Below are 230,686 nucleotides of genomic sequence, written 5' to 3'. Positions count from 1 at the left end.
AACGTTCGCGTAACGTCTGGACGTCCTGGATGATTTTCATTCTTTGGTCCCTCCATAAAGCGCACCAATCAGTTCTTCGTCCATCTGGAACGAGTGTGCTAGTTCAGGGAAGGCACCGGCTTTGACGTCTTTGACGTAAGCAGCGATTGCTTCCGTTCCTGAAGTATTCCAGTCCGTGTACGCTTTGACGAACTTCGGTAAACGACCGACACCATACGTCAAGATGTCATGATAGACAAGTACTTGACCGGCGACGTCTGCGCCAGCACCGATGCCGATGACCGGAATCGAGAGGAGCTCTTGAATGCGTTTCGCGAGCGGATGCGGTACACATTCGAGGACGAGCATCTTCGCTCCGGCACGCTCTGCTTCCAAACTGTCTGCAATCAGTTGTTCGGCTGCTTCTAATGATTTCCCTTGGACTTTGAATCCTTCAAGGACACCAACGGATTGTGGTGTTAATCCGAGATGCGCGACGCAAGGCATCCCAGCGTCCGTCAAACGACGAATCGTCTTTAAGATCTCCCCTGCCCCTTCCAGCTTCAAGGCATCTGCCTGCGATTCTTGGAAGATACGCGCCGCTGATTCAAGCGTGCGATCAAATGAACCATGATAACTTGCGAACGGCATATCGACGATCATGAACGTCTGTGGTGCGCCGCGGCGTACCGCGCGCGCATGATGAACCATGTCGTCGACCGTGACGGCAATCGTTGAATCATAGCCGAGGATGACGTTCCCGAGGGAATCGCCGACGAGCAACATATCGACTCCTGCTGCTTCCGCTAGTTTTGCTGAAGGATAATCATACGCCGTCAACATGACGAGTTTCTCTCCAGATTGTTGTTTTTTGAGTAATGGACCCATTGTGTGCATCGTGTTCTCTCCTTACGTGTGTAGGGAGGACAAAAGGAAAACGCCTTCTTCTCCAAAATAAATGCATGCGGAAAAGAAGGCGGAATAATTGAATATCGTCCTTCTGTCCCTGTCCGTTAAGATCAAGGCAGTTGAAACAGCTAAAACTGGCACCTGTCAATTCGGTATGGTTCCGACGAGCGGATACCATCCGTGGTTTTATTATACATGACGGGAAAAGCTCTCTGCAAACCGTCTGATTCGAACCCTTATTCTTTTTCCCAGTAAATCAGCTCTGCCGAATGGAAACGGGTCTCCCCTGTTTCCGTCTCAATCCGAATCGTTCCCGTCTCGTCAATACCGAGCAATGTTCCGGAAGCGGTCATCTGACGTGTCCGTAGCGTCACTCGTTCATGTAAGCGATCTGCGAGTGTTTCCCACTCGGAGACAAAAGATCCGAATCCTAGCTCGAGCCACTGCGTGTATAGTCGTTCAAATCGATTCAAGAAAGTCGCGACGACCTCCGCACGTCGGAAAGTTCTTCCTGATTCTCGGACGAGCGAGGTAGCACGATCTTTGATCCCTTCCGGAAACTGCTCGTGATGCACATTGATGCCGATGCCAATGATGACTGAACTGATCCGATCCGCCTCGGTCTGCATTTCCGTCAAGATGCCTGCTACCTTACGACCGTTGATCAAGATGTCGTTCGGCCATTTAATCGTAACTGGAACATCGAATGTCCGAAGAGACTGTGCAAGTGCAATACCTGCTATGAGCGTTAATTGACCTGCTTGGTGCATCGGTACATCTGGTCGGACGAGTAGACTCATCGCGATGCCCTCATTTTTCGCCTCATGCCACGTTCTCCCTAGCTGTCCGCGTCCATTCGTCTGGTGATCGCATACGACGAGTGTTCCTTCCTGCGCTTGCTGTTGCGCTTGCTCATGTGCAATCCGCTGCGTCGTGTCCAGTTCTTCGAAATGAAGGATGTGGCGACCAAGACGTTCTGTCGTTAACCATTGTTCAATCGCAATCGGTGTCAGCAAATCGCCTTCATCGACTAATTGATAGCCTTGTTTTTTATTCGAGATGATCTGGTATCCTTCTTCCTTCAAAGTTTGCATATGTTTCCAAATAGCGGTACGTGAAATATTTAGTGTCTCTGCTAATTCCTGTCCGGAGTACCACGTTCGCTGACGAAGTGCGATCAAGATTTGTTCTCGGACTGAGTGCGCCATCGCTCTACCTCCTTCAATAATGTCACGCGGTCGTTTGGGCAAGCACGCATGACGACACTGTATTCCAAATGCAAAAGTGCTTCTTTGATCTGTTGTTTTTGAAGACCGAGGCGGATCATGTCTTTTCCATCGACAGCGAGCTCTTTACGACTGCGAATCGGTAAGTCTGATCGCTCTGGATAATCCGTTCCTGTCATTTCCTGAAGAATCATCAGTTCTTCGTCCGACAACTGATAACGATCCCAGTCTTGTAACGGTCGGTGTAACAGAGGTGTTAAACGCGTTGCGAGCTGCACTTGATATTTCGATCGTTTCCAGCGTGTCAATTGATCTTTCGCGAGACCGGCATCGAGTACGAGTGTCCAGACGGCATCTTTTGAAACACCCCGAAACGACTGCTGCGCGAGTCCTTTAACGATTTCTGAAGTCATGCTGGGAAGGTAGCGTTCGATTCCAGTCCGGAGCATCGCCTGTAACGCCCGCTGTTTTCCAGGACCAAGTAAGAGTTTCTCGAACTCGATCGCGATCCGCTCAATCGCAACGGCCGCTAAGTGCGGAGCGAGTTTAACGATTGCTTGTTCAGTTGGCTCGTCAAGCGAGAAATCCAGTTGGCTCATGAAGCGGAACGCCCGCATCATTCGAAGTGCATCTTCATTAAAACGTTCGGCTGGTTCGCCGACCGTCCGGATGATCCGCTCTTCGATGTCACGCGCTCCTCCGAACAGATCGACACGTCCTGATGGTCTGAGTGCCATCGCGTTGATCGTAAAGTCTCGCCGGGTCAAATCCTCTTCCAAACTAACACCAAGCGTCACCGCATCCGGTCGCCGGCGATCGCTGTACGTTGCTTCCGAGCGGAACGTCGTGATCTCGTACGGCACGTGGTTGAGAACGACCGTCACGGTTCCATGCTCGAGTCCTGTCGGAATGACGACAGGGAATAAGTCGATGATCTGTTCCGGTAACATCGAGCTCGCTAAATCATAGTCTCCTGGTGTCCGGTCGAGTAACATGTCGCGAACGGCGCCACCGACGATATAGGCTTCACCACCGGCCTCCTCGATCGTCTGAATGATATGATGTGCGCCTTCAAGCAAGTTCATGACGCGCACACACCCGTTCATAGACTTGTTCATAACGACGGACGATCTCATTCGAATCAAAACGACGACGCGTATCACGAATGCCCTCTTCTGCCATCCGTTCCCGTAACATCGGATTATCCGCGAGTTCACCGATTCGTGCCGCAGCCATTTTGACGTCGTAAGTCGGAACGATATATCCGGTTAATCCGTCCTGGATGACTTCCGGTAAGCCACCTGCTGTCGAGACGACACTCGGGACACCAATTGCCATTGCCTCAAGGACGACGAGTCCGAACGCTTCTTTTTCAGACAACAGGACATGAATATCACTAATGGCGAGCAATTGCGCGACGTGTTCCTGTTTACCTGCAAAGATCACTTTATCGTAAATGCCGAGTTCCTTTGCGCGACGTCTCGTTTGTCCCATCTCTGGACCATCCCCGACGAGTAACAGACGCATCTTCCGGTCTTTCGCTGCAATGGCGAACGCTGCAAGCGTATCATCGATTCGTTTGACCGGTCGGAAGTTCGAGATATGAATGACGACGACTTCGTCCGCTTCAATGCCGTAATGCCGCTTCAAGCGTTCATCCCGCATCGGATAATAGACACTCTCATCAATCGAGTTCGCAATGACATCGATGTCATAGTGTGCGTTAAGCGTCGCATTCGTCTCAAGCGCTAGACTCTCGGAGACGGCCGTGACCGCGTCTGATCGTTCAATACCGTACCGAATTGCCGGTTGCATCTCTAAGTCTTGCCCGATGACCGTGATGTCCGTCCCGTGTAACGTCGTCACGACGGCGACGCCTTTTTTCTTTGCCATGTTTCGTCCGAGATCAGCACAGACCGCGTGCGGAACGGCGTAATGGGCATGGATGACATCAAGATCGAATAAATCAATGATTTCTGCGACTTTTGACGCCAACGTAATGTCGTATGGTGGATATTTAAAAACGGAATACTGGTTGACTTCAACCAAGTGGACCGTGATGTTTGGCCGATATTCCGTCAGGCGAAACGGCATGCTCGACGTAATGAAGTGGACGTCATGTCCACGGTCCGCTAATTTCATACCGAGTTCCGTCGCGACGACCCCACTCCCGCCGACGGATGGATAACAAAGAATCCCAATTGCTTTTTTCATGATAAAACCACACTCTCTTTATGACTTCTATTCGTCTCTATTCTAAGCAATATCAATCGGAATGACCATACTGATCACTTTTCGACTGATTTTCATAGGAAAAGCTAGTCTTTTTCCGACCGTGCCGTTACCCTAGAGAAAGAGTCTTGATTTGAAAGGAGCATACGGAAATGGCACCTCCATTCCAATTTCCGATTCGGATCCAGAACATTTTCTGGATTTTGGTCGGATCATTCATCTTTGCTTTTGGTATTTATCATTTTAACGTTCAAAATGAGTTAGCAGAAGGCGGTTTTACTGGGATTACCTTGATCTTAAAAGGACTGTTCGGATGGTCTCCATCGATCACGAACTTAGTATTGAATGTCCCACTTTTTTTCGTCAGTTATAAAATTCTTGGTCGGACGACCTTCGTCTACACGTTGATCGGTACATTCAGTTTTTCCTTCTGGTATGGATTGATTGCGAAGTATTCACCTCTCGTCATAGACCTGCGCGACGATATGGTGCTTGCTGCGCTTTTTGCGGGTGTATTCATCGGAGTTGGTCTTGGTATCATTTTCAACAACGGCGGTACGACAGGTGGTGTCGATATCATCGCGCGTTTGACGAAACGCTACTTCGGTTGGTCGATCGGTCGAACATTCTTGATCTTCGATTTCTTCGTCATCGTCGCATCCTTGACGTATCTCGATTACAAACAAGCAATGTATACGTTACTTGCCGTCTACGTCGGCGCTCGCGTCATCGATTGGATGCAAGAGGGCACTTATGCTGGTAAAGCAGCGATGATCATCAGTGATCACCGGACGGAAATCGCCGACGGCATTCATGCGACGATGAATCGTGGCACGACCCGTCTGATCGCAAAAGGCGGTTACTCTGGACGGGATCTCGAAGTACTGTACGTCGTCGTCGCTCGCAATGAAATCAATCGCTTGAAGACGCTCGTTAAAAGTGTCGACCAGCACGCCTTCATCACGTTGCATGACGTCTATGAAGTAACAGGAGAAGGTTTCACGTTCGACGAAAATCGGGTCCCAATCAAAGAAACGTAAAAAAACACGGATCGCTCAAACGAGCAATCCGTGTTTTTCGTTTTAGTCATCACTTGACGGGTTGAAGACGAGCAGTGCGAGACGAAGGAACTCGGCAACGGCAACGAGTGTTGCTGCTACGTACGTCCAAGCTGCTGCATTCAAGACACGACGTGAACCACGTTCTTCTTCGGCATCAATGATACCATGCTCCGTTAACTGCGCCATCGCTCGATTCGAGGCATCAAACTCGACCGGTAACGTGACGAGTTGGAAGATGACGGCACCAAGCATCAAGACGACACCAAGCATTGCAAGACCACTGAACCCAGCGAACAGACCGATCAACAACAGTGGGAACGATAAGTTCGACGTGATCGACGCGACAGGTGCAATCCGGTGACGGACACGCATCATATTGTAATCCGTCGCATCTTGAATGACGTGACCGATTTCGTGAGCTGCGATCGAAACGGCTGAGACCGTCGAACCGTAATAGACGTCTTCCGACAAACGAACGACTTTGTTCGTCGGGTCATAATGGTCGGACATCGTTCCACCGATTGGCTCAAGACGGACGTTCGTGATGCCGTTCTGCTTCATGATGAAGTCTGCGACCTGCGCTCCCGTCACCCCACTCTGAATAGGAACATCTTGATATTTTTTATAGGTGCTCCGCACCCGCATCTGAGCCCAGATTGGGACGATGATGATGATCGCGAGATAGATCAAATAGTTTGCCACGAGACATCGTTCCTTTCTTTTTTTGATTATAGGTCTATTTTATGTTCAAGTGATCTTATTGTCAATTGAATCGCGCGCGACGAGCAGATATCCCATCAAAAGACATATTCCGGTCAACCAGAAGGAACCATATCCGATCCACTGGATATGCTCCGCAAGTGCCGGGTAACGCGGCCACTGACCAAGAACATAATCGACGACATCGTTGTGGATGACCCAGATGGCGACGAGGACGAGTTCCTTGACACGAAACGTCATTAGCGGACTGTATAATAACGCCTGGAACGCCATCGCTCCGTGCGATACCATCAACATCAGTGCCATTGCTGTTAAGAACGGATCCTCCGTTCCGAGTTGATTCAACATCAACGCATTCATGACGACTGCCCAGACACCATATTTAATCAGTGTCACGAACGCAAGCGCTTCAAACAAGCGAGAACGTCGTCCGAAAATCCAAAGAAAGACGATGATCGTAAAGAACAGGGATGCAGTCGGGCTATCCGGAATGAACGGATAGTAATACCACTTCGACGTTGCGAGTTGTGGTTCATACCAGTAGTAACCGTATAATGTGCCTGCTAAGTTGATCAACCCGACAATCCAGAGTACTGCTTTATGTCGGAGTAATGTCAAAATACCTTGCAATCGTTTCACCTCATCATCGACAAAAGCCGGAGGATTGCTCCCCCGGCTTTTGGCTTATTTATTGTTTTCGCCGCCTTCACCGTATGAAGCGATGAATTTCGCGAGTTCTTTATGATCGGCATCTGATCCTTTGAACTGACCAGCAGGCATCGAACCGATACCTTTGACTGCGATATCATAAATTTCTTTTTCTGTCTTTTTCGTACCAACGAGTGCCGGCGCTGCTGCGCCACCCTCGAGGTTCTTACCGTGACAGTTGACACATGACTGATTCGAATAAATTTCAAATCCTTTAGCCGATGTATCAATTTTTGGTCCTTCGTTCATCGTCAATTCACCTTGTTTATGGATTGTATCCCAGTGAGTCGTTTGAACAGATTCCCAAGTCAAGAAGACGATCGAGACGACTGCGAGGAGCATCATGCTGACTGCGATCGGACGTTTCGCAGGACGACGTTCAAGACCTTGGTCGAGCCATGGCGCGACGAGAAGTGCTGTGAACGCAAGACCTGGGAGGATGACCGTTCCCATCAAGATGTATGGACCTGCAGCGAATTGGTATTTCAAGAGCTGATAGAGGAATAGGAAGTACCAGTCCGGAAGTGGAATGTACGACGTATTCGTCGGATCGGCAATGTTTTGAAGTGGTGCTGCTTCTACGATTGTCAATGTCATGAAGCCGATCAAGAAGACCGCTCCAACCATCCATTCGCGAAGTAAGAAGTTTGGCCAGAACGCTTCCGTTCGACCTGGATATTCCGAGTAGTCTTTCGACTTGTTCGGCATCCGGTTGTTGATCGACACCCGTGAATCGGTGACGAATTTCATTCCTTTACCACGATGCATCGTGTTCTCCCCCTTTTTTGTTGTCTAGATGATAGTCGGTTTAAAGTGGTCCAGAGATCCCTTGTTTACGGATCATCATGAAGTGGGCCCCGAGCAAGACGAACAATGCTGCAGGAAGGAAGAAGACGTGAATCGCAAAGAATCGAGCGATTGTACTTGCGCCGACGATTTCTCCACCCGCAAGGAGGGTCTTCGCGATACCACCGATGACCGGAATACTTTCAGCAATCTGAATCGTAACTTTTGTCGCGAACAACGCTTTCATGTCCCAAGGCAATAGGTATCCTGTCAGACCGAGAGCTAAGACGACGAAGAACAAGAGCACTCCGACAACCCAGTTCAATTCACGTGGTTTCTTGTATGAACCAGTGAAGAAGACACGTAATGTATGTAGGAACAACATTACGATAACGACCGACGCACCCCAGTGGTGCATACCACGAACGATTTGTCCGTGTGCGACTTCATTTTGAAGATAGTAGACGGACGCGTGTGCGTTGATGATGTCCGGTACGTAATACATCGTCAAGAACATCCCCGAAAGAATCTGGATGACGATCGTAAAGAACGTCAATCCGCCAAAACAATAAACGAAAGCTGAAAAGTTATGTGCCGGGTTGACGTGCTCCGGTACTTCATGATCGGCGATATCTCGCCAAAGCGGCGTAATGTCAACGCGCTCATCGATCCAATCATAGATTTTTTGCATCATCGCTTACGCACCTCTTTCGACTGGTTTACCAAGGTAGAGGTAACCATCTTTCTGTTGCATTTCATACTCATCGAGTGGTTTCGTCGGAGGCGTACCAGGTACGTTCGTGCCATCCTTCGTATACCGTCCGAAGTGACATGGGCAATAGAATTGCTCCGGGTGCGTCGGATCTGCGCCGAAGCTGACTTGGCAACCTAAGTGTTTACAAATTGGTGAGAGGGCTAAAATTTCTCCCTTATCATCTTTGAACACCCAAGCAGACAATGTTTCTTCGAACTCATACCACGCATCTTGCGTTTGTTTCTTGAAGTCGACCCGTTTTGGTTCTGTCGTGATATCCGACAACTTCATTACTTTTACTTTATCGCCTGCTCCTGATTTCTTCAGGACTGGATCAACTGCGAAGTTGACCATCGGCATGACCATTGTCGCAGCCATGAAACCGCCGACGCCTGTCAATGTATACGTCAAGAACTGACGACGTGTTACGTTAGACCCGTTTTGAGCCATCTCGATCCCCCCTTGTGATGTACGCTGTGCCCCAAGACGACAGTACTTCACACAAATTTCTCACATGGTAATAGTATCTTAATAAAATCATTGCGTCAACCGCTTCATAGCGCGGTCCAACGGTTTCCTAACTGTTCGAGAACTTGTCCTACGAAATTCCCGACCATCTGACCTTGTTGGTCACGACTCATCGTCTCAAGAGCTAGACGTGGCACGTAGATAATCTCTTCGGCGGCAGTCTCCTTCCACCTTAAATCAGCAGTGATGAAGGTGATGAAACGGAATTGCCCGGAAGCAGCCGCTTGACGCCATCCTTCCAACTGTTCGATCGACGGTGCATCGATATAGGTCAGAGCAGGAACGAGCAACGCCCGTCCGGATAGCTGGCGTTCGACTTCGGACGCCACCGTCAATGTCATGTCTGCGCATTCCGCGTAAGCATGCATCGCCTCATCGAAACCGACCGGAAGCAAAGGCACGATCAGCGTATCGATGTACGCTTGCTCGCTTCGTGTCCGCTGTACGTCGGATGGTTTGAAACGCAAGTCATTTCCCCCTTTCTTCGTACTTACAATTCGTCACATTTAATGTATCATATCCGCATTTCCTCCTACTCTCTTAATGTGAACGTTTTATGAAATTCCACTCTATTTTTCTTCATATTTTGCACAAATCTTCACATACGAAAGGACCCTACTACCTCTGCTGGGCAATAGAGTCCTTCTGTTAAGGAAGTTGACTTCGAACGAGCCGTAACTGTTCGGAAAGAGAGTGGAATCGATGTTGATCGCGTGCATCCAGCGCTTCATCAATCAAGCGGACTAAACGTTCTTCTTCCTGCCGATTGACCGTGACCGCGATGAAATGTGTCGCTTCATCCGCTAAGCGCGGTTCAACAGCAACTTCTGGGCGAAACGGATTTTCTTCTAGTAAAGACAAATACTCGTCATCCATCATCATACCTTGGAAGTTCAACTCGATATAGATATCTTCCGAGGTCAGGCGAATGTCATGATACGCTTTTTCTGGATCTAACGTCGTGACATCCCCTTTTTTGAAGAGAAACGGTTCCGCATCAAATCCGTATGTCGTCATGATGATTGCCTTCGGAGCGAAGGTCGCATTTTGAACGAAGTGTACTTGCTCGAGTTTTGCCTCATTGCGCAGCCAATAATCGATGATCCATTTCGCTTCCCGTCGCTTTAACGTGTAATAGGTCAAGATGCGGCGTAAGAATCGCTGCTTTCTCTCTATCATCTCAATCCTACTCCCTTCTCCCGTGAAGTCATCCATCCATTCGTTCAACATAGTCGACGAGTTCGTTATCTTCTGGTGTCAACTTAGCAGCGCGGCGGAGAAGACGTTGTCCCTCTTCACGCCGTCCTTCCTCGACGAGTGCGAATCCATACTCTTTCAAGAAGAGCGCATCTTCCGTGAATGCACCTTCGACTATCGCATAATTCTCCATCGCTTGCGTGTATTCCTCTAAGGCATACAAAGCGCGTGCCCGGTACCATGTTAGAATCGGAGCCGTGACGTGTTCTTCGATGGCAGAGATCGTCTCGATCATCGCTTCGTGGTCCTCGTCTTCAGCAAGTAACGAAAGCAAACGTTCCGCTGCGACGATTGATTCCGGATTCAAGGCAAGTGCCTCACGTAGCGCTTGGACGCTTCCAGCGCGATCGCCGAGTTTTAGAAGGAACAATGCTTCCATCGTCCGCAACTCATCATTGTAATCGTCGCGCTCCATTCCTTGTTTGATGACGTTCAGTGCTTCTTTTGTCAAACCAAGTTCGGCTTGGCTTTCCGCATATGGTACGTACGCCGACGTATAGTCCGGATCCTGTGCAATCAATTGCTGGAATGTCTCGACCGCTTTTTGATGTTGACCGACACGGTGAGCCGTCATCGCAAGACCAAACAGCGTATGCAGGTCGGAGCGTTCTGCGACAGCACGTTCGTACAGTGGAATCGCATCTTCAAATTGTCCTGTCATCGCGAGTGATTCCGCGTAAAGGGCATCGAGCGGCAATTCAGCACGTAACTCTGGTCGCTCCGCGATTTCGGCGAATAACGGTACCGCCTGATCAAACGCACCGAGCGTCATGTAGAGTTCGGCTAAACCGTATGCCAGTAACGGTTCGTCCGGTGCAAGGTTACGCGCTTCCTTCAGCTTCGCTAACGCTACTTCGTCAAGACCTTGCGACTGATAGAGGTCAGCGAGTAATACGAGAGAACGCGGACCATATTCCGTGTCCATTGTGTCGACCTGTTCGAGGACGGAGATCGCTTCTTCTTCGCGATCCAAATCGATATAACATTCTGCTAGTAACAAGGCTACTCCCGCGTTACCCGCATATTCGACGTAAAGCGGCGCCAAGAGATCGACCGCTCGGTCAGACAAACCGAGTTCGATATAGAGATCGGCAACGGCGAGGCGGTCCTCATCCGTTCCTGTCTTTTCGAGTTTTTCTAATGCTGCTAACGCTTCTGAGGTGTGACCATGTTCTAATTCTTCGATGATGCCATTCAATAGTTGTTCATTCAAGGCAAACGCCCCACTTTCTGTCATCCGCCTATTGCTTACTCAGATTGGTCGGATTGAAGTTTCTTTAAATCATCATAGAACGTTGGGTAGCTGACTTCAACTACTTCGCGTCCATGAACCATAATTTCTGGATTGATCGTCGCCGCGATCGTCAACATCATCGCGAGCCGGTGATCACCTGCACTGTCGACTTCCGCTGCTTGCAGAGGTGTCGGTCCTTCGATGATCATGCCGTCATCCGTTGCCTCGATGTTCGCTCCAAGACGCTGTAATGCCGTCACGACGGTCTCGATCCGATCCGTTTCCTTGACACGAAGCTCTTGTGCATCGCGAATGATTGTTCGTCCTTCCGCTTGCGTCGCAAGCAAAGCGAGTAACGGAATCTCATCAATCAAGGATGGAATCTGATCACCTTCTACCGTGATTGCTTGTAACGATGTCGTCTCGACGGTCACATCTGCCGTCTCCTCTCCACCGTCTTCTGAGCGATGATTGATTTCGACACTTGCACCCATCTGTCGTAACGTCTGTAAAAAACCAATCCGTGTCGGATTCATCAAGACGTGAGTCGTCGTAATGCGACTATCCTGCCCGATTGCTGCTGCCGTCCACCAAAACGCTGCTGACGATGGATCGCCTGGAATGTCGAGTGACGTTGCTTGTAAGCGTACAGGACCTTGAACACGAATGTGCCGACCATCCTCGCGTTCATCGATCGCTACGTCAACACCGAACTGCGGCAACATCCGTTCCGTATGGTCGCGTGACAGGATCGGCTCAATGACTGTCGTCTCACCCGTCGCATGCAGACCTGCGAGCAACACGGCACTTTTCACTTGTGCACTTGCGACTGGCAACGTATACGTCGTTCCGACAAGCGGCGTCCCTGTGATGTGAAGCGGCGCCGTCTCACCTGTGATGTTTGCTCCGAATAAGGCAAGCGGTTCCGTGATTCGTTTCATCGGACGTCTGCGCAAGGAAGCGTCTCCATCGAGCGCATACGTCGCTTGACCGCCTGCTAGGATACCGCTCAAGAGACGAATCGTCGTCCCCGAGTTTCTGCAATCGATCGTCGCTTCTTGGAACGTATCCGTTCCGGTGATCCGAATTTCCTCTGATGTTCGATCGATTTGTGCACCGAGCGCCTGCATCGCTTCTAGTGAAGCAAGACAATCGGCCCCTTCAAGTGCGTTTCTGACACGTGTCGTTCCCTCGGCGATTCCGCCGAACAGGAAAGCACGGTGCGTCATTGATTTATCGCCAGGTACTTGTACTGTTCCTCTTAAGCCCATTCTAGACACCTCACTGTTTGATTGAATGCTTGACGCAATCGTTCTTCGCTGATCGCTTCTAAAATGAAGCGCCCTTCTTTTTCAAGGACGAATCGAATCGTTGCTTGGTGGTTCTTTTTGTCGCGACGCATCAGTTCAAGGTAGGTCTTAAACGATTGTCGATCCGGTAATTCCGTTCCAAGACGATGGAGCAATTGTCCGAGCTGCTTCGCCTGTTCGTCATTTCCTTCTAAGAACTTGACGAAGACGAGTCCGATCCCTACTGCCTCGCCATGCGCAAGACCAGGACTCGCATATTCAACGGCATGACCAAATGTATGTCCATAGTTCAAAAAGGCACGCATCCCTTGCTCCGTCTCATCTTGTTCGACGATATCCCGTTTCACATTAATCCCCCGTGCGAGCCAGTCTTCCAAATCGAGTCCTTTGACAGCATCCAGCGAAACATCGAGTAACGAGTCTGCAAATGATGGTCGCGAAAGGAACCCATGCTTGACTAACTCAAAGAAGCCACTTCGCCATTCCCGGTCTGGTAATGTCTGAAGGAGCGTTAAATCATACACGACACCACTTGGCTGATAAAATGCACCGACTAAGTTTTTACCGAGGGAGAGGTTGAGACCAACCTTTCCACCAACACTTGAATCGTGCGCTAACAGTGTCGTCGGAATTTGAATGAACGGGATGCCGCGCAAAAAGGTTGCCGCGACGAATCCCGCTAAATCACCAATCATTCCACCGCCAAACGCAAGGATCAGACTATGACGTGTCATCCCATACCGAACCCCTTCTTCGAGTAGAGCGCCATAAACGGCAAGCGACTTACTGTGCTCCCCAGGCGCAACGGTGCTGATGTGAACGTCGATCGACGTCGATACATCCGCTAACGCATCCTGCAATCGATCCATCTGCAAGTGATGTACCGTTTCATCCGTGATGACCCAGATGCGGTCCGCCTCGTTCAGCGCTGAAAGATGCGATAACCGGGCTAATGCCCCATTTCCGACAAGTACTGGATATGACGTTTTCAACCGGATATCAAATTCGATCAAAACGTCCGAACCTCCTCTTTGTAGGCGGCGACGGCAGCTTGAAGACGATCGAGTGTCGATGTCCCGAACATTTCAAGGATAGCGACCGCAATCTCAAACGCGACGACGGCTTCTAAAACAACCGATGCGGCTGGAACGGCACAGGCATCACTTCGCTCGATTTGTGCCGTGAATGCTTCCTTCGTCTCGATATCGACCGATTGCAGTGGACGATAGAGCGTCGGAATCGGCTTCATTGCTACTTGGACGCGAATCGGCATGCCTGTAGACATCCCGCCTTCGATTCCGCCTAGATGGTTCGTCCGCCGATGATAGCCGGATGCATCATGAACGATTTCATCTTGGACGGTACTCCCCTTGCGACGACCAAGTTCATACCCGTCACCAAAACCGACTGATTTCATCGCATTGACGCTAATGACAGCTTGTGCAATCCGGCTGTCGAGCTTTAGATCGTTTTGGGTGAAGGACCCGACGCCCGGCATCATGCCTGTCACGACGACTTCGATTTCACCGCCGAGTGTATCCCCTTCTTTTTTGGCCGCATCAATTTCCTCCATCATCCGTTGTCCTGCTTGTTCGTCAGCACATCGAACGGGTGAAGCATCAATCGTTTCCTGATGTTCCACAGGATCCTTCCACGGTGCATCGATGCCACCGATCGACCGTACGTGCGAGAACACTTCAATCCCGAGTTCATTCAGTAATTGTTTAGCGAAGGCGCCGACGGCAACACGTGCTGCCGTCTCACGAGCGGAAGAACGTTCTAGTACATCGCGTAAATCGCGATGACCGTACTTCAATCCACCAACGAGATCCGCATGTCCAGGACGTGGACGCGTCAACGTCCGCGGGCGCTCCAACTGTTCTTCGAGCGGTTCCGCTTGCATGACTTGTGTCCAGTGCGTATGATCCTTATTCTCGATGAACAAACTGATTGGTGATCCCGTCGTATATCCATGACGAATCCCACCACGTGCATCAATTTGATCCTGTTCGATTTGCATGCGTCGTCCGCGTCCGTATCCGCCTTGACGACGTGTCATTTCACGCTGGATGGCTTCGAAATCAATCGTGAGTCCTGCTGGCATCCCATCAATGATGACGGTCAACCCTTTTCCGTGTGATTCTCCTGCTGTCATGTAACGCATTCGCTTCATCCCTTCCTGTTTAACCGATTTTTTCGTAAAAGAAGCTCTGTTTCATCTTTAATCCAAACCGTTCGGGCTGGAAAATTTGTTCCGTTCCACCAACGAATAGGATTCCGCCTGGCTTTAAGGCCTCGACGAACGAACGATAGACGTGCGCTTTCGCTTCTTCTGTAAAATAAATCAGCACGTTGCGGCAGATGATTAAATCAAACCCTGTATCGTACCGGTCTCCTAACAGATTATGTTTACTGAAACGAACGAGTCGTTTGATTTCTGGAACGACTTCGAACGTTTGCTCTTGCTCGATGAAATATTTCTTTTTACGCGCTTCGACGACTTCATTTAATGCAGAAGCTCCATATCGACCAAGCTTGGCTTTTTCAAGAACGAGTTCATCCAAATCCGTTGCTTGAATCGTAAAGGCGGATGGATCGAGCCGTTCACTTAAAATCATCGCGAGAGAGTATGGTTCTTCTCCGGTCGAACAAGCTGCGCTCCACGTCCGGATTCGTCCATGTGCTCGCGACTCTAGGATCGGTAAGATATCTTGTTCCAATTGTTGCCAACGAATCGGATTACGGAAAAATTCACTGACATTGATCGTCATCCGGTCTAAAAACTCGTCGTATAACGATGTGTCCTTATCCATTGCCTGCATATAAGAAGCAAATGTACTATATCCTTTTTTGTCACGTAACGCCGTCAATCGCCGCTTCATCTGTGCTTCTTTATACTGACCGAGATCAATCCCTGATTTGGTCTTGAATCGTTGAATAAAAAGTTCATAATCTTCCAATTGGCACACCTCGCTCACTCTCGATATCGAATGGTCATTTCCATGACCGGTTCAACTTATTTTCTATAGTAGCATAAAGCTATAGGCATTCCAAAAAGCAATTAGACAATTGGGTCATTCCGTTTTACAAGAACACGACAAAAGGGATTCGATCAAATCGAATCCCTTCCCCGTTGTCTTTCTATTCATGTATTACGCGTTGACTGGTTGTCCTTGAAACCAGAGGGCAAGCTCACGCTCCGCACTCTCGACACTATCTGAACCATGGATGACGTTCTCACTCATCGTGTTCGCGAAATCACCACGAATCGTTCCAGGTGCTGCTTCAAGTGGTTTTGTTTTCCCGATCATCAAACGCGAGACGGCAACGACATCTGTGCCTTCGACGCGAAGTGCAACGACAGGACCCGATGTGAGGAAAGTGACCAACTCTCCAAAGAACGGTTTCTCCGCGTGCTCTTCGTAATGTGCTTTTGCTAGCTCTTCTGTGACGTTCATCATTTTCATTTCACGAATGATGAATCCTTTGCGTTCGATCCGTCCAATGATTTCCCCAATCAATCCACGTTCTACGCCATCCGGTTTGACCATCAAAAATGTCTGTTCCATCTCTAGTTCCCCCTATGAAATGCTTTTAGAAAAGCGCTTACATAGTCAGTTTACTGGCTTTTGAGAAGAACAGCAAGAAATTTTTGACAATCTTCACCCTTTTCGTTTTCCAACGTAGCGTGCGACTTCTTCAAGCGATCGTTTAGCAGAAGATTTAGGTAATGGTTCGAGACGTTTGATGGCACGATGGATATAATGATCGACTGTTTGTTGCGTTCGTTCGATAGCACCCGAAGTTTGAAGAAACGACAATAAGGGTGCGACTTCTTCATGTGTTGGCATACTCTCGATTTTTGAAAGACGTTCATAAAAGACAGCATCTTCTGCACCATAAAAGACAGGTAACGTTTTGTGTCCATGACGCAAATCTTCTGCTACGGGCTTACCAAGTTCTGTGCGATTCGCTGTGAAATCAAGCAAATCGTCAGCAATTTGAAAAGCAAGTCCGATATCTCGTCCAAACAACCGTAACGCTTTCGTATCGGCTGCAGAACAGTTCGCAACAATGGCACCCAGGTGACAACTCGCTTCGATAAGAATGGCTGTTTTTCGTTCAATCCGTTTGATGTAGCGTTTAATCGACTGTTCCCAATCATATTGGTCATAGATTTGTTCAATCTCACCTTCGCAAATTTCACGCATCGTATGGACCATCACTTGGACAAGTTCCGGCTTTCCGACTTCACCAATCAATCGAATCGCCTCTCCAAACAGATAGTTCCCGGAATACAGTGCTACTTCTTCATCAAAGTATTGCATGACGGTCGGTTTTCCACGTCGTAGTTCCGCGTCATCAATGACATCGTCATGAACAAGTGACGCCATATGGACAAGTTCAAGACTGGCTGCCACACGAATCAGCTCATCTCGATCTGCCTCCCCGAATTTAGAGGCTAACAATACGAACGCCGGTCGAATCCGTTTTCCACCAGCCTTCAACAGTTGCTTTCCAGCCGCATCGATCGTCGGTTCCTCAGAAGCGATATGATTGATCAGAAAACGATCGACTAAATTAACTTCCTTCGTGACATCACGGTATATGGAATGCAGTGACATCTCACCACTTCTTCCCAAGGTGCATCGCAGCAGCCCCACCCGCGAATGCCTTGACTTCCACTTGCATGAAGCCTGCCTGTTCGAAGAGTTGTTTCAGTTCGACGCGGTCGAGGAACACTTCCGTCGATTCTTGTAGCCAGTTGTATTGATCGTATGATTTCGCAAGCAATCGTCCGACTTGTGGCATGATTTTTCCGAAATACAATGAATATGCTTCGCGGAAAATCGGTGCCGTCGGTTGACTCGTCTCGAGACAGACGACCGTTCCACCTGGTTTTAAGACACGATGCATCTCTTTGATGACCTGTAGATAATCCGGTACGTTTCGTAGACCAAAGCCGATCGTCACATAATCGAACGAGTTATCACCGAACGGTAGATCCATCGCATTTCCGTGAATCAATTCGATATTTTTCATATCGAGCGCTTCTACCTTCTCCACGCCGACTCTTAGCATGTTTTCTGAAAAATCAAGTCCTTTGATGACACCTGTCGGACCGGCTGCTTTCGCTAGTTGAATCGTCCAGTCTGCTGTTCCACAACAAAGATCGAGACATTTAGCGCCCGGGAAAACTTGCATCCGGCGCATCGTCTCGCGTCTCCATAATTTATGCAATCGAAAGCTGATGACTGAATTCATTTGATCATAGTTCGTTGATATCGATTGAAACACTTCATATACTTTTTTTTCTTTATCTTTTGCCTGCACACCGCTCACCCTTTCCAAGATCTCATGCTACCGCCATCTGCTCGAGATGCGATAACAGTAATTTCTGTGCGACCAGATCCAATTGTTCTGCCTGTTGTTGAATGATCTGTCGCCCCTGTCGTGTCAGCCATTCTCGTTTCGTGATTGCCGCGAGTCCTTGCATTAATCCGAACTCTGCTGTTAACCACAAGAGAACCCGTTCTTCCGTCGATGCATAATTCATTTCGTGAAGGGCACACTTTGCTTCGTTGACCCGTTGAATCGTCCGTCCGAGTGAAACGAGAATCTCTTTTGGTAACCCAGCTAGCTGTTCGAAAAAGTAGCTCGAGAATAAATCCCCTGCTAATACAAGCAACTGTCGCTCCTTCGAACCGCGTAGCGTTTCATTGACACGCTCATGCAGACGTAGCGCTACTTGTGCGAAATGAATCGCTTTGACGAGTGCTTCTGAATCCAGCGTGTCATGTTGAGCGACATCAATCAACCAACTGATCTGTTCACGATCGATGGAAGGGAAATCCACATGTCGAGCCAATCGTGTCGTTTGTTTAGTGGTGAGTGCAGTGATGATTTCATCCACGCGCAGCTCATGTTGTTCCATGCTTTTACCCCCCGATCTCCAGTGCCATCTCGTTGATGGACGTTCTTCTTTTTTAATATACCATAATCGGCGGGCTTTCACGCTTCTGAATGTCCACAAAAAAGCCGCCCGAGAAAATCTCGGGCGACTATGTAGCCGGATTACTTCACAGCATCTTTCAATGCTTTACCTGGTTTGAAGGCAGGTACTTTGCTTGCTGGAATCTCGATATCTTCTTTCGTACGTGGGTTGCGACCTTTACGGGCTGCACGCTCACGGACTTCGAAGTTACCAAATCCAATCAATTGGACTTTCTCTCCAGACTGAAGTGTCTCAGTGATCGATTCGAATGTTGATTCAACAACTTTCGTCACGTCTTTTTTTGTAAGACCTGATTTTTCGACGACTGCTTGAATGAGTTCAGTTTTGTTCATTACTTTCACCCCCTCCCAATCACTTCTTCGAGGGTAATCATACCCCATAAACGTTGCTATTACAACATTTTCGTGTAAATAACGTTCAATTTTCAGATTCTTCGCTCGATTCCTCCGAAAACACAGGTTCGCCTTTTTCGTTTATCGTGTAGCTTTGGGAATAGGCAGGAACAAAAGGCTGATCTTCATAGAGCAAATACCGAATATCCTGACCGACTTTCGGCTTTTTCTTCGCCGTTTGAACAGCTTTCTTCAACTCAGGTAAATAGTTGATGAAGAGGCGTCCTTGACCATCGACATAGATCGACAACTTTTCATTTGAGTACGGACTTGGGACAGTCGGTTCTTTTTTGATGAATAATTTTTTATAGTCAAGCGTAAACTGGTTTTTTCCGAACGATCCTTTAAACGGATACTTTTCGTTCTTCTTCCGATACGCATCAATCCGAACTTGAAGCTTCTGTAACTCTTCTGCAACAAGTAAATCCATCAACTTAACAGTCGGTTTCGTATCGACATCGACTAACAGGTAGATGAATGTTCCGCCACCTTCAAAACTGTTCGATGGTGGATCACTCATGTAACGCGGAATGAGCCGCCCTAATTCGATTTGATAACGCTCCATGAGCGGAGTATCTGCTTCCATCGTCTTGATTGGCAAAACACCCGTGTCTTTTTGATACGCATCGACAGCATCCTGTACGGTACGTAACTGTTGCGGATACGGTACGCGGTTCGACGGTTTCTGACTGTCTGGAAACAGACAACCCGATAACAACGTCACCGGAATGAGCATGAGGATCACGAACCACTTCTTCATGCGCTTGGCCCCGCCATGACGATGAACACCATGATGATCGACGCAACGATGAAACATACGAATGCCAAAGTCGATACGAGAACCTGCCATATCCCTTTCAACTTCGTCCGACTGACCGTGACCAGCAAGACACTGATCGCAAAGAGTCCAATGCCAGCGAACGAGATCCACATTTTTATTAATCCTGGACTCAAGGTTTCCACCCCACTCCGTTAATCTTTCGTCGTGAAGAGATGCTCGATCTCATTTTTCTGTGGTCGTTGCATCAACTTTTTGACTTCTTCTTCCGGTGTATGACCGTCAAAGAGAACATGGTAGAGGGCGGAAGTGATTGGGAGCTCACACTGCTTTGTCTCCGCTAAATCATACGCCGCTTGGGTCGCACGAACACCTTCGACGACCATTCCCATGTTTTCTAGTACCGTCTCTAATTTTTCACCGCGACCGATGGCATTCCCCGCACGCCAATTTCGACTATGAACCGATGTACAAGTAACGATCAAGTCACCCATTCCCGTCAATCCAGTGAACGTCATTGGGTTAGCTCCAAGCATCGTACCAAGACGAGCCATCTCGACCATTCCACGCGTAATCAACGCTGCTTTGGCATTGTCCCCGTAACCGAGACCATCCGTCATACCTGCGGCAAGCGCAATGATATTTTTGAGCGCCCCACCGAGTTCAGCTCCAATGATATCCGCATTCAGATAGACGCGGAAGTTTTCATTCGTAAACAGCTCCTGTACACGACCAGCCTCTTCTAAATCATCCGATGCGATGGTCACTGTCGTTGGTTTACGTAACGCGACCTCTTCGGCATGCGAAGGACCGGTCAAGACACAAACCGCTTTGCGTTTCGCAGGATCGACCTCTTCTTCGATTAATTCTGACAACCGAAGATGCGTCTTTGGCTCGATTCCTTTTGATGCATGAATCAAAACGACTGGTTCCGTCAACAATTCATTCAATTGTCGGGAAACCGAACGAATCGCAGAGGACGGTGTGACGATCAAGATATGCGTTGCGCCTTCGACCGCCACTTTAAGATCCGTCGTCGCCTTCAATGATTGTGGTAACATGACACCTGGCAAAAATTGCGCGTTTTCATGATGTTCATTGATGCGGTCGACAGTTGTTTGTTCACGACCGTAAAGCATGACTTCCTGATCATTATCGGCTAAGACGAGCGAGAGCGCTGTTCCCCAGCTCCCCGCTCCGATGACAGCGATTTTGGTCATACTGACTCACCTCATTATTGTTTTTGACGAGCTAAAATCCGGATTGGTGTACCTGTAAAATCAAATGCTTCCCGAATCCGATTCTCAAGATATCGTTTATAAGAGAAGTGCAGCAATTCTGGATCATTGACGAACAAGACGAACGTTGGTGGACGTGACGCGACTTGAGTCGCATAGTTGATCCGAAGACGAACCCCTTTATCCGTCGGCGCCGGGTTCATCGCGACAGCGTCAACGATGACATCGTTCAAGACGCTTGTCTGAATCCGTTGTGCATGGCTGTGCGCTGCTTGTTGAATGACCGGTAACAACGTCTGCAAACGACGTTTTGTTTTCGCTGAGACGAAGACGATGGGTGCATAGTCAAGGAAACGGAATTCTTCCCGAATCTCTTCTTGCATCTTTTTCATCGTCTTATCATCTTTTTCGACAGCATCCCATTTATTGACGACAATGATGACCGCGCGACCTGCTTCGTGAGCATATCCCGCTACTTTTTTATCTTGTTCGATGATACCTTCTTCGCCATCAAGCACGACACAGACGACATCTGCCCGTTCGATTGCTTTTTGTGCACGCATGACGCTGAAACGTTCTGTTGATTCATAGACTTTCCCGCGTTTTCGCATCCCGGCCGTATCGATGATGACGTATTCTTGATCATCCCGCGTAAACGGTGTATCGATCGCATCGCGCGTCGTACCAGCGATGTTCGAAACGATGACACGTTCTTCACCGAGAATCGAGTTCGTCATACTTGATTTTCCGACGTTTGGACGACCAATCAAGGCAAACTTGATCGTGCTTTCGTCATATTCTAATTCTTCTTTATCTGGTGCGAGTTCAAGGACACGGTCGAGTAAGTCACCTAGACCAAGACCATGTGTACCAGAAATCGGGAACAAGTCTCCGAATCCAAGGGAGTAAAATTCATACATTAAATCACGCATTTCAAAGTTATCGACTTTGTTGACAGCTACGACGACTGGTTTGTTCGAACGGAATAACATGTTCGCGACTTCCTCATCCGCTGCTGTGATTCCTTCGCGTCCGTTCACCATGAAAATGATGACATCCGCTTCATCAATAGCGAGCTCCGCCTGATGACGCATCATTTGAAGTAGGGGCTCATCCCCGACTTCGATTCCACCTGTATCAATCAAATGAAAATGACGATTCAGCCATTCTCCAGTTCCGTAAATACGGTCGCGGGTAACGCCTGGCTTGTCTTCTACGATTGAAACCCGATCTCCAATCACCCGGTTAAAAATCGTCGACTTTCCGATATTTGGGCGACCTACGATCGCCACGACTGGAATTGCCATCCCAACACCTTCTTTCTCTTCTCTCGCTTCATAGCCGTTCTATTGTATCAAATCAAACTGTCATATACCATAACAAACCGCATATAAAAAGCGGACACGCTTGTGTCCGCTTTGTGTCATTGCTTATTCTTTCTGATCAGAATCGTCCTCAGTCAAGTCAGCGACCGAGAATCCTTCTGATTGATTCGTATAATCCGAGTAATCGTCAGCAGATGATTCTTCCTCTTCAAGGACACGTGTTGATAGCGAAATCTTATGCTCATCAAGACGTACTTCGAGTACTTTCGCCTCGATTTCCTGTCCTTCTTCGAGTACTTCCGAAGGTGAACCGATATGACGGTTCGCGATTTGCGAAATGTGCAAAAGTCCTTCTACTTGCGGCGCAAGTTCGATGAAGGCTCCGAACTGGACGAGACGACGTACACGTCCTTTAACGATATCGCCAGCTTCGATCTTCCCTTCCATCTGTTGCCATGGACCAGGTTGTGTTTCCTTGATCGATAACTTGACCTTTTCTGTATCACGGTCGACACCAAGTACTTTGACTTCGACTTTTTGACCTTCCGTGACGATATCCGAAGGACGCTCGACACGGTGGTGTGCCATCTCAGAGATATGAACGAGACCGTCGACGCCACCGATATCAACGAAAGCACCAAAGTCCGTTAAACGTTGGACTGTACCTTCGAGGATTTGACCTACTTCTAAATTTTCAAGTGTCTCTTTTTTCTTCGCGTTCAATTCGCCTTCAACGACAGCTTTGTGCGAGAGAATGACACGGTTCTTTTCTTGATCGAGTTCAACGACCTTGACTTCGATCGAACGACCGATGTAATCCGAGAAATCCTCGACATAATGCCGTTCGACGAGTGACGCTGGAATGAATCCGCGGACACCGATATCAACGACGAGTCCACCTTTGACGATGTCCTTAACGACAACTTCAAAGATCTCACCTGATTTATACTTCTCTTCTACTTGCTCCCACGCTTTGAGCGCGTCGATTTCTCGTTTCGAGACGACGACCTCTTCATCCGTGATTTTCTTGACCTTCACTTGTAGTTCATCTCCGACGTTCAGCACGCCGCGAATATCATCGAGATGAAGACTCGATACTTCGCTGATCGGTAAGATGGCTTCTGTTTTATATCCGATATCAATGAGTGCTTGCTTGTCTTCAATTTTCACGACCATTCCGGTAACTACCTGGTCCCGATGAATTTCAAAATCAGGCATATCTTTCATTTCTTCGACCATTCCAAAACAACCTCCTCACGATGAGTACAAGAAACGCCTGACACGTGTCAATGCGTTTATCCTGCTTCTAACTTCTTACAATTCTGACTATTTGTCAAGGTATTAAGCGTGATTGAAGTAGACGGATTTGATTTCGTCCATGATTCGGTCAGAAATCGATTTCGCTGCGCCCCGTTGATCACGTAAATCCGAAATATCAACCGGTTTCCCGACCGCGACGTGCATCCGTTTGAACGGGCGGTATGATCCGATGATGGCAATCGGTAAAATCTGCGCATTCGATCGTAACGCAAAGAACCCGACTCCTGGTTGTGCTGCTGTAAATTCACCTGGCGCAGATCGCGTTCCTTCTGGGAAAATACCGACCGTCTCATCTGAATTCAATAGTTCAATCGTCCGTTTCAAGGCTTGACGATCTCCTTGACCGCGACCGACAGGGTATGTTCCTGCCGCAATCATTAATTGTTTTAAGGCAGGAACTTTGAACAGTTCTTCTTTTGCCATGTAACGCACCGCGCGGTTTGGCGGAATCGCACTGACGAGGAAGACCGGGTCCCAGTTCGAACTGTGATTGGCACAGACGAGTAAAGAACCGTCTTTTGGAATGTTCTCTTGTCCTGTCACTTTCAATCGGAAGACTGTTTTCGCAATGACCCAGACGACAAACCGGGCAATCCGGTAAATGGTATCTTGACGTTTCATTTTAGGACACCCTCTGCTAGCTCCATCAATCGGACGACGACTTCATCGATCGTCATCTCTGTCGTATCGAGATATAGTGCATCGTCAGCTTGGCGCAATGGCGAGACTTCACGTTCGCTGTCGCGCTTATCACGCAGTGCGATCTCTTCTTGAAGAATCGTGATGTCACTGTCCATCCCACGCGCGATATTTTCACGGTGTCTTCGAGCTGCACGCTCTTCGACAGTTGCCGTCAAAAAGACTTTTAATTCTGCATCCGGCAATACGACTGTGCCGATATCACGTCCATCCATGACGATTCCACCGCGTTCAGCTAATTTCCGCTGTGCCGTGACGAGTGCAACCCGGACTTCTTTTTGACGAGCGACGAACGAGACATTATTCGTGATTTCGATGGAACGAATCGCATCCGTTACTTCGCGATCACCAATAAAGACACGTTGCCCGTTTTCGCCTGGTGTTAAACGAATATCAAGCGATTTCATTAATTCTCCGAGCACTTCCCCATCGTTGAGATCAAGTGATTGTTCAAGTGCTGCCAGTGTGACGGCCCGGTACATGGCTCCTGTATCGATGTATACATAGTCAAGGCGCGCTGCCAATTGTTTTGCGATCGTACTTTTTCCAGCACCCGCTGGTCCATCTAAAGCGATTTGAATCTTTTTCATCATCCATCCAATCCTTCCATCTTCCCTATAATTACCGGGAATTCATTCTTCCGAACGTTATCATAGCAAAAAAATGCGGTCAGGTGAATGGATTCATGCCCCTTCTTGAACTTTTCATTTGCATTTGATAACAGTGACGCAATACAAGTTCGCGACTTCTGTCGGGAATCATCGTAAATTGGAATGCTAATTCATATCGTTCTTCACGCCGATCAATTCGAACGAGTTCAGCGATGACATCTAATGTACTCGATATGCCCTCACCTGTAGGCAAAATGAATGTCATTTCCACCTCTTCCTCTTTTTGAACCGGTAATTGATCCGACAAGATCATCATTCCTCCAGCCGATAGATCGAGCGTCACCGTCGTAAACGGCTCGAAATGCGTTTTATGAGGGTGTACAGCAACATCGAGTATTTGCGGTACTCGGACGAACTGACGTCGTTGGATGCGTTCGATTTGATCATCCTTCGGTCGTTTCAAAGCATATCGTTGACCGCGAAGTGGATCATTTTGTCGTTCAACAACAACCGTATCAAATCCAAATAATTTGCCTTTTTCCTTAAAGAAATAAAATGAAACTTCTTCTTGCTCTGACAAGATGAATGTTTTGAGTGTCGCAACTTCACTCGGTGCTTCAATCCAAATCAATCGATTCGTCACGGCCGTCACCTTTGTGCGACCTTGTCGATCCTCACTATTCGAAAGCATTACCAAATCCCCAATTTCCATCATACTACTTCGCTCCTACTCTCTATTCGATGCCATCTGAATGATGTTTTTTTCGTTTGAATCGCTGATTTAAACGATTGGCACCTCGTACTTGAAATAATCCAATCGTCCATAGGATGACCATGAAGACGATTGGCAAAAAAGATATACCACCATTTTCCAATATTAACAAATTAAATAAGATATGCGCAAATACCGGAAGCGAAATCGAGAGGGACAACCAGCGATAAGGATGAGGCGAGAATTTCGCCATGCCCATGAAGAATCCCATGATGACCGCAAACAAAGCATGACCAGATACTGGTAAGAGTGCCCGGAACAGCATATGTTCGACTGTTCCATTCACCATCAGATATAAGATATTCTCAAGCGTTGCGAACCCAAGTGAACAGGCTACCGCGTAGATGATCCCGTCGTAATAATCATTAAACCGTTGATGGATATAGACCGTATAAAAGACGACAAACCATTTCGCGAATTCTTCCGTAACAGCTGTTCGAATCAACTGCACCTCTTCACGCCCACCAAATTCGGTCTGGACGATATAGTCGATGAACATCAAGGGAAAGACGAGTAAAATACCGAAAATGAAACTTCGAAGGATATAGCCGACTGGCTCCGACTCATGTTCGTGACGTAGATAAAAATAAGTTAGGAGTGCGATGCCTGGGGCAACTCCGGAGAAAACGATTTGAACCACGCTTCCTCTCCCCCTTTCTTCCTCATTTATAAGAATAAAGGTTTCTTGGAAAAAAGAAAACGTCCTCGTTGTTTCAAGAGGGAAAAAGGTTACAATATGGGAGAACGAATCGAATCCGTCATAGAAAGTAGGTGAAGGTCTTCTGTCTGTAGACAAGGACCCTTTAGCATGAAATCATTATTACTCATTCATACGGGTGGAACGATCGCCATGGCACAGGATCATTCTGGTCATGTCTTACCAAACGATATCAATCCACTCGACGCTTCACTCCCGCGTGCAACAGATATTGCCAACATTACGACGCGTCACTTCGCAAACTTACCTTCTCCGCATATGACACCTGACATCATGTTGCGTCTAGCCCATTTCATCGAGAGTGAGCTCAAGAAGGAACATTACGACGGCGTCGTCATCACTCACGGAACGGACACACTGGAAGAGACGGCTTATTTCTTACATTTGACGCTTGGTGCACCTGTTCCGATCGTTTTGACAGGAGCCATGCGTTCTTCTAATGAGGTCGGATCCGATGGTGAGTTTAATCTGATTACGGCACTTCGTGTCGCTGTCAGTGAAGCTGCGCGCGGAAAAGGTGTCCTCGTCGTCTTCAACGGGGAAATCCATTCGGCATTCAACGTCACAAAAACGCATACGTCATCCGTCGATACATTCAAATCCGTTCATTTTGGAAATCTTGGGATGGTAACGAAGGATCATGTCTACTTATTCAATACACCGCTCTTGAAACAAACACATATGGTAACTTCGCTCTCAAAACGGGTCGCCGTTCTTAAAGTCTATGCCGGTATGGAACCCGACCTATTACTTGCTGTGAAACAACTCGGTTATGATGGACTCGTCCTTGAAGTCCTCGGTCAAGGAAATGTACCACCAAGTATCGTGGATGCCATCGCTGAATTGATTACCGTCATGCCGATCGTCATCGTCAGCCGTTGCTTCAACGGAATCGTTCAAGATGTATATGGATATACGGGTGGCGGACAACAATTAAAAGAACTCGGCGTCATTTTCTCGAATGGACTGAATTCACAAAAAGCGCGGCTTAAACTGATGGTCGAACTTGAAATCGATGCCTCACAACTAGAACTCGAAGAATCATTCCGCGTTGAATAAATGAAAAAACCTCTTGATCCGGAAATTTATCTTCCAAATCAAGAGGTTTTGTTTAGGCTTGTACCGATGCACCACGTAACCGTTCAACGAGATGGTTGGCAATGCTTGCACCGTGAAAACGTCCGTTTTCAATGAATATTTTATTGGCGTCATATCCTGCTGCGACGACACCTGCGATATAGATGCCCGGGACATTCGATTCCATCGTCTCTTCGTCATGACTTGGAATGCCTGTTTTACGATCAATCGTAATGCCTGTGTCAGCGAACAATCCGACATCGGGTGTGTAACCTGTCATCGCAAAAACAAAATCAGCACGGACAGTCTGTTTATCTCCATCTATTTGATAAATCACCTCTTGCTCCGTAATTTCTTCGATTGACGCTCCAAAAATCATCTTGACCTTTTCCGAACGAACGAGAGATTCGAAGTTCGGCAACACCCAAGGTTTGATGGATGGACTATACTCCGGTCCACGGTAAAGGACAGTCACACGCGCTCCCGCTTTTTCAAGTTCAATCGCTGCATCGACGCTCGAGTTTTTCCCACCGATCACGACGACATCTTGATCAAAATACGGATGTCCTTCCGTAAAGTAGTGCGAGACATGAGGTAATTCCTCTCCAGGAACATCCATCCGGTTCGGTAAACCATAATAACCTGTCGCAAGCACGACGGAGCGAGCTTCTCGGCTTCTTTTTTCCCCGGAACGCTCCGAGTGGATGATAAAATGATCCGCTTGACGTTCAATCCGCTCGACGGTCTCAAACGGACGAATCGTCAACTGTTTTCGTTTGACGACTTCTCGATAATAGACGAGAGCGTCGAGACGTCGCGGTTTTAATTCTTTATTGATGAACGGTACACCACCAATTTCTAACTTCTCACTACTTGAAAAGAACGTTTGATGCGTCGGATAACGATAGATCGCTTCGACGATATTTCCCTTTTCGAGCACTTCGACGTCTAGTCCCCGATCTTGCATTTCGATCGCAGCAGATAACCCACACGGTCCTGCACCGATTACGATACAATCTAACATTCGAATATCTCCTCTTCCGGTTGCTTTTTTTATATCTTAGCAAATCTCTACCATAGACGAAAGAAATTGCAATGCAAAACGCCCGCTCTTCGTAAAGAAGAAGCGGACGTTCATTATCATATTAGACCCAACCACGGAAACGAGATGCTTCCGCCATCTTCCGGACACCGACCATATAGGCGGCAAGTCGCATGTCGACATTTCGCGTCTGCGCTGTCTGATAGACTTGGTTGAACGAGTTCACGAGTACTTTTTCAAGTTTCTCGTGTACTTCCTCTTCCGTCCAGTAATACCCTTGGTTGTTCTGTACCCATTCGAAGTAAGAGACCGTTACGCCACCACTCGAAGCAAGAACATCCGGAACGATCAGGATGTCACGTTCAGCGAGAATTTTCGTCGCCTCGTTCGTCGTCGGACCGTTAGCCGCTTCAACGACGATCGCTGCTTTGATATCGTGCGCATTGTCTTCTGTGATTTGATTCTCGATTGCTGCCGGAACAAGAATATCACATTCAAGTTCAAGCAATTCTTTATTCGAGATCGTATTTTTGAACAATGTCGTCACGGTACCGAACGAGTCACGACGGTCGAGTAGGTATGGAATATCGAGACCGTTTGGATCATGGAGTGCTCCGTACGCATCACTGATCGCGATGACTTTTGCACCTAAATCATACATGAATTTCGATAAGAAACTTCCGGCGTTGCCGAATCCTTGAACGACGACACGTGCGCCTTCGAGCGAGATACCCTTTTTAGCAGCCGCTTCCCGAATCATGATTGCGACACCTTTCGCCGTCGCTGTCTCACGACCGTGTGAGCCACCGAGGACGAGCGGTTTCCCTGTAATGAAACCAGGTGAGTTGAATTCATCGATTCGACTGTATTCGTCCATCATCCACGCCATGATTTGCGAGTTCGTGAAGACGTCAGGTGCTGGAATATCCTTCGTCGGTCCAACGATTTGACTGATAGCACGGACATATCCACGGCTGAGACGTTCGATTTCACGGAAGCTCATCTCACGTGGATCACAGATGATTCCGCCTTTACCGCCGCCGTATGGTAAGTCAACGATACCTGCCTTCAGACTCATCCAGACGGATAATGCTTTGACTTCGACTTCCGTCACGTTCGGGTGGAAACGAATTCCACCTTTCGTTGGTCCAACGGCATCGTTATGTTGCGCACGATATCCTGTGAAGATTTTCGTCGAACCATCATCCATCCGTACCGGAATCCGGACTGTCAACATCCGGAGTGGTTCTTTAAGTAATTCATACATCTCGTCTGGATAACCAAGTTTCCCTAGTGCCTCCTTGACGATTTCTTGTGTCGCTTCCAGTACGTTCTTGCGGTGATTCGCATGTTGTTGGTCAGTGATCATTCCAACGTTCCTCCCCATAAGTGGCATCCCCTATGCCGTTTCCTTGTTCGGATAAAGTATACTCTTTTCTCGAACGTAATGAAAGGGGTTACGCCTATATTTGTAAGCGCTTTCTCACTTCTTTTCCTAGGATATCATTGATTTGGTTGTTTTGTTTGACGATGTCGTTCGATTGCCAGTTCCATGAAATATTCGACCAGTTCCGGATATTCGATTCCCACTGCTCGTGCACCGTCCGGGAATAAACTGGTCGAAGTCATACCAGGAAGTGTATTCGTCTCCAAGATGACTGGATTTCCGGATTCCGGTACTAGGAAATCAGATCGAGAGTATCCTGCACAGCCAAGGACTTGGTGCGCTTTAACAGCCCATTCTTGAAGTTTTTCTGTCGTTGTCTCATCCAGCTCAGCAGGACAAATATGCTCCGAACCTCCGATGGCATACTTTGATTCATAGTCATAAAAGGCGTTCTTCGGAATGATCTCGATGACCGGCAGTGCTTTTTCTGCACCTTTATGACCGACGACAGGGACTGTCACTTCCCGCCCTTTAATGAACTGTTCGACAAGCACTGCATCGTCCGCTTCAAAGGCTTTAGCGATTCCTTCACGTAACATCGTCTCATCTTGAGCAATCGTCAATCCGTTTGATGAGCCTTCTTGTGCTGGTTTGACGACACAAGGAAATTGACCATTCCACTCTACGATTTTTGCTTCGATATCATCTCCACGCTCTAACAGCACATCACGGGCGATCGTAATGCCTGCTTTATCAAAGTGAACTTTCGAACGTGCCTTATCCATCGCTAGCGCTGACGCTAACACACCTGAACCTGTATATGGAATGTCTGCCAGTTCAAGCAATGCTTGTACGCGTCCATCTTCACCAATTTTCCCGTGAAGAGCGATGACAGCCACATCTACATCCAGCTGGAAGAGTTCATGCGCTTGATCAGGGTGGAAATCAACAGCCGTGACCTCATGCCCTTTACTGTTTAATGCTTCCATGATCGACTTTCCACTGTTTAATGAAACCTCCCGTTCTCCTGAAGTCCCACCGTATAATACTGCCACTTTCATCCTACTTCACTCCTTCTTCTTACGTTCAATGATTATCATACCATCCTTCTGACGATGAAAAAATACAAAATGGTGCCACTTCCAGCAGAACACAAAAAGGTGCGGCATCCCCCTATGAGGGAATGTCGCACTTGATGTTTTACATATTAAACTGTTCAGCTATCGTTGCGACAGCATGTTCCGCCTGAATCGTTTTCCCATACTCCGCCATGACGAGTGGACTTTTCGGGCTCGGTTCACCGTATTCAGATAAAATCGTCGTCACCGTTCGCTCGAGCGCCTCGTTCATTCGTTCTTGGAAATAGAGATAATAGCTTCCCTCGAAGAAGTAGAGGCTACCCCCTGTCTCTGTACGAGGCATATGCCGCAATAATCCATGACTCGCTTGAATGACGTCTTCTAGCGAGTGTAGAGCATATAAGACGTGATGGACGATATCGACTGTCATGCGGATTTCAACTTGATCGAACTCCTCGTTCATCTCTTCTTGCAAATCTCCTTCACGACGTACATCAACGAGCATGCCGTCATTCGGGAAGAATGTGACGAAAAATTCGAGTGTTCCTGCTGCCTGAAAACCATAATTCGATTCGGCTTCTTCTAATAAGTTGCGCAATAAAGCTTGTCCCTTCCCGACAGCCAACGTTTCTGGTCGGACGTCGTGAAGCGATAACTCTTGCTTTGTGATGAAGACACGAAGGTGTCCTTGTTTCATTTGTTCAAACCTCATAATAGACTCCTCCAGTCAAAACCGGAAACACAGATGTCTCCGTTCGTTATGAACCATACTATACACCAGTTGTCGGAGTGAGTCGACTTAACCAACTTTTCCAAGATTGATCGTCTGCACCAAGTAAATGTGGACCATATCGTTCCGGGAGCTGATCGACCGCATAACCACCAAGACCAATCTCAAGATCCGGAAAATCAGACATCAAACGTGCTAACGCTTCATCAAGTAACGGTAAATGATCCGATAACGTGCAGGAAAGAATAACGGCTTTCGGTTGCAACTGATGCGTGACCGTCACCAAGTCCTGAACCGGTATACCGGAACCGAGGAAAATGACATCAAATCCAGATTGACGTAAGTAAAGCGTGAAGAACAGTAGCCCGAGTTCGTGTTCTTCTTCCGGCGCACAGACACAGACGATTCGCGGTAAAAATGGATTGATCGGCATCTGTAACGACAGTGTCGAGAGACGGGCTCTTAGAAATGCCGTCGCAAAATGCTCATGCGCAATCGTAATCTCTCCCGACTCCCACTTCACTCCAATCTCATGTAAGAGCGGACCGACGATGTCCTGAATGACTTTATCGAAGCTAAACATCGAGAATGCTTTATTCATGATGTCGTGCGCATGTCGTTCTTCAAAGTTCGTCAATGCCTGGAACAACTGATCTCGCAGTTCGACTCCATAATCGTGCGGTACCTCAGCCCGATTAACAGGCATCTCATACAATTGGATTGCTTTAGAGACAGACAATCCCTCTTTTTGTTTATCGACAATCCAGCGTAATTTCGCGACGTCGTTATCACTATAAATTCGATGTCCGGATTCACTTCGATCCGGATCGAGCACCTGATATCTCCGCTCCCAAGCACGAATGGTCGTCGGGTTGAGTCCCACTAACGCAGCGACTGCTTTGATATTATATTTCCCACGATCCATGCATCGTGCCTCCTTCCCCTTCCTTTCTAGTATACGCTGAAAGGAAAAAAATCTCCGTTCACAATGTGCCCTTACATCATGAAACCGATGGAGACGAAGGCGATGATGATCGTGATCATGAGTACCGTAAGCGTGATCGCTAGCGGATTTTTTCGAAACGGTTGTTTCAATCGCTCGTTACGAACGTGTTCGATACGCGAAGAACGCGGTGGCAATAACTGATCCTCTTCGTTCTGATGCAACCGTCGTTGATCTTGTTTACTCAATGTTTATCACCTTTTCTTGAAAAATATAACGATATTGTCTAGTTTACACCGAATCTAGTGATGAAAAAAAGACTTGTTCTAAACGCATTTTCCAATCTACCGGTTGATGGGTCTTTCTCTTCACCGGATTTTCCCATTCAATCGTTCCGCACACATCACAACACCGTGGTTGTAAGATTGCCTCCTCATCAAAATGATGCAACAACATCGTACGGCGACATTCGTTCCGATGAATGTAGTCCATCATCAGGTTGACCTCTTGTCTTTTTAATTGTTTACGTTCCGTTTGCCACTGGATGATTCGTTCCTTCGACCACCCGTTCTCGAGTTGCGATTTTAGTAATCGATATGCCGGATCTTCCGGATTAAGACGAAGACGACTTTCCATCTTGGCATAGGATTCGCCTTGATTCATCCCTTGTTGCAATTGATCGATCCACAAGACGGGTGCATATTGCGTGTCAATCAAGTACGTTTGTAATTGTTCATCTTGAGCAGCGTAGAGTAAAATCGCCGTTGCCCCTTTACCGTCTCGACCGGCGCGTCCGACTTCCTGCATATAGGCTTCGATCGTCGCAGGCATCGTATAGTGAATGACCGTACGCACGTTTCCTTTATCGACACCCATTCCGAACGCACTCGTACACACGAGACAATCAATCTCATCATGAAGAAACTGTTGTTGAACAAGCTGGCGATCTTCTATCGTCAACCCAGCATGATAATAGGTTGCGCCGTCAATGATTCCAGCAATTCGTTCCGCTTCTTTACGGGTCGTTGTATAGATGACGCATGGGCGAACGATGCGTTCCATCCACCGATCAACTGCCGCATCTTTTTCTTCTCGATCAACGCGATCGACAATATATTGGATTTCTGCTCGGTTGACAGAACGGCGGATGATTTGTGGTTCGCGCATACGCAGTTGTGTTCGAATATCTTGCTCAACAGCACGAGTCGCTGTTGCGGTTAAGGCGAGACATGGTGGAAGACCTAGTTCTTGTCGAATTTGACCAAGTCTTGCATACTCCGGTCGAAATTCGTGTCCCCATTGTGAGATACAATGCGCTTCATCGACGACGAAGAGCACAATGTTGACCTGTTTTAGCCGAGCCCGAATCTGTGGCAGCGCGAGTTGTTCCGGTGATAAGTAAAGATATCGTAGATGTTCGAGTACAGATAAGATCTGCTCTTTCTCTTCTCGTGTCTCGACAGATGTTAATTTAGCGACAGATCGCTCTCCTCTGCGCTTGATTTGCATGACCTGGTCTTCAATCAACGAGAGTAACGGAGACAAAATCAACGTCAGCCCTTCATTTTGTACATAAGAAGGAAATTGATAACAGACAGACTTTCCTCCACCTGTCGGCAAAATTGCTAGTGTATCTGTTCCGTTTAGGATGGAATCGATGATTTGGCGTTGCCCTGGTCGAAATGCTTCGTAACCAAAATGACGATGCAGTAACGCTTCCATTAAATTCCCTCCCATTTACTACGTGCTAACACAAGTCGAATTTGAAAATAAGATATATCGGATTGCATCTCACTCTTGATTCGCTTTAGCGCGTAGGTTCCGAGTCGCTGTGCAATCTGTCGTATCTCTTCTTGCTGAGATGGCGTAACAAAATGATCTAGCGGAAAAGAAGGAGCATACATCGCAATCTCAACGAGGTGATCTTCCATCGTACTATTTTTTAATCGTCTTCGAATCGCAACCTCTTCAACGGTTAATCCCTGTTGTAATAATTCCCATGTCGTTTGCGCAGACTGGGTCATTTTTGTCGCGAGTAGATCATCACCTATTTGCTTTAGAAGTGGTGTTTTTTCTAAGTCATCGATGCACTGTCGCCAAGCGATCGTAAATTCGTATTGGACAGTCTCCACATCCGTTTTCATCATTTGAGCTAATTGCGGATAAGACCATCCTGCTTGCACGCCAGACAAGCGGTAACTAATTAATGTCGCATCTCGTTCTGATAAGCGCTCAAGGAGAAATATCAACTCTTGGTGCATACCATGTAACCATTCTGCTCGATTCGAGATGGTCGGAAGAACACTTTTTACCCATTCACGGACGATGGTTTCCTGTTGCACAGGAATGAACGGCTGTTTTGCTTCCAAGCAAATCATCGTTTGAACCAAAAGGCTGAGTCGTTTCCACATCATCTCAGCATATCCACGAAGTTCACCACCTAGTTGATCAATGATCGCACGATCCGTTTGATTTATCAGTCGTGCGCCTTCGTGCGTCAGTCGCAATGTCTCCTGCCGCTCAATCCAATTCTTCTGCGCGAGTTCAGCCAAGATTGTTTCGAATCGTTGTTTACTGACTAATACAGTACCGAATACCGACTCTAAATCATAAAAATGGGCATCTTGCAGAGAAGTCGCTGATTTCTTTCCTTGAAAAACATGATAAAGACTCCGGTCTGATCGTTCATTTCGAAGGCGCTGAATCGATTCCAGAAAAATACGCTCGAGTAAAGAAATTTCCATATGTCACGCTCCCTCCTGTTGTATGTCGTTTGCCAATCAAAGATGATATTCCATTCCTGTTTCATCGTTACGTTTTAGAGAGGCCGTTTGCGGGCATGTGATGATATATACATTTTCTGCTGTCACTTATGCTTCGTCATTGAAATGCAACGATGAGTCCGATACAATGACATAAGATGAGAACAGCGTGTTTCAATAATGTTTTCGTATAGAGAGGAGACCGTTCAATGGCTAAATTTACGATTGTCGACAAAGATACTTGCATCGCTTGTGGTGCTTGTGGAGCAGCGGCACCAGATATCTATGATTATGATGATGAGGGTTTGGCGTATGTCATTCTTGATGATAACAATGGTACTGCCGAAATTCCAGAAGCATTATTCGACGATATGATTGATGCATTCGAAGGTTGCCCAACGGATTCAATCAAAGTAGCAGATGAATCATTCGATGGCGATGCGTTAAAATTCGAATAAGTGAATAAAAAAAGATGTTTCCTCCCGAAGCATCTTTTTTTATTGGACTTTTTCTCATTCGATATAACGATTATCTAAAAAAACCGGATGTCGCCAATTGGCAACATCCGGTCTATGATCAGTAAAAATTTAGCGTTTTCCTTTGATATACGGTACACCGACAGCTTTTGGTGCATCCGCACGACCAACGACACCAGCAAGTGCTAAGATCGTCAATAAATACGGTGCAATCAACAGATAAACTTGTGGAATTTGATCCAGTAACGGCAATTGCTGACCGATGATCGAAATCGCTTGAGCGAACCCGAAGAAGAGGGCTGCCCCCATGGCACCGAGCGGGTTCCATTTTCCGAAGATCATCGCCGCAATCGCGAGGAAGCCTTGACCGAGAATCGTCGTCACACTGAAGTTCAATGAAATCGACGTCGCGTATACAGCACCAGCAAGACCACCGAAACCACCAGAGATCATGACGCCGATGAAACGCATCTTCGTGACATTGATTCCCATCGTGTCCGCTGCCATTGGGTGTTCTCCGACAGAACGTAAGCGAAGACCGAATGGTGTCTTGAAGATGATGTACCATGCGACGAACGCGAGAACAATCGCGATATACGATGTGTAGTAGACGTTTGCGAAGAACATCTTCAAGACTGGAATATCAGACAAGAATGGTACATTCTCTTTCGAGATCCGGTTTGGAATCGAATCTGTCTGTCCTTTACTGTAAAGCGCACGGACAAGGAAGATTGCAAGACCGACTGCGAGCAAGTTGATCGCTACTCCAAGAACCGTTTGGTCTGCTCGGAAGAGGATTGCTGGAATCGCAAGGAACAGCGAGAAGACCGCTCCGACGACGATTGCAATGAGCATCGCAAGCCAAGGACTCGCAGCACCCAAGCCCATTTTCGATAAAGTCAATGCCGTGACGACGCCTGTGAAGGCACCCATGACCATTAATCCTTCTAACGCGATGTTGACGACACCAGAACGCTCACTGAAAATGCCGCCAAGTGCTGCAATGATCAACGGAGCCGAATAGGCGAGTGCGATTGGCACGATGATATAAAGTACTTCAAGAAAGCCCATTATTGACCGGCTCCTTTCGCTTTTTTAGATTCTTTCTTAACCGTGAACTTCTCGATGACGAGACGAATCGCGTATCCAGAAGCAACGAAGATGATGATGAATGCGATGATGATTTTGATCAGTTCCGGTGGAATACCAATCTGTTGCATCGACAGACCACCGATGTTAAGTCCCGCAAACAGTAACGCCGCGAGAACGACACCGATCGGGTTATTCGCACCTAACAAGGCAACCGCAATTCCGTCGAATCCTACCCCCGTGAAGGATGCATTCAATGTCATGTTTTGGAACGTCCCAAGACCTTCCATCGCTCCAGCGAGACCTGCAAAGACACCAGAGATAACGAACGATAGGATGATGTTCCGGTTAACGCCCATACCTGCATACTCTGCAGCATTCTTATTGAATCCAACTGCTCGGAGTTCATAACCAAGCGTTGTTTTCCACAAAATGAACCAGAAGACGAGGGCAGCAACGACTGCGATGAAAATCCCGTTATGCAAACGTGAAAAATCCGTGATCTCTTGTAAGAACGGTGACGCAAGGGATGCTGATTCCTTGACTGACTCCGTCCGCTCGTTCGTAATACCGATGACGTGACGTAAAATATCATTCGTCACATACAACGCGATATAGTTCATCATGATTGACGTGATGACTTCATGCACGTGGAATTTCGCTTTTAAGATACCAGGAATCGATGCCCAAAGTGCACCTGCTAAACCTGCTCCAATTAGAGCAAGCGGTAAATGAATCGCCATCGGTAGATCAAACTCAATCCCGATCCAAACTGCGACCATCCACCCGACGAGAACCTGACCTTCAACCCCGATGTTAAAGAGTCCAGTTCGGAAAGCAAATGCGACAGCAAGACCAGCAAAGATCAACGGAGCTGCTGCTCGCAATGTTTCACCGATGCTGTATGGTTCGCCAAAAATACCATAGAATAACTGATCAAAACCGGCAATCGGATCATACCCGCCGATGACCATGACGATCGCCCCGACGACCATTCCAAGGATGATGGAAAGAATCGGAATGAGGATGCCGTAAAAACGCTCTAACTTCATGAATGACCTACCTCCTCTTTCTTACCGCCGGCCATCAAGAAGCCAAGCTCGATCTCATTCGTTTCTTTTGGATCCAAGAAGGCAACTGTTTTTCCTTCATAAAGAACGGCAATCCGATCTGATACTTGAAGAATTTCTTCGAGTTCGAATGAAATCAACAAGACAGCGCGACCTTTTTCGCGTTCAAGAACCAACTGTTCATGAATGAACTCGATTGCTCCGACATCAAGACCACGTGTCGGCTGTGCTGCAATCAATAGGTCTGGTGAACGATCCACTTCACGCGCAATGATCGCTTTTTGCTGGTTACCACCTGACAAGGCACGAGCAAACGTCTCTGGACTTGGAGTTCGGACGTCGAACTTCTCGATGAGCGTTTTTGCTTTTTCCATGACTTGTTTATAGTTCATGATGCCTGCTTTTGAATACGGTTGTTTGTAATACGTTTGTAAGACCATGTTATGTCCGATTGAATAATCGAGGACAAGTCCATGTTTATGACGGTCTTGCGGAATGTGACCGACACCTGATTCCGTCACTTTACGTGGCTTCAAGTTTTTGATCGATTTATTGTTGAGGAAGATTTCCCCACTATCCGCTTTACGAAGACCAGTGATGGCTTCAATCAATTCCGTCTGCCCGTTTCCGTCGATTCCGGCAATTCCGACGATCTCTCCAGCACGAATGTCGAGATTTAATCCATCGACGGCTTTGATGCCACGACTGTCCTTGACGACTAAGTCCTTGATGTCGAGAACGAGTTCTTGTGGAGTTGCCTTGGAATACTCCGCATTAAAGTTGACTTCACGACCTACCATCATTTCAGCAAGACGCGACTGTGTCATCGTCTCATCGATATCGACCGTTCCGATATACTTACCACGGCGAATCGTCGTACAGCGATCAGCTACTTCCATGATTTCTTTCAGTTTATGCGTGATGAGGATGATCGACTTTCCTTCTGCGATCAAACGATTCATGATCTGAATCAATTCCTTAATCTCTTGTGGTGTCAGGACAGCAGATGGTTCATCGAAGATCAAGATGTCTGCACCACGGTACAACGTCTTTAAAATTTCAACACGCTGTTGCATTCCGACTGAGATATCCTCGATTTTTGCATCAGGATCAACAGCAAGACCATACTGTTCAGAAATCTGGCGTACCTTCTCACGTGCAGTTGCACGGTCGATCTTAATTCCGGCACGTGGCTCTGCACCTAAAATGATGTTTTCAGTAACAGTGAAATTTTGAACGAGCATGAAGTGTTGGTGCACCATACCGATTCCAAGATCGTTCGCGACGTTCGGACTCGTTATATTGACTTTTTCACCACGTACACGAATTTCTCCAGCCTCAGGCTGATACAAACCAAATAAGACGTTCATCAGCGTCGATTTTCCGGCACCGTTTTCACCAAGTAAAGCGTGAATCTCACCTTTCCGAAGCTGGAGCGTGATGTTATCATTTGCGACGAAACTGCCAAACTCTTTTCTGATGTTTAGCATCTCAATGACGTATTCCAAGAAAATCCACTCCCATGTTTAGTTTAAAAGGGGGAGCCGCAATGCTAGCGACCCCCGCTTTCATTATTATTTCAGTGACGCTTCGTATTCTTTGTACTCGTCGTCTGTCGCTGGGACTTTGATGTCGCCATCGATGATTTGTTTTTTGTACTCTTCGACTTTGTCGAGCGCTTCTTTCGAAACGTTGTCTTTTGAAGGTGCGATATCAACACCGCCGTCTTTCAAACCGAACTCAACGACTTTACCTGCTGGGAAGTTGCCGTCTTTCGTATCTTTCGCGACTTGTTCAACTGCTGTATCAACGCGTTTGACCATTGACGTCAATGTGACGTTCTCTGGCATACCTTCTTCGACTTGGTCACGGTCTACACCGATAACCCAAACATCTTCACCGTTTTTCTTACGGTTTTTCGCTTCTGTGAATACCCCTTGTCCTGTACCACCAGCTGCATGATAGATGACGTCGACTTTTTTACCGTACATACCTGAAGCGATTGCTTGTCCTTTTTCAGCAGCGTTAAAGTCTTCTGCATATTGAACTTCGATGTCAGCGTCTGGGTTGACTGCTTTAACACCTGCTTTGAATCCACTTTCGAACTTCTTGATCAAGTCAGAGTTAACGCCGCCGACGAATCCGACTTTATCTGATTTCGTCGTCAAACCAGCAACGACACCAACAAGGAATGATCCTTCATTTTCTTTGAAGACGATTGACGCGACGTTTGGCTTGTCAACGACCATATCGACGAGTGCGAAGTTGTTCTTTTTGAACTGATCCGCTACTTTACCGATATCTTCAGCCATCAAGAATCCGATACCGAGGATCAAGTCGTATTTAGCACGAGCTAATTGCTGAAGGTTTGGTTGGTAATCCGATTGTTTTGCAGATTGAAGATATTTGTAGCCAGTACCTTCTTTTAAGTCGTTGTCTTTTCCGAACTTCTGGATACCTTCCCAAGCAGATTGGTTGAATGATTTATCATCCACGCCGCCTGTATCTGTAACCATACCTACTTTAAAGCCTTCTGATTTGCTACCGCTACCTGAATCTTTTGAATCGTCGTTGCCACCACATGCTGCAAGGACCGAACTCATTGCTAAACCTGTTGCTGCTAATGCGAGAAGTGTCTTCTTTTTCATCTGGAAAATCCCCTTTCGAATATGGTCATACAAAGTTCAAGACTACGTCTAGCACCCGAGGCTGGCGATGAGGAGCGTTACGTAGGTTATGACGGAAAGCGCTTTCAGTATTCATCCTAAAACAATGGCTCACACACGTTTACGGATGACGTGGAAATCAAACTTATCTGCTCGGAAATAGTTCGCTGAAAAAAGAACGGAACGGTCGAGCTCATCATAATGCGTTTGACGCAAAGCGAGCAGAGGTTGGTCCGTATGTAATTGTTCAGCGATTTTCGGATCAATACGTGGCTCGATGTGCGTCACGGCATGCGTGACACGTCGTCCAAGTTCTTTTTCTAAAGCATCAAATAATGATGTCGAAGAGGTGAACTGCTCTTCATTTTTAATATAATGGCTTGGAATCTTATCGATACAATAGACGACAGGAACATCCCCTGCGAGTCGGATTCGTTCGATTCGATAAACCAATTCATCCGGACCAAGTTGAAAACGCTCTCGGTCGCGCTCAGTCGGTTGGACCATCTCGGATGATAACACTTCTGATGTCGGAACCATACCTGCGCGCGCAATCATTTCTGTTACGCTGTACAATTCTTCGATTCCAGAAGTAAACGGTGGTCTTGCATTGATAAACGTACCGACACCGTGTTTACGGATGACGATGTTCTCATCTTCAAGAATTCGTAATGCCTCTCGAAGAGTAGCTCGACTGACGCCAAGTTGCTTTGAAAGTTCAAACTCTGAAGGGAGCTTCTCGCCTTCCTTGTAAACGCCGTCATCGATGTCAGACTTGATCTTTTCAATCACACGTAAATAAAGCAAACGATGATCTAATTTAATCGACATGACGCATCTCCATCCTCTATCTAGTTGTAACCAGTGCTCAGACTTCTGACGTATGAGAACTCCAGCCAAGATAAGTATATGACGCCCAACACAATCCTGCAATCATTTTGTAACAGGTTAGAAGTCTGACTTCTGGCGCTTTTGTAACCCTTTTCATAACGCAATCAATAATGGAAGAAAATAGGGCATTCTACCTAAGAATGCCCCTTCTTTTTTCAACGCTTATTGCTCAGGTACTTCGATTTTTCCAGAAACGACATCTGATTTTGCTTTCTCAAGCGCAGTCAACGTCTTCTTCGAAATCTTTTCAGATGGTACGATATCAACGCCATCTTCTTTCAGACCATAACGAATCGTTTTGCCGCCCTCGAGTTTACCATCCTTCGCTGCGTTTGCTGTATCTTCGACTGCACGGTCGACACGTTTGATGACAGAAGTTAATGTAACATCTTCCGGCATACCCTCTTCTTTTTGGTCTCGGTCGACACCGATGACTGAGACGTTTTCACCGTTTTTCTTACGGTTCTTCGCCTCTGTGAAGACACCGTTTCCTGTACCACCTGCTGCTGGGAAGATGATATCTGCGCCTTTACCATACATTCCAGCTGCGATCGCTTGACCTTTTTCTGGAGCTGCGAAGTCTTCCGCATATTGGACATCGATTTTAATCTTCGGATTGACGGATTTGGCACCTGCTTCGAAACCGGCACGGAAACGCTCGATGACGTCCATCTTCATCCCACCAACGAAACCGATGTGATCTTTTTTCGTCTCCATTGCAGCAACGATCCCTGCAAGATACGCTCCTTCATTTTCCTTGAATGTGATCGACGTGACGTTTTTTCCTTCCACGACGTTATCGACGATTGCGAATTGTGTGTCTTTGAATTGATCAGCAACTGTTTTGATATCCTCATTGAACGTGTTCCCGATTCCGAAAACTAAATCTTCTCCCCCACGAGCAAGACGTGATAGATTCGGCTGATAATCTTGTTGCGATTTAGATTGTAGATAAGAGAACCCTTCATTCTTTTGAAGTTTGTTGTCTTTACCGTATGCTTGCAGACCTTCCCAAGCGGATTGGTTGAACGATTTATCATCGATCCCACCCTTATCGGCTACCATCGCTACAGAGAATTGATCTTTTTGATCGGCTTTCTCACCTGAACCACCACAAGCAGCAAGACCAACCGTCGCTACTGACATCATCGATACGATTACCTGTTTCTTCTTCATTTCATCCATCTCCTCTGCAATTATGAGAGCGCTTTCATTATCTATTTGTGAAAAAGCCGCTCCCAGCCCTCGTGTTGAAGGTCGGTCACTCATATGACTGAGTATGCCAAAAACACTACCGAAAATCAACAGACGTCTGACAACTATTTTCATGAAAGCGATTTTATTTTTGATGCATTTATGAATTTTTCCAGTCATTTCTATTTATACAAAATCATCATGTCTTTTTTTCATGTGTCTTTTCTTTTTTTCGAGACACCAGTTCTTATCTATACATTTTTTTAGAAAAGAAAAGAAGCCTTGGAATATTCCACGACTTCCTTTCTACTCGATTAACGTCCCATGACGCGACGTGGTTTAGATCCTTCAGATGGACCAATCAGACCGTTTTCCTCTAACGCATCAATAAGACGGGCAGCTCGGTTGTAACCGATGCGGTACTTTCTTTGAATCATCGACGTAGATGCCGTCTCTTGTGTCAGAATGAACTGGACGACCTCATCGTAAAGTGGATCGTCAACCTCTGTTTCGCCCTCTGGCACATCTTTTGGAATCATCGCTTCAACATACTGTGCCTTTTGCTGACTGATGACATGATTGACGACCTTCTCGACTTCTTCGTCCGATAAAAAGGCTCCTTGTACGCGGACCGGTTTGTTCATGCCGTTACCAAGTAACAACATATCTCCTCGTCCGAGCAATTTATCAGCGCCTCCCGTATCAAGAATCGTCCGCGAGTCAGTCGCACTCGATACACTGAATGCGATTCGCGACGGGATATTCGCCTTGATGACACCGGTGATGATGTCAACACTCGGACGCTGCGTCGCAATGACCATATGAATTCCTGCTGCTCGCGCCATTTGTGCAAGTCGCATGATCGCATCTTCGACTTCGTTTGACGCAACCATCATCAAGTCAGCTAACTCATCGACGATGACAACGATGTACGGTAATCGTTGATGCACTTTCTCCTCTGCGTTCATCTTATCAATGAGTGCATTGTAGCCTTCGATGTTGCGCGCTCCGTTTTGACTGAAGATCTCATATCGGCGTTCCATTTCCGAGACGACCTGTTTTAATGCCTGTGCCGCTTTTTTAGGATCGGTGACGACGGGCGCTAAGAGGTGCGGAATGCCGTTGTAGACGTTCAATTCGACCATTTTCGGGTCAATCATCATCAAGCGGACTTCATCCGGTCGTGCCCGCATCAATATCGAGACAATCATCCCATTGATACAGACCGATTTACCGGAACCCGTCGAACCGGCAACTAAGACGTGTGGCATCTTATTCAACTTCGCTGTCACCGTCTCACCAGAAATGCTTCGTCCGAGTGCGACGAGCAAACGATCGCTGTCCGATTGGACGCTCTCCGCTCCTAGTACTTCTCGAAGTGATACCATGGCGACTTCACGGTTCGGCACCTCGATTCCAACAGCCGCTTTACCCGGAATCGGTGCTTCGATCCGGATATCTTTTGCGGCTAACGCTAGCGCTAAGTCATCGGCGAGTCCCGTGATTCGACTCAGCTTGATTCCTTGTTTTGGTTCAATCTCGTACTTCGTGACACTAGGTCCGAGATGAATCTTTAAAACTTTTGCTCCGATCCCGAACGACTTTAAGGTCGCAATCAATTTCGTCGCATTGTCCTTCAGTCGTTTGTTCTCACCGGACAAGTCTTTTGATGTTGGTTCTGCTAACAAATCAAGCGACGGCAATTGATAACCGTCAGGTGTCTCTGTCATCGTCAACGGTCCTTGTGTCTCCGCTGCTTGCGGTTCAACATGATCCGTGAAACCGATGATCGGAACGTCTTGAATGTTGACGGAAGGATCTTCTGCTTCTTGTTCCGTTTCGATCGGTTCCTCGACAGTTGCTGGTCGCAATGTCTTCGTTTTTTTCTCACGAACCGGTTTCGCTTTCAACTCTTTTTCGACACGAGGACGTGGTGTCCGTTCACGATTGCGAAACTCTTCTGCACGTTCTCGGAGCCCAAGCCACAGCTCTCCATAAAACGATGGGTTTAGTATATGAACGGCCGTTCCGATGAAGAACAGACCAATCAAGAAGGCACCCACGCTCGAAATATAATAAGCTGCGTTTTGATAGAGCCATCCATTGAGAATACCACGTGGTGCTCCGAGCAATAGATCAATCCAGACGACTGAACCCATCAGTAACATCGACCATGCCCATTTTTGAGCACGCGACGCATTCGAGAGGAGTAAAAGTAGCACAGCACCGATTCCACCATATAATAAGGAACCGAACTGACCAATTAACCGCTCTCCTCCATCGGCTAGCGTCAGTCCGACTTTCCCGAACTCCCCGAAAGCGAGAACGAAAGCTAATAATGAGACGATTGCGATGATGGTCGCATATGTACGATACGCAATCGGCTGACGTTGTTTCTTCGCTGCCGGTCGTTTCCGTGGCGGCGTTTTTTTTCGTACAGGTTTTCGTTTCGTCGTCGCCATACGTCATCCCTCCTGATAAAAAAACGGCTCAGTGGACCAGGTATTGGTCAATCTGAGCCGCTCGTTTGTTAAATCTCCATGATGATTGGAAGAATCATCGGGCGGCGTTTCGTCTGTTCATAGAGATAAGCACTCAGTTTATCTCGAATCAACGACTTCATCTCCGTCCAATCCAATTCTCCATTTAATTTACCTTGTAGTTGTTTCGCAACGATTCGGTTTGCTTCGTTGATCATATCCTCTGATTCACGCATGTAGACGAATCCGCGAGAGATGATTTCTGGTCCCGAGACAATCGTTTTGTTTTTCCGGCTGATCGTAATGACACAAAGGACGACACCGTCTTGCGATAACAAGCGACGATCACGAAGGACGATGTTTCCGACATCACCCACACCGATTCCGTCGATCAAGACGTTTCCAGCGTTCACTTTGCGTGACATCCGTGCTTTGCGCTTCTCGAACTCAACGACATCCCCATTCTCGATGATGAAGATGTTGTTCGCATTGACGCCAACCGTCTGTGCGAGACGACTGTGTGCCTTTTGCATCCGGAATTCTCCGTGAATCGGTAGGAAGAATTTCGGTTTGATCAAGTTGAGCATCAACTTCAGATCTTCCGCATGACCGTGACCGGACACGTGTACTTTCCGTTGGTTGTAAATGACATTCGCACCAGCACGGAACAAAAGATCGATCGTTTTCGAAACCGACTTTTCGTTACCCGGAATCGGCGAAGCCGCAACGACGACCGTATCGTTCAAGCGAATATTGACTTGCTTATGTGCGTTACGCGCCATTCGTGTCAAGGCTGCCATCGGCTCACCTTGCGATCCTGTCGTCAAGATGACGACTTGGTTGTCGTCGAGGCGGTTGATGTCAGATAGATCAATCAATGTTTTCTGTTTGAAGCGTAAGTAATTCAAACGCTGTGCCACTTCGACGTTATTGACCATGCTACGACCAACGACCGCTACTTTTCGATTGTTCGCTTCTGCTGCCGCAAACACTTGTTGTAGACGATGAATGTTCGAAGCAAATGAAGCGACGATGACACGACCTGGTGCCTCATAGATGACGTCGTTCAGTTCAGAACCCACGATCGATTCTGATCCAGACATCCCTGGTCGCTCTGCATTCGTTGAGTCAGACAGTAAGCAAAGCACTCCCCGTTGACCAATTGCTGCAATCTTCCCGAAATCCGCCTGTTTTCCATCAACTGGTGTGTAATCGAACTTGAAATCCCCTGTATGGACGATCGCACCTTGAGATGTTTGAATACATACCCCGACTGCATCCGGAATCGAGTGGTTGACCCGGAAGAACGTAATAAAATGACCTGCAACGGTTAATTTCGTCTTGGCATCAATTGGACGAAGATCTGCCTTTTTCAATAAACCGGCTTCTTTTAATTTGTGTTCAATCAAACCGAGCGTCAAACGTGTTCCGTAAACCGGTACTTTTAAGTCACGCAAGACGTAACTGAGTGCTCCGATATGATCCTCGTGACCATGGGTAATGAAAATCCCTTGAATCCGCTCTTTGTTTTCCTTTAAATAACTGATGTCTGGAATGACTTTATCGATTCCAAGCATCTCGTCTCCTGGGAACATTAATCCGGCATCGATGACGAAGATGTCCTCGTCGAGTTCGACGACGTACATGTTCTTCCCGATCTCACCGGCGCCACCAAGAGCAAAGACGCTTACTTTTTCCGTCTTCTTCTTTGACACAACATGACCTCCTATAATTCATATTCACTTTTCGTGAGCCGTCCACTTATCACTATCACTATTCTAGCCGAATTTTCACAATCTGCCAACAATCGGACTAGGAAATCTAAAAAAAACGTCATTCCTGCCACATTACTCCAGGAATGACGTTGATCACGTATTCAACAAATCTTCGACCTCTTCCGTTCGTTTCGCTTTTTCCGAACGGCTTGGACGTTCACCAGCCTTCAGTTCGTCGAGCGAATACCCGAACGTCATCTCAAAATGAGGATAGTCGACGAATCGTTTCCAATCGCCTCCCCATTCGAAACCGAGCGCTTTTCCGATATCCGCGACTTCACGCCAATCACTTTTCCCTGACCGATTCCCATCATACTCAAGATCATATGAAATCTCTCCATTCACGAGCTGAACGAAATCGACAGCGAGTCCATAATTATGCATCGATTCACCACCACGTGCATTCGTGACGACTTCACCTGCCTTAGAACGTCCTTGTTCATAAAGCGCGTTCTGTTGCTGAATCGAGCGGTATCCTTGCGTAATCTTGATATCGATATTGTAGCACGAATGCGCAACACGGATCAGATCCTTTGCCCCTGCCTCGACAGCAGGGTGGAGACGCTTCAGGTTCGTCTCGCTTGCATTGATTAAGCGATCTTCCCCCGCTACATCTCGTGGACAACTATCAATCCCGAGCTCCGGTTGATCCATTAAAATCGTCGGCATCCGATTCATGGATGCCGCAAGAAACAATCCAATCGCAAACATCGTCAATAAAAATACGATCCAACCGAAGATTGTTCCCCGTTTCATCAGCGGCGAAGCTTCTTCCGAAGTTTTTGTAAAATCGGTAACCCAGTCTCAAGCAACAGATAGAGCGGACGATTGAGTACATAATCGAACTCACCGATTTTTTCAATCATCCGGCTACCCCAACCAGATTTAAAGGCATAGAGTCCCGCGTAATGATCATCCGGGTCTGTCGAACCACTGACTCCACCGAAGTCATAGGAGAGCGCACCATGTTCTTTCGCATATTGCATCATCGTCCACTGCATCAAGTGGTTCGGCATGAATTCCCGGTACTCGTTCGATGAAGCGCCGTATAAGTAATACGAGCGACGACCAGCAAGCGTCAAAAGACCACCAGACAGGATGACACCGTTTGGATGTTTGGCAGCAATCGTCATCAGTTCCGTCTTCGACTTCTCGGCTTTTTCGATTTGTGCTGTCGTCTGCTCCAAGCGATTGTTTAAGCTCTTTAACTTTTTCTCAGCCGTCTCTTTCTCAAGCTGACGATGAATCTTCGAGAGTTCCTTATCGGCTTGAAGTAATAAGGCTTCTGTATTCTCAAGCGCACGTACGACATCGAGTTTCGTCAAAAACAAGACCGCATCACCTTTTGGATGGAGATGATCGTACAGATTCTCGAAATAATCCAGACCGCGGATCGAGAAACCATCCCGTTCGCCCGTCTCGACCATCAGTTTCGCAAATGTCTTTAGCCCTTCACGATCCGCTTGTTCGCATACGATCCCTTTGCGTTCAGCAAGGCGGACGTTGTAGCGGAACTTCGAATGGAAACCGTCGAAGATCTCTTTTTCTGTCCCTACAAGACTCGTCTCCATCGTAAAGCGTGGCTGCGCGTAGTCAAAACCGCCACCGAAGCCATTATGTTTAAAGCCAAGTCCTTGCATCTCCTGCAACAGACCAGGATATTCTTCCCGCTCGACGTTTGGATCAAATTTAATCGCAATTGCCTTCTGTTGTTTTGCGACACGAATCGCTTCGTCACGAAGGGCGCGAAGTGCGTCCGTATCCGTATAATCGACGACGAAACCGCGCGGTGCATAACAAAGCGTGAACGGTAGCTTCGGTACTTTCTTGAACAAAAGAAGACCAACTCCGGCAATCTCACCGGAAGCCGTTCCGACCGCGATCCGTTCATGTGTCCATCCTGTCGCGCTTTTGACTTCTCCCCATGCTGGAAGCTGGAGTAAGTCGCCTTTGGGATGTGTTTTTACGAATGTTTCAAATTGATCTATGGTTACAACGATTGGTTGATAAGTCACTTCTGTTCCTCCATTTGCCGTATCATCTCTTTGACGATGATTTCCTCATCGAGCGGGAATTTCTCATCCCCAATGATTTGATATTTTTCATGGCCCTTACCGGCTAAGATGACGATATTGTCTGGTCGTGCGAGTCGCGCTGCGTAACGCACGGCCTCTTCCCGATCACCGATTTCAACGAACTGATCGTGAGTCATCCCTTTGGCGATGCCGGATGTAATCGACTCATATGCTTCATATCGTGGATCATCCGTCGTGATGACGACGGTTCCTGCGTACGTCGAAGCGAGTTCGCCCATTTTTGGTCGTTTCGTCACATCGCGATTTCCACCTGTCCCGATCAGGAAGACGATCTTTTCCTTCGGTACGTCAACGAGTGCTTTCAGACACTGTTCGATGCCGTCAGGCGTGTGCGCATAGTCGACATACACGTTATATCCTTCAATCGGCAAGCGTTGCATCCGACCTTTTGCCGGACGGATTGCTGAAATCGCGCCTGCGATCGTCGCTAGATCATATCCGCAAGACAAGAGGATCCCTGTCGCAAGCAACAGATTGTAGACGTTGAAGCGACCGATGAAATTCGCCGTGACATCGACTTGTTCTTCCTTGTACAGCATCGTAAACGTCGTTTGTTGAAGCGACTGTTCAATCGCTGTTGCTCGTAGGTCAGCTGCGTTGTCGATGCCGTATGTCATGACACGAGCACCTGTCATCATCTCATACAGCTCACTCGTCGGATCATCCGCATTCAAGACCGCAACTTTCTCTGTCGACAGCCGTTGACCGAGTTGTGCGAACAACAATCCTTTGGCACGCGCATAGTTTTCAAATGTTTTGTGGAAATCAAGGTGATCATGCGTCAGATTCGTAAATCCCGCAACGTCGTAATCGACACCCGTTACCCGACCAAGCTCTAATCCATGTGAAGAAACTTCCATGATGACATCTTGGACATCTTCTTCATGCATCTGATGCAGAAATGCTTGTAACTCGGAGCTTTGTGGTGTCGTATTGCGACTTGGCACGACGCGGTCACCAATCTTGACTTCAACCGTACCGATGATGCCCGTCTTCCGACCAAGGTGCGCTAATATATCACGGACGATCGTCGTCGTCGTCGTTTTCCCATTCGTTCCCGTAATACCAATCATCCGCATCTTTTCAGAAGGATAATCATAGAATTTGCCAGCCAACTCGGCAATGGCACGTGATGTACTACGAACAAGAATGACAGGAATCGACACGTCGACCGGTTGTTCCGCGACGATTGCGACCGCTCCTTGTGCTTCCGCCTGTTTAGCATAGTCGTGTCCATCAACAGTATATCCTTTGATGGCGACGAACAATGTTCCCGGTTTAACATCCCGTGAATCGGTCGTAATGGACGTAACGTCCACTTCTACCATTCGTTCGATTTTTTGCGTCTGTATGACTTGAATCAATTCAGCTAAATTCAACGGTATTCCTTCTTTCTCGACATCGTCATTTCATATGTTTCATCTATTCCGTTCTGCTATCATGCTTCCTCTTCTTCGTCTGCCGGAAGAATATAGGCCTTTGCCGGTTCCTCCGAAAAGATGTACTCAATCAGCCCTTCGATATCCGATGGACGAATCCGTTCGACATCCGCTAACACTTCTTCAAGTGATGGGTGACGATGCAGATGCAACTCATTTCGGGCGTTTCGATTCATGTGACTCGATGTGCCTTCGTTCCCTAGAATCAGAGAACCTTTCAGCTGTTCAATCCCATCTTCGAGTTCCTTCGTCGATAATCCATCCTTTTTCAAGCGATCGATTTCAGCAGCAAGGACCTGTTCGACCTCTTCGACTGATTCCGGAGACGTGCCGACATAGATCGTGAACGTTCCATGATCGTCAAACGTCGTGTAATAGGAAAAGACTGAATAGGCAAGACCGCGTTCCTCTCGGATGGATTGGAACAAGCGACTCGACATCGTCGCACCGAATGCATTATTGAGTAAGGCGAGGGCAGGCAAACGTGGGTCAGCAGAAGGAATCGCACGGAAATTATAACAAATATGAGCCTGCTCCGTATCCTTTTCCTTACGAATCACACCATTTTGTAACCTTGGCTCTGTCGTCTCGCGTGTCTTCGATCGTGATTCGAGAATCGACATCCGCTCTTGAATCTGCGCAATCAGCTCGTCTGAGACGTTTCCGGCAACGGAAATGACGATTTGATCCGGAGCATACGCTTCTTCGAGATATCGTCCGATCATCGTTCGATCAATCCGAAGCACACTCTCTTCCGTTCCAAGAATTGGTCGAGCCATGACATCCTCTCCGTAAGCCGCAACAGCTAATAACTCATGGACGAGATCATCCGGTGTGTCATCGTACATCTTGATTTCTTCAATGACGACCTTTTTCTCTTTTTCCAGTTCATCCGCGTCAAACGTCGATTCGAGGAACATGTCCGCCAATACGTGAAAGGCTTCTCCTGCATGTTCATCTAGTGTCTTGACGTAATAACACGTTTGATCCTTACTCGTGAACGCATTAATATTTCCACCAAGTCGGTCAAAGTAAACCGCAATCTCTTTTGCCGTATGGCGTTTTGTTCCTTTAAACATCATATGCTCGATGAGATGACTGATCCCATGCTCCTCGATCTGTTCCGTCCGGCTTCCTGCTTGAATGAAGATTCCGGTCGCGACGCTGCGTGCTTCCGGCATTCGTTCAACGATCAGTCGAACTCCGTTTTCTAATTGTATCCGTTCGATCATAGTAATTCCTCCAAATATAGGAAACAAGGTGGCTCTCGTTGCATTCTCTGCACCGTCGAGCCACCTTGGATTCATTAGTTACGACGTGGTGGACGTTGTCCGTCACGTGGTGGGCGTGAACCCTGATCCCGGCGTGGCGGGCGGTTCTCACGCTCTGTCTTTTTCTTTTCTTCATACGCTGCACGATCTTCTTCGCTTAAGCCTTCGACGAGCAGGACTTTGTGCGAAGCGTTGACGCGTCCCTTGTCATCGATTTCTGTGACACGGACTTTTAGCTTATCTCCAAGTTTGACGACATCTTCCGTTTGACCGACACGGTTAAGTGCGAGTTCCGAAATGTGGACGAGTGCGTCTTTTCCTTTGAACAATTCGACGAATGCACCGAATTTCTCAACACGACGAACTGTTCCATCGAACTCTTCTCCGACAACGACTTCACGGACGATATCTTCGACCAATTGACGGGCACGATCGATGCCAGCTTGATCCGTCGATGCGATGAAGACGGTTCCGTCTTGATCGATGTCGATCTTGACGCCTGTCTCATCGATGATACCGTTGATGACTTTACCACCAGGTCCGATGACATCACGGATTTTATCTGGATTGATTTTGAGTGTGACGATTTTTGGTGCGTATTGTGACAATTCGACACGTGGTTCAGCAATGACCGTTTGCATATGCTCAAGAATGTGCAAACGACCAAGACGTGCTTGTTCGAGTGCTTCTTCGAGGATTTGACGCGTGATCCCGCCAATTTTCATATCCATTTGCAGAGCTGTGACACCTTCGTGAGTTCCAGCGACTTTGAAGTCCATATCTCCGAGATGATCTTCCATCCCTTGGATATCTGTCAAGATCGAGTAATTGTCGCCTTCCATGATCAAGCCCATCGCGATACCAGCGACAGGTGCTTTAAGTGGAACACCAGCATCCATCATGGCAAGGATCGAACCACAGATTGAAGCCTGTGATGAAGAACCGTTCGACTCAAGGACTTCCGACACGAGACGAATCGTGTACGGGAAATCGACTTCATTCGGAAGAACTGGTAAGAGTGCGCGTTCTCCAAGTGCCCCGTGACCAATTTCACGACGACCTGGTGCACGCATCGGACGTGCTTCCCCGACTGAGAATGGCGGGAAGTTATAGTGGTGCATGAAACGCTTCTCTTCCTTCAGACCCAGTCCATCGATGATTTGAGCATCACCCGCAACACCGAGTGTCGCAACAGACAAGACTTGTGTCTGACCGCGAGTGAACAAACCTGAACCGTGTGCACGTGGTAAGAGACCGACTTCTGAATCAAGTGGACGGATCTCAGCAAGACCACGACCATCTGGACGGATTTTATCTTCTGTGATCAGACGGCGGACTTCGTCTTTGACGAACTTGTTGAGAACGCCTGATACTTCTGCTAGTTGTTCTGCTGTGACTGACTCGTCAGCTGCATACAACTCGATGTATTTTGCGATGACTTCGTTGATGGCAACGTCACGTGCTTGTTTTTCTTCGACTTGAACTGCTTGTGTGACTTCTGCCAATGCTTCTGCTTTCAGGCGATTGACGATTGTCTCATCGAAGCTTGATACCGTGTAGTCGAACTTCTCTTTACCGACTTGTGCGACGATTTCTTCTTGGAACGCGATCATTTCCTTGATGACATCGTGTCCGAGCAAGATCGCTTCAAGCATTGCTTGTTCCGATACTTCCTTCGCACCTGCTTCAACCATGTTGACGGCATGTTTTGTCCCGGCAACTTGAAGGTCGATGTCGCTGACTTCCATTTGCGCTGAAGTCGGGTTCACGACGAACTCTCCGTCGACGCGACCGATTGTCACGCCTGCGATTGGACCGTCGAATGGAATATCCGAGATCGAAAGCGCAATCGAAGCTCCGATCATCGCAGCGACTTCTGGTGAATTGTCAGCATCTGACGAAAGAACCGTCGTCGCGACTTGAACGTCGTGACGGAAACCGTCCGGGAATAATGGACGGATCGGACGGTCGATCAGACGCGAAGTCAAGATCGCGCTCTCTCCAGGGCGTCCTTCACGTTTGAGGAATCCACCTGGGATTTTCCCTGCCGCATATAATTTTTCTTCATAGTTCACTGTTAATGGGAAGAAATCTAAGTCCTTCGGTTGTTTTGATGCAACGACCGTAGCAAGAACGGCTGTATCGCCGTAGCGAATCAATGCTGCTCCGTTCGCTTGTTTTGCTAATTGACCGATTTCAATCGTTAATGGACGTCCACCGAGTTCGGTCGAAAACGTCTGTTTTGTTTGTGACATGCACAAATCTCCTCTCACTGCTATCCGTTTTTTCATTCAAATCTAATTATGTAGGTTCTTGCGCAAAAAGTCCATGAATCGGCAAAAAAAAGAAACAGGAGACGATGCTCCTGCTTCCCTACCTCGTTCTCGTCGGGATTAGCGACGAAGACCAAGACGCTCGATCAACGAACGGTAACGTGCAACATCCTTGTTACGAAGGTATGTGAGCAAGTTACGGCGACGACCGACCATTTTCAAGAGACCACGACGTGAGTGGTGATCCTTTTTGTGTGTACGTAAGTGATCGTTCAAAGTTGTGATCTGTTCAGTTAAAACAGCAACTTGTACTTCCGGCGAACCAGTATCGCCTTGTTTCGTAGCATATGCTTCGATAATTTCGTTTTTACGTTCTTTTGTGAGTGCCATTGTCACTCCACCTCCATCTTATGAATGACCGTATTCCCGAGCATCGGATGGTGAGACCAGATGCCAAGTGAATCGGCTGTACGTGATCGTACTGACCTATCATAACGAACCCTGTCCGTACTGTCAAACGCTTAATCGTGCATTTGCCTCTTCACGGTCCCGCGCCAATTGTTCTTTCAATTGATCGATACCATTGAAGGCTTTTTCATCGCGTAAGTAAGCGATCCATTCAAGCGTCAATTCTTGACCATAAAGATCCTCATCAAAGTCAAGAAGATGTGTCTCAATACTGACGTCTCCCGTCTCATAAAACGTCGGGCGTCTTCCGACGTTCGTCATCGCTTTGAATCGACGACCGTCCGCTAAGCGAACGAATGTCGCATATACACCGAGTTTCGGAATGACGTAAGAAAATTCCGGACGCATGTTGGCTGTCGGGAAGCCAATTTGTCGACCACGTGCGTCACCGTGAATGATTGTGCCTTTGATTTGGTAGGGTTCTCCAAGCAAACGTGCAGCCGGTTCGACTTCTCCTGCAGCAAGTAAACGACGAATCCGGGTTGAGCTGATTTTTTCTGCTTCTTCTTGGAACTCTGCTACAACGGTGTGTGTGAACGTGCCCCGACTATGAAAATCAAGCGTCGTCATTTTGCCAGCTCCGAAGCGACCGTAGGAATAATCAAATCCAGCGACGACATGCTCTGCACCGGACGCAATCAGATATTCATCGACGAAAGCTTGCGGTGACAATTCCGAGAAAGGAATCGTGAACTCAATTACATAAACACGATCGACACCAAGGCGTTCGATTTTCTCTAATTTACGTTCAAGCGGCGTGATGTAGCGGACCGGTTCATCCCCTTTACCAAGTACTTGTTTCGGATGTGGATCAAAGGTCATGACAGCCAAAGGCAGGCGACGAGCCTCCGCTTCTTTCCGTGCTGCTGCGATGACTTGCTGATGTCCGAGATGTACACCGTCAAAAAAGCCAAGTGCGATGACAGCAGGGGCTTTTTGAGGCTGTTCCGGATATGTCAAATGTATGATGTCCATGATGCTCTCTCCGATCTTAATCGATTTGTAGCATGACCTCGACGCGTGCTACCTGTTCTTCTGGAAGACGTCGATATAGCGCTAAAGGTACGTCCTCTTCATTATAGACAGTAAACAGCTCGAATTCGACTGGAATGCTTGTCAGCTTTGCTCCGTTCAAGACACGTTGCGCTGTTGCTGCATCAACCGTCAATCGTGGCCATTTTTGGATGACGTGTTCGATCGGTAGGACGTGCTGCATCCGTTCTTCGACCGTCTCATACGATTCGAGTGTTTCGAGTGTGACGGTATCCGTCTCAGCAATCGCACCAGATCCTGTCCGGCGTAAGTCGCTCATGTGTGCCGCATAACCAAGTCGTTCTCCGATCTCGACTGCTAGCGTCCGGATATACGTCCCTTTCCCGCACGCGATATCGAGGCGGAATCGGCAGAGACCATCTTCGAACACAAGGTCCGATGTCCGTTCTAATCGATCGATGCGAACGATCCGGGTCGGTCGCTCGACTTCAATCCCTTTTCGTGCATATTCGTATAACTTCTTCCCGTTCACCTTAACAGCTGAATAATACGGTGGTGTCTGCTCGATCTCCCCTGTCAATGCGCTCAGGATATCAGCGATCGCCTCTTCAGTAATACTTCCGGGTTCGACCAGCGTTTCACGAATCGTCTCTCCGTGTGCATCTTCTGTCGTCGTTGCGAAGCCGATCGTCACTTCCGCCGCGTAACGTTTTCCTTCATCCGTGATGAAGCGGGCAAGCTTCGTCGCTCGACCGAGACAAATCGGTAAGACACCTGTTACTTCCGGGTCAAGCGTTCCTGTGTGTCCAACCTTTTTCGTCTGAAACAAACGACGTAGACGAAAGACACAATCATGACTCGTCATGCCGGCTGGTTTATCTAGTGGTAATACTCCGATGGGTTCCACGTGATGTCCTCCTTGAAAAAAGGCAACCACACGCGTGGTTGCCTTAGGTGTTAATCTTTGTTCAAATTCCGAAGCAACTCATCAATGCGTGATCCGTATTCGACAGAAGAATCGACCTCGAACAATAGTTCAGGTGTTTTCCGTAGACGAATCCGCGATCCGATTTCCTTACGCATGAAGCCTTTCGATTTTTCAAGACCGATGCGCGCATCCTCACGTGCTTTTTCGTCACCGAGGACCGAGTAGAAGATCGTCGCTTGTTGCAAGTCTCCTGTCACTTCGACACCTGTGACGGTAATCGGCTTGACGCGTGGATCCTTGACATCTTTGATGAGCAGTTGCGTAATTTCCTTACGCACCTGTTCGGCGACACGATTCGAGCGTAAACTCATGTTTGTTCCCTCCAGTTCGGAAGAATGGATTCCGTTCTGTTACTTCCGTTTGACTTCTTCCATGATGAACGCTTCGATGACATCATCGACTTTTACATCATCATAACGTTCGATCTTAATACCACACTCGTAACCAGCAGCGACTTCTTTGACATCATCTTTGAAGCGGCGAAGTGTATCGAGTTTTCCTTCGTAGATGACAATGCTGTCACGAACGACACGGACACCTGCATCACGCGTTAACTTACCTTCCGTGACATATCCACCCGCGATCGTACCGACTTTCGATACTTTGATGACATCGCGGACTTCAGCTTGACCGATGATTTTCTCGACGAATTCAGGATCAAGGAGACCTTTCATCGCTTGCTCGATTTCTTCAATCGCGTTATAGATGATCCGGTGAAGACGAATTTCAACCTTCTCCTGATCCGCCATTGATTTCGCGTTACCATCCGGACGAACGTTGAATCCGATGATGATCGCATTTGCTGCCGAGGCGAGGATGACGTCACCTTCCGTGATCGCCCCAACACCTGAGTGTACGATGTTAATTTTAACACCTTCGACATCAATTTTCTTCAATGAACCGGCTAAGGCTTCAACTGAACCTTGGACATCACCTTTGATGATGATGTTGAGGTCCTTGACTTCGCCTTCTTTGATGCGGTCGAAGAGATCTTCTAAGCTAACTTTCGCTGAATCGCGACGTTGTGCTTCGATTTCACGTTGGTAACGTGCTTCACCGATTTGGCGTGCTTTTTTCTCATCTTCGAATGCGAAGAATTGATCGCCCGCTTTCGGGACATCGTTTAGACCTGTGATTTCGATTGGCGTCGATGGTCCGACTTCTTTGACACGACGACCGATATCGTTGACCATTGCCCGGATACGACCGAACGTGTGACCGACAACGATCGGGTCACCAACGCGAAGTGTTCCGTGTTGAACGAGAAGGGTAGCGACTGGACCGCGTCCTTTATCGAGTTTCGCCTCGATGACTGTTCCGCGACCGTTCATGTCTGGTGTTGATTTGTATTCTTGAACTTCTGAGACGAGAAGGATCATCTCGAGCAATTCGTCGATGCCGTCTCCTTTAAGAGCTGAAACCGGTACGAAGATCGTATCGCCGCCCCAGTCTTCTGCAACGAGTTCGAACTCTGTTAATTCTTGTTTGACACGGTCAGGGTTCGCACCCTCTTTATCCATCTTGTTGACCGCGACGATGATTGGAACGCCAGCTGCTTTCGCGTGGCTGATCGCTTCCTCCGTCTGCGGCATGACACCGTCATCTGCTGCAACGACGATGATCGCGATATCCGTGACATCTGCTCCACGTGCACGCATCGTTGTGAACGCCGCGTGACCTGGTGTATCGAGGAACGTGATCTTCTTGCCGTCGATCTCAACTTGGTAAGCACCGATGTGCTGCGTGATCCCGCCGGCTTCGCCTGCAGTGACCTTCGTGTTGCGGATCGAGTCGAGCAATGTCGTTTTACCGTGGTCGACGTGTCCCATGATCGTAACGACCGGTGGACGCTCAGACAATTCGTACTGGTCAAGGTTCAATTCGTATTGATCAAAGTCCGTCTCATCGACTTGGACTGTCTTTTCGACTTCAAAACCAAACTCTGTCGCGAGCAGTTCGACTGTTTCGTCATCAAGATCTTGGTTGATCGTCGCCATGACACCGAGACCCATCAATTTCATGATCAATTCATTCGGTTTTTTCGCCATTTTTTCAGCGAGTTCTCCGACTGTCAAGTTATCAGAGTATTGAACGACGTTTGCCATCGCCTCTTCTTGAGCCCGGCGAGCTGCTTTCCGTTGACTCGACTTCGAGTTCGGATCCGCTACTTCGAGTTTACGCGGTTCTGCTTTCTTTTGGTTCGGACGACGTTTGCCGCCACGGTTGTTACGGTTGCCGAATTCTGGGCGTCCGCCTTTGCTGTTACGTGATTGGTTACCTGCTGGTTTGTTTGTACTTCCTGGTCGGTTCGGTTTATTATCTGATTTCACTTGTTTTGGAGCCTCCGTCTTTTGAGCCCGATATTTCTCGGGATTAAATACTTGATCGAGTTGCTGTACTGTCTGTTCATCTAATACTGCCATATGATTCTTGACTGGTTTCTCCAGCTTTTCGAGCTGGGTGATGACCTGCTTACTTGTTACGTTTTGTTCCTTGGCGAATTCGTATACACGTTTACCCAAAGGATCCACCTCCAATTAGTCGTTCGAGAGGAGTTCAGTTAGCTTCTTCGCAAATCCGGCTTCATTGACTGACACGACAACACGCGCATCCTTTCCTAATGCTTGACCGAGAATCGTCCGGTCGGCGACTTCTAGGTAAGGAACCTGATAACTCGTACATTTATCTGTGACTTTCTTACGCGTGGCAGCCCCCGCATCTGCTGCTAAAAGAACAAGCTTCGCTTGTCCTCCTCGTACTTCTTTCAGTACGAGTTCTTCTCCCGTCGTCACTTTTCTAGCTCGATTCGCGAGACCGAGAAGGGATTCCCATTTACTCATTTGTACCTCCCGCGATTTCAAGCAATTCATCGTATAAGGCATCTGTCGTCTTGACCTTCAAATGATGATCAAGCGTCCGTTTTTTCTTCGCCGTCGCAATGACTGCCGCATCTTTCGATAAATAGGCACCTCGCCCATTCATCTTACCATTTAAATCGATGACGACCTCTTGTTCAGGTGTCCGGACGACACGAATTAATTCTTTTTTCGGTTTCATTTCTTGTGTGATGACACACTTACGTAATGGTACCTTTTTTTGCACAAATTATTCCTCGCCTTCGACTTGGACCGCTTCTACTGCCGGCTCTTCCGTCGCGAAGACATCTTCGAGATCCATTGCTTCCGCTTCAGACTCGCTCTTGATGTCGATTTTCCATCCTGTCAATTTCGCTGCGAGACGCGCGTTTTGACCACGTTTCCCGATGGCAAGCGACAGTTGGAAATCTGGAACGACGACGATTGTCGCTTTCGCTGGTTCGTTGACATAGACCGCAACGACTTGAGCTGGGCTGAGTGCGTTCGCGACATATTCTTTCGGATCATCCGAGTAACGGACGATATCGATTTTTTCCCCGTTCAAATCATTGACGATGCGTTGAACACGCGCCCCTTTTTGTCCGACACATGCACCGACTGGATCGATGTCGTCCGCTGCGACTGCGATTTTCGAACGGTCGCCCGCTTCACGCGCCACAGACTTGACTTCGACTTCGCCACTTGAAATCTCTGGTACTTCGATTTCAAAGAGACGTTTTAAGAGACCTGGATGTGTCCGTGATACGAGAATCGATGCCCCTGATCCCTTGACCATCGGATCAACCTTCGTGACGTACACCTTGATGCGATCACGAATCCCGAAACGCTCGTTCGGCATTTGCTCGTGTGTCGTCAAGACAGCTTCGATACCTTCTAGGTTGACGTACAAGTTGCGTGCATCTTGACGCTCGACGATACCTGTCATGATCTCGTCTTCACGATCCGCGAAGTGATTGTAGATGCGTTCGCGTTCTGCTTCACGCATTTTTTGTGTGACGATCTGTTTCGCCGTTTGTGCTGCAACACGACCGAAGTCGCCTGGCGTCACTTCGACTTTATGGAAATCGCCGAGTTCATATGTCGGATCGATCTCGTGCGCTTCTTCAAGCGAAAGTTGCTCTTCTGGTTGTGTCAATCGTTCGACGACTTCCTTAAGCGCGAAGACACGGATGTCTCCTGTCTGCTGGTCGAATTCGACTTTTACAGCCTCCGATTCTTTTCCGAAGTTGCGTCGGTACGCTGAAATCAATGCCTGTTCGAGCGCATCGATGATGATGTTCTTGTCAATTTCCTTCTCTTTCGCGATTTGATTGATCGCCTCGAGTAACTGTGGTCCCATCGTTCTCTTCCTTTCCGTCAGAACATTACCGCAAGTCGCGCAAGTGAAATCTTGTCGACCGGTATCTCAATTTTCAATTTTCTTGTTTTGACACGCACTTCGATTTCAAGCATCTCAGGTGTGTACGCGAGCAACGTTCCTTCGAATTCAACCGCATTCTTTACTGGATCGTGCGTTTTGATGTACACATGTTTCCCAATCGCCTTTTCGAAGTCCTCGTCTTTCTTCAGTGGACGTTCCGCTCCTGGACTAGCGACGTCGAGGTAATACGGCTCGTCGATCGGATCATTGTCATTCAATGCTTCCGATAACTGTTCATTGATTTTGACGCAGTCTTCAAGATCCACGCCACCCTCTTTGTCGATGGAGACACGTAGGAACCAATCCGCCCCTTCTTTGACGAATTCAACGTCGACTAGCTCCATCCCCTCTCGTTCGACGATTGGTTTTGCGAGCGCTTCGACCTTTTCCGTTACGTTCGTCATCTTCATCCTCCTTCAAAAAACAAACAAGAAAGGAGCAGGTCCCCCTACTCCTTCCAAGTCGTAGTATAAAAAACATTTCCTCACTCAATATAGCATAGGAAAGCGCTCAAAGCAAGTGTTCCTAAGGGCTTACAAGTCGAACAAGGAGAGCTGATTCTCGTCCGGTAACCCTTCGAGACAGCCTAGGTTATCGAGCGTCTCAATGATCGATTTCGATAACTTAGCGCGTTTTTGGAGGTCTTCCTTCGAGAGGAATTCGCCGCCTTTACGTGCTTCGACGATCTGCTTCGCTGCATTCGTCCCGAGACCTGTCACGGCATTAAACGGTGGTAACAACGTATCTCCGTCAATGAGGAATTCCGTTGCGCTTGAGCGGTAGAGATCGACCTTTTGGAACGTAAAGCCACGTTCGATCATCTCAAGCGCGATTTCAAGAACCGTATACAGCCCTTTATCCTTCGCCGTCGCTTCAAATCCTTTATCCTTGATGTCTTGCAAGACTTTGCGAACGGCAGCAGAGCCTTTATTCATCGCACCGATATCAAAGTCACCCGCACGAACCGTAAAGTACGAAGCGTAGTAATACATCGGATGGTGGACCTTATAGTAAGCAATCCGGACGGCCATCAAGACGTAGGCGGCAGCGTGGGCTTTTGGGAACATGTACTTGATTTTTTTACAAGAATCGATATACCAAAGCGGTACGTCATTCTCGATCATCGCCTCTTCCATGTCAATCGAGAGTCCTTTCCCTTTTCGGACCGACTCCATGATTTTAAAGGCAAGCGACGGTTCAAGACCGGCATAGATCAAGTAGACCATGATGTCATCTCGACAACCGATGACGTCTTTTAGTTCACATGTTCCGTTGTAAATCAATTCGCTGGCGTTTCCGAGCCAGACATCCGTTCCGTGCGAGAGTCCTGAAATCTGGACGAGCTCCGAGAACGTCGTCGGTTTCGTCTCTTCTAACATTTGGCGAACGAACTTCGTCCCGAACTCCGGAATGCCGAGCGTCCCTGTTTTTGAATCAATCTGCTCCGGCGTCACGCCGATCGATTCCGTCGAACTAAAGATTTTCATGACTTCCGGGTCATCGACCGGAATCGTCTTTGGATCTCGTCCTGATAAATCCTGTAACATCCGGATCATCGTCGGGTCATCGTGACCGAGGATATCGAGTTTGAGTAAGTTATCGTGAATCGAGTGGAAGTCAAAGTGTGTCGTCTTCCATTCAGAACCCATATCGTCTGCCGGATACTGAATCGGACTAATGTCATAAATATCCATATAGTCCGGTACGACGATGATCCCACCCGGGTGTTGCCCGGTCGTCCGTTTGACACCGGTGACACCACTGACGAGACGATCGACTTCCGCATTCCGATACGTCAGCTCATTCTCCGACTGATACCCTTTGACGTAGCCATACGCCGTCTTCTCGGCGATTGTTCCGATTGTTCCGGCACGGTAGACGTAATCGTCACCGAACAGGACTTTCGTATAGGCATGGGCTTGCGGCTGATATTCTCCACTGAAGTTCAAATCGATATCCGGTACTTTATCCCCTTTAAATCCAAGGAACGTCTCGAACGGAATATCATGACCATCCTTAAACAATGGGATATCACATTTCGAACAAGACTTATCCGGTAAATCGAATCCCGAACCAACGGAACCGTCATCGAAGAACTCCGATTCCTTACAATTCGGACAGACATAATGCGGTGGTAATGGATTAACTTCCGTGATCTCGGTCATCGTCGCAACGAGACTTGATCCGACCGATCCCCGTGAACCAACTAAATAGCCGTCGTCGAGCGACTTTTTAACGAGTTTGTGGGAAATCAGATAGATGACGGCGAATCCGTGACCGATGATCGACTTCAACTCTTTTTCGAGTCGGGCTTCGACGATCTCCGGTAACGTGTCGCCGTAAATCCGGTGCGCCATATCGTACGACAAGTTCCGAACTTCTTCATCCGCCCCTTCGATCTTCGGTGTATAGAGATCTTTTGGAATGATGTCGATATTCTCGAACTGTTCCGCGACGGCTTGACTGTTCGTGATGACGAGACGTTCCGACACATCCGGTCCGAGGAACTTGAAGTCGTCCATCATTTCCTTCGTTGTCCGGAAGTGCGCCGGCGGCAATTGTTTTCGCATGTTCAGCATGTTCGCTCCACCTTGCGTCCGGATCAAAATCTCCCGGTACGTGGCATCATGTTGATCGAGGTAATGCACATTCCCTGTCGCGACTGGTAAGATATCATGTTCTTCCGCGACGCGGATGATCTTTTTAATCAGTTCGCGCAGTTCGAGTTCATTCTGAACGATTTCCCGTTCGATCAAATGTCCATACATCGCGGGTGGCTGAATCTCGATGAAATCATAGAACTGCATCACTTTCGCTAAATCTTCGTCCGACTTGTTCAAGGCGGCATCAAACACTTCGCCATTATCGCAAGCTGATCCAATGATCAATCCATCCCGGTGCGCGACGAGTTGCGAGCGCGGTGTGCGGACGACACGGTGCACGTGTTTCGTGTGAGCAATCGAAATCAATTGGTACAGATTCTTCAAGCCTGTCCGGTTCTTCGCATAGACCGTCGCGTGGTATGGTCGTGCCCGCGAGATATCTTTCCCCATCTCCCGGTTGAGCGAGGCGTGTGTCTTCATGTCGAACATCTCATCTGCCATTTGAAGCAATTTGACCATCAAATAGCCTGTCGCTTCCGCGTCATAGATGGCGCGGTGATGCTGTGTCAATTCGATGTCAAATCGTTTCGCGAGTGTGTTCAATCGGTGGTTTTTTAGCGTCGGCATCAAGACACGGGCTAGCTCAAGCGTATCAATGACCGGCAAGACCGATTCATCGTGTCCACCGGATCGTAGCGTCGCATTCAAGAATCCGATATCAAACGAAGCATTATGGGCAACGAGAATCGAGTCGCCGACCCAGTCCATGAATTCCTTGACGACTTGTTCCGGATCTGGTTTTCCCCGGACCATATCATCGGTGATCCCTGTCAAATCAATCGTCGTCGCCGACAACAGATGCTTCGGATCCGCGAATGCTTCGAACTTATCGATGATATCACCGTCGTGGATTTTGACGGCTGCAAGTTCGATGATCTTGTTGTACATCGCGGATAAACCAGTCGTCTCGACGTCAAAGACGACGAATGTCGCGTCATCTAAGTTACGTTCCACCGGATGATAGGCGACTTGCACCCCATCATCGACGACGTTCGCTTCGATTCCGTACAATACTTTGATATTGTTTTTCTTTCCGGCATAGTAGGCATCCGGGAAACTTTGTGCACCCGCGTGATCCGTGATCGCAACAGCAGGATGACCCCATTTCGCCGCGCGTTCAACGTATTTCGTCACGTTCATGACGGCGTCCATTTGACTCATTTGCGAGTGCGCATGTAACTCGACACGCTTCTCGCCTGCCCAAGGGTCAGCAGGGGCTTCCATCTTCACCTCTGACAGTTGGGCAATCATCATACAAAGATCGCGCAGGAACGTATCGAACTCAACGCGACCTGCCGCCTGAATCCACATGCCTTTTTTGATGGCTGAGAGGATCTTGACGTCTGTTTCGTCACGCGCAAACATCTTGACGACGAGGGAGTCCGTATAATCCGTCATCTTAAACGTAAAGATCGTCTTTCCACTTCGTAGTTCACGACTCTCTGCTGAGAAGACGAGACCACGGATCGCAATCCGTCGTTCCTCATCTTGGATCGTCTTAATCGGGACAATCTCATCTTGAATTGGTTTCCCGATCCGGATCTCAACCGGTCCTTCATCGTCATCCCGCGATTGTTCCCGCTTGAATTGCAACTCGAGCATCCGCTTTGCTTCTTCCATGTCTTCCTGTTTCACCTGATTACGCAACGCTTCTTGTTTCGATTCGTTGATTTGAACAATCGGTTCACAGTTGAATTTCGGAAATCCGTAAGCACTGTAAAGTAACTGCAACTCTCCACATAAGCTACTTTTTAAGAATCCTGCTTCCGGTTCACTCCGGACCGGAATGAATAATTTCTGTTCTTTGAACTCCGGTAAGACCCGTCCAAGTTGTGTCCGCATCGCCGATGAGACATCTGCGAGATCCTGCACGACGTATGGCCAGTAATCATGATACAGGCGTTCGTCTGGTCGACCATCCGCGTATAGGATGACCTTGACTTCGGCGAATTGCTGATACCGACTTATCAAGCGACTCGTAAAGAGTTGATAGACGTTTTGTGGCAAAACCTGTGGCAAGCGGATCTCAAATGTCCAGGTTGCTTTTGCTTTATTGACGCGAAGCTTCTCAAGAACTGCTTCGTTAAAGTATTCTTCAATGATACCATTCGGTAATTCCAAGTCACTAAGCAACAGTGACATGCGTTGTTGTGTATCCACTCGCAATTGTGCTGTCTGATCGCTTCACACCGTGACAGCAACTCCTCCTCCTCTTGCGGATTGCCCAAGGGGCGAATGGGTGTGAGACAAGAAAACAGTCACTTTATGAAAAGTGACCGTCTCCATTCTTTATTCTAAACCTTCATAGAGTGAACGAACAGCCTCAACGACTTGTTCTTGTCCAATTTCTTCTGCATCGCCACCACGACGGGCTTTTAATTCGACGATTCCTTCTGCCGCTTTTTTGCCGACGTTCAAGCGAACCGGTAGACCGATCAAATCCGCATCGGCGAATTTGACGCCTGCTCGTTCTTTCCGGTCGTCAAGTAGGACGCTAAAACCTGCAGCTGTCAACTCACGGTATAGTGTTTCTCCGAGTTCAAGCTGTTCCGCATTTTTACCATTGACGACGATCAAATGAACATCGTATGGTGCGATCGCTTTTGGCCAAATGATCCCGCGCTCATCATAATGCTGTTCGACGACTGCCGACAATGTCCGCGAGACACCGATGCCGTAACATCCCATGATGAGTGGTTGTGCTTTACCGCCTTCATCGAGGAACGTCGCTCCCATTCCTTCAGAGTAACGTGTTCCGAGTTTGAAGACTTGACCGACTTCGATGCCACGTGCGAATTTAACGTTTCCGTTGCCGTCTGGTGACGCGTCACCTTCTTCAACGAAGCGCAAGTCTGTATATTCTGCTTCGAAATCACGACTTGGGTCGACATGGATATAATGCGTTTCCGCTTTGTTTGCACCACAGACAGCGTTCGTCAAGGCACGAATCGCGTAATCGGCGACGATCTTCATGTCTGCCCCGATCGGTCCGAGTGTTCCAGGCGTTGAGTGAAGCGCTGCTTCAATCTCTTCGTCGCTCGCCATCGTGATGTCGAGTGCTCCCAGATAGTTTTTCAATTTGATATCGTTGACTTCGTGATCGCCCCGGACGAGAGCCATGACAAGCCCTTGTTCCGTTTTGAAGATGACAGTTTTGATCGATTCATTTGCTGGTAAGTTCAGATGTGCGCTGACCGCTTCGATCGTCTTCGCATCAGCCGTATGCACTTCTTCAAGTGCTTCTGGTGCTTTATCTTGCTTCGGATAGGCATCAATCGACTCTGCCATCTCTAAGTTCGCTGCATAATCCGATTGGTCCGAGTAGACGATCGTGTCTTCACCGATTGCTGCTAACGCATGGAACTCATGTGTTCCACTACCACCGATTGCACCCGAGTCAGCGACGACTGGACGGAACTCAAGACCCACACGTGAGAAAATCCGAGAATACGTATCAAACATGTTTTGATACTCTTCGTCTAAGCTCTCTTGTGACGAATGGAACGAGTAGGCATCTTTCATGATGAACTCACGACCACGTAATAAACCGAAACGTGGCCGACGTTCGTCACGGTATTTCATTTGAATCTGGAAGAGATTGACCGGTAACTTTTTGTACGAGTTCAATTCATCACGAACGATTGAAGTGATCAGTTCCTCGTGCGTCGCTCCGAGCGCGAACCGGCGATCATGACGATCCGTCAAGCGCATTAATTCAGGTCCATAGATATCCCAGCGTCCTGTTTCTTCCCATAGTTCAGCTGGTTGAATTGCTGGCATCAGTAATTCTTGCGCACCCGCTGCCTCTAATTCCTCGCGAATGATTGTCTCGATGTTTGCGAGTACTCGTTTTGCGAGTGGTAGATACGAATAGATTCCAGCGGCATTTTGACGCATGAATCCTGCACGAAGCAAGAGTTGGTGACTGATGGCTTCTGCATCAGATGGTACTTCACGCAACGTTGGCATGAATAGTTTTGATTGTTTCATAATGAGTCACGAACTCCTTTGACTGAGTGATTAATTAAAAGAATTTTTGAATGTCGTTCCAAGTGACGACGAGCATGAGTAGCATCAAAAGCGCAAAACCGACGAAGTGAACCAATCCTTCTTTTTGAGGATCGACCGGTTTACCGCGTAAGGCTTCAAGGAAGAGGAACAGTAAGCGTCCTCCGTCAAGTGCTGGAAGTGGCAATAGGTTGAAGACTGCTAAGTTAACGGACAACAATGCCGTCCATGTCAAAAGCATCGAGAACCCACTATCTGCGACCTGATCGGTCATCTTGACGATCCCGACTGGCCCTGATAATTGGTCGACGCCAACGACACCGGTCACGAGATCTCCAACAGCTCCGACGATGAGCGTCGACATCCGCCATGTTTCTGAAACGCCCGTTTGTAGTGCTGTTCCGAATGATTTTTCTGTCTCATTCGTAACACCGATGATGCCGACCTTCTGTTCTCCTTGCTGCTGCACTTTTGGCGTGATTTCAGTTGTCGTCTCTTTCCCATCACGCTCATATTTTACTTCTGTCGCTTTCCCAGCACGATCTTGGAATCCAGCACGTAAATCAGTCCATTTGGCTGTATCCTGTCCGTTGACTGAGATAATCCGGTCACCTTCAACAAGTCCTGCTTGATCGGCAGGTGAACCTTTTTGTACTGTTCCGATGACGCTTTCCCCTGTCGGAGAGCCATTATATAAGGCAAGACCGAATAAAATGACGAACGCGAGGACAAAGTTCATGAACGGTCCTGCAGCAATCGCAAGGACGCGTTTCCAAACGGATTTCGAACCAAATGTGCGGTCATACGGCGCAATTTGTGTCCGTGTCTGACCTTCGACAAGAAATGCTGTCGGTGAGACAGGATAGCGAACCGATGTCTCGTCTTGTAACCCAACGAGTTCGAGTTGACGCAACAAGTCAATCCGCTCGACAGTAACGACTTGATCGACTTGTGGCTGATCTGCATCGAAATAAATCGTCTCGATGACACCGTCCTTTAACTGTAATCCAACGGTTTGACCTGATTTAATCTCTACGAGTTCAGGTTCTTCACCCGCCATCTTGACGTAACCGCCAATCGGCAACAGGCGCACCGTATACAACGTCTCATTCTTAAACACTGAAAAGATCTTCGGTCCAAATCCAATCGCGAATTCACGACAGAGAATACCTGCCCGCTTCGCCATTACGAGATGACCCCATTCATGGACGGCGACGAGTACACCGAACATCAGCACGATTGAAATAAAGGTCGTCATTACTTATCCCATCCTTAGTTAGCGAATGTAAGAGACGATACGAACTCACGCGCCCATCGATCAGCTTCAAGGATTTGATCCAAGGAAGGCTCGTCGATAAGGGTATGAGCTTGAAGCGCCGCCTCGACGCTCGCTTCGATTTCTAAAAAGCGAATGTCCCCTTTTAAGAAACGGTCCACCGCTTGTTCGTTCGCAGCATTGAGTACTGATGGCATCGATCCACCGGCTTGACCCGCTTCAAAAGCAAGTCGTAACAACGGATAACGATCAAATGATGCATCAGCAAAGTGTAAGCGTCCGATTTCCTTTAAGTTTAACCGTTCTCCCCCTTGGATTTCAAGGCGGGACGGATATGTAAGAGCGTACTGAATCGGTTCTCTCATGTCGGGCATACCAAGCTGAGCCATGACAGCTCCATCATTGAATTCGACCATCGAGTGAATGATCGATTCACGGTGAATGACGACATCGATATCCGCATAGTCGACATCAAATAACCAGTGCGCTTCAATGACTTCGAACCCTTTGTTCATCATCGTCGCCGAATCAATCGTGATTTTTGCTCCCATCGACCAGTTCGGATGCGCCAGTGCTTGTTCGACCGTCACGTCTGCTAGTTCTTCCCGTGATTGATCACGGAAGCTTCCGCCTGATGCTGTCAAGATGATTTGACGGACATCTTCTCGTCGCTCACCGTTCAAGCATTGGAAAATCGCCGCATGTTCACTATCAACGGGTAAAATCGTCACGTTTTTTTCACGTGCGAGCTTCATGACAAGGTGCCCTGCCGTGACGAGTGTTTCTTTGTTCGCAAGACCAATCGTTTTACCCGCCTCGATTGCAGCAAGCGTTGGACGTAAGCCAACAGCTCCTACGACCGCTGTAATGACCGTATCGACTTTAGGATGCGTCACGACATCAAGCAACCCTTCTTCACCGATGACGATCGTCGGCTGATAGGTCAACTGTTGCTCGAGTTCTTGACGTGTTGTCTCATCTTGGACTCCGACAAGCATCGGTTGCAAACGATTTAACCACGGTACGGCAACCGTCATGTTGCGACCAAATGCAAAACTCGTCAATTCAAAAAGATCTGGATTAGCCGCAATGACATCAAGCGTTTGCGTACCAATCGATCCCGTTCCACCGATGATACTGATTTTCTTCATAATGAAGCGCCTCCTCAAGCAAAGATATCGAGTACGACGAGGACCGTAAAGACGATCATCATGCTGTCGAACCGATCAAGAATACCACCATGACCCGGTAGTAACGTTCCAGAATCCTTCACACCATAATGGCGTTTGTAAGCGGACTGGACCAAGTCACCAAGTTGCCCAACGACGGCAACGATGATGGCAAGGACAATGACTTTCCCAAAACCGACTGTCGGTTCGATACTTTCGAACACGACACCAAGTAAGATGGCAAGTAATACGCCACCGACTGCCCCTTCAATCGTCTTGTTCGGGCTGATTGACGGCCACAGTTTATTCTTACCAAATCGCTTCCCGACGAAGTACGCCCCTGAATCCGTAAACCAGATCAAGAGAATGATCAAGAGCGACCACGTTAATCCATGTTCGAGTAAACGGATGTAGGCGAACGATGCAAAACCGACACCGACATAAACCGCAGTCAGCAGTAAAAAGGCGACATCATCGAACGTAAAGACATTTTTCGAAAACACGTTCCAAAAGAGACCGATCAATAAAATGATCATTGCCCAAGCGATTGGTGAAAGTCCGATTGGGAGTGTCCGATCGACTGCCTCTTCATAGATACCGACGAATGGTAATAATGTGCCGATCCCGAATAAAATCCGTGGAATGCGCGAACCGCTCCATTGTCGCATCCGGACGAGCTCGGTATAACCGAGAATCGTTAGTATTGCCATAAACGCTAAAAAGGGAAGTCCACCGATGTACAAAAGCGCCAAAAAGATGGCGCCTGCCCATATCCCTGTGATAATCCGAGTTTTCATAAGCTAGTTCCTCATTTAATCAGACGCCGCCAAATCGGCGTGTCCGTTGATTGTAATCTTCAATTGCTGCCAAGAAAGCATCCCGACGGAACTCTGGCCACAAGACATCTGTAAAATAAAACTCTGCGTACGCCGCTTGCCAAAGTAAGAAGTTCGATAACCGTTGTTCGCCACTCGTTCGAATCACGAAATCGACATCGGTTACGGATCCTGTCATTAGCTCGCGCTCGATCGTCTCCGGTGTAATCGCGTCCGGTGACAATGTTCCTGCCTGAACCTGTGCGCCCAGTTTTTGCATGACTTGTACGAGCTCATCGCGTCCTCCATAATTCAGAGCGAAAATCAGACGAAGTCCTGTATTGTGTTGCGTATCCAGTTTCGCTTGTTCCACTGCCTCACGTGTGAAATGAGGGAGGCGTGACACTTCTCCTGCTACCTCGACTTTGACATTTTGCGCGTCTAACTCTTTTAAATCCGACTCTAAAAATTGTGCCGGTAGCTTCATGAGAAAACTCACTTCTTCTTCCGGACGCGTCCAATTCTCCGTCGAGAAGGCGTATAATGTCAGACTCTTAACGCCGAGTTCATTTGCAACCCGAACGACCTCACGAATCGATTTCATGCCTTCGCGATGTCCCATGATACGCGGAAGTCCGCGTTTTTGTGCCCATCTACCGTTTCCATCCATGATGATAGCGACGTGCTCAGGCACCCGGTCATAGGTTTCGGTTTCTTTCGTCTGATTCAACCATTGAAACATCCGCACTTCCTCCTCTCTCAATTATGAAGAAAGGGACTCTTCGTGTGACAAAGAGTCCCCCCCATGACGATCCGTCGCGTCATACTTCCATGATTTCTTGTTCTTTTTCCGTTGCTGTCTGATCAAGTTGTTTAACGAACTTGTCTGTCAACGTTTGAACATCTTCTGTGTATCCACGCAAATCATCTTCTGTCAATGCACCATCTTTTTCTTGTTTCTTTAACTGCTCGTTCGTATCACGACGAATGTTACGGAGGGCAACCTTACCTTCTTCCGTATACTTCTTGACGAGTTTGACGAGTTCCTTCCGGCGCTCTTCCGTTAGTGGTGGAATCGCAAGACGGATGACCGTACCATCAGATGATGGCGCAAGACCAAGATCAGCACGTTGAATCGCTTTTTCAATCTCGCTGACCATTGATTTATCCCATGGAGTGATCAAGATCAGACGTGCTTCTGGTGTGTTGACGTTCGCTACTTGATTGAGCGGTGTCGGTGCACCGTAGTATTCGACTTGAACGGGATCTAAAATCGCAACGTTCGCACGACCGGCGCGGAGTGTCGCAAGTTCTTTCTTAAGTGAAAGATGTGCTTTTTCCATCCGTTCTTCGGCTTGTTTTAAGATTTCTTTTGACATATTATTTCCCCCTTACGATTGTCCCGATTTCGTCACCGATGACGACACGTTTGATGTTACCTTCTTCCATCAACGAGAAGACGATGAGCGGGATGTCATTGTCCATACAAAGTGAAGTTGCTGTAGAATCCATGACTTGAAGTCCATCCTTTAAGACATCCAAGTAAGAGAGCGTTTCGAATTTCTTCGCTTCTGGATCAACATTCGGGTCAGCTGAGTACACACCATCGACGTTGTTTTTCGCCATCAAGATGACCTCTGCTTCAATTTCAGCTGCACGAAGAGCAGCTGTCGTATCTGTTGAGAAGTACGGGTTCCCTGTACCTGCTGCAAAGATGACGACACGTCCTTTTTCGAGGTGACGCATCGCACGGCGACGAATGTACGGTTCTGCTACTTGGCGCATCTCGATTGATGTTTGAACACGTGTTTCAACACCTACATCTTCTAAGCTGTCTTGAAGCGCAAGCGAGTTCATGACTGTCGCTAACATCCCCATATAATCGGCGTTGGCCCGGTCCATCCCAAGTTCTGCACCTGTTTTGCCACGCCAAATGTTTCCAGCTCCGACGACGACCGCTACTTCAACGTTCAATTCAACTAATTCGCGAATCTGTTCCGAGATAGATTTGACGATGACAGGATTGATCCCAAACCCTTGATCTCCTGCGAGCGCTTCTCCGCTCAATTTTAACACAATCCGGTTATATTTCGGTTGCATGACTATGTCCCCCTTGCTAAATTCCGTAAAAAAGGAACACGAACCACTTCCACACGAAAGTGGATTGAAGCATACGTGTTCCTTCTCTTGTCATCAGGATGATCCCGATTCTTATTTTTTAAGTTGGTTCATAACTTCTTCAGCGAAGTTCTCTTCGCGTTTTTCCATACCTTCTCCAACTTCGAAGCGTACGAATGACACGACTTTACCGCCTTTAGATTCTACATATTTACCAACTTTGAAGTCTGGATCCTTGACGAACGTTTGATCGACGAGGCAGATTTCCTCGAAGAACTTGTTCATACGACCGACGATCATTTTTTCAACGATGTTAGCTGGTTTTCCTTCGTTCAATGCTTGCTCAGTGAGAACTTTTTCTTCACGTGCTTTTTCTTCTTCTGTGACAGAAGTACGGTCAACGTAAAGTGGACGTGCTGCTGCGATGTGCATTGCAACGTCTTTTGCAACTGTTTCGTCTGTCGTACCTTCGATAACGACGACTGAACCGATGCGTCCACCCATGTGGAGGTAAGAACCGAAGACTGCGTCATCTGATTTTGTGAAGAGTGCTACGCGACGGAGTGAGATTTTCTCTCCGATTGTTGAAGCTTCTTCTGAGATGTATGTGTCGATTGTTTTACCTGCTTCGTATTCAGAAGCAAGAGCTGCTTCAGCAGTCTCAGAACCGTTACGGAGAACAGCGTCTGCGATATTTTGAACGAGTGTTTGGAAACGTTCGTTTTTCGCAACGAAGTCTGTTTCTGAGTTGATTTCGACGAGTGCCGCTTTGTTGCCGTCAACTGCAACTGCAGTCAACCCTTCAGCAGCGATACGATCGCCTTTTGCTGCTGCTTTAGCAATCCCTTTTTCACGCAAGAAATCTACTGCTGCGTTCATGTCACCGTCAGTTTCAACGAGTGCTTTTTTGCAGTCGAGCATACCTGCACCTGTTTTTTCACGAAGTTCTTTAACCATTGCTGCTGTAATAGCCATTCGATATTCCTCCTTATAACATCCTTAGTTTCAAAAAAAAGGTGATAAAAGGTCGATTCCCTTTATCACCTGGCATCACGAATTACTCAGCGTCTGCTACTACTTCTTCAGTAGTTTCAGGTGCTACGTTATCTTCGCCTTGTTTAACTTCGAGGATTGCGTCAGCCATTTTACCAGTGAGCAATTTGACTGCACGGATCGCATCGTCGTTCGCTGGGATGACGTAGTCGATTTCGTCTGGATCACAGTTAGTATCAACAATCGCAACGATTGGGATGTTGAGTTTGTGTGCTTCTGCAATCGCGATACGCTCTTTGCGTGGGTCAACGATGAAGAGTGCATCCGGAACGCCTGGCATATCTTTGATACCGCCGAGGAATTTCTCAAGACGAGTCATTTCTTTTTTAAGAATGATGACTTCTTTTTTAGGAAGAACTTCGAATGTACCGTTTTCTTCCATTTTTTCGAGTTGTTTCAAACGGTTGATACGTTTTTTGATTGTAGAGAAGTTCGTGAGAGTTCCACCCAACCAACGTTCGTTGATGAAGTATTGACCTGCACGGATCGCTTCTTCTTTCACAGTGTCTTGAGCTTGTTTTTTCGTACCAACGAAAAGAACGTTTCCGCCTTCAGACGCTACTTCACGGATGAAGTTGTATGCTTCGTCTACTTTTTTGACCGTTTTTTGAAGGTCGATGATGTAGATTCCGTTCCGTTCTGTGAAGATGTATTTTGCCATTTTTGGGTTCCAACGGCGTGTTTGGTGACCGAAGTGTACACCAGCTTCTAACAATTGTTTCATCGAGATTACTGCCATGATGAATTCCTCCTTTTGGGTTTTGGATGTCCTCCGCGATGATCGTCTGTCCAGCTAACCTATTAAAGGCACCGCAGCTGGCGATACATGCGTGCGTAATTAACACCGTAGACTAATATAGCATAAAGATTACCGAGGGGCAACCTTCGTTTGATGAGAAAGTTTAGCAATCAAAGCAACCTCTCCCGTCCCACGATTCAAAGACCGCGCAAGCGTCTCAAGATCTGCTCCTTCTCGTAGCGCCTGCTTGACATCCGTTAACGTTGGTTCTTTTGAAATGGATTGTTCGATTTCGACGGTTTCCGATTTTTCGTATGTAGCCGCCTTCACCATCTGTGGAGACGCGTTCGGTACTTGATCAACTTGTTCGTTCGCTTCAATTACGGATGTCTCCGTCATGGCGTTGACGTTCTCCATGAAATGAAGCAACACTTGTTCCGTCTCATTCTTTTCACGTTCCAACCGGGTAATTCGGTCTTTAAGCGCTGCCTGCTGGCGAAACAACACCAGCAGCGCATAACAGACTAAAGCAGCTAATAAAATATAAACGACAGTCATAATTCTTCCTTTCACATGGCGACACGATCTGCTAAGTAGGCACTTCCGAGCGCATTCTTCAACTTACGAAGCGCTTTTGAATGGATTTGTGAAATACGGGAAGTCGAGAGCCCGAGGACTTCACCAATTTCCGTAAGCGTCAATTCTTCATAATAGAACAACGAGACGACAAGTTGTTCTTTTTCGGATAGTCCTTCGACTTCCTCTGCCAGTTTAGCGATCAACTCCCGCATTAATAACATATCTTCCGGTGTAGCAGTATCTGGATCTAAATAGGAGACGGTCATCGCCTTCCCCTCATCCTGTAGCGTGACTGCTTCATCGATCGATAATACATTCGCAAAATAGCTTTCTGCTAAAGCACCCTTGACCTCGTCCGGTGTCATGTCGACGATGGAAGAGACTTCGTCTAATGTCGGCGTCCGTTGCAAAGATTGTTCAAGGATCTCGACTGCTGCCTCGACCCGTTTTGCTTTTTCCCGTAAGGAACGTGGTAACCAATCGATTTTACGAAGCCCATCTAAAATAGCTCCTCGAATCCGAAAGGCGGCATACGTGTCGAATTTATTATTATGATTTTGATCGAATTTTTGAAGCGCATCGTACAATCCCATCATCCCTAAACTTTTCAACTCGTCTCGATCGACACTTTTAGGCAACGTCGCACTTAAACGCTGAACGTGGTATTGAACAAGTGGTTCATAATTGTGAAGTAACAGGTCTGCCACCGCAATATCGCGTGTGGTCAGCCATCGATCCCAAAGTTGTTGTAATTCCTCACGCATGACCATTCCTCCTCTAGATTTCCAGCGTCCCGACATTCACCGTCCGGATGACGAGACGCCCTGATTGTGAGTGGAACTCGATCGTTCGTCCATTCGTGCCGCCAACATCTTCGGCAACGAGTGGAATTTTGACTTGTTGAAGCATTGCTTTGACCGCAGCGATGTTTCGCTCACCAATCCGCATTGATTCATGTTCATACTTAAATTGAAACATCTGAGCCCCTCCCGCAATCTTCGCACGTAATCGGATGGCTCCACTTGCTCGTAATTCGCGGGCTACCTCTAGAATTGCCGTATCCGCGAACTTTCCGACTTCAAGCTCCCGATTCCGACTGATCGCTGAATCAGGCAACATGACATGTGCCATACTCGATAACCCTCGTTCCTGGTCATAGATGACGACGCCTACACACGATCCAAGACCCGCCGTCCGTAAAATGACGGGGCGTTTACTGATGGCGTACTCCGCAATCCCAATCCGTACGATTTCATCCATTCAAGTCCACACCCAATCGTTCGAAGACCGTCTGAAAGGCGTTCGCTTCAGGCAACAAAAGTAAATGTCCGGTCAAATCGTTTCCTGCACTAGACAAATGCGTGTCGATATAGACAGCCATATTTCCTGGAGTCGTTGATTCAAGTAAGGCTACTTCAAGTAACGCACCAACCATATCAAACGCTGATGCAGGAACACTGACATGTAACGATAAATCAAGCCAATCGGAGATGGCCCGAGCATATGCTCCTATTAAAATATTCCCAATTTCTTCCCAAGCAGAAACCCCCATTTCGTGGGAATCGGAAAAAAAGTGGAATTCCGTTTGCATCAATTGGCTCACGAGCTTCTCTGCATCACGAAGTGGCATCAAAAAAAGTAACGTTGCTTGAATATCGCCAGAAAAACGTAACAATGCACCAGCGGTATACGTTTCCGCCCCTCCACTTCGCTCGATGATCGTCGTGAAATCCTCAAGTTCAGCGGAAGGTACTTCGATCTCAATCGGTTGTCCAAGTAAGGTCGAAAGTGCTGTTGCTGCGTGACCAGCTCCAATGTTGCCGACTTCCCGTAAAATGTCCCGTTCGTTTGGATTAAGCATGAACGATGTCCTCAAATAAGCGATTCGGCTCAATCAACGAAAACAATTGCTGATCGCCTTTTGCGACTGCAGTCAAATACGAGGCATCCTCCTGCTTTTGTTCACTGAGCGGTTCAATCCGAACATCCGTTGATTCGACGACTTCGTTTGCCCGGTCGACGATGAATCCAGCGTCCCCGTGCTCCAAAGTAGCGATGATGATGCGGGTTTCTTCCGTTTCTTCCATTAATTCGAATCCAAGACGGGCACGCAGGTCAATCACGGGGGTGACGACACCTCGCAAATTGATGACTCCTTTGACATAGGATGCAGCGTTCGGAATCCGTGTGATCGGGATGAGCCGTTCGATTGAACGAACAGACTGTACATCAATACCGTATGCATTATCTTCTAATTGAAAAACAACCCATTTTTGTTCCATCTTCGTTCCCCTCACTTCCGTAATAGTGCATTGCTGTCAATGATCAATGCGACTTGTCCGTCTCCAAGAATCGTCGCGCCAGAAATCGCACGGATGCCTTCTAGATAACTACCGAGTGGCTTCATGACGATCTCCTGTTGACCGATCAATTCGGATACGATCAACCCTGCTAATTTTTCGCCACTCCGGACGACGACGACCGAATAGGCTTCTGCCTCATGTTGTGGCAATCCGTAAACTTCATTCAGCGAAATAAGTGGAACCAATTGTCCACGGAAATCAAATACTTTTTCCCGGTGCGCTTGCAGGATCGCCGATTTACGTAAAGATGTCGTCTCGATGATGGCAGTCAGTGGAATTGCATACGTTTCTTGTCCGAGCTCAACGAGCATGGCTGAGATGATCGAGAGCGTCAATGGTAAACTGATACGGAAAATCGTTCCTTCTCCGCGGCGTGTCTCAACGAACACTTCTCCACCCAATGATTCGATCTTCGATTTGACGACGTCGAGACCAACACCACGACCAGACAAGTCCGTGACTTCTTCTGCTGTCGAGAAACCAGGTGCGAATAACAGCATCGAAGCCTCTTCGATCGTTAATTGCATCGCTTCTTCTTCTGTGATCAATCCTTTTTCAATCGCAATCCGTGTGACACGTTCGTGATTGATACCTGCTCCATCATCTTCAATCTCAATGAAGACTCGGTTTCCTGAATGGTAGGCACGAAGCGAAAGATTTCCTTCGACCGGCTTATTCGCTAAAATCCGTTCCGCTTTGTTTTCAATTCCATGATCGATCGCATTACGGATCAAGTGGACAAGTGGATCACCAATCTCATCGATGACTGTGCGATCAAGTTCCGTCTCAGCACCCGTAATGTGTAGTTTGATATGTTTTCCGACATCCTTCGAAACGGAACGCACCATTCGTGGGAAGCGGTTGAATACTTGTTCGATCGGCATCATTCGTAACGTTAAAACGAGTGATTGCAATTCGTTCGTGCCCCGTTTGATCCGTTCGACCGTATCTGTCAATTCCGGTGAGCTGACTTCTGCTGCAATACGCTCCAAACGTCCGCGGTCGATGATGAACTCTTCGAACAGATTCATCAAACGATCAATCCGCTCGAGATTGACACGAATCGTTTTCGAAGCGACAGGCACAGATAGATCTGTCTGTTCTGGTGAATCCGGTGAAGCTATTGGTGCAGGTACTGATGTCGCAACCGGCACTTCCTGTGGAAGGGTGGATGTCGCCACCTCTGCTTCTGGTGTTGCTTCGAACACGTCCATCGTTACTGTTGCGACTTCAGAAACCGAGGCAACCGCCTCTTGAATGACCGATTGCTCTTGTTGTGTCACGAATAAAACAGAGAATGACGTCTCAAAATGTTCTTGCTCCAGTTCATCAGATGTCGGATTCGACAAAATGACATCTCCGAGCTGTTGTAAACGATCAAAGACCATGTAGACACGTGCCGCTTTTAAGATGACGTCTGCTGAAAGTTCGACTTGGACGATATAGGCTTGATAACCGGACGCAATCGATTGTTTGACGACCGCTTCCGAATAGACATCACATTCGAATGTTGATGGTACAGTTGATGGCGTAACCGAAATGATCTCTTCTTGTTCGGGACGAATGAACTGCTGTAATCGTCTCACTGTTTCCGTAACGTCAAGTTTCCCTTTTCCACCACGACTGATGTCTTCTACCATCGTTTCCAGTTGCTCAGCAGCAACGAATAGGACATCGATCAACTCAGCTGTAGCAGATTGTTTCTTTGATCTGACTAAATCAAGGGCGCTCTCCATCTCATGCGTCAAATCAGCGATCGCATCATATCCCATCGTTCCTGCCATTCCTTTTAGCGTATGGGCAGAACGGAAAATTTGATCGATGACCGCTTCATCGTCTAATCGTTCTTCAAAAACCAATAAGCTTGTGTTAATAGCTTGTAAATGCTCCATCGACTCATCGAGGAACAACCCCACATATTCATTTAAGTCCATGACTGATACCCTCCTTTAATCTTAACGGACATGATCTTTTCGTTTTTTCAGACGATGTAACAATCGATCTAAAAACTTCCGTTCTTTGACTTGTACACCTGTTAGAGACGTCGTGATATGATCGAGTCGCCAACTGACGTCACTCGTTCGATCCATCAAGTAAAATGGCATCTGTGCCTTGACTGCTTTGACGACTGTCGGATCTTCCGGCAAAAAACCGGTAAAGCGCAGTGGTTTTTGTAAAAATTGTTGGCTGACGAGCGCTAGTCGATCAAACGTTTCAAGTGCTTCTCCACCATTCGTCGCCCGATTGACGACGACGGAAATCGGAAGATCCGTCGCATGATGGTGTGCCAGTTTGACGAACGCATAACCGTCCATGATTGAAGTCGGCTCTGGCGTGACGATCAACCAGGCTTCGTCTGCACTACTGATAAAATCGAACGTCTGATGGTTGGCGCCGGCTCCTAAATCGAGCAACACAAAATCATACTCATAGAAAAATTGGAATTCCCGCAGTAGGAACACGACATCCTCCTTCGTCAGATTCGTCAGTTCCGCAAATCCACTCCCGCCATGAATGAAATGAAGGGATGGAGACTGTTCAACGATTGCGTGCTGGAGTGATTCTCGTCGTTTGACGCATTCCATCAAGGATGACTTCGATGATTTACCGAATAGAATACCAATGTTCGCCATCCCGATATCAAGATCAATCAAGAGTACTCGTTTTTCTTGTAACGATAATGCCACGCCAAGATTCACCGCGACATTCGTTTTTCCGACGCCACCTTTTCCACTCACGATGGCAATCGTCTTCGTTTCCTTGACGGTCACTTTTGATCGTAAGACACGTGCTTGATCTTCTCGCATCATCTCATCCCTCTCTCAACGATCATTCGGGATAACTCATCCGCCGTAGCGAACGTGATGTCTTCTGGCACTTCTTGACCCGTTGTCACGCAATAGATTGGTAACTCCGTCTCTGTCATAAGTCCAAACATCGACCACAGTTCACTTGTTTCATCTGCTTTCGAAAATACGATCCCTGATAAGGGAATCTTACTGAAACGATCGTGGATCCGTAATAAATCTCGGTATTTCGATGTCAAACTAAGAACTAAGAATACATCCGTATCCTCAAAGTCATGACGACTTCGTAATTGCTCTACATATGCTTCGTCAAGGAAATTCCGTCCCGCTGTATCGACAAGTACGATATCGCATGAAGCTAGCGCCTGCTTCGCTCGTTCGAAATCTTCCAGGTCGTATGCAACATGAATCGGAATACCTAATATGTCGGCATATGTCTTCAGTTGTTCAATCGCTGAGATCCGGTATGTATCGGTTGTGATGAGACCAACTCGTTGATTTTTAATGAGCGTATGATGTGCAGCGAGTTTAGCGATGGTCGTTGTCTTACCGACACCAGTCGGTCCTGTCAGCATGACATAACGTGCAGTCGACGGCGTCACGCGCAATGCCGACTTCACTTCTTCCGTCAAGAGATCGGTTAATTCCGTTTGCTGCGTTTGATAGTACGCAGTCAGTAATCGCTCATGCAATCGTTCAGACACCTGTTGTAACGCTGGTTCTGCCAACAGCGGCGCATAATGTCGCAATTCTTTTGGCAATGGTCGTTCGCCGATCGTAACGATCGTTGGACGCATAGGGATCGGTTGGATGGTTTCCACAATGTCCTTCCGACTCGTTGTTTGCTTCGAGACGATCGGTTCGTTCGACACATGTTCATCCACCGATGCAACCAGTTCCACTTTTTTCTTCGCAAATAAGCCAAAGAATCCGCCCACTTTGATATGGCGAGTATTTAATATGATGGCATCGTTACCGAGTTCGCGTTTGATGCGTTCCATGGCTTCGCTAACGGAATCCGCCGTGACTTTTTTGACTATCATCGCTTAAATCACCCCAATACTCTTAACTTCAATCGTCGGCATTAATTCGTTATAAGACAAAATCGGAATATCTGGAAAATACCGTTCTGTCAATTGACGGACGAACATCCGGATACTTGGAGAAGTCAGGATGATCGGATGCGCCCCGTACCGTTCGAATTCCGTTGCTCGCTCCTGTAACGTCTCGATGAAACGTGTCGCCTTTTCGGGATCAAGCGCCAAATAATTTCCGAACTCCGTCTTTTGGATGGCCGACTGGATATCCAGTTCCATCTCACTCGAGACCGTCACGACATGTAAGACATCTCCTTGCATGACTTGTTCCGTAATTTGACGCGATAAGGATTGACGGACATATTCAGCAAGCAGTTCGCTGTCTTTCGTCACAGCTGCATAGTCCGCGAGCGTTTCAAAAATCAATGGTAGATTTCGAATCGAGACTTTTTCTTTTAATAATTGAACGAATACTTTTTGAAGTTCCCCGATTGATAACAGTTGTGGTGTTACTTCCTCGACCAAAATCGGATGTGATTCCTTTAAATGATCAACCAACTGTTTCGTCTCTTCTCGACCGAGTAACTCAGCTGCATGTTTCTTCAATAGCTCCGTTAAATGTGTCGCAACGACGGATGGTGGATCAACGACCGTATAGCCTGACATCTCTGCTCGACTGCGTGTCTGTTCATCGATCCAGAGCGCCGGCATACCGAAGGCTGGCTCAACCGTCTCAATACCTCGAATTTCTGGATCATCGACACCCGGGCTCATCGCTAAATAATGATCCAGTAATAGCTCACCACTTGCCATCTCACTTCCGCGAATCTTGATTCGGTACTGGTTCGGTGATAACTGCAGATGATCACGAATCCGAACGGTCGGTAGAACGAATCCAAGTTCGAGTGCTAGCTGCCGACGAATCATGACGACACGATCGAGTAAATCGCCACCTTGCGCTTCATCAGCGAGTGGAATCAAACCGTAACCGAATTCAAATTCAATCGTATCGACATTCAGTAAGGAAATGACCGATTCACTCGAACGCAAGTTTTCGCTCGGCGCTTCCTCAACCGCGACCTCTTCTTGCATCGTCTTCGTCGTCTGCTTCATTCGCCAAGCGAAGAAGCCAAATAACGCTGCAATCGGCATCGTGACGTAATCGGGAATCGCAGTAAACAGCCCGAGTAAGAAGATTGCTCCAGCTGCGATTCCGACAAGTAATGGTGTGCGTGTCAATTGACCGATGACATCTTCACCAAGATTTCCGTCGGATGTCGAGCGCGTGACGATGATTCCGGTCGCAACCGAAATCAACAGTGCTGGAATCTGACTGACGAGACCGTCCCCAACTGTTAACAACGTATACAATTTGACTGACTCCGCCATCGGTAAGCCTTGCTGAACGACACCGATGATCATTCCAAAGATCAAGTTAATGATGACAATGATGATACCAGCGATCGCATCTCCTTTAACGAACTTCGAGGCCCCGTCCATCGCCCCATAAAAGTCTGCTTCCGATTGAATTTTTTGGCGGCGGGTCCGGGCTTGCACTTCGTCAATCATGCCGGAGTTCAAGTCGGCATCGATTGCCATCTGTTTTCCGGGCATCGCATCAAGCGTAAAACGTGCCGACACTTCCGAAACTCGTTCCGAACCTTTCGTGATGACGAGGAACTGGATCAAGACGAGAATCAAGAAGACGACGAATCCGACGAGCGCATTTCCGCCGACGACGAAGTCACCGAATGCTTCAATGACTTCGCCACCATTTCCGTTTGATAGGATCGCCCGTGTCGTCGAGACGTTAAGTGCCAGACGAAACAAGGTGACGATCAATAACAACGTCGGAAATACAGAAAACTCAAGTGCCTCTTTGGCATTCATCGCAACGAGTAATACCATCAAAGCAATTAAGATATTGATGATGATTAAAAAATCGAGCATGATAGCGGGCAGTGGAATGACGAGCATGAAGACGATCATGATGACGCCTAGCAGAACCGTTAAATCTCGTGTTGATATACTCATGATGCTTCATCCTTTCATTTTGCTTGTTTCAGTTGATAGACAAAGGCGAGTGTTTCAGCGAGCGCCTGATAGAACGTTTCATCCACTGCCATACCAATCTCTGTTTGAGCGAACAACGCCCGCGCCAGCGGACGATTTTCAACAATCGGGACATCAGCTGCTGTCGCCTTCTCCCGAATCCGGAACGCGACAGCATCTACGCCTTTTGCAACGACGATCGGTGCCATATGTTTTCCGTCATCGTATTGAATCGCTACCGCATAATGGGTCGGGTTCGTGATGACGACGTCGGCATTCGGTATTTCTTGCATCATCCGCCGCATCGCCATCTCCCGTTGTTGTTGTTTAATCTTTCCTTTGATTTGAGGGTCACCTTCCGTATTCTTATGCTCATCCTTTAAATCCTGTTTACTCATTCGAATCGACTTTTCAAAATCAAATTTTTGATATGCGAAGTCCAGAATGGCTAACGCGATCAAGGCGATACTGACCGACAAACCGAGCAAAAATGTTAAATGACCAATGATAGCTAACGCATCGCCGATTGGTTCCGAGGTCAGCCTCGAAATCTCGACCTTGTTATTCCACAGAACAGTGCCACTCGTGACACCGATGACTAACAATTTAAAAACGGATTTCAAAAACTCGACGAGTGCTTTAACGCTAACGATCCGTTTGACGCCTTGAAGCGGATTGATCCGGTCCAGCTTCGGCTGAATCGCCTCACCACTTAAGAGCACACCAATCTGAACGAAGTTTCCAAGGATCCCGATGACGACCGCTGTTAAAAAGAAGGGGGCGACTAAAATCCCCATTTGTATCAGCATCTCGACTAAAATCTGTTCAATTCGTCCCTCTTCGACGGCTTGCAGAACTTGACTTGCACTGAGACCATCTTGTAGGACGAGTACGAATCGCCGTCCTAGAAATGGACCGAAAAAATAGAGAACAAGAAACATCGCGAATAACATAAAACTGCTCGTTAAATCTGCTGATTTTGCGACCTGTCCCTTTTTACGCGAGTCATCCCGCTTTCGAGGTGTCGCTTTTTCCGTCTTCTCACCAGCGAAGTACTGAAGATCAAGGCGTAATCGATATGAATGCATGTCCTTAACCTCCTAGTAATCGAATGGCGTCTGCAAGTACATCTTGCAACAATGGAACGAATCGACCGATTCCTGTGATCGTCGCTCCTGCTAATAAAAACAGAATCGCGTATCCCATTAACAGTTTGACGGAAAAACCAATCGCAAAAATGTTGAACTGGGGTGCCGTTTTCGCTAAGAAACCAAGTGCGAGATCCACTAAAAAGAGTGAAACAACAAGTGGCATCGCCATTTGTAAGGCAGTCAACATAGCAAGTCCGACGACACGGATGACCAAACTCATTCCTGCGTCGCCTGATACCGCAATCAGACTGCCCGGCGGAAAGATTTGAAAACTCGTGTAGATGCCGTCCAGTAAAATGAGATGCATATCAGAAGCGAGCAGGACGAGTAACGTCAGCATGTAATAAAATCGTCCGACGATTGGTGACTGTCCGCCAAACATCGGATCATAAGCGGAAGCCATCGCAAGACCCATCTGTAAATCAATGATCGAACCCGCAATTTGTGGGGCGTATAATAAAAAACTGGCAAGTAAGCCAAGAGCTAGACCCACTAAGACTTCCGTTCCCATCCGAAAGAAAAAATCGAAGTCTTCTACACGAACGTCCGTCTTCACGGCGTAACTCGCAAAGTAAGCAAGACCCGCTGCAAGTGCTAATTTATGTTGCGCTGGTAATTGTCTTGATGAAAACAAAGGCGCCGCAACGAGAAAACCGACGATCCGTCCAAAGACGAGCAGAAAAACACTCAGGAAAGAAAGTAATGTCATTTTCGGGAAACCTCAGCGATTTGTTTGAATAGATCAATCGTAAAGGTCTGTAACTCCTGCATAATCCAAGGTCCAAAGAAGACGAGTGCTAAAAACACGGCAACGATCTTTGGAACAAACGATAACGTCTGTTCCTGAATCTGCGTCGTCGCCTGCAAAATACTGACGAGCAGACCGACGACGAGCGAGACGAGTAACAAGGGGGCCGATACTTTGAGTAATGTCCAGACAGCAGAACTCGCCAACTGAATAATCATTTCTTGAGTCATCTTTTCTCCCCCTAACGCATACTGACGAGCAGTGATTCAACAATCAGGTGCCAGCCATCGACTAAAATAAATAACAGCAATTTAAACGGTAACGCAATCATGACTGGCGGTAACATCATCATTCCCATCGACATCAAAACACTCGAGACGACCATGTCGATGACAAGGAAAGGAATGAAGATCATGAAGCCGATTTGGAAGGCTGTCTTCAATTCACTAATCGCATATGCTGGAACGAGTGCGACGAGTGGAATATCTTCAATCTTTTCCGGTTTTTCATAATTACCGTATTTTAAGAATAGTTCTAAATCATTCGTTCGCGTGTGCTTCGACATGAAGCGTTTCATCGTATCTCCTGCTTTATCAAACGCTTCATCTTGACTAATTTTATCAGCCATGTATGGTTTTAAAGCCGTCGTGTTTAATTCCGATATGACGGGCGACATGACGAAAAGCGTAATGAATAAGGCCAGTCCGACGAGTAGCTGGTTCGGCGGCGTCTGTTGTGTTCCGAGAGCCGAACGGACGAACGACAACACGACGACGACACGCGTGAAACAAGTCATTAAGATTAGTAACGAGGGCGCCAGTGATAACAACGTCAGTAATACGAGCAGTTTAATCGATGTTGCTGTTCCTGACGGAGTATCGAGTGAGATCAGGTTTTCAATCGTATTCATGAGCGCCCTCGATTCTTCTGCAGTTGCTCGAGTTGTTGTTTGAACGTCTCAAGAAATGGTGAAGGTGCTGATTTCGAAGATGCCTCTTCAAGATCCGTCGGTTCGTATCCCTCTAAATCGTCCAGCGTGTCTAAGAGTTGTACGTTCTCACCAACACCGACGACATAAATCTTATCCTGCACTTTCACTAACTGAACCGATCGATCCTTACCAAGTGGTACACCACCTAGATGGGTCAATCGTCCGGAATGTCTGACGCCTCGCGTCCGCTCGTGAATAAAACGTGTCACGAGGATGAATCCGCCGATCAAGACGACGAGAACGACGACTCCTTTAAAGATGGTCAATGCCATGGAAGGACTCTCATCGACTTGCTGAGTCGTCGGTGCATCGTTCTTGGTTGGATTTAATTTTTCTTCGACCGTTTCAGCTTGTACAGGAAGTGTCAGCAGAAACAGAAGACAAATCAGCAAAGTCACTTTTTTCATGACGAGACAGTTTTCGAGACCGCTTCAAGCACACGATCCGCTTGGAACGGTTTGACGATGAAATCTTTTGCACCTGCTTGAATCGCGTCGATGACCATCGACTGTTGCCCCATCGCTGAACACATGATGACTTTAGCGGCAGGATTGAATGCTTTGATTTCTTTAAGCGCAGAGATTCCGTCCATCTCAGGCATCGTAATGTCTAGCGTGACGAGGTCTGGTGTCAATTCCTTATACTTCGTGACCGCTTCGCGTCCGTTTTCTGCTTCACCGACGACATCATAGCCGTTCTTCGATAGAATTTCCTTGATCATCATTCGCATGAAAGCGGCGTCGTCTACGATTAATACTTTTGCACTCATATTAGTTCCTCCTTAGAACATCCGAAGACGTTCTTTTGTATTTACGATTTCCGTAATGCGTACACCGAAATTCTCTTCGATGACGACCACTTCACCCGTTGCGATCAATGTATTGTTGACAAGAACGTCAACTGGTTCCCCTGCCAGTTTATCCAGCTCGATGACAGAACCTTGTGTTAATTCCAATATGTCACGAACGGAGCGGCGTGTCCGTCCTAACTCAACCGTGACGTTCAACGGAACATCATATAACATTCCGATATTTCCTGGCGTGCCCTCTACTTCCATCTCACCTAACTGACTAAATTGAACTGGACTGACACCGACTGGCGTTGCTTTCGGTTCAGGTGGTGGGACGACCGTTCGTTGTTCCATCGCTGGTGCCGGTGTCGGTTGCGCTTGTGGTTGTGGTTGTTCTGGTTGCGCTTGTGCCGTTGCTTGTGGTGCAGGTTCTGCTTGTTGGGTCGTACTCGCGCTAAAGAGTTTTTGAATCAATTGTTTTGAGAAATCCAGTGGTGCTAATTGAACGATTTTTGAATCGATCATCGTGCCAATCTTCAGATCAAACTCGATGATGACCATGTTCTCCCAAAGAGAAAAGCTATCGACAATGCTCTTATCTTGTGAAAAATCAAAAATTTCAACAGCAGGTGGTGAGATATCGATTCGCATGGAGAACACTGTCGACATCGATGTCGCAGCAGCTCCCATCATCTGATTCATCGCTTCCTGTACAGCAGATAGAGCAATCGGCTCCATCTCCAGCGATTCATCAATGACACCATCGCCTCCCATCATCAGGTTCGCGATGACAGAAGCATCTCGCTGTGTCAGGATCAGGACATTTTCTCCTTTAAATCCTTCTGTATAGCCGACACGCAACGCGACGTGCGGAATCGGATAACGACTTCGTAATTCTTCCATCGAAATCATCCGAACATGTGGTGTCGTGATTTCTACTTTTTGATTCAACAATGCCGATAAGGCCGTTGCTGAATTCCCAAGTGAGATGTTTCCGACTTCCCCTAGCGCATCGATTTCCATATCATCTAATATTTCCTCTGCGTCCGAATCTTGCGGTTCATCGTTTGATGGCGTTCCGCGTAACAACGCATCGATTTCATCTTGCGAAAGCATATCGCTCATGTTATTCCTCCTCAATTCGTTGTAAGACTTGCAAAGCGAGGTGTTTCCCGTTTAGTCCCGGTCGGGCTTTGAACATCTTCCGGTCATCGACGAATACATCGACGGCATCCGAGGCTCGCGTCTTCAGGGATAAACAATCGCCTACTTCGAGGTGTAACAATTCACCAAACGATAGCTCTGTTTGGCCGAGCACTGCTTTTAAATCGACGACGGAACTCATCAACTGCGTTTGCATGTGTTCAGACTCTTGATTATCTGCTGTCGTTCGCTTTTCTTGTTGCATCCAATAATGACTTGATAATTTCGGAAGAACGGATTCAAGGGTCACGAACGGCAAACAGACATTCAACGTACCGCTCACTTCTCCAACCGTTACGTAAATCGAAACGAGGATGACCGTCTCATTCGGAGAAACGAGCTGTAGAAACTGCGGATTGATTTCTAAATCGTCGTACTCCGCATCGACTTCCGTCACCGACTCCCAAGCGGCGCCATATTGGACGAAGGCACGTTTAAACAATTGTGTCAGAATACGCGTCTCGATTTCCGTCAAATTTTCAATCTTGTTCATCCCTTCACCCGGTCCTCCAAGTAATCGATCGAGCATCGCATAAGCAATGTTCGGATTGACTTCGAACAAGACTTTACCATCAAGCGGATGAAGGTTCACAAGATTGATCAATGTCATATTCGGAATGGAATGAATGAATTCATCGTATGGGAGTTGCTCGACTGTATTGACCGTGAACTGGACGTACGTCCGAAGTTGTGCAGAAAAATGCGTCGTCAGCACTCGGGCGAACTGTTCATGGATACGCGTCAAATTCCGTAATTGATCTTTTGAGAAGCGAAGCGCTCGTTTAAAGTCATAGACTTTGACACGGCGCTGCTCCTCTTGGCTTCGGATTTCCTCGACTTCCATATCTCCGCTTGAAATGGCTGATAGCAAGGCATCGATTTCATGTTGGGATAATACTTCGCTCATGCTGCCACCTCACTGGATGATTTTTTTCGTCGTATAGACACGCTGGACATCACCTTCTTGAATGAGCTTCTTGAACTGCATCCGTAATCGTTCTTCGAGCTTCTCCATATCCGCTTTTGAGTCTAAGTCCGACTTTTTCATCGCAGATAAATCACCTAAGATGATGTTATTGATTTGAAACTTTCGTAATTCTAAATCATCACGCGTTGCTTGATCGTCTGTAACGATCGTGAATTGGACATTCAAGAACCGTTCGTCTGCGATGTTCGTCGTCAAGTCGTCTGTCTGAAGACTTCGTGCATCAAGTTCTTCACCCGTCGGCTGTTCGACTTTTGCTTCTGTCGTATCATTAGCTAAAAAGTAATTCATGATCATATAACCTGCCCCAACCATCAGTGCTGCGACAATGATCATGATTAAAGGGATTTTTAGTTTACTCTTCTTCTTTTCCTCGGCCATCTTCGAGCCTCCTTACACTGTTCAAGCCCGCTAATCCGATTTGTTGATAAAAAGCGATTGCGATTGCCTTGACCTCTTCTATTGATTCCTTCACGACATAAATCTGTCCGCCAACGAGTTGAATCGTCGTATCCGGAGTGGAACGGACAGATTCAATCAGAATAGCGTTTAGTACGAGTGGTGCATTACGTAATGTCGTTAGCGTAATCATCGTTTCAGGTTGACCAATTCCTCAAGAACTTGGTCAGACGTCGTAATGATTCGCGTATTCGCTTGGAAACCACGTTGAGCGATGATCATCTCCGTGAACTCTTCTGATAAATCGACGTTTGACATTTCGAGCGTTCCAGATGTCAATTGCCCCATCCCATTCAAACTTGGTGTTCCAAGTACTGGCTCACCTGAGTTTTGCGACGCTGCGAACACGTTGACACCTGATTTTTCTAGACCACCTGGGTTAGCAAAGTTCGCAATCGTGATGTATCCGACGTTTTGTAATGCACCTGTCGTATCCACATAAGTGACAAGACCGTCTTTCCCGATCGATAGGTTACGTGCATCCGTCGGTACTTTTAGTTTTTGGAATCCTGCGCCACCTGCTTCCGGAAGCGGTACCGGTGGTGTCTCGCCATCTGCGATTGCTTGAGAGTCACTACCAATCAAATAGTTTCCGTCGCCGGTAACCAAGTTTCCTTCAAGATCGGTATAGAAGTTACCAGAGCGTGTATAACGAATCCCTTCTGCCGTGACAACTTGGAAGAATCCTTCCCCAGAAATCCCGACATCGAGGACGCGACCCGTATTTTGAAGCGCACCTTGGTTATACACGTTATCAACTGTTGACATCGATGCTCCGAGACCGACCTGTTTCGGGTTCGTCCCACCGACATTACCACCAGCACCTGATGATGAACCGACCGATTGACTGACGAGATCCTTAAACGTCACCCGTCCTTTTTTATAACCAAACGTGTTGACGTTGGCGATGTTATTCCCGACGACATCAAGTTTCGTCTGAAAGTTCTTGAGCCCACTGATTCCTGAATACATTGAACGTAACATTATTTTTCCTCCTTCGATTGAATCTGCGTCAACTCATACACACTGATTTGTTTTCCGTTCGATAGCTCTGCCACGACATCCAGTCCATCTCGCTTTACGCTGACGACACTGGCTGTCTCTTCGACGGTCGTCGTCTGCTCTGCTCCTGAAGCATCAGTCGTCTTCGACTCCGCTTCATAACTGACGTTCTTACCAATCAGATTGCTGTAGGATAATAACGCCGTCGCATGTTGGTTCAAGACCATCGTGTCCATCGTCTTCCCGATTGCTTGCATCTGTTCCAGTGAAGAAAACTGCGCCATCTGAGCGATGAAATCCTTATCTTCCATCGGTGCCGTCGGGTCTTGATTCGAGAGCTGGGCAATCAGAATCTTCATGAACATATCTTTATCCATCGCTTTATTCGTCGGTACTTGTGACTTTTCAGGAAGCTGGTATGAACTACCATCTGTCTTGATTGCATCAGTCATCGTCTTCCTCCTCTTCTTCCTCTACTGGAACAGGTGTCTCTTGATAAGGTGACTCATGCTCCTGCTGATCACGTGTGAAGGACTGTTGAAACTCCCGTGCACTAGATGCGATCATCCCCGTCTCGATCTTCACGACTGGCGTCTGCTGGTGTAAAGCTGTCTGCAATTTTCCGAGTTGTTGCTCGATCGATTGTTTCGCTTGCTCAGTACTCGCAAACAGTTTGACGGTCAATGCCCCCTCCTTACGATCGAGTTGAACGACGACCTCTCCAAGCTGCTCTGGATAAAGACGAATTGACAATCGTGTTGACCCGTCAGCACCTTTTAAGAACGGTGCCTGTTGAAGTGCAGCTTCAATCCGTTGTTGAATCTGTTCTGGTACGGGTAGCGGCACTGGACGAATCGTTTGCAACGGGGCACCTTTGTAAATCGGCATGCTCATTGGAGTCGGCGCGGCTTTTCCTTCTGGATCAACGGGTATGGTCGCTTTTCGCATGAGTGAAGCGAATGCCAACGGAAGCGGTGTCTTTCCTTTTGCCTGCTCAGCTACAGCTACAGTGTCCGACTTGAGCGTTTCGACAATAGGACCAGTTTGCGGGAGCGTCTGTTTCACAGGCAACGCGGAAATGTCTCCTTCCATCTTTGTAAGTATTGGTTGTTTTAAGTTGTTCGTATGATGATCTTTCATTTTGATCGTATCGTTCGTTACTGTCTGCAAGACGACTTGCTGAAGCAATGGTGGCAATTGATCGAACTGATTTTTCGCCTGCTCGACATTTCCCTCAAGCAATTGTTTGACGAACGCTAGTAGTTGTTCCATTTTCTTAGGTTCTTGTTTTAACGCCTCTAGTTCCGGTTGTTTCAGTAAAGAGAGAAGCTCGTCCGGTTGATCTACGAGTTCTTGTATCCAATCCGGTAATAGTGGTGTCTCCACTTTCGTCTCGAGTGCTGTCAAATCAGCTGAGACCGGTGACGGTGACGTTGTTGGTAACTTCGTCAGATAATCCAGTAACGAAGCGAATTGACCACCAACCGTGGTCATCTCTCCTTTTTTCCCTGTTTCAGCATTCAAGTTCAGGGAAGATGATTGTATTACTTCCGTCATGTTCATCTGGCTTCCCTCCTTACTTCGTCGCGAGTAGCTGTGTTAAGGCCGCCGCTTTTTTAGCATCCATCTTGGCAATGATCGCCGCCTGTTGTTCCGCATCGATGTCCTCGATGATCGGTACGACTTCTGTCGGACTGAGTTCGTTTAAGATGAGCGCAGCATCCTTTGGTGCCATTTCAGCATAGACATCAGTCACAGATGCTGCTTTTTTCTTCGTCGTCTTCGTTTGATCCGTCGTCGCGGGCGTCGGTGTTTGTTTTAAACGATCCCGTTCTACAATCAAACGTTCGACTTCCTGTTCTTTAGCTTTTAAAGTATCCGATTGTTCCTTGCTTTGATTGCGTAGTTTCTTAATTTCTTGATTCGCTACTTTCAGACGACGTTCGAGTTCTGCTGACGGATTTGCTTGATTCGTAGTCGTTTTTTCCGTTGCGAACGGTAAGGATAGCAATGGACGTCCATTCGCATAATTTAATACGAAATAAGCTGTCAGCAAGATTAAAATCAAAGGGATGATCAATAAAGGTAAGATCCATCCTTTTGACGTTTTATTTTCACTCATATCATCCGTCCTCTTCCAAACTGTAACAATGCCAGTTCATCTAATTGATTTTGTTCCGTCAATGCCTCGATTCGTTTCGTTTCAACCGTATGATTCTCTTGCAGACGACTAAACTTCTTCTCCTCGATCAACGCTCGTTCGAGTGCTTCCTGTGCGCGTTCATAGCGATTTTTCGATTGTGTCACGTACAGTTGTTGCCGTTCGATTTCTTGCTTCACGACATCTCGAGCCCGCTCTCGATATTGCGAAGACGTTAATTCGACGATGCCAATCTCATCTTGCGCTTTCAGAAAGGATTCATAACGGACGAGCAGATGGTATAGTTTTTCGACTTCGATCTCATATTGTTTTTTATGAAGGCTCAATTCTTTTGCGACGCGATCTTTCTCTGCTTCAGCCAAAGGAATGATTCGTTCATAAATCGTCTTCATCTTCCGTCCTCCTTACTGAATCGTTGCCATGAGTTGCTGACAAGCTCTCTCGAAGTCACTGTCTTCATGGATTTGTTGTTTTAAAAAACGGATCAGCTCCGGATATTTATCAACGGCACGATCAATTTCTGGGTTCGTCCCTTTTTTGTAGGCGCCGATATTGATTAAGTCTTCCGAATCAAGATACGTCGATAACAGCTGTCGAAATGCGACGGCAGCTGTCTTTTGTTCAGCAGTCGTGATTTGATTCATGACACGACTGATAGATCGTAAGACATGAATCGCCGGAAACTGTCCTTTGTTCGCAAGATTACGATCAAGAACGAAATGACCATCTAAGATCCCTCGTACAGCGTCAGCAATCGGTTCATTCATGTCGTCTCCATCGACGAGCACAGTATAAAAAGCCGTAATCGAGCCATCTTGCGTTTTTCCGCTACGTTCGAGTAACTGAGGAAGAAGAGCAAAAACGCTTGGTGTATACCCTTTTGACGCAGGCGGTTCACCTGTCGCAAGACCAATTTCTCGTTGTGCCATCGCAAAACGTGTGACAGAGTCCATCATCAAGACCACATTCTTACCTTGATCCCGAAAATGTTCAGCGATGGCTGTTGCCGTATAGGCGCCTTTTAGACGAACAAGTGGCGGTTGATCACTTGTCGCTACGACCAAGATGGAGCGTTTCATTCCTTCTTCACCGAGTTCTGCCTCCACGAATTCCTTGACTTCGCGTCCTCGTTCACCAATCAAGGCAATGACGTTGATGTCTGCTGTCGATCGTTTTGCAATCATACCGAGTAGTGTCGACTTCCCAACTCCTGATCCTGCAAATAAACCAACGCGTTGCCCTTGACCGACTGTCAGTAGCCCATCGATGGCACGGATGCCCGTCGAGAGAACATCACTGATACGAGGTCGCTCCAACGGACTAGGTGGTTTACGAACGATTGATGTCGTACGTAAATTTTCTAATGACTCCCCATCCAGTGGTCTCCCTAGACCATCGAGCACCTTACCGATCAGTTCATCCCCTACAGGGACGTGGAGTGGTTTTCCTGTCGCAAGAACAATCGAGCCTGGAGCAATCGATGTCGTTTCACCATACGGCATAAGTAGGACGTGACCTTCTCTAAAACCGACGACTTCCGCTTCAATCGTCTGCCGTTGTTGAATTTGGATCAAACAACGCTCGCCGATTGCGACAGCCGTTGGTCCACGTGATTCAATCATCAATCCAATCACTTGTACGACCTTTCCGGAATGCTGAACGAGTTCTTCCGGACGAATTTCTCGAACTGCGGCTTGAATCGCATTTACGTTAAACATGATGTAAAACCTCTTTGATTTTGGTTTGTAGGACTTCAAAGCCACTTGTCAAACCACCTGTGATTGCTCCATTCTCCGAGTCGATCCGATAATCGCGTGCTTTAAGCGCTGGATCAAATCGTAATTGAATCGTCGCATTAGCACCTAGAACACCTTGGAGCTGCTCTTCAAGCAGAACGACCCGTTCAAAATCCGCTGGTGAAGCGTAGATAATGATCTTTTCACGATCTCGGAACTGAATGATCAACTGATGTAATAATTGGTATAATGCCTCTTCTTCTTCATCATGTAACTGCTCTAGAAACTGATGCGTCACCTGGAGTCCAAGCACACATAATTCATGTTCCAATCGCATCAATCGCTCTTGATTTTGCTCTTCGATTCGTGCAGTAAACGTATTTGTCGTTGCGATTTGCTCTTCGAACGTTGCTTGTCCTTCCGCACGTCCTGTTTCAAATCCAGCCTGATGTCCTTCTTCATATCCTCGCTTACGTGCTTCCTCTAATGCCTGAAGACGTTCTTGTTCAAACTCATGCTGACGCTGTTCAAACTCTAGAACCATCACCTGGCGAAGACGTTCTAGTTCAGCTTGACCTTCTGCCATCCGCTCTTCATAGAACGTATCTGGAACGATTGCCGATTCTTCCTGAGCATTTCGGACTTGAACGAGTGTTCGTTCCTGTCGTTCAATCACAGCTTGTCTTTTGATGACGTTAGACAACAATATCATCTCCTCCACCACGAGCCACGACGATCTCACCCATGTCTTCTAAGCGGCGGATGATTCCGACGATTCGACTTTGTGCTTCTTCGACGTCTCGGAGACGAACAGGACCCATGAATTCCATATCCTCTTTGAACGATTCGACCATCCGTTGTGACATGTTGCGGTAGACCATATCCTTGACGTCGTCTGACGATACTTTGAGTGCCAACAGTAGATCTTCGTTCGATACTTCGCGAATGATGCGCTGAATCGCCCGTGCATCGAGCGTGACGATATCTTCGAAGACGAACATCCGTTTTTTGATCTCTTCTGCGAGTTCCGGATCCTGAATCTCGAGCGTATCGAGAATCGTTCGTTCCGTTGTCCGGTCGACCCCGTTCAATACTTGAACGACCGCCTCGATACCGCCAGACTGCGCAAAATCTTGCATACCTGCTTGTGACAGATTCCGTTCGAGAATTTGCTCTACTTCGCTAATGATCTCCGGGTTCATTCTGTCCATCGTCGCAATCCGCCGTGCTACATCAGATTGTGCTTCTGCCGGTAGCTCCGAGAGAATCTGTCCTGATTTGGCAGGATCAAGATGGGCAAGAACAAGCGCGATTGTTTGCGGATGTTCATTTTGAATGAAGTTCAATAGCTGTTTTGGGTCTGCCTTTCGTGCAAACTCAAACGGTCGGACTTGTAACGTCGATGTCAGGCGATAGATGAGTTCCATCGCCTTTTCTTCACCAAGTGCCTTCTCTAGAACCGATTTAGCAAACCCAATTCCACCTTGAGTGATGTAGTTTTGCGCCATCGCTAGTTCATGAAACTCATCGAGAACGACTAACTTATCTTCTGGATCGACTCGTTTCATACTTGAGATTTGAAGGGTCAACCATTCCATCTCTTCTTCCGATAAATGTTTATATACACTGGCAGCGACTTCAGGACCTAACGAAATCATGAGAATCGCAGCCTTTTCTCGACTGTTCATTTCTAGCTTCTTCATCTCATCAATCCTCCGCTAACCAAGTACGTAATAATTTCGCAAACTCATCCGGATTGGATTCAGCGAGTTTTTCAAGCTGTTTGCGTTTGACTGCACCATCGCTCGTATCTTCTGTTGATAATTCCGGAATTTCCGTCTCAATCGGTGTCCATTCCTCAAGTTCTTCGATTTCATTCGCTCTCCGTCGACGCATGAGGAGGATGACTGCTCCAATGACGAGGATTGCCGCTCCACCAAGGGCGAACCAAACCCACACCGGTGTTGCCGTCGTCGTTTTCGTCGCTGCCGTCGTTTCCGCGAATGGTCGAGACATGACAACGACCTTATTGGCAAGTTCTGCATCCGTCAGCGTTGCTTTCGCATCTGTCTTCGTTAATGATGTCCGGATGATGGAGTACATCATCGTCTGTAAGTCAGTTTGTAGTTGTGGATCGATCTGATTCTGACCTTTTGGTGGCTCGACAATGATTTGAATTCCTAAATCACGAATCTCGTAAGGAGCTCCTGTGATTTGTTTTGTGATTCGATTGACTTCGTAGTTGATGATATCGTGTGTTTTCTCACTCGTATCACCCGTCGTTCCAGTACCCGCCGGGAAATTCGTCGTCTCATTTTGCCCCGTACCTGCTGTACCAGCATTTGCAGAGCCTGTGTACGCTTCTGCTACTTTTTCAGCAGACGTGACGATCCCTTCGATTTTATCGGGATCTACTGGCTCAACAAGCTTTTGTTCTTCCTGACGTTTCGTGACATCGACATCTGCCGTGACTGAAACGAGTGCTTTTTGTGGACCGAGAACGACAGATAGCATCTGCTGAATCTGCTTGCGTAAATCGTTTTCCGTCGTTTTCTTCAGCGCCATCGGATCGGTTCCGCCCGCTGTTTGCGTAGCAGATCCTGGCTCGTAATACGTAAAATACTGATCCATGATCGTAATGTTTTCTTCTTTAAGGTTCGGAATACTCTTTGCAATCAAATGATACAACCCTTGAACCGTTTGATTGTTAAGATTACTACCCGCGCTAGAAGTCAAGACGACAGAAACCGTTGAAGATTCCTTTTCATCAGATAGAAAAACACTCTTCTCCGGGAGCGTGATCATGACTTTTGCTGACTCGATCCCATTAACTTGTGTGATCAAGTTTTCAAGTTCCGTCTGCATCGTATCGCGTTCGAGAATGTTCATCTCTTTATCCGTCGTTCCGAATCCAGCGTTTTCACTGAAGAAGGAATAGTCGATTTGACCGGATTTTGGTATACCAGCCGTCGCTAATTCGACTTTTAAGTTTTCAACGTTTGCTTCTGGAACAAGTATCGTCACGCCATTTGCTTCAGTGACGACTTCCGATGCGATTCCATCTTCATTTAGCTTTTCCGTCACTTGCCCCGCCTCTTGAGGGGATAGCTTCGAATAAAGAGGCGTCATTGTTGGTTTAGATAACCAGATGATCGCAACAATCAACGCCGCTAAAACGACGACGATGATTCCTAAAATCGTCGCCTTTTTCGCAAGTGACCATTCTTTCCATGTTGTATTCATTGCTCCCAATCGAGCTTTTAAACGTTCGTTCATTCAACATCTCCCACGCTTTCCTTAACAGTCACAGTTGCATACGCATCATTTCTTGGTATGCTTCGATGCCTTTGTTTCGGACTTCAAGGGCGAGTTGCATAGAAAGCGATGCCTCTTCTGTTTTAATCATGATGTTATGTAAATCCGTCGTCTTCCCTGTCGCGAGATCGACACGAGCTTGAGATGAGGCGTGTTGCGTTGCATTCAGTCCGTTCATCGCTTCGCTGAGCACCTCACTAAAATCACTTGGTGTCGTCTTAGCGACCGTCTGCGTGGGTAGTACCATCTGCATGTTTTGAATAGGTTGAATTGCCATCTCGTCATCTCCTCTACTTATTTACCAATCTCCATCGCTTTGACGAGCATCGCTTTTGTCGCGTTCAAAGCCGTTACGTTCGCTTCGTAAGAGCGTGTCGCGCCCATCATGTCGACCATTTCTTTTAAGATATCGACATTAGGCATCTTGACGTACCCGAGTTCATCCGCATCTGGATGCGTCGGATTATATTCTAATTTGAATGGTTCAGGATCCTTCTTCAATTCACTGACCGTGACACCATTGGCGGTCTCTTTCAACACAGCGAGTTTTCTCGCATACGGTTGCCACTGTCCATTGACGAGCTCACCTCTTGTCGTTTGAGCATTCGCGATGTTTGCCGAGACTGTATCGAGTCGCAAACGCTGGGCAGTTAACCCGGATGCAGACGTATGAAATCCGTTGAACATACTCATCGATTACTTTCCTCCTCGGATAACAGACTGAATGCCAGAGAATTTGCGATTCAACTGTTCGACCAACGCCTCGTACTCAATTTGATTGCGTGATAATTCAGACATCTCAAGATCGATATCGACACCATTTCCATCGTTACGCATCGTATTTGGTCGATCGACGATGCTACCAGAAGTTCCGATTGTTGCATGTCGCTTTAAACTCATTTTCATCTCTGAATCGAGCACATCTCCAAACGTGACACGCTTTGCCTTATACCCAGGCGTATCGACATTCGAGATGTTCTTAGCGATGACTTCCTGTGCCATAACCGTTCGATTGACAGCTTGTGTCATTACGTTATAGTCAGACCCTAACCAATTCATCTTCTTTCCTCCACTCATGGAAACTATATTTAAATTCACGACAAAAAGTAAGTCGTTAGTAACATATCTGAAATAATTGAAACAAATAGGTCAATGTTTGAAAAGAAGTTTTTTGAAAAATAGGGTAATGAGATGTTAATAATCTGTTTTTTATTCCCTTTTCTTATAAAAATGATAAATAATACCTAGTCAAACAAAAAAGACCTAGTGCTTAACTAGGTCTTCTCTCTATAAGCAGCAATTCCCTTTTTAGTTCGATTTAATTCGTTCTAATTCATATAGGAAATTATCGTTTAAGATTTTGATGTATGTTCCCTTCATCCCGAGCGAACGTGACTCGATGACTCCTGCACTTTCGAGCTTACGAAGCGCATTGACGATGACGGAACGAGTAATACCGACACGATCCGCAATCTTTGAAGCGACGAGTAACCCTTCATTTCCTTCAAGCTCTTCGAAGATATGCTCAATCGCTTCGAGTTCCGAATAAGACAGTGAATTGATCGCCATCTGAACGACAGCTTTCTTCCGTGCTTTATCTTCCGCCTCATGAGCCTTTTCACGAAGGATCTCCATCCCGACGACTGTCGCACCATACTCTGCCAGCACGAGGTCTTCTTCGTTGAAGTCTTCCACCATACGACCGAGGACAAGCGTCCCAAGGCGTTCTCCACCACCGATGATCGGTACGATCGTCGTCTTCGACGTTTCGAACGTGTCACGGTTGTCGACCGGGAATGCCGTATGTTCGCTATCGATGGCAATGTTTGCCGTCGTTTCCGTGACGTTAAATAATTTTTTCGTGTAATCTTCCGGGAATTGACGTTCTTCTAAGAAACCACGGACCCGGTCATTTTCGATTTGTTGCTTGATTGCGATACCCAGTAACTTACCGCGCCGACTTACGATGAATGTGTTTGATTCCATGACTTCACTGAGACGGTCAGCCATGACCTTGAAATCAACATGTGTGCTCGCTTCCTGTTGTAACATCGTATTCAGCTTCCGCGTTTTCGCCAATAAATTCATTTTTTCTTCCTCCACTTTATAAGATGAACTGACTTAAGTCACGATCATCTGCTACTTTTCCAACTCGATCCGTCACGTATTGTGGCGTGATCGTCACATCCGTTTCCGGCATGTCTGCTGCTTCGAAAGATAATTCCTCGAGCACGCGCTCCATGATCGTATACAAGCGCCGCGCTCCGATATTATCCGTCTCATCGTTCACTTGTGCAGCAATCCGTGCGATTTCACGAATGGCTTCTTCTGTAAAGGTGACATGAACATGCTCTGCCCCTAATAATGCTTTATATTGTTTGAGTAATGCTTGATTCGGTTCAGTTAAAATCTTAACAAAGTCATCTTCTGTCAAACTATCGAGTTCGACACGGATCGGAAAACGACCTTGGAGTTCAGGAATCAGATCAGATGGTTTCGCCATATGGAACGCACCTGCAGCAATGAACAAGATATGATCCGTCTTGACTGGACCATATTTCGTAACGATCGTTGATCCTTCAACGATCGGTAAGATGTCCCGCTGAACACCCTCTCGTGAAACACCTGCTGAATCATGTCCTTTTGTCGCAATCTTATCGATCTCATCGACGAAGATGATCCCCATTTGTTCTGCGCGACGGACCGCTTCGTCATGGACTTCGTTCAAGTCAAGCAACCGTTCCGCTTCTTCCGCTGTTAAAATCGGACGCGCTTCCTTGACTGTGAGTTGACGCTTCTTCGTTTTCTTCGGCATGACTTGTCCGAGCATATCCTGAAGATTCGCAAGCCCCTCCATACCTTGTTGCCCAGAGAATAAATCCACTTGACGTTCTTCGACATCCACTTCGATCATTCGATCCTCGAGTTGCCCCGTCAGTAATTGCTGGCGAAGTAGTGAACGGTCGGCTGTCGCTTCCGATGTATCCGGCTCTTGTTGCTTTTGGTTCCCGCCGAACAACATCTCAAACGGATTCGTTCCACCACCGAGACCAGATGACGCTTTTTTACCAGACAACGCATCAACGATTCGTTCGTTCGCCACTGCTTCCGCTCGATCCTTGAGCGCTTCTTTTTTCTCATCTTTGACAAGACGCAGAGACGCTTCCACGAGATCCCGCACCATTGACTCCACATCACGACCGACGTACCCTACTTCCGTGAACTTCGTTGCTTCAATCTTGACGAACGGCGCCCGGACGAGTTTCGCGAGGCGTCGCGCAATTTCAGTCTTTCCGACACCGGTAGGTCCGATCATCAGAATGTTCTTCGGTGTGACTTCGTCCCGCATCGATGCATCGAGTAACTGTCGACGATAACGATTTCGTAAAGCAATCGCCACCGCACGTTTAGCATCTGCTTGTCCGATGACATGTTCATTCAACTTCTCGACGATTTGTCTTGGCGTCAATTCATGCATGGTCATTGCCTCCGATCGTTTCTAGGATGATTTGATCGTTCGTAAAGACACAGAGTTCACCAGCCGTCTCAAGAGCTGCGCGGGCGATTTCCTCTGCCGTGAGATGACTTGCGTGTCGAGCTAACGCGCGACCTGCTGCAAGCGCATAATTGCCACCTGAACCGATTGCGAGAATGCCATCATCCGGTTCGATGACTTCCCCGTTTCCGGATACAAGTAAGAGATGTATTCCATCCATGACGAGTAAGAGTGCTTCTAGTTGACGTAGCATCTTATCGCCTCGCCATTCCTTCGCTAGCTCAACTGCTGCCCGTTGTAAGTTACCGTTATACATTTCAAGCTTCGCTTCGAATTTTTCAAAGAGTGTAAACGCGTCCGCGACACTTCCAGCAAATCCGGCAATGACTTTTCCACCATAGAGGCGCCGTACTTTTTTCGCACTTTTCTTCATGATGACTTGGTTTCCGAAAGTCACCTGTCCGTCTCCGCTCATCGCGGATTGTCCGTTATGTTGAATCGCAAAAATCGTCGTTGCATGAAACATCAATGTTTCCTCCCTTAGGCACGAGGATGTGCTTGTTGATAAACATGTCTTAATCGTTCCGTCGTTACGTGTGTGTACTGACCGGTCGTCGACAGCGATGCGTGTCCAAGTAACTCTTGGACTGCTCGCAAATCGGCTCCTCTTTCCAGTAAATCTGTCGCGAAACTATGACGAAGCGCATGTGGTGTCACATGTTTCCCAACAAGTTGTTCCCCTTTTTTCATGATTTTCCGAATCGCATCCGTCGTCAATCGACGCCCAGAATGAGACAAGAATAACGCTTGCTCATGACCTGCGACTGGATCTCGTGATGGTAAGTACAGTTCTAATGCATCTTTAGCAAAGGTTCCTATTGGTGCGATGCGTTCCTTCCCACCTTTTCCATACACATGGACGTAGGAGTGATCAGTCGCGAGATCACGAAGATCCAGTTGAACGACCTCGCTGACCCGCATACCCGTCGCATATAAAAGTTCTACTAACGCCACATTCCGGTTGCCAAGCGTATCACTCGATCGAAAGGCATCGAGGAAACGTTCATATTCCGTTGGGACGAGGAATGTCGGAAGTCCTTGTTGTCGTTTTGGTGCTTTTAATCCATCGAATGGATTAGGCTCATCGGTGTCACGTGTCAAAAAACGACCAAATTGTTTGAGGCAGGAAACTTTTTGTGCAATCGTCGCCCGCGCCAGCTCCTGATCGTAAAGAGCATACAAATAACGCCGTGCACTTGCCAATTCAATCGATCGTAACTGATGATCGCGGCAAAAAGCGGCGTATTGTCGAAGTGTTTGATCATAAGAGCGACCAGTATTCGGAGATAATTGACGTTCAATATGAACATACCGCATAAAATCTTCTAGCAGTCGCTCAAAAGCAGTGTCTATCCCCATGAATGCGCCCCCTTCTGACCATTTCATTCTCGAATCGCCCTTAGCATAGCACAGACCAAGTAGTCTGACAATAGACCAAAAACCGAAAAATTAACGAAATTATCGCGCTTTTATGACAAATTAAGAAATGGGGAGAAAGAGCGCTGAATCACGCCTTTCTCCCCATCAAAAATCACATATCCGTGAAATCTTTGATTGCTTCAAGTGCTCGCTCTGCGTAGAGCGCATACTTCTCAGGTTTTTTCATCCGAACCGGATGACCAACGAGTGCTGGTACCAATCCGAAGTTGGCATTCATTGGCTGGAAGTTCTTCCCTTCCGTCGTCGTGATATAGTGCGACATCGCGCCCATCATCGTTTCCTGCGGGAACGTAACCGGTTCCGCCTCATTGACGAGACGTGCCGCGTTGATTCCTGCCGTTAAGCCGGACGCTGCTGACTCGACGTACCCTTCGACACCTGTCATTTGACCAGCAAAGAACAAGTCGTCACGTGTACGTGTCTGATACGTTGGTTTCAACAAATTCGGTGAGTTGACGAACGTGTTACGGTGCATGACACCATAACGGACGATTTCTGCATTCTCAAGACCAGGAATCAAGCGAATGATCCGCTTTTGTTCGCCCCATTTCAAATGTGTCTGGAAGCCGACAAGGTTGAACAATGTTCCAGCTGAGTTATCCTGACGCAATTGAACGACAGCATATGGTCGTTTGCCTGTCTTCGGATCTTCCAGTCCGACTGGCTTCATTGGTCCGAACAAGAGTGTTTTCGGTCCGCGAGAAGCGAGAACTTCAAATGGCATACAGCCCTCGAAGTAAATCTCTTTTTCAAATTCCTTCAGTGGAACAACTTCCGCATTGATCAGCTCATCATAGAAGAGCTGGAATTCTTCTTCCGTCATTGGACAATTCAAGTAGGCAGCTTCGCCTTTATCATATCGTGATTTCAGATAAACCTTCTCACGATCGATTGTGTCTCCATCGAGAATCGGTGCCGCTGCATCGAAGAAGTATAGATAATCTTCACCTGTGAATTGTTTAAGTGATTCCGATAATGCCGCACTCGTCAACGGACCCGTCGCGACGATCGTCGGACCATCTGGAATCGCTTCGATTTCTTCATGATGGACTGTAACGTTCGGATGGTTTTTCAACGTTTCCGTCACATATCCTGCGAAGTCGTGCCGATCGACAGCAAGTGCTCCACCTGCTGGAACGCTCGCTAAGTCTGCTGCTTTCATGATCAAGGAATCGAGCTGACGCATCTCTTCCTTTAAAACACCGACTGCGTTCGTTAACTGGTTCGCTCGAAGTGAGTTCGAACAGACGAGTTCAGCGAATTGGTCTGTATGGTGCGCGGGTGTCTGCTTGACAGGCCGCATTTCATATAAGTCTACTTGTACGCCGCGTTTTGCAAGTTGCCATGCTGCTTCAGAACCTGCAAGTCCCGCGCCGATTACCGTTACACGTTTCAACGGTCATTCCTCCTCTTGCTCCTGATCGATGCGTGTTTCATGATGTCCACAAGATGTACATTCTACTTTCACACCGTTCTTGATTTTCTTTTGTACCATCATACTGCTACATACCGGACATGGTTCTTCGACCGGTTTATCCCATGAGACGAACTCACATTCCGGATAGTTCGAACAACCGTAGAACAAACGTCCTTTTTTACTACGACGTTCGACGATGTCGCCCGTTCCACATGTCGGACACTTCACACCGATCTCGACTTGGATCGGTTTTGTGTTACGACACTCTGGGAAGTTCGAGCACGCCATGAACTTGCCATAACGTCCCATCTTGATGACCATCGGATGACCACAGACTTCACAATCTTCTCCAGCCGGTTCATCTTTGATTTCAATCTTCTCGATTTCTGCTTCTGCTCGTGTCAGACGCTTTGCAAAGGACTTATAGATTGGATCGACGACTTCCGTCCACTGCATGTCACCTTTTTCGATCGCATCAAGTAAAGCTTCCATGTCTGCCGTGAACTGGACAGTGATGAACTCTTGGAAATAGTCGCTGATCATATCGATGACGAGTTCACCAAGTTCCGTTGGTAAGAATTTCTTCTCTTCAAGCGTCACGTAACCTCGTTTTTGAATCGTATCGAGTGTCGGCGCATACGTCGACGGACGACCGATACCGAGCTCTTCCATCGCCCGGACAAGACGTGCTTCCGTATAACGTGGCGGTGGTTGTGTGAAGTGTTGTTTCGGTTCGATTGCTGATTGTTTTAACTCTTCCCCTTCAGCGAGTGGAGGAAGTAATCCTTCCTTGACGTCTGAAACCGCCTCATCGTCCGTATCTTCGATGTAGACCTTCATGAAGCCTGGGAATTTAACGGTCGACCCGTTGGCACGGAAAGTGACGTCGTTCGAGACGAGATCGATCTTGACGGTATCGAGAATCGCTGGCGCCATCTGACTTGCGACGAACCGTTCCCAAATTAGTTTATATAAGCGGAACTGATCACGCGATAAATATGATTTGACGAGTTGTGGCTCGCGCATCGTCGAAGTCGGACGAACCGCTTCGTGTGCATCTTGTGAGTTCGCTGATTTCTTTTCTTTACGTTTCTCGCTTGCGATGTATTCTTTACCGTACGCCTGTTCAATGAACCCGTGTGCTTCGAGGTTCGCCGAATCTGACGTCCGTGTCGAATCGGTACGCATATACGTGATCAAACCGACTGTACCTTCTTTTCCAATCTCGATTCCTTCGTATAGCTGTTGTGCGATCATCATCGTCTTCTTCGCTCGGAAGTTCAGCTTACGTGCTGCTTCCTGTTGCAAAGAACTCGTCGTAAACGGTAACGCCGGATTCCGTTTCCGCTCTTTTTTCGTGACGGAATCAACTGTGAAGTCTTCCGAGAGTTGATTCAAGATTTGATCGACTTCTCCTTGCGAATGAAGTTCACGCTTCTTGCCATCGACTCCATAGAAGTTCGCTTCGAGCTTTTCACCGTTTGCATCGAGTTCGAGTTTGATCGTCCAGTATTCTTCAGGCATGAACGCGTTGATTTCTTGTTCCCGATCAATGATCATCTTGACGGCAACGGATTGAACGCGTCCCGCAGATAACCCTTTTTTAATCTTCTTCCATAATAACGGACTCATGCTATAACCAACAAGGCGGTCCAAGATACGACGGGCTTGCTGTGCATCGACAAGATCATAGTTGAGCTTGCGTGGTCGCTTGAACGAATCCTTGATGGCATCTTTCGTGATTTCATTGAAGACGACGCGGCACTCCGTTGATTCATCAACGCCTAATGCTTTAGCTAAATGCCATGCGATCGCTTCCCCTTCACGGTCGGGGTCGGCTGCGAGATAGATTTTTTGTGCTTTTTTCGCAGCTGTCTTGAGTTCTTTTAAGACCGGACCTTTACCACGAATCGTGATATATTTCGGTTCATAGTCATGTTCGACGTCGACTCCCATTTGGCTTTTCGGCAAGTCAATGACGTGCCCCATCGACGCTTTCACGGTATAGTTGGATCCGAGATAACGTTTAATGGTTTTTGCCTTAGCGGGTGACTCGACGATTACTAGATATTTTGCCATTGCAATCGCTCCCTATTAGAGGCGTACTCGTATTTTAATCTCACTTATCATAGTAGTCTCGATTCCCATTTGTCAACGTTCAGCCGAATACTTTTTGAAACTTCTTCCGGATCAAGGAGTGGAATCGCTCCTTCTGCGATCAATTGATTCGTTCCGGAAAAGAACGATTCCGTGGGACAACCCGGCAAACAATAGACATCTTTTCCTTGGTCAAGCGCGTGACTGGCAGTATTCATCGTACCGCTTCGTTTCGCCGCTTCGACGATGATCAATGATGAAGACAATCCAGCAATGATTCGATTCCGTTCTAGAAATTGAAATTTTTGAATAGGAGTTCCGGGTGAATATTCGGAGAGAAGAAGACCGTGTGAGAAGATACGTTCAAAAAGAGTAGCATGGGAAGTAGGATATAGGCGATCAAGTCCGCCAGCAAGAACCGCGATCGTTGTCTGCTGATGTTTTAAGGACAAGCGATGGACGAGGGCATCGATACCATAGGCACCTCCGGAAACGGTGGCGAGATCTGGATGAAAGAAAGGTTGCAGGAAACGCATGCGGGAAAGGTGTTGCGGTGAGGGGGTTCGACTACCGATGATACTGACGCGTGGAAGTGTTAGGCGGGACGGATCACCGCGGTAAAAGAGGGCATAGACCGGTTGAGGGATCGTCAGTAACACAGTCGGAAACAGTGGATCTCCTTTGACTAGAATCGACTCTTCGATCCAATCAAGCTGTAATGCTTGTTCATACCGTTTTCGAAGACGCGTCGAAACGGGTAATTCATGACTTGGAACGATTCCGAATTGCTCAATCAATCGGACGATCGTGTACGGTACCTGACACATGGCGAAGCGGACATACAGTTCACGTTTCATGAGATCAGCGCTCCTTATTTAAGCTTCTTATTTATATAGAAGAAAGCCGTCCTGATTTGATCAGGACAGCTTCTTTTTTTGATTTATTTGACTGTGCTGTTCGTTACGCACTCGTCATAGATCCCTGCTTCTTTGATGACACGGATTAACGTCTCACCAATGACAGCTGGTGTTTCTGCCACTTCGATTCCGTTTGCACGGAGTGTCTTGATTTTTTCAGCAGCTGTTCCTTTACCGCCAGAGATGATCGCACCTGCGTGACCCATCCGTTTGCCGGCAGGAGCTGTTTGACCACCGATGAAACCAATGACTGGTTTCGTCATGTTCGCTTTGACCCACTCAGCCGCTTCTTCTTCAGCTGTTCCACCGATTTCCCCTAACATGATGACGGCTTTTGTTTCTGGATCTTCGTTGAATGCTTTGAGCGTATCGATGAAGTCCGTTCCATTGACCGGGTCGCCCCCGATACCAACAGCTGTCGATTGACCGATACCAGCAGTCGTCAATTGATGGACAGCTTCATATGTCAAAGTCCCAGAACGTGAGACGATACCGACATGACCTGGTGTATGGATATATCCTGGCATGATACCAAGTTTCGCGACACCTGGAGTGATGACGCCCGGGCAGTTCGGTCCGATGAGACGAACTGGTTTGCCTTCGAGGTAACGTTTTACTTTGACCATATCAAGAACTGGAATACCTTCCGTGATACAGATGATCAGCGCGATGTTCGCATCTGCTGCTTCCATGATTGCATCCGCTGCGAATGCTGGTGGAACGTAGATGATCGATGCGTTCGCTCCCGTTTTTTCGACCGCTTGTGCGACCGTATCAAAGACAGGAACACCACCGAGTACTTCCGTACCGCCTTTTCCTGGTGTGACACCGCCTACGAGGTTTGTGCCGTAGTCGATCATCTGTTCACCGTGGAACATCCCTTGGTTACCAGTAATCCCTTGAATAATGACTTTCGTCGATTCGTTCACCCAAATACTCATCTTTAGCTCCCCCTTACTTCACGAGCGCAGCGATTTTTTCTGCGCCGTCTGCCATTGATGTAGCTGCTGTAATCGCTAGACCTGAATCTTTGAGAATTTGTTTCCCTGCATCAACGTTCGTCCCTTCAAGACGAACGACGAGTGGCAATTCGAGACCGACTTCTTTTGTCGCCGCAACGATACCTTCTGCGATGACGTCACATTTCATGATTCCACCGAAGATGTTGACGAAAATCCCTTTGACGTTCTCATCCGACAAGATCAGTTTAAAGGCTTCTGTAACTTTCTCTTTTGTCGCACCACCACCGACATCGAGGAAGTTCGCAGGATCACCACTGAAGTGTTTGATGATATCCATCGTTGCCATGGCAAGACCAGCACCATTGACGAGGCAACCGATGTTTCCATCGAGCGCGATGTAGTTCAAATCACTCTTTGATGCTTCGACTTCGCGTGGATCTTCTTCTGTTTCATCACGTAACGCCACGATGTCCGCATGACGATACAATGCATTTGAGTCGAAGTTCAACTTCGCATCGAGTGCGAGGACTTCGCCATCTTTCGTCGTAACGAGTGGGTTGATTTCTGCGATCGAACAATCCTTGTCGACGAAGAAGTTGTAGAGTTTCGTGACCATACCAACGAACTTGTTGACGAGCTTCACAGGAACACCCATTGCGAACGCAAGTTTACGCGCTTGGAATCCTTGAAGACCAACTGCAGGATCGACGACTTCTTTGATGATTTTTTCTGGTGTCGCTTCCGCCACCTCTTCGATGTCCATACCACCTTCGCTTGATCCCATGATGACGACACGGCCTGTCACACGATCAAGTACGATTCCAAGATAGTATTCTTTGTCAATCGCACAACCTTCTTCGACGAGAAGACGTTGAACGACTTTTCCTTCTGGACCTGTTTGGTGCGTGACGAGCGTTTTGCCGAGTAACTCCGTCGCATATTCCTTCACTTCTTCTTGCGATTTCGCAAGCTTGACGCCACCTGCTTTACCGCGTCCCCCCGCGTGAATTTGAGCTTTGACGACTTTAATCGGGCCTGACAATTGTTCTGATGCATCGACCGCCTCTTCGACGGTGAAGGCTGCGATTCCGTTTGGTACGGGTACACCGTACGAACGAAGTAATTCTTTTGCCTGATACTCATGTACATTCATGAAAAAATCCCCCTTAACCCCTTTAGTTTCGGCTCTTTCATTGTAGTTAAAATTGGAAGCGCTGTCTATCGTTATCGACCGAAAGCTTTATTTTTTCAGAAGTTCATCTTGATCGAGACGATATAAAAAGGCGAATAACTCAGCGATGACACCGTATAATTCTTCCGGAATCTGTTCTGATACTTGAACAGCATCTAGTAACGTCATCAACGTTTCGTCCTGCCGGATCGGAATATCATGTTTTAATGCCTCTTCTAAAATCCGTTCCGCGATATGTTCCGATCCCTTAGCAACGACTTTTGGGGCATGCATCTGTTCTTCGTAAGATAAGGCAATCGCTTTTTTCATATATGAAGATCCACCCTTCCGTTGCGCGTCGAGATGTCATGCGGTACACGCTCTTTCACCTGTTCGACCCAATCGAATCGTGTCAACGCATAGCCCTGTTCCTCGAGTCGTGCTTGAATCTGAGGCGTATAGGCTTGCATGAACGTATCGACGTGCGCATTTGGATGAAATACAGAAATCGAGACGTTTCGGTCTGCAATCAAGACGTCAACAGCGACCTCACCGAGCGTCGGTAATTGAAGATATAAGACGACGCGGGCATGATTTGGATCAAACGTCCGTTCGAACGGTGCTTCCATCATGAGATCAACATCTTCGAATGGTCCAAATTGAGGTAATTGAAATAAATAGACTCCTTTCCCTGCTTCGTTCGTTGCTTGGACGAGTTGTTGCGCTAAAATCTGATCACTCGTCTTTCGATCAAGCGTTCGACCTGTCTCGTCACCCTTTGCCAGTTGAACGAGTTCGGTAAGGGCGTGTTTTAACTGCTTCGCTTCTCCTTCCGTCACCGGTTGACCAATTTGCCTTAGGAGTTCCCGTGTTTCCGCAGTCGGTACCGTCTGGCGTTGTAAAAAGGAGTCGAGTAACTGGGGGAGAGCCGACTTTTGCGGAACAGACTCGGTCGAGATGATTTTTAAAACCGGTTGTCCCTCTGCTGAAACGACTTGAAAGCGATACATGTTCCCTTCTTTTAATTCAGCCGTCGTCCCTGCCGTCAAGACGCGTTGACCGACTTGGAGTTCCATCAATCCGTCCGGCAACAGCTTCAATACTTTACCGACGATGTTTGCTCCTTCCCGTAACGGTAGGTTCGCATGATCGATGATTTTAAATGGAAGTAAGGCACGATGTTCGATTTGCATGCTCGATTCCTCCTAAAGACGTTCTTTGACAGGACGGAATGTTTTCCGGTGAATCGGTGTGACGCCCAGTGTATCGAGCGCTTGTAAATGTATGGGTGTTCCGTAACCTGCGTGTGTTTCAAATCCATATCCCGGATACTCGATTGCGTATTGTTCCATCATCGCATCTCGTGTCTCTTTCGCAACGACACTTGCAGCAGCAATTGAGACACTCCGTGCATCTCCTTTGATGAGAGACTGTTGTGGTGTATCCCCTTCGAGTGTCATCGCATCAACGAGTAAGGCATCCGGTTGCAATTGACGGACAGCATTTTGCATCGCCTGTTTCGACGCTTGATAGATGTTGATTTCGTCAATTTCAGCCGGTTCGATGATCCCAATCGCAATCTCAGCCACTTCTTGTAGATGCTTGAGTGCCGCTTGCCGCTGTACTTTACTCATCTGTTTCGAATCTGTTAGTCCAGGATGATAGAAACCGTCTGGTAAGATGACCGCTGCTGCGACGACAGGACCAGCTAGTGGACCTCGTCCGACTTCGTCAACTCCTGCAATTCGCACGTACCCTTGCTGACGATACTCGTCTTCAAATGTGAGCCGTTCCTTGAAATCGATGCGTTGCTGCTCTTCGAGCGCGAATCGTCGTTCTGTCTGACGAAACAGTGTATGCACCCCTTTTCGCGCATCTGTCACAAGTTCCTGCTTCAATTGAATAAATTCTTCTAGTGTTGCCTGGTGTAATCGCTGTTTCAATTCTGCTATCTTCATACATCCTGCTCCTTTGAAAAAAACTTGGACATCAAAAGATGTCCAAGTCTGTTATGCATGCGTTTCCCACTCTTCAACCGTTTCAAGCGTCACTCGACCTAGCTTTTCCGTCCGTAGCTCATGCAGAAGCATTTCGCTCGTCCGCTCGAAATCGACATACCCACCTGAGACGAATCCACGTTTTTTACCGATTGCTTCGAGTACATCAACCGCCTCTCCGGATACTTCGTCGAGTCGATAACGCTCACGTAACTGCTCCGGATACCGCGTCTTTAGCTCACGAAGAGCAAATAGCGCAATATCGTCGATGTTTAAGATATCATCCTTGATGGCACCGGTAGCGGCTAGACGATAGCCAACGACTTGATCATCGAACTTCGGCCAAAGGATACCTGGTGTATCGAGTAATTCCATCTCACCTGTCTTCATCTTGATCCATTGCTGGCGTTTCGTCACACCCGGACGGTCACCGGTGATTGCGATGTTCCGACCAGCGAGACGATTGATGAGCGTCGATTTCCCAACGTTTGGAATACCGATGATCAAGGCACGGATTGCACTCGGATTCCGACCTTTTTCTCGCATCCGTGCATGCTTTTCTTTCATTAAACGTAACGCACCTTCATGGATTTGATTCAATCCTTTGTTATGCTTCGCGTCAACCGCGACGACATCGACACCATCTGCTCGTAATGCGTTCATCCATTGTTCTGTCAATCGTTTATCCGCCATGTCTGCCTTATTGAGGACGATCAGTCGCGGCTTACCTGCTGTGATCTGCTCGACCATTGGATTACGGCTCGACATCGGAAGACGTGCATCGACGAGTTCGATGACAACATCAATCAACTTTAATTTTTCTGTGACTTCCCGACGTGCTTTGGCCATGTGACCGGGGAACCATTGAATCGTCATATCCTTCACCTCGTTCATATATTCCTGGACTTCTTGCTGATCATACGATACACGAAAAACATCCACTCCCTAGTATACGCAACTTCAGACAAGAAAAGAAGATGAGGTACTTACTTTTAACGGTAAGCGTCTCATCTTCTTTCGTTTTAATCGACAGAGCGTACATCATTGAATGGATAGAAGACGAAGTTCGTCGTTCCGACGATTTGATCTTCATCCACGAAACCGATATCACGACTATCTTTTGAATTTTGACGATTATCTCCCATGACGAATACTTTTCCTTTTGGAACAGTCGTCTCTCCTGTTCGCTCTTCAAGCGTGAAGTCTTCCGTCAATGGCACACCACTCATCTGGGCTTTGTATTCTTTCAAATACGGTTCGGCGACCTTCTTATCGTTGACATACAATGTATCGTCTTTGTAATACATCGTATCTCCAGGAACAGCGATGACCCGTTTGATATAGTCTCGTGTTTCCGTTGCATGGAAGACGACGATATCGCCTCTTTCTGGTTCATTAAAATAGTATGGGACCTTATTGACGATCATTCGATCCGCATTGTGTAAGGTTGGCATCATCGATTCCCCATCAACGATGACGGGTACGAACAGAAACGTTCGAATGATGAACGCGATGACGAGCGCTACGACGAGCGCCTTTACCCAACTGAATAACTCCTTCACGAATTCCACTCCCTTGATTAACGCAATTTCTTCCTAAGGACTAGTATACGCATAAACTGCAAAAAAAAGAAGCTTGTCCGGAGACAAGCCACTTTTTCACATGATTAACGACGAATTTCTTTAATACGCGCCGCTTTACCACGAAGGTTACGGAGGTAGTAAAGTTTCGCACGACGGACTTTACCGTAGCGAACGACTTCGATTTGTGCAACACGTGGTGAGTGGAGCGGGAAAGCACGCTCAACGCCAACTCCGTAAGAAATTTTACGGACTGTGAATGTTTCACTGATGCCGCCACCGTGACGTTTGATGACTACGCCTTCGAAGAGCTGAATACGCTCACGCGTACCCTCGACGACTTTAACGTGTACACGGACTGTATCCCCAGGACGGAACGCAGGGACGTCTGACTTGATTTGTTCTTGTGTAAGTTCACGGAACAATTGTTGTGTGTTCATGAATGATTTCTCCTTTTTTCACCAATGTTCTTATCTTCATTTGCTTCAAGCATCCGACAGCGGAACATCGTTAATGGGTGGCTTTTGCCACATGTTTTAACTTATCATAGATTCAGTCGTTTGACAATCCTGAAATCGAGTCTAAATAACGCTGGTCTTCTTCCGTTAACGATGCGTCCACGAGAAGATCAGGGCGCCGCTCATATGTCCGCTTCAGCGACTGTTCCCGTCGCCATTTTTCAATCCGGGCATGGTTGCCTGATAACAAGACATCGGGTACTCTGTACCCTTTATATTCTGCTGGACGCGTATAGTGCGGGTATTCAAGAAGTCCCGTCGAGAACGAATCATCTTCGTGACTCGCAGAAGCACCGAGGACGTCCGGTAAGAGGCGTACGACGGCGTCGATCATCGTCATCGCAGCGAGTTCTCCTCCCGTCAAGACGAAGTCTCCGAGCGAGACCTCATCCGTCACCAACTGATCATGGATTCGTTGATCAAACCCCTCATAGTGACCACATAAGAAGACGAGTTCTTCTTCGTTTGCCCATTCTTCCGCCATTCGTTGCGAAAACCGTTTACCGGTCGGTGTCATGACGATGATTCGTCGTTTTCGTTCCGGTAGACTTGCCATCGCATCGAAGACGGGTTGAGGTGTCAACAGCATGCCGGCTCCTCCGCCATACGGATAATCATCGACCTTACCATGTCGATTCGTTGAAAAGTCTCGAAAATTGATGGTTTCGAGTATGACGTGTTGATCGTCTTGCGCTCGCTTGACGATCGAATGATCAAGCGCTGAAAACATCTCTGGAAACAGCGTCAATACACGGATGTTCATTCCTCGATCAGTCCCGGAAGCGGCGTGATCTGAATGCGTTTCTGTTCGACGTCGACGGAAGCGACGACCTGCTCGATATACGGAATCAGGACATCTTTTTTTCCGTCGCGTTTGATCGTCCAGACGTCATTTGCGCCCGTTTCGAGAATGTCGGATACGACTCCGATTTTCGTCTCACCGTCATAAACCGAACAACCGATGATCTCATGATAGTAAAATTCATGCTCGTCTAAGTCCTGTAAGTCTTCTGCATGGACATAGAGTTTCAATCCTTTGTACTTCTCGACGTCATTGATATGATGCATCCCTTTGAACGTCACCATGATGAATTGTTTATGCTTTCGGTAGCCACTGATCGTTACCGGTGTATACGTGCCTTCAGAGCCGAGAAAGACTTCTTTTCCGACCTTAAAGCGTTCTTCCGGGAAATCCGTGCTTGCAAGTAACTTCAATTCCCCTTTTAGACCGTGCGTGTTGGCGATTTTCGCAATTTCCAACCATTCCATTCGTTTCACTTCCTTTCTTGAATTAAAAAAAGGAGGTAAGCTTTCGCTCACCTCCTAACGTCTTACTTCGCGAGTTTCGCGTTGTGGAATTTCTCCATGATACCAGCTTGTGAGAAGAGGTTACGAACTGTGTCCGAAGGTTTAGCACCTTCAGAGAGCCATTTAAGAGCTAGCTCTTCGTTGATTTTAACTTCTGCTTCTGGTTTAGCAACTGGATTGTAGTATCCGATTTGCTCGATGAAACGACCATCACGTGGTGCACGTGAGTCTGCTACTACCACACGGTAGAAAGGTGATTTTTTTGCGCCCATGCGCTTAAGACGAATTTTAACTGCCATTCGTAAGTCCCTCCAAATAATAAATGATTTTTTCGTTTAGTCAAATTGACAACTTCATTAGTATACAACGTTACAGCAAAAGAGAAAAGACTTTTAAAAGAATGGAAGGCCAAAGCCTTTCTTTTTCCCTTTGCCCATCTGTCCGGAAAATTGTTTCATCATTTTCCGCATATCTTCGAACTGTTTAATGAGGCGGTTGACTTCTTGGATACTGCGTCCGCTACCACGGGCAATCCGCTTCCGACGGCTCGCATTCAAGATTTCAGGTTCAGTCCGCTCTCGTTTCGTCATCGATTGGATGATCGCTTCGACATACACGAGTTGCTTCTCATCGATTTGGGCGTTTTTCAACCCCTTCATCTTCCCTTTACCTGCCCCAGGGATCATTCCCAACAGTTCGTCGAGTGGACCCATCTGTTTCACTTGCTGCAACTGCTCGATGAAATCATCGAATGTAAACGATGCATCGCGCATTTTGCTTTCTAACTCTTTGGCACGCGTAGCGTCCATTTGTGACTCTGCTTTTTCAATCAGTGTCAGCATGTCTCCCATGCCTAGAATCCGTGACGCCATCCGCTCGGGATAGAATGGTTCGATGGCATCGAGCTTCTCTCCAAGACCGACGAACTTAATCGGTGCTCCGGTGACTGCCTTGATGGAGAGTGCTGCACCACCTCGCGTATCTCCGTCGAGCTTCGTCAGAACGACTCCCGTTACGCCAAGCTTCTCATTGAAGCTCTCTGCGACGTTGACGGCATCCTGACCCGTCATCGAATCGACGACAAGGAAGATTTCATGCGGTTTGGCGATCTCCTTAACATCAACGAGTTCCTGCATCAGTTCCTCATCGACGTGTAAGCGACCTGCCGTATCGATCAACACGATATCGTGATGATGCTCTTTTGCATAATCGAGTGCACCGGTAACGATTTCTTGTGGACTAACCTGATCTCCCATCGAGAAGACCGGTAACTCCAATTGTTTTCCGAGTGTCTCTAATTGTTTGATTGCTGCCGGACGATAAATATCCGCCGCAACAAGCAAAGGACTACGATTATGTTTTTTACGTAAATGATTGGCAAGTTTACCCGTTGTCGTTGTTTTACCTGCCCCTTGCAGACCCGTCATCATGATGACGGTCGGAGGACGGTTCGCAAGCGTCAATGGTGACACTTCTGCACCCATCAGATTCGTCAATTCATCGTGGACGATTTTGACGACTTGTTGTCCTGGCGTCAAAGACGTCATGACATCCTGTCCGACGGCGCGTTTCTTTACATCATTTACGAATTGTTTGACGACCTTGAAGTTGACGTCGGCTTCGAGTAGCGCTAAGCGAACTTCGCGCATCATCTCTTTGACGTCTGCTTCAGAAATCTTACCTTTACCTCGCATTTTAGCGAGACTGGCTTGAAGCCGTTCCGATAATCCTTCGAATGCCATTAAGAATGCCTCCTACTCTAATTGCTCCAATGTCTCAATGATCACTAGGGCTTCACCCGGAAGGTCGCATTGCTTCAGCTGATCGAGTAACTGCTTTCGCCGTTCGTGTTTCTTGAACAGCGATAGTCGTTCTTCATACTGCTCGAGCATGGCTTCCGTGCGTTTTATGTTGTCGTAGACTGCTTGTCGGCTGACTTCAAACTCATCGGCGATCTCACCTAAGGAAAAGTCATCTAAGTAATAGAGTGACATGTAATTCCGTTGTTTTGGCGTCAAAAGCTCCTGATAAAAGTCAATCAGATAATTCATCCGGTTCGTTTTATCAAGTGTCATTCGAGCACCTCCGCAATGTTAAGTGAAATTCCTTTACAGATAGTATAGTACAGCCCTCACAGTGTGTTGTCAAGTTTTTTTCTTTACATGAAACGTCGCTTATTCCGCGCTTTCTTCCGTGTCGACGTTTTCTTTTTCTTCAAAGACATCGCCGAACAGTCCATATACGAATTGTTCTGCGTCAAATGGTTGTAAATCATCGATTTTTTCACCGAGACCCACGAACTTCACCGGTAGATTCAGCTCGTTCTTGATCGCAAGAACAATCCCACCTTTTGCTGTGCCGTCAAGTTTCGTTAAAACGATTCCGCTAACGTTCGTCGCTTGTTTGAAGGCTTTTGCCTGCACCATCGCGTTTTGCCCTGTTGTTGCGTCAAGTGCTAGTAACACTTCATGGGGTGCGCCTGGAATCTCACGTTCAATGACGCGTTTGACCTTTTCGAGCTCGTTCATCAAATTGACCTTGTTTTGTAGGCGTCCTGCCGTATCACAAATCAGGACGTCGACCTTACGTGCTTTCGCTGCTTGGACGGCGTCATAAACGACAGCAGCCGGATCGGAGCCTTCGCCTTGACGAATGACCGGTACACCGGAGCGTTCGCCCCAGACTTGCAGTTGATCGATCGCACCAGCCCGGAACGTATCTCCCGCTGCTAACATGACGCTCTTACCTTCTTGTTTTAATCGGTTCGCAAGTTTCCCGATCGTTGTCGTCTTACCGACCCCGTTGACACCAACGAAGAGGATGACATTCAGCTCATGATCAAGATCAAGGGCTGTCTCTTCTTCTTCGACTAACATGTTCGCGACGACTTCAACGAGGACATCCCGGACTTGTTTTGGATCCTTGACGTTACGTCGTTTGACTTCTGTCTTTAATTCTTCGACCAAATCCATCGTCGTCGTCACACCGACGTCTGCTTGGATCAACACTTCTTCTAACTCTTCAAAAAAGTCTTCATCGACTTCACGGAAGCGGTAGACGAGATCATTGACGGCACTCGCTAATCCGTCGCGTGTCTTCGTCAAGCCTTCCGTAAATTTAGTCGTGACTTCTTGTGTCGAAGTCGTCAAGCGGTCTTTCAGTTTTTTAAAGAAACTCATCGTTTAATCTCCTTTGGTTCTTCACTTAATGTACGTCGTGCCTCTTCATGTACGTCGTGCCTCTTCTAGTTTAACGGATAACACTTCAGATATCCCGTTTTGCTGCATCGTGACGCCGTAAAGGACATCTGCCGCCTCCATCGTTCCTTTCCGATGGGTGATGATGACGAACTGTGTCTCGCGTGCTAGCTGATGGACGAACTCGCCGAATCGCGCGACGTTCGCTTCGTCAAGCGCCGCCTCGACCTCATCGAGGACACAGAACGGGACAGGACGTGTCTTTAGAATCGCAAATAATAAGGCGATTGCTGTCAAGGCACGCTCTCCACCGGACAAGAGCGACAAATTCTGCAGCTTCTTACCAGGCGGTTTGGCAACGATATCAATTCCACTCGTCAACAGATCACTCGGGTCAACGAGGACTAGATCGGCTTCACCGCCCCCGAATAACTCGCGGAATGTTTCCCGGAAGTGTTCTCGGACAGCATCATACGTTTGACGGAACAATCGAATGACTTCTCGGTCCATCTCTTCGATGACGCCATAGAGATCGGTTTTAGCAGCGACGAGATCATCCCGTTGCGCGGATAGGAACGTAAACCGTTCATCGACCTCTGCGAATTCCTCAATCGCACCGATGTTGACGATGCCGATTTCTTCGAGTTGGCGTTTGAGCAGATGAATTTCCTCTTTTGCCTCTTCATACGATAGATCAAGTGGTGCAATCAGTTCGAGCAGTAATCCCATCTCTTCCAGCATTTCTTGTCTTGTCTCAAGACGCGTGCTCGTTTTCCCTTGCGAGAGTCGTAGCTGCTCGAGTGCCTGTTTCGTCGTTTGTTGATCGTCCTTCGTCTTCGCTTCGCGGATCCGGATCAAGCGCAGGGATTCTGCTTGTACTTGAATCCGTTGCCCGATCGCGACGAGTTCGGTCTCGACCCGTTGTTGTTCCTGTTCCTGTTCGCGCTGTTCCGCATGCAAGGCATCGATTTTCGCTTCGTCGAATCCTTCGAGGACATGACGCAAGTCACGGCGTTTATGACCACGTTCAAGCTTTGCGTGACTGACCTGTTCCGTCAGGCGTTCGATCTCTTGCGAAAGTTGCGCTTGTTTCATTTGAATCGTCCGCTCTTCGAGAACTGCTTCTGCTTGTTCCTTCTTCAGTTCGTCCATCGTGACGGCACCACGGGCTTGCGCATCCTTAAGACGATCTAAGGCTTGTCTGAGCTCCGTTTGACGCTCCGTCCATTTTGCGATCTCGACTTCCGACGTCTCGATGATCTGACGTGCTTCCTGTTCTTGTTCGAGTACACGTGCCATCTGTCGATCTTCAACCGACAATTCAGACGTCATGACAGCGAGATGACGGTTCGCATCTGCTAACGTATCGCGCGATTGTTCGAGTTGCCCTTGTAATGTTTGAATCGTTTCTGTCCGTGTCCGAGCCGTAGCATCAAGAGTCTGGATCGCCGCTCTCAGATCTTCCAAGCGGCGCATCTGCTCCCGAATGACCGCTTGTCCACGCGTCAGTCCCTCTTTTAACTCGTCAAGTTCGCGCGATTGACTGAACAATGGTGTGCCTTTTTTCCGACTTCCGCCGGTCATCGTACCGCCGACGTTGACGACATCTCCTTCGAGCGTGACGAGACGATAGCGATGTCCCGTCGAACGGGCGATTTGGTTCGCCTGTTCAAGTGACTCGACGACGAGTGTCGTACCGAGCAAGTTCATCTTTAATTTCGTCAACGTCTCGTCTGTCGTCACGAGATCACTTGCAATCCCGACGAACCCAGACATTCCACCGACTTGTTCTCGTACTGAACGATTGACTTCGCGTGCTTGGAGTGAGGCGAGCGGCATGAACGTTGCTCGACCGGCATTTAATCGCCGAAGCTCCTGGATCAGACGACGTCCTGTCGCATCGGTATCAACGACGATGTTTTGCATCGACCCACCAAGCGCTGTCTCGATTGCCGCTTCAAACCGCGCCGGAACCGAAATCAACTCCGCGACCGCTCCGTGGATACCTGGGTGCTGATCTCGTTGTTTTAAAATCGTCTTCACGGCACCGAAATAACCGCTATAGTCGGCTTTGACGGATTCAAGGAATTCAATCCGGTCTTCCGTCTTATGCCGACGTCGCTCTAAATCCGCAACGGACTGTTCGACTTGTCGTAACGCATGTTGTTGTTCATTTCGTGCTGCAAGTGCCGTCGTCTCTTCTTCCGTTGCTTGGTCCAACTTCGTCCGGATCGAAGCGACTTCCGCCTCTAGACGAGCGACGTCTTCCTCGAGTTGACGACGCGTCGATTGTTTCGTACCGCTGTCCGCCGTAAATGAACGTTGTTGTTCTTCTGCCTGCATGAGATCTTGCTTCGCCCGATTATAGGCATTATTCGTCGCAGCTAATCGACTCGCCACTTCAAAGGCTTCCGAACGTAATACTTCGGCTTCCTTATCAAAATCACGATCGGTTTGTGTCAGCGCTTGATCGGCTCTTTCCCGTTCAGCCGTGATCCGTTTTGCTTCCTGATCGACTTCTGCTTGGCGTTCCTGTAAAGAGGTCAGTTCGAGTTCCAGTTCCTTGACGCGTTCTTCGACGACGGCAACCTCTTGTTCGAGTCGCTCTTTCGTCTCGGTCCCGTGTTTTTCACGCTCTTTCGCTAGGTTAAGGGCACCTTGGATCTCAACAAGTCGCGTCGAGACATGTCGAAGTTGCTCCTGCAACGCGTTTTCTTGTTGTCGTTCTTCTTCGAGCGTCGATTCTTGATTCTCTCGGGACAAGACGGTCTCTTCGTAAGTCGTCTTTTGAGACGCAAGGCGTTCTTCACATTGTGCGATGTCACGCGCTAGTGTTTCGAGCTCCGTCTGATACGTCGTGATTTCATGCGCCAAGATACCACGTTCGAGGACATCATGCCGTTCTCGAGCGACGAGATACTCTTTCGCGAGCGCCGCTTGTTCACGTAACGGCTCGATTCGTCCGCCAAGTTCATATAAAATATCATCGACACGCGATAGATTCGCTTCCGTATCACTTAATTTCCGCTCGGCTTGCTTCTTGCGATGACGATACTTCAAGACGCCTGCTGCTTCCTCGATGACAGCACGGCGTTCTTCCGGTTTACCGGAGATGACTTGTTCAACTCGCCCTTGTCCGATGATTGCAAAAGCATCACGCGACAAGCCTGTGTCCATGAACAGATCAAGGACATCCTTCAGGCGACATGGTTTTTTATTTAAAAAATAATCGCTGTCTCCGTTGCGGCTGACACGCCGCGTGACACTGATTTCCTGATACGGCAACGCAACCGTTCCCGACTCGTTGTCTAAGACGAGCGTCACCTCGGCAAATTGTTTCCGGTGTTCAGACAGACTGCCGGCAAAAATGACGTCTTCCATCTTCGCCCCGCGCAGTGACTTCGCAGATTGTTCTCCGAGCACCCAACGGACAGCGTCCGATATATTTGATTTCCCACTTCCGTTCGGTCCGACGACTGCCGTGACACCCGGAAGGAATTCTAATTCAGTTCGACTGGCAAATGATTTGAAGCCATTGATTTCAATTCGTTTTAAGTACATCTTGATCACCCGTATGTTTAAATTTCTTTTGAATTTCTTTCAGTTTACCATAGCCGAAACGCTAGCAACATGATAGGTTTTAAGGTAGTATCACGCGAAACAAGAAGAAGAGGAGCGAATAACACGATGACGATTGAACAAATGATTGAAGCAATCTTAGATAAATTGAACATCATCAACAAAGGGGTCATTAAAGCAGAACAGTTCGATGGCTCAAAAAACGAGGACTTAAAAGAGATTTATGAGTTCGTCATGATGCGCGACTCGTTATCACTTGCAGAGGTCGATGCGATCGTCGACGAACTGAAATCCCTCAAGACTGTCTAATCAAGCGAACTTCAGACGATAAAGGCCGATCATCTCTCACGCGTTTGAGAGATGGTCGGCCTTTTGTTGCTTAAAACTGTTTCTTTAATTCAAGTAAGGCTTGTTTTGCCGCCTGTTGTTCTGCCTCTTTTTTCGAACGACCCGTTCCAATCCCTTCGAGCTCATCCGCGACTTGGACACGCGAGATGAATTCCCGACTATGCGCCGGACCGCGCTCCTCGATGATTTCATACTCGATGACACCTAAGCCGACACGTTGAATCGCTTCCTGTAATTGACTCTTGAAATCTGTCTGTTCTTCAAAAAATCCTGTCGCCACTTTCGGAAAAACCGCTTCGGCGAGGAATCGTTCGGCTGCTTCGATGCCTTGGTCAAGATACAAGGCGCCAATGAAGGATTCGAAGACATCCGCAAGTAAGGCTGGACGATTCCGACCACCGGTCAGTTCTTCCCCCTTACCTAACAGAATCATATCGGAAAACTGATAGTGATTCGCAAATTGGACGAGTGACGGTTCACAGACGATTGCCGCTCGCAATTTCGTTAATTCCCCCTCGGAACGTTCCGGGTAGTGTTCGAATAGATAGCGTGACACCGTCAACTCTAAGACCGCGTCCCCTAAAAATTCTAGGCGTTCGTTATCCCCTTCAGACTCGCGTTGTTCATTGACGAACGAAGAGTGCGTGAAGGCTTGTTTTAATAGCTCGACATTAGAAAACGTGATATTCAGGCGCTCTTGTAACGCTTCGAATTTCTGCTCGATTTGAGCGAGCGTCCGAGCATCCTTGCGTCGTTTTACATAGGGTCCTTTTCGGACACGACGTCCTTTTTGATTCGTCATAGTTCCTCCTAAACAGCTAAAGCCCACCGCAAATTGCGGTGGGTCAGCTTCAATGATCAGACTTGTGTTTCGATGTAGTTGACGACATCGCCGACAGTCTTCAAGTTTTCTGCTTGCTCATCTTCGATCGTGATTTCGAACTTGTCTTCTAAGTCCATGACGAGTTCCATGACTTCGAGAGAGTCAGCACCGAGGTCGTCTTTGAACGATTTATCAAGTGTGATTTCACTTTGTTCTTTTCCTAATTTTTCTGCGATTGCTTCTTGTACGTCTACTAAGATTTGTTCTTTTGTCATTTTAAAATCCCTCCATGAGTTGAGTATATAAGATGATTGCCGATTTGGCAAAGTACTACCGTTAGTTGTGTTACATCGTCATGCCGCCATCGACGGCAAGAGTTTGTCCTGTGATGTATCGCGCTTCATCTGAAGCAATGAAACTGACGAGTGAAGCGATATCGTCGGTTTGACCGAAGCGTTTCAACGGAATTTGCCCGAGTGACAGGTTCCGCTGTTCTTCTGTCAATTCGTCCGTCATGTCCGTCTCGATGAATCCTGGACAGATGGCATTGACTGTGACGCCTTTACTAGCGAGTTCACGTGCGACGGATTTCGTCAGCCCGATCAGACCCGCTTTCGCTGCGACATAGTTCGCTTGCCCTGGATTTCCGGAAATACCGACGACTGATGCGATGTTGATGATACGACCGCTTGTTTTTAACAACGGACGTGTCGCGGCTTGCGTGACGAGAAACGCCCCTTTCAGGTTCGTATCGATGACAGCATCGAAATCCGCTTCCTTCATGCGCATCAGCAAACCATCACGCGTGATGCCGGCATTATTGACGACACAATCCAGTTGACCGAATTCGTCGATCGTCTGTTTGATCATCTGTTTGACAGCATCTGCTTCAGCGACATTCGCTTGAATCGCGAGTGCCTCTCCGCCTGCTTCCTTGATTTCACGGACGACAGCTTCCGCCTTGTCCGTGCTTCCTGCATAGTTGACGACGACACGGAAACCATCTGTTGCCAATCGCTTCGCGATGGCAGCTCCGATGCCGCGTGACGCGCCAGTGACGAGTGCTACTTTACTCAACGAATTCCCTCCGCTTCCAATTGCTCAAGTGTCGTGATGCTGATGATCTTCGCATCTTTTTTGATTCGTTTCACGAGACCGCTCAACGGAGATGATGGACCGAACTCGATGAATGTATCCGCACCTTCTTCGATCAGACGCTCAACGCATGATTCGAATCGAACCGGTGAGTAGAGCTGCTGAACGAGCAAACGAATCAATTCGTCTGGTTGATCGTGGAACGCACTGTCGACGTTCGAGATGAATTTCGTCTTCGCCGCTTCAAACGGTGACGAGACGAGAATGTCTTCGAATCGTGGTGCGAATGGTGTCATGAGTGACGAATGGAACGCACCTGAGACATCAAGCGGTAAGACACGTTTTGCTCCGAGCTCTTTTAACTTCGCTGTAGCGGATTCGACCGCTGCGATTTGTCCGGAGATGACGAATTGCCCAGGACAGTTGTAGTTGGCGATTTGAACGATTTCTCCCGTCGCCGCAATCGATTCGACCGCGTGATGGGCTGCCTCGACATCATTCATGCCGATGACCGCCGCCATCGTTCCACCCGTGACTTGATTCATGAGTTTTCCGCGTTCGCGGACGAGATAGACGGCTTCAGACGGTGTGATGACAGAAGCTGCGACGAGCGCGCTATATTCTCCAACACTGTGTCCGAGTACGAAATCAGGTGTATGTCCTTGTGCTGCGTACTGCTGTGCGAGTAATGCACTGTGTGCGACGATGGCTGGTTGAGCGATGTCCGTCGCTTTCAATTCATCCTTCGTCCCTGTCGTCATCAGCGTCGTCAGATCCAGACCAATTCGCGTTCCGAGGTCAGCGAGTGCTTGGCGTGTCTCGTCTTGCGTGATGAGCGTCTGTCCCATTCCAGGGGTTTGTGACCCTTGTCCCGGAAACATCCAAACTGTTTTCCCCATCTTGTCTCACTCCTTCTTAACGTGCTTCTGTTGCCTTCGCTTGAACGATTTTGGCAACGACTTCTTGTTCGACCATCTTCTCAGCTTGAACGAGCGCTCGGCTGAAGGCGTAGGCATTACTTGAACCATGCGCCTTAATGACCGGAGCCGCTATGCCGAATAGTCCGGCACCGCCATATTCTTCATAAGCGAGCAACTGCTTCATTTTTTTCAACTTCGGTTTCAGTACGAGAGCGGCTAGCTTTGATGTCCAAGAGCTCATGAATTGTTCTTTCATGACACCCATGATCATACTGGCAGCCCCTTCTGTACTCTTAAGTAACGTATTGCCGGCAAAACCTTCCGTGACGATGACATCGACGTCACCGCTCATCGCTTCTCTCGCCTCGACGTTCCCAACGAAATGAATCGGTGCTGTCTCAAGTAGCGGATACGTTTCCTTCGTCAGTGCATTCCCTTTACCGGCTTCTGATCCGATATTCAGGAGTCCGACTTTTGGACGTGTGATGCCGCGAACTTGTTCTGCGTAGACAGACCCCATGATGGCATAATCGAGCAAATGCTCTGCCTTCGCATCCGGGTTGGCGCCAACATCTAAGATGACGACACCTTTCCCATTACGTGTCGGGAAAGTCGGGGCCAGTGCAGGACGGTCAACTCCTTCGATTCGACCGATGACGAACAATCCGGCAGTCATGAGCGCTCCCGTGTTGCCTGCTGAAATCAAGGCATCTGCCTCTCCTGATTTCACCAGGTTTGCAGCCACAACGAGTGAGCTATCTTTCTTGCGGCGAATCGCACGTACCGGTTCATCTTCTCCGGTGATGACGGATGCCGCGTGGACGATCGTCACGCGCGGATCCTCGATTGAGTATGAGCGTAATTTCAACTCATCTCCGACTAGTCGGATATCGATGTTTTCGTTTGGACGTTCTGCCAAATAGGCAACGACCCCTTCTACGATGGCACGGGGTGCGTGGTCGCCCCCCATAGCGTCAACTGCTAAAATCATTTCGATTCCTCCTTACTACTTCGATACACCGTGAACTCACCGATGAAGACACATTCTTCACCGACATAACTCTCCACCGTGATGTCAGAACGACCATCTTGACGATGGGAACTGACGAATGCCTTCGCAACGACGCGCTCTCCGACGTGAACGGAGCGTGTGAACTGAACGTTCGCACGTGTCGTCAACGCGAGTTCATCGTCGATGAGCGCAATCGCAAGCGAGTTTGCCTGCGCGAACAAAATATGTCCGCGGGCGATCGCATTCCGACTAAACGCATGTTCCGGCAAAATCTCAAGGATCGAGATCGCAGATGTATCGAGTTTCAGGTCAATCATATCACCAATGACTTCATTTTCAGTCAACGTACGCACATCATCCAGCCGTTCGGTCGCGACGTGTTTAATTCGCTCCCGTAATTCCGGAATCTTTAATTCCATCCGGTCGAGACGAATCGTCTGGATACTGACACGGAATCGTGTCGCCAGCGCTTCATCCGTGATGAACGGATTTTGCTCGATCGTCTGTAATAATTCTTGTTGTCTCTCTTTTTTAGGTACCCGCATGTATGTTCCTCCCACAAGAAGGATGACCACTATTATTACCTGGTACTAACAGTAGTATATATCCCTTGTTGTTCACTTTCAAGTATTATTCGATTCTTTCTCCTTCAAGTAGCCCTTGTCGTTCGATATAGTCACGCAAGACATCGTATTCCGGCGCTTGCCAAAAGGCGTCCGATCGCAGTAAGCGGACTGCATCTTGTCGCGCAGTTTCCATGACTTGTATATCAAGCGCCGGATCGGTCAAGACGAAGCGCGGTAATCCACTTTGTTCGGTACCGAAGAAATTTCCGGCTCCGCGCAGTTTTAAATCCTTTTCCGCTAGCTTGAAGCCATCGTTCGTCTCCGTCATCGTCTTGATCCGTTCTTTTCCCGTATCGGAAGAGGGATCGGCGATTAGAATACAGTAAGACTGGGCATCGCCTCGACCGACGCGTCCTCTTAATTGGTGTAATTGCGCAAGACCGAAGCGTTCTGCATCATGAATGACGATGATCGATGCATTCGGAACGTTCACACCGACCTCGACGACCGTCGTCGAAACAAGGATTTGAACGGTATTCTCCTTGAATGCCTGCATGACCTCGTCTTTTTCTGAAGAAGTCAAGCGCCCATGCATCAAACCGACATGATAGGGCTTGAACCGCTCAGTCAATGTCGCATGTAATTCGATCGCATTTTGAACTTCGAGTGATTCGGATTCCTCGATCAATGGCGTGATGACGTAGGCTTGTCGACCTTGCGACAATTCTTTCTCGACGAACCCGAAAACGCGTTCCATCTGTTGCGGTTTCGCCCAGTAGGTCTCGATTTCCTTTCGTCCCGCCGGCATCTCATCGATGATCGAAACATCCATATCTCCAAAGACCGATATCGCAAGCGTACGCGGAATCGGTGTCGCTGTCATATATAATACATCTGCCTGTTCAGCTTTCGCACGCAATCGTTTCCGTTGTTCGACACCGAAGCGATGTTGTTCATCGGTGATGACGAGGTGTAATGCCTTGAACTGGACGGTGTCTTGAATCAGCGCATGTGTTCCGACCAAGACGTCGATTTCTCCTGTTGCGAGGGCTTTGAGCAAGTGCGCGCGCGCTTTTCCTTTAACTGAACTCGTCAGTAGACCGACCCGAATCCCAAGTGGTTCAAGCAATGGGGCGAGCGACGCTGCATGCTGTTCCGCTAAAATTTCGGTCGGCACCATTAAGGCGCCTTGTCTTCCGGCACGAACCGTCGCGAACAAGGCGATGGCTGCGATGACGGTCTTCCCGCTTCCGACATCTCCTTGCAACAACCGATTCATTCGTTCGCCGCGACCGATGTCGTCTAGGATTTCTTTTGTCACACGTTGCTGGGCACCTGTCAGCGGAAACGGTAGGCTCTGGATGAAATTGGCGATATCCGTTTCATGAAGGGGAAGAGCAATCCCTTGACCTTTCCGTCGCCCAAGACGTAACGCCTGTAATTTCAGTTGGAAATAGAGGCACTCTTCGTAGACATAACTGCGACGAGCAGCCGTTAACTCTTGTCGATTCGTTGGGAAATGAAGCGACTTTAACATCGTCATCCGGTCTTGTAACCGATATGTCTTCCTGATACTATCCGGGATCCGTTCAGCTAATGCCTCAGTCTCCTTGAACGCCAAGTCGACGACGCGTCGGAACGTTTTCATCCGCATGTCACCCCGTAGCGAGTAGACCGGTGTCAATTCGCCTTCGATTGCCCCGAATTGCAATTCCGTCGCAGAGATCGTCATCCGGTGTAAGTCCCACTTGCCACTGACCGTCACTTCTGCCCCAAGTTGCAATTGGTCTTTGTAGAATGCTCGGTTGAACATCGTTACGGTCACACTATACCGTTCTTCAACGAGCAGACGGAACGTTAAACGATTCTTTCCTTTTCCGTAATAGCGCACAAGTGGTTCAGATTGGACTTGACCCGTGAACTTGACTTTATCCTCATGGATTGCTTCCGTTAGACTTCCCGTCACGAAGTCGTCATAACGAAACGGGACGTGCTCGAGCACGTCCGCAACGGTGAAAATATTCATCTCTTCTAGTTTTTTCGCCAAATCCCGTCCGACACCTTTTAATGTCTTGACGTCACGTGATGGATTCATTCGATAACTCTCCGAAGATTTTTGCTTCGAGCCAGCGACCAGTCGGCGTATTCGCGAGTCCACCTTTTGCTGTCTCGCGAAGCGCAGACGGCATCATCTGACCAATCTCATGCATGGCTGAGATGACTTCATCACATGGAATCCGTGACGTGATTCCAGCGAGTGCCATGTCGGCAGCTACAACAGCATTCGCCCCACCCATCGCATTGCGTTTCACGCATGGCACTTCGACGAGTCCTGCAACAGGATCACAGACGAGTCCGAGCATGTTCTTCAGCGCGATCGCAAAAGCATGCGCTGACTGATCCGGTGTTCCGCCCGCCATCTCAACGATGGCAGCAGCTGCCATCGCTGTTGCCGAACCGACTTCTGCTTGACAGCCACCAGCCGCTCCGGAAATCGATGCATTGTTCGCGACGACGAAACCGAACGCACCGGATGTGAACAAGAAGCGTAACATCTGCTCACGCGTTGGGTTTAACCGATCTTTGACAGCAAATAGTGTACCTGGTACGACGCCGGCACTCCCTGCCGTTGGTGTCGCACAAATTTTTCCCATCGCAGCATTGACTTCATTCGTTCCGATTGCCTTACTAACGGCGTCCAGTAATAAATCACCGGATAATCCTTTACCTGAAGCACGGTACCGTTGAAGCAAGACAGCATCCCCACCGGTCAGTCCTGTCACCGACTGGACACCGTCACCATCAAGTGAACGAGCGACTGCTTCTTCCATCACTTGCAGGTTTCGTTCCATCATCGCATAGACTTCATCTCGCTCTAAATGACGAACCGTCATCTCTTGCTCGATCATGACTTCCGAAATCGGAATATTTCGTTCCGTCGCGATGGCGACGAGTTCTTTTACGGATTTAAACATGTCTTCACTCTCCCATCATGACGGCACGCTCGACTTGAGGTAACCGATCGATTTCTTCCAACACTTCTGCCGTTATCCGGTCATCAATCTCAATTGCCATAAGTGCTTGTTTTCCTTTTTCATGCCGTGACACTTCCATATGCCCGATATTGATTTCGTAATCAGCCAAAATGCTCGTCACGGCTGCGATCGCACCAAAACGGTCATGGTGTAAGACGACGAGTGCCGGTCCCCCACCGGACAAACGAAGCGGTACACCATTTAATTCCGTGATTTCAATCGTTCCCCCACCAATTGAAATACCAACCAATTCAAACTCTTCTACTCCATTCGTCAAATGGACACGAGCCGTATTCGGATGATCCGTCAACGCCTCACTCGTCTCGAAATGAATCTCAATCCCTTTCGACTTCGCGATATCGATCGATTGTGGAATCCGGTCGTCAAACGTATCGTATCCGAGAACACCGCCGATGATGGCGACATCCGTTCCATGTCCACGATACGTATCCGCGAATGAACCGTAAAACGTGATGTGGATGACAGTAGGCGTTTCCCCGAATAATTTACCCGCCATCAATCCAATCCGTGCAGCCCCTGCTGTATGCGAGCTCGATGGACCAACCATGACTGGTCCGATGATGTCAAAGACGCTACGATATTTCATTTCTTTTCCCCTCTCTATGAAACAAACGAAATCCCACCTCTATTATCGCAGATGGTGGGATTCGTGAAAAGGCTAGTCGCCCTTTTTCAGTATGATGGTTTTATTCGACGCTTAAAATGTACGAATAAAGCGGTTGTTTGCCGTCGTGGACTTCCACCTCAGCATCCGGATTGACCGATTCGATGTACGCGACGAGGTCGTCGACTTCTTCTGTTGAGACGCCTTCACCGTAAAGAACCGTGATGATTTCGTCGTCCTCAGTGACGAGTGTATCGACGAGTTTCTTGACGGCACCAAGACTTGAAGCGTCCGTAGCGACGATTTGTTTTTCAGCAATCGCCATATGGTCGTCCTTCTTGATTTCTACACCATCGATGTTCGTATCACGTACGGCATATGTGACTTGTCCCGACTTAACGGCTGCAATCGCATCTGCCATGTGCGCTTCGTTCTCTTCGACAGTCGCTTCTGGATTATAGACGATTGTTGCTGCTAAACCTTGTGGAACTGTTTTTGATTTCACGACCGTCACACCACAATTCGCAACAGATGCTGCTTGTTCAGCGGCCATGATGATGTTTGAGTTGTTTGGATAGACATAAACGTGTTCAGCGTGTGCATCATCGATCGCCTTAACGATATCTTCAGTCGACGGGTTCATCGTTTGTCCGCCTTCGATGACGACACTGACACCGAGTGATTTAAAGAGTTCGCTGATTCCTTCACCCATTGCGACTGTCACGAGGGCTGCTTTCGCTTTTGCCTTCGGTGCAGCGACTGGAGTGACTTGGTTCGCACCTTCTTCTTCAAGGATCGTCGAGTGTTGTTGACGCATGTTTTCAATCTTAACAGCGACGAGTTCACCGAAACGTTGTCCTTTTGTGATGACTTCTCCTGGTGTTTCAACGTGGACGTGAACTTTAAGGAGTTCTTCATCCGCTACGACGAGCAATGAATCACCGAATTCCGCTAATTCGTTACGGAAGTCTTCTTCGCTGAATGGTGCATTCGCAAGCTTGTCATCTTGGAAACGAACCATGATTTCCGTACAGTAACCGTAATGGATTTCTTCTGTCGACATGAAGCTTTGAGCCGTTTTATGATGCTCTGCTTCGACGAGTGCTTCCATGACAGGCGCATGCGGTTTGTCGAGTTCTTTTCCTTCGAGTGTTGCGAGGAATCCTTCATAGATACAGACGAGACCTTGACCACCAGAGTCAACGACGCCGACTTCTTTTAATACCGGAAGAAGTTCTGGTGTACCGTCGAGCGATACTTTCGAAGCTTCGACGAGTTGACGCATCAACTCTAAGAAATCCGTCGTCGTCTCAGATTGTGCGATAGCAGCGACAGCTGTTTCACGGGCAACCGTCAAGATTGTTCCTTCAACCGGTTTCATGACTGCTTTGTATGCTGTATCGACACCTTTTTGTAACGCATCTGCGAATTCCTTCGTATCAATCGTTGTTTTGCCTTCGATTGATTTCGAGAATCCACGGAACAATTGACTTAAGATGACGCCAGAGTTTCCGCGCGCCCCCATCAATAATCCACGTGCGAAGACGTTCGCGACTTCCGATACAGAATCCGAAGTTGATTTACCTGCTTCTTTTGCACCTGAAGTCATCGTCAAATTCATGTTCGTTCCCGTATCACCATCTGGCACAGGGAAGACGTTCAATGAATCGACGAAATCTGCATTTTGATAGAGATTCGCCGCGCCATTTTGAATCATCTTGACTAACTGCGCTCCTGTTAAACGATCTACACTCACTAAAGTTTCCTCCTCTATTCCCGCCTTAGACATTCGTCAAGCGGACTCCTTGGACAAAGATGTTCACAGATGTCACGTCAAGACCTAGTGCCTGACTGAGCGTGTATTTCACGCGACTCTGTACGTTGTTCGCCACCTCTGAGATTTTCGTTCCATAGCTTACGATGATATGCATATCGATATGGACCTGCTCTGAAGCCTGTCGAACGATGACACCGCGTGCAAAGTTCTCACGTTTTAAGAGTTCAGCAAGACCATCCTTGATTTGAGACTGGGATGCCATACCAACGACACCAAAACATTCCATTGCTGCGCCGCCAGCAAGTTGCGCGACGACATCATTATCTACATCAATCTTTCCATAGGTCGTTTTCATCTCGATCGCCACCTGAGTAGCCCCCTTTGAATATTGTATTCTTCTCATAATTCTACTATAAGGACCTACTATTGAAAAGTCGCCGTACTGACTATACAATGAATAAGTGAAAAATAGTAGCGGTCAAATGAACTTTTACCATCATCCTCATCCATTATTTTAAATTTCGAGGTTGTCTGTCAAGTTTTTTTCTTGTCAGCTACTTTTTTTATGTTGCAACCGCCCTGACACCATGCTAAGATAGCAAAGTGTCTATTAGGACGAACGCAAAACAACATAAAAGGAGGCGGAACGCATGGCACGTAAATGCTACGTTACTGGGAAATCGCCAAAGTCGGGTAACAACCGTTCACACGCATTGAACAAAACAAAACGTACTTGGGGAGTCAACGTACAAAAAGTACGTATCCTCGTCGACGGTAAGCCGAAAAAGGTTTGGGTTTCAGCTCGAGCTCTTAAATCAGGTAAAGTCGAACGCGTATAAGGCGCAACCACCGGATGGGAATCTTCCCTTCCGGTTTTTTTATGCCCTCATTTATTTTTCTCATAAACTAATTGTCGCTTTTATTGAAAACGCTTACAATAGGAACGTACTTTATTTTGTCAGAATTGGGGGAAGTCATCATGCAACTCAAACGAGAGATGACGAGTCGACACCTGTTCATGATTTCACTCGGCGGAATCATCGGAACAGGCTTATTTTTAGGGTCAGGATTAACGATTTCACAAGCAGGACCTCTCGGGGCGGTCCTCAGTTACATCGTGGGTGGGACCATCATGTATCTGACGATGTTATGTCTAGGAGAATTAGCGGTCTATCTGCCGGTCTCGGGGTCATTTCAGACCTATACGACCCGATTCATCGGACCAGGGGTCGGCTTTGCCGTCGGTTGGATTTATTGGCTCGGCTGGGCCGTGACGGTGGCACTCGAAATTACAGCTGCCGGCAGTTTGATGGACCGCTGGTTTCCGAACGTACCCGTTGTCGTCTGGTGTACCGTCTTTACGGTCTTGCTGTTCGGTCTGAATGCCGTCTCCGCCAAAGCATTCGGTGAAGCTGAATTCTGGTTCTCGAGTTTGAAGGTCCTCGCGATCCTGTTCTTCATCATTCTAGGTGGCGCTGCTTGGTTCGGCTGGTTACCGATGGAAGCAGATCGTCCGACATCGTTATTTGCGAACTTTACGGCAAGCGGTTGGTTTCCAAACGGGATTCTCGGTGTCTTGACGACGATGATTGCCGTCAACTTCGCCTTCCAAGGAACGGAATTGATCGGTGTTGCGGCTGGGGAGTCCGACACGCCCGAAAAATCGATTCCAAAAGCCATCCGCAACACAGTCTGGCGGACGTTCATCTTCTTCGTCTTATCGATTACGATCGTTGGTGCATTAATTCCGTATGAAACAGCTGGCGGAGTCAGCAGTCCGTTCATCATGGTCTTTGATGCGATCGGTATTCCGTACGCTGCTGATTTGATGAACATCGTCGTCTTGACAGCGTTGTTGTCCGTCGGAAACTCCGGATTATATGCGGCGACTCGGATGTTATGGGCAATGGCGCAAGAAGGGATGATTTCAAAGAAATTATCTTACGTCAATGCACGTGGTGTGCCGATGCGGGCGTTGCTCTTTACGATGATGTTCGCGATGTTATCGCTTCTGACCGCATTTTTCGCAGAAGATACCGTCTTCATTTGGCTCTTGTCCTTAGCCGGACTCGGGGCTCAAGTCGGCTGGATTTCAATCTCTGCTTCGCAGCTTGCATTTCGTCGTCAGTTCGTCCGAAACGGACACGATGTATCCGAACTGAAATTCAAGACACCACTCTATCCGGTGTTACCACTGATTTCGTTGACACTTAACGTCGTCGTCCTCGTCAGTCTTGCGTTTCAAGCGGATCAACGAATCGCTCTATACATCGGTGTTCCTTTCTTCCTTGTCATGTGGGGAAGTTATCATCTCTTCGTCAAAGGAAAACATCTATCCGCTCAAAGCGACATCCGTGTCGCCCCTTCTCAACTCGACGAATAATTTCATCTAAAAAGAGGCCGCGGAGTCATCCACGGCCTCTTTCCTATGATTGTGCTATTCCTTAAGCGTCCGCATCAACAATAGTTCTCCTTGATGGAGCTCTACCTTCGCTTCTGACGCACACCATTCATTACTGACGGTCAAGGAACCTCCGACCGGTACTGGATGTGCATCAAGTGGATATTTGACTCCGGATAAGCTTAAAGTCGATGGTACGAGTGGAATGAACGAAAGATAATGATAGCTCCCTGCTTCGACTGCATACGTTCCCTCAGCCAAGTATCGTACCTCTTCTCGTTTCGTCACGAGTCGTGCCTCTGGGTATCGCTTCAATAGATATACATTTTGGACGGTCATGTCGAGCCGCCCACCTGTCGCCCCGATGATGAAGGTATCCTCAAACTGTTTCTTCTCTGAGACTGTACGAAGTGCCAGTTCGAGATCCGTTTCATCTTTCTCGGCCGGATGAACGATTGCCCCTTCTGGTACATAACCAAGAGAATCAAAATCACCAATCGTCAGGTCGCATGTCAGCCCAAACGATTCAATCGTCTGAACACCACCGTCGACACCGACGATAAAGTCACCTGGCTGACAAAACTTCCGTAAATCCGGCGCTTCTTCTCGCGGACCGGCACAGACGAGAATCGCCCGCATCTCAGACGCCTCGTGCCGAATAACGGAGTAAGCGTGGCGCAGTCGTGAATAAAAGACCCGCAACGACACCACAAAGAACGTAAGACGGTACCATGTATGTCGCGTTATAAATCAATGAATACGGTACGACTGGACCTTCGGCATACTCGGCAAAAAAGACGATTCCACTGATGACATGACAGATATAACGGAGTCCTGCGCCTAATAACGTCGCCAGGAGAACGAACGCCATCAAGCTTTTCTTTTGTCCATTGCGCGCGGCTAGTCTGACTTGACGCGCGAACAGACCACTTAATCCGACGACACCATACGCAATCGTATAGTCAAGCATCGGTTGAACGATCGTCAAGACTTGTGGAGCGAACATCAATTGAATCGTACCGACAAGCGCTCCCGTGACGACCCCTCCGACGACACCGTGGCGAAATGCCATGACGAAGATCGGTAACATCGCTAAGCTGATTGAGCCTCCTTGTGGCATTTTGAATGGAATCAGTAAATCAAAGACGACTCCGAGACTGGCGAAGATGGCAATTTCCATCATCATTTGTAACCGTTTCATGCTATTTTCCTCCTTCATTGTACGAGAGGACGCAAAAAGGCAGTACGACGAACGCCGTACTGCCTGCGTGCGCCACATCCCTACGTCCGTTTGAACGGAACAGGTTCGAAGGGTTAAAGTCTAAAAGACTTCTCTCAGCCGCTTTTCAAGCGACACCCCTTGCGGTCATCATATTTCGTTTTCTCGTTCTTATTATACGGCAGCCCCTTGACGAATGCTAGTGATCGCTTCCGCATAATCTGGTGCATTGTAGATTGCTGATCCTGCGACGAGAACGTTCGCACCGTTATCGATGCAAAGCTTTGCCGTTTCCGGATTGACGCCACCGTCAATCTCGATTTCAAATGTCAGACCACGATCTGCTTTCATTTGCGCAAGTGCTGCGAGTTTCGGCATGACACGCTCGATGAAGGCTTGTCCACCAAAGCCCGGATTGACCGTCATCAATAAAACCATATCGACATCCTCAAGGACGTGTTCAATCGTTGATAATGGCGTATGGGGATTCAAGACGACTCCTGCCTTTGCGCCCGCTGCTTTGATTTGTTGCAAGACACGATGGACATGATTCGTCGCTTCGACGTGGAACGTCACGATGTCCGCCCCTGCTTTGACGAAATCCTCGACGAAACGTTCTGGCTGGTCGATCATCAAATGGACATCGAGAATCATATCCGTCTTTTGACGTAAGCTGCTAAGCACAGGTAATCCAAATGAGATGTTCGGTACGAACTGACCGTCCATGACATCAAAATGGATATAGTCCGCGCCTGCTGCTTCGACTGCTTTAACATCGCGTTCGAGATTCGCAAAATCTGCTGATAAGATAGATGGTGCAATTTTAATCATCTTCAATACCTCCGGGCTCGATTCTTGATTTCGTCTATAAACATACCATAGTTCTCATAACGAGAGGACATGATTTCTTGGGCTTCGACGGCTTCCTTGACGGCACAACCGGGTTCATTCAAATGCAAGCAACCTCGGTATTTGCAATCATCTTGTACAGCCACGAATTCAGGGAAACTCCACCGTACATCCTCGATTTCCATATCATACGGAAAATCGAGGTTCGAGAAACCTGGCGTATCGGCAATCAATCCTTCGGCAAGCGGCATCAATGTGACGTGGCGCGTCGTATGACGTCCTCGTCCGAGTGATTTCGAGATCGCACTTGTTTCTAAATCAAGAGAGGGTTCCAGTGCATTGAGCAATGAACTTTTCCCGACACCGGATTGTCCGGCGAGAACGCTCGTTTTTCCAGCAAGTAACGGACGGACTTGCTCAATACCTGCCAACGTCTCACTTGATGTCTCGATGACCGTATACCCAATCTTCCGGTAAGCGGCAATCGCCTCTCGGACAGCCGGTCCTTTAACATCGTCCAGCAAATCCATCTTCGTCAATAGGATGACGGGTTGAATTTCCTTCGCTTCGATCAAAACGAGAAATCGGTCGAGCAAGTGCGCTGAAAAATCAGGTTCTGCCGCCGAGACGACGAGCAATGCCTGGTCGATATTCGCGACTGGAGGGCGTACTAAAAAGTTGTCCCGCTCCTTCACTTCGAGAATATATCCTGTCTCACTTTCGATATGAAGAACGACCTCGTCTCCGACGACTGGACTGATGCCGCGTTTTCGGAAATTCCCTCTTGCCCGTGAACGGACCTCTCCTTCTGGTGTCATGACATCATAAAAGCCACCCTGCAGACGTATGATCGTTCCTTCTCGATTCTCTTCGATGCGTTGTTCCGTCATCCTATGCACTCCTTTTTCATCACATTCATTGTGCGTCTTTTGCTTGATTGTACGTGATGGTTTTTGAACGATACACCGTATCGTCTTTATAGATCGTAATTTTTCCTTCTTCTCCTGGATCAATCGTCACCGGCACGTCGAATGTCTCATCTTGATCAATCGATTCCTCGATGACGGTCCGCTTCCCTTTCGCGTCTTCCGTCTCAATCCGGATGACTTGTTTCGGTGGTTCCTCGTCCTCGTTCTCGCTGACCGCATCATAGACGACCTTTTCAGGGAACGTTGCCGTCACCGTTTTTTCTTCCTCACCTTTTGAGATGAACACAGTCACGGAGTCGTTCGGTTCGACTTGTGCTCCTGCTTGCGGGAATTGACGGATGACTTGATCGAGCTTCACGTCACTTGAAAATTCTTGTTCAAACGTGCCGTCGAGACCCATTTCATCGAGATACGCTTTTGCTTCATCACTCGATAAGTTCGTCAAATCTTTCAATTCAAAGGACGAAGTTCCTTCTGAGACAGTGATCGTAATCGTCTGTTCTTTTGCGATCACTTCCGTTCCAGCAGAGATCGATTGTCGGATAACATTACCTCGCGCGATTTCATCCGACTTTTCACGTTCGACTTCGACTTTTGCGAATCCAGCCTCTTTTAATGTGGCGATCGCCTCTTTTTCAGCGTCATCTGTCACATCCGGTACTTCGACCGGAGCACTACCTGTAGAGACGACCAAGTTGACTGTCGAACCCTTCTTGACTTGTGCGTTTTCACGCGGTGTCTGACTGATGACATCGCCTTCCTCGACTGTATCGCTATTTCGTTCTGTCGTCTCAACAACGAATCCAAGTTTCTCAAGCTTCGTTTCCGCTTCGTCTCCATCCGACTTGACGACAGATGGTACGGTGACCGTTGGATCTGGCCACATCGCAAACGTCGTAGCTGCACCACCTAGCAATATGAGCAATAAGAGGACGATCCACCAGCGTTTTTTCTTTTTCTTTTCCGGTGTTTTCGGTTGAACGGTCGTGACAGCGGGTGATTCTGGTTCCGCTTTTGATTCTTCTGGCACTTGTACAGGCGATAAGACCATCGTCTTTTCCATCTCATCCTCTTCTGCACCACGGATGCCTTCACTTGCTCGTTCGTCAGACAACGCCGTCACCATATCTGTCTTAAAGGCTGCGACGGACTGTTGGCGGTCATGCGGTGCTTTTGCGAGCGCCTGCATGATACAGTTCTCAAGCGCTTGTGGCACTTTCGGATTCAAGACGGATGGGCGACGCGGTGTATCTTGCAGATGCTTTAAAGCAATCGCAACCGGTGAATCACCTTCGAACGGGACTTGTCCTGTAACAAGTTCGTATAATACAGCACCAAGCGAATAGATATCCGACTTCTCATCCGCAAATTTACCTTTTGCTTGTTCTGGTGAAAAGTAATGGACGGATCCAAGGACTGACATCGTATGCGTCAGCGTCGCATTCGACATTGCCACAGCGATTCCGAAATCCGTTACTTTGACGGTACCATCTTCTCGAATCAACATGTTTTGCGGTTTGATATCGCGATGGATGATCCGGTGTGCATGGGCGTGATCGATCGCATCACAAATTTGAGCGATGATATCGACGGCCTGCGGCACAGGTAATGCTTGATTTTCACAAAATGTCTTTAATGTCATACCATCGATATACTCCATGACGATGTAATAGATGGCATCTTCTTCGCCTACATCATAGACGGCAACGATGTTTGGATGATTCAAGCTGGTAGCAGCATGCGCTTCACGTTCGAATCGACGAATGAACTGTTCGTCATGCGAAAATTCAGTCCGTAAAATCTTAATGGCAACATGACGCTTTAAAATCTCATCATAGGCTTGATAGACATTTGCCATCCCGCCACTTCCAACTAGCCGTTCTATGCGGTAGCGGTCATTTAATCGATCTCCGTATCGCATATTCAGACCCTCTTTCTTTCTTTGAACCGGATGGCGGCAATCGTAATATTATCCGCGCCTCCTCGAGCATTCGCTTCTTTCACCAATCGTCCAACGATCTCATCAAGCGGCTCATCCTGTAAGATGATCTGTTCGATGACATCATCTGGCACTTCATCGGTCAATCCGTCACTACAGACGAGGACGAGGTCATAGTCTGGAGCATCTCTGACTTGAATGTCGACTTCGACTGTTTCGTTCGAGCCGACCGACCGTGTGATGACATTCTTACGTGGATGATTTTCGACTTCCTCATCCGAAAGTTCCCCCATTTGTCGTAACATGTTGACGTAAGAATGATCATCCGTCAATTGTTTTAACGCCGTACCTTCAAGGGCATAGACCCTACTATCTCCAACATGACCGATGACGAGCAAATCTTCGACCCAGCATACGCAGGCAATGGTCGTTCCGACGATTGCAAGTTGCTCGTCTTTTGAAAACTGAAGAATCCGGGCATTTGCCTCGGCTACACGTTGTTCTATCCATTCAGACAATTCCATCGGACGATTTGGCATGAGTGAAAAGGATGCTTCAAATACCTCGCGAACGATCGCACTTGCGATATCGCCAGCAGCATGACCCCCCATACCGTCCGCAACGACGGCAAGACCACGTTCGGCGTTCCCGACGAGTAATACCGTATCCTCATTTTTAGTCCTGACTTTCCCAGTAGTCGAAAGGTGAGCTAACTCCATGACAGTCCTCCGTTCGTGTCAATCTTCTCGTTTTTTAAACGCGGCAATATAGAAGCCGTCCGTTCCGACTGTCGTCGGTAACAACTTGAGTTCTGCTCGATCCCCGATCAGATGTCGCACGGATTCCGGCATCCGTGCCGCGAAGGATGTATCAAATTCAAATCCTTGATCGAGAATGAACGCTGTCTGATCCTCGTTCTCGATCGGATCAATCGTACAAGTCGAATAGACGAAGGTTCCACCCTTTTTAACGAGTGGTAAGACAGATGTCAGAATATCTCGTTGAATTTTCGGGAGTTGCTCGAGTTGTTCCGGGCGTTTCGTCCATTTGATATCTGGTTTTCTTCGAATGACACCGAGTCCTGAACAAGGTGCGTCGACAAGAATCCGATCAAACGATTCTACTTCAAAGCGGTCTCCTGCTTTACGAGCATCTAACGCTTCTGCTTGAACAGTCGTAAGACCTAATCGTGTCGCTTGCTGTTCAATCAATTTAATCTTATGTGGATGAAGATCAAGTGCCTGTAGTGTTCCCGTCGTCAAACCTTCAGCAATATGCATCGCTTTCCCACCAGGTGCGGCACAGCTGTCAAGTACATGATCAGATGTTTCTGCACCGAGTGCACGGGCGACGAGCATTGAGCTCTCATCCTGCAGAGAAAGATACCCTCGGTCAATCAGATCCGTTTTTTGAATGCTTCCTCGTTCGATTTCGAGACCGTCTGGCGCGACCGTAGATGGTTTTGCCGTCACACCTTGGTCGAGTAGAAGCTCGATCGCTTCCTCTCGCGTCGTCTTCGTCCGATTGATGCGAACCGTGACCGGTGCAGGTGTGTTATTCAATTGACAGATTTGAAGCGTTTCTTCTGGACCAAACAGTTCAATCCAACGTTCGACGAGCCACTGCGGGTGACTCGTTTCGATGCTGATTCGTTTTGCAACAGGCTCGATTTCAGCGAAATTAGGCATTCCCGCCCGTAATACATTCCGGAGCACTCCGTTGACGACTTTCGAGACGTGGACTTTTCCACGTTTTTTAGCAATCTCGACAGCTTCATGGATGACGGCATGATCCGGTACACGATCAAGATAAAACAATTGATACACACTCATCCGTAACAACGGACGCATGAACGGATCAAGTTTTTTCTGTTTCGCTAGATACGGCTCCAAAATATAATCCAGTGTCAATTCACGACTGAGCGTCCCGTAGACGAGTTCCGTGAACAAGCCGACATCTGTTGCTGAGATAGCACGCTTTTCAAGCATCTGGTGGACGGTGATTGTCGAGAAGGCACCACCTTGACCAATTTTCATCAGTGTCGTTACTGCTGCGTCACGTACATTCATGCATTCTCACCTACTTGTTGTCCGAGTTCAAGCGATTGACCGATCCCGCGCATGAACGTAGCACCGTCCATCCGTTTTTTTCCGGACGGCTGTAAGTCGATCAGCTTCAACGCTGTCTCCGAACCTGTCGCGATGACGGGACCATCCGCTTCTAAAGCGATGATTTCGCCTGGTCGTCCCGTTCCTTTGACTTTCGTCGCGAAAAAGACTTTCAATCGGTCATCACCAAGCATCGTATACGTACTTGGGAAAGGATTCATTCCTCGGATTTGATCATAGAGTGTCTCACCCGGTAACGTAAAATCAAGTCGTTCCCGCTCGCGTGAGATGTTCGGCGCAAACGTCGCTTCTGCCTCGACTTGTGCTTCCGGTGTCAATTCACCTGCGAACAGACGCGGTAAGGTCTCAAGCAATAGTCGCGCTCCTGCGTCCGCTAACTTTTCAAACATCGTTCCGACTGTATCGTTCTCTTCGATCGGAACAATGATTTTTGACAACATATCACCGGCATCCAGTCGATCGACCATATACATGATCGTCACGCCTGTCTCTTTTTCTCCATCGATGATTGCTTGATGAATCGGTGCACCGCCACGATATTTCGGTAGGAGTGACGCATGGACGTTGATCGCCCCAAAACGTGGTGCTTCCAAAATCGCTGTCGGTACAATCTGACCGTAAGCTGCCGTGATAATGAGATCTGGTTTTAAATCAAGGACGTCCTGATAGTCTTCACGAATCCGTTTCGGTTGCAACACAGGAATATCGTGGTCCATCGCGACGAGTTTCACAGGTGTCGGTTTGACTTCCCGTTTTCGTCCGACCGGCTTATCTGGTTGCGATACGACACCGACGACGTCATACCCAGCATCGATCACTTCACGCAGTGTCCCTGCCGCAAACTCAGGTGTCCCCATGAAAACGACGCGCGGTTTTTCTTGCTCGACAAGTTTATCCGTGAACAGGACACCGTCTAAATGATCCATCTCGTGCTGGATGGCACGTGCAAAAAAGCCGTTTGCCTTGATTTTGACCGTCCGTCCGAGACGATCTTGCGACTTGACGACGATGCGGTCGAACCGTTCGACCGGTCCGAAAATGCCTGGCATGCTGAGGCATCCTTCGTCATCGATTTGTGAACCATCGGCTTCGATGATTTCCGGATTGATCAGCTCGATCGGTCCTGTCTCATCATCCGTATGGACGACAGCTACACGGATCGGTTGATTGATTTGCGGTGCCGCTATGCCGACACCATCATATTCGTACATCGTATCGAACATCCGGTCGATCATCTTACCGAGTTTTTTATCGAACTTCGTGACAGGTTCACATACCTGTCGTAATACATCATTTGGTACTTCTACTACTTTATACATACAGACACCTCACATGAATACAAATGGATTCAAGTCGATCGCGACTTGTGTTTTTGATTTTTGACGACGGGCTAAGATATCACGGAGATGTGTCCGGACATCTTCCTGCCCTTTATGTTTAATTAAGACCTGTTGTCGGTACATATTCTTCAGTCGAGCAAGTGGCGCATCGAACGGTCCATTGACGACTAAGTCCTCCGATTCGAAAGCCCGCAGCTCGGAAGCAATCTGTTGCGCTTCTGCTTGTGCTTCGAGTGGATGTGTCGCCGAGACCGTGACCAAGCCAAGGAACCAGAATGGAGGGTGTCCCCCGAGTTTGCGCAACTGCATCTCCCGCTTATAGAACGTTTCGTAATCATGCTGTTTCGCCGTCTGAATGACGTAGTGCTCAGGATTATAGGTCTGGATGATCGACTGTCCGGCGAGTTGCCCCCGCCCGGCACGACCCGACACTTGCGTGATCAACTGGAACGTTCGCTCACTTGCCCGAAAATCCGGAATGCCGAGCGTCGCATCAGCAGCGAGCACCCCTACGAGCGTGACATTTGGAAAGTCGAGACCTTTTGCGATCATCTGTGTCCCGAGAAGAATGTTCCCTTCCTTACGCTCGAAGGCATCGAGTAACTTCTCGTGTGCGCCTTTACGAGACGTCGTATCTTGATCCATCCGAATAATCCGTGCTTCCGGAATCAAATGCGCCAACTCTTCCTCGATCTTTTGCGTCCCCGTTCCGAACTGACGAATCTTCGTCGATTCACAGGACGGACAAGTTTTCGGCATCGCCGCCTCGAATCCACAATAGTGGCACTTCAAGCGATCTTCATGTTGATGATACGTTAAATTGACGGCACAATGCGGACATTGAAGCGTCTCCCCGCAATCCCGACATAAGACGAATGTCGTGTACCCACGACGGTTCAAAAGTAATACCGTCTGTTCCCCACGCTCGATTCGTTCTTTGATACCTTCGACGAGCGCGAGGCTGAACGGAGTCCGATTGCCCCGTTCAAGTTCTTTACGCATATCAACGATGTCGACCGGAGGCAGTTCCCCACCGAATCGTTCGCGAAGCGGTAAGTAACGATAGACCCCTTTTTGTGCCCGCGCATACGTCTCAAGTAATGGCGTTGCACTTCCGAGCACGACGGGACAACGATGATAGGCCGCTCGCCATTTTGCAACATCACGCGTATGATAGCGCGGATTCTCTTCTTGTTTATAGGTTGTTTCATGTTCTTCATCGAGAATGATGATTCCGATATTCGTCAGCGGCGCAAACACGGCGGACCGTGCACCGACGACGACATCGACCTCGCCTTGAGCGATTTTGCGCCACTCATCATACTTTTCTCCGAGCGATAGACCGCTATGCAGGACAGCGACCCGTTCTCCGAAACGACGTTTGAACCGTTTGACCATCATCGGTGTCAGACTGATTTCAGGGACGAGCAAGATCGCTTGTCTACCGCGTTCGAGTTGTGCATGAATCGATTCAAGATAGACTTCCGTCTTACCGCTTCCTGTTACGCCATGTAACAAAAACGTTCCGGTCTCAGCTTCAGCCGTAATCGCCGAGACAGCTTCCTGTTGCTTTTCCGTCAAAGAGGACGGCACAAAGATGTCTTGGACGAGATGTTCGTAAGGATTTCGCCGTACATCAATCGTCTCGACTTCAATGATGCTTTTTTTCTCGAGGGCGTTCAACGTCGCGCTCGTTGCGCCCGTCGCCTGCTTGATTTCACTCCAAAGCGCATTCGAAAATTCTTGGATATACGCATACAGTGCCGCTTGTTGACTCGCTTGTTTCGTAAAAGTTGCCTGTTCCTCTAGTAGACGAATCCGTTTATCCGTCTTTGACGTCTTTTTCTCGCGAATGACCGGTTGAAGCGTCACGTCAGCTTGTTTCGCCGCTGTTAAGATGATTTGTTGGACTTCCGTTGGTAATTGACTCATTTTCTTACCATGATATGCCCGAAGTGGGCCCGACTCGACTATGACCAGTTTATCATAACTCACCTTTAAGGCAGCCGGCAGCATCGCAAGCAACGCCGTCGCCTGAAAACACAAGGTCGTTTCTGATAGATAAGCCGACAGCTCCAGTAATTCTTGCGTATAGGTCGGCGTCTCATCTAAGACACGAACAATCGATTTGACGTTCGTCAAATCAGAGGTTGCTTTCGTTCCGACGACGATCCCAAGCAACGCACGTGGACCGAACGGAACCTCTACGCGCATTCCGGGAACAATCAGCTCCTGCCAGAGTTCCGGCACGGTATAATCAAACGGACGATCGACGGTGGCCGCTGCGACATCGACGATGACTTCAGCTATCATGCCAATGCCTCCGCAAATTGGCGCATGAGCGCTTTAGCGAGCGTCGATTTCAATTGTTGATCGTATCGCGTGACGGAATCATTCTTCCCAAAAACGACGACCTCATTTTCGTCGCTGACAAATCCGATGTCAGAACGAGAGACATCATTCGCGACAATGAAATCCGCTTTCTTTCGGACGAGTTTCTGTTTCGCGAACGTCTCGACGTCCGTCGTCTCCGCTGCAAATCCAACTAATACCTGATGTTCTTTCTGCTCACCGAGCGTCTTCAGAATATCCGTCGTCTCCTCGAGTTCAATCCGCAATGGTCCGTGAATTTTCTTCTGCTTCTGATCGTACTGGACAGACGGTCGATAGTCAGCTACGGCAGCGGACATGATGACGATGTCTTGCGTCTCATAGTCACGTAACATGGCTTCGAGCATCTCTTCTCCCGACTCGACGGCAATCGTTTCGATGCCAGCCGGTAGTCCGATCCGAAGGGGCCCGTGTACGAGCGTGACATCTGCTCCTGCGTCTCTTGCTGCTTCCGCAAGTGCAATGCCTGTCTTTCCTGAAGAGTCATTCGTCAAGTAACGGACCGGATCAATCCGTTCAACGGTCGGACCTGCACTGATCAAGACTTTTCGCCCGGCTAGATACTTATCTTCAAAGAAGGTTGAGAGTGTTGCGACTAAGTCTTCCGGTTCGGGTAAACGACCTTTCCCGACCCAACCACATGCGAGATTTCCGACTCCCGGTGCAATCACCTGGACACCGTCCTGCTTGAGTTGTTCGATATTGCGGACTGTCGCCGGATGTTCGAGCATGTTGACATTCATCGCCGGTGCGACGATGACGGGACACGTTGCTGCAAGGATCGTCGTCGTAATGAAGTCATCTGCGATCCCGTGCGCGAGTTTTGCAATCAAGTTCGCGGTCGCTGGTGCGACGACGATTAAGTCCGCTTCGTCCGCTAAATCGATATGGGCGATTTTTGACGGATCATGCTCGATGAAGACATTGTCATAGACCGCTTTTCGCGTCAGTGCTTCAAACGTCGTCTTACCGACGAATTGTTGCGCATTACGCGTCATCGCGACTTGAACGTGTGCGCCTGCTTGAACGAGTTTGGAAGCGAGTGCTGCTGATTTATAGGAAGCGATTCCACCGCCGACACACAGTAGAATGTTTCGGTTGGTTAACATGTAGGTGTCCTCCTTATTGAAAAAAACAGCCACGATGACAAGTGGCTGCTTCAAAATTAGTCTTGCGGTTGGTTCGTGACGGATACTTCTTCGAAATAAAGCTCTTCTAAAGCTTTCCCGACCGGTTTATGCGATTTTGGGTTCGTGACTCTCACGCGTTTCCCGTCTTGGATTTGACGCGCACGCTTAGCGGCAACTGTAACGATCGTATATTTCGATGGCACTTTCTTTTGAAGCTTATCAACTGATGGATATAACATATCACTTAACCTCCATGGCTTTTTTATATAGGGACGCGACACGTTCCCGACTGCAATGTTCCGCTGTGACGATTGCTTGAATTCGATCACAGGCTTTATGAATTTCGTCGTTCGTCACGACATAGTCATACGCATCCATCATCTCAATCTCTTCTTTAGCGACGAGAAGACGTTGCTTGATGACTTCCTCTGATTCCGTTCCACGCCCTACGAGGCGGTTCCGTAATTCTTGGAGGCTTGGAGGTGCAAGGAATAAGAAGACAGCTTCTGGAAAATGTTCTTTGACCTGCATGGCCCCTTGAACTTCGATTTCGAGAATGACGTCTTTTCCTTCATCTAGGATCTGGTTCACCCATTCGACAGGTGTTCCATAATAATTCCCTACGAATTCAGCATATTCCAAGAGTTGATTGTTCGCAATCATCTCTTCGAATTCTTCACGCGATTTAAAGAAATAGTGAACACCATCTATTTCTCCTTCGCGCGGTTGGCGCGTCGTACAGGATACCGAGTAATGCAGATCATTATCCTGATCTTCGCGCAAAGCACGACAGACCGTTCCCTTTCCGACACCACTTGGACCAGATAATACGAGTAATAAGCCACGCTCTTTGAAAATCACTTCAAAACCCCTCCATCTCACAAACTTCACATTGTTTCATATTAGCAGTAGAGACGGGAAGTTCGCAAGTCATCTTTTTTAGCTCGACTGCTTTATCATACCATAACGATGCCATTTCTGTTACCTTTAGAAAGTGAGAACGAAATCAAGAAAGAAGGTAATCGTATGGCTTTTGACGGATTGATGACGACACGCGTCGTCGAAGAACTCCAACCGCTCGTCGGAGGACGGATCAATAAGGTATACCAACCGTATACATTGGATTTAGTATTCCAGGTCCGGGCTGAGCGAAAAAACGTATTGTTGCTCGCCTCTGCGAATGCCATGTATGCACGGATGCACATTACGTCGGAAGCGGTCAGCAACCCGAGTGAACCCCCACTCTTCTGTATGATGCTCCGCAAACATGTCGAAGGTGGGTTCATCGAATCAATCGAACAACTCGAACGTGACCGAATCATCGTCTTACGCGTCCGGTCCCGGAACGAACTCGGTGATGAGGAGGCGAAAAAAATCTATGTCGAGTTGATGGGACGTCACTCGAACATCATTTTGACCGATGGACAAGATAAGATCCTCGATGCGATCAAACACTTGCCACTCAGTCAAAATACCTTCCGGACGATCATGCCAGGGATGACATACCAGCTTCCGCCGGCACAGGATAAAGTGGATCCGCTTACGGGAGATATCGAAAAGACCCTTCACCGAATCGACTGGAACGCTGGGAAACTCGATCGACAGTTACTTGGTCTCTTCAGTGGTCTATCTCCGCAAATTGCAAAGGAAGTCGTCACACGGGCAGGTCTCGCCAACCGGACGAATCTTGCATCTGCCTTTCAAGATGTCCTGAAGGAACTCGATGGTCCTTATGTCTTACAACGGATGGAAGGTGGTAAGGAACGCTTCGCGCCGGTCCGGCTAACGGAAGGATCCATCATCGACGAGAAGACGTTCGAGACGAGTGGTCAAGTCCTCGACGCCTTCTTCCATCAAAAAGCAAACCGCGATCGCGTCAAACAACAAGCAGCCGATCTCGAACGGTTCATCAAGAGCGAGTACGATAAGAATATCTTAAAGCGCTCAAAACTCGAAAAAGATTTAGAAGCGACGTTACGGATGGATGAGTGGAAACATAAAGGGGAACTGCTGACGACCTATCTTTATCAGCTCGAACGCGGGATGAAGGAAGCGACCGTCGTCGATTACTATGACCCAGATGGTGCTGAAATCACGATCACGCTTGATCCTCGTTTCTCGCCGAATGAGAACGCGCAACGTTATTACAAACGGTATAACAAATTAAAAACCGCCAAAGTCGAAGTCGCGCGTCAGCTCGAGAAGAACCAAGCTGAGATTGCGTACTTCGAAGGCTTACTTGCGCAACTCGATGTCGCATCCCCGGAAGACATCCGGGAAATGCGCGAGGAACTCGTCGAAGAAGGTTATCTGCGCGAACGACAAAAGAAGAAAAAGAAACCGCAGCTCCCACAACTCGAAGAATACCGTTCTTCGACTGGTCTTCCATTCTTCGTCGGAAAGAACAATAAACAAAATGATTACGCGACGTTCAAGTTCGGACGCAGGTCCGATACGTGGTTACACACGAAGGATATCCCGGGATCGCACGTCATCATTCAAAGTGATGCACCGGACGAGACGACGTTGAAGGAAGCAGCGATCGTCGCGGCTTATTTCTCGAAGGCACGTGAGTCGAGCCAAGTCCCGGTCGACTTCACAGAACTACGTTATGTCAAAAAACCGAGTGGTGCAAAGCCCGGATTCGTCATCTACACGGATCAAACGACTCTTTACGTCACACCTGATCCAGATGTCGTCCAATCCTTACGTCAATGACGCTACACAAAAAAGCGCTGTTTTTCCTAAGTGTTACTTAGGAGAAACAGCGCTTTTTCATCTTCACTTCATTTTTTCTAACTGTTCCCGGTAATCGAGCAAATGCCCATGAATGATATCCTTCGCCTCGCTTAATTCTTGATCGAATGAGAACATCGCCTGTTTTCGTTCGTGGGAGAAGATGACATCGTAATGATGGCTGAGTAAGAAATCAATTTCCTGACCAAGCGTCTTTTCCTGTTCTTCTGTCATCGGGATATCCCGATGACTGGCAATGCTTTCAAGCAAGACGAGCAACTTGTCTTCAAGATCGACAAGCTCCTTCAGTCGAATGAACGCTTCACTTTGACCGCTCGCCACTAGTGGATATTTTTGATCCTCTTGAAGCATCAACATCATTTCCTCATGTTTGAGGATTTGTTTACGGACGGCAAGCAAGCGTCCATCATCTTGCACAAGGCTTCGCCAATCTTCCATCAACTGTTGCGTCGTTTTTTTGACGAGCAAGAGTAAGCGGTCTTCATAATGTGGTGGGAAGACGATGTAATTGACGAGGACGGCAGATAACACACCGACGACGGTCAGCAACGATCGTGATAAGGCATAGTGGACATAGTCGGCGGTCGGGCTCTCGAACATCAAGACGATCGCAAAGGCAGCGAACGTCGACATATCCGTTCGTCCAATCATCGAATTGAGGACGAGCGAGACGACGACGGCAAGTCCGATCGTCAGTGGATTGGCACCAAGCGTCGCAACGATCGCGAGTCCACACATCAGTCCGAGTACCGTTCCGAAAATCCGATTGAAGACGATTTTAAATGAACGATGGATCGTCGGTTGCATCGCAACGATGGCTGCGACAGCCCCCATTCCTGAATAAATATCAAATACATACCAAGAGATACTGAGTGCAAGAGCTACCGCGATGCCGGTCTTGATCGTCCGAAGTCCAATCCGAAACTTTAATTTCACTCGAGCGTCACCTGCCCGACTTCACTATTGACTGTCACTTCCGGTTTTTCTTGTTTCGACAGTTCATAAATCGTCTCATCCTTATTCTTTTGTTTCGTATATCGGTCAGAGGCTTTAATATCGCCTCCCGTATCAATCGTGATCGTACCGGCTGCTTTATTTGGTTTTAGCTTCGTCGCGCCGTCAATCGTCGTGACGTCAAGACTCAACTTCGCCATATAGTCTGCCAGCGAGACACTCTCGCCTGTCACCTGCGCATGGACGGCATCCATTTCCTTGACGGAAATCGCACGTGTAGCATTCAGTGTAATCTCATCACCTTTTACTTTATCGAGACTCATCGCTTCTCCGTCCATCTCGATCGTTTTTGCGTAGATGCCCATTCCTTTAAGTGTTCCAGCATCGACATCGACACGGTTCATATAACTTGGTAGTCCCACTTGAATCGTATAGTCTGCTGTTTTTTCGCTCGGACGATTGCCAAGTCGTGACAGCCAACCATCTCGTCCTGTCACCGTCACCGTATTCGTCGATGTACTGATTTTCAGTCGTTTGCCACTCGACGCACTATCGACGAGCTTGATTTGGACGTTTCCATCTGTGCTTCGAACGAATTGTACCGTTGCGTGCGGCGCCTCGATGGCGAGAGATTTATAGCGATTCGTCGTTTTGAATGTTTCGCCTCGTGATAACAATTCCGTTGAGACGAGCAATGTGATCGAATAGATGACGACAAGTCCGAGAATGACACCACCGTATAAATAAAGCGGTCGCTTCACTGGTCCTTTTTCTCCAATCCGGTTCAATCGTGCATCCATCTTTTGTTTTTGTTTATTTTTTAAGCGTGTGAACGACGATTGTTTTCGTTTCCGCACACTCCTACTGTTATGCTCTTCCATGTCAGCCCCTCCATCTCATGTCTACCATTATTCCGAATATCTGAATCGGCTGTCAACAGCCCCCTTCTTATCATAGAAGAAGTTCACCGTTTCGCCATCGGGCGGAAGAAGGAAGCGTCATCGGATGAACCACTGACATTCCAGAACAATAATCGACAAAAAGGAGAGGAACATTGACGTTTCCTCTCCTTTGCTTAAGAACGGATTATAATTCGAGTGACTCGCCGATCGCAAGTGGATGACCAGTTTGACCTTGCGCTTCAATCTTTTCACAGAATGCGTTCGCATCTTGTTTGATTAAATCAAATGTATCGTAGTGGATTGGTACGACGACTTTCGCTTGCAACATATCTGCAGCGATCAACGCATCATCCGGACCCATCGTGAAGTTATCACCAATCGGTAAGAAGGCTAAATCGATTTCGTGATGGGCGCCATAAAGGGCCAAATCCCCGAACAGTGCCGTATCACCTGCATGATAGATTTCTTTGCCTTCGATCGTCAGCAGGAATCCAGCCGGCATCCCCATATACGTAATCGTCTGTTTTTCCTCATCGATGATGCTCGACGAGTGGAATGCCTGTGTCATCTTCACTTTACCAAACGGGAATTCAAACTGTCCGCCGAGATTCATCGGATGAACGTTGAGCCCTTTGAAACTCAGATACGTCGCCAGTTCATGAGTAGCAATGATTGTCGCCCCCGTGGCTTTTGCGATACGTTCCGCATCAAGCATATGATCGGCATGGGCATGGGTTAACAAAATAAAATCTGCCTTGACGTCATCTGGATTCGTCGTCGCTTTTTCGTTACCGCTAAAGAATGGATCGATGACGAGATGATGCCCGTTCGTCTCGATTGTTACTGTCGATTGTCCGTGATAAGTCAATTTCATGAGTGTCACTGCCTCTCGTTTAGGATTCGGATAATTGATTCCCTTCCCCCCACGCGCATAAACCTTTCATGGCCGGTTGCAGTGTAAATGCCGCCTCTGTCAATTTGTATTCGACGTGTAAGACGGCTTCATCATACTCAATCCGCTCGATCATTCCGAGTCGTTCAAGTTCTTTTAACTGATCGGTCAAGACTTTCCGAGAAATCCCGGGAATGGCACGTTGTAACTCTAAAAAACGTTTCGGACCGTTCTCTAACGTGCAATATAATTGTGGACGCCATTTTCCGCCGATGATAGCGAGCGCCCGATTGACCGGAAATTGTTCTGTCGACATGTTGTTCTCTCCTCCGCAGTAGTTACTTCAAAGTGCGTACTATGCAATCGAGTGTAGCGTAAGTTAGAGTATGCGTAAATCATTTTGCAAAAGGAGTGTTAAGCATGACGTATCCACGTAATTTTTCACACATCGGTCTTTCCGTGCCGAATCTCGACGAAGCCGTCCGTTTTTATCAAGAGGTGATGGGCTGGTATATCATCATGGAACCATCTGATGTCCTCGAAGATGATTCTGCCATCGGTGTCATGTGTACGGATGTCTTTGGTGCAGGGTGGAACAAGTTCCGGATTGCTCACATGGCGACAGGTGACCGCATCGGAATCGAGTTGTTCGAGTTCCCGAACAATGAACAACCCGAAAACAACTTCGAATTCTGGAAAACGGGCATCTTCCATTATGCGATTCAAGATCCAGACGTCGAAGGACTCGTCGAAAAAATCGTTGCCCATGGTGGCAAACAACGGATGCCAATCCGCGAATACTATCCGGGAGACAAGCCGTATCGAATGGTCTACTGTGAGGATCCATTCGGTAACCTCGTTGAAATCTACTCTCACTCGTATGAACTCACATATTCGGAAGGAGCGTATTAAACATGAAAGCATGGTTAAATCACTCAGGTACAGCCATTGATCAATGGACATTCGAAGAGGTCGAGACGCCGACGCCAGGAGAAGGTCAAGCCTTGATTCGCGTCAAGACCGTCGCGCTGAATCCCGTCGACTATAAGGCGACCAACAATCCAGCTTGGACGTTTCCGCATATTCCAGGCGTCGATCTAGCTGGTGTCGTCGAACAAATCGGTCCCGGCGCAGAAGTAAAAATCGGCGATCGTGTAGCGATTCATACGAACCTGCAACGCGATGGCGCTTTTGCTGAATATGCACTCGTCGATACACGTGCCCTCGCCCTGATTCCGGAAGACGTCTCATTCGCTGAAGCCGCTGCGATTCTTTGCGCAGGAATGACTGCCTATGAAGCCATCGTTCAGAAGATGAACACGACAGGGAAAGAAACGATCCTTATCCATGCTGGTGCAGGTGGTGTCGGTGGCATCGGCATTCAACTCGCAAAACGCCTTGGTCTTAAGGTCGCGACGACTGCTTCGACAGAAAACCATGAGTGGGTCAAGCGACTCGGTGCCGATCTTGCCATCGACTACAAAAAAGAAAATGTCACGGATGTCATTCGCGATTGGACGAACGGTCGCGGTGCTGACTTGATTTTCAATACGGTCGGTCGAGATGAAGCAACAGCGGATCTCGGACGTCTTGCCTTCTCGGGGCAACTCTCCTTCATCGCCGGTGGTCCCGATCAGTCGGTCGTCAAGCCGTTCACGCTCTCCCCTTCGATTCATGAAGTGGCACTCGCGGCTGCTTATGCCAGCGAAGATGACCGTGCGATCCGAAACCTCGGTCATATGGCAAGCGAGTTATTAAAACTCGTCGCAGCGAAAGAACTCGATCCACTCGTTACAGAAGAGATTCCAGCAGCTGACATCGTCAAAGGATTGCAACGTATATCTGAACGCCACGTCCGTGGTAAAATCATCGCTACATTCAATTGATTTCTCAGTTTGACATGAAACAGCCGATCGTCCTTAGATAACAGGATGATCGGCTGTTGTTGTGCATATCAATGTCTAGACATCGAAACAAGAAACTCGATACTTACCGGTAGCGGTCTTGTTTCTTGATATGTAAGGATCGTCCGACTAACTCGAAACCGACATGCTGATAGATCTTATTCGCTGTTTGATTCGACCAATCAGTGTAGAGCGTCACGACCGGATAAGACTGTAGTAGATGTTCAGATAGTTTGGCGACAAGATAAGAGGCATACCCATTTCCACGCAGTTCTTTCGGCGTATAGACGTAAGAAATCGTAATCCCCGTTTGCGTCGGACGCGTCGCTGCTGCCATCGCGACAAGCGTATCTCCACGAAACAGTCCGAACAAGCTTCCTTGGTGGATGTGTCGCGTCATCGACTGATGGAGTTGCGTAAGCTGTCGCTCAGAAGGTCGCGTTTCAACTTCATATAAAAATCCGGACGCAAATGCTAAGGCTTGTTGTCTTTCATCGTCCGAAATCGGTCGGAAGACGACATTTTTCGGAACCTGCGGCATCTCGACCTTCGTCAATGCATACATCCCCTGTTCCATATGTACCTCATACATGGAATGTGGGAGTAACAGCGGCGCTAAGATAGCCTGTTCTCCGACGAATCCTGGACTATCCAAAATTCTGGCAAGCTTTCGGATTCCTTCTTGCGAGAACACATCCCCTGCGACGATGGCTTGCTCCGGTATCGTTTGCAATATGACGAGACGATGATCGCCTTCTTGTGCCGTTGCCATCAAGAGCGGTTCATCCCCACGTTCTAATATGCCAAGAATCAACTGATGGGTATCCGGACGTTCAAGCAAAAACGGGAGGACGACCTTTTTGAACTGTTCATAATCACGATAATGCGTCACCATAGTCGACGACCTCCTTTATTTTTCTAGTGTACCAAAACATTCACTAGAAATCGTAGGGCGTCCGACGGAATCTATCGATTTTAGACGTTCGCTGTAAAACGTTCGCTCCAAGCGACTGGATCTTTCGACCAATCCGCCAACTGTTTTTGCTCTTCTATAGTAATATCGCCTTGTTGTTGTGCGGTTTCGAGTAACGCTTCGAACGTCAGTAATGCATCCGCTTCGATCTTTGCGTCGCGGAGATTGTTTGACAAGCGCTCCATCCCGTACGAGAAGATCGCTTGAATGCGAATGACATTTGCTCCCTTCGCTTGCAGAGCTTCCGCCGCTTCGATTGCTGACATCCCCGTCGATAATAAGTCTTCGATGACGACGACACGTTGTCCAGGTTGAATGACACCTTCGATTTGATTCCCTTTACCGTGTTTCTTGTTGCCACTACGTACGTAGACCATCGGTAATCCTAGTCGTTCCGCGACGAATGCTGCGTGTGGAATACCTGCCGTCGCAGTTCCAGCAATCACATCGACTGCAAGTCCCTTCACTTTCTCAGCGAGTGCATCTGCAATCAAGGAACGAACTTCTGGGTACGAGAGCGTCAAACGATTATCACAATAAATCGGTGAACGAAGTCCACTTGCCCATGTGTATGGATCGTTTGGCGATAAGGTGACGGCTTCAATACGGAGTAACGCACTAGCGATTGGATTTACCATGAGAATTGCCCCTTCCATTGTTCAAGTAACATCAGATAGATCTGTTCTGGATGTTCTGCACGCGTAATCGGACGACCGATCACTAAATCCGTCGCTCCATTTTGACGAGCGTCAAGAACGGTCGCGACCCGCTTTTGATCATCCGCTTGACTGTTCGTCGGACGAATGCCGGGTGTGACGAACCGAAAATCTGTCCGACAAGCTGAAACTAGTTCCGGAAGATCGAGTGCTGAACAGACGATACCATCTAGTCCTGCTGCTTCTGCGAGTTGCGCATATTCACGAACGACTGCCGGCATCGCTCCTTCAATCTTTAAATCGCGTAACATCGCTTCATCCGTCGATGTCAACTGAGTCACGCCAATCAGTTGTGTCTCGGCGTTCGTCTCACGCAGTCCTTCTCGCGCCGCGATCATCATCTCTTTTCCACCAGCAACATGGACGTTCGTCAGTTCGACGCCTAATTGTCCGATGATCCGCATCGTCCGGCGTGCCGTTTCTGGAATGTCGTGGACTTTGACATCGAGGAATACCGCGTGTCCACGCTCGACGAGTTTTCGGACGAAAGTTCCGCCTGCTGCATAAAACAATTCCATCCCGATTTTCACGGCAGGTCGTGTCTCTTCGAACCGTTCGAGAAACGAAAAGACTTCTGCTTCGGTCGGAAAATCAAGCGCGATGTAAAGTTGATTCATATGCTTTCCCCCTGATGTCTAAAATATGATCGATGCCAAGTTCGTCCATCCGTTCTGGTAACTGCTGAATCAATTCTTGACAGATGTATGGATTGACGAAGTTTGCGGTACCGACGGCAACAGCCGAAGCCCCGGCGTAAATCATTTCGAGGACGTCATCGACCTCCATCACGCCACCCATACCGATGATCGGGATCGAAACGACTTGCGCGACATCATGAATCATCCGAATCGCGACCGGTTTGATCGACGGACCCGATAATCCACCGATACGGTTCGCAAGGATTGGCTCCCCCGTCCGGACATCGATTCGCATCCCGACGAGTGTATTGATCATCGTCAGACCGTCTGCACCAGCTGCTTCGACGGCACGCGCCATCTCGACGATCGAAGTGACGTTCGGTGATAGTTTGACGTAGACCGGTTTAGTCGAGACCCGTTTCACACGTCGTGTCAACTCAGCGGCAAGCAACGGATCCGTTCCGAATTGAATCCCCCCCGATTTGACGTTCGGACAGGAAATGTTTAATTCCAGTGCATGAATGCCTGGATGCTGACTCATTTTCTCCGCGACGAGCTCATATTCTTCCGGTGTCGAACCTGCGACATTGGCGATGATCGCCGTATCGAACGTCTCGAGGAATGGCAATTTATTCATTAAGATGCCATCGACACCCGGATTTTGGAGACCGATTGCATTCAACATCCCCATCCCACTCTCTGCGACACGTGGCGTCGGGTTTCCGTAGCGTTCTTCACCCGTCGCTGCTTTAATCATGATCGCCCCAAGCTCTGATAAATCATATAACTTCGCATATTCCTCACCGAATCCAAAACATCCGGATGCTGGCATGATCGGATTTTTTAAAGAGAGTCCCGGCAACTCGACACGCAATCGTTCTGTCATAATACGACCTCCTCTGCCCGAAAGACTGGACCATCGGAACATGTCTTAACGTACCCGCCCTTAGGTGTTTTACAGACACAGGCAAAGCATGCTCCGATACCGCACCCCATTCGGTTTTCGATCGACAGATACTTATGTTCGATCGGTTGTTGCTGTAACGTTCGCAACATCGGTTCCGGTCCGCAGGCGAGTAGGACGTCGTAGCTTTCTGGACGTAAGGCTGCCGTGACGAATCCTGCAATACCATGCGTCCCATCGACGGTCGTGACCGTCGTCTTACCGAGTGCTTGAAATTCCGCTTCGTAAAAAACGCTTGTTGCCGTATCGAATCCTAGAATCGCTTCACATGTCACACCCCGGGCGACAAGTTGGCGCATCGTCTCATACAGCGGTGGGACACCGATTCCCCCACCAACGAGGACGACGCGTTGAGTTGGATGGATAGCGGCAATCGGAAACCCGTTTCCAAGCGGTCCGAGGGCATCGATCGTATCATCCGGACGCAAAGAAGCCAGTTCTGCTGTTCCTTGTCCGATTTCTTTAAAGAGAAACGTGATCAGATCATGATCGACCCGGGCAATCGAGATCGGTCGGCGTAAGAGTGGACCGACGCGAAGATGCATGAATCGCCCTGGCGCGATGTCCTGAGGTTGCTCGAGGCGACAGACGAGTTCTGTCGCACCTTGAGCTACCGTTCGTCGAGAGACGACCGTCAAGAGTTGCTTCATTGGATCACCACTTTCTTTTCGTGTGTGAAGGCTTGGATCGCACTGGCTTCAAACGAGCGACTTTCGATGACACGAAGAATTGCTTCCGCCGTATCGAGTGATGTCAGACAGACGACTTGATTCTCGGCTGCTGCCCGACGAATGATGAAGCCATCTTTCGTGACTTGCGAGTCCCGACTCATCGTATTGATGACGTATTCAATCTCCCCTTTTTCAATCACGTCGAGCATCGATTCGGAAGACGAGTCGATTTTGCCGACCGTCTGGACCGGTAATCCTTGCTCCGTCAAGTAGGCTGCCGTTCCTTCCGTTGCAAGTAACGTGAATCCAAGTGAGGCAAAGCGTCGTGCGAGATCCGTCATTTCTGCTTTATCTGGATCTGCGACTGTCAAGAGGACACGACCGTGCTCTGGAATCGCCATCCCTGATGCGAGCAACCCTTTATAGAGCGCTTTTTCGAGCGTCCGGTCCGTTCCAATGACTTCACCGGTTGATTTCATTTCCGGTCCGAGTGTCGGATCAACTTCTTTAAGCTTCGCAAATGAGAAGACTGGTACTTTGACCGAGACGAGTGGTTCTTCCGGTAGAACACCACTTGTTAATCCATATGAAGCAAGTGTCTCACCGAGAATGATGTCCGTTGCGAGACGCGCGACCGGAAGTCCCGTCACTTTCGAGATGAATGGCACCGTCCGGCTAGCACGCGGATTGACTTCAAGGACATAGAGAGCGCCGTCCGCGTAGACGAACTGGATGTTGAGTAAGCCTTTGATGCCGAATGCTTTCGCAATCCGTGTCGTGTAGTCGACGATCCGGTTCTTGATGTCTTGGGAGACACGTTGTGGCGGATAGACACCAATCGAGTCACCCGAGTGAACACCGGCACGTTCGATGTGCTCCATGATGCCTGGAATGACGACATCCGTTCCGTCGCAGATCGCGTCGACCTCGAGTTCGATTCCTGTCAGGTAGCGGTCAACGAGGACCGGTCGTTCCGGTGAGGCGATGACCGCGTGTTTCATGTAATGTTCCAGTTCTTCTTGAGCATAGACGATTTCCATTGCCCGACCGCCGAGGACGTACGATGGACGAACGAGAACCGGGTAACCGAGTGACGCTGCTGCCGTGACCGCTTCTTCGACTGTCACGGCCGTTTTACCTGGTGGCTGTGGAATGTCGAGCGCCGTCAATGCTGCTTCGAACTGTTTCCGGTCCTCAGCCCGGTCGAGATCCTCAAGCGATGTCCCGAGGATTTTTACACCTTCTGCTGCTAATGACTCGGCTAAGTTGATCGCCGTCTGTCCACCGAACTGGACGATGACACCGAGCGGACGTTCATTTCGGATGACTTCAAGGACATCCTCCGTCGTCAATGGTTCAAAGTAGAGTCGATCGGAAATCGAGAAGTCGGTCGACACCGTTTCCGGATTGTTGTTGACGATGATTGCTTCATATCCGGCTTGTCGAATCGCTTGAATCGAATGGACTGTCGCATAATCGAACTCGACGCCTTGACCAATCCGAATCGGACCTGATCCTAAGACGAGAATCGAAGAACGGTTCGTCGCGATGGCTTCATTTTCACGTTCGTATGTTCCGTAGTAGTACGGCGTATCGGACGCGAACTCTGCCGCACACGTATCGACCATCTTATAAACCGGATGAATCGCTTGTGCTTCACGCATCCGGCGAATTTCCGTTTCCGTTTGTCCTGTGATTCGGGCGAGCATCGGGTCACTGAATCCATACCGCTTCACATGCAGGAGTAGTTCAGGTGTCAAACCAGCTGCGACTGATTGCTCGAGCTGCCAAATATGGTGCAACTTCTCTAGGAACAGACGATCAATCGCCGTCCAGTCATGAATCTGTTCGACGCTGTAACCGCGGACGAAGCCCGCGTACAAGGCGAAAAGTCGATCGTCGGTCGCTTGGCGAATCGCTTGTTGTAAGGCATCGTCTGCCATTTCGATGAAGCGTGGCATATACAGATCCGCTGTACCGATCTCGAGCGAACGAACGGCTTTTAGTAAGGCCTCTTCCATCGTCCGTCCCATTGCCATGACCTCACCAGTTGCTTTCATCTGTGTGCCGAGTGTCCGGTCTGCCGTTTCGAATTTATCGAACGGCCAGCGCGGAATCTTGGCGACGACATAATCGAGTGCCGGTTCGAAGGAAGCAAAACTTGTCTCGGTGATCGGGTTCTTTAATTCGGATAAGGCATACCCGACGGCAATTTTCGCAGCCAGTTTTGCGATTGGGTAACCAGTTGCTTTTGACGCGAGTGCAGACGAGCGTGAGACACGTGGATTGACTTCGATGACATAGTAGTCGAAGCTCGTCGGATCCAGTGCGAACTGGATGTTACATCCACCTTCGATCCCGAGTGCACGGATGATATCAAGCGAGACGTTTCGTAGCAATTGATAATCGCGATCCGATAGCGTTTGCGTCGGTGCGAAGACGATCGAGTCTCCAGTATGAACACCGACGGGATCGAAGTTTTCCATCGCACAGACGATGATCGCCTGATTCGTCGCATCGCGCATGACTTCGAACTCGACTTCCTTCATCCCGGCAATTGATTTTTCTAGAAGTACTTGTGTTGCCGGACTTGCCTTGAGTCCCCCTTCGACGATTCGCGTGAACTCTTCTGGTGTGTGGGCGATTCCGCCGCCCGTTCCTCCAAGCGTATACGCTGGACGGATGATGATCGGTAGACCGATCTGTTGCCGGAATTGTTGTGCCTCTTCGAGCGTATGCACGATTTCACTGTCCGGCACACCATGCCCGCGTTTAAACATCAGTTGACGGAACAAATCACGATCTTCTGCCTCTTCGATTGCTGACAATTTCGTACCGAGTAACTCGACACCATACTCAGCAAGGACACCGAGACGATCCAGTTCGACAGCCAAGTTCAGACCCGTTTGACCTCCGAGTGTCGCAAGCAAGGCATCCGGACGTTCCTTGCGGATGATCCGTGAGACGAACTCTGCTTGGAGGGGCTCGATGTAGACACGATCAGCGACCGTTGGATCCGTCATGATCGTTGCTGGGTTCGAGTTGACGAGGATGACTTCATATCCTTCTTCCTTCAAGGCTTGACACGCTTGTGTTCCAGCGTAGTCGAATTCAGCTGCTTGTCCGATCACGATAGGACCGGACCCGATAACGAGAATTTTCTGGATATCTTGACGTTTAGGCATGAGAGACCTCCTGTTGTTTCGTGATTTCTTCTAAAAACTGTTGGAATAGACCGTTCGCATCCATTGGACCAGGTGATGCTTCCGGATGGTACTGGACGGAGAAGACCGCTGCTGTTGTATGACGGATTCCTTCGACCGTTCCGTCGTTGATCGCAAGATGCGTCACTTCAAGCACGGTATCGCGTAAGGACTGTTCGTCAACGGCATACCCGTGGTTTTGCGACGTGATATCGACGCGACCTGTCCGGATATCTTGGACTGGATGATTCGCCCCTCGGTGACCAAATGGGAGCTTGAACGTATCCGCCCCGTGCGCTAGTGCAATCAACTGATGACCGAGACAGATGCCGAAGATGACGACTTTTCCCGTCAATTCTTGAATCATCGGAATCGCCGTTGGGACATCCTTTGGATTCCCTGGTCCGTTCGATAGCATTACACCGTCCGGACGATAGCGTAAGACTTCCGTTGCACTGACGTCGTAGGGCACGACGACGACTTCACAGCCGCGTTTGACGAGTTCGCGGACGATTCCGAGCTTCGCACCGAAATCGACGAGAACGATTCGCGGTCCAGCACCCGGAATGATGTACGCTCGTTCCGTTGAAGCTCGCTTGACTTGATCCGTCTCGATAGGTGCGTTTTGAAGATGAACCAGTTCTGCTGCTAAATCGAACTCACCGTCAACGAGTCGTCCACGCATGACACCTTTCGAACGGATATGCCGTGTCAATTGGCGCGTATCGATTCCACTTAATCCTGGAATATTAAGATCTTGAAGTGCTGCATCGAGCGACATCTCACTCCGGAAATTCGACGGCGTCTGACAATGTTCACGTACGATCAGTGCTTTAGCGAGCGGACGCGTCGTCTCATAATCTTCTCGGTTAATCCCGTAGTTTCCGATCAACGGGTTCGTCAACACGATCATCTGATCGCAGTAAGATGGATCCGATAACATTTCTTGATACCCTGTCATTCCGGTCTGGAAGACGACTTCTCCTGTTGTTGTCGTATCTGAGCCAAATGCTGTTCCTTCAAACGTCATCCCATCTTCTAGTATCAGTGTCCGTTTACGCATGTGCTGTGTCCTCCTTGAATACGATTTCTCCCTTGACGAGCGTCATGACCGGGAATCCTTTTAACCGTTCTCCTGCGAACGGTGTGTTCTTGCCTTTTGAGCGGAATCGTTCCGGTGATACGGTACGCTCCGTTTCTAGATCAAGCAAAACTAGATCTGCTTCCGCCCCCACTTCGAGTTTCCCGTAAGGAAGTTCAAAGATGGCTGCTGCCTTGTCCGTCAAATTCCGAATCAGTGTCTCAAGTGCCATCTCTCCTTCAGCAACAAGCTTCGTATAGAGGAGTGGGAAGGCCGTCTCGAACCCTGTGATGCCGAACGGAGCGCGTTCGATACCGAGCGCCTTCTCTTCTGCCGCATGCGGAGCGTGATCGGTCGCGATGCAATCAATCGTTCCGTCCGCTAACCCCTCGAGCAATGCTTGGCGATCTGCTTCACTTCGTAAGGGAGGATTCATTTTAAAGTTCGGATCCTGATTCGGTATGTCTTCATCGATCAACACCAGATGGTGCGGTGTGACTTCTGCCGTCACCCGGATTCCTGCTCGTTTCGCGTCACGGATGACACGGACCGATTCTTTCGTCGAGACATGACAGACGTGATAATGACAGCCGGTTTCTTCTGCGATCAGAACATCACGTGCGATGTGGATACTCTCAGCAAGCGACGGAATACCTTGTAGTCCTTCTCGTCGACTGTAGTTTCCCTCGTGCACACATCCTGCTTTTAGCGAATCATCTTCGCAGTGGGCAACGACCGTTTTCCCGAGGCGTGCCGCTTGTTGCATCGCTGTCCGCATGACTGCTGCCGTCTGGACGCCGACACCGTCATCCGTAAAGGCGACAGCATCTGTTAATTGGTCGAACGCGACGAGTTCTTGTCCGAGTTGATTTTTTGAAATCGCCGCGTAAGGCAAAACCCGAACGGACGCTGTCTCTTCAATCTTTTGGAACAACGCATCAAGTGTTTGACGATCGTCTGGTACGGGGCGCGTGTTTGGCATCGGACAAATCGTCGTGAATCCACCCGCTGCCGCCGCTGCCGTGCCGGTCGCAATCGTTTCCTTATGTTCGCCACCCGGTTCCCGCAGGTGGACATGGATGTCGACGAATCCTGGTGCGACGAATAAGCTGGACGCATCAATGACTGTTTCATTCGCTTGCGGTGTTGCTGCTAAATCCGTGATTTTCCCGCCTTCAATCCGAATATCTCCAGTTCGGACTTGTCCCGCCTCGTACCATCTCGCATTCTCAATTCGTGTTGTCATCTGCATCGTCTCCTTTGATTGATTTCGTTGAAAAGCACCATTCCAGAATTGCCATCCGTGCAAAGACACCGTTTTTCATCTGTTCAAAAATCCGCGATCGCGGATGTTCGACCAGTTCGTCAGCAATCTCGACTCCCCGATTGACCGGTGCCGGATGAAGCACGATCGCGGAATGCTTCAGGCGGTTCATCCGCTCATGTGTCAATCCGTGCGTTGTGTGGTAAACTGCTGGATCAAATCGCGTCGTCCCGTCATGTCGTTCGTGCTGGACACGCAGTAACATCAAGATGTCGCACTGCTCGACGGCTTCATCCATCGGAAGATACGGTATGCCCATCGCAGGGTCGTACCACTCAATAGGTCCTGATCCATAAACGATGGCACCGAGTCGCTTTAAGATGTCCGCGTTCGACCGGGCGACGCGACTATGTTGTAAGTCTCCACAGATGACGACGATTTTTCCTTCGACCGTTCCGAACGTTTCGACGATCGTCATCAAATCGAGTAAGGACTGGGACGGATGTTGACCGCTCCCGTCTCCCGCATTGATGATCGGAATATCGAGTGTCTGCATCAGTTCTTCGTAATATCCGGTTGCTCCGTGGCGAATGACCAAAGCATCTGCGCCGATTGCTTCGAGTGTCTTGCATGTATCGCGTAACGTTTCTCCTTTTTGCACGGAGGAAGTCGCCGTTTCGAACGGCAGTAGATGCATGTTCAGACGATGCTCTGCCATCTCAAAGGAAGAGCGTGTCCGAGTCGAGTTTTCAAAGAACAGATTGACAAGCGTCTTATCGGAATAATCTGGCGCTGGCTCGCCTCGTTTAAAAGCGAGACTGCGTTCAATCAAAGAATTAATTTCTGTCGTGGATAAACTTTCTAGGTTGACGAAATGCCGGGTTTTTAGGATCGTCTTCATATCATTCACTCCTCTTCAGGTCATGAAAAAGGCGCACCTTCTAAGTGAAGGTGCGCCGAAAGAAGGCAGAGTGATTCCCTGCATCTTTTCATGGCCTTCACTTTATCGTTCTCTCGGAACGTCTTAAAAGTTGTTAGCTACCGATTGAGTTGTAGAGGTTTCCGTTGTTTCTTCGACCTGCTCTGTCGTTTTCGGAAGAACTAGATTCAGGATGATTCCAAGAATCGTCGCTAGTGCCATTCCTTCGAGAGAGAAGTTGCCGATTTTAAGCGCCGCGCCTCCGATACCTGTGACGAGAATGACGGCTGTAATCGTCAAGTTCCGTTTATCAGCAAGATCGATCTTACTTTCCGTCAGCGTCCGGAGACCATTCGACGCGATGACTCCGAACAAGAGGATACTTATTCCACCCATGACCGGTGTCGGAATCGTCTTGATGAACCCTTCGACGTATCCGAGGAATCCGAAGCTGATCGCAAGAACCGCCGCGCCACCGAGGACATAGACACTGTAGACACGTGTGATTGACATGACACCGTTGTTCTCACCATACGTCGTAACCGGTGGTCCGCCAAGCATCGACGCGACTGTCTTCGCGATCCCGTCACCCAGTACGGTCCGGTGCATCCCTGGATCGAGGAGCGTCTCGCGCCCGATGATCCGTGATGTCACTTTTTGTTCGCCGATGTGCTCCGTCAGTGTGACGAGCGTCACGGGAACGATCAGAAGCAAGGCGGCTGTATTCCACGATGGTGTGTAATTCAAGAACGGAATCGTGAAGTCCGGCACGTGGAACAACGTGGCTTGTTGGAGTGGTGTGAAGTCAATGATTCCGACCGATGCCGCAACGAGATAACCAACCGTGATCCCGAACAAAATCGGAATCGTACTCCACATTCCTTTTAAGTACGTCATCGCAAGGAGTGTGACGCCGAGCGTGACCATCGCGACGAGGAAGTACAGTCCGTTGTACTTACCGTCCGCTCCGTTCATCGCCATGTTGACAGCAGTCGGGGCGAGCGATAGACCGATGACCATGATGACCGGTCCGATGACGACCGGTGGGAGTAAGCGAAGCAACCAAGCAGCTCCTGTGTAGCGGATGAGAAGTGAGACGAGTCCGTAGACGAGTCCAGCGACCATTCCGCCGATTAAGGCATCCTCGACACCCCACCGTTCACTGACGGCGATGATCGGGGCGATGTAGGCAAAACTCGAACCAAGATATGTGGGTACTTTGAAGCGGGTGACGGCGAGGAAAATCAGTGTGCCGACTCCGCTTGCGACGAGCGCGACCGATGTGTTGAGTCCCGTTAAGAGCGGGACGAGCACGGTCGCACCAAACATCGCGAAGACGTGTTGTAGGCTGAGCATCAGCCAATTTAGAGGGTGAGTAGGTACTTCTTGTACATCAAGTACTGCGGCATGTTTTGCCATATAGATGACTCCCTTTCTGGTCTCTCTGGACCACCTTAAAGGTTTTGAATTTTAGCGTTTAATGAATACTTGATCGGCTTCATCGACTTCGGCGAGCGCGACGACGACTTGTTCCTCACGGGATGTCGGGACGTTCTTACCGATGAAATCTGGTCGAATCGGTAACTCCCGATGTCCGCGGTCGACGAGGACAGCGAGTTGAATCATACTCGGTCTTCCGTGATCGACGAGCGCGTCCATCGCGGCGCGAACGGTGCGTCCTGTGTAGAGGACGTCGTCAACGAGGACGACGATTTTCCCGGTGATGTCTTCCGGTAGATCAGAACCTTTGATTTCTGGTTCTAAACTTCGTTTCGACAAGTCATCCCGGTACATCGAGATGTCGACGACACCGAGTAAGACCGGTTTTCCTTCGATTTGTTCGATCCGCTTCGCAAGTCGGCGAGCGAGTGTCTCGCCTCGCGTCTTGATTCCGACGATCATCAAATCATGAATTCCTTTGTTACGTTCGATGATTTCATGGGCGATCCGTGTCAGTGCACGTCCGATCGCAGCTTCATCTAAGATGACGGCTGGTTTCATGTTTTCTCCTTTCATACAAAAGACCTTCTGCGGAAATCCGCAGAAGGTCATCGAAGACAGAATCATGGCATACGTATTGTATGCATGCCTACACACGATCGTGGTAGGTTCTCCCTTTCGCAGCCTCTCCGGACTCGATTAAAGGTGATACTAGTTAGGTAGGATCGTCACTCGGACGACCGAAGTGTCAGTAGAGGATGTCTCGCATCGCTCTCTAGGTGATACTCTACCGTTTTATTAGAAAAACGTCAAGACTCTAATTCAAGTTTTTTCAATTGACCGATTTCAAATGTCATCTCTTCTGGGAGCGGTGCTTCAAAGCGCATCCACTCACCTGTGCGTGGATGTTCGAAACCGAGAACCGCAGCATGCAAGGCTTGACCATTCATTTTCATCGTCTTGCGTGGACCATATTTCGGGTCACCAGCAAGCGGGAAACCGATATAACGCATATGGACACGGATTTGGTGCGTCCGTCCTGTTTCAAGTTTACATTCAACGACCGTAAAGCCCTCGTACCGATCAAGAACACGGAAATGGGTCACGGCAGACTTTGAATTCTTATCCGTTACCGTCATTCGTTGACGGTCGTTCTTATCGCGTCCGATTGGGGCTTCGATCGTTCCGAGTTCGTGCGGGATTTCACCGTGCACGAGCGCAATGTAGAGACGTTCCGTCGTCTTCTCTTTTAATTGATGCGCAAGTGATTCATGCGCTAAGTCGTTCTTAGCGACCATCAACAGACCTGACGTATCCTTATCGATTCGGTGAACGATCCCTGGACGTTTGACGCCATTTATGCCTGAGAGATCTTGACAGTGATGTAATAAGGCGTTGACGAGCGTTCCTGAGACATGCCCTGCCGCCGGGTGGACGACCATCCCTTTTGGTTTGTTGACGACGATGACGTCCGAATCTTCATAGACTACATCAAGTGGGATGTCTTCCGGCAAGATTTCGAGTTCCACTGCTTCCGGGATATGGACCTCAATCGATTCCGTTCCCGATAATTTATAGTTCGGTTTGACGACACGACCGTCGACTTCGACGCGCCCCGCTTTCAACCATTCCTGTACTTGCGAACGCGACCAATCGTTTTGTTCTGCGAGCCATTTATCAATGCGCCCTGTCGCTCCATCCGCTTGTACGGACCATGTTTCTACTTCATTCATTTATCCATCGTTCCTTTCTTAGTCAACCGTTCTTCGAACATGACGCTAATTAGCATCGTGATGACACCAAACGTCAAACAGACGTCTGCGACATTAAAGATCGGAAAATTATAGCCGAACGGGAAGAAGTGGAAGAAATCAACGACTTCTCCTCGTGCCATTCGATCAATGAAATTTCCGATCGCACCACTGAGCAATAACGCGATGCTCCAAGCAAATACCTTATTTTTCGTGCCTTCCTTGTAGAGGAAGTAAATCAATCCAATGACGACGACGACTGTAACGACGAAGAAAAAGCCGAATTTACCTTCGAGCATTCCCCACGCAGCGCCTCGATTTCGATACGAGTTTAGATAAAAGAAATCCGGAATGACCGTGATCGCTTGACCGATCGTCATGTTTTGAACGACGATCCATTTCGTCAACTGGTCGATTCCAACGAGTAAAGCAGCAATCCCTAAGTAAAGCCACATCCTATTGTCCTCCGCATCCAAAAATAATGAGGGACGTCCTGCGAAGTCGCAGTCGCCCCTCCCTTTGTATCATTATAAAGAATTGACGACTTCAGTACAACGTGGGCAAAGCGTCGGATGAGCCGGATCTTGTCCGAGTTCCGTCGAATATGTCCAACAACGTTCACATTTTTCACCGTCAGCTTTTTGAACCGTGATGCCGGTCGTCTCATACATCTTATCCGCCGTTTCCACGAATTCTAGTTGTGAGACTTGGAGTAACTGCTCAAGATGATCGATTGTTCCGAGCAAGGCTTTCGTCTCTTCCTTCGGTGCAAGCAAGAGTTTCGCTTCGAGTGTCTTACCGACGAGTTTCTCAACGCGCGCTTCCTCGAGTGCTTTTAAGACATCATCGCGGAATGTCAGGAACGCGTTCCATTTCTCGATGAGGGCAAGTCCTTCTTCTGAGACTTCGACCGTTTTCGGAAGGTCTGTCAGGAAGATACTCTTCGTCTCAACAGCTGGTACGAATTCCCATGCTTCGTCTGCTGTGTGTGGCAAGACAGGTGCCATCAATTGCAACAAGGCAACGACTGTATCATACATGACCGTCTGAACCGCACGACGCGATGTCGCGTCTGCTTTTTCGATATACAGGATATCTTTCGTGTAATCGAGGTAGAACGACGACAAATCAAGGACACAGAAGTTGTGGAGCAATTGATAGACCGACATGAAGTCGTACGCATCATAAGCCGCTTTTACTTTTCCAACAAGTTGGTCCAGTTTCGTCCGCATGAAACGGTCTGACTCTGGTAAGTCTTCAAATGCGACGCGGTGCGTCGCAGGATCGAATTGATCCAAGTTTCCGAGGAGGAAACGAACCGTGTTGCGGATTTTACGATAGGATTCTGAGACTTGTTTAAAGTTATCCATCGATGCCCGGACATCAGCTTGATAATCGACAGATGCGACCCACAAGCGAAGGATCTCTGCTCCGAATTGTTGCATGACTTGGATCGGTGCAATCGTGTTACCGATCGATTTCGACATCTTGCGACCTTGACCATCCAGAACGAATCCGTGACTGACGACCGCTTTGTATGGTGCTTTTCCTGTCGTTGCGACGGCTGTCGATAGCGACGAGTTGAACCAACCACGATATTGGTCAGATCCTTCAAGATAGAGATCCGCTGGACGTGTCAATTCAGGACGTGTCGCAAGGACACCGGCATGTGATGAACCAGAATCGAACCAGACATCCATGATGTCCGTTTCTTTTTTGAAGATACCGTTCGGGCTTGCTGGATGTGTGAATCCTTCAGGAAGCAAGTCGACTGCTTCGCGCTCATACCAGACATTTGATCCGTGAGCTGCAAATAGATTCGCGATATGATCAATCGTTTCTGGTGTGACGATTTCCGTTCCATCTTCAGCGTAGAAGATTGGAAGTGGAACGCCCCAAGCACGTTGACGTGAGATGACCCAGTCGCCGCGGTCTTTGAACATGTTGTGGAGACGTGTTTCCCCCCACTCTGGTACCCACTGGACGCCTTTGATCTCATCAAGGATTTCCGCACGGAAGTCTTTGATTGAAGCGAACCACTGTGGTGTTGCCCGGAAAATGACCGGTTTTTTCGTCCGCCAGTCATGTGGATACGAGTGTTTGATGAACGATAGTTTCAAGAGTGCACCGGCTTCTTCGAGGGCAAGACCGATTTCTTTATTCGCATCTTCATAGAACATGCCTTCGAATCCAGGTGCTTCTTCTGTCATGATCCCTTTATCGTCGACTGGGCAAAGGACGTCTAGACCGTAAGCTTGACCGATGCGGAAGTCATCTTCCCCGTGACCTGGAGCCGTATGAACGACACCTGTCGCTTCCGCTGTAACGTGATCGCCAAGCATGACGAGTGATTCACGGTCGTACAGTGGATGTTTTGCTTTCATGTATTCGAAGTCCGCACCATTAAAGACACGTCCGACTGTTGCATCTTCCCATCCGAGTGCTTCGATGACTTCAGGAACAAGTGTTTCCGCTACGATATAGCCTTTTCCTTGATACTCGATCCGCGCATACGTCAATTCCGCACTGACAGAGATTCCGAGGTTCGCTGGAATCGTCCATGGTGTCGTCGTCCAGATGACGAAATGATCCGTCGGCTCTAGGATGTTTTTTCCGTCCATGACTTGGAACGCGACATAGATGGCCGCTGACCGTTTATCTTGATATTCGATTTCTGCTTCAGCTAGTGCCGATTCAGAAGACGGTGACCAATAGACCGGTTTCTTCCCTTTGTAGATATAGCCTTTGTTCGCCATATCCCCGAATAAACGAATTTGAGCTGCTTCAAATTCTGGTTGAAGAGTGATGTATGGGTTATCATAGTCACCGAGAACGCCGAGGCGTTTGAATTGTTCGCGTTGGTGATCGACTTGTTCCAGCGCATATTTCGCACATAATTCACGGAATTCTGCGACCGTCATCGATTTACGATCAACACCTGCTTTTTGAAGCGCGGTCTCGATCGGTAATCCGTGTGTGTCCCAACCAGGCACGTACGGAGACTGGAAGCCATTCATCGATTTGTAGCGGACGATGATGTCTTTTAAGACTTTGTTTAATCCGTGACCCATGTGGATGTCACCATTCGCATACGGAGGACCATCGTGGAGGATGAACGTTGGCTTTCCAGCATTCTTTTCCTGGACCGCAGCGTAGAGCTTCATCTCTTCCCATCGTGCTTGCATATCTGGTTCACGTTTTGGCAAGTTGCCTCGCATTAAAAACTCCGTTTTCATCATCAATAAGGTTTCTTTATAATCCATCTGACCATCTCTCACCTTTCGCTTTAAAAGTACAAAAAAAGCCAAGCTCATCCCTGAGATAGGGACGAGCTTGGCTGAACTCGCGGTACCACCCTACTAATCCTGCTCGCCATTTTGACGACGCAGGACCGCTTAAGAACTCGATAACGGGAGTGAGCCGGCATGACTTACTGTTCAGCGAACGTTCAGTCATACACTCCAAGGGGATACCTCATCTTTTTCGTTGCTCGGGCTTCCACCATTCCCCCGATTCGCTGTCAACCGTCCAAGATGCGACGTGTCCTTGTCATTGATTTTATTTATACGACATCGTCGTCATTATACGCAACTGCTGGAACATCGTCAAGCGCTCCACGAGAAGAGAAGTCAAACGCATCCCAGTCATGGCTCGTCAATAATTCCATCTGCGCATCGATCAATACTTTGAATCGATTACGATAAAGTTCGATTTTTTTGCGCATTTGCTCTACTTCGAAGTCTGTCCGTTGTGCCCGACGTTGCGCTGCATCTTGCAACTGCTCTGCTTCACGTTCTGCTTGCTTTAGGATCAAGCTCGCTTCTTTTGAAGCATTGGCTTTGACTTCTTCAGCTGCTTCCTGTGCGACGATGATCGATTTATTCAATGTTTCTTCCATCGAACTGAAGTAATCAACACGTGCTTGCATGTTTTGGATGACTTCCTGTTGTTGACGATTCTCACGTAACAACAATTCAAAATCCTTGATGACTTGATCTAGGAATTCGTTCACTTCATCTTCGTCATAGCCGCGAAACTTTCGTGTGAACTCCTTATTATGAATATCGAGTGGCGTTAATGGCATGATGAATTCCTCCTCCGCATTTATCTTATCCTTTTAAAATACCGTATTGTAGCTTGATCCGGTCACGTTTCGTTGATCCGAGGATTGCAATCAACTTGACGCGTCCTGTTCCACGCAAGGAAAGCAAGTCGCCTTCTTCTAGCATGAAGCTCGAATCATCCACTACTTTGTAATTGACCTTACTTTCACCTTGTTTAATGAGCGTCTGTGCTTTTTGACGTGAGAAGCCTAAAATTTCACTCACGACCGTATCGAACCGAAGTGAACTGACGAACCCAAGTGTCTCTTCCCACTCTTGATCCTTCACTTTCAAACGGTCTTCCGCCTCAACACGCGAAAGACGAATCTTCGTCTTCCCTGCTCGTTCGACGTTTGCTTCGATATAGGTCGCGACTTCGTCCGCGACGGCAAACTGTACTTGATCCTGAATGATGACGTCGCCGAATTTTGCTCGTTTCAATCCGACGTTCAATAATGTACCGGTGACTTGACGATGAGAAAGTTCAACGAATTTAGTAGGATAATGAATGCGATAGATGGAAATGTCAAAGTCATCCGCGTTGTATTCATAATAATCTGGTGCGAGGATTGCCCGTTTACGTTCAGCGCCTTCGAAACCGCCCTCAAAAAAGAGGGCGCATTTCGAACCGACGAGTTCTTGTGTGATTTGTTGTTCACGTGGATCTAGGAAATCCGTTAATTTGAACGTATAGGTCGCTTCCACATGATCGATCCAGTTCAAGACTGAATCGACGAATTCCCGCTCGCTTCCACGATAATGATCGTATACGCTCATACTAAAAAGATTGCTCGGATACCCGATTGAGCCAAGTTCAAGACGAGGAAGGCTACAATCGGCGAGATATCCAGCATGCCCCCGATAGGCGGGATGATACGACGGAAGGGCGCTAGGAATGGCTCGACTAACATCGCGAGCACTTGTCCGAATTTAGAATCACGGGCATTCGGGAACCACGAAAGCAGGATATAAACGATCATGACGTAACTGTAATACTGTAATAACGTACTTAATGTACGACCAATCGCGTACATCACTTGAGAATCCATACTTACCACCCCTTATGATTAATATCATCTTCTCCAAGAAGATTCGAGATGCTACCAGCCAACTCGACGTTGTTCGGAACACAGAGGAGGGTATTCTGACTGATCGTCGTAATCGTTCCATCGAGAGCGAAGACGACACCAGATAAGAAATTGATCATCTGTCGTGATTGATCTTTTGACATACGCTGCATATTGACGATGACAGCACGGTTCTGACGAAGATGTTCCCCGATTTCCTGGGCCTCGTTGAAGACACGTGGTTCACTCAAGATGACTTGCGATTTCGTTTTTTTCGTCGCATGAAGCGGCACGATATTCGATTGTCTCACGCTGTCCTCCTTTTGAGTAACACTTGGGGTAGATTCCTCGTAATACTCTTCGTACTCTTGTTGTGAAGCACCTCTACCTTTATTTATTGTAGCATCATTTTCATATTCAAGTTCATCTAAATCGTCGCTGTTGCCGAGAAATAGATTTTGCATTTTTGATTTAAAACCCATATCCATTCTCCCTTCTTCTCGTTTAGGTATGAACGAGCGTTGTCCCGATTCGGACGAACGTCGCCCCTTCTTCGATGGCGATCTCAAAATCCGATGACATTCCCATAGATAACTCCGTACATGGAGCATACGACAATTTTTTCGCCTTGACCTCTTCTTGCAATGTTTTTAATGACCGGAATACCTCACGGATACGCGTCGTATCTTCCGTTAACGGTGCCATCGTCATCAGTCCGATGACACGAATCGCTGGATACTGACCGATTTCATGTAAGAACGACGGTACATCCTCAGGCGCGATGCCTTGCTTCGATTCTTCTCCCGAAACGTTGACTTGAATGAAACAATTAATGATTCGGTCCGTTCGTTTATTGATCTCTTCCGCCAAATGAAGACGGTCAAGGGAATGCAGCACGTCAATGGCATCGATGATTTGACGAACTTTACGCGTTTGTAGCGTACCGATGAAGTGCCATGTACAGGCGGTTCGTCCGAGCTCTGCCTGTTTTTCGAGCAATCCGTCCGGGCGATTTTCACCGAGATGGGTCACACCTGCTGCTAATAATTCAGAAGCAACTTGACTTGAGACTGATTTCGTCACGCCAATCAACTGTACCTGCTTTTCAGAAGAACTCTTTTCACTTGCTTGTTCCATTCGTTTCGTAACCTCTTGTACATTATCAAGAATTGACATCCAATGACTCCTTTACGATCAAACTTGCAAAGCGACCACCGTGGTCGCCGTGGCGATAAGAGAAGTAATCTTCCGCCTGACAGTGTGTACATAGACCTGTGTCAAGGACATCACCGACTCCACAACGCTCAGCTAGCGCAGCGTTCGTTTTTTGTAGCGATAACATCGCTTTTCCATCTTCCTTGCGTATGTAAGGAGACTCATCGAGTTCAAGCGCATCGATTGCATCGATGACGGGTTGATCGACTTCGTAACAACAATCACGGATCGATGGACCAATGACCATTTGAATCGATGAACGACTCGCACCCGCACGTTCCATTTGCTTGACTGTTTCCTCGACGATATTGCCGACAGTTCCGCGCCAGCCGGCGTGCGTATTCGCGATGATTCCTGTCGTCGGATCACAGAAGACAAGCGGCACACAGTCAGCGAACAGCATCATCAATAAGACATTTGAATCGGTCGTCACCAATCCATCTGTACCCGGAATCGCTGTTTCGTAATCCAAAGCACCGCGCCCAGAGTCAAGTGTCGTCACCTGTTCGACGTGATTTCCGTGAACTTGCTGTGCCCAAATCGAGTTCTCGAGGGAGAGATCAAGCTGACGTGCGATGACTTGTCGGTTCTGGATGACACCGTCGCGATCATCGTTGACATGTAATCCTAAATTTCCGTTCTCATGAGGGGCTGCGAACTTCGTCGTAAAGGCGGCACGTACGGTACCCGTCGGTGTATCCCATTTGATCCATTGTCCAAACATGTTTATGCCTCCTTTGATTTTAAAAAAAGAGGCGCCGCTTTCGCGACACCTCATCGTTTAGCAGTCGTGTCACTGGAACATCGATCAACGATTATTCCGGCGAAGGAATGATGGGATGTCCATCGTTTCTTCGACATCTGGCGCTTTAGCCGGTTCAGGATTCGAGCTGACAGGTGTCTCTTCGACTTGTGGTTTAGACTCCTCAGTTGGTGGTGGAGTCGCTTGTTTTTTCTTCAAGAGGTTTTTCATCATCTCTTGTGCCGATGGGATTTCGAAATCGAGTGGTTCGTTTTCGAATTCCGTCGCGATGACTGTGACGATGATTTCATCTTCTAGGTTATCGTTGATGACAGAACCGAAGATCAAGTTGACTTCCTCATCGGCTGCACTCTGGACGATTTGTGCGGCTTCCGTCACTTCGTACAAGCTGAGGTTCGCACTACCTGTGATGTTCATCAGAACACCTTTTGCGCCTTCGATCGATGTCTCAAGCAACGGACTCGAAATCGCTTTTTTCGCTGCTTCCGTCGCGCGGTGCTCGCCTGTCGCGACACCTACACCCATTAAAGCAGAACCTTTCTCAGTCATGATCGTCTTCACATCGGCGAAGTCAAGGTTGATCAGACCAGGTACGGCGATCAAGTCAGTGATACCCTGTACCCCTTGACGCAAGACGTTATCCGCTTCTTTAAACGCCTCAAGCATTGGTGTATTCCGATCGACGATTTCAAGTAACTTGTCATTCGGAATGACGATTAACGTATCGACTTTTTCTTTGAAGTTCTGGACACCTGAAACAGCATGTTGCATCCGTTTACGTCCTTCGAACATGAATGGTTTTGTGACGACACCGACTGTCAATGCGCCGATCTCTTTTGAAATCTCCGCGATGACAGGAGCTGCTCCTGTACCCGTTCCGCCACCCATTCCCGCTGTGACGAAGACCATGTCAGCACCAGAAAGGATTTCTGTTAATTGCTCACGGCTCTCTTCCGCCGCTTTTTTACCGATTTCCGGATTGGCACCCGCACCGAGACCGCGTGTCAATTTAGCACCGAGTTGTAGTTTTACGTCAGCTTGTGACATGTTCAATGCCTGCGCATCCGTGTTTACTGCGATGAATTCTACGCCTTGGACACCGTGTTCAATCATTCGGTTGACGGCGTTCGAACCGCCACCACCTACACCGATGACCTTGATTTTTGCTACTTGGTCCATCATTTCATCAAAATGCAACATAAAAAGGGCCCCCTAATATTTTTTACTCATTGGATTTTTTGTAGGCATTAACCAAAGAATTTCTCAAAGAAACTGCTGAATGACTTTTTCTCTTTTGGAGGCTGTTCACGTGTCGACCGTTCTTCTCGAACAGGTGTCGCTTGTTCGTTCATGAGCAGTGCATCCTGTTCACGTCCGTGTGCTACGACTTCCTTCTCTTCCGCGCGGTCGAAACCTGATTTCGATACGGCGCTTCGTGAAAGTACATAACGTAACATACCAGCTGCGACGGCATACTTCGGATGACGAATACCAAGACTAGCAGGTTGATAGACATTGACGCTCTGCTTGAAGATTCGTTTTCCAAGCTGGTCGATTCCCGGCAGTGAAGAACTTCCGCCACACAAGATTAAACCGCTGTTCATATGAGCGTATCCGGCTTGAGTCATTCGTTTTTGAATCATCTCGAAGATTTCCTCAAGTCGTGCTTCTAATACGAAACCGATTTCTGATTGTGGCTCGAAACGATGTTCCCCGTTGATCGTGACGTAAGAAACTTTCTCTTCCGGATCACCGAGTGCTTCAAGTGCAACACCGTACTCTTCTTTTGCGAGCTTCGCATCTTGATATTTACAATTCATCTTATACGTCAAATCACGTGTCAGATGATCGCCACCGTATGGCAACGTCGTCGAGTAGACGAGATCATTCTTTTCATAGATGGAAAGTGTCGTCGTCTCATGTCCGATGTCGATGATTCCGACACCGAGTTCGAGTTCATCAATCGATGCTGCGATTCTAGATACCGCTAAACTCTCCAGCACATATCCAGCAAGCTCTAAACCAGCCCGTTCAATGGAACGTTTAATGCTATGTAGGATCGTCTTTGCTCCGATGATGAGCTTCCCTGTTACTTCGAGACGATAACCAATCATTCCTCTAGGATCAGTGATCTCCGTTTGCTGATCGACCGTAAACGTCTTTGGCAGAACATCGACAACACTGAGTTCGTTTGGAATTCGCATGACCATCGCAGAATGCAGAACATCTTTCACGTCATCATCCGTGATTTCATTGTCCTCACCTTTGATTGATGTCATCCCTTGGCAATCCTTCACTTGAATGTGTTCGCCAGAGATAGCAACATATACTTCACCAATTGGTTCACCAAGTGTACGTTCCACTTCCGTGACCGCTTGTTTAATGGCATGTACCGTTTGATCGATGTCAACGATGACACCTCGTTTAACACCCGCGGATGGTGCAGAACCTTCAGCAAGAACGTTCAGCGTTCCACCAAGTAGTTCACCGACGATGAGTTTCACCTCCGATGTCCCTATGTCGAGTGCGGCAATCGTACCTTTCGTTTCCATGGGAGTGACACCTCCACTTTCATAATACTAATCCTTTTTATTCCTAATTATATTCTAGGAACAGGACAGGCTTCTTCTCGTTTAAGTCTACACTATATAAATACTTACGAAAAGAAGTTATTGCCCGTCTTAGCGTTCGAATAGATTACGATTTGATGACGATTCGAACAACGGTCAACGAATGAAAACACACGTTTGTTTTTTTGTTCGTCAACCCTTTACGAATCTTCTATTTTTTCCCTTTATATGGCTTGAAATAGATACCGCCATCAATTGTAATTGTTCCCGTCTTTCCTTTCGGTAAGGCAGAAATGACCTTCACGTATTCATTCAAGGAATTTGAAAAGGCAGACGTACTGAGTAATACCGTATTCCCATCCGTCATGAATAACTTCAGACCGCCTTTGTCCGTCTTATCGTTTGCGACGATTTCTGAGATTCGGCTCCGTACTTTCGGCTCAATTTTAACAAGTTCCTTCGTCAATCGATTTAATGACTGATCCGTGAATCCTGTCAAGATTGGAGCATCGAATAGTTCTTCCTTCGACTTTCCAGGAATGATCGTTCCGTCCGCAAGCACAATCCGGTCTCCCGGTTTATCCTTCGCGTAAGCAATCTCTTTCTCTTCCGTCACCGTCACGCGATATTGATGCAAAAACTGTTTTTGCATCGTCGCTTCTTGAATACCCGGAACCTTTTCGATTCGCTCAAGAACGTCTTCCTCCGATACATTAAAGGCGTGTGTTTCCTTCACCTTAATCCCCGACGCTTGCAAGATATCAGCAGACTTCACATTGACGTTACCCTCGATATCAAATCGAGCAACCCGAGAATAACTCGATTGTAGATAAAAGACGACACCGACCAATAGACCAATCAGAATCAGGACATAAATGAGTCTTCGGTTGGCTTTTTTGCGACGTTGTTCACGGATATAAGGTATCTTATCCTCGAGACTACGGACGTTCTCGTCCTCTTGTGGTCGTCCGACCGCTCTCCGTTCCCTCACGTCTCATTCCCCCTCCATACGTAACAGTTCATTTCCCTATCGGTCTTTTCCTGCAATAGTTTAGTTTTTTTGTGCCGTCAATCGTAACAATTCATCAACTAAGTCCCGTGAAGCGTTCGGCATACCGAGCGCAAGCGCCGCTTCAGACATCATTTGTTGTTGTGCTAACGCTTTTTCACATGCCTCAAACAACCGATCACCTGTCAGTTCCTGTTCACGAATCAATAGACTCGCACCTGTCTCGACGAGCGATGAGGCATTGACCTCTTGATGATTTTCCGTCACGTAAGGACTCGGGATGAGCACGCTCGGTAAGCCGAGTGTCGTCAGCTCTGCAAGCGTACTTGCTCCCGAACGCGAAATGACGAGTTGACTGGCTTTTAAGATGTTCGGTAAATCATATACGAATGGGCGAAGTTGAATGCGTTCTGGCACGGAACCAACGCGTGACACAATCGTATCGTAATGAATTTGACCCGTAACGAAGAGGAGCGACCAGCCTGCTTGCTCGACCTTTGGCATCATATCGACGACTGCTTCGTTGATTGCAGGTGCGCCACGACTACCGCCATAGATGACGATGAGAGGGCGTCCTTCCTCAAAACCAAAACGTTGTCGCTCTTCAAGCGGATTGATGTTAAGCTCTGCCACTTCAGAAGCACGCGGATTTCCGATTAAAACCGTCTTCGCTTCATTCTTACCGAAGTGATGTCCAGACCCTTTAAACGAGAGTGCCACTCGATCCACATACCGAGCTAAGAATTTATTCGTGATACCAGGTAAACTGTTTTGTTCATGAACGAGTGTCTTGAAACCCATTTTTGCAGCCGTATACAATACCGGTCCACAAACGAATCCACCTGTACCGACGACGATATCCGGTTGGAACTGACGCAGTAGTCGACGAACATGCCGGACGCTCTTGACGAACCGGATACCGGTCTTGACGTTTTCGAACGACAAGGAACGACGGATACCAGAAATCTCAATCGATTCAAATGGAATTCCCGCGCGACGGACGATATCCGCCTCGAGACCATTTTCTGTTCCGATATAGAGGACTTCACACGGCATGCGTTGTTCGAGCTCCCGTATCATAGCGAGTGCCGGATAAATGTGACCGCCTGTACCGCCTCCAGAGACGACGATTTTCATACTGTTGTTCCTCCTACTTCATGTACGGCACGAACGAAATGATCGCCGCGCTCTTCATATGTCTTGTATTGATCCCAACTTGCAGATGCTGGTGACAGAAGAATGATGTCGCCGGGTTGTGACACTTCAAACGCTACTTTCACCGCTTCATCCATCGCCTCAACAACGGTCGACGCATAGCCATTTTCTGACGCAAGCGTTCCGAATCGATGACCTGTCTCACCAAGTCCGATGACGTGTTTGACGTGCTTCATTGAATCGAGTAACGGTGTCAAATCCGCTCCACGCTCGAGTCCGCCACATAACCAGATGATAGGTGCCGTAAATCCAGACAACGCCGCTTCTGTTGCAACATTATTCGTTGCTTTTGAGTCGTTGTAAACTTTTCGACCAGCAATTTCACCGACGAACTGTGTCCGGTGCTCCACACCACCAAACGTCCGTAGAACGTGTTGAACGTCAGATAATGCTAAGTTAAACGGTTCGACGAGTGTTAAGGCTGCGAGAACGTTCTCGACATTATGCCCACCACCGAGAGCCAGTTCATCAACAGGTAAGATACTCGTCCCATTGATTGTCAACGTATCGTTCATGACTTCTGCGTATGCCGATTGACGACGAGAGAACAAGAGTGGCGTTACTTCAGCAGTCTTTCCGAGCGCATTGACGGACGCATCATCGGCATTCAAGACAAGGCGATCCGTTTCTTTCATGTTCTTAAAGATCCGGGCTTTCGCTTCGCCATACGATTCAAAATCACCATGATAATCCAGATGTGCCGGTGATAAATTCAAGAACGCTGCCGTGTATGGTCGGAATTGCTCGATCCCCATCAATTGAAAACTTGATAATTCAATGACGATGATATCGTCCTGTTTCGCCTGACATGCGATTTCAATTGCCGGGAATCCAATGTTTCCTGCCAAATGTACACGCCGCGTACCGGTTTTCAACAATTCATGGACAAGCGTCGTCGTCGTCGTTTTCCCGTTCGATCCCGTGATGGCAATCCACGTCGCATCTGTTGCTTGATACGCCAGTTCTACTTCTGTCCAAACCGGAATGTCGCGTCGCAAAGCTTCTTGTAGCAGATCGATGTGATACGGAATCCCTGGATTCTTGACGATCAAATCGATATCGTCGAGTAGTGTGAGCGGGTGCTCACCATAGACCGTCTTAACATCGAGTGATGCAAGCGTCGCTTGATCACTCTCGGACGGCGTTTTCCCGTCATTGACCGTTACCTCTGCACCAACACTCGCTAAATATCGAGCTGCTGCGATTCCACTTTTCGCCGTTCCGAGAACGAGCACTTTTTGATCATTCCATTGTCGTTGTTCCATTGTTGAATCGCTCACTTTCTCTCTTCTTTTTTATTACACGAATAGATAGGCGATGAATGCCATCAAACAGCTGATTCCTGCGAATGTACCGACGATCCGCCATTCGCTCCAACCGACCATTTCGAAGTGGTGGTGAATCGGGCTCATTTTGAAAATCCGTTTTCCTGTAGTCTTAAAGGAGATGACTTGTAGAATGACGGATAATGTCTCGACAACGAACACGATACCGATTAAGACGAGTAGTAATTCCAGTTTTAAGACAATCGATAGACCTGCTAGTGCAGCTCCAAGTGCAAGTGACCCTGTATCTCCCATGAAGATCTTCGCTGGGTGCGCATTGAATAATAGGAATCCGATCAAGGCACCGACCGCTGAGAAAGCAAAACAAGCAGCGCCTACTTCATCCGCGATAAACCAACTGTATAATCCGAAGAACAAGAATGTTGGAATCGCTGTGAACGACACGAGACCATCTAGACCATCCGTCAAGTTAACTGCATTTGAGAAGCCAACTAACCAGAACAAGGCAACAAACGGATAGACGATACCGAAATCAAGTTCAAAATCTGTAAATGGAATCGATAGATACGTCGCATCACTCGTGAATCCACCGCTCAACCAGACGAATAACAATCCGACGACGATTTGTCCAATTAATTTTTGTTTCGAATTCAGACCAAGGTTACGTTTCTTGACGACTTTGATGTAATCATCAATGAAGCCGATAACGCCATAAGCAAGTGTTAAAAACAGTAACGATAATTGTGTCGTCGATAGATCGCCCATGACGACTGCACCGAGAACGCTGACGATCATCGCAACAAGAATGACGATTCCACCCATCGTCGGTGTTCCTGATTTGACCTGATGCCATTGCGGTCCTTCTTCCCGAATTTCCTGACCGAATTTCAATTGGTGTAGAAACGGAATCGCCTTTGGCATAACGAGTAGTACAACAAGAAATGCAAGAATAAGACTGATGAATAATGTGATCATAGCAGACACCCTTTTTTCAAAAATTAGTTTTCGTTCAGATATGTTAATATCCGTTCAAGCGCCATCCCACGTGACGCTTTCAATAAGACGATTGTTCGTTCTCCGAGCAGCGGACGCAATCGTTTTGCAGCATCCTCGACAGTTGCTGCGAATTGGATTTGAACAGACGGATCGCTGATTCCTTCCGCAATCCACGCGCCTTTCTCCCCTACTAGGATAGCATGCGAGACGGGTAACGCAATCCGCTTTCCGACCGAGGCATGTAATAAGCGTTCTTGGTCCCCTAATTCATACATATCTCCGAGGACGAGAACTCGTGTCGTATACCCTTCCAGCGCAGTAACCGTCTCAATCGCTGCATTCATCGATGTCGGACTCGCGTTATACGCATCATTGATGACCGCAGTCTCTTCAAAGAGTAATCGTTCCATCCGCATCGGTGTCAATTCAACCGCATCGAACCCTTCTTGAATCCGAGCGTCCGTCACGCCAAGTGCACGTGCTGTCGCAATCGCGTATGCTGCATTTCGGACTTGGTGTTTCCCTAGCACTGGTAGGTGAAAAGCGGTGCCATCGTAAGTAAAGGCCGTTCCAAAGAGCGTTGCTTCCCTAGTTTCGATCCGGTACGTATTTCCGATCTGATAGCCGATCTTCTCTGCTTGAACTTCTGCGAGAAGTGGTTCGTCACCATCAACGAATAAATGACCACCTGGCTTGAGTCCGGATTGAATCTCGAGCTTCGCTTTGGCGATGCCACTGCGTCCACCGACTTGCTCCGCATGCGATTCGCCGATGTTCGTGACGAGCGCGATATCTGGCTCAGCTAGATTCGATAAGAATTCAATATCGCCAAATCCATTCATTCCCATCTCAAGTACAGCGACTTCCGTATCAGCCGGCATCATGAGAATCGTTAACGGCATTCCGATATCCGAATTGAAGTTTCCTTGAGTCTTATGTGTCTTGAACGTCGTCTTGAGTACGCTTTCGATCATGTCCTTCGTCGACGTCTTCCCATTTGATCCAGTGATGGCGACGACTTTTGGCGCAATCTGCATTAAGTATCGTTTTGCGATTTGTTGCAGGGCAACCAATGGTTCATCGACTTCCAAGAAAACGATATCGATGTCTGGTCGATCAATGTCTTTCTTCCATAAGGTGACGATCGATCCTTGGTTTTTTGCACCTTCAAGGAATCGATGACCATCGACGCGTGCTCCCTGAATCGGAACATAGAGACCGTCTTCTAGTTGTGCGCGTGAATCCGTTGCAAAATGACGAACGATACGATCATCTTTCACATCGAGATGCAACCATTCAGCGAGTTGCGTAATTGTTAACATGATATATACCTCCATTCGATGACAGCAAAAGAGGACGAATGCAAAAGTCAACGAATGACTCCTGTTCGTCCTCGTCTTCCTGTAGAAATCAGGAAACTTGCTCTACCGTTACTCTTTAGGTTCAGCTAGTTCGACCGTCAACTTTCCATTTTCCTTCACTAGTGTACCAGTTCGAGCCGATTGTTTGGTTACAAAACCTTTACCGATGACGTCGAGCTTCAAATCATATAAGCTGACAAGCTTTTTGACGTCTCGTTGCGACCAACCGGTCAAATCTGGCATCTTGAACGTATTTGATGTTTTCAGCAAGACACGTTCTCCGCTGACGAATTCCTGTCCACGGGATGGAATCTGCGAAACGACTTCAGCACCATCGCCTAGGATGATCGCAACTGCCTCTTGTTCTTTTGCTAGATCAGTCGCTTGTCGAGCACTCTTCTTGATATAACTCGGCGTAATCTTCGCTTTGACATCCACCGAATCCTTTTGCGTTTCCGGTTGGATGCTACGATACTGTAGTGCCGTATTCATGACACTCTTGAACACAGGACTCATGATGAGTGGACCAGAGACGGATGATTCGTTTTTCGATGGACGATCGACCGCGATGTACATGATCAATTCCGGATCATCTTTTGGGGCCATACCGATGAACGAGTGAATGAATTGTCCTTGAATATACTTTCCATTCTCAGAAATCTGAGCCGTACCGGTCTTCCCAATGACACGGTAATCTTTCAACTTATACATTTGACCTGTACCAAGCTTACTGTTGACGACACCGTCGAGTGCTTCGCGTGTTGCTTTTGCCGCTTCAGCAGAAATCGGTTTACCGACGACTTCTGTTTTCGCTCGGTAGGGTGCCTTATCCGTATGATCCGCTTTTTGGATGATATGCGGTTTGACCATCTCGCCGTCTCCAGCGATTGCTGTCGCTCCTTGAAGCAATTGCATCGGCGTGACCGCAGTCGATTGCCCCCATGAGGTGATGAGCGCATTCAACGGTTTAGACAAGTCGGATTGACTATTTACTTCTCCCGAGATGTCTATACCCGTTCGTTGGTCAAAATGAAACTTCTTAAAGTAATCTTTATACCGTTCGATCCCAAGTTTTTCTGCTGTCAACTTCGAGAACATGACGTTTGAAGAGTGATAGACCCCTTCAATCATCGGAATGGTTCCCCAACCGACATCGTTATAATCCTTGATGACCGTCCCTTTATAGTTATAACTACCCGATTTATACATCTCATTCGGACGGAAGACTCCCGCATCAATCGCCGCTGCGAGCGTAAAGATTTTCATCGTCGAACCTGGTTCGAATCGTGACGAGACAGCGAAATTCGTGAAATCTTTCATATCACGTAAATTCGGGTTGAACGATGGGCGATCCGCCATGGCGAGGATTTCACCGGTCTTCGCATCCATGACGATCCCCGTCGCATTTTTCGGTTTGTACGTGTTGTACATTTTTTGCATTTCTTTTTCAAGCGATTGTTGGATTCGATGATCGATCGTCAAATAGAGATTCGATCCATCCTTCGGTTCGTTCGAAACACGCGACGCACCTTGAATCAACGGATTACCGCTACGATCCTTTTCAAAGACACGGGCTCCGTAGGATTCACTTAAAGCATTATCATACTGCTTCTCGATTCCCATCTGACCTTGTAAAGCGACTCGACCATTTTCCTCGGTTATCTTTTGAACGAATCCAAGTGTATCGGACAGGAAGATGCCGTTCGGATAGTATCGTTTCGGCTCTTCAATCATCCGGATTCCGGGAAGTTTCAACTTGTCGATCTTCTCTTTTTGATCGAGCGTCAAATCATTTCCTTTTTTTCCGAACTCAATTTGAGAACGGTCTTTGTTTTCAATCAGATAGGTCTCCAGTTCCTTCGTCGTCATCCCAAGAATCGGCGCAAGACCTTCAGCCGTCTTTTTAAAGTCGACGATCGTCTCATCTGGATCTTTGACACCACCAAGTCGATAAACGCCAATCAGATGATAGGATGGAATATTGATCGCAATCGGGGAACCGAGACGGTCGAAAATCTCGCCACGTTCTGCTCCAAGCGTTTCTTGAGACTCCCATCGTTTCTTTTCCGCGTATGCAATCATATCTTCACCGTGGAACTGTTTTGTTGTTGCTAAATACAAAAATCGGCCAATGAACACAAAAAAGAGAGTAGCAAATATCACCATGATAAAGGCTACTCTCCAACGGGATTTTTTCAGTGGATTCATTTAGGAATCACCTTGATGTTCCCTTTACGCATATCAAGACCCTGTTCTTTTGCAATCTTATAAATCCGTTCCGGAGAGCTTAAGTTCGTGACCTCTAGTTGTAAACGTTCGTTCTCTTTTTTGAGTGATTGTGTGACTTGGTTCTCTTTTGCTAAATCACGGCTCACATTATACGCTTCGTTATGCGTACTGATCGTCAAACTCCCAAATAACACAAGACCACCAATCATCGCGCTGTATAAGAATTTTTCAAATGGATACAAGCGATACTTCGGACGGACGGCGACGCGACGCGCGATATCTTCCGTCTTTCGTGGTTCCTGAACAGGTTGTTGACGAACGGGTTGAACCGTTTGGACCGATTTACGAAGTGGTTCTGCCATTGGAATGCTCCTCTCAAGTTTCTTTCATTTTTTCAGCAACTCGTAATTTTGCCGATCGGGCGCGACGGTTATCATCGAGCTCTTCAACACCAGCCGTAATCGGTTTACGTGTGACGAGTCGGAGTTCCGGCTCCATTTCGACGGGAATCATCGGTAACCCCGGCGGAAGCTCGGGTAGTGATGATTTTTCTTTGATTGCTTGTTTACACATGCGATCTTCAAGTGAATGGAACGTAATGACACATAGACGTCCACCGACACGTAATACATCAATGGCTTGGTGTACCGCACGGTCAAAGACATTCAGTTCATCATTGACGGCGATCCGGATTGCTTGGAAAGTCCGTTTCGCAGGGTGACCACCTTTACGTCGTGCTGGTGCTGGAATCGCATCCTTGATCAATTCGACGAGTTCGAACGTCGTCTCAATCGGTCGCTCTTCCCGCGCTTTTTCGATTTTGCGCGCAATCTGTTTCGAGAATTTCTCTTCCCCGTATGTAAAGAAGATACGTACGAGATCATTGTACGACCACTCATTGACGACTTCGTAAGCAGAAAGTGGAGAAGATTGATCCATGCGCATGTCGAGACGTGCGTCGTGATTATAACTAAATCCCCGTTCCCCTTCGTCTAATTGTGGTGAAGAGACACCGAGATCGAATAAGATGCCGTCCACTTTCTCGACGCCATGTGCTGCCAACTGCTCTTTCAGATAAGCAAAATTACTCTTTATTAAAGTAAAGCGACCTTCATACGCCGCGAGACGTTCTGCTGCATGAGCGAGAGCGACATCATCCTGATCAAATGCGTATAGATGACCTGTCGTCAATTGCTTGACGATTTCTTCGCTGTGTCCTGCTCCACCTAATGTACAATCGACGTAAATACCGTCGGGTTTAATCGCGAGTCCTTCGATCGACTCCCATTTCAATACTGTTTCATGCTCAAACATGTCCTGCCTCACCTTTCACTGTCCTTGAAGGACGTTACTCTTTTTCAATGTATCACATTCTCTCGTGTAAACGTTACGAAAATGAGACAGTTTCCTTGATTTATTTAACTTTTGTGTAATTTTCGCTAAAAAAACGAAAAAACCTGCTAGTTTCAGCAGGTTTAGAGGAAAATCTTCAGTTGATCACTCGTATTCGCTTCATAGGCTGTTCTTAAGTCCCGCACAAAATCAAGACCATGATGATTTAACCACGGGAGGACAGAATGAATCCGCTCTTGCGGCGCTCCATCAGGAAAGAGATGGTAAGCCGTCTCTTTATATTGCCGTGTCTGTCGGTCAAACTGACGTCGATCTTCTACCAGCAAACTAACCATTGCTTGTTCGAGCTGTTTCTTGATCTTCTCACTCTTACTCGATGTCCGCAGTAAACCCTGTTCGAGCGAGAGAAATTCGGAGACGAAACTGTCTTTTAGCATCGCTGCCGCCTGCATATGTCCTGTCACCTTCTCTTCTGAATAAACCGGAATCGGAACGCCTGACCGGACGATTTCTTCGAGCGACACCTCGAGTTTAGCAAGACGTTTTTCATCGCTACGACGCACGAGTAACCCACCCATGCGGGGAATCAATAACGGCATCGTCCAATTCAGATGATGAAAGAGCGGTCGTAAGCGTGTCCAGTATGCTAACTCTCCCGGACCACCGATATAGGCAAGCGTCGGGAACAGGTAATCCTGCATTAATGGACGCGTGACGACACTGTTGGAGAAGCGTTCCGGACTGGCGTACAGCAACGCGATCAATTCAAGCTCCGTATACTGCTTTCCTTGTTTCGTCTCGAATCCGTCTGCTGTCGGATAAAGCAACTGACGACCGTGATCATCGACGAAAAGATGCGCCGCTTCCTCGTTCAAGAATGTATCCGGTAACTCTTGCGTCTGCGAAATACCATCCTTCAATGCTCGTCTAAATTCCGCATTGTCTTGAATCAACCGTTCAAAGAACGGAATCTCGAGTTCACGGACAGATTGTGTATCCGCATCAAAGAAGACGACATCAAAATCGATCAATTCACCGATCAATTGCGAGAAAAACATCCCATACGATGTACACTCTTCAACGAGTTGCTTCAGACGCGTAACTAATCGTTTCGTATGAACCGTTTCTGGCATTGCTCGGAATGCCTCTTCGATGATTTCAAGAAGTGCTGCTTGATCAAAAGAGATTCGACTGACCGAGCGGGCAATCGATTCTGAAGGTGTGACAGCGATTTTACGCGTTTGATAATCCGCTGTCGGAACGTAAACATGGTTAATCTCATCAAAATCGTGATCTTCGGTCGCGAGCCAAAAAATCGGAACGACAGGTCTCCCAAGTGTCGTCTCCGCCTGCTGCGCGACCTTCAGACAGGTCAACAATTTATAGATGGCATATAATGGTCCGCCAAAGATACCCGTTTGTTGCCCTGTAATGACAACTTGAGCTTCACCCGTACGAAGCTTCGCGACACGTTCCCGCAAACGCTCCGTCATGTTCGGATTTTGACGTTCGAGTTCGTCTGTCAGTGCATCAAGATGCGGATAGTGACGTTCTTCAAGCAAACGGCTCCTCGACGCTAAACCACTCTCTCCAAGGTGGTCGACATATGTTAAGAATTCTTCTCGTGAAGCACGATGCATCAACGAGTTTTCATCGTATAAGGCTTCAAATGGTTGTACCTTCAAACAAAATCCCTTCTTTCTTACCTAACTGGTCAGCTGATGAACAGTTGACGAATACCGAGTACGAACAGTATGAAATGGACGGGTAATGCCAGCAAGATGATGATCCGCCAACTGTGGCGAATCATTTGTCTCAAATCAACATCAAGTTGACGAATTCGTTGCCAGAGCGCATTCAACGCAAACACCAACAACACGACGATGACGATCCACCCTAAGTAATTTGTTCCGGTCAAGGCAATCAATGCAACATGAATCGCATACAGCACGATGAATGTTCCAAAGTCGAGTGCAAATCGAACGGCCTTCCCATGTTTCCGAAATAAAAGTAGAAAGACGAGATACAACGCAATCAGGCTGAATAAAGGAAAAATGATGAAGACTGTCACTGCGTACCCTCCCTCTGTTTGATCTGTTCATAATAAAAAGATAAACGTGGCGTCGCAGTCGTCGCCTGACGTAATGCGTATCCAAGTATCGGCTCTACTTCCGTTCGTCGTCCGTACTCAAGATCTCGTAACATGGAAGAACGGTTTTTGCTCGTATTCTTCATGATCCGCTCGATCTCGGAATAAGTAATGTCATGGTGCGGGAAGATCGTCCGCATTTCGTCAAATAATTGACGGGCTTCTTCTCGATAAGGCATCTCTAATAAGGATCCATTCTCAACACCGTAATAAGCCGTCACTGGATTGATGACGACGTTGATGAACAGCTTCGTCAATAAGACAGTTTCCATATCTGACTCGAATTCAAAGCATAGCTGCTTTGACGACAAGTTCGCTACCTCTTTATTCCCGTAGCGGATGCGTCCTTTTCCAGTATGCTGGACTTCAAACGGTGCAGTACGCATGGCACCATGTTCGACGACACCAAATAAGACATGCGGCAATTGCTCTTTCCATTTCAAATGATCCATTCCATTTTGCAGGAACATGACGGGACACGTCAGCCGTTTAAGGAATGGAATCACACTTTTTATATCATACGACTTTGTCGCGACAAACACCAAGTCTTCTGACTCGAGCCGATCAATCTTCCGGATCCGTACGAGACGACTCGCTTGTCCATCGCGAATGATTGGTCGTTCCTCTTCTTGTTCTTGTCGCACATAAAGCGTGACTGCATGCTCTTCCGATAAATAAGAGGCAAGCAACAATCCGATGGCACCCGCGCCAATGATTCCAACATTCATCTATTCATGTCCCCTTTCATGAAAAAAGCGACCTTAAAACCGATTTCTCGATTCGAAGGTCGCTTTTATACCGATCAATCAGCTTATTTGCTGACGATTTCTTTACCTTTGTACGAGCCACATGCTTTACAAACGCGGTGTGAAAGTTTCATTTCACCACAGTTTGGGCACTCGACCATACCTGGTACACGGAGTTTGAAATGAGTACGGCGAAGACGTTTGCGTGTTTTCGACGTTCTGCGGAATGGTACTGCCATCGTTGTCCACCTCCTTGAAAAAATACACTCGCCTTTACTTCAGAAATCAGGAATCCTGATCTTTTTTAAAGAACTGAGCGAGACCCGCGAGTCGCGGATCGATTTTTGGTTCGGTTTCCTCTGGATCTTCTTCAGAAAGAATCGTCCAGCCTTCCCCCTCAACCAACTGATTCTCTTCATCATCCCCATGCACTTGCACTGGCACATGAAGTAAAATCAATTCTTGCACGAGCGGTCGAAGATCGACCGTATTCCCGATCGGCACGTTGATGTCATCTGCTTCGTTCGAAACAGCATCGACCTCGAGCAGGAATGGCTCGATGGATTCAATCTCGAATGGATAAGCGACGTCATTTAGCGTCCGGGCATCCGGAAGCGTCATTTCGCCGGTAATCCGAAGATTGAATATTAATTGATTCGATGTAAACGATGCATTTGCACGAACGTGCACAGGTTGCACCGCCCGGATATCCGGATGGAGGGCGACTAGCTCATTGAGCTCGATCGTCTCGTTAACCTGAAGTTGACCCAGATTGCGCAATTTATTCAATTGCATCAGGGACCATTTCATCCGAATCACCTCAATTGCAACAATATGAATTATAGAGAGGACATCTTGTTTTGTCAATGTTTTTTCTTTACACTGAAATCGCTAGAGAACGAACACTTTTGGACGTCTTTATCCATATTACCGCACTTAATTCGGTTTGCAAAGGAGAAAGTTTTCATGAGGATGACAGCTATCATTTCAGAGTACAATCCGTTTCATAACGGACACTATTATCAAGCGACGACAGCACGACGGGAAACGGATGCCGACGTCATCGTCGCCATCATGAGCGGGACGTTCATGCAGCGTGGTGAACCCGCCTTTACGGATAAATGGACACGTGCTCAGGCAGCGGTCGCGAGCGGTGCCATCGATCTCGTTCTTGAACTTCCTTTCTATTTTGCTGTCCAGCGTGCTGATCGTTTTGCACTCGGTGGTGTAACGATTGCCGAGACAATCGGCTGTCAGTCGCTTTCGTTTGGAAGCGAGTGCGGAGATATCGAACCTTTTCTCCATGCAGCAGCGGAACAGATCGAAGAGACACCTGCATACAAGCAAGCGTTACACGATGGATTATCAGCGGGCCTCTCTTCTGCTCACGCCGCCAGTCAAGCATTCAGGAGCGTCTCACAGACGCTTGATTTGACACAACCGAACAATACGCTTGGCTATTATTACGCTCGCGCCGCAAATACCCTATCGCTTCACACGACGAAACGGATTGGAAGTGGCTACCACGACTTATCCACAGGGGACATCATGAGCGCCACCGCGATACGCGCCCATCATCAGACACACGGTCAGCTGCTCGCACTTCCTGAACAGACCGAAGACGTCTTAGCAAGTGCCTCTTTCGCCAACTTCTCGCATTATTATCCGTGGATTCGACAACGTCTACTAACGACTCCAGTACTCGAGTTGATGCGAATCGCTGGGATTGACGCTTCGTTAGCACCACGACTCATCGAAGGAGCTAAACAAGCAACGACGTTCGATACCTTTCTGAATCACGTCAAAACACGCCGTTATACGCGAACGAGCCTGCAACGTGCCCTGATCTATCTGTTGACCTCAACGACAGCAGAGGAGGTCGCACGGATCGATTACGACCATGTTGATTTCGTTCGTCCCCTCGCCTTTTCAGAACGAGGACGACAGGCACTCAAAACCATCAAAACGAGGACTGCCGTATTCAGCACCTTCACGAGTCATCCTTGGCTAACGAAAGAAAGCCAAGTGACAGCTGCATATGCACTGCCCTTGGCTCGCTACGACGCGTTGCTTGAACACCGTCGCTTTCCTTATTTTGCTGGAAGTTCTTCTAAATAATCAATCGCATCTTCGACTGTCTTGATCGGAACGAGCTTCATGTTCGTTCCGAGTTTTTTAATGGATGGTTTTGCTTCTTTGTAGTTCTCTCCTGCTGGTACGAACATGATTTCTGCTTCTGCCTCGTCTGCAGCGACCACCTTTTGCCACGCTCCACCGATTGGTCCCACCTTGCCACCTTCTTCAATGGTTCCTGTGCCGGCGATTTTATGCCCTTTCGCCAAATCTCCCGGCGTCAATTGATCATAGATTTCAAGAGTGAACATCATTCCTGCAGAAGGTCCCCCGACGTCTTCGACCTGAAACTCGATCTCAGGATCCGTCTTCACGTTCGAGATCGGGAGCGGTTCGTAAATGCCGAGCCCGACTCGCTTGACCTCTTTAGATAACTGATCCACTCGAATCGTCGTCTTCTTGTCTTCCGATTTACGCGTGAACTGAATTGGAACAGCTGTTTTGGCTTTTTTTGTTTGAATCGTCTTCATGAAACCTTCAAATGACGTAATCGGTTTTCCGTCAACACTTGTAATCCGATCCCCTGCCTTCAGTTTCCCTTCGGCTGGACCACCGGGAATGACGCCGGAGACGTAGACCCCTTCGAAATCGACATCGACCTTTTGATCCGCTAATTCATACGCTTCGATTGTTGCGTTATGTTGCGCTTCTTCCATATACAGCTTCTGACGCGTTTCATACTGCGCGTCCGACTCGCCGTCGTACAGATAATCACTTACACTCGATGTTTCGGAGAACGGTAGAAATAAGCTTTCAATGAGAAAGTAAGGCGTGGCCCGGCGTTGTGCGATCGTCAGCATCATCAAATCTCCCGGTTCCTTGTCGCCTCCAGACACATCGATCAAATCTTCCGTCGACGTCGCGTCACCCGGATAGGAGATGAAATAGGGAAGCGGTACGAAAAATACGATCAAGGCAGCGATGATTGCTGCTAAGGCAGGTTTCCAAGCTTTCATCACAGTTCTCCTTTCGTATATTTCTGACGTAGCGCTTCTTCGACAGAAGGCGGTACGAGATCGGCAACGGAAGCACCATATTTGGCAGCTTCCTTAACGATCGAAGAACTCAAGAAGGAATACTGATTATTCGTCATCATGAATAGTGTCTCGATTTGATCATTCATCTTCTTGTTGATGGAAGCGACTTGCATTTCGTATTCAAAATCCGAAACTGCTCGTAGACCGCGTACAATCGCGGTTGCTCCGACTTCCGCCGCATAATCGACCAGTAGACCATTAAAGGAATCCACCTTGATTTGAGGTAAGTGCGATGTCACATCGGCAATTAACTCCATCCGTTCCTGGACAGAAAAGAGTGGTTGCTTCGAAGAATTATTCAGTACGGCAACGATGATCTCGTCAAAAATCGGAACGGCACGCTCGATGATGTCTAAATGTCCGTTTGTGATCGGATCAAAGCTACCTGGGCAAATGGCGATTCGTTTCATTCGTGGTCTTCCTCCGCTTCCATGAATTCGTACAACGTGATCGAGATGACAGCGGAATAACGAAGTCGGCGCACGACTTCTAGTCGTCCGATCTGGTCCGGTAATTCAACCGCTGAGTCATGTTCACAGACGATGACACCATTGTCCGTCAACATATTGTGTTGCTCTATGTACGTGACATGTTCCGTCAATCGCTCTTTTGCATAGGGAGGGTCTAGATAAATCAACTTAAACGGCTCTTCAGATGAGAGTTCCGTTAAAGCGATCGCTACATCTTTTTTTAAAACACGTGCTTGGTTCGTATAGCGCGTCGTTCGTAAATTATCTTGGATCGTTTGGATCGCTTTATGGTGTTGGTCGACGAACACTGCCTCATCGCATCCTCTTGAAAGAGATTCAATCCCAAGACCACCGCTCCCCGCAAACAGATCCAGTGCTCGTCCTCCGTTGAAATAAGGACCGATGACGTTGAATAAGGATTCTTTTACCTTATCCGTCGTCGGTCGTGTTTGATCCCCTGGCACTGCTTTTAATCGTGTACCTTTCCGTTCCCCTGAAATGACTCGCATTTCCTTCATTCCTTTCAACAAAGAAGCGACGAGGATGTCCTCATCGCTCCATGGATTATGCTTCTTCTGGCATTTTACCTTTTTTGTTCGCGAACGTCTCCGTGATGAACGGTCGTTCTGAACGTTTGATCGATTCGACGAACGGGAGAGTCGAAATGACTTCCATCACCTGTTCATGCTGATCTAAATCGACATACAGATGAACGTATCGTTCACGTTTAGACGTAAAGTAGACGTTCCCGTAACGGCGTAATTGACGGGATGCTTTCATCGCATTGACATAGACGATGAGTCCCACTCGTTCCTTGATCACGCCAGCCTACCCCCTTCACCTTCGTTATCCGCTACAGCTACAGCTGCCACCGGTCGAACAACCTCCAGCGCATCCTTGATCGAAGAAAGGATTTCCCGTCGGTACTTTAATTTGCGGTGATACTTCTCCAGCGAGCTTCAGACTGATTTGTCCGAGTAACGTCTCGAGTTGTTTTTCCGCCTTTTTAAACTGCGCGACTTCTTCTTGTAAATCAAGTCGCCGTTTGACTTCATGGACCTTTTTCGTGATCGTCTGATAGTCAGGATGATACCGTCCGAATCGCTGTACGAGTTCGTAGTCCTCCTTGACTTGATGAAAATCGCGAATGACAGCCTGTGCCTCTGTTGACTCTTGCTGTGCTTGTTTCGCACATCTATATGCTTGCCCCGTTTCACTTTGAGCGAGAGATCGAATGAGGTCTTCCGCTGCGTTGATGAGGTCAATCGTCTTATCGGTATATATCACAACGAATCTCCTCCTTAACTTTACCATCTTATCATAACATTTCTCTCCCTCCTAGCCTGTTGAATTGTGTATAATTTGTTCAGAAGGAAGGAATGAACTTTATGCAACTGCTCTCTTTTAATATGTTCCGGACGATTGGAATCAAGACGGAACATGCCAAGTCAGATTATCACTTTGATTCCTTGAAAAAAATCGAACAGGCGGATGTCGTCCTGTTCCCGGAATACTGGCAAATCCACTCAATCATCTACGGAATGAAAAAACCGATCTTCCCGTCGGCTGCTACGTTCCACTTAGGTCATGACAAGATCGAGATGACGCGGATTTTTCAAACCGTCATTCCGGATAACATCCCTCGGACCGGCATCTATGGAAAAAATGAATTCACCGTCGAACGTGTCTTACGTGAATTTTCGTTTCCGTTCGTTGCGAAGACAGTCCGTAGCTCAATGGGACAAGGTGTTCATCTCATCAAAAATGAAACAGACTGGAAGAAATACACGGATACACACGAGACGTTCTACATTCAAGAGTACATTCCGAATGAGAAGGACTTACGTGTCGTCGTCGTCGGCGATCAAGTCCTTGCTGCGTACTGGCGCGTCGGTGGTGCTCAGTTCTTAAATAACGTCGCTCAAGGTGGTGTCCTTGATTTTAATGATGTGCCACAAGGAGCAATCGACTTCGTGCTCGCTCTCGCGAAACAGCTCGATATCGATCACGCTGGTTTTGATCTCATCATCCGTGACGGACAGTGGTATGTTCTTGAGTTCAATGTCTTCTTCGGTGGAGAAGGACTGAATCACCTTGGTATCCACGCACCGGATACGATTCTTGAATATGTCGAACGAAAATATGGAAGTTCATGAATTCTTCAAAATGACTTCACATCTTTTACGTCATCGTTTCATTCATTATGGTATGATAGTTTGGAAAGACTAGTATCTACTAGCAAACTGGGGTATAGGGGGATTCAAACATGAAGTTTGAACAATATGGTATTGAAGGCAAGGAACTGAAGTTCGGTCTTCTCGAAACAATCATGGAACATCACCGCTTCGTTCGTGAAGGACAATGGGATTACGAACGCGCGATGTACGACATGAAGTATGAAAAACAATCAACAGGTGAAGTATTCTACCTGCGTGTTCCTGTCTATGCGATCCAAGGTGAGATTGAAGACCGCCATGCTGTCGTTCGTATGATGACACCACTTCTCGGTAAACACTACTATCCACACGGTGTCGAGTATGATGAGACGTTCCCTCCGGAAATCGTCAAAGACTGCGAACGTCGTTTAGCAGCATTGCTCGAAACACTCGAAAAATAAGATCCACACGTAGAGGTTCCAATTAAGGAGCCTCTATTTTTTGTTTTTCATTCCAAACAAAAAAGCTAACGACCTCGCATCATCTACGAAGTCATTAGCTGTTCTGTCCACCTGATTGTTATTCTTTAATACACACGAAATAGCTTTTAACGCGCGACGAATTGTACATAAGATACGACATCGTCTCCGAGCTGAATCCCAAGCTGCTCGCGTACATGAAGATAAAGTGCGTGAAGTGACGTTGCCGGTGCATTGACCTTTACGCTAAATGCAATCTCTTCCCGGTCCATCCGTTTGATCCGGGAGTGATGGATTCCATAATCCTCGATCGCACAAGCAAGTAATTCCTCGATGGCTTGAATAGAGACGGTAACATCTCCTTGCATGTACTCTTCATAAGTCATCTACCTTCACTCCTTTGCTAATTGTGTGACCGAAGACATGACCTCTTCTAAGTCGACCGGTTCATCCGGCGTCTTCGCCATAGACGAAATCGCCCGTACTTTATTCTCACGGTCCAAAATGAACATTTGTGTTCCGTGTGTCACTAAGCCGCTCTCAGCCTTCGAGTAATAGAAATTCAACTGACGTGTCAAACGATCGATGACGACTGGATCTCCCGTCAATACTCTCCATCCTTTGGCATCTGCTTCAAAGTTCGAAGCATACTTTTTCAAGACTTTCGGTGTATCCACTTTTGGATCAACCGTCACTGCGACGAGTTCGACGTCACTTCCGTACAATTCTTCGCTCCGAAGCTTTTTCTCAAGCTTACGGTAATCATTTAACGTCAACGGACAAATATCAGGACAGTTCGAGTAGAAGAACGTCAACACTTTGACTTTTCCGTCTTCCGAATTGAATGATTTTCCATCTACGGCATTCGTTAATTCAAATGGTGTCGGTTCAGCGATGACAGGTAACTTTTCTTTCATGAAGAAATAATAATATCCCCCGGCTGCCGCAACTAAGATAAGGACGACGGCAGCGACCGTCAAGTAACTATTCTTTTTCAAGTTGGCTCCCCCTTAATGACTCCAGATCGCCCGGAATACGTTCGTCGTCTCACCCGGATCGTAGACGACATATAGTAAGCAATACACGATCACACCGGTAATGGCTGTCAAAAACCAAACGATTGAGGCAACCGGTCCGATTTTACGGTGACGTGCAAAGTTCTTCTTATACGCGTGATAGAGTGCCATCAAACCGAGCACCCCACCAGATGTCGCAAGAAGGATGTGGAAGATCAAGAATCCTGTGTAGTAGGCTTTGACGGACTCTGGACCGCCAAAGGCTGTGTTACCGAGCAGAATCGTCCGCAAGGCATACATGATGAAGAATAATAAAGCGAGTGCAGCTGCAATCGTCATCACGGTTTGGTGAGCTTTCATGTTACGACGCGTTTGGGCGATCAAAAACCAGCCAATCGCTACGAAAATCGCACTGATGACAATCAGCGACACACAAATCAACGGCAAATAACTCATGTTCCAACTTCCTCCAATTTAATCCGCTTTTGGTGTGAAGGACATGCCTTCATCCACGGCAGTACTTTTTGAACGGCGCACCCATGTAAAGAAGGTCAGTCCGAAGAATAGACCATACACGAGTTCTTGACCGAGCTTCATGAGGACACCACCAAAGCGTTGGTCCTCTAATAAGTCATCTGTCGTTCCGAGCAATCGTTCCAGGTTCAATCCGCTTAAATCATTGTTCGGCATACAGTAAGCGAGTACTTTCGCGAACGTCGCCGGATCCTGATACGCTTGATACTGAAAACTTTGACTGAAGATCATGAAGGCACAGGCTGGTGTCAACAACACACCATTTGCCACGATATAGACCATCTTCTTCAGGTCAGAAAGACTGTCCGCCTCATTGACCGGTGCAATGATCGGATACCACATCGTCATACTCAAGAAAATCAATGTTCCGTGGAACAGACGGTGAACGGTATAGTTCGTCAAGACATAATCAAAAATAAATGGCATGTGATAGAACGTAAACAAGGCATTAAAGACGACAAGTGCAATCAGCGGCTTGATGAAGAAGCGAAGAATCCTCCCAAGATACGGTGTATCGAACAAGCGCTTATAAAGCCACTCTGGTATCGCAATCAACAAGAGCGGCGGTGCGACCATATAGACGAATACCATCTGCAGCATGTGTGCTGAGAACGTGATATGTGCTAGCAGGTCTAACGGACTTCCAAAACCGATGTAAAAAACGATCAATGCCGCGAGCATCGAAAACTTTTGCCCAAGCGTTGTTTCCGGCTCATCCGGACGACGCAACTTTTCTGTCACGACAGCATATAGGATATACAATCCAACGAGTATCAACGCATAATACGGACTCCATAAGACAGTCCATTCGAATTGCGAAAGTGCTCCTCTTAAATTGCCTAACATATTTTTTCACCCCGTTCCTTTCTCTTACAAACTAAGATTACCGTTCCCCTATTTCATTGTAAAGGTTTCTCATAAAACGATTCCAAAATAAAAGACCATCCTGCTAAACGTTAGCAGAATGGTCACATTTCTTACCAGATCAATAGACGAAGCGTCGCAACAATCGTCAAGGCGACGAATACACCGAGACCCATCATGACTTTGATCCATGTGTTGCCTTTATTGTTCATATGCATGAACATATAAAGTTGAAGATAAACTTGAACGATGGCCATGATGATCAAGAAACCACCAGCTGCCCAGTGCGGCATGAGCTCAGCCATGACAGCACCGAACGCGATGAGTGTCAAGACGATCATGAGCGCGAAACTGATGAGTTGCAGTTGTGTCTCGCGACTACGTTCCGCTTTCATCTCGAGTTCGATTTGATTACGCGTAAGTTGTGGTTCGTGTTTTTCCATCTTATTTCACCATCCCCATGAGGTAGACGACTGAGAAGATAAAGACCCAGACGACGTCAATGAAGTGCCAGTAAAGACTTGAAACATAGTACTTCGGCGCGTTCACGACCGTGATGCCACGGTTCCAGTTCCGGATGAGAAGCGTCGAGATCCAGAGAAGACCGAACAAGACGTGCGCACCGTGGAATCCGACGAGTGTATAGAAGGCAGAACCAAATGCACTCGATGTGAACGTGTGACCAATGTGGTAGTAGTGATTGAACTCATAAATCTCACCACTTAAGAATCCAAGACCGAGAAGTAATGTGATGATGAGCCAAAGCTTCATCTTTTTCACATCATTACGTTTCATTGCCATCATGGCAAGAACGCTTGTTAATGAACTCGTCAAGAGAAGCATCGTCATGATGAAGACGAGACCCATTTCGAAGATGTCATAACTGCGTAGACCTTCTTTTGCACCGGAGTTATGAAGTCCGATGTATGTTCCGAAGAGAGAGGCGAACAAAGTCGTCTCTCCTCCAAGGAAGAACCAGAAGGCTACATATTTATTCTTACCCTCAAGTGTTGCTTTTTCAACATGATCCGGAATACCCGTGATCGGGTTATTCGGTACTGAATGATGACCCATCTTACTTCGCCTCCTTTTCTGCTTCAAGGCGTAGATCTTCTTCGACGACTGATTTCGGGATGTAGTATCCTTCATCATCGATCCAAGAACGGAAGAACATCGCGATCAATGTCATCGCAAGACCAATCAAGGCAACAACAAGACCAACAGTTCCATAGTCTAGGCGAAGAATGAATCCGAGACCTGCGAGGAATAGACCGACTGACATGACGAAAGGCAAGATCGTGTTGTTCGGCATGTGGATATCGCCGACTTCTTCCGATACAGAAACTGTTTTGTTTCCTGCCATTTTTTCGAGCCAATACGTATCCAAACCTTTGACGAGTGGGATTTGAGCGAAGTTATACTCTGGAGTTGGAACTGGAAGTGTCCACTCAAGTGTACGTCCATCTCCCCAGACGTCGCGTTTTACATATTCTTTTGACATCAATGCTGCTGCAATCGAAATGACGAGAACGATCGTCGACACACCCATGAAGGCTGCACCGATTGATGAAAGTAAGTTCATTGTTTCCCAGCCTTGGTTTGGCAAGTACGTGAAGACACGACGTGGCATACCTGTAAGACCAAGAATATGTTGCGGGAAGAACGTCAAGTGGAAGCCGATGAAGAACAACCAGAATTGAATTTTTCCCCAGAATTCGTTGAGCTGTTTCCCGAACATGAGTGGGAACCAGTAGTAAAGACCTGCGAAGAGACCGAAGACAACCCCACCAACGATAACGTAGTGGAAGTGAGCTACTACGAAGTAACTGTCATGGTACTGGTAATCGGCAGGTGCAACAGAAAGCATGACCCCTGTCATACCACCAACAAGGAATGATGGAATGAACGCGACCGAATAAAGCATTGCGACTGGGAACGTCAACTTACCGCCCCATAGCGTAAAGAGCCAGTTAAAGATCTTGACCCCTGTCGGTACAGCAATCGCCATCGTTGCTACGGCGAAGATCGCGTTTGCGACCGGACCGAGACCAACTGTGAACATGTGGTGGACCCAAACCATGAATCCAAGGAAACCGATCAACATCGTCGCAAAGACCATCGTCGTGTAACCGAAGAGACGCTTACGAGCAAATGTAGGAATGATTTCAGAGAAAATACCGAATGCCGGTAAGATCAAGATATAAACTTCCGGGTGACCGAAGATCCAGAAGAGGTGTTCCCAGATGACGATATTCCCGCCCGCTGCCGGGTCGAAGAAGTGCGCTCCGAAGAGTCGCTCGAACGTCAAGAGGAACAATCCAACCGTAAGTGGTGGGAATGCGAAAACGATCAAGGCAGAAGCAACGAATGCTGTCCATGTGAAGAGCGGCATCCGCATCAGTTTCATACCTGGTGCACGCATGTTCAAAATCGTAACGAGGAAGTTAATCCCCCCCATAAGTGTACCGAAACCAGAAATCTGAAGACCTAGAGCGTAGAAGTCTACACCGAGAGACTCAGGTACCGTCGAGAGTGGTGCGTATGCAGTCCACCCTGCGTTCGGTGCAGCGCCGAAGAACCAAGAAAGGTTCAACAAGACTCCACCGAAGAAGAACAACCAGAAACCAAGTGCATTCAAGAATGGGAACGCAACGTCACGTGCCCCGATTTGAAGCGGTACTGCTGCGTTCATGTATCCGATCAACATCGGCATCGCTGCCAAGAAGATCATCGTCGTACCGTGCATCGTGATCAATTGGTTAAAGAGTTCACCGCTGACGAAATCGTTCATCGGTTTAATCAATTGAAAACGAATCATTAGGGCTTCTACGCCACCGACTAGAAGGAAGAACAATCCAGACATGATGTAGAGAATCCCGATTTTCTTATGGTCGACTGTCGTTAGCCAGTCCATGATGCCGCTTTTTTTCTGCGGCATACCCATAGTATGTGTCCCCACTATGATTCCCCCTTAAAAAATTATTGGAGCTTTTTGTCCAATAGATAATCTGCCAATTCGCTCAATTCTTCATCGCTGATCTGATCTTCAGAGAATCCAGGCATTTTCGTACCTTGTTTCTCTTTTTGTGGATCGCGAATCCATTTTTCGAGGTTTTCTTTATCATGATCGAGGTAACCCGCGATACGCTGACGATCACCGAAGTTCGTCAAGCTAGGTGCGACTTTCCCGCCACCATGACAGCTGAGACAGTTCTGGGCATAGACTTTCTCGCCAGTCGTCCAGTTCTTTTCATTCTTTTTATCAAGCTGCTTCGTCTCTGCTTCTTTCGCAGCTTTCATATCTTTTAACCAGTTGTCATAGTCGTCTTGTTCAAGTGCGACGACTTTGAAGTCCATCAATGCGTGAGAAGGACCACACAACTCGGCACATTTACCGTAGTAAGTGCCTGCTTCTTTTGCTTGTAACCACATTTCGTTCTCAAGACCTGGGTTCGTATCTGTTTTACCAGAAAGAGCTGGTACCCAGAATGAGTGAATGACGTCTTTAGACGTCAAGTTAACAGCAACACGTTTACCGACTGGAATGACAAGTTCTTGTCCTGTCGAAACACCTTTGTCTGGGTATTCGAACTCCCACCAGTAGAGGTTTGCTGTAACGTTGATTTGTTCGTTTTTCTTCGCTTCTTTTGCATCTGCGAGTTCAACCGTTGTTTTGATCGTAGGAATTGCAAGCACGATCAAAAGAAGAATCGGAATGACTGTCCAGATGATTTCAAGCGTATGGTTCCCTTCGACTTGCTTCGGAACCGTGTTATCACCTGATTTACGACGGAATTTCATAAGTACGTAAATATAAATGACGGCTACGATCGCAAGGACGAACAACATGACCCACAAGCTAAGCTTGATGATCTCAAGTTGCATCTCAGCGCCTTCTCCGCGAGGCTGTAGCGCAGACAATTCCGGAATTCCACAACCTGATAACATGAGTGCCATCAAGCCGATTGGAAGAAGCCGGAAGAGCATTTTTACTGATTTTTTCACAACCATCCCCACTTTCTTTGTCCCCAATTTTGTCTTTCGTAATGGTGTACGTGAATTATGTCAAATCGTTTTAGAGAGAAACGAGTACGACCGTCACGATCCAAGCCGTGAAATAAAACAGTGAGAAGAAGAACATCTTCGACGCCCATTTGATTTCGGCTTGTTCATCTTGGATCTTCAGACCTTTCAGTCCCATATAGAGCCAATATCCACCGAGCAATGCCATGACGATCATGTAGATGATGCCATAGTGTGCTAAGAGGAGTGATGATGGAATGAGTACTGCAATCCACCATACAATTTGTCGTTTCGTGATCGCGAATCCGTTTACGACAGGTAACATCGGGATACCTGCTGCCCGATACTCCTCTGTCCGTCGCATCGCGAGTGCAAGGAAATGTGGTGGTTGCCACACGAACATGATGAGGAATAAAATCCACGCATCAATGTGAAGCGTCGGAGTGACTGCCGCAAATCCAATGATTGGTGGCACAGCTCCTGATATACCACCTACGACTGTATTGATCGTGTGCGTCCGCTTTAACCACATCGTATAAATCACGACGTAAACGAATGATCCGATCAATCCGAACACTGCCGCCACATGGTTGACGATCAACAACAATACCGTACCGGTCGCAAGAATACCGAGTCCTAGTGCGAGTATCCGCTGTCCATCCATCTTCCCAGTAACGCTTGGTCTTCCCATCGTCCGTTCCATCTTGTAATCGATGTCCCGGTCAATGTAGTTATTGAGGTAGCAACTTCCGGCAATGACCAATCCACTCCCGAGAAGCGTCCACAGTAACATCCACTTGGTTTGCCACAGATACAACAGGACATCATCCGTTATGTATGATGCTGCTACGACATACCCCGCGAAGACCGTAATCAGATTGGCACGGACAATCCCCATTTTTGCTAGGGTAATATAGTCCTTGAATGTCGGCTGATCCGCTTGCTCGATCGCCATATCCAGTGCCTCTCCAGTAACTTTCGCCATGCTGTTCCCTCCTTTTCACCGTCTGCTTCCGTTTAGCACCTAGGCTTCACGTAATTTCTTCACAGAAATAACACAGACATGCCACGAAACGTCCTTTTCTCTATAAAAGATACCACATATCGAGGACCGTGACGTATGAAAATACTTTCGACATAATGAACAAAATGTGAAATCTATGTGATTTTCATCACAGTTCACCATATTTACCTAATACTAGAATAGCGTTGTTCTAAAAGATTGCAACCCTTTCAGTACTTTTTATGCGATACTAGACCTATGGAAATCCATGTATTTCGTATTTTTTTAGAAAGGTGGTGTCCAAATCTTGAATCGAAAACTTTCGATGTTTTCAGCCTTCGTCACGTTTACGATGATGATCGTCTTACTGATGGGTGGGACAGTCACAAAAACGGATTCGGGAGATGGTTGCGGAACGGATTGGCCACTCTGTCACGGGGAACTCATTCCGACGAACCCAAGTGTTGAAACGATGATTGAATATAGTCACCGCGCTGTGACTGGAGTCGTTGGACTCTTAATCATCGCCTTATGTCTCTGGACGCTCGTTGCCTTCAAGGATCGATTAGATACGAAGATCTTTGCGTTTCTTGCTTTCATCTTCATGTTGATTCAATCGATCGTCGGTGCTGGAGCAGTCGTTTGGCAACAATCAGACCTCGTCATGGCGTTACATTTCGGGATCTCTTTGATCTCCTTTGCTTCGCTATTGATTTTGACATTGTTGATCATGGAGCGTCCGGGTCAGGAATTCAGGGAATCTGTCCCAGCATTCTTACGGAAGCTCTTGTACGGTCTACTCATTTATACGCTGATCGTCGTTTATACGGGTGCTTACGTACGCCATGTCGGCGCTACATATGCTTGCGTTGGTTGGCCTGTCTGTTCTCAACCTTCCATGACGTTCGAAGCGTGGGTGCAGATGATTCACCGGATCATGGCAGGATTACTGTTCCTGTTCACCTTATTCGTCCATGTCGTTGCGATTCGCTTAAAGCATCGGACGACAACGATTGGTATGGCGTTCGCGACGTTCTTCATCTCGTGCCAAGTCGCCACTGGGGCTTGGATCGTTCTTGGTGGACATGCAACGTATGTGCCGTTACTCCACGCCTTCTTGATCACATGTTACTTCGGGGTCTTATCTTACTTGACGTACCATGCATTCCGAACGCGTAAGGCAAATAGTCGTCTTCAATAAGGTCGTAAAAAAAGGATGTTCCTCAAGCGAGGAACATCCTTTTTTCATTATTTGAATCGAGCAATCGCACGCTTTCGCGCTTCGTCATGTGCGACGATTGGTTCTGGATAGCCATAATCCTTGCGTTGCTCAGCAGTCGGTTCATGAATATACTGCTTTGATAAATCCTTGATTTCCGTGACATACTTTCGAATGAACGCTCCATCCTTATCGAACTTCTTCGATTGAGTCGTCGGATTGAAGACGCGGAAGTACGGGACGGCATCCGTTCCGACCGATGCTGCCCATTGCCAACCCCCGATGTTTGATGCCGCTTCATAATCAACGAGTTTCTTCTGGAAATATTGTTCGCCTTTCTGCCAATCGACCAACAAGTCTTTTGTCAGGAAAGAAGCGACGATCATCCGTAGACGGTTATGCATCCACCCCGTTTGATTCAATTGCCGCATCGCTGCATCAACGATCGGATAGCCCGTCTTGCCTTCACACCACGCCTTGAAGCCCTCTTCATCGTTCTCCCATTCGATTTCCCGATATTGCGTATTGACGGCTTGTCGTTTTGATTCCGGGAAATGCATTAAAATCATGTAATAGAATTCACGCCAGATGAGTTCGGTGATGAAAGTCTGTTTCCCTTTTGATTCTTTTGCCTCCTGAACAGCCGCATAGACGGTCCGAATGCCGACTTCTCCAGTCCGTAAATAGCGAGAAAGTAAACTCGTACCGTCGACAGCAGGAAAATCACGATTCTCTTCGTAGCCTGCAAGCGATTGTTCGACGAATTTCTTCAAGCGTTGTTTCGCCTGCTTTTCACCAGGATGGAAGACGGCTTCCGACTCTGCCTTTTTAAAATAAGCGTTGATGAAACTATTATCGTGCTGACGCTTTTGATAATGATCCCGCAGCGTTTGCCATTTCACTTCATATGGTGTAGGAATGTCTTTTTTCATGAATGCATTCTTATATGGCGTGAATACTTTATAGAACTTTCCATCTTGCTTTTTAATGTCATGTGGGTGAAGAAGATGTCGGTCTAGTAGTCGCTCCGTCTGACGATCTTTACGCTTTTTCATGATTTTTTCATCTCGTGTCTTGAATGGTTCGACATATTCCGCATTAAATAACAAAACGTCCGCATCACCAGTTTCGTCTAAGAAAGCCTGTTCATCGCCTTCGATGAAACGGATTGGCATCTCCTTCTCTTTGCAGGCATCAGAAAACATCTCGAGCGCTTGGAAGAAATATTGTTGCCGTGCTTCATATTCTCCGATGTAATCCGGATTGAGCCAAAAGACGAACTCGACCGTCGCCTTCGGATTTTCATTTAGTAATTCAACAGCACGTGCCAACATGTGGTTATCTTGTAATCGAAAATCACTTCGTACCCAACAAATAATGTTCAATCGTATCCTCTCCCACTACGTATTGAATGAAAAACAGGCAGCCCGCCGAGCGTGCGCCTGTTTTTCGTTGTGACCTTATATGAATTCAATCAGTAAGTCTTGACTCGCGATGGCTTCGCCTTCCTTGACGTGGACGGCTTTGATTTCACCGTCTTCCGGTGCTTGGATCGTCGTTTCCATCTTCATCGCTTCCGTGACGAGGAGTTGCTCTCCTTTACGGACACGTGTACCCGTCTCGACGAGTACCTTCAGCACGCTACCCGGCATTGAGGCACCGATTTGTTTCGCATTGCTTCGATCTGCTTTTGGACGACTTGATGAACTTTCCTTAATACTGATGTCTTTGACTTCGACTTCACGAGGAACACCGTTCATCTCATAATAGATCGTCCGCATACCATGATCGTCTGGCTGACCGATTTGAATCAACTTGAGGTAGAGTGTCTTGCCTCGTTCGATTTCAACCTCGATCGTCTCACCTAGACGCATTCCATGGAAGAACGTATTCGTATCAAGAACAGAGATATCGCCATATCGCGCGACATACGAACTGTAGTCCATGAAGACTTTTGGATAGAGCGCGTAAGCGAGTGCATCAAATTCTGTAACGGGACGTTCAAGTTTTTCGAACAACTCATGTTTGATCGCGTCAAAATTGAGTGGATCCATCATCTTACCTGGACGTTCTGTCAGCGGAGCAGCTCCCTTGAGAATAGCCTGTTGAACGTCTTGCGGGAAACCATCTGGTGGTGTTCCGAGCTCCCCTTTCATCAGTTCGACGACTGAATCCGGGAAATCAAGTCCACTTGCACGGTGCAAGACATCCTCTTCTGTCAGATGATGTTGAACCATGAAGAGTGCCATGTCTCCAACGACTTTTGACGATGGTGTGACTTTGACGATATCGCCAAACAGCATATTGACACGCGCATACATCTCTTTGACTTCAGACCAACGATCCGCAAGTCCAACCGCTTTTGCTTGTTGCTGTAAGTTCGAATACTGTCCACCCGGCATCTCATGGTCGTAGACCGTTGGATTCGGTGCAATCATATCGAGTTCGAATGCTTGATACAGATGACGCACGTCCTGCCAATAATCCGAAATCTGTTCAAACTTCTGTGCTGATACGAGCGGTTGACGTGGATGACCACTTAAGGCATGAATCAAGCTACCACCCGCTGGCTGACTCGTCAGTCCCGACATGCTTGATGCCGCGACGTCTACGACGTCGACACCTGCATCAATCGCACGCGCATACGTATAAATCCCGTTCCCACTCGCATCGTGTGTGTGGAGATGGATTGGTAGCGATACCGCATCTTTAAGTGCTGATACGAGTGCGTAGGCTGCCTCCGGTTTCAAGAGACCCGCCATATCCTTGATGGCAATGATATGAGCGCCGCTTTCTTCCAGTTGTTTCGCCAGATTGACGTAATACGGCAGGTGATATTTCGGTCGATTCGCATCGAATAAATCCCCTGTATAACAGACAGCTGCTTCCGCGATTTTACCTGTCGGCAAGACCGCATCGATGGCAAGTTGAATCGACTCCGGGTTATTCAAGCTATCGAAGATTCGGAAGACGTCGACTCCTGCCTGCGCCGCTTCCTTGACGAACGTGTGAATGACATTGTCCGGATAGTTTTTGTAACCAACGCCGTTCGCACCACGAAGCAACATTTGAATGAGGACGTTCGGCATCTTTTCACGTAATTTCATCAGACGAACCCATGGATCCTCCGACAAGAATCGATACGCGACATCAAACGTCGCGCCTCCCCATGCTTCGACCGAAAACAGTTCAGGGAGCAGTTTCGCCTCCGCTTCGGCGATCGCAACGAGGTCCTTCGTCCGCATCCGAGTCGCAAGGAGCGATTGATGGGCATCACGGAATGTCGTATCCGTCAACAACACATTCTCTTGTGCTGCCAACCACTTCGCAACAGCTTCCGGACCTTCTGCATCGAGGATCGCTTTCGCACCCGGTGTATAGTCTGCCGGAAGATTTTTTGGAATCCGGACGTCACGCGCAAGCGGCTTGTCCAATTTCCCGATTCCCGGGAATCCATTGACAGAAACCTCTCCGATGTACGTCAAGAGCTTCGTTCCCCGGTCTTGGCGTTTCGGGAAGATGAATAATTCCTGTGTATCATCGATGAACGAAGTGTTGTAATCGCCACTAACGAACGCATGGTGTTTCAAGACGTTGCTCAAGAATGGGATATTCGTCTTAATCCCACGGATTCGGAATTCACTTAAGTTTCGACGCATCTTCGCGACCGCTTGGTCATACGTCAAACCGTGTGTCGAGATTTTAACGAGCAACGAATCATAATATGGTGAAATTTCTGCTCCGACATAGGCATTCCCACCATCAAGACGTACTCCAAAACCGCCTGGTGAACGATAGGCCTTGATCTTCCCTGTATCCGGCAAGAAGCCGTTTTCCGGATCTTCTGACGTGATCCGGCTTTGAATCGCAAAACCAAGCATCTTGATGTCTTCTTGTTGCGGAATACCGACGAGGTCACTATGTAACGATTCGCCTTCAGCGACACGAATTTGCGTCTGAACGATATCTACGCCCGTAATCATCTCCGTGATCGTATGCTCGACTTGGACACGTGGATTCACTTCGATGAAGTAAAACGATTCATCTTGTGTCACGAGAAATTCGACCGTACCCGCATTTTCGTATCCGACATGTTTCATCAGTGTGACGGCAGCGTCACAAATCTTTTTACGCCCTTCGTCTGATAGCGTAACACATGGCGCCACTTCGACGACTTTTTGGTGACGACGCTGTACGGAACAATCACGTTCAAACAAATGAATGATGTTCCCATGGGCGTCACCGATGATTTGAACTTCAATATGTTTTGGTCGTTCGATTAGTTTTTCGACGTAAATCTCATCCGAACCGAACGCTTTCAAGGCTTCAGATTTCGCACGTTCGATCATGTCTGGAAGTTCTTCTTCTGTCCGGACGACACGCATTCCGCGTCCACCACCACCAAGCGATGCTTTGACCATGAGTGGATAGCCTGCTTCCTTTGCGAACGCATACGCTTCATCAATGGATGAGATCGGACCATCCGTTCCCGGAATGACAGGAAGACCGGCTTCAATCGCAGTCGTCCGTGCACGTACTTTATCCCCGAACTTATACAGGTGCTCTTCTTGCGGTCCGATGAAGATGATTCCTTCTTCACGGCAACGTTTGGCTAGCTCAATATTCTCAGAGAGGAAACCATAACCAGGATGGATCGCATCACAATCGGCTTTTTTCGCTGTTGCGATGATATCTTCAATGTCGAGATAGGCTTCGATCGGTTTTTTACCTTCTCCGATCCGGTACGCTTCATCGGCTTTATAGCGATGAAGAGAACCCATGTCCTCTCGCGAATAAATGGCAACGGTACGAATACCGAGTTCTGTCGCTGCACGGAAAACGCGAATCGCGATCTCCCCGCGGTTTGCTACGAGAATCTTCTGGATTTTAGTCAACTGATGCTCCCCCTTTAGTTAATGAGCTCGTGGCACTCATCGAACGTGCAGTCTGCACTTCTTTATGATACGCCATCCGATATTTGTTTTGCATGGAAATGTTTGCCATCACACCAAGCATCGTACTCATGACAAGTAACGACGACCCACCGTAACTGATGAATGGCAAGGTGACACCTGTACCTGGAAATAGACCAGACATGGCCGCGATATTGATACATGTCTGGATGAAGATGATACCGGATATCCCGAGAGCGAGCATACTCGAATAAAGCGAGACACACCGATTAGCGATGATCGCCCCTTGAATCATCAGATAGAACAATAGACCGAGTACGACAAGAACCCCGATGAATCCGAGTTCCTCCGAGATGATCGACATGATGTAGTCGGTTTCAGGCTCTGGCAGATAACCATACTTTTGAAAACTATTCCCGAGACCTACTCCGAATAATCCCCCATGGGCAATTGATATGACGGAGTTGATGAGCTGATATCCCTTACCTTCTGCGTCAAGGAAGGGATTTAAACTTGCTTGAATCCGTTGCATCTGATTATCCGAAAAATTATTCCATGCGTACAAGAAGATGATTGGTACGGTGACGACACATAACATGATGTAACCACTAGGTAATCCAACTGCGAATAAAATCATCGCCGTGATGAGTAACAGAATGAACAATCCGCCGTCATCCGGTTGCATGCGAATGATGATCGCGTAAGGTGCAAGTAATACAACCATCGGAATCAAGATCCAGTCCGAGAAACTAAGTAAAATCCGTCTTCCTGGAGACGTCGCTGGAATTTGACGATGGATAAAGTGATGGACGATCCCAATCACGCCGTCCATTTTCCCTTTGTGCTTTTGATCAAAATAACTCGCAAGTCCGACGACGAGCACGAATTTACAAAGCTCGATTGGTTGAATCAAGAAGATACCGAAGTTCAACCATGCGCGAGCCCCGTTTAGTGGTGCCGAAAACAGCGTCGCCATCAACATCAACCATGTAATCGCGTACAAGAGTAAACGAATCACTGGTCCACGGAACACCTCATGATTGATTTGTGAAACGAAAAGGAACAGCACGATCGCCATCGCATCAAACATCAACTGCTTCTCAAAGAAGGACGTATTCGCATAATCTCCACCGTTCCACACGCTCGCACTATAGACCATGACCGTACTGATCGCCATGAGGATGAGCATCGTAAAGAAGAGACCATAGTCAAAAAATGCTCGTTTTTCTTTAAACTTCGCTAACATATGTACACGTCCTTTTTTCATTTTCTAAAAAAAAATACCCAAACGCCGCATTTCACGTTTGAGTAGAAAATCAGCACGTCTCCGCATCATGTAAATCAGATAATTGCTGTTCAAGTGATTCGAGTAATTGTTTCCCCTCACCCGCATCAATCAGTTCAAGACGTACCGCAAAATCAATTTGACGGGATAATCCGAACATTTGTGTATCCAATACTTCCTCGTAAAGAGGACATTGTGGCATCGTTAAATTCGCAAGCTGGACCTCGATCAACCGGCGGATTTTTTGTGCATCCGCTTCTAGTAGCTCAAGAGCGCGCTGGCGATGAACTGTCTCGATTTCAGTTGACAATCCAATCCCTCCTCATCAAATGACGCGTTCCTGTTATAGCTAAACTTTACCTTACTTTCGCCAACAATTCAACGTTTCGGTATAATGGATTTGTTGGACTTACACATTTAGGGGGTAGAACAAATGATTTTTCCGATTAACGGTAAAGTACGGCATCAGTTAACGATTGATCCGACAGTCTGGATCTTTGATGAACGAAAGGTAGCAATCGAGAAAATCGGGCAACCAGCCGACACAAGTGAACAAGAAGCGTACTACGCGAAAATGGGGGCTGCGTGGGATAAAGGCATCATGGAAGGCAGTCGTACGGATCACAATCGTCCGATGACACGTGCTGAAAAAGAAGCCGCGCTTCAAGGGTCATTCGCAATGGCTCTTGCACCGTTCATCCGGAATGCCGAGCTTTTACCGGATGCGATCGCCATTCGTTTCGAAGGCGAAGAAACGGTCGAACTTCCACTTGAGCAACTCGACGAAGTGTATCTGCAGTTCTCACAAGACGGCAAAGTGTTAGCAGATGGACCCGTTCATCTGTTACACGGACAACAGATCGTCAAATCCGTTCATACGGTTACCGTCATATAAGGAAAACGTGGTGCGCCTGAATAGACGCACCACGTTTTTTCATAGTAAATCGGCTGCGAGGCGTGCCAAGTTCGAGCGCTCCCCTTTGACGAGTTTGACGTGTCCCGTCATCTTCTCATTTTTGAGTCGTTCTACGGCGTAGGATAGACCATTGGAATACTCATCTAGATACGGATGATCAATCTGCTGTGGATCTCCGACTAACACGATTTTCGAGTTTTCACCGACACGTGTCAAAATCGTCTTGACTTCATGTTTCGTCAAATTCTGCGCTTCATCGATGATGATGAACTGCCCCGGCATACTACGTCCCCGGATGTACGTTAATGCTTCCAGTTGAATCGTCTTCATTCCGGCGAGAATGTTACCTAGTTCGTCTCCCGATCCCGTATTGAAAAGGTGTTCGAGGTTATCGTAGATAGGTTGCATCCACGGACGAAGCTTCTCTTCCATTTCACCCGGCAAGTAGCCGATATCGTTTCCCATCGGTACGACAGGACGAGCAACGACCAGTTTTTTATATTTGTGCTCGTCTTCCACTTGCAGGAGACCCGCAGCGAGTGCGAGTAGCGTTTTCCCGGTACCTGCCTTACCAACGAGTGTCACAAGTGGTACATCGTCACGTAATAATAACTCAAATGCCATCCGTTGTTGAACGTTTCGTGGAATGACGCCCCAGACTTGGTCGACATCGATCGAAAGTGCCCGAATGATCGGCAAGTTCTGATCAACGACGGCGATGGCTGAAGCTTTCGACATGTTACTTTTTAAGATGACGAACTCATTCGGTTGCACTTTTTCTGGCAAGACATCCACCGAAAGCCGTTTGTCCTGATAGAAGGCATCAATATACTCCTGATCGACGGTTACTTCGATGAATCCTGTATAAAGACCGGTCAAATCAGCGATATGATCTGTCATATAATCTTCAGCGACTAATCCATACGCATCCGCTTTGACGCGGACTAAGATATCTTTTGAGACGAGAATGACATCTCGTGGGGTCGCTTCGATTTGTTGTTCCCGATGAATCGACCACGCCAGTTCAATGATCTTATTATCGTTTGATTCATGCGTAAACGGCGAACCTTCATGAATGGAGTCCCCAATATCGACGCGAAGAATACCGCCGTTTCCGAGTGGCACTCCCGCATGAAGCTGACCAGTTTCCCGTAATTGGTCTAAGATGCGAGCTGTTTCTCGTGCATTACGCCCAACCTCATCCATGTTGCGTTTTTTTCCATCTAGTTCTTCTAGTACGATCGCTGGTATAACGACGTCGTGCTCCTGGAATTGGAAAAGAGAAAGTGGATCGTGAAGCATGACATTAGTATCAAGTACGTATATTTTTTTCATTCCATCGTTCGCCCCTTTAGAGTCGAGTTTGTGATGAATGTTACGCTTTTAGGATGCGATGAACGAGTTGATCCAACCGTTCGGCTGCCTGTTCATCGTATGTTTTTTCGATAGTTGGTCGTTGTGTGACAGCTGCTCCGTAAAACAAGATGTCACGCACCTCCTCAACGCGTCCCTCATAAAAAGCGAGTGGCAACGGAAGGTCTTCTTGCGGCGTAAACGCCTTGACGTCCGTACACGTTAAGCTGTACGTCGACTGATCTGCAAAAAAGATCAATGTGAAGACCGGATGTTCTCGTAATGTTTTAACGAGATGAGAATCTGCTTCGATTGTAAATCGAACCGTTTGCGAATCCGTCGCATGTACCCAACTGATTGCATGTGTGATGGGCCAATGTTTGGATTGATCATGCGTAATCAAAAAAACGAGTGGTAATTGCGATAGTGCTTCTAGTTGACCTGAGTTGAGCTGTTGTTCAACTTTATTTGCCATGACATCACCCCCTCTACGACTTAGTGATGATATTTCGATATATACTTCTCGTTTCCCTTTTTTACATCTGAATAATCTTCTAATATGATATACTAAGAAAAAAAGGGAGGACCTGGCATGCGAGTGAAATGTACGATTTGCGATAAGCGTGAAACGATTGATGATTGGTCCTTCACGGCGAAGCGATTACGCAATAAACCTGTTCGTGTCCACATTTGTGATGAGTGTCGATCACGCGTAGAAGAACGGACACTTGAACGCCACGCTTCTGGACAATTTCATTTATACCCGACTTGGGAAACGAAACGAAAACACTGGTAAACAAAAGGTCTGCGGGGAAATTCCCTGACAGACCTTTTGTTGTTCATCGATTGATTCGAACGAGTCGATCATCATCTGCCGATGGATTTCCTCTTCCGTCCGTATTATTTGTAATATAGTAAATTGATGTCTCGTCAATCCAGACATCTCGAATCCGACCTTGGTTTTCGACGATCGTCTTGACTTGCTTCGTCTCTAGATCGATGGTTTGTAATCGTTGTCCGACAAGTGTTGCAAAATAAAGTGTATTCTCTGCCGTTGCAACTCCACTTGGTGCAACAGATTGTTCTCCTACTTCATACCACGGCGTCACCAGTCCATCTGCTTGTTCTTTCCCTTCAATCGTCGGCCATCCATAATTCTTTTGTTCGATTCGATTGATTTCATCGTGCCCACTTTGCCCATGTTCGCTTGCATACAGTTGATCATCGACGAAAACAAGTCCTTGTGGATTCCGGTGACCGAGACTGTAGACGTATCCTTTTTGATTCCCCTCGAACGGTTCTCCTTCAGATGTGATGCGTAAAATCTTTCCTGCCAATGAATCAATGTCTTGCGCCAGTTCAGGATTCGCTGCGTCTCCTGCTGTGACGTAGAGCGCGCCTTCAGGTCCCCATTCTAGCCGTCCACCGTTATGAATCGTCGCTCCGGGAATATCATCGAGTAAGACACGTTCTTCCGTCCACTGGTCACCCTCTTCTTTTATCGCGATGACGCGATTCGTCGCTTGTCCTTGTTTGGCGTACGTATGGTAGACGTATGCCGTCTGATTGTCCTTAAAATCAGGATCAAGTACCATTCCAAGCAATCCACCTTCTCCTTCAGCAAGGACATCCTCTTTCAGCTGAAGGCGCATCCGTTCATAATCACCTTTTTCTCCTTTGACAATCGTTCCTTCTCGTTCCGTGATGTAAAATACCTCTCCTTCTCGGACAATATTCCACGGAGCGTTTAGCTCTTTAAATACGACTCCTTCTTGCGCTTGAGATGATTGCGTTGCTTTTTGATCACCTGAATCCTGTTGATTGTTTTCTTGTGTCGTCTGATTCGTTTCCTCTGTTGACGATTCTTCTGACGTTTGTGTACAGCCCATCAGAATACCCGCTAACAATAGGGGTATGACATACCTTATTTTCACTGTTTTCTCCCCCTTTTAGTATTCTTGTTCCCGCTACGCTTTAAATCATGCATCTGAATTGGCTCAAAAAAAAGAACGAACCTCCGAGGAGATTCGTTCTTTTGATTCATGACACGCTTCCGTCAAGAAGCTGTCCGTTCACGTTCACGCTTGACCATACACATCCGGAAGCGATAAATACCAAGTACGAAGACCATCGCAAGGAGTACTTCAGGAATCGGCCATGTCCAGAAGACAAGCGTCAATGCTGCCGAGAAGACGGCGAGCAAGAGATAGACGATCAGTGATTTCCACCATGCTAGTTCCTTAGCAAATCCTAACTTAAAGACGACAAGTGTCAAGATGACGACGGTAATCATTAAAGGATAAAATCCCGCTTCGATGTTATTCGGATCACTTCCGATACCGAGAAGTTTCGCGATGAACGGAATATCGTATTTCGAGAAATCAGAAGCAACGGCAGCTTGTGCATTCATTGCCAGTCCCCCTATTCGTTCAAGACTTAATCTTTACCTAGACGACGACGTTTTTCTTGCTTTTCACGTTCGTTCTTGTTCAAGACTTGTTTACGGAGACGAACCGATTGTGGTGTGATTTCACAGTACTCATCTTCGTTCAAGAATGTCAACGACTCTTCAAGTGAGAAGACACGTGGACGTTTAAGAACGTTCGTTGAATCTTTTGCAGATGCACGCATGTTCGTTAATTGTTTTGCTTTAACGACGTTGACAGCGAGATCGACATCACGGTTACATTCGCCGATGATCATACCTTCATATACTTCAATACCAGGCTCGATGAAGATCGTTCCGCGGTCTTCAAGAGCTGAGATCGCGTAAGCAGTTGCTTTACCTGTTTCGATTGAGACCATAACACCACTACGACGTCCACCGATATCCGCTTGGATGAACGGACGGTATTCTTCGAATGTGTGGTTCATGATTCCGTATCCGCGTGTAGCAGAAAGGAATTCGTTACGATAACCGATCAAACCACGTGAAGGAACGATGAATTCCATCTTCGTTTGACCGTTGTCCATTGTTTGCATGTTCGTCAATTCACCTTTACGGAGACCGATCGATTCCATGACAGAACCTGTGTACTCTTCTGGTGTATCGATGACGACGCGTTCGAATGGCTCGACTTTGACGCCTTCTTCTTCTTTGATGATTACTTGCGGTTTCGATACTTGAATTTCGTATCCTTCACGGCGCATGTTTTCGATCAAGATCCCGAGGTGAAGTTCCCCACGACCAGAAACGATCCAGCGGTCCGGTGAGTCTGTGTTTTCGATGCGAAGTGAAACGTCTGTTTCGAGTTCTTTTTCAAGACGCTCTTCGATTTTACGTGAAGTAACGAGATCCCCTTCACGACCAGCGAATGGCGAGTTGTTGACGATGAATGTCATTTGAAGCGTTGGCTCATCGATACGTAATAATGGGAGTGGATCAACGTGTGAAGTTGGGCAAACCGTCTCACCGACGTTGATATCTTCCATACCGGCGATCGCGATCAAATCTCCAGCTTTTGCTGTTTCGATTTCGACACGTTTTAGACCGAAGTAACCGAACAACTTTGTAACACGGAAGTTCTTCGTTGAACCATCAAGTTTTGAAAGCGAAACGCTATCACCAACTTTGATTTCTCCACGGAAGACACGACCGACACCGATCCGTCCGAGGTAGTTATCATAGTCAAGCATCGTCACTTGGAACTGAAGCGGCTCCATTGTGTTATCGACAGGCGCTGGTGTGTGCTCAAGAATTAAATCAAGAACGTTTGTGATTGTATCTTCTTGTTTCTCTAATTCAGGTTCAAATGAACTTGAGCCGTTGACTGCCGATGCATAAACGACTGGGAATTCGAGTTGATCTTCGTCAGCTCCGAGGTCGATCAAGAGATCAACGACTTCGTCGACGACTTCAAGAGGACGGACCATCGGTTTGTCAATTTTGTTGACGACGACGATTGGTTGAAGTCCTTGCTCGAGTGCTTTTTTCAAAACGAAACGTGTTTGTGGCATACAGCCTTCACGTGCATCGACGACGAGGATAACGCCATCAACCATACGCATGATCCGCTCAACTTCTCCACCGAAATCGGCGTGTCCTGGCGTATCAACGATGTTGATGCGTGTGTTCTTGTAATCAATTGCAGTGTTTTTCGCAAGAATCGTGATTCCACGTTCCCGCTCGATGTCATTTGAGTCCATTGCGCGTTCTTCGACTTGTTCGTTCGTACGGAACGTACCAGACTGTTTTAAAAGCTCATCGACTAATGTTGTTTTACCATGGTCAACGTGGGCGATGATCGCAACGTTGCGTAAATCATTTCGTACTAATGTTGTCATAGGTGTGTACCTCTTTCTATTCATTTAAATAAATCTTATCATACTTTCGGTCAACTTTAAGAGTATAGCACAGGTAGAGTCCTAATTGGCAATGACTAAGATTCGACATCAGTCCGAAAGCCTTTTCATTATCCTTCATTCACGCTACACTGTTAACGTACTCACGGGTAGAGGGGGAAAAGAACATGCGCCTGCTATTTTTATTACTCGCCATGCTTGCCGTAGGATCCATGGCAGCCATCGGCATCTTCATCGCGGAACAAAACGTCCCGATGACGATCGCCTCTGTCATCTTGATGATTGTTGCGATGGGTGCTGGGTTCGTCTTAAAGGCACGTTTACGAAAACAAGCATGAGCAAAAAGGTTCCTTTCGTTCAAGACGAAAGAAACCTTTTTTCAATCCTCTTGTGTTTGTACGAATGTCAAAACATCTTCAACGAACGTCCGGCTCCCTGCTAGCACACTCGTTTGTTCGAGAAATGACATCGATTCACCTGTGATCGTTCCGACACGCCCACCGACCTCTTCAATCAATAACTGACCGGCTGCGTAATCCCAAGGCATATTACGCATCGTGATATACCCGTCAACACGCCCTGCAGCTGTCCATGCGAGTTCAAGTGATGCTGCACCGATTGCTCGTACACCTACTGCGTGTCGTACGAGTGGCGCAAGACGATCCGTATTGATTCGACGATTTGGTGTCACCCAGGTCGCGTTCATACAGATGATTGCTTCTTTAACACTCCGCTCCTCGATTTGTGGTAATCGTATGCCGTTTTGATAAGCACCATGTCCTTTGATGACATGGAACAACTCGTCCGCCATGACATCGTAGACGAATCCATAACGTAACTCACCATCTATCATGATCGCAATCGAGATGGCAAACATTCGTTTTTGACGGATAAAGTTCATCGTTCCATCAATCGGATCAACGAACCAGATCGTGCCTTCGAGTGTATCGGGTCGAGCGATTCGCCCTTCTTCCCCATAAATATGATGATTCGGATAGCGATCTAAAATACCTTGAATCAATAAATCCTCGACGGCTTGATCAATCTCTGTCACTAAATCGCTTTTTCCGGTTTTTTGTTCGACGTGATACGAACCATCAATTTTTTCGCGAATGTACTTTCCCGCTCGTTTGATCAAATCTATCGCATCCAACTCAATCTGCATTTAAGTTCACTCCTTCATCGTTGTTTCCAGCTTCTTCTATAGTAACAAAAAAAGAAAACCAGCGAACAGTTCGCTGGTTGAAGAGTTGATATTTTATTATAAGGTAGAGATCGGAACGTTGAAATCAAGCTTCAAGACGTACCATCTCTTGACGATATTTTTCGAGGCGCTCTTTACTTGCGCCAACAGCTTCTGCGTCACTTGCCACCATCGCATCGTGTAATGTAGCAAGCTCATAATCGATTTCGAGACGCAATACAGGAATGCGTTTTTCTGCATCTTTTCTCTTGTATGCTTCTATCACTTGTTTCACAGTAACCACACTCCTTCGCGGGATAAACAGAGGTTTAATTTGTCAGATAATTGCGACTTATTAGTGGATTGAATCTATAATAGTACGATTCAACTTAGATGTAAAGCATCTAATTTTAAAAAATACAGTTTCACATATTTGTAAGACCAACGTCTTGTATGTAGTATATAGCCGCTTCCTTTCCACTTTAAACAAATGTTGATCATTTCCCGCACATTTCCAGTCGGATTAAAAGATAAGACTCCTATACGATCGCATAGGAGTCTTATCTTCATGATCCAATTATTTCTTCATACGAACAATCGGTTCTTCCTGACGTTTCGCTTGTTGCATCGTCCGATAACTCGAGCAGCCGGTCTCTTCCATATAAAACTGATCCCACTGTTTTTCCTCGGATTTCGAGGTGACGATTTGCTTGAATTCACGATACGCTTCGAGCAACCGTTGTCGTTCAACACCTGTCTCATACGCTTGCTCGACTAAATTAAAGAAGTCGATGACTTTCACGATTTCTTCAGTCGACCAATCGGAATTGAGCGGATAATTCAATGCCATCATTCCCACTTCCTTTCTGCACTTTTCTATTTTACACGGAAAAGAAGCATAAAACAGTTGCAACCGTACGAAAACTTGTTATAGTTAGCTTGTTTGATTGTATTTTTATTCGGTTTTAAGGGGGGAAATCTGGTGCAAACAAAAAGCTTAACACAGCTCGATACACCTTTATTCGATGCGCTACTTGCGCATGCGAAACGTCAACCAATTCAATTTCATATTCCCGGTCATAAAAATGGTCAAGGAATGGATCCAGCCTTTCGATCGTTCATCGGTCAGAATGCGCTCGATATCGATTTAATCAATATCGCTCCCCTTGATGATCTCCATCATCCAAAGGCAATCATTAAAGAGGCTCATCAATTGGCAGCTCAAGCCTTCCATGCCGACGAAACGTTTTTTTCCGTACAAGGAACTTCAACGGCCATCATGGCGATGATCATGAGTGTCGTCGGACCTGATGATAAAATTCTCGTTCCTCGGAACGTGCATAAATCGGTGATGTCAGCTATCGTTCTTTCTGGTGCGCATCCGATTTTCATTCACCCTGAATTCGATGAGACATTCGGAATCGCGCACGGTATCACACCAAGCGCGGTAGAACGTGCCCTTGCACTTCATCCCGATACAAAAGCAGTTCTCGTCATCAACCCGACCTATTTCGGCGTTGCTGGTGACTTAGAGAGCATCGTCAAGCTTTCCCATAGTAAAGGTATTCCGGTACTCGTCGACGAAGCACACGGCGTCCATATCGCATTCCACGAAGATATGCCGTTGTCAGCGATGCAAGCAGGAGCTGATCTTGCCGCAACCAGCGTGCATAAACTCGGTGGCTCACTTACAGGAAGCTCTGTCCTGAACGTTCGTCGCGGACTTGTCTCTCCAGATAAAGTTCAAGCAGTGCTCTCGATGTTGACGACGACATCAACATCTTACCTGTTACTCGCTTCTCTTGACTGCGCTCGGCGTCATCTTGCGATCAACGGTGAAGCGATGAATCGTCGGGCCCTTGAACTTGCGACACGGATGCGCTTTGGATTAGCGAAGCTTCCTTATCTCGCCGTTTTCGGTGAATCTGATCTGCATTCGAGTGCTACGTTCGCTTTTGATCCAACGAAAGTGCTTGTTTCCGTCAAAGGACTTGGCATTTCTGGTCACCTCGTCGAAGAGTTCTTACGCGAAGAACATCGGATCGAAGTTGAACTTTCTGATTTGAATAACATTCTCGTCATCATCACGTCTGGTGATTCGGAAGAGACGATTGACGCCTTCTTACATGCGATGTCATTACTTGTCGCACGTTATCAAAATAATGGCGCCGAAACAACTGATCATTCGATTGTTCTTCCAGACATCCCAGCGCTTGCTCTCAGTCCTCGTGATGCGTTCTATGAAGAGACAGAGACGATTCCGTTGGTCGATGCGGTCGGACGGATTTCAGCTGAATTCATGATGGTATATCCACCTGGTATTCCTATCTTCATCCCAGGGGAGATGATCACGGCAGACAACCTTGCCTATATTAAAGAAAACATCGAAGCCGGTCTTCCGGTTCAAGGTCTCGAGGATCATTCGCTCGAGACAATCAAAGTCATTCAACAATCGAATGCGATTCGTTAAAAATGCAAAAGCAGCCATCCTCATTACTCAGGATGGCTGCTTTTTTGAACCTTTCATTCGGCGTATTCATCGTTTGGTGAACAAGGAATGAATGCTGCAAATGCTTCACCGATTACTGCGACATCCTCTCGTTCAATCGCAAATGTACGAATTAAGACCTCTCCATTCAACACATCCTGTTGATCGAGTAACGCTGACTGACCACCGGTTAAACTGACGACGAGTACTTTCCCGAAGAATTGTCCCGTACAGACGACAGCAAAATCATAGCGGGCGAGTGCAGTCGTCCAGCCGACAAAACGAACCTTATCCATTTCCGATACGTAATACAGCTCCTCTAAGGTAGTCACGGATTCCATGTGCGTCCACCCTCTCCGATTTTTACTTTTTCTTTTCCTTTTTTGTATCAAGACCAAACAAAAAAACACCTCATACACGGTCGGCTCCCCGTGTATGAGGTGTTTCGATATTATTTAATGATGTGGATTGGGCTACCGATTGCAACTTCAGCAGTTTCCATTGCGATTTCACCGAGTGATGGGTGTGCATGGATTGTGAGTGCGATATCTTCAGCTGTCATACCAGACTCGATTGCGAGTCCCATTTCAGCGATCATATCAGATGCGCCTGTACCAGCGATTTGCGCGCCGATCAAGAGACCATCTGATTTACGAGTGATCATTTTCAAGAAGCCGTCTGGCTCGTTGAGTGCAAGTGCACGACCATTCGCAGCGTAAGGGAATTTAGACGCGATGTAATCGAGCCCTTCTTCTTTCGCTTGTGCTTCCGTGTAACCGACTGTAGCGAGTTCTGGATCTGTGAAGACGACCGCTGGAATCGCGCTGTAGTCGAGGTATGCAGGGTGTCCTGCAGCTGCTTCAGCAGCAATTTTAGCTTCGAATGAAGCTTTGTGTGCAAGTGGTGGTCCTGGAACGATATCACCGATTGCGTAGATGTTTTCGTTTGAAGTACGGCACTGATCGTCGATTTCGACAAGACCACGGTCGCTGACTTTGACTTCTGCCATTTCAAGACCAAGATCACCAGTGTTCGGACGGCGACCGACAGTAACGAGGACGTAGTCCGCTTCAACTGTTTGTGCTTCACCGTTGACTTCGAATGTTACTTTAACGCCATCTTCCGACTCTTCTACACTTTGAGCAAGTGCTTCGTTGTGGATTGTGATGTTACCTTTTTGTTTGAGCTTTTTCTTAACGACTTGCGTCATAGCAGGCTCGAAACCAGAAAGGATGTCTTTTGTTCCTTCAAGAATGACGACTTCTGTATCGAAGTTCGCATACGCTGTACCAAGCTCCATCCCGATGTATCCGCCACCGATGACGATGAGTTTTTTCGGGATTTCAGGAAGGTTCAATGCGCCTGTTGAAGAAAGGACGCGTTTTGACCATTTGAAAGCTGGAAGTTCGATTGGAGTCGAACCTGTCGCGATGATACATTTCTTGAATTTGTAAGGAGTCGAAGAATCTTCGTTGATGATACGGACTGTATCTTCTGATTGGAAGTAAGCTTCCCCAACGACAGTCTCGACTTTGTTCCCTTTAAGAAGACCACTAACGCCGCCAGTCAATTTGTTGACGACAGATTGTTTCCAAGATTGAACTTTCGAGAAATCGACAGTTGCATTCTCAGAAGTGATCCCCATATCGCTTGCACCTTTAGCATGCTGGAAGTTATGTCCTGCAGTGATCAAGGCTTTTGATGGGATACATCCAACGTTTAAGCAAACACCGCCGACGTTTTCACGTTCAACGATTGTTACTTTCATACCGAGTTGCGCGCCGCGGATTGCAGCAACGTAACCACCAGGGCCAGCCCCGATTACGAGTAAATCTGTTTCTTGTGCGAATTCACCTACTACCATTGCTTATCCCTCCATGATGAGAAGTTGTGGGTCGTTCAATAGGCGTTTAACTAAGTTAAGCGCGTTTTGTGCAGTTGCACCATCGATGAGACGGTGGTCGAAGCTGAATGAAAGTGCAAGAACTGGTGCAGCAACGATTTCGCCGTTTTTGACGACTGCTTTTTCAGCAATACGGCCGATACCGAGGATTGCAACTTCTGGGTGGTTGATGACTGGTGTGAACCACTGACCGCCAGCAGAACCGATGTTAGTGATCGTGATTGATCCACCTTTCATCTCTTCGCCAGAAAGTTTACCTTCGCGTGCTTTACCAGCAAGATCGTTGATGTCGTCAGCGAGTGAGAAGATCGATTTACGATCTGCATCTTTAACGACTGGTACGACAAGACCGTTGTCTGTATCTGCAGCGATACCGATGTTGAAGTAGTTTTTGTAGACGATTTCTTCGTTTACATCGTCGATTGATGCGTTGATTGCTGGGTATTTTTTAGCAGCAGCAGTCAATGCTTTTACGACGAACGGAAGGTAAGTCAATTTCGTACCTTGAGCAGCCGCAACTTCTTTGAAGTTTTTACGGAGTGCTACGAGGTTCGTAACATCGACTTCGTCCATGAGTGTTACGTGTGGAGCTGTATGTTTCGAGTTAACCATTGCTTTCGAAATCGCTTTACGGATTCCTTTGATTTTCTCGCGTGTTTCAAGTTCAGGTTGAGCAGCAACGTATGGCTTAACTTCTGTTTTTGGTGCAGAAGCAGCTGCAGCTGGTGCTTTTTCTTCTGTTGCTGGTGCTTCAGAAGTTTGACCACCGTTTGCGAATGCATCAATGTCTTCTTTGACGACACGACCGTTGTCTCCAGAACCTTGGACTTCACGGATGTCGACACCTTTTTCACGTGCATATTTACGGACAGATGGCATCGCGATGACGCGTTCTGATTTATGGATTTGAACCTCGTTTGGTTTGTCTTCCACTTTTTGATCCGTATCTTGAACGTCTTTCGCGTTGTCTTCAGCTTTTGGTTGCTCTGCTTCTTCAGAAGGAGCAGAACCTTCGCCTTCGACTTCGAAAGTGATGAGGACGTCGCCAACAACAGCTACGACACCTTCGTCAACTTTAACTTCTTTAACAGTACCATCAACTGGTGATGGGATTTCAACGACTGCTTTATCGTTTTGTACTTCAAGAAGAACGTCGTCTTCCTTGACAGTGTCGCCCGCTTTTACGAACCACTTTACGATTTCACCTTCATGAATACCCTCACCGATATCCGGCAATTTGAATTCAAATAAACCCATTTGAATATGCCTCCTTTTAGTTCACTCTTCTAGTCGATTGTTATCTGTAAAAACGGAAGCAAGGAGAGAATGGACCCCTCTCCTTATTTTCCGAAATGCTCTTAGAAATTGTAGACAGTTTTGACTTTCTCAACGATATCTTTGTGATCTGGGATCCAGACGTCTTCACCTTGTGCGAATGGGAAGATTGTATCTGGAGCAGCAACACGAAGAATTGGCGCTTCGAGGTCAAGGATTGCACGTTCTTGGATTTCAGTTGCAACCATTGCAGCGATACCCGCTTGTTTTTGTGCTTCTTGAACGACGACGACACGGTTTGTTTTCTTGACAGAAGCAAGAATCGTATCGATGTCGATTGGGCTGATTGTCATCAAGTCGATGATTTCGACGCTGATGTTTTCTTTTTCGAGCTCTTCAGCTGCTTTAAGTGAAGCGTGTACCATCGCACCGTAAGTGACGATTGTTACGTCTGTACCTTCACGTTTAACATCAGCTTTTCCGAGTTCGATCGTGTAATCGCCCTCTGGCACTTCACCGCGGAATGAACGGTAGAGTTTCATGTGCTCGAGGAATACGACTGGGTCGTTGTCGCGGATTGACGCGATCAAAAGACCTTTTGCATCGTAAGGTGTTGAAGGAATGACAACTTTAAGTCCTGGTGACTGAGCCATGAGTCCTTCGAGGTTATCTGCGTGAAGTTCCGGTGTTTTAACACCGCCACCGAATGGTGAACGGATTGTAACAGGTGCATTGTATGTGCCGCCTGAACGGTAACGTAGACGCGCAAGTTGTGCTGCGACTGAATCGAATACTTCGAATACGAATCCGAAGAATTGGATTTCCATGATTGGACGGAATCCTGTCAGACTGAATCCGACAGCAAGACCACCAATACCTGATTCCGCAAGTGGTGTATCGAAGACGCGGTCTTCGCCGAGCTCATCTTGAAGACCTTCTGTCGCACGGAATACCCCACCGTTTTTACCGACGTCTTCACCGAACAAGAGAACTTGTTCGTCGCGTTTCATCTCGACGCGCATTGCGTCAGTGATCGCTTGGATCATCGTCATTTGTGCCATGGGTTATTTCGACTCCTTTGCTGTATACTCATCAAGCTGCTCTTGCAGGTTTTGTGGAAGCTTTTCAGCCATCACGTTGATGAAATCTGTAACTTTTTGTTTTGGTTCTTTGTCAGCTTGTGCAAGTGCTTCCTTAACGTCAGCTTTTGCTTGCTCGATGACTTCATTCTCTTTATCTTCGTTCCAAAGACCTTTTGCTTCCATGAAAGCACGGAAACGGACGAGTGGATCTTGTGCTTGATACTCATCATCCATGTCTTTTGTACGGTAACGTGTTGGATCATCACCAGCGAGTGTGTGTGGTCCATAACGGTAAGTCAATGTTTCGATCAATGTCGGAACACCGTTGAGTGCTTCAACACGCGCTTGTTTCGTAGCTGCGTATACAGCAAGAACGTCCATACCGTCGACTTGGATACCATTGATCCCAGCAGCGACAGCTTTTTGAGCGATTGTTTTCGCCATAGATTGTTTTTCAACAGGTGTCGAGATTGCGAAACGGTTGTTTTGAACGACGAAGATTGCAGGTGCTTTGAAAGCTCCAGCGAAGTTCATACCTTCATAGAAGTCACCTTGTGAAGAACCACCATCACCTGTGTAAGTGATTGCGACTTGTTCTTTACCGCTTTTCTTAAGACCGAGAGCAACACCAGCCGCTTGAACGATCTGCGCACCGATGATGATTTGTGGCATTAAGACGTTAACACCCTCAGGGATCTTACCACCTGTGATGTGACCGCGTGAGAACAAGAATGCTTTGTAAAGTGGGAAGCCATGGAAGACCATTTGTGGAATATCACGGTATCCAGGAAGAATCCAGTCATCTTTATCCAAAGCGAATTGTGTACCGATCATTGACGCTTCTTGTCCAGCTACTGGAGCGTAGAAACCAAGACGTCCTTGACGGTTAAGTGAGATTGCACGTTGGTCCCAGATACGTGTGTATACGAGACGGCGCATTAATTCCGTAAGCTCTTCATCCGAGAGGTCTGGCATAGCGTCTTTATTGACGACTTCACCTTTCTCGTCAAGAATGCGGAACGTTTCAAAGTTTTCTTCCACGTTTTTAAACATGTTTACGTTCATCTTTTCACCTCATCCTTTCACTGCGTTCAGCGAAATATTCCTCTGACTGATTTGCCCACATGACAATAGTGTCCAAAAAACGAAGTCCCGTGTGACTATCCTTTGAACATGTGTCTGTGTACCTATTCAGTTGAGTAAACTGTATTATCATGAATCGACACGTTATAGTGTCTTGTTCATTACGTTACAAGTATAAATCTGTAACACCTTAAAATCAAAGGAAATGTTTTATTTTTTTCGCGTTTCACATTGTGAATTCAATCACAAAACTAGAATATTCCATCTTCTGTATCATTCGATATTTTCCTACTGTGTTAGTTGTCATCATTCCCCACTTTCCTATGCTATACTTTTTGTAGACGAAAGGAGTGTTGTTCATGATCACCATGAATGAAATCGTACGCGAAGACGTTCCTGCTCTTCACGAACGGTCAGTAGAAGTGACCTTCCCTCTCAGCGATGAGGATAAGGAAACGATGCGACTCATGCGCGAGTTCCTCGCCAACAGTCAAGATGATGAAATTGCGAAGAAATACGATTTACGAAGCGGCATTGGACTTGCAGCACCACAAATCGGTGTCAACAAGCGCATGTTCGCGATCCGCTTACCGGATGGTGATGATTTATTGGAATTTGGTATCTATAATCCAAAAATCATCAGTCATTCCGTCGAGCAGACCTATTTAACAGGCGGCGAAGGATGTCTGTCCGTCGATCGTGAAGTCGAAGGACATGTACCGCGCTATATGCGTATTACCCTAACTGGCATCGATCATAACGGAAATCCTATAAAATTACGTTTAAAAGGGATGAAAGCAATCGTCTGCCAGCATGAATACGATCATCTAGATGGCGTCATGTTCTATGATCGGATTGATAAAAAAGAACCATTCAAGGAATACGGTCCTGCCACGTAATAAAAAAATCCTCGTTTCCGTTTTCGGAGACGAGGATTTTTTTGAATCAGACTTCCATGATGATCGGCATGACCATTGGATGACGTTGTGTTTTTTCTGTTAAATACGGTGTGAGCGTATCATTGATGACTTGTTTGATGTCCGTCCATTTCGTATTACGGTTCGCAAGCGATTGATCAAGCGAACGCTTGAGAAGACGTTCAGCATCTTTAATCAAGTTACCCGACTCCCGCATGTAGACGAAACCACGCGAGATGATGTCCGGTCCAGAGACGAGACGATTCGTCTTCGAGTCAAGCGTCACGACGACGACGACGAGTCCCTCTTCTGAGAGAATACGGCGATCGCGTAAAACGATGTTTCCGATGTCTCCGATTCCTTTTCCGTCGACATAAACGGCATTCGCTTGAATCTTCCCAGTGATAGCGGCTGCATTCGCATCTAATGCGAGTACTTCACCGTTATCCATGACGAAACAGTTCTCTTCCGGTACACCAGCATCCATCGCAAGCGACATATGCTTCTTCAGCATCCGGTATTCCCCGTGAATCGGCATGAAGTATTTTGGATTCAATAGACGTAACATGAGCAACTGCTCTTGTTGACTACCATGACCTGATGTATGGATATCATTCAGTTTACCGTACATGACATCTGCACCAGCTTTATATAGCTGATTGATCGTCTTTCCGACAGAAACGACGTTTCCTGGGATTGGTGACGAAGAGAAGATGACGAGATCTTCCGGAATGATCGAGATTTGACGATGTGTTCCGTTTGCGATGCGGCTAAGTGCAGCCATCGGTTCTCCTTGTGAACCCGTACAAAGGATCGTCAACTCATTTGATTTATAACGTTTCATCTCGTTCGGCTCAATGATCGTACCCTTCGGCGCTTTGATGAAATCAAGTTCTTGACCAATCATCATGACCTTGTCCATGCTACGTCCGAAGACGACGATTTTCCGTCCTGCTTCTACAGAAGCATTGACGACTTGTTGCAGACGATAGATATTCGACGCAAACGTCGCGAAGATGATCCGTCCTTCCGCTTTACGGAAGATGTCTGAGATCGTTTCCCCAACGACACGTTCACTCATCGTAAACCCTTCCACTTCTGCGTTCGTTGAGTCCGATAGAAGACACAATACGCCTTCTTTACCGAGTTCAGCCATTTTCGCTAAATCAGCCGGCTCTCCGACTGGCGTGAAATCGAACTTGAAGTCTCCTGTATGCACGATGTTCCCTTGTGGTGTTTTGACGACGACACCGAACGAGTTCGGAATCGAGTGTGTCGTACGGAAGAACGAGATGCTTGTCTTCCGGAACTTGATGACCGAATCTTCATCGATCTCATGCAGTTCCGCGTTGCGAAGCAAACCATGCTCTTCTAACTTCACCTTGATGAGACCCATCGCAATCTTCCCAGCGTAAATCGGTAAGTTCACTTGTTTAAGCAAGAAAGGCAGACCACCAATGTGATCTTCATGACCGTGTGTGATGAAGACGCCTTTGACCTTATCCTTGTTCTTGATCAAGTACGTGTAATCTGGAATGACATAGTCGATTCCAAGTAATTCATCTTCTGGGAACATGACACCCGCGTCAATGACGATGATCTCATCTTGGAATTGAACGACATACGTGTTCTTCCCGATTTCCCCGAGTCCACCGAGTGCGAAAACGGCGGCCTGATGGTTTTTGACGAACTTCATTCGAACGTCGCAACCTTGAAATCAGGATGTTGTTGTTCGTATGTCAAAAATTCTCCGCTGACTTCGCGGATGAACTCGATGTTGATATCTTTGAGGTGGTCAATCGTTGATCGCACGTCACGAATGCTTTCCCCTTCTACATACATTGTTTCTGTCCGTTCACGAACAGGTGCTTCCGAACGAAGCGGTTGGTAAAATACTTTAAAAATCATGCCTAGCAACTCCTTATCAGTACATTGTTTTTTGTCCTTAGTACAGTATACACGATACATGGACTATTTTTCATCCTTATTCGGCATGTTCCCTTCCGGCAACACGCTTTTGGTTATGCTATACTTTCACATGAACAGGTCATTTCGACCAATTAAAAAGAGAAGGTGAAACCATGGCAAATCAGAAAGTCGTCTTTTTCGATATCGACGGAACCTTATTGCATGATGGTCATTTTGTTCCGGAATCAACAAAACAGGCAATTCGTAAGCTTCAAGAAAATGGTGTCTATGTAGCCCTTGCAACTGGACGCGGACCTGCGATGTTGTCTGGAATCCGTGATCTACTCAACATCGATACGATTATCGGCTATAACGGGCAAATCGTCGTTCATCAAAATGAAATCATCTATAAACGTCCACAACCTAAAGCCGATTTGACACACCTGACGCAACAAGCAAAAGAAAACGGACATACACTCGTTTATCTCGGTGAAACAAAAGGCTTCACGACGAAATCAAATGATTTTCATGTCGTTGATTCGCTCGGCGATCTCGACATGCCATTACCGATTCACGATGAAGAAGCGTTCTTATCGCATGATGTTTTCCAAACGCTCGTCTACTGTACGGCCGAAGAAGAAGCGGATTATGTTAAACGGTATGATGCCTTCGATTTCATTCGTTGGCACCCACACGCAATGGATGTCATCAATGTCGGTTCCTCGAAAGCAGAAGGGATCAAACAATTCCTGAAATTGACGAATATTCGCCGCGAAGATACCTTTGCATTCGGTGATGCCTTAAACGATTTAGAGATGCTCCGCTACGTTGGAACCGGTATTGCGATGGGCAACGGACTTCCGGAAACGAAAGCTGCTGCTGATTATGTCACGAAACCAATTCTTGAGGACGGTATCGCACACGGATTAAAAGAATTCCAACTCATTTAATTAGGTATAAGTAAATGTAAAGCTGAGGCGCGCCTCAGCTTTTTTTAGTTCTTCACTTTATGAATCGCACGCTCTAGACGGTCGAGGTCCTCATTTTCACCAATGACGACGAGATAGTCCCCTTTTTCAATCATTTCATCCGCTTGTAAAGAAATCAGAACGTTTTCCCCACGTTTAATGGCGACGACGTTCGCTCCGTATTTGCTCCGTAGATCCAGGTCAATCAATGTTTGTTTTGCCATCCGGTCACTGACTTTAATTTCAACGATCGAAAATTCTTGAGATAAATCGAGATAGTCAAGAATATTGGAACTCATTAAACCATTCGCAATCCGGACTCCCATATCCCGTTCGGGGTGAACGATGAAGTCTGCTCCGATTTTTCGTAATACCTTTTCGTGGTAATCGTTCGTCGCTTTAACGGTGATCGATTGTACCCCAAGCTCTTTTAAGATCAATGTCGTCAAGATGGATGCTTGAATATTTTCACCGATGGCAACGATGACATGATCGAAGTTTCGGATTCCTAGACTTTTTAAGACATTCTCATCCGTCGTG

At 47.7% G+C, this 230,686-nt stretch carries 239 protein-coding genes and 1 riboswitch (2 of these 240 only partly in view); of the genes, 19 read left to right on the top strand and 220 right to left on the bottom strand.

Annotation, left to right across the window (positions count from 1 at the left end; all coding sequences use genetic code 11):
* From panC to bshA, 5 genes are all read right to left on the bottom strand, one after another.
* On the bottom strand, positions 1-40 hold the start of the coding sequence (gene panC, locus KNQ14_RS05055) for a pantoate--beta-alanine ligase (protein ID WP_214859847.1). Its footprint begins 791 nt before the window's first position; only the first 40 of its 831 coding nucleotides appear in the window; its start codon is at positions 38-40; its stop codon lies beyond the left edge, outside the window.
* A complete protein-coding gene (panB, locus tag KNQ14_RS05050; RefSeq protein WP_214859846.1) occupies positions 37-876 on the bottom strand; it encodes a 3-methyl-2-oxobutanoate hydroxymethyltransferase in 840 nt (279 codons plus the stop codon). The genes panC and panB overlap by 4 nt, the downstream gene beginning before the upstream one ends.
* A gap of 248 nt (positions 877-1,124) precedes the next feature.
* Complete coding sequence (locus tag KNQ14_RS05045) at positions 1,125-2,096, bottom strand: biotin--[acetyl-CoA-carboxylase] ligase (protein WP_214859844.1); 972 nt, start codon at positions 2,094-2,096, stop codon at positions 1,125-1,127.
* Positions 2,066-3,199 carry a CCA tRNA nucleotidyltransferase gene (locus tag KNQ14_RS05040; RefSeq protein WP_251138271.1) on the bottom strand — a complete coding sequence of 378 codons (1,134 nt, stop codon included), beginning with the start codon at positions 3,197-3,199 and terminating at the stop codon, positions 2,066-2,068. Before KNQ14_RS05040 ends, KNQ14_RS05045 begins: the two co-directional genes overlap by 31 nt.
* Complete coding sequence (gene bshA / locus KNQ14_RS05035) at positions 3,186-4,328, bottom strand: N-acetyl-alpha-D-glucosaminyl L-malate synthase BshA (protein WP_214859842.1); 1,143 nt, start codon at positions 4,326-4,328, stop codon at positions 3,186-3,188. Before bshA ends, KNQ14_RS05040 begins: the two co-directional genes overlap by 14 nt.
* 170 nt (positions 4,329-4,498) lie before the next feature.
* Here bshA and KNQ14_RS05030 point away from each other — a divergent pair, with 170 nt between their 5' ends.
* The gene (locus tag KNQ14_RS05030) at positions 4,499-5,386 is read left to right on the top strand and encodes a YitT family protein (RefSeq protein ID WP_029342000.1); all 888 of its coding nucleotides are present in this window, start codon (positions 4,499-4,501) and stop codon (positions 5,384-5,386) included.
* Between the two features lie 42 nt (positions 5,387-5,428).
* Here the strand turns inward: KNQ14_RS05030 and KNQ14_RS05025 are convergent, their stop codons facing one another.
* From KNQ14_RS05025 to prsW, 26 genes are all read right to left on the bottom strand, one after another.
* Positions 5,429-6,109 (bottom strand): zinc metallopeptidase, encoded by a 681-nt coding sequence (locus KNQ14_RS05025; protein ID WP_023468628.1) that lies wholly within the window; start codon positions 6,107-6,109, stop codon positions 5,429-5,431.
* A 45-nt stretch (positions 6,110-6,154) separates the two neighbouring features.
* Positions 6,155-6,757: a DUF1405 domain-containing protein gene (locus tag KNQ14_RS05020; protein ID WP_251138171.1), complete on the bottom strand. Its 603-nt coding sequence runs from the start codon at positions 6,755-6,757 to the stop codon at positions 6,155-6,157.
* A 54-nt stretch (positions 6,758-6,811) separates the two neighbouring features.
* Complete coding sequence (locus tag KNQ14_RS05015; RefSeq protein WP_055968607.1) at positions 6,812-7,603, bottom strand: menaquinol-cytochrome c reductase cytochrome b/c subunit; 792 nt, start codon at positions 7,601-7,603, stop codon at positions 6,812-6,814.
* Between the two features lie 40 nt (positions 7,604-7,643).
* On the bottom strand, positions 7,644-8,315 hold the full coding sequence (qcrB, locus tag KNQ14_RS05010; RefSeq protein ID WP_012370658.1) for a menaquinol-cytochrome c reductase cytochrome b subunit: 672 nt from the start codon (positions 8,313-8,315) through the stop codon (positions 7,644-7,646).
* A gap of 3 nt (positions 8,316-8,318) precedes the next feature.
* Positions 8,319-8,825: a ubiquinol-cytochrome c reductase iron-sulfur subunit gene (locus KNQ14_RS05005; protein ID WP_035396830.1), complete on the bottom strand. Its 507-nt coding sequence runs from the start codon at positions 8,823-8,825 to the stop codon at positions 8,319-8,321.
* Positions 8,826-8,929: 104 nt separating this feature from the next.
* Positions 8,930-9,370 (bottom strand): DUF2487 family protein, encoded by a 441-nt coding sequence (locus KNQ14_RS05000; RefSeq protein ID WP_023468632.1) that lies wholly within the window; start codon positions 9,368-9,370, stop codon positions 8,930-8,932.
* Positions 9,371-9,551: 181 nt separating this feature from the next.
* Positions 9,552-10,082 (bottom strand): ReoY family proteolytic degradation factor, encoded by a 531-nt coding sequence (locus KNQ14_RS04995; RefSeq protein WP_029342003.1) that lies wholly within the window; start codon positions 10,080-10,082, stop codon positions 9,552-9,554.
* Positions 10,083-10,110: 28 nt separating this feature from the next.
* Complete coding sequence (locus KNQ14_RS04990; protein WP_251138270.1) at positions 10,111-11,397, bottom strand: tetratricopeptide repeat protein; 1,287 nt, start codon at positions 11,395-11,397, stop codon at positions 10,111-10,113.
* An 11-nt stretch (positions 11,398-11,408) separates the two neighbouring features.
* The gene (gene aroA, locus KNQ14_RS04985) at positions 11,409-12,665 is read right to left on the bottom strand and encodes a 3-phosphoshikimate 1-carboxyvinyltransferase (protein WP_214859840.1); all 1,257 of its coding nucleotides are present in this window, start codon (positions 12,663-12,665) and stop codon (positions 11,409-11,411) included.
* Complete coding sequence (gene aroB, locus KNQ14_RS04980; protein WP_214859838.1) at positions 12,656-13,717, bottom strand: 3-dehydroquinate synthase; 1,062 nt, start codon at positions 13,715-13,717, stop codon at positions 12,656-12,658. Before aroB ends, aroA begins: the two co-directional genes overlap by 10 nt.
* The gene (aroC, locus tag KNQ14_RS04975) at positions 13,714-14,868 is read right to left on the bottom strand and encodes a chorismate synthase (protein WP_064299671.1); all 1,155 of its coding nucleotides are present in this window, start codon (positions 14,866-14,868) and stop codon (positions 13,714-13,716) included. Before aroC ends, aroB begins: the two co-directional genes overlap by 4 nt.
* Positions 14,869-14,887: 19 nt before the next feature.
* Entirely contained in the window at positions 14,888-15,664 is a 777-nt protein-coding gene (locus KNQ14_RS04970; RefSeq protein ID WP_023468638.1) for a CheR family methyltransferase, read from the bottom strand.
* Positions 15,665-15,856: 192 nt separating this feature from the next.
* Positions 15,857-16,273, bottom strand: coding sequence for a nucleoside-diphosphate kinase (gene ndk / locus KNQ14_RS04965; protein WP_058704890.1), 417 nt, complete (start codon positions 16,271-16,273; stop codon positions 15,857-15,859).
* A gap of 93 nt (positions 16,274-16,366) precedes the next feature.
* A complete protein-coding gene (locus tag KNQ14_RS04960) occupies positions 16,367-17,329 on the bottom strand; it encodes a polyprenyl synthetase family protein (RefSeq protein WP_214859836.1) in 963 nt (320 codons plus the stop codon).
* 1 nt (position 17,330) lies between these two features.
* On the bottom strand, positions 17,331-18,038 hold the full coding sequence (locus KNQ14_RS04955; protein ID WP_023468641.1) for a demethylmenaquinone methyltransferase: 708 nt from the start codon (positions 18,036-18,038) through the stop codon (positions 17,331-17,333).
* 22 nt (positions 18,039-18,060) lie between these two features.
* Entirely contained in the window at positions 18,061-18,639 is a 579-nt protein-coding gene (locus KNQ14_RS04950) for a heptaprenyl diphosphate synthase component 1 (protein WP_214859834.1), read from the bottom strand.
* Between the two features lie 140 nt (positions 18,640-18,779).
* Complete coding sequence (locus KNQ14_RS04945) at positions 18,780-19,052, bottom strand: HU family DNA-binding protein (RefSeq protein ID WP_012370671.1); 273 nt, start codon at positions 19,050-19,052, stop codon at positions 18,780-18,782.
* A gap of 85 nt (positions 19,053-19,137) precedes the next feature.
* The gene (locus tag KNQ14_RS04940) at positions 19,138-19,872 is read right to left on the bottom strand and encodes a hypothetical protein (protein WP_214859826.1); all 735 of its coding nucleotides are present in this window, start codon (positions 19,870-19,872) and stop codon (positions 19,138-19,140) included.
* Positions 19,869-20,045: a DUF2768 domain-containing protein gene (locus KNQ14_RS04935; protein WP_034786022.1), complete on the bottom strand. Its 177-nt coding sequence runs from the start codon at positions 20,043-20,045 to the stop codon at positions 19,869-19,871. The genes KNQ14_RS04940 and KNQ14_RS04935 overlap by 4 nt, the downstream gene beginning before the upstream one ends.
* Before the next feature lie 39 nt (positions 20,046-20,084).
* Positions 20,085-21,110, bottom strand: a complete 1,026-nt coding sequence (locus tag KNQ14_RS04930) for an NAD(P)H-dependent glycerol-3-phosphate dehydrogenase (RefSeq protein WP_214857984.1) — start codon at positions 21,108-21,110, stop codon at positions 20,085-20,087.
* A gap of 14 nt (positions 21,111-21,124) precedes the next feature.
* Positions 21,125-22,435: a ribosome biogenesis GTPase Der gene (gene der / locus KNQ14_RS04925; RefSeq protein WP_023468646.1), complete on the bottom strand. Its 1,311-nt coding sequence runs from the start codon at positions 22,433-22,435 to the stop codon at positions 21,125-21,127.
* A gap of 123 nt (positions 22,436-22,558) precedes the next feature.
* Positions 22,559-23,692, bottom strand: coding sequence for a 30S ribosomal protein S1 (rpsA, locus tag KNQ14_RS04920; protein WP_023468647.1), 1,134 nt, complete (start codon positions 23,690-23,692; stop codon positions 22,559-22,561).
* 102 nt (positions 23,693-23,794) lie between these two features.
* The gene (locus tag KNQ14_RS04915) at positions 23,795-24,394 is read right to left on the bottom strand and encodes a lysophospholipid acyltransferase family protein (RefSeq protein WP_214859824.1); all 600 of its coding nucleotides are present in this window, start codon (positions 24,392-24,394) and stop codon (positions 23,795-23,797) included.
* The gene (gene cmk, locus KNQ14_RS04910; protein WP_214859822.1) at positions 24,391-25,065 is read right to left on the bottom strand and encodes a (d)CMP kinase; all 675 of its coding nucleotides are present in this window, start codon (positions 25,063-25,065) and stop codon (positions 24,391-24,393) included. Before cmk ends, KNQ14_RS04915 begins: the two co-directional genes overlap by 4 nt.
* Positions 25,066-25,141: 76 nt before the next feature.
* Complete coding sequence (locus KNQ14_RS04905; RefSeq protein WP_214859820.1) at positions 25,142-25,798, bottom strand: flagellar brake protein; 657 nt, start codon at positions 25,796-25,798, stop codon at positions 25,142-25,144.
* A gap of 19 nt (positions 25,799-25,817) precedes the next feature.
* Positions 25,818-26,495 (bottom strand): glutamic-type intramembrane protease PrsW, encoded by a 678-nt coding sequence (gene prsW / locus KNQ14_RS04900; protein ID WP_214859819.1) that lies wholly within the window; start codon positions 26,493-26,495, stop codon positions 25,818-25,820.
* Between the two features lie 168 nt (positions 26,496-26,663).
* Here prsW and KNQ14_RS04895 point away from each other — a divergent pair, with 168 nt between their 5' ends.
* Entirely contained in the window at positions 26,664-27,632 is a 969-nt protein-coding gene (locus KNQ14_RS04895; protein ID WP_195864806.1) for an asparaginase, read from the top strand.
* Between the two features lie 52 nt (positions 27,633-27,684).
* Here the strand turns inward: KNQ14_RS04895 and KNQ14_RS04890 are convergent, their stop codons facing one another.
* The 8 genes from KNQ14_RS04890 to KNQ14_RS04855 all read right to left on the bottom strand — a co-directional run bounded on the left by KNQ14_RS04890 (position 27,685) and on the right by KNQ14_RS04855 (position 35,575).
* Positions 27,685-28,674: a YpdA family putative bacillithiol disulfide reductase gene (locus KNQ14_RS04890; RefSeq protein ID WP_214859818.1), complete on the bottom strand. Its 990-nt coding sequence runs from the start codon at positions 28,672-28,674 to the stop codon at positions 27,685-27,687.
* 121 nt (positions 28,675-28,795) lie between these two features.
* Complete coding sequence (locus KNQ14_RS04885) at positions 28,796-30,061, bottom strand: Glu/Leu/Phe/Val family dehydrogenase (RefSeq protein ID WP_023468654.1); 1,266 nt, start codon at positions 30,059-30,061, stop codon at positions 28,796-28,798.
* Between the two features lie 134 nt (positions 30,062-30,195).
* Complete coding sequence (locus tag KNQ14_RS04880) at positions 30,196-31,140, bottom strand: D-alanine--D-alanine ligase (protein WP_214723570.1); 945 nt, start codon at positions 31,138-31,140, stop codon at positions 30,196-30,198.
* A gap of 139 nt (positions 31,141-31,279) precedes the next feature.
* Positions 31,280-31,870, bottom strand: a complete 591-nt coding sequence (locus KNQ14_RS04875) for an adaptor protein MecA (protein ID WP_214859817.1) — start codon at positions 31,868-31,870, stop codon at positions 31,280-31,282.
* A 58-nt stretch (positions 31,871-31,928) separates the two neighbouring features.
* Complete coding sequence (locus tag KNQ14_RS04870) at positions 31,929-32,813, bottom strand: MerR family transcriptional regulator (protein ID WP_023468657.1); 885 nt, start codon at positions 32,811-32,813, stop codon at positions 31,929-31,931.
* Positions 32,814-32,884: 71 nt separating this feature from the next.
* Positions 32,885-33,079, bottom strand: a complete 195-nt coding sequence (locus KNQ14_RS04865; protein ID WP_050677448.1) for a hypothetical protein — start codon at positions 33,077-33,079, stop codon at positions 32,885-32,887.
* Positions 33,080-33,122: 43 nt separating this feature from the next.
* Positions 33,123-34,553, bottom strand: coding sequence for a RecQ family ATP-dependent DNA helicase (locus tag KNQ14_RS04860; RefSeq protein ID WP_251138268.1), 1,431 nt, complete (start codon positions 34,551-34,553; stop codon positions 33,123-33,125).
* Positions 34,553-35,575 carry a YpbB family protein gene (locus tag KNQ14_RS04855; RefSeq protein WP_214859815.1) on the bottom strand — a complete coding sequence of 341 codons (1,023 nt, stop codon included), beginning with the start codon at positions 35,573-35,575 and terminating at the stop codon, positions 34,553-34,555. Before KNQ14_RS04855 ends, KNQ14_RS04860 begins: the two co-directional genes overlap by 1 nt.
* 227 nt (positions 35,576-35,802) lie before the next feature.
* Between KNQ14_RS04855 and KNQ14_RS04850 the strand changes: the two genes are divergently transcribed.
* Positions 35,803-36,051, top strand: a complete 249-nt coding sequence (locus KNQ14_RS04850) for a ferredoxin (RefSeq protein WP_023468661.1) — start codon at positions 35,803-35,805, stop codon at positions 36,049-36,051.
* Between the two features lie 129 nt (positions 36,052-36,180).
* On the opposite strand, the gene KNQ14_RS04845 is transcribed toward KNQ14_RS04850, so the two are convergent.
* The 85 genes from KNQ14_RS04845 to smc form a co-directional block, all read right to left on the bottom strand.
* Positions 36,181-37,140, bottom strand: coding sequence for an ABC transporter permease (locus tag KNQ14_RS04845; RefSeq protein ID WP_023468662.1), 960 nt, complete (start codon positions 37,138-37,140; stop codon positions 36,181-36,183).
* Positions 37,140-38,210 (bottom strand): ABC transporter permease, encoded by a 1,071-nt coding sequence (locus KNQ14_RS04840; RefSeq protein WP_214857995.1) that lies wholly within the window; start codon positions 38,208-38,210, stop codon positions 37,140-37,142. Before KNQ14_RS04840 ends, KNQ14_RS04845 begins: the two co-directional genes overlap by 1 nt.
* Positions 38,207-39,736, bottom strand: a complete 1,530-nt coding sequence (locus tag KNQ14_RS04835; protein ID WP_023468664.1) for an ABC transporter ATP-binding protein — start codon at positions 39,734-39,736, stop codon at positions 38,207-38,209. The genes KNQ14_RS04840 and KNQ14_RS04835 overlap by 4 nt, the downstream gene beginning before the upstream one ends.
* Positions 39,737-39,802: 66 nt before the next feature.
* Positions 39,803-40,876 carry a BMP family lipoprotein gene (locus KNQ14_RS04830; protein WP_214859814.1) on the bottom strand — a complete coding sequence of 358 codons (1,074 nt, stop codon included), beginning with the start codon at positions 40,874-40,876 and terminating at the stop codon, positions 39,803-39,805.
* A 129-nt stretch (positions 40,877-41,005) separates the two neighbouring features.
* A complete protein-coding gene (locus KNQ14_RS04825) occupies positions 41,006-41,725 on the bottom strand; it encodes a GntR family transcriptional regulator (protein ID WP_023468666.1) in 720 nt (239 codons plus the stop codon).
* A 222-nt stretch (positions 41,726-41,947) separates the two neighbouring features.
* Positions 41,948-42,961, bottom strand: coding sequence for a BMP family lipoprotein (locus KNQ14_RS04820; protein WP_214859812.1), 1,014 nt, complete (start codon positions 42,959-42,961; stop codon positions 41,948-41,950).
* A 332-nt stretch (positions 42,962-43,293) separates the two neighbouring features.
* Positions 43,294-45,441, bottom strand: a complete 2,148-nt coding sequence (locus tag KNQ14_RS04815; RefSeq protein ID WP_055968625.1) for a DNA translocase FtsK — start codon at positions 45,439-45,441, stop codon at positions 43,294-43,296.
* A gap of 68 nt (positions 45,442-45,509) precedes the next feature.
* On the bottom strand, positions 45,510-47,174 hold the full coding sequence (locus tag KNQ14_RS04810; protein WP_023468670.1) for a ribonuclease J: 1,665 nt from the start codon (positions 47,172-47,174) through the stop codon (positions 45,510-45,512).
* 153 nt (positions 47,175-47,327) lie between these two features.
* Positions 47,328-47,990, bottom strand: coding sequence for a M15 family metallopeptidase (locus tag KNQ14_RS04805; protein WP_023468671.1), 663 nt, complete (start codon positions 47,988-47,990; stop codon positions 47,328-47,330).
* Positions 47,990-49,249 carry a lipid II:glycine glycyltransferase FemX gene (locus KNQ14_RS04800; protein WP_029342035.1) on the bottom strand — a complete coding sequence of 420 codons (1,260 nt, stop codon included), beginning with the start codon at positions 49,247-49,249 and terminating at the stop codon, positions 47,990-47,992. The genes KNQ14_RS04805 and KNQ14_RS04800 overlap by 1 nt, the downstream gene beginning before the upstream one ends.
* Entirely contained in the window at positions 49,246-50,694 is a 1,449-nt protein-coding gene (locus KNQ14_RS04795) for a UDP-N-acetylmuramoyl-L-alanyl-D-glutamate--2,6-diaminopimelate ligase (RefSeq protein ID WP_414651122.1), read from the bottom strand. The genes KNQ14_RS04800 and KNQ14_RS04795 overlap by 4 nt, the downstream gene beginning before the upstream one ends.
* Before the next feature lie 74 nt (positions 50,695-50,768).
* Entirely contained in the window at positions 50,769-52,001 is a 1,233-nt protein-coding gene (locus KNQ14_RS04790) for a M16 family metallopeptidase (protein WP_214859810.1), read from the bottom strand.
* 74 nt (positions 52,002-52,075) lie between these two features.
* On the bottom strand, positions 52,076-54,295 hold the full coding sequence (gene pnp, locus KNQ14_RS04785; RefSeq protein ID WP_075642535.1) for a polyribonucleotide nucleotidyltransferase: 2,220 nt from the start codon (positions 54,293-54,295) through the stop codon (positions 52,076-52,078).
* Positions 54,296-54,433: 138 nt separating this feature from the next.
* Positions 54,434-54,703, bottom strand: a complete 270-nt coding sequence (gene rpsO, locus KNQ14_RS04780; protein WP_023468676.1) for a 30S ribosomal protein S15 — start codon at positions 54,701-54,703, stop codon at positions 54,434-54,436.
* Between the two features lie 123 nt (positions 54,704-54,826).
* Complete coding sequence (locus KNQ14_RS04775; protein WP_050677457.1) at positions 54,827-55,756, bottom strand: bifunctional riboflavin kinase/FAD synthetase; 930 nt, start codon at positions 55,754-55,756, stop codon at positions 54,827-54,829.
* 16 nt (positions 55,757-55,772) lie between these two features.
* The gene (truB, locus tag KNQ14_RS04770; RefSeq protein WP_214858004.1) at positions 55,773-56,681 is read right to left on the bottom strand and encodes a tRNA pseudouridine(55) synthase TruB; all 909 of its coding nucleotides are present in this window, start codon (positions 56,679-56,681) and stop codon (positions 55,773-55,775) included.
* 50 nt (positions 56,682-56,731) lie between these two features.
* Positions 56,732-57,073, bottom strand: a complete 342-nt coding sequence (rbfA, locus tag KNQ14_RS04765; RefSeq protein ID WP_023468679.1) for a 30S ribosome-binding factor RbfA — start codon at positions 57,071-57,073, stop codon at positions 56,732-56,734.
* Between the two features lie 39 nt (positions 57,074-57,112).
* The gene (gene infB, locus KNQ14_RS04760) at positions 57,113-59,284 is read right to left on the bottom strand and encodes a translation initiation factor IF-2 (protein WP_023468680.1); all 2,172 of its coding nucleotides are present in this window, start codon (positions 59,282-59,284) and stop codon (positions 57,113-57,115) included.
* A 15-nt stretch (positions 59,285-59,299) separates the two neighbouring features.
* Positions 59,300-59,602 (bottom strand): YlxQ family RNA-binding protein, encoded by a 303-nt coding sequence (locus KNQ14_RS04755; protein ID WP_023468681.1) that lies wholly within the window; start codon positions 59,600-59,602, stop codon positions 59,300-59,302.
* Entirely contained in the window at positions 59,595-59,864 is a 270-nt protein-coding gene (rnpM, locus tag KNQ14_RS04750; protein WP_023468682.1) for an RNase P modulator RnpM, read from the bottom strand. The genes KNQ14_RS04755 and rnpM overlap by 8 nt, the downstream gene beginning before the upstream one ends.
* Before the next feature lie 3 nt (positions 59,865-59,867).
* Positions 59,868-60,977 (bottom strand): transcription termination factor NusA, encoded by a 1,110-nt coding sequence (gene nusA, locus KNQ14_RS04745; protein ID WP_023468683.1) that lies wholly within the window; start codon positions 60,975-60,977, stop codon positions 59,868-59,870.
* Between the two features lie 17 nt (positions 60,978-60,994).
* Complete coding sequence (gene rimP, locus KNQ14_RS04740) at positions 60,995-61,462, bottom strand: ribosome maturation factor RimP (protein WP_023468684.1); 468 nt, start codon at positions 61,460-61,462, stop codon at positions 60,995-60,997.
* 129 nt (positions 61,463-61,591) lie between these two features.
* Complete coding sequence (locus tag KNQ14_RS04735) at positions 61,592-65,881, bottom strand: PolC-type DNA polymerase III (protein ID WP_483298417.1); 4,290 nt, start codon at positions 65,879-65,881, stop codon at positions 61,592-61,594.
* A gap of 129 nt (positions 65,882-66,010) precedes the next feature.
* Positions 66,011-67,711 carry a proline--tRNA ligase gene (locus KNQ14_RS04730; RefSeq protein WP_214859808.1) on the bottom strand — a complete coding sequence of 567 codons (1,701 nt, stop codon included), beginning with the start codon at positions 67,709-67,711 and terminating at the stop codon, positions 66,011-66,013.
* Positions 67,712-67,745: 34 nt separating this feature from the next.
* Complete coding sequence (rseP, locus tag KNQ14_RS04725; protein WP_023468687.1) at positions 67,746-68,987, bottom strand: RIP metalloprotease RseP; 1,242 nt, start codon at positions 68,985-68,987, stop codon at positions 67,746-67,748.
* Between the two features lie 14 nt (positions 68,988-69,001).
* The gene (locus tag KNQ14_RS04720) at positions 69,002-70,156 is read right to left on the bottom strand and encodes a 1-deoxy-D-xylulose-5-phosphate reductoisomerase (RefSeq protein WP_214859807.1); all 1,155 of its coding nucleotides are present in this window, start codon (positions 70,154-70,156) and stop codon (positions 69,002-69,004) included.
* A 14-nt stretch (positions 70,157-70,170) separates the two neighbouring features.
* A complete protein-coding gene (locus KNQ14_RS04715) occupies positions 70,171-70,971 on the bottom strand; it encodes a phosphatidate cytidylyltransferase (RefSeq protein ID WP_029342045.1) in 801 nt (266 codons plus the stop codon).
* A 19-nt stretch (positions 70,972-70,990) separates the two neighbouring features.
* The gene (locus KNQ14_RS04710; protein WP_029342046.1) at positions 70,991-71,731 is read right to left on the bottom strand and encodes an undecaprenyl pyrophosphate synthase; all 741 of its coding nucleotides are present in this window, start codon (positions 71,729-71,731) and stop codon (positions 70,991-70,993) included.
* Between the two features lie 79 nt (positions 71,732-71,810).
* Complete coding sequence (frr, locus tag KNQ14_RS04705; protein ID WP_058704863.1) at positions 71,811-72,368, bottom strand: ribosome recycling factor; 558 nt, start codon at positions 72,366-72,368, stop codon at positions 71,811-71,813.
* 1 nt (position 72,369) lies between these two features.
* On the bottom strand, positions 72,370-73,089 hold the full coding sequence (pyrH, locus tag KNQ14_RS04700) for a UMP kinase (RefSeq protein WP_029342047.1): 720 nt from the start codon (positions 73,087-73,089) through the stop codon (positions 72,370-72,372).
* A 111-nt stretch (positions 73,090-73,200) separates the two neighbouring features.
* Positions 73,201-74,082: a translation elongation factor Ts gene (gene tsf, locus KNQ14_RS04695; protein ID WP_214859806.1), complete on the bottom strand. Its 882-nt coding sequence runs from the start codon at positions 74,080-74,082 to the stop codon at positions 73,201-73,203.
* A gap of 82 nt (positions 74,083-74,164) precedes the next feature.
* Positions 74,165-74,899, bottom strand: a complete 735-nt coding sequence (gene rpsB, locus KNQ14_RS04690) for a 30S ribosomal protein S2 (protein WP_012370721.1) — start codon at positions 74,897-74,899, stop codon at positions 74,165-74,167.
* A 129-nt stretch (positions 74,900-75,028) separates the two neighbouring features.
* Positions 75,029-75,457, bottom strand: coding sequence for a hypothetical protein (locus KNQ14_RS04685; protein ID WP_133207497.1), 429 nt, complete (start codon positions 75,455-75,457; stop codon positions 75,029-75,031).
* 11 nt (positions 75,458-75,468) lie between these two features.
* On the bottom strand, positions 75,469-76,242 hold the full coding sequence (locus tag KNQ14_RS04680) for a FliA/WhiG family RNA polymerase sigma factor (RefSeq protein ID WP_047393832.1): 774 nt from the start codon (positions 76,240-76,242) through the stop codon (positions 75,469-75,471).
* 13 nt (positions 76,243-76,255) lie between these two features.
* Complete coding sequence (locus KNQ14_RS04675; RefSeq protein ID WP_029342052.1) at positions 76,256-76,738, bottom strand: chemotaxis protein CheD; 483 nt, start codon at positions 76,736-76,738, stop codon at positions 76,256-76,258.
* On the bottom strand, positions 76,731-77,339 hold the full coding sequence (locus KNQ14_RS04670) for a chemotaxis protein CheC (protein ID WP_029342053.1): 609 nt from the start codon (positions 77,337-77,339) through the stop codon (positions 76,731-76,733). Before KNQ14_RS04670 ends, KNQ14_RS04675 begins: the two co-directional genes overlap by 8 nt.
* A complete protein-coding gene (locus KNQ14_RS04665; protein ID WP_029342054.1) occupies positions 77,332-77,760 on the bottom strand; it encodes a chemotaxis protein CheW in 429 nt (142 codons plus the stop codon). The genes KNQ14_RS04670 and KNQ14_RS04665 overlap by 8 nt, the downstream gene beginning before the upstream one ends.
* An 11-nt stretch (positions 77,761-77,771) precedes the next feature.
* A complete protein-coding gene (locus tag KNQ14_RS04660; RefSeq protein WP_214859805.1) occupies positions 77,772-79,775 on the bottom strand; it encodes a chemotaxis protein CheA in 2,004 nt (667 codons plus the stop codon).
* Between the two features lie 21 nt (positions 79,776-79,796).
* Entirely contained in the window at positions 79,797-80,651 is an 855-nt protein-coding gene (locus tag KNQ14_RS04655) for a MinD/ParA family protein (protein WP_050677468.1), read from the bottom strand.
* The gene (locus tag KNQ14_RS04650) at positions 80,648-81,691 is read right to left on the bottom strand and encodes a flagellar biosynthesis protein FlhF (RefSeq protein ID WP_214859804.1); all 1,044 of its coding nucleotides are present in this window, start codon (positions 81,689-81,691) and stop codon (positions 80,648-80,650) included. Before KNQ14_RS04650 ends, KNQ14_RS04655 begins: the two co-directional genes overlap by 4 nt.
* A 3-nt stretch (positions 81,692-81,694) precedes the next feature.
* On the bottom strand, positions 81,695-83,719 hold the full coding sequence (gene flhA / locus KNQ14_RS04645) for a flagellar biosynthesis protein FlhA (protein ID WP_149427588.1): 2,025 nt from the start codon (positions 83,717-83,719) through the stop codon (positions 81,695-81,697).
* 14 nt (positions 83,720-83,733) lie between these two features.
* Positions 83,734-84,825 (bottom strand): flagellar biosynthesis protein FlhB, encoded by a 1,092-nt coding sequence (gene flhB, locus KNQ14_RS04640; RefSeq protein WP_029342059.1) that lies wholly within the window; start codon positions 84,823-84,825, stop codon positions 83,734-83,736.
* Between the two features lie 4 nt (positions 84,826-84,829).
* Positions 84,830-85,597 carry a flagellar biosynthetic protein FliR gene (gene fliR / locus KNQ14_RS04635; RefSeq protein ID WP_029342060.1) on the bottom strand — a complete coding sequence of 256 codons (768 nt, stop codon included), beginning with the start codon at positions 85,595-85,597 and terminating at the stop codon, positions 84,830-84,832.
* Positions 85,594-85,866: a flagellar biosynthesis protein FliQ gene (gene fliQ / locus KNQ14_RS04630; protein WP_023468705.1), complete on the bottom strand. Its 273-nt coding sequence runs from the start codon at positions 85,864-85,866 to the stop codon at positions 85,594-85,596. The genes fliR and fliQ overlap by 4 nt, the downstream gene beginning before the upstream one ends.
* Before the next feature lie 11 nt (positions 85,867-85,877).
* Entirely contained in the window at positions 85,878-86,546 is a 669-nt protein-coding gene (gene fliP, locus KNQ14_RS04625; protein ID WP_029342061.1) for a flagellar type III secretion system pore protein FliP, read from the bottom strand.
* A complete protein-coding gene (locus tag KNQ14_RS04620; RefSeq protein WP_133207502.1) occupies positions 86,543-87,034 on the bottom strand; it encodes a flagellar biosynthetic protein FliO in 492 nt (163 codons plus the stop codon). Before KNQ14_RS04620 ends, fliP begins: the two co-directional genes overlap by 4 nt.
* Positions 87,031-87,396: a response regulator gene (locus tag KNQ14_RS04615; RefSeq protein WP_029342063.1), complete on the bottom strand. Its 366-nt coding sequence runs from the start codon at positions 87,394-87,396 to the stop codon at positions 87,031-87,033. The genes KNQ14_RS04620 and KNQ14_RS04615 overlap by 4 nt, the downstream gene beginning before the upstream one ends.
* A gap of 12 nt (positions 87,397-87,408) precedes the next feature.
* A complete protein-coding gene (gene fliY, locus KNQ14_RS04610) occupies positions 87,409-88,542 on the bottom strand; it encodes a flagellar motor switch phosphatase FliY (RefSeq protein WP_149427590.1) in 1,134 nt (377 codons plus the stop codon).
* 1 nt (position 88,543) lies between these two features.
* The gene (gene fliM, locus KNQ14_RS04605) at positions 88,544-89,527 is read right to left on the bottom strand and encodes a flagellar motor switch protein FliM (RefSeq protein ID WP_214859803.1); all 984 of its coding nucleotides are present in this window, start codon (positions 89,525-89,527) and stop codon (positions 88,544-88,546) included.
* A 9-nt stretch (positions 89,528-89,536) separates the two neighbouring features.
* Complete coding sequence (locus tag KNQ14_RS04600) at positions 89,537-89,986, bottom strand: flagellar basal body-associated FliL family protein (RefSeq protein WP_029342066.1); 450 nt, start codon at positions 89,984-89,986, stop codon at positions 89,537-89,539.
* Positions 89,961-90,197 (bottom strand): flagellar FlbD family protein, encoded by a 237-nt coding sequence (locus KNQ14_RS04595; protein WP_029342067.1) that lies wholly within the window; start codon positions 90,195-90,197, stop codon positions 89,961-89,963. Before KNQ14_RS04595 ends, KNQ14_RS04600 begins: the two co-directional genes overlap by 26 nt.
* Positions 90,194-91,048, bottom strand: coding sequence for a flagellar basal body rod protein FlgG (gene flgG, locus KNQ14_RS04590; protein WP_029342068.1), 855 nt, complete (start codon positions 91,046-91,048; stop codon positions 90,194-90,196). The genes KNQ14_RS04595 and flgG overlap by 4 nt, the downstream gene beginning before the upstream one ends.
* Positions 91,048-91,518 (bottom strand): flagellar hook capping FlgD N-terminal domain-containing protein, encoded by a 471-nt coding sequence (locus KNQ14_RS04585; protein ID WP_214859802.1) that lies wholly within the window; start codon positions 91,516-91,518, stop codon positions 91,048-91,050. Before KNQ14_RS04585 ends, flgG begins: the two co-directional genes overlap by 1 nt.
* Positions 91,511-92,629 carry a flagellar hook-length control protein FliK gene (locus tag KNQ14_RS04580; RefSeq protein ID WP_214859800.1) on the bottom strand — a complete coding sequence of 373 codons (1,119 nt, stop codon included), beginning with the start codon at positions 92,627-92,629 and terminating at the stop codon, positions 91,511-91,513. Before KNQ14_RS04580 ends, KNQ14_RS04585 begins: the two co-directional genes overlap by 8 nt.
* 13 nt (positions 92,630-92,642) lie before the next feature.
* On the bottom strand, positions 92,643-93,188 hold the full coding sequence (locus tag KNQ14_RS04575; protein ID WP_214727173.1) for a MotE family protein: 546 nt from the start codon (positions 93,186-93,188) through the stop codon (positions 92,643-92,645).
* Entirely contained in the window at positions 93,185-93,619 is a 435-nt protein-coding gene (locus tag KNQ14_RS04570; protein ID WP_029342072.1) for a flagellar export protein FliJ, read from the bottom strand. Before KNQ14_RS04570 ends, KNQ14_RS04575 begins: the two co-directional genes overlap by 4 nt.
* 12 nt (positions 93,620-93,631) lie before the next feature.
* Positions 93,632-94,945, bottom strand: coding sequence for a flagellar protein export ATPase FliI (fliI, locus tag KNQ14_RS04565; RefSeq protein ID WP_064299651.1), 1,314 nt, complete (start codon positions 94,943-94,945; stop codon positions 93,632-93,634).
* A complete protein-coding gene (locus tag KNQ14_RS04560; RefSeq protein ID WP_214859798.1) occupies positions 94,938-95,675 on the bottom strand; it encodes a FliH/SctL family protein in 738 nt (245 codons plus the stop codon). Before KNQ14_RS04560 ends, fliI begins: the two co-directional genes overlap by 8 nt.
* A complete protein-coding gene (gene fliG, locus KNQ14_RS04555) occupies positions 95,659-96,666 on the bottom strand; it encodes a flagellar motor switch protein FliG (RefSeq protein ID WP_050677479.1) in 1,008 nt (335 codons plus the stop codon). The genes KNQ14_RS04560 and fliG overlap by 17 nt, the downstream gene beginning before the upstream one ends.
* Positions 96,667-96,670: 4 nt before the next feature.
* Complete coding sequence (fliF, locus tag KNQ14_RS04550) at positions 96,671-98,206, bottom strand: flagellar basal-body MS-ring/collar protein FliF (RefSeq protein ID WP_251138267.1); 1,536 nt, start codon at positions 98,204-98,206, stop codon at positions 96,671-96,673.
* A 61-nt stretch (positions 98,207-98,267) separates the two neighbouring features.
* Entirely contained in the window at positions 98,268-98,555 is a 288-nt protein-coding gene (fliE, locus tag KNQ14_RS04545) for a flagellar hook-basal body complex protein FliE (RefSeq protein WP_029342077.1), read from the bottom strand.
* 17 nt (positions 98,556-98,572) lie between these two features.
* A complete protein-coding gene (flgC, locus tag KNQ14_RS04540; protein WP_029342078.1) occupies positions 98,573-98,971 on the bottom strand; it encodes a flagellar basal body rod protein FlgC in 399 nt (132 codons plus the stop codon).
* Positions 98,972-98,974: 3 nt separating this feature from the next.
* A complete protein-coding gene (gene flgB, locus KNQ14_RS04535; protein ID WP_029342079.1) occupies positions 98,975-99,337 on the bottom strand; it encodes a flagellar basal body rod protein FlgB in 363 nt (120 codons plus the stop codon).
* 249 nt (positions 99,338-99,586) lie between these two features.
* Positions 99,587-100,366 carry a GTP-sensing pleiotropic transcriptional regulator CodY gene (codY, locus tag KNQ14_RS04530; protein ID WP_023468725.1) on the bottom strand — a complete coding sequence of 260 codons (780 nt, stop codon included), beginning with the start codon at positions 100,364-100,366 and terminating at the stop codon, positions 99,587-99,589.
* Positions 100,367-100,382: 16 nt separating this feature from the next.
* Positions 100,383-101,756 carry an ATP-dependent protease ATPase subunit HslU gene (hslU, locus tag KNQ14_RS04525; RefSeq protein WP_035406964.1) on the bottom strand — a complete coding sequence of 458 codons (1,374 nt, stop codon included), beginning with the start codon at positions 101,754-101,756 and terminating at the stop codon, positions 100,383-100,385.
* A complete protein-coding gene (gene hslV, locus KNQ14_RS04520) occupies positions 101,749-102,300 on the bottom strand; it encodes an ATP-dependent protease subunit HslV (RefSeq protein WP_214859796.1) in 552 nt (183 codons plus the stop codon). The genes hslU and hslV overlap by 8 nt, the downstream gene beginning before the upstream one ends.
* A 14-nt stretch (positions 102,301-102,314) precedes the next feature.
* Positions 102,315-103,220 (bottom strand): tyrosine recombinase XerC, encoded by a 906-nt coding sequence (locus KNQ14_RS04515; RefSeq protein WP_231496840.1) that lies wholly within the window; start codon positions 103,218-103,220, stop codon positions 102,315-102,317.
* A 145-nt stretch (positions 103,221-103,365) separates the two neighbouring features.
* Positions 103,366-104,670 (bottom strand): FADH(2)-oxidizing methylenetetrahydrofolate--tRNA-(uracil(54)-C(5))-methyltransferase TrmFO, encoded by a 1,305-nt coding sequence (gene trmFO, locus KNQ14_RS04510; protein WP_023468729.1) that lies wholly within the window; start codon positions 104,668-104,670, stop codon positions 103,366-103,368.
* A 3-nt stretch (positions 104,671-104,673) separates the two neighbouring features.
* Positions 104,674-106,770, bottom strand: a complete 2,097-nt coding sequence (topA, locus tag KNQ14_RS04505; RefSeq protein ID WP_214859794.1) for a type I DNA topoisomerase — start codon at positions 106,768-106,770, stop codon at positions 104,674-104,676.
* A gap of 47 nt (positions 106,771-106,817) precedes the next feature.
* A complete protein-coding gene (gene dprA / locus KNQ14_RS04500) occupies positions 106,818-107,645 on the bottom strand; it encodes a DNA-processing protein DprA (protein ID WP_214859792.1) in 828 nt (275 codons plus the stop codon).
* A gap of 83 nt (positions 107,646-107,728) precedes the next feature.
* Positions 107,729-108,646, bottom strand: a complete 918-nt coding sequence (gene sucD / locus KNQ14_RS04495) for a succinate--CoA ligase subunit alpha (RefSeq protein WP_023468731.1) — start codon at positions 108,644-108,646, stop codon at positions 107,729-107,731.
* Positions 108,647-108,659: 13 nt separating this feature from the next.
* Positions 108,660-109,820: an ADP-forming succinate--CoA ligase subunit beta gene (gene sucC / locus KNQ14_RS04490; RefSeq protein WP_023468732.1), complete on the bottom strand. Its 1,161-nt coding sequence runs from the start codon at positions 109,818-109,820 to the stop codon at positions 108,660-108,662.
* Positions 109,821-109,907: 87 nt separating this feature from the next.
* Entirely contained in the window at positions 109,908-110,168 is a 261-nt protein-coding gene (locus tag KNQ14_RS04485) for an EscU/YscU/HrcU family type III secretion system export apparatus switch protein (RefSeq protein WP_214723618.1), read from the bottom strand.
* Positions 110,165-111,031: a flagellar hook-length control protein FliK gene (locus tag KNQ14_RS04480; RefSeq protein WP_214859784.1), complete on the bottom strand. Its 867-nt coding sequence runs from the start codon at positions 111,029-111,031 to the stop codon at positions 110,165-110,167. The genes KNQ14_RS04485 and KNQ14_RS04480 overlap by 4 nt, the downstream gene beginning before the upstream one ends.
* A gap of 12 nt (positions 111,032-111,043) precedes the next feature.
* Complete coding sequence (locus tag KNQ14_RS04475; protein WP_214859782.1) at positions 111,044-111,796, bottom strand: ribonuclease HII; 753 nt, start codon at positions 111,794-111,796, stop codon at positions 111,044-111,046.
* A gap of 51 nt (positions 111,797-111,847) precedes the next feature.
* Positions 111,848-112,711, bottom strand: a complete 864-nt coding sequence (gene ylqF, locus KNQ14_RS04470) for a ribosome biogenesis GTPase YlqF (protein ID WP_214723623.1) — start codon at positions 112,709-112,711, stop codon at positions 111,848-111,850.
* 146 nt (positions 112,712-112,857) lie between these two features.
* A complete protein-coding gene (lepB, locus tag KNQ14_RS04465; RefSeq protein ID WP_064299642.1) occupies positions 112,858-113,397 on the bottom strand; it encodes a signal peptidase I in 540 nt (179 codons plus the stop codon).
* A gap of 104 nt (positions 113,398-113,501) precedes the next feature.
* On the bottom strand, positions 113,502-113,855 hold the full coding sequence (gene rplS, locus KNQ14_RS04460) for a 50S ribosomal protein L19 (RefSeq protein ID WP_023468738.1): 354 nt from the start codon (positions 113,853-113,855) through the stop codon (positions 113,502-113,504).
* Between the two features lie 112 nt (positions 113,856-113,967).
* On the bottom strand, positions 113,968-114,696 hold the full coding sequence (gene trmD, locus KNQ14_RS04455; RefSeq protein ID WP_075642542.1) for a tRNA (guanosine(37)-N1)-methyltransferase TrmD: 729 nt from the start codon (positions 114,694-114,696) through the stop codon (positions 113,968-113,970).
* On the bottom strand, positions 114,693-115,202 hold the full coding sequence (gene rimM, locus KNQ14_RS04450) for a ribosome maturation factor RimM (RefSeq protein WP_214859780.1): 510 nt from the start codon (positions 115,200-115,202) through the stop codon (positions 114,693-114,695). Before rimM ends, trmD begins: the two co-directional genes overlap by 4 nt.
* 62 nt (positions 115,203-115,264) lie before the next feature.
* The gene (gene rpsP / locus KNQ14_RS04445; RefSeq protein ID WP_023468741.1) at positions 115,265-115,540 is read right to left on the bottom strand and encodes a 30S ribosomal protein S16; all 276 of its coding nucleotides are present in this window, start codon (positions 115,538-115,540) and stop codon (positions 115,265-115,267) included.
* 93 nt (positions 115,541-115,633) lie between these two features.
* On the bottom strand, positions 115,634-116,983 hold the full coding sequence (gene ffh / locus KNQ14_RS04440; protein WP_214859778.1) for a signal recognition particle protein: 1,350 nt from the start codon (positions 116,981-116,983) through the stop codon (positions 115,634-115,636).
* 12 nt (positions 116,984-116,995) lie between these two features.
* On the bottom strand, positions 116,996-117,316 hold the full coding sequence (locus KNQ14_RS04435) for a putative DNA-binding protein (protein WP_023468743.1): 321 nt from the start codon (positions 117,314-117,316) through the stop codon (positions 116,996-116,998).
* A gap of 99 nt (positions 117,317-117,415) precedes the next feature.
* Positions 117,416-118,420: a signal recognition particle-docking protein FtsY gene (ftsY, locus tag KNQ14_RS04430; protein ID WP_023468744.1), complete on the bottom strand. Its 1,005-nt coding sequence runs from the start codon at positions 118,418-118,420 to the stop codon at positions 117,416-117,418.
* A gap of 45 nt (positions 118,421-118,465) precedes the next feature.
* Complete coding sequence (smc, locus tag KNQ14_RS04425) at positions 118,466-121,999, bottom strand: chromosome segregation protein SMC (RefSeq protein ID WP_214859777.1); 3,534 nt, start codon at positions 121,997-121,999, stop codon at positions 118,466-118,468.
* A 126-nt stretch (positions 122,000-122,125) separates the two neighbouring features.
* Between smc and KNQ14_RS04420 the strand changes: the two genes are divergently transcribed.
* On the top strand, positions 122,126-122,326 hold the full coding sequence (locus tag KNQ14_RS04420; RefSeq protein WP_023468746.1) for a DUF1128 family protein: 201 nt from the start codon (positions 122,126-122,128) through the stop codon (positions 122,324-122,326).
* Between the two features lie 70 nt (positions 122,327-122,396).
* Here KNQ14_RS04420 and rnc read toward each other — a convergent pair whose 3' ends face one another.
* The 11 genes from rnc to KNQ14_RS04365 all read right to left on the bottom strand — a co-directional run bounded on the left by rnc (position 122,397) and on the right by KNQ14_RS04365 (position 132,585).
* Positions 122,397-123,167, bottom strand: a complete 771-nt coding sequence (gene rnc / locus KNQ14_RS04415) for a ribonuclease III (RefSeq protein WP_023468747.1) — start codon at positions 123,165-123,167, stop codon at positions 122,397-122,399.
* Positions 123,168-123,223: 56 nt separating this feature from the next.
* Complete coding sequence (acpP, locus tag KNQ14_RS04410; protein WP_029342095.1) at positions 123,224-123,463, bottom strand: acyl carrier protein; 240 nt, start codon at positions 123,461-123,463, stop codon at positions 123,224-123,226.
* A gap of 70 nt (positions 123,464-123,533) precedes the next feature.
* A complete protein-coding gene (fabG, locus tag KNQ14_RS04405; protein ID WP_214859768.1) occupies positions 123,534-124,265 on the bottom strand; it encodes a 3-oxoacyl-[acyl-carrier-protein] reductase in 732 nt (243 codons plus the stop codon).
* Positions 124,262-125,182, bottom strand: a complete 921-nt coding sequence (gene fabD, locus KNQ14_RS04400; RefSeq protein ID WP_035396761.1) for an ACP S-malonyltransferase — start codon at positions 125,180-125,182, stop codon at positions 124,262-124,264. The genes fabG and fabD overlap by 4 nt, the downstream gene beginning before the upstream one ends.
* A gap of 16 nt (positions 125,183-125,198) precedes the next feature.
* Entirely contained in the window at positions 125,199-126,194 is a 996-nt protein-coding gene (gene plsX, locus KNQ14_RS04395; protein WP_195864762.1) for a phosphate acyltransferase PlsX, read from the bottom strand.
* Positions 126,191-126,760: a transcription factor FapR gene (fapR, locus tag KNQ14_RS04390; protein ID WP_023468752.1), complete on the bottom strand. Its 570-nt coding sequence runs from the start codon at positions 126,758-126,760 to the stop codon at positions 126,191-126,193. The genes plsX and fapR overlap by 4 nt, the downstream gene beginning before the upstream one ends.
* 85 nt (positions 126,761-126,845) lie before the next feature.
* Complete coding sequence (gene recG, locus KNQ14_RS04385) at positions 126,846-128,876, bottom strand: ATP-dependent DNA helicase RecG (RefSeq protein WP_214859767.1); 2,031 nt, start codon at positions 128,874-128,876, stop codon at positions 126,846-126,848.
* Complete coding sequence (gene sdaAA, locus KNQ14_RS04380; protein ID WP_023468754.1) at positions 128,860-129,756, bottom strand: L-serine ammonia-lyase, iron-sulfur-dependent, subunit alpha; 897 nt, start codon at positions 129,754-129,756, stop codon at positions 128,860-128,862. The genes recG and sdaAA overlap by 17 nt, the downstream gene beginning before the upstream one ends.
* Before the next feature lie 4 nt (positions 129,757-129,760).
* Positions 129,761-130,423: an L-serine ammonia-lyase, iron-sulfur-dependent subunit beta gene (sdaAB, locus tag KNQ14_RS04375; RefSeq protein WP_023468755.1), complete on the bottom strand. Its 663-nt coding sequence runs from the start codon at positions 130,421-130,423 to the stop codon at positions 129,761-129,763.
* 100 nt (positions 130,424-130,523) lie between these two features.
* Complete coding sequence (locus tag KNQ14_RS04370) at positions 130,524-132,197, bottom strand: DAK2 domain-containing protein (protein WP_371743324.1); 1,674 nt, start codon at positions 132,195-132,197, stop codon at positions 130,524-130,526.
* A gap of 25 nt (positions 132,198-132,222) precedes the next feature.
* Positions 132,223-132,585, bottom strand: a complete 363-nt coding sequence (locus KNQ14_RS04365; protein WP_023468757.1) for an Asp23/Gls24 family envelope stress response protein — start codon at positions 132,583-132,585, stop codon at positions 132,223-132,225.
* A gap of 283 nt (positions 132,586-132,868) precedes the next feature.
* Here KNQ14_RS04365 and rpmB point away from each other — a divergent pair, with 283 nt between their 5' ends.
* Positions 132,869-133,057, top strand: coding sequence for a 50S ribosomal protein L28 (rpmB, locus tag KNQ14_RS04360; protein ID WP_023468758.1), 189 nt, complete (start codon positions 132,869-132,871; stop codon positions 133,055-133,057).
* Positions 133,058-133,197: 140 nt separating this feature from the next.
* Positions 133,198-134,601, top strand: a complete 1,404-nt coding sequence (locus tag KNQ14_RS04355) for an amino acid permease (protein ID WP_214859765.1) — start codon at positions 133,198-133,200, stop codon at positions 134,599-134,601.
* 54 nt (positions 134,602-134,655) lie between these two features.
* Here the strand turns inward: KNQ14_RS04355 and KNQ14_RS04350 are convergent, their stop codons facing one another.
* The 12 genes from KNQ14_RS04350 to gmk form a co-directional block, all read right to left on the bottom strand.
* Complete coding sequence (locus KNQ14_RS04350) at positions 134,656-135,258, bottom strand: thiamine diphosphokinase (RefSeq protein ID WP_214859764.1); 603 nt, start codon at positions 135,256-135,258, stop codon at positions 134,656-134,658.
* 1 nt (position 135,259) lies between these two features.
* Entirely contained in the window at positions 135,260-135,820 is a 561-nt protein-coding gene (gene thiT / locus KNQ14_RS04345; RefSeq protein ID WP_023468761.1) for an energy-coupled thiamine transporter ThiT, read from the bottom strand.
* A 60-nt stretch (positions 135,821-135,880) separates the two neighbouring features.
* Positions 135,881-135,990: riboswitch (TPP riboswitch) on the bottom strand.
* A 22-nt stretch (positions 135,991-136,012) separates the two neighbouring features.
* A complete protein-coding gene (rpe, locus tag KNQ14_RS04340) occupies positions 136,013-136,669 on the bottom strand; it encodes a ribulose-phosphate 3-epimerase (RefSeq protein WP_029342106.1) in 657 nt (218 codons plus the stop codon).
* 2 nt (positions 136,670-136,671) lie between these two features.
* Entirely contained in the window at positions 136,672-137,577 is a 906-nt protein-coding gene (gene rsgA, locus KNQ14_RS04335; RefSeq protein ID WP_029342107.1) for a ribosome small subunit-dependent GTPase A, read from the bottom strand.
* A 25-nt stretch (positions 137,578-137,602) separates the two neighbouring features.
* A complete protein-coding gene (pknB, locus tag KNQ14_RS04330) occupies positions 137,603-139,537 on the bottom strand; it encodes a Stk1 family PASTA domain-containing Ser/Thr kinase (protein ID WP_214858030.1) in 1,935 nt (644 codons plus the stop codon).
* Positions 139,538-139,539: 2 nt separating this feature from the next.
* Positions 139,540-140,274 carry a Stp1/IreP family PP2C-type Ser/Thr phosphatase gene (locus tag KNQ14_RS04325; protein ID WP_023468765.1) on the bottom strand — a complete coding sequence of 245 codons (735 nt, stop codon included), beginning with the start codon at positions 140,272-140,274 and terminating at the stop codon, positions 139,540-139,542.
* A gap of 18 nt (positions 140,275-140,292) precedes the next feature.
* A complete protein-coding gene (rsmB, locus tag KNQ14_RS04320; RefSeq protein WP_214859763.1) occupies positions 140,293-141,624 on the bottom strand; it encodes a 16S rRNA (cytosine(967)-C(5))-methyltransferase RsmB in 1,332 nt (443 codons plus the stop codon).
* Positions 141,621-143,003: a methionyl-tRNA formyltransferase gene (fmt, locus tag KNQ14_RS04315; RefSeq protein ID WP_214859762.1), complete on the bottom strand. Its 1,383-nt coding sequence runs from the start codon at positions 143,001-143,003 to the stop codon at positions 141,621-141,623. Before fmt ends, rsmB begins: the two co-directional genes overlap by 4 nt.
* A gap of 9 nt (positions 143,004-143,012) precedes the next feature.
* Complete coding sequence (gene priA, locus KNQ14_RS04310; protein ID WP_214859759.1) at positions 143,013-145,337, bottom strand: primosomal protein N'; 2,325 nt, start codon at positions 145,335-145,337, stop codon at positions 143,013-143,015.
* On the bottom strand, positions 145,334-146,524 hold the full coding sequence (gene coaBC / locus KNQ14_RS04305) for a bifunctional phosphopantothenoylcysteine decarboxylase/phosphopantothenate--cysteine ligase CoaBC (protein ID WP_214859757.1): 1,191 nt from the start codon (positions 146,522-146,524) through the stop codon (positions 145,334-145,336). The genes priA and coaBC overlap by 4 nt, the downstream gene beginning before the upstream one ends.
* A gap of 56 nt (positions 146,525-146,580) precedes the next feature.
* A complete protein-coding gene (gene rpoZ / locus KNQ14_RS04300) occupies positions 146,581-146,784 on the bottom strand; it encodes a DNA-directed RNA polymerase subunit omega (protein ID WP_023468770.1) in 204 nt (67 codons plus the stop codon).
* Position 146,785: 1 nt separating this feature from the next.
* Positions 146,786-147,403 (bottom strand): guanylate kinase, encoded by a 618-nt coding sequence (gene gmk, locus KNQ14_RS04295; RefSeq protein ID WP_197484513.1) that lies wholly within the window; start codon positions 147,401-147,403, stop codon positions 146,786-146,788.
* A 168-nt stretch (positions 147,404-147,571) separates the two neighbouring features.
* Between gmk and KNQ14_RS04290 the strand changes: the two genes are divergently transcribed.
* On the top strand, positions 147,572-149,263 hold the full coding sequence (locus tag KNQ14_RS04290) for an Rqc2 family fibronectin-binding protein (protein WP_050677513.1): 1,692 nt from the start codon (positions 147,572-147,574) through the stop codon (positions 149,261-149,263).
* A gap of 63 nt (positions 149,264-149,326) precedes the next feature.
* Here KNQ14_RS04290 and KNQ14_RS04285 read toward each other — a convergent pair whose 3' ends face one another.
* The 4 genes from KNQ14_RS04285 to KNQ14_RS04270 all read right to left on the bottom strand — a co-directional run bounded on the left by KNQ14_RS04285 (position 149,327) and on the right by KNQ14_RS04270 (position 152,366).
* Positions 149,327-150,238 (bottom strand): FUSC family protein, encoded by a 912-nt coding sequence (locus KNQ14_RS04285; RefSeq protein WP_050677514.1) that lies wholly within the window; start codon positions 150,236-150,238, stop codon positions 149,327-149,329.
* Positions 150,235-151,137: a DUF4097 family beta strand repeat-containing protein gene (locus KNQ14_RS04280; RefSeq protein WP_050677515.1), complete on the bottom strand. Its 903-nt coding sequence runs from the start codon at positions 151,135-151,137 to the stop codon at positions 150,235-150,237. Before KNQ14_RS04280 ends, KNQ14_RS04285 begins: the two co-directional genes overlap by 4 nt.
* A 205-nt stretch (positions 151,138-151,342) precedes the next feature.
* On the bottom strand, positions 151,343-152,032 hold the full coding sequence (locus KNQ14_RS04275; protein ID WP_214859748.1) for a metal-dependent hydrolase: 690 nt from the start codon (positions 152,030-152,032) through the stop codon (positions 151,343-151,345).
* Positions 152,033-152,051: 19 nt separating this feature from the next.
* Positions 152,052-152,366, bottom strand: a complete 315-nt coding sequence (locus tag KNQ14_RS04270) for a winged helix-turn-helix transcriptional regulator (RefSeq protein ID WP_023468777.1) — start codon at positions 152,364-152,366, stop codon at positions 152,052-152,054.
* Between the two features lie 104 nt (positions 152,367-152,470).
* Here KNQ14_RS04270 and KNQ14_RS04265 point away from each other — a divergent pair, with 104 nt between their 5' ends.
* The gene (locus KNQ14_RS04265; RefSeq protein ID WP_023468778.1) at positions 152,471-152,962 is read left to right on the top strand and encodes a lactoylglutathione lyase family protein; all 492 of its coding nucleotides are present in this window, start codon (positions 152,471-152,473) and stop codon (positions 152,960-152,962) included.
* Between the two features lie 2 nt (positions 152,963-152,964).
* Positions 152,965-153,936 carry a zinc-binding dehydrogenase gene (locus KNQ14_RS04260; RefSeq protein WP_214859746.1) on the top strand — a complete coding sequence of 324 codons (972 nt, stop codon included), beginning with the start codon at positions 152,965-152,967 and terminating at the stop codon, positions 153,934-153,936.
* A gap of 103 nt (positions 153,937-154,039) precedes the next feature.
* Here KNQ14_RS04260 and KNQ14_RS04255 read toward each other — a convergent pair whose 3' ends face one another.
* From KNQ14_RS04255 to KNQ14_RS04085, 35 genes are all read right to left on the bottom strand, one after another.
* Entirely contained in the window at positions 154,040-154,849 is an 810-nt protein-coding gene (locus tag KNQ14_RS04255) for a GNAT family N-acetyltransferase (RefSeq protein WP_214858041.1), read from the bottom strand.
* Positions 154,850-154,929: 80 nt separating this feature from the next.
* The gene (gene pyrE, locus KNQ14_RS04250; RefSeq protein WP_214858042.1) at positions 154,930-155,565 is read right to left on the bottom strand and encodes an orotate phosphoribosyltransferase; all 636 of its coding nucleotides are present in this window, start codon (positions 155,563-155,565) and stop codon (positions 154,930-154,932) included.
* Entirely contained in the window at positions 155,559-156,260 is a 702-nt protein-coding gene (gene pyrF, locus KNQ14_RS04245; RefSeq protein WP_064299625.1) for an orotidine-5'-phosphate decarboxylase, read from the bottom strand. Before pyrF ends, pyrE begins: the two co-directional genes overlap by 7 nt.
* The gene (locus KNQ14_RS04240) at positions 156,235-157,167 is read right to left on the bottom strand and encodes a dihydroorotate dehydrogenase (RefSeq protein WP_214858044.1); all 933 of its coding nucleotides are present in this window, start codon (positions 157,165-157,167) and stop codon (positions 156,235-156,237) included. The genes pyrF and KNQ14_RS04240 overlap by 26 nt, the downstream gene beginning before the upstream one ends.
* Positions 157,164-157,895, bottom strand: coding sequence for an iron-sulfur cluster-binding protein (locus tag KNQ14_RS04235; RefSeq protein WP_214859744.1), 732 nt, complete (start codon positions 157,893-157,895; stop codon positions 157,164-157,166). Before KNQ14_RS04235 ends, KNQ14_RS04240 begins: the two co-directional genes overlap by 4 nt.
* Positions 157,892-161,101, bottom strand: a complete 3,210-nt coding sequence (gene carB, locus KNQ14_RS04230; RefSeq protein WP_214859742.1) for a carbamoyl-phosphate synthase large subunit — start codon at positions 161,099-161,101, stop codon at positions 157,892-157,894. The genes KNQ14_RS04235 and carB overlap by 4 nt, the downstream gene beginning before the upstream one ends.
* Positions 161,094-162,182 carry a carbamoyl phosphate synthase small subunit gene (locus KNQ14_RS04225; RefSeq protein ID WP_058704457.1) on the bottom strand — a complete coding sequence of 363 codons (1,089 nt, stop codon included), beginning with the start codon at positions 162,180-162,182 and terminating at the stop codon, positions 161,094-161,096. The genes carB and KNQ14_RS04225 overlap by 8 nt, the downstream gene beginning before the upstream one ends.
* Complete coding sequence (locus tag KNQ14_RS04220) at positions 162,175-163,446, bottom strand: dihydroorotase (protein WP_214859734.1); 1,272 nt, start codon at positions 163,444-163,446, stop codon at positions 162,175-162,177. The genes KNQ14_RS04225 and KNQ14_RS04220 overlap by 8 nt, the downstream gene beginning before the upstream one ends.
* Complete coding sequence (locus tag KNQ14_RS04215) at positions 163,430-164,365, bottom strand: aspartate carbamoyltransferase catalytic subunit (RefSeq protein WP_214859732.1); 936 nt, start codon at positions 164,363-164,365, stop codon at positions 163,430-163,432. The genes KNQ14_RS04220 and KNQ14_RS04215 overlap by 17 nt, the downstream gene beginning before the upstream one ends.
* Before the next feature lie 123 nt (positions 164,366-164,488).
* Positions 164,489-165,802 (bottom strand): uracil-xanthine permease family protein, encoded by a 1,314-nt coding sequence (locus KNQ14_RS04210; protein WP_064299618.1) that lies wholly within the window; start codon positions 165,800-165,802, stop codon positions 164,489-164,491.
* Between the two features lie 51 nt (positions 165,803-165,853).
* On the bottom strand, positions 165,854-166,384 hold the full coding sequence (pyrR, locus tag KNQ14_RS04205; RefSeq protein ID WP_035396895.1) for a bifunctional pyr operon transcriptional regulator/uracil phosphoribosyltransferase PyrR: 531 nt from the start codon (positions 166,382-166,384) through the stop codon (positions 165,854-165,856).
* A gap of 248 nt (positions 166,385-166,632) precedes the next feature.
* Positions 166,633-167,556 (bottom strand): RluA family pseudouridine synthase, encoded by a 924-nt coding sequence (locus tag KNQ14_RS04200; RefSeq protein WP_035396726.1) that lies wholly within the window; start codon positions 167,554-167,556, stop codon positions 166,633-166,635.
* The gene (gene lspA, locus KNQ14_RS04195) at positions 167,553-168,029 is read right to left on the bottom strand and encodes a signal peptidase II (protein WP_214859730.1); all 477 of its coding nucleotides are present in this window, start codon (positions 168,027-168,029) and stop codon (positions 167,553-167,555) included. Before lspA ends, KNQ14_RS04200 begins: the two co-directional genes overlap by 4 nt.
* A 72-nt stretch (positions 168,030-168,101) precedes the next feature.
* On the bottom strand, positions 168,102-170,837 hold the full coding sequence (ileS, locus tag KNQ14_RS04190; RefSeq protein WP_214859728.1) for an isoleucine--tRNA ligase: 2,736 nt from the start codon (positions 170,835-170,837) through the stop codon (positions 168,102-168,104).
* Positions 170,838-171,136: 299 nt separating this feature from the next.
* Positions 171,137-171,658, bottom strand: coding sequence for a DivIVA domain-containing protein (locus KNQ14_RS04185; protein ID WP_023468794.1), 522 nt, complete (start codon positions 171,656-171,658; stop codon positions 171,137-171,139).
* Between the two features lie 25 nt (positions 171,659-171,683).
* A complete protein-coding gene (locus tag KNQ14_RS04180; protein WP_029342133.1) occupies positions 171,684-172,454 on the bottom strand; it encodes a YlmH family RNA-binding protein in 771 nt (256 codons plus the stop codon).
* Positions 172,451-172,726 (bottom strand): YggT family protein, encoded by a 276-nt coding sequence (locus KNQ14_RS04175; protein WP_023468796.1) that lies wholly within the window; start codon positions 172,724-172,726, stop codon positions 172,451-172,453. The genes KNQ14_RS04180 and KNQ14_RS04175 overlap by 4 nt, the downstream gene beginning before the upstream one ends.
* 2 nt (positions 172,727-172,728) lie before the next feature.
* Positions 172,729-173,208, bottom strand: a complete 480-nt coding sequence (locus KNQ14_RS04170; protein WP_230088523.1) for a cell division protein SepF — start codon at positions 173,206-173,208, stop codon at positions 172,729-172,731.
* Positions 173,209-173,248: 40 nt separating this feature from the next.
* Positions 173,249-173,920 carry a YggS family pyridoxal phosphate-dependent enzyme gene (locus KNQ14_RS04165; protein WP_064299617.1) on the bottom strand — a complete coding sequence of 224 codons (672 nt, stop codon included), beginning with the start codon at positions 173,918-173,920 and terminating at the stop codon, positions 173,249-173,251.
* Positions 173,907-174,683, bottom strand: coding sequence for a peptidoglycan editing factor PgeF (pgeF, locus tag KNQ14_RS04160; protein WP_047393727.1), 777 nt, complete (start codon positions 174,681-174,683; stop codon positions 173,907-173,909). The genes KNQ14_RS04165 and pgeF overlap by 14 nt, the downstream gene beginning before the upstream one ends.
* An 84-nt stretch (positions 174,684-174,767) precedes the next feature.
* Positions 174,768-175,922, bottom strand: coding sequence for a cell division protein FtsZ (gene ftsZ, locus KNQ14_RS04155; protein ID WP_029342137.1), 1,155 nt, complete (start codon positions 175,920-175,922; stop codon positions 174,768-174,770).
* 47 nt (positions 175,923-175,969) lie between these two features.
* Entirely contained in the window at positions 175,970-177,274 is a 1,305-nt protein-coding gene (gene ftsA / locus KNQ14_RS04150; RefSeq protein ID WP_029342138.1) for a cell division protein FtsA, read from the bottom strand.
* Between the two features lie 229 nt (positions 177,275-177,503).
* Positions 177,504-178,283 carry a cell division protein FtsQ/DivIB gene (locus KNQ14_RS04145; protein WP_214858048.1) on the bottom strand — a complete coding sequence of 260 codons (780 nt, stop codon included), beginning with the start codon at positions 178,281-178,283 and terminating at the stop codon, positions 177,504-177,506.
* A 60-nt stretch (positions 178,284-178,343) separates the two neighbouring features.
* Positions 178,344-179,438 (bottom strand): undecaprenyldiphospho-muramoylpentapeptide beta-N-acetylglucosaminyltransferase, encoded by a 1,095-nt coding sequence (gene murG, locus KNQ14_RS04140; protein ID WP_214859726.1) that lies wholly within the window; start codon positions 179,436-179,438, stop codon positions 178,344-178,346.
* The gene (murD, locus tag KNQ14_RS04135) at positions 179,435-180,781 is read right to left on the bottom strand and encodes a UDP-N-acetylmuramoyl-L-alanine--D-glutamate ligase (protein ID WP_214859724.1); all 1,347 of its coding nucleotides are present in this window, start codon (positions 180,779-180,781) and stop codon (positions 179,435-179,437) included. Before murD ends, murG begins: the two co-directional genes overlap by 4 nt.
* Positions 180,782-180,814: 33 nt before the next feature.
* Positions 180,815-181,777, bottom strand: coding sequence for a phospho-N-acetylmuramoyl-pentapeptide-transferase (mraY, locus tag KNQ14_RS04130; protein WP_050677532.1), 963 nt, complete (start codon positions 181,775-181,777; stop codon positions 180,815-180,817).
* Between the two features lie 23 nt (positions 181,778-181,800).
* Positions 181,801-183,120, bottom strand: coding sequence for a UDP-N-acetylmuramoyl-tripeptide--D-alanyl-D-alanine ligase (locus KNQ14_RS04125; protein ID WP_251138266.1), 1,320 nt, complete (start codon positions 183,118-183,120; stop codon positions 181,801-181,803).
* A 108-nt stretch (positions 183,121-183,228) separates the two neighbouring features.
* Entirely contained in the window at positions 183,229-185,325 is a 2,097-nt protein-coding gene (locus KNQ14_RS04120) for a penicillin-binding protein (RefSeq protein WP_231884647.1), read from the bottom strand.
* Positions 185,326-185,363: 38 nt separating this feature from the next.
* Positions 185,364-185,750: a cell division protein FtsL gene (gene ftsL, locus KNQ14_RS04115; RefSeq protein WP_023468808.1), complete on the bottom strand. Its 387-nt coding sequence runs from the start codon at positions 185,748-185,750 to the stop codon at positions 185,364-185,366.
* Between the two features lie 13 nt (positions 185,751-185,763).
* Entirely contained in the window at positions 185,764-186,702 is a 939-nt protein-coding gene (rsmH, locus tag KNQ14_RS04110; protein WP_214859722.1) for a 16S rRNA (cytosine(1402)-N(4))-methyltransferase RsmH, read from the bottom strand.
* A gap of 161 nt (positions 186,703-186,863) precedes the next feature.
* Positions 186,864-188,426: a bacillithiol biosynthesis cysteine-adding enzyme BshC gene (bshC, locus tag KNQ14_RS04105; protein ID WP_214859720.1), complete on the bottom strand. Its 1,563-nt coding sequence runs from the start codon at positions 188,424-188,426 to the stop codon at positions 186,864-186,866.
* A 29-nt stretch (positions 188,427-188,455) separates the two neighbouring features.
* Positions 188,456-188,812, bottom strand: coding sequence for a DUF3397 domain-containing protein (locus KNQ14_RS04100; protein WP_023468811.1), 357 nt, complete (start codon positions 188,810-188,812; stop codon positions 188,456-188,458).
* Positions 188,809-189,618, bottom strand: coding sequence for a ketopantoate reductase family protein (locus tag KNQ14_RS04095; protein WP_214858052.1), 810 nt, complete (start codon positions 189,616-189,618; stop codon positions 188,809-188,811). Before KNQ14_RS04095 ends, KNQ14_RS04100 begins: the two co-directional genes overlap by 4 nt.
* An 83-nt stretch (positions 189,619-189,701) precedes the next feature.
* On the bottom strand, positions 189,702-189,875 hold the full coding sequence (gene rpmF, locus KNQ14_RS04090) for a 50S ribosomal protein L32 (protein WP_012370841.1): 174 nt from the start codon (positions 189,873-189,875) through the stop codon (positions 189,702-189,704).
* A gap of 46 nt (positions 189,876-189,921) precedes the next feature.
* Positions 189,922-190,446: a YceD family protein gene (locus tag KNQ14_RS04085; protein ID WP_023468813.1), complete on the bottom strand. Its 525-nt coding sequence runs from the start codon at positions 190,444-190,446 to the stop codon at positions 189,922-189,924.
* 156 nt (positions 190,447-190,602) lie between these two features.
* Between KNQ14_RS04085 and KNQ14_RS04080 the strand changes: the two genes are divergently transcribed.
* Positions 190,603-191,754 carry a tRNA(Met) cytidine acetate ligase gene (locus tag KNQ14_RS04080; protein ID WP_214859719.1) on the top strand — a complete coding sequence of 384 codons (1,152 nt, stop codon included), beginning with the start codon at positions 190,603-190,605 and terminating at the stop codon, positions 191,752-191,754.
* Here KNQ14_RS04080 and KNQ14_RS04075 read toward each other — a convergent pair.
* Genes KNQ14_RS04075 through KNQ14_RS04055 form a run of 5 tightly spaced genes read right to left on the bottom strand, consistent with a single transcriptional unit; the run spans position 191,727 to position 194,563 of the window.
* Entirely contained in the window at positions 191,727-192,725 is a 999-nt protein-coding gene (locus KNQ14_RS04075; RefSeq protein WP_214859717.1) for a SepM family pheromone-processing serine protease, read from the bottom strand. The two genes, KNQ14_RS04080 and KNQ14_RS04075, sit on opposite strands and share 28 nt — an antisense overlap.
* Positions 192,725-193,216, bottom strand: a complete 492-nt coding sequence (gene coaD / locus KNQ14_RS04070; protein ID WP_029342153.1) for a pantetheine-phosphate adenylyltransferase — start codon at positions 193,214-193,216, stop codon at positions 192,725-192,727. The genes KNQ14_RS04075 and coaD overlap by 1 nt, the downstream gene beginning before the upstream one ends.
* Positions 193,213-193,794, bottom strand: coding sequence for a 16S rRNA (guanine(966)-N(2))-methyltransferase RsmD (gene rsmD, locus KNQ14_RS04065; RefSeq protein WP_214859715.1), 582 nt, complete (start codon positions 193,792-193,794; stop codon positions 193,213-193,215). The genes coaD and rsmD overlap by 4 nt, the downstream gene beginning before the upstream one ends.
* A gap of 46 nt (positions 193,795-193,840) precedes the next feature.
* Positions 193,841-194,098 (bottom strand): YlbG family protein, encoded by a 258-nt coding sequence (locus KNQ14_RS04060; protein WP_023468818.1) that lies wholly within the window; start codon positions 194,096-194,098, stop codon positions 193,841-193,843.
* 24 nt (positions 194,099-194,122) lie between these two features.
* Positions 194,123-194,563, bottom strand: coding sequence for a YlbF/YmcA family competence regulator (locus tag KNQ14_RS04055; protein WP_214859713.1), 441 nt, complete (start codon positions 194,561-194,563; stop codon positions 194,123-194,125).
* A gap of 101 nt (positions 194,564-194,664) precedes the next feature.
* Here KNQ14_RS04055 and KNQ14_RS04050 point away from each other — a divergent pair, with 101 nt between their 5' ends.
* Positions 194,665-195,432 carry an ATP-grasp domain-containing protein gene (locus tag KNQ14_RS04050; protein WP_251138265.1) on the top strand — a complete coding sequence of 256 codons (768 nt, stop codon included), beginning with the start codon at positions 194,665-194,667 and terminating at the stop codon, positions 195,430-195,432.
* Between the two features lie 110 nt (positions 195,433-195,542).
* The gene (locus KNQ14_RS04045; protein WP_023468821.1) at positions 195,543-195,893 is read left to right on the top strand and encodes a YugN family protein; all 351 of its coding nucleotides are present in this window, start codon (positions 195,543-195,545) and stop codon (positions 195,891-195,893) included.
* A gap of 146 nt (positions 195,894-196,039) precedes the next feature.
* Here the strand turns inward: KNQ14_RS04045 and KNQ14_RS04040 are convergent, their stop codons facing one another.
* The 9 genes from KNQ14_RS04040 to cyoE all read right to left on the bottom strand — a co-directional run bounded on the left by KNQ14_RS04040 (position 196,040) and on the right by cyoE (position 203,333).
* On the bottom strand, positions 196,040-196,297 hold the full coding sequence (locus KNQ14_RS04040; protein WP_023468822.1) for a hypothetical protein: 258 nt from the start codon (positions 196,295-196,297) through the stop codon (positions 196,040-196,042).
* A gap of 6 nt (positions 196,298-196,303) precedes the next feature.
* Positions 196,304-196,909, bottom strand: a complete 606-nt coding sequence (locus KNQ14_RS04035) for an SCO family protein (protein ID WP_023468823.1) — start codon at positions 196,907-196,909, stop codon at positions 196,304-196,306.
* Between the two features lie 12 nt (positions 196,910-196,921).
* A complete protein-coding gene (locus KNQ14_RS04030) occupies positions 196,922-197,383 on the bottom strand; it encodes a DUF420 domain-containing protein (RefSeq protein WP_023468824.1) in 462 nt (153 codons plus the stop codon).
* Between the two features lie 18 nt (positions 197,384-197,401).
* Positions 197,402-198,307 carry a cytochrome c oxidase assembly factor CtaG gene (ctaG, locus tag KNQ14_RS04025; RefSeq protein ID WP_023468825.1) on the bottom strand — a complete coding sequence of 302 codons (906 nt, stop codon included), beginning with the start codon at positions 198,305-198,307 and terminating at the stop codon, positions 197,402-197,404.
* A gap of 131 nt (positions 198,308-198,438) precedes the next feature.
* A complete protein-coding gene (locus KNQ14_RS04020) occupies positions 198,439-198,768 on the bottom strand; it encodes a cytochrome C oxidase subunit IV family protein (RefSeq protein WP_064299605.1) in 330 nt (109 codons plus the stop codon).
* 1 nt (position 198,769) lies between these two features.
* Positions 198,770-199,399 (bottom strand): cytochrome c oxidase subunit 3, encoded by a 630-nt coding sequence (locus KNQ14_RS04015; RefSeq protein WP_023468827.1) that lies wholly within the window; start codon positions 199,397-199,399, stop codon positions 198,770-198,772.
* Position 199,400: 1 nt separating this feature from the next.
* Positions 199,401-201,269: a cytochrome c oxidase subunit I gene (gene ctaD / locus KNQ14_RS04010; RefSeq protein ID WP_029342162.1), complete on the bottom strand. Its 1,869-nt coding sequence runs from the start codon at positions 201,267-201,269 to the stop codon at positions 199,401-199,403.
* A gap of 35 nt (positions 201,270-201,304) precedes the next feature.
* Positions 201,305-202,336, bottom strand: a complete 1,032-nt coding sequence (gene coxB / locus KNQ14_RS04005) for a cytochrome c oxidase subunit II (protein WP_081637364.1) — start codon at positions 202,334-202,336, stop codon at positions 201,305-201,307.
* Positions 202,337-202,400: 64 nt separating this feature from the next.
* Entirely contained in the window at positions 202,401-203,333 is a 933-nt protein-coding gene (gene cyoE, locus KNQ14_RS04000; protein ID WP_023468830.1) for a heme o synthase, read from the bottom strand.
* Between the two features lie 325 nt (positions 203,334-203,658).
* On the opposite strand from cyoE, the gene KNQ14_RS03995 reads away from it, so the two are divergent.
* Positions 203,659-204,552, top strand: coding sequence for a COX15/CtaA family protein (locus tag KNQ14_RS03995; protein ID WP_023468831.1), 894 nt, complete (start codon positions 203,659-203,661; stop codon positions 204,550-204,552).
* A 47-nt stretch (positions 204,553-204,599) separates the two neighbouring features.
* On the opposite strand, the gene KNQ14_RS03990 is transcribed toward KNQ14_RS03995, so the two are convergent.
* The 4 genes from KNQ14_RS03990 to KNQ14_RS03975 all read right to left on the bottom strand — a co-directional run bounded on the left by KNQ14_RS03990 (position 204,600) and on the right by KNQ14_RS03975 (position 211,078).
* Complete coding sequence (locus tag KNQ14_RS03990) at positions 204,600-205,955, bottom strand: cryptochrome/photolyase family protein (protein WP_214859711.1); 1,356 nt, start codon at positions 205,953-205,955, stop codon at positions 204,600-204,602.
* 75 nt (positions 205,956-206,030) lie between these two features.
* Positions 206,031-209,465 carry a pyruvate carboxylase gene (locus KNQ14_RS03985; RefSeq protein WP_214859709.1) on the bottom strand — a complete coding sequence of 1,145 codons (3,435 nt, stop codon included), beginning with the start codon at positions 209,463-209,465 and terminating at the stop codon, positions 206,031-206,033.
* Positions 209,458-210,729: an FtsW/RodA/SpoVE family cell cycle protein gene (locus KNQ14_RS03980; RefSeq protein ID WP_064299603.1), complete on the bottom strand. Its 1,272-nt coding sequence runs from the start codon at positions 210,727-210,729 to the stop codon at positions 209,458-209,460. The genes KNQ14_RS03985 and KNQ14_RS03980 overlap by 8 nt, the downstream gene beginning before the upstream one ends.
* Before the next feature lie 70 nt (positions 210,730-210,799).
* Complete coding sequence (locus KNQ14_RS03975; RefSeq protein ID WP_023468835.1) at positions 210,800-211,078, bottom strand: Fpa/YlaN family protein; 279 nt, start codon at positions 211,076-211,078, stop codon at positions 210,800-210,802.
* A gap of 123 nt (positions 211,079-211,201) precedes the next feature.
* On the opposite strand from KNQ14_RS03975, the gene KNQ14_RS03970 reads away from it, so the two are divergent.
* Complete coding sequence (locus KNQ14_RS03970; protein ID WP_064299602.1) at positions 211,202-211,663, top strand: hypothetical protein; 462 nt, start codon at positions 211,202-211,204, stop codon at positions 211,661-211,663.
* Positions 211,664-211,702: 39 nt separating this feature from the next.
* Here the strand turns inward: KNQ14_RS03970 and KNQ14_RS03965 are convergent, their stop codons facing one another.
* Both KNQ14_RS03965 and KNQ14_RS03960 read right to left on the bottom strand, forming a co-directional pair.
* Positions 211,703-213,019 (bottom strand): PhoH family protein, encoded by a 1,317-nt coding sequence (locus KNQ14_RS03965; protein WP_050677545.1) that lies wholly within the window; start codon positions 213,017-213,019, stop codon positions 211,703-211,705.
* Between the two features lie 40 nt (positions 213,020-213,059).
* Positions 213,060-213,512, bottom strand: coding sequence for a PNPOx family protein (locus KNQ14_RS03960; RefSeq protein ID WP_214859707.1), 453 nt, complete (start codon positions 213,510-213,512; stop codon positions 213,060-213,062).
* A gap of 117 nt (positions 213,513-213,629) precedes the next feature.
* Between KNQ14_RS03960 and KNQ14_RS03955 the strand changes: the two genes are divergently transcribed.
* Positions 213,630-213,833, top strand: a complete 204-nt coding sequence (locus KNQ14_RS03955) for a YlaI family protein (RefSeq protein ID WP_029342171.1) — start codon at positions 213,630-213,632, stop codon at positions 213,831-213,833.
* Between the two features lie 43 nt (positions 213,834-213,876).
* Here the strand turns inward: KNQ14_RS03955 and KNQ14_RS03950 are convergent, their stop codons facing one another.
* The 3 genes from KNQ14_RS03950 to typA form a co-directional block, all read right to left on the bottom strand.
* Positions 213,877-214,971 carry a PQQ-dependent sugar dehydrogenase gene (locus tag KNQ14_RS03950; RefSeq protein ID WP_214859705.1) on the bottom strand — a complete coding sequence of 365 codons (1,095 nt, stop codon included), beginning with the start codon at positions 214,969-214,971 and terminating at the stop codon, positions 213,877-213,879.
* A 122-nt stretch (positions 214,972-215,093) separates the two neighbouring features.
* Positions 215,094-215,447 carry a YlaH-like family protein gene (locus tag KNQ14_RS03945; protein ID WP_214859703.1) on the bottom strand — a complete coding sequence of 118 codons (354 nt, stop codon included), beginning with the start codon at positions 215,445-215,447 and terminating at the stop codon, positions 215,094-215,096.
* 26 nt (positions 215,448-215,473) lie between these two features.
* Positions 215,474-217,321 (bottom strand): translational GTPase TypA, encoded by a 1,848-nt coding sequence (gene typA, locus KNQ14_RS03940; RefSeq protein ID WP_023468842.1) that lies wholly within the window; start codon positions 217,319-217,321, stop codon positions 215,474-215,476.
* A 185-nt stretch (positions 217,322-217,506) separates the two neighbouring features.
* On the opposite strand from typA, the gene KNQ14_RS03935 reads away from it, so the two are divergent.
* Positions 217,507-217,677 (top strand): DUF5325 family protein, encoded by a 171-nt coding sequence (locus KNQ14_RS03935; protein ID WP_023468843.1) that lies wholly within the window; start codon positions 217,507-217,509, stop codon positions 217,675-217,677.
* 41 nt (positions 217,678-217,718) lie between these two features.
* Here KNQ14_RS03935 and KNQ14_RS03930 read toward each other — a convergent pair whose 3' ends face one another.
* From KNQ14_RS03930 to KNQ14_RS03920, 3 genes are all read right to left on the bottom strand, one after another.
* A complete protein-coding gene (locus tag KNQ14_RS03930; protein WP_214859701.1) occupies positions 217,719-218,504 on the bottom strand; it encodes an inositol monophosphatase family protein in 786 nt (261 codons plus the stop codon).
* 124 nt (positions 218,505-218,628) lie between these two features.
* Positions 218,629-218,817, bottom strand: coding sequence for a hypothetical protein (locus KNQ14_RS03925; RefSeq protein WP_023468845.1), 189 nt, complete (start codon positions 218,815-218,817; stop codon positions 218,629-218,631).
* Positions 218,818-219,099: 282 nt separating this feature from the next.
* Positions 219,100-219,372, bottom strand: coding sequence for a UPF0223 family protein (locus KNQ14_RS03920; protein ID WP_023468846.1), 273 nt, complete (start codon positions 219,370-219,372; stop codon positions 219,100-219,102).
* Between the two features lie 132 nt (positions 219,373-219,504).
* On the opposite strand from KNQ14_RS03920, the gene KNQ14_RS03915 reads away from it, so the two are divergent.
* Positions 219,505-220,992 carry an aminotransferase class I/II-fold pyridoxal phosphate-dependent enzyme gene (locus tag KNQ14_RS03915; protein WP_035406702.1) on the top strand — a complete coding sequence of 496 codons (1,488 nt, stop codon included), beginning with the start codon at positions 219,505-219,507 and terminating at the stop codon, positions 220,990-220,992.
* 53 nt (positions 220,993-221,045) lie between these two features.
* On the opposite strand, the gene KNQ14_RS03910 is transcribed toward KNQ14_RS03915, so the two are convergent.
* The 5 genes from KNQ14_RS03910 to pdhA form a co-directional block, all read right to left on the bottom strand.
* Complete coding sequence (locus KNQ14_RS03910; protein WP_214859699.1) at positions 221,046-221,351, bottom strand: SAV0927 family protein; 306 nt, start codon at positions 221,349-221,351, stop codon at positions 221,046-221,048.
* 110 nt (positions 221,352-221,461) lie between these two features.
* A complete protein-coding gene (gene lpdA, locus KNQ14_RS03905) occupies positions 221,462-222,874 on the bottom strand; it encodes a dihydrolipoyl dehydrogenase (protein ID WP_064299598.1) in 1,413 nt (470 codons plus the stop codon).
* Between the two features lie 3 nt (positions 222,875-222,877).
* A complete protein-coding gene (locus tag KNQ14_RS03900; RefSeq protein WP_023468850.1) occupies positions 222,878-224,170 on the bottom strand; it encodes a dihydrolipoamide acetyltransferase family protein in 1,293 nt (430 codons plus the stop codon).
* A 101-nt stretch (positions 224,171-224,271) separates the two neighbouring features.
* The gene (locus KNQ14_RS03895; protein WP_035406692.1) at positions 224,272-225,249 is read right to left on the bottom strand and encodes an alpha-ketoacid dehydrogenase subunit beta; all 978 of its coding nucleotides are present in this window, start codon (positions 225,247-225,249) and stop codon (positions 224,272-224,274) included.
* A gap of 3 nt (positions 225,250-225,252) precedes the next feature.
* Entirely contained in the window at positions 225,253-226,335 is a 1,083-nt protein-coding gene (gene pdhA, locus KNQ14_RS03890; RefSeq protein ID WP_023468852.1) for a pyruvate dehydrogenase (acetyl-transferring) E1 component subunit alpha, read from the bottom strand.
* A gap of 377 nt (positions 226,336-226,712) precedes the next feature.
* Here pdhA and def point away from each other — a divergent pair, with 377 nt between their 5' ends.
* Complete coding sequence (def, locus tag KNQ14_RS03885; RefSeq protein WP_029342180.1) at positions 226,713-227,252, top strand: peptide deformylase; 540 nt, start codon at positions 226,713-226,715, stop codon at positions 227,250-227,252.
* Positions 227,253-227,298: 46 nt separating this feature from the next.
* On the opposite strand, the gene rnjA is transcribed toward def, so the two are convergent.
* Positions 227,299-228,966: a ribonuclease J1 gene (rnjA, locus tag KNQ14_RS03880; protein ID WP_214859697.1), complete on the bottom strand. Its 1,668-nt coding sequence runs from the start codon at positions 228,964-228,966 to the stop codon at positions 227,299-227,301.
* On the bottom strand, positions 228,963-229,178 hold the full coding sequence (locus KNQ14_RS03875) for a DNA-dependent RNA polymerase subunit epsilon (protein ID WP_023468855.1): 216 nt from the start codon (positions 229,176-229,178) through the stop codon (positions 228,963-228,965). The genes rnjA and KNQ14_RS03875 overlap by 4 nt, the downstream gene beginning before the upstream one ends.
* Before the next feature lie 173 nt (positions 229,179-229,351).
* Here KNQ14_RS03875 and KNQ14_RS03870 point away from each other — a divergent pair, with 173 nt between their 5' ends.
* A complete protein-coding gene (locus KNQ14_RS03870) occupies positions 229,352-230,128 on the top strand; it encodes a Cof-type HAD-IIB family hydrolase (RefSeq protein WP_214859689.1) in 777 nt (258 codons plus the stop codon).
* 44 nt (positions 230,129-230,172) lie between these two features.
* Here the strand turns inward: KNQ14_RS03870 and KNQ14_RS03865 are convergent, their stop codons facing one another.
* Positions 230,173-230,686, bottom strand: the 3' portion of a protein-coding gene (locus KNQ14_RS03865) for a potassium channel family protein (RefSeq protein WP_023468857.1). It continues 155 nt past the right edge of the window; only the last 514 of its 669 coding nucleotides appear in the window; its start codon lies beyond the right edge, outside the window; its stop codon occupies positions 230,173-230,175.

It is taken from the genome of Exiguobacterium sp. s161, assembly GCF_018619045.1.
Taxonomy (GTDB): domain Bacteria; phylum Bacillota; class Bacilli; order Exiguobacteriales; family Exiguobacteriaceae; genus Exiguobacterium_A; species Exiguobacterium_A indicum.
Note: the sequence above shows the minus strand (reverse complement) of the source record. Positions and strands in the feature narration are given on the sequence as shown.

Excerpts from the sequence above, each read along its gene's own strand:
- KNQ14_RS04260 (WP_214859746.1), top strand. The coding sequence starts at position 152,965 with ATGAAAGCATGGTTAAATCACTCAGGTACAGCCATTGATCAATGGACA.
- rpoZ (WP_023468770.1), bottom strand. The coding sequence starts at position 146,784 with ATGTTATATCCATCAGTTGATAAGCTTCAAAAGAAAGTGCCATCGAAA.
- KNQ14_RS04880 (WP_214723570.1), bottom strand. The coding sequence starts at position 31,140 with ATGAAAGTGGCAGTATTATACGGTGGGACTTCAGGAGAACGGGAGGTT.
- KNQ14_RS05045 (WP_214859844.1), bottom strand. The coding sequence starts at position 2,096 with ATGGCGCACTCAGTCCGAGAACAAATCTTGATCGCACTTCGTCAGCGA.
- ftsZ (WP_029342137.1), bottom strand. The coding sequence starts at position 175,922 with ATGTTGCATTTTGATGAAATGATGGACCAAGTAGCAAAAATCAAGGTC.
- nusA (WP_023468683.1), bottom strand. The coding sequence starts at position 60,977 with ATGGGACCACAGTTACTCGAGGCGATCAATCAAATCGCGAAAGAGAAG.
- tsf (WP_214859806.1), bottom strand. The coding sequence starts at position 74,082 with ATGGCTATTACAGCAGCAATGGTTAAAGAACTTCGTGAAAAAACAGGT.
- der (WP_023468646.1), bottom strand. The coding sequence starts at position 22,435 with ATGGCAATTCCAGTCGTGGCGATCGTAGGTCGCCCAAATATCGGAAAG.
- coxB (WP_081637364.1), bottom strand. The coding sequence starts at position 202,336 with ATGGTTGTGAAAAAATCAGTAAAAATGCTCTTCCGGCTTCTTCCAATC.
- KNQ14_RS03920 (WP_023468846.1), bottom strand. The coding sequence starts at position 219,372 with ATGGCATTGAATTATCCGCTCAATTCCGATTGGTCGACTGAAGAAATC.
- KNQ14_RS04615 (WP_029342063.1), bottom strand. The coding sequence starts at position 87,396 with ATGAGTGCAAAAGTATTAATCGTAGACGACGCCGCTTTCATGCGAATG.
- KNQ14_RS04485 (WP_214723618.1), bottom strand. The coding sequence starts at position 110,168 with ATGAAAAAAGCGATTGCCTTATCTTACGAAGAACAGATGCATGCCCCA.
- KNQ14_RS04040 (WP_023468822.1), bottom strand. The coding sequence starts at position 196,297 with ATGACTTATGAAGAGTACATGCAAGGAGATGTTACCGTCTCTATTCAA.
- fliF (WP_251138267.1), bottom strand. The coding sequence starts at position 98,206 with ATGAATACAACATGGAAAGAATGGTCACTTGCGAAAAAGGCGACGATT.
- rsgA (WP_029342107.1), bottom strand. The coding sequence starts at position 137,577 with ATGACGGAACAACGCATCGAAGAGAATCGAGAAGGAACGATCATACGT.
- KNQ14_RS04355 (WP_214859765.1), top strand. The coding sequence starts at position 133,198 with ATGCAACTCAAACGAGAGATGACGAGTCGACACCTGTTCATGATTTCA.
- ileS (WP_214859728.1), bottom strand. The coding sequence starts at position 170,837 with ATGGATTATAAAGAAACCTTATTGATGATGAAAACGGAGTTTTTAATG.
- KNQ14_RS04830 (WP_214859814.1), bottom strand. The coding sequence starts at position 40,876 with ATGAAAAAGAAGACACTTCTCGCATTAGCAGCAACAGGTTTAGCAATG.
- KNQ14_RS04180 (WP_029342133.1), bottom strand. The coding sequence starts at position 172,454 with ATGAGCGTATACGATCATTATCGTGGAAGCGAGCGGGAATTCGTCGAT.
- KNQ14_RS04870 (WP_023468657.1), bottom strand. The coding sequence starts at position 32,813 with ATGGATCGTGGGAAATATAATATCAAAGCAGTCGCTGCGTTAGTGGGA.
- KNQ14_RS04270 (WP_023468777.1), bottom strand. The coding sequence starts at position 152,366 with ATGTCGACAGAACAATTTCCGGTCAATCGGGCGCTCGCTATCATCGGC.
- KNQ14_RS05015 (WP_055968607.1), bottom strand. The coding sequence starts at position 7,603 with ATGCATCGTGGTAAAGGAATGAAATTCGTCACCGATTCACGGGTGTCG.
- KNQ14_RS04165 (WP_064299617.1), bottom strand. The coding sequence starts at position 173,920 with ATGTCAATTCTTGATAATGTACAAGAGGTTACGAAACGAATGGAACAA.
- KNQ14_RS04890 (WP_214859818.1), bottom strand. The coding sequence starts at position 28,674 with ATGTTAGATTGTATCGTAATCGGTGCAGGACCGTGTGGGTTATCTGCT.
- ftsA (WP_029342138.1), bottom strand. The coding sequence starts at position 177,274 with ATGGAAACGAAAGGTACGATTGCCGCACTCGACATAGGGACATCGGAG.
- KNQ14_RS04940 (WP_214859826.1), bottom strand. The coding sequence starts at position 19,872 with ATGAAGAAGTGGTTCGTGATCCTCATGCTCATTCCGGTGACGTTGTTA.
- KNQ14_RS03955 (WP_029342171.1), top strand. The coding sequence starts at position 213,630 with ATGCGAGTGAAATGTACGATTTGCGATAAGCGTGAAACGATTGATGAT.
- KNQ14_RS03930 (WP_214859701.1), bottom strand. The coding sequence starts at position 218,504 with ATGCAGATTGAGTTGGATGCGATAGATTTGATCAAACGAGCGGGAAAG.
- flhA (WP_149427588.1), bottom strand. The coding sequence starts at position 83,719 with ATGAGTATATCAACACGAGATTTAACGGTTCTGCTAGGCGTCATCATG.
- flgG (WP_029342068.1), bottom strand. The coding sequence starts at position 91,048 with ATGTTACGTTCAATGTATTCAGGAATCAGTGGGCTCAAGAACTTTCAG.
- pnp (WP_075642535.1), bottom strand. The coding sequence starts at position 54,295 with ATGTCACAAACAAAACAGACGTTTTCGACCGAACTCGGTGGACGTCCA.
- rsmD (WP_214859715.1), bottom strand. The coding sequence starts at position 193,794 with ATGAAGGAAATGCGAGTCATTTCAGGGGAACGGAAAGGTACACGATTA.
- rpsP (WP_023468741.1), bottom strand. The coding sequence starts at position 115,540 with ATGGCAGTTAAAATTCGTCTTAAGCGCATGGGCGCAAAAAAATCACCT.
- rpsA (WP_023468647.1), bottom strand. The coding sequence starts at position 23,692 with ATGGTCGAAGAAATGAAAGATATGCCTGATTTTGAAATTCATCGGGAC.
- KNQ14_RS04895 (WP_195864806.1), top strand. The coding sequence starts at position 26,664 with ATGAAATCATTATTACTCATTCATACGGGTGGAACGATCGCCATGGCA.
- cmk (WP_214859822.1), bottom strand. The coding sequence starts at position 25,065 with ATGATGAAAAAGATTCAAATCGCTTTAGATGGACCAGCGGGTGCTGGA.
- KNQ14_RS03960 (WP_214859707.1), bottom strand. The coding sequence starts at position 213,512 with ATGGCAAATAAAGTTGAACAACAGCTCAACTCAGGTCAACTAGAAGCA.
- ctaG (WP_023468825.1), bottom strand. The coding sequence starts at position 198,307 with ATGTTAGGCAATTTAAGAGGAGCACTTTCGCAATTCGAATGGACTGTC.
- KNQ14_RS04655 (WP_050677468.1), bottom strand. The coding sequence starts at position 80,651 with ATGATGCGAGAAGATCAAGCACGTGTCTTACGATCAAAAGTGACCGTC.
- KNQ14_RS04885 (WP_023468654.1), bottom strand. The coding sequence starts at position 30,061 with ATGATCACTGACCAACAACATGCGAATCACCGCAAGAACGTACTGGAA.
- KNQ14_RS04825 (WP_023468666.1), bottom strand. The coding sequence starts at position 41,725 with ATGTCGATTAAATTAGATCATCGTTTGCTTTATTTACGTGTGATTGAA.
- lspA (WP_214859730.1), bottom strand. The coding sequence starts at position 168,029 with ATGTGGCTTTACTTAGGGATTGCTGCTTTACTCGTTGGAATCGACCAG.
- KNQ14_RS04790 (WP_214859810.1), bottom strand. The coding sequence starts at position 52,001 with ATGATCGAACGGATACAATTAGAAAACGGAGTTCGACTGATCGTTGAA.
- KNQ14_RS03875 (WP_023468855.1), bottom strand. The coding sequence starts at position 229,178 with ATGATTTTTAAAGTATTTTACCAACCGCTTCGTTCGGAAGCACCTGTT.
- fliQ (WP_023468705.1), bottom strand. The coding sequence starts at position 85,866 with ATGACTCAAGAAATGATTATTCAGTTGGCGAGTTCTGCTGTCTGGACA.
- KNQ14_RS04715 (WP_029342045.1), bottom strand. The coding sequence starts at position 70,971 with ATGAAAACTCGGATTATCACAGGGATATGGGCAGGCGCCATCTTTTTG.
- rnjA (WP_214859697.1), bottom strand. The coding sequence starts at position 228,966 with ATGAAGTTCGTCAAAAACCATCAGGCCGCCGTTTTCGCACTCGGTGGA.
- KNQ14_RS04650 (WP_214859804.1), bottom strand. The coding sequence starts at position 81,691 with ATGATAGTCAAAAAAGTCACGGCGGATTCCGTTAGCGAAGCCATGGAA.
- KNQ14_RS04020 (WP_064299605.1), bottom strand. The coding sequence starts at position 198,768 with ATGGAAAAACACGAACCACAACTTACGCGTAATCAAATCGAACTCGAG.
- sdaAA (WP_023468754.1), bottom strand. The coding sequence starts at position 129,756 with ATGTTTAAATCCGTAAAAGAACTCGTCGCCATCGCGACGGAACGAAAT.
- KNQ14_RS04930 (WP_214857984.1), bottom strand. The coding sequence starts at position 21,110 with ATGACCAAAATCGCTGTCATCGGAGCGGGGAGCTGGGGAACAGCGCTC.
- pyrE (WP_214858042.1), bottom strand. The coding sequence starts at position 155,565 with ATGGTAAATCCAATCGCTAGTGCGTTACTCCGTATTGAAGCCGTCACC.
- rimM (WP_214859780.1), bottom strand. The coding sequence starts at position 115,202 with ATGGAATGGTTGGAAATTGCGAAAATCGCCAACACGCACGGTCTAAAA.
- KNQ14_RS04945 (WP_012370671.1), bottom strand. The coding sequence starts at position 19,052 with ATGAACAAAACTGAACTCATTCAAGCAGTCGTCGAAAAATCAGGTCTT.
- coaBC (WP_214859757.1), bottom strand. The coding sequence starts at position 146,524 with ATGTTAACCAACCGAAACATTCTACTGTGTGTCGGCGGTGGAATCGCT.
- KNQ14_RS04665 (WP_029342054.1), bottom strand. The coding sequence starts at position 77,760 with ATGGAACAAAAATGGGTTGTTTTTCAATTAGAAGATAATGCATACGGT.
- mraY (WP_050677532.1), bottom strand. The coding sequence starts at position 181,777 with ATGATCACATTATTCATCAGTCTTATTCTTGCATTTCTTGTTGTACTA.
- topA (WP_214859794.1), bottom strand. The coding sequence starts at position 106,770 with ATGGCAAAATATCTAGTAATCGTCGAGTCACCCGCTAAGGCAAAAACC.
- KNQ14_RS04570 (WP_029342072.1), bottom strand. The coding sequence starts at position 93,619 with ATGAAGACGATTTATGAACGAATCATTCCTTTGGCTGAAGCAGAGAAA.
- trmD (WP_075642542.1), bottom strand. The coding sequence starts at position 114,696 with ATGAACATCCGTGTATTGACGCTGTTTCCAGAGATGTTTTCAGCGCTT.
- KNQ14_RS04280 (WP_050677515.1), bottom strand. The coding sequence starts at position 151,137 with ATGGAAGAGCATAACAGTAGGAGTGTGCGGAAACGAAAACAATCGTCG.
- KNQ14_RS04755 (WP_023468681.1), bottom strand. The coding sequence starts at position 59,602 with ATGAGTAAATGGGAATCCCTTCTCGGTCTCGCGAATCGAGCTAGAAAA.
- KNQ14_RS04235 (WP_214859744.1), bottom strand. The coding sequence starts at position 157,895 with ATGAAGCAACTCTTGACGGTCGTCTCTCGACGAACGGTAGCTCAAGGT.
- codY (WP_023468725.1), bottom strand. The coding sequence starts at position 100,366 with ATGAATTTATTGGCGAAAACGCGGAAGCTGAATACGATGTTACAACAG.
- fliP (WP_029342061.1), bottom strand. The coding sequence starts at position 86,546 with ATGAATACGATTGAAAACCTGATCTCACTCGATACTCCGTCAGGAACA.
- KNQ14_RS04815 (WP_055968625.1), bottom strand. The coding sequence starts at position 45,441 with ATGGCGACGACGAAACGAAAACCTGTACGAAAAAAAACGCCGCCACGG.
- KNQ14_RS04660 (WP_214859805.1), bottom strand. The coding sequence starts at position 79,775 with ATGGACTTAAATGAATATGTGGGGTTGTTCCTCGATGAGTCGATGGAG.
- KNQ14_RS04220 (WP_214859734.1), bottom strand. The coding sequence starts at position 163,446 with ATGACAACACGAATTGAGAATGCGAGATGGTACGAGGCGGGACAAGTC.
- KNQ14_RS04620 (WP_133207502.1), bottom strand. The coding sequence starts at position 87,034 with ATGAAAAAAGTGACTTTGCTGATTTGTCTTCTGTTTCTGCTGACACTT.
- KNQ14_RS04560 (WP_214859798.1), bottom strand. The coding sequence starts at position 95,675 with ATGATATTGTTGTCTAACGTCATCAAAAGACAAGCTGTGATTGAACGA.
- panB (WP_214859846.1), bottom strand. The coding sequence starts at position 876 with ATGCACACAATGGGTCCATTACTCAAAAAACAACAATCTGGAGAGAAA.
- ftsY (WP_023468744.1), bottom strand. The coding sequence starts at position 118,420 with ATGAGTTTCTTTAAAAAACTGAAAGACCGCTTGACGACTTCGACACAA.
- rpmF (WP_012370841.1), bottom strand. The coding sequence starts at position 189,875 with ATGGCAGTACCATTCCGCAGAACGTCGAAAACACGCAAACGTCTTCGC.
- KNQ14_RS04225 (WP_058704457.1), bottom strand. The coding sequence starts at position 162,182 with ATGCGTAAACGGACACTGATACTAGAAGATGGGATGACGTTTGAAGGA.
- sucD (WP_023468731.1), bottom strand. The coding sequence starts at position 108,646 with ATGAGTATTTGGGTGAACGAATCGACGAAAGTCATTATTCAAGGGATT.
- KNQ14_RS05005 (WP_035396830.1), bottom strand. The coding sequence starts at position 8,825 with ATGGCTCAAAACGGGTCTAACGTAACACGTCGTCAGTTCTTGACGTAT.
- bshA (WP_214859842.1), bottom strand. The coding sequence starts at position 4,328 with ATGAAAAAAGCAATTGGGATTCTTTGTTATCCATCCGTCGGCGGGAGT.
- frr (WP_058704863.1), bottom strand. The coding sequence starts at position 72,368 with ATGTCAAAAGAAATCTTAAAACAAGCCGAAGAACGGATGGAAAAAGCA.
- KNQ14_RS03895 (WP_035406692.1), bottom strand. The coding sequence starts at position 225,249 with ATGGCACAAATGACGATGATCCAAGCGATCACTGACGCAATGCGCGTC.
- KNQ14_RS03910 (WP_214859699.1), bottom strand. The coding sequence starts at position 221,351 with ATGGAATCCGTGACTACCTTAGAGGAGCTGTATTACGTATCGGAAATG.
- ftsL (WP_023468808.1), bottom strand. The coding sequence starts at position 185,750 with ATGGCAGAACCACTTCGTAAATCGGTCCAAACGGTTCAACCCGTTCGT.
- aroA (WP_214859840.1), bottom strand. The coding sequence starts at position 12,665 with ATGGGCTTAAGAGGAACAGTACAAGTACCTGGCGATAAATCAATGACG.
- KNQ14_RS04255 (WP_214858041.1), bottom strand. The coding sequence starts at position 154,849 with ATGGTGACGCATTATCGTGATTATGAACAGTTCAAAAAGGTCGTCCTC.
- flgC (WP_029342078.1), bottom strand. The coding sequence starts at position 98,971 with ATGAGTATGTTCAACGGATTTCATACGTCTGCATCCGGGTTAACTGCC.
- KNQ14_RS04475 (WP_214859782.1), bottom strand. The coding sequence starts at position 111,796 with ATGAAGATAGCAGAATTGAAACAGCGATTACACCAGGCAACACTAGAA.
- KNQ14_RS04480 (WP_214859784.1), bottom strand. The coding sequence starts at position 111,031 with ATGCAAATCGAACATCGTGCCTTACTTCCATTTAAAATCATCGATCAT.
- KNQ14_RS04200 (WP_035396726.1), bottom strand. The coding sequence starts at position 167,556 with ATGAATGAAGTAGAAACATGGTCCGTACAAGCGGATGGAGCGACAGGG.
- KNQ14_RS04030 (WP_023468824.1), bottom strand. The coding sequence starts at position 197,383 with ATGAGTTATTTGCCGTTGATTTGTGTGTCGCTGATTGTCATCAGTGCG.
- KNQ14_RS04420 (WP_023468746.1), top strand. The coding sequence starts at position 122,126 with ATGACGATTGAACAAATGATTGAAGCAATCTTAGATAAATTGAACATC.
- KNQ14_RS04585 (WP_214859802.1), bottom strand. The coding sequence starts at position 91,518 with ATGACTGATGCAATCAAGACAGATGGTAGTTCATACCAGCTTCCTGAA.
- rpsB (WP_012370721.1), bottom strand. The coding sequence starts at position 74,899 with ATGGCAGTAATCTCGATGAAACAATTGTTAGAAGCTGGTGTACACTTC.
- fapR (WP_023468752.1), bottom strand. The coding sequence starts at position 126,760 with ATGCGGGTACCTAAAAAAGAGAGACAACAAGAATTATTACAGACGATC.
- rnc (WP_023468747.1), bottom strand. The coding sequence starts at position 123,167 with ATGACGAATCAAAAAGGACGTCGTGTCCGAAAAGGACCCTATGTAAAA.
- sdaAB (WP_023468755.1), bottom strand. The coding sequence starts at position 130,423 with ATGAAATATCGTAGCGTCTTTGACATCATCGGACCAGTCATGGTTGGT.
- KNQ14_RS04710 (WP_029342046.1), bottom strand. The coding sequence starts at position 71,731 with ATGTTTCAATGGTTGAATCAGACGAAAGAAACCGAAACCTATGACCGG.
- lpdA (WP_064299598.1), bottom strand. The coding sequence starts at position 222,874 with ATGGTAGTAGGTGAATTCGCACAAGAAACAGATTTACTCGTAATCGGG.
- rpe (WP_029342106.1), bottom strand. The coding sequence starts at position 136,669 with ATGATTAAAATTGCACCATCTATCTTATCAGCAGATTTTGCGAATCTC.
- KNQ14_RS04045 (WP_023468821.1), top strand. The coding sequence starts at position 195,543 with ATGAAGTTTGAACAATATGGTATTGAAGGCAAGGAACTGAAGTTCGGT.
- KNQ14_RS04210 (WP_064299618.1), bottom strand. The coding sequence starts at position 165,802 with ATGGCAAAACATGCCGCAGTACTTGATGTACAAGAAGTACCTACTCAC.
- KNQ14_RS04575 (WP_214727173.1), bottom strand. The coding sequence starts at position 93,188 with ATGAGTGAAAATAAAACGTCAAAAGGATGGATCTTACCTTTATTGATC.
- carB (WP_214859742.1), bottom strand. The coding sequence starts at position 161,101 with ATGCCTAAACGTCAAGATATCCAGAAAATTCTCGTTATCGGGTCCGGT.
- cyoE (WP_023468830.1), bottom strand. The coding sequence starts at position 203,333 with ATGGCGAAAGTTACTGGAGAGGCACTGGATATGGCGATCGAGCAAGCG.
- KNQ14_RS04290 (WP_050677513.1), top strand. The coding sequence starts at position 147,572 with ATGGCTTTTGACGGATTGATGACGACACGCGTCGTCGAAGAACTCCAA.
- rplS (WP_023468738.1), bottom strand. The coding sequence starts at position 113,855 with ATGAACACACAACAATTGTTCCGTGAACTTACACAAGAACAAATCAAG.
- KNQ14_RS04515 (WP_231496840.1), bottom strand. The coding sequence starts at position 103,220 with ATGAAATGGTCAGAAGGGGGCGCATTCATGGGGATAGACACTGCTTTT.
- KNQ14_RS04015 (WP_023468827.1), bottom strand. The coding sequence starts at position 199,399 with ATGGGTCATCATTCAGTACCGAATAACCCGATCACGGGTATTCCGGAT.
- pyrR (WP_035396895.1), bottom strand. The coding sequence starts at position 166,384 with ATGAAACCAGCCGTCATCTTAGATGAAGCTGCGATCGGACGTGCACTG.
- aroC (WP_064299671.1), bottom strand. The coding sequence starts at position 14,868 with ATGCGTTACATGACAGCAGGAGAATCACACGGAAAAGGGTTGACCGTC.
- ctaD (WP_029342162.1), bottom strand. The coding sequence starts at position 201,269 with ATGGGTATGCCGCAGAAAAAAAGCGGCATCATGGACTGGCTAACGACA.
- dprA (WP_214859792.1), bottom strand. The coding sequence starts at position 107,645 with ATGAAACGTGAACTGTATGTCCGCTTCGCCATGTGTCAGGTACCGTAC.
- murG (WP_214859726.1), bottom strand. The coding sequence starts at position 179,438 with ATGAAAATCGTCGTCTCTGGAGGCGGTACAGGCGGTCACATTTATCCG.
- fliY (WP_149427590.1), bottom strand. The coding sequence starts at position 88,542 with ATGAGCGATATGCTTTCGCAAGATGAAATCGATGCGTTGTTACGCGGA.
- KNQ14_RS04905 (WP_214859820.1), bottom strand. The coding sequence starts at position 25,798 with ATGATGGAAATTGGGGATTTGGTAATGCTTTCGAATAGTGAGGATCGA.
- flhB (WP_029342059.1), bottom strand. The coding sequence starts at position 84,825 with ATGCATTCATATCGATTACGCCTTGATCTTCAGTACTTCGCTGGTGAG.
- KNQ14_RS04075 (WP_214859717.1), bottom strand. The coding sequence starts at position 192,725 with ATGAAAGCTTGGAAACCTGCCTTAGCAGCAATCATCGCTGCCTTGATC.
- fabD (WP_035396761.1), bottom strand. The coding sequence starts at position 125,182 with ATGGGGAAAACAGTTTGGATGTTTCCGGGACAAGGGTCACAAACCCCT.
- KNQ14_RS04820 (WP_214859812.1), bottom strand. The coding sequence starts at position 42,961 with ATGAAGAAGAAACAGGTAATCGTATCGATGATGTCAGTAGCGACGGTT.
- KNQ14_RS05040 (WP_251138271.1), bottom strand. The coding sequence starts at position 3,199 with ATGAACTTGCTTGAAGGCGCACATCATATCATTCAGACGATCGAGGAG.
- fliI (WP_064299651.1), bottom strand. The coding sequence starts at position 94,945 with ATGTTTAACGTAAATGCGATTCAAGCCGCAGTTCGAGAAATTCGTCCG.
- KNQ14_RS04185 (WP_023468794.1), bottom strand. The coding sequence starts at position 171,658 with ATGCCATTAACGCCACTCGATATTCATAATAAGGAGTTCACACGAAAG.
- KNQ14_RS04095 (WP_214858052.1), bottom strand. The coding sequence starts at position 189,618 with ATGAATGTTGGAATCATTGGCGCGGGTGCCATCGGATTGTTGCTTGCC.
- rpmB (WP_023468758.1), top strand. The coding sequence starts at position 132,869 with ATGGCACGTAAATGCTACGTTACTGGGAAATCGCCAAAGTCGGGTAAC.
- rsmB (WP_214859763.1), bottom strand. The coding sequence starts at position 141,624 with ATGAATGTACGTGACGCAGCAGTAACGACACTGATGAAAATTGGTCAA.
- KNQ14_RS05030 (WP_029342000.1), top strand. The coding sequence starts at position 4,499 with ATGGCACCTCCATTCCAATTTCCGATTCGGATCCAGAACATTTTCTGG.
- KNQ14_RS04580 (WP_214859800.1), bottom strand. The coding sequence starts at position 92,629 with ATGAACATGACGGAAGTAATACAATCATCTTCCCTGAACTTGAATGCT.
- KNQ14_RS04805 (WP_023468671.1), bottom strand. The coding sequence starts at position 47,990 with ATGAAACGGGGAACAATCTTCGGTTGGATCGTATTTTTATTGACGATG.
- coaD (WP_029342153.1), bottom strand. The coding sequence starts at position 193,216 with ATGAAACGAATCGCCATTTGCCCAGGTAGCTTTGATCCGATCACAAAC.
- KNQ14_RS04350 (WP_214859764.1), bottom strand. The coding sequence starts at position 135,258 with ATGCGGGCGATTCTCGTCTGTGCCGGTCCGCGAGAAGAAGCGCCGGAT.
- priA (WP_214859759.1), bottom strand. The coding sequence starts at position 145,337 with ATGATAGCTGAAGTCATCGTCGATGTCGCAGCGGCCACCGTCGATCGT.
- rimP (WP_023468684.1), bottom strand. The coding sequence starts at position 61,462 with ATGACGAACGTAACGGAAAAGGTCGAAGCGCTCGCAAAACCAATCGTC.
- rsmH (WP_214859722.1), bottom strand. The coding sequence starts at position 186,702 with ATGTTTGAGCATGAAACAGTATTGAAATGGGAGTCGATCGAAGGACTC.
- hslV (WP_214859796.1), bottom strand. The coding sequence starts at position 102,300 with ATGTTTCATGCAACGACGATTTTTGCGATTCAACATAACGGACAATCC.
- KNQ14_RS04685 (WP_133207497.1), bottom strand. The coding sequence starts at position 75,457 with ATGACTGTCGTTTATATTTTATTAGCTGCTTTAGTCTGTTATGCGCTG.
- KNQ14_RS04170 (WP_230088523.1), bottom strand. The coding sequence starts at position 173,208 with ATGCAAAATCTATTTCTCGGCAACAGCGACGATTTAGATGAACTTGAA.
- KNQ14_RS04875 (WP_214859817.1), bottom strand. The coding sequence starts at position 31,870 with ATGAGGTTTGAACAAATGAAACAAGGACACCTTCGTGTCTTCATCACA.
- pdhA (WP_023468852.1), bottom strand. The coding sequence starts at position 226,335 with ATGAACGTAAACATGTTTAAAAACGTGGAAGAAAACTTTGAAACGTTC.
- KNQ14_RS04325 (WP_023468765.1), bottom strand. The coding sequence starts at position 140,274 with ATGGAGTTAGCTCACCTTTCGACTACTGGGAAAGTCAGGACTAAAAAT.
- sucC (WP_023468732.1), bottom strand. The coding sequence starts at position 109,820 with ATGAATGTACATGAGTATCAGGCAAAAGAATTACTTCGTTCGTACGGT.
- KNQ14_RS04855 (WP_214859815.1), bottom strand. The coding sequence starts at position 35,575 with ATGGAAATTTCTTTACTCGAGCGTATTTTTCTGGAATCGATTCAGCGC.
- KNQ14_RS04240 (WP_214858044.1), bottom strand. The coding sequence starts at position 157,167 with ATGACAGAACGATTGCGTGTCGAGTTGCCGGGACTCTCTTTAAAAAAT.
- fliG (WP_050677479.1), bottom strand. The coding sequence starts at position 96,666 with ATGAAGAAGCTAGAAATGAACAGTCGAGAAAAGGCTGCGATTCTCATG.
- KNQ14_RS04840 (WP_214857995.1), bottom strand. The coding sequence starts at position 38,210 with ATGAAGTTAGAGCGTTTTTACGGCATCCTCATTCCGATTCTTTCCATC.
- KNQ14_RS04730 (WP_214859808.1), bottom strand. The coding sequence starts at position 67,711 with ATGAAACAATCAAAACTATTCATGCCAACGTTGCGTGAAGTACCATCT.
- KNQ14_RS03980 (WP_064299603.1), bottom strand. The coding sequence starts at position 210,729 with ATGTTAGCGAAGTTTAAAGAAAAACGAGCATTTTTTGACTATGGTCTC.
- KNQ14_RS04175 (WP_023468796.1), bottom strand. The coding sequence starts at position 172,726 with ATGGATTCTCAAGTGATGTACGCGATTGGTCGTACATTAAGTACGTTA.
- KNQ14_RS04265 (WP_023468778.1), top strand. The coding sequence starts at position 152,471 with ATGACGTATCCACGTAATTTTTCACACATCGGTCTTTCCGTGCCGAAT.
- KNQ14_RS03970 (WP_064299602.1), top strand. The coding sequence starts at position 211,202 with ATGATTTTTCCGATTAACGGTAAAGTACGGCATCAGTTAACGATTGAT.
- KNQ14_RS04720 (WP_214859807.1), bottom strand. The coding sequence starts at position 70,156 with ATGAAGAAAATCAGTATCATCGGTGGAACGGGATCGATTGGTACGCAA.
- fmt (WP_214859762.1), bottom strand. The coding sequence starts at position 143,003 with ATGTATAAAGTAGTAGAAGTACCAAATGATGTATTACGACAGGTATGT.
- KNQ14_RS04995 (WP_029342003.1), bottom strand. The coding sequence starts at position 10,082 with ATGATAGAGAGAAAGCAGCGATTCTTACGCCGCATCTTGACCTATTAC.
- KNQ14_RS03900 (WP_023468850.1), bottom strand. The coding sequence starts at position 224,170 with ATGGGTTTATTTGAATTCAAATTGCCGGATATCGGTGAGGGTATTCAT.
- pgeF (WP_047393727.1), bottom strand. The coding sequence starts at position 174,683 with ATGTTTGGACAATGGATCAAATGGGATACACCGACGGGTACCGTACGT.
- KNQ14_RS04670 (WP_029342053.1), bottom strand. The coding sequence starts at position 77,339 with ATGCTTAATCCAAACGAACGGGACATTTTACGGGAAGTCGGCAACATT.
- pyrF (WP_064299625.1), bottom strand. The coding sequence starts at position 156,260 with ATGAATCAACTTTACATCGCGCTTGATTTTCCGACCGAAGCAGAAGTC.
- smc (WP_214859777.1), bottom strand. The coding sequence starts at position 121,999 with ATGTACTTAAAACGAATTGAAATCAATGGCTTCAAATCATTTGCCAGT.
- fliM (WP_214859803.1), bottom strand. The coding sequence starts at position 89,527 with ATGAGCGAAGTATTATCCCAACATGAAATCGATGCCTTGCTATCAGCC.
- pknB (WP_214858030.1), bottom strand. The coding sequence starts at position 139,537 with ATGCGATACGGAGATCGATTAAATGACCGCTACCGCATAGAACGGCTA.
- KNQ14_RS04600 (WP_029342066.1), bottom strand. The coding sequence starts at position 89,986 with ATGGCCGAGGAAAAGAAGAAGAGTAAACTAAAAATCCCTTTAATCATG.
- def (WP_029342180.1), top strand. The coding sequence starts at position 226,713 with ATGATCACCATGAATGAAATCGTACGCGAAGACGTTCCTGCTCTTCAC.
- KNQ14_RS04950 (WP_214859834.1), bottom strand. The coding sequence starts at position 18,639 with ATGGAACAACATGAGCTGCGCGTGGATGAAATCATCACTGCACTCACC.
- typA (WP_023468842.1), bottom strand. The coding sequence starts at position 217,321 with ATGACAACATTAGTACGAAATGATTTACGCAACGTTGCGATCATCGCC.
- rbfA (WP_023468679.1), bottom strand. The coding sequence starts at position 57,073 with ATGAGTTTACGCTCGAATCGTGTCGCCGAACAGGTGCGTAAGGAAATT.
- KNQ14_RS04915 (WP_214859824.1), bottom strand. The coding sequence starts at position 24,394 with ATGAAACGTCAAGATACCATTTACCGGATTGCCCGGTTTGTCGTCTGG.
- rseP (WP_023468687.1), bottom strand. The coding sequence starts at position 68,987 with ATGACGACCTTTATTTCAATCGTGCTGATGTTCGGTGTACTCGTCGCC.
- KNQ14_RS04435 (WP_023468743.1), bottom strand. The coding sequence starts at position 117,316 with ATGACACTTGATAAAACGAACCGGATGAATTATCTGATTGACTTTTAT.
- KNQ14_RS04990 (WP_251138270.1), bottom strand. The coding sequence starts at position 11,397 with ATGACAGAAAGTGGGGCGTTTGCCTTGAATGAACAACTATTGAATGGC.
- ffh (WP_214859778.1), bottom strand. The coding sequence starts at position 116,983 with ATGGCATTCGAAGGATTATCGGAACGGCTTCAAGCCAGTCTCGCTAAA.
- KNQ14_RS03935 (WP_023468843.1), top strand. The coding sequence starts at position 217,507 with ATGCGCCTGCTATTTTTATTACTCGCCATGCTTGCCGTAGGATCCATG.
- KNQ14_RS04680 (WP_047393832.1), bottom strand. The coding sequence starts at position 76,242 with ATGCGTGAGGAATTACAACAACTTTGGGATCGATGGCTGACCACACGC.
- KNQ14_RS03945 (WP_214859703.1), bottom strand. The coding sequence starts at position 215,447 with ATGAATGCACAAGCTGCCGTTGCTTCTGATTTCTCGAAATACGATATT.
- ndk (WP_058704890.1), bottom strand. The coding sequence starts at position 16,273 with ATGGAACAGACATTTTTGATGGTCAAACCGGATGGCGTAGAACGTGGA.
- fliE (WP_029342077.1), bottom strand. The coding sequence starts at position 98,555 with ATGGCAATTCAACCTATTCAAAACATGCAGATGGTACTACCCACGCAG.
- fliR (WP_029342060.1), bottom strand. The coding sequence starts at position 85,597 with ATGACATTACTTTCTTTCCTGAGTGTTTTTCTGCTCGTCTTTGGACGG.
- KNQ14_RS04935 (WP_034786022.1), bottom strand. The coding sequence starts at position 20,045 with ATGTGGATCTCGTTCGCTGGCATTGGACTCTTTGCGATCAGTGTCTTG.
- KNQ14_RS04860 (WP_251138268.1), bottom strand. The coding sequence starts at position 34,553 with ATGGAAGCGTTACTGCATCGTCATTTTGGTTACGAAGCATTTCGACCA.
- plsX (WP_195864762.1), bottom strand. The coding sequence starts at position 126,194 with ATGATTTTAGCAGTTGACGCTATGGGGGGCGACCACGCACCCCGTGCC.
- hslU (WP_035406964.1), bottom strand. The coding sequence starts at position 101,756 with ATGCATGAATTGACGCCAAGACAAATCGTCGAGAAGTTGAATGAACAT.
- recG (WP_214859767.1), bottom strand. The coding sequence starts at position 128,876 with ATGAATCCATCACGTGACGTCAAGACATTAAAAGGTGTCGGACGGGAT.
- KNQ14_RS04275 (WP_214859748.1), bottom strand. The coding sequence starts at position 152,032 with ATGAAATTGACTTATCACGGACAATCGACAGTAACAATCGAGACGAAC.
- KNQ14_RS04960 (WP_214859836.1), bottom strand. The coding sequence starts at position 17,329 with ATGTCACTGCATTCCATATACCGTGATGTCACGAAGGAAGTTAATTTA.
- KNQ14_RS04125 (WP_251138266.1), bottom strand. The coding sequence starts at position 183,120 with ATGTTAACAATTACGCAACTCGCTGAATGGTTGCATCTCGATGTGAAA.
- KNQ14_RS04850 (WP_023468661.1), top strand. The coding sequence starts at position 35,803 with ATGGCTAAATTTACGATTGTCGACAAAGATACTTGCATCGCTTGTGGT.
- KNQ14_RS04050 (WP_251138265.1), top strand. The coding sequence starts at position 194,665 with ATGCAACTGCTCTCTTTTAATATGTTCCGGACGATTGGAATCAAGACG.
- flgB (WP_029342079.1), bottom strand. The coding sequence starts at position 99,337 with ATGAATTGGTTAGGGTCTGACTATAACGTAATGACACAAGCTGTCAAT.
- KNQ14_RS03965 (WP_050677545.1), bottom strand. The coding sequence starts at position 213,019 with ATGAAAAAAATATACGTACTTGATACTAATGTCATGCTTCACGATCCA.
- acpP (WP_029342095.1), bottom strand. The coding sequence starts at position 123,463 with ATGACAAAAGAACAAATCTTAGTAGACGTACAAGAAGCAATCGCAGAA.
- KNQ14_RS04595 (WP_029342067.1), bottom strand. The coding sequence starts at position 90,197 with ATGATTACGCTAACGACATTACGTAATGCACCACTCGTACTAAACGCT.
- KNQ14_RS04215 (WP_214859732.1), bottom strand. The coding sequence starts at position 164,365 with ATGAAGACGATCCTAAAAACCCGGCATTTCGTCAACCTAGAAAGTTTA.
- KNQ14_RS03870 (WP_214859689.1), top strand. The coding sequence starts at position 229,352 with ATGGCAAATCAGAAAGTCGTCTTTTTCGATATCGACGGAACCTTATTG.
- murD (WP_214859724.1), bottom strand. The coding sequence starts at position 180,781 with ATGGAACAACGACAATGGAATGATCAAAAAGTGCTCGTTCTCGGAACG.
- ylqF (WP_214723623.1), bottom strand. The coding sequence starts at position 112,711 with ATGACGATTCAATGGTTCCCCGGTCACATGGCCAAAGCACGTCGGGAA.
- KNQ14_RS04845 (WP_023468662.1), bottom strand. The coding sequence starts at position 37,140 with ATGGGCTTTCTTGAAGTACTTTATATCATCGTGCCAATCGCACTCGCC.
- KNQ14_RS04080 (WP_214859719.1), top strand. The coding sequence starts at position 190,603 with ATGAGGATGACAGCTATCATTTCAGAGTACAATCCGTTTCATAACGGA.
- qcrB (WP_012370658.1), bottom strand. The coding sequence starts at position 8,315 with ATGATGCAAAAAATCTATGATTGGATCGATGAGCGCGTTGACATTACG.
- KNQ14_RS04085 (WP_023468813.1), bottom strand. The coding sequence starts at position 190,446 with ATGAAATGGTCCCTGATGCAATTGAATAAATTGCGCAATCTGGGTCAA.
- KNQ14_RS04675 (WP_029342052.1), bottom strand. The coding sequence starts at position 76,738 with ATGGATGAAATCGTACGGATTGGGATTGCGGAGTACGCCATCAGTAAA.
- KNQ14_RS04775 (WP_050677457.1), bottom strand. The coding sequence starts at position 55,756 with ATGGACATCATACATTTGACATATCCGGAACAGCCTCAAAAAGCCCCT.
- thiT (WP_023468761.1), bottom strand. The coding sequence starts at position 135,820 with ATGAAACGGTTACAAATGATGATGGAAATTGCCATCTTCGCCAGTCTC.
- rpsO (WP_023468676.1), bottom strand. The coding sequence starts at position 54,703 with ATGGCACTCACAAAAGAACGTAAAAACGAAATTATCGAAGCATATGCT.
- pyrH (WP_029342047.1), bottom strand. The coding sequence starts at position 73,089 with ATGCAACCGAAATATAACCGGATTGTGTTAAAATTGAGCGGAGAAGCG.
- KNQ14_RS04120 (WP_231884647.1), bottom strand. The coding sequence starts at position 185,325 with ATGGTGATATTTGCTACTCTCTTTTTTGTGTTCATTGGCCGATTTTTG.